195 protein-coding genes, 2 tRNA genes, 2 rRNA genes, 1 other RNA gene and 2 pseudogenes (1 of these 202 cut by a window edge) are annotated in these 230686 nt (G+C 69.6%); 97 read left to right on the forward strand and 105 right to left on the reverse strand.

The features are described from left to right. The 6 genes from LY40_RS15005 to LY40_RS15030 form a co-directional block, all read left to right on the forward strand. Nucleotides 1–124: ribosomal RNA gene (locus LY40_RS15005) — 23S ribosomal RNA — on the forward strand; the annotation flags it as partial. Between the two features lie 103 nt (nucleotides 125–227). Further along, nucleotides 228–344, forward strand: a 5S ribosomal RNA gene (gene rrf / locus LY40_RS15010). 354 nt (nucleotides 345–698) lie between these two features. Continuing rightward, nucleotides 699–1235, forward strand: a complete 537-nt coding sequence (locus tag LY40_RS15015) for a hypothetical protein (protein ID WP_258937223.1) — start codon at nucleotides 699–701, stop codon at nucleotides 1233–1235. Between the two features lie 125 nt (nucleotides 1236–1360). Beyond that, nucleotides 1361–2113, forward strand: coding sequence for a type 1 glutamine amidotransferase (locus LY40_RS15020; RefSeq protein WP_258937224.1), 753 nt, complete (start codon nucleotides 1361–1363; stop codon nucleotides 2111–2113). A gap of 44 nt (nucleotides 2114–2157) precedes the next feature. Next, nucleotides 2158–5124: a bifunctional [glutamine synthetase] adenylyltransferase/[glutamine synthetase]-adenylyl-L-tyrosine phosphorylase gene (locus LY40_RS15025; protein WP_258937225.1), complete on the forward strand. Its 2967-nt coding sequence runs from the start codon at nucleotides 2158–2160 to the stop codon at nucleotides 5122–5124. 71 nt (nucleotides 5125–5195) lie between these two features. Beyond that, on the forward strand, nucleotides 5196–5627 hold the full coding sequence (locus LY40_RS15030; protein ID WP_258937226.1) for an acyl-CoA thioesterase: 432 nt from the start codon (nucleotides 5196–5198) through the stop codon (nucleotides 5625–5627). A 41-nt stretch (nucleotides 5628–5668) separates the two neighbouring features. On the opposite strand, the gene LY40_RS15035 is transcribed toward LY40_RS15030, so the two are convergent. The 3 genes from LY40_RS15035 to LY40_RS15045 all read right to left on the reverse strand — a co-directional run bounded on the left by LY40_RS15035 (nucleotide 5669) and on the right by LY40_RS15045 (nucleotide 8094). After that, nucleotides 5669–7147 carry a sodium:solute symporter family protein gene (locus tag LY40_RS15035; protein WP_183779046.1) on the reverse strand — a complete coding sequence of 493 codons (1479 nt, stop codon included), beginning with the start codon at nucleotides 7145–7147 and terminating at the stop codon, nucleotides 5669–5671. Between the two features lie 3 nt (nucleotides 7148–7150). Then, the gene (locus tag LY40_RS15040; RefSeq protein ID WP_183779044.1) at nucleotides 7151–7354 is read right to left on the reverse strand and encodes a hypothetical protein; all 204 of its coding nucleotides are present in this window, start codon (nucleotides 7352–7354) and stop codon (nucleotides 7151–7153) included. A gap of 95 nt (nucleotides 7355–7449) precedes the next feature. Beyond that, a complete protein-coding gene (locus tag LY40_RS15045) occupies nucleotides 7450–8094 on the reverse strand; it encodes a TetR/AcrR family transcriptional regulator (protein ID WP_258937227.1) in 645 nt (214 codons plus the stop codon). Nucleotides 8095–8216: 122 nt separating this feature from the next. Between LY40_RS15045 and LY40_RS15050 the strand changes: the two genes are divergently transcribed. Further along, on the forward strand, nucleotides 8217–11447 hold the full coding sequence (locus tag LY40_RS15050) for an acetyl-CoA carboxylase family protein (RefSeq protein ID WP_258937228.1): 3231 nt from the start codon (nucleotides 8217–8219) through the stop codon (nucleotides 11445–11447). A 39-nt stretch (nucleotides 11448–11486) separates the two neighbouring features. Beyond that, nucleotides 11487–13268 carry an AMP-binding protein gene (locus LY40_RS15055; RefSeq protein ID WP_258937229.1) on the forward strand — a complete coding sequence of 594 codons (1782 nt, stop codon included), beginning with the start codon at nucleotides 11487–11489 and terminating at the stop codon, nucleotides 13266–13268. A gap of 140 nt (nucleotides 13269–13408) precedes the next feature. Here LY40_RS15055 and glnA read toward each other — a convergent pair whose 3' ends face one another. Further along, nucleotides 13409–14833 (reverse strand): type I glutamate--ammonia ligase, encoded by a 1425-nt coding sequence (glnA, locus tag LY40_RS15060; RefSeq protein WP_258937230.1) that lies wholly within the window; start codon nucleotides 14831–14833, stop codon nucleotides 13409–13411. 182 nt (nucleotides 14834–15015) lie between these two features. On the opposite strand from glnA, the gene LY40_RS15065 reads away from it, so the two are divergent. Then, complete coding sequence (locus LY40_RS15065) at nucleotides 15016–15492, forward strand: RDD family protein (protein WP_183779033.1); 477 nt, start codon at nucleotides 15016–15018, stop codon at nucleotides 15490–15492. 176 nt (nucleotides 15493–15668) lie between these two features. Here LY40_RS15065 and LY40_RS15070 read toward each other — a convergent pair whose 3' ends face one another. After that, nucleotides 15669–16397, reverse strand: a complete 729-nt coding sequence (locus LY40_RS15070; RefSeq protein WP_183779031.1) for a DUF4191 domain-containing protein — start codon at nucleotides 16395–16397, stop codon at nucleotides 15669–15671. A 57-nt stretch (nucleotides 16398–16454) separates the two neighbouring features. Between LY40_RS15070 and LY40_RS15075 the strand changes: the two genes are divergently transcribed. The 5 genes from LY40_RS15075 to LY40_RS15095 all read left to right on the forward strand — a co-directional run bounded on the left by LY40_RS15075 (nucleotide 16455) and on the right by LY40_RS15095 (nucleotide 20944). Next, nucleotides 16455–18545, forward strand: a complete 2091-nt coding sequence (locus tag LY40_RS15075; RefSeq protein ID WP_258937231.1) for an ATP-dependent DNA helicase UvrD2 — start codon at nucleotides 16455–16457, stop codon at nucleotides 18543–18545. Between the two features lie 195 nt (nucleotides 18546–18740). After that, the gene (locus LY40_RS15080; protein WP_183779027.1) at nucleotides 18741–19079 is read left to right on the forward strand and encodes a hypothetical protein; all 339 of its coding nucleotides are present in this window, start codon (nucleotides 18741–18743) and stop codon (nucleotides 19077–19079) included. A 114-nt stretch (nucleotides 19080–19193) separates the two neighbouring features. Next, nucleotides 19194–19553: a WhiB family transcriptional regulator gene (locus LY40_RS15085; protein ID WP_183779025.1), complete on the forward strand. Its 360-nt coding sequence runs from the start codon at nucleotides 19194–19196 to the stop codon at nucleotides 19551–19553. A 324-nt stretch (nucleotides 19554–19877) separates the two neighbouring features. Then, nucleotides 19878–20750, forward strand: coding sequence for a class I SAM-dependent methyltransferase (locus LY40_RS15090; RefSeq protein ID WP_258937232.1), 873 nt, complete (start codon nucleotides 19878–19880; stop codon nucleotides 20748–20750). Next, nucleotides 20747–20944 (forward strand): hypothetical protein, encoded by a 198-nt coding sequence (locus LY40_RS15095; RefSeq protein WP_258937233.1) that lies wholly within the window; start codon nucleotides 20747–20749, stop codon nucleotides 20942–20944. The genes LY40_RS15090 and LY40_RS15095 overlap by 4 nt, the downstream gene beginning before the upstream one ends. Nucleotides 20945–20948: 4 nt before the next feature. On the opposite strand, the gene LY40_RS15100 is transcribed toward LY40_RS15095, so the two are convergent. The 3 genes from LY40_RS15100 to LY40_RS15110 form a co-directional block, all read right to left on the reverse strand. Next, nucleotides 20949–21875, reverse strand: a complete 927-nt coding sequence (locus tag LY40_RS15100; protein ID WP_258937234.1) for a hypothetical protein — start codon at nucleotides 21873–21875, stop codon at nucleotides 20949–20951. A gap of 129 nt (nucleotides 21876–22004) precedes the next feature. Next, nucleotides 22005–23291, reverse strand: coding sequence for an ABC1 kinase family protein (locus LY40_RS15105; protein ID WP_183784888.1), 1287 nt, complete (start codon nucleotides 23289–23291; stop codon nucleotides 22005–22007). A gap of 235 nt (nucleotides 23292–23526) precedes the next feature. After that, complete coding sequence (locus LY40_RS15110; protein ID WP_258937235.1) at nucleotides 23527–24651, reverse strand: ThiF family adenylyltransferase; 1125 nt, start codon at nucleotides 24649–24651, stop codon at nucleotides 23527–23529. A gap of 408 nt (nucleotides 24652–25059) precedes the next feature. On the opposite strand from LY40_RS15110, the gene LY40_RS26390 reads away from it, so the two are divergent. Then, nucleotides 25060–25617 (forward strand): M48 metallopeptidase family protein, encoded by a 558-nt coding sequence (locus LY40_RS26390; protein ID WP_258937236.1) that lies wholly within the window; start codon nucleotides 25060–25062, stop codon nucleotides 25615–25617. A gap of 76 nt (nucleotides 25618–25693) precedes the next feature. On the opposite strand, the gene LY40_RS15120 is transcribed toward LY40_RS26390, so the two are convergent. Beyond that, the gene (locus LY40_RS15120) at nucleotides 25694–27232 is read right to left on the reverse strand and encodes a zinc-dependent metalloprotease (RefSeq protein ID WP_258937237.1); all 1539 of its coding nucleotides are present in this window, start codon (nucleotides 27230–27232) and stop codon (nucleotides 25694–25696) included. Between the two features lie 101 nt (nucleotides 27233–27333). Between LY40_RS15120 and LY40_RS15125 the strand changes: the two genes are divergently transcribed. After that, nucleotides 27334–28494 carry a YlbL family protein gene (locus LY40_RS15125; RefSeq protein WP_258937238.1) on the forward strand — a complete coding sequence of 387 codons (1161 nt, stop codon included), beginning with the start codon at nucleotides 27334–27336 and terminating at the stop codon, nucleotides 28492–28494. A gap of 280 nt (nucleotides 28495–28774) precedes the next feature. On the opposite strand, the gene LY40_RS15130 is transcribed toward LY40_RS15125, so the two are convergent. After that, nucleotides 28775–29353 (reverse strand): PPA1309 family protein, encoded by a 579-nt coding sequence (locus LY40_RS15130; RefSeq protein ID WP_183784885.1) that lies wholly within the window; start codon nucleotides 29351–29353, stop codon nucleotides 28775–28777. 277 nt (nucleotides 29354–29630) lie between these two features. Here LY40_RS15130 and LY40_RS15135 point away from each other — a divergent pair, with 277 nt between their 5' ends. The 8 genes from LY40_RS15135 (at nucleotide 29631) to LY40_RS15170 (ending at nucleotide 38414) form a co-directional block, all read left to right on the forward strand. Continuing rightward, a complete protein-coding gene (locus LY40_RS15135; protein WP_258937240.1) occupies nucleotides 29631–32597 on the forward strand; it encodes a UPF0182 family protein in 2967 nt (988 codons plus the stop codon). A gap of 73 nt (nucleotides 32598–32670) precedes the next feature. Further along, nucleotides 32671–32744 (forward strand) — tRNA-Met (locus tag LY40_RS15140). Between the two features lie 645 nt (nucleotides 32745–33389). Then, complete coding sequence (locus LY40_RS15145) at nucleotides 33390–33890, forward strand: PadR family transcriptional regulator (protein WP_183779011.1); 501 nt, start codon at nucleotides 33390–33392, stop codon at nucleotides 33888–33890. A 60-nt stretch (nucleotides 33891–33950) separates the two neighbouring features. Continuing rightward, nucleotides 33951–35060, forward strand: coding sequence for a peptide chain release factor 2 (prfB, locus tag LY40_RS15150; RefSeq protein ID WP_183779009.1), 1110 nt, complete (start codon nucleotides 33951–33953; stop codon nucleotides 35058–35060). A 100-nt stretch (nucleotides 35061–35160) separates the two neighbouring features. Beyond that, a complete protein-coding gene (ftsE, locus tag LY40_RS15155; RefSeq protein ID WP_183779007.1) occupies nucleotides 35161–35850 on the forward strand; it encodes a cell division ATP-binding protein FtsE in 690 nt (229 codons plus the stop codon). A gap of 128 nt (nucleotides 35851–35978) precedes the next feature. After that, nucleotides 35979–36878, forward strand: coding sequence for a permease-like cell division protein FtsX (ftsX, locus tag LY40_RS15160; RefSeq protein ID WP_183779005.1), 900 nt, complete (start codon nucleotides 35979–35981; stop codon nucleotides 36876–36878). Between the two features lie 142 nt (nucleotides 36879–37020). After that, nucleotides 37021–37521 carry an SsrA-binding protein SmpB gene (smpB, locus tag LY40_RS15165; RefSeq protein WP_183779003.1) on the forward strand — a complete coding sequence of 167 codons (501 nt, stop codon included), beginning with the start codon at nucleotides 37021–37023 and terminating at the stop codon, nucleotides 37519–37521. Further along, nucleotides 37518–38414 (forward strand): amidohydrolase family protein, encoded by an 897-nt coding sequence (locus LY40_RS15170; RefSeq protein ID WP_258937241.1) that lies wholly within the window; start codon nucleotides 37518–37520, stop codon nucleotides 38412–38414. Before smpB ends, LY40_RS15170 begins: the two co-directional genes overlap by 4 nt. 353 nt (nucleotides 38415–38767) lie before the next feature. On the opposite strand, the gene LY40_RS15175 is transcribed toward LY40_RS15170, so the two are convergent. From LY40_RS15175 to LY40_RS15185, 3 genes are read right to left on the reverse strand one after another with little or no spacing between them, the layout of a single operon-like run. Next, on the reverse strand, nucleotides 38768–39409 hold the full coding sequence (locus LY40_RS15175) for a response regulator (protein ID WP_183784883.1): 642 nt from the start codon (nucleotides 39407–39409) through the stop codon (nucleotides 38768–38770). 23 nt (nucleotides 39410–39432) lie between these two features. Beyond that, nucleotides 39433–40554: a sensor histidine kinase gene (locus tag LY40_RS15180; RefSeq protein WP_372497708.1), complete on the reverse strand. Its 1122-nt coding sequence runs from the start codon at nucleotides 40552–40554 to the stop codon at nucleotides 39433–39435. 26 nt (nucleotides 40555–40580) lie between these two features. Continuing rightward, nucleotides 40581–41282, reverse strand: coding sequence for a sensor domain-containing protein (locus LY40_RS15185; RefSeq protein WP_258937242.1), 702 nt, complete (start codon nucleotides 41280–41282; stop codon nucleotides 40581–40583). A gap of 209 nt (nucleotides 41283–41491) precedes the next feature. On the opposite strand from LY40_RS15185, the gene ssrA reads away from it, so the two are divergent. Further along, nucleotides 41492–41865: a transfer-messenger RNA gene (gene ssrA, locus LY40_RS15190) on the forward strand. Nucleotides 41866–42523: 658 nt separating this feature from the next. Here ssrA and LY40_RS15195 read toward each other — a convergent pair. The 4 genes from LY40_RS15195 to LY40_RS15210 form a co-directional block, all read right to left on the reverse strand. Beyond that, the gene (locus LY40_RS15195; RefSeq protein ID WP_183778995.1) at nucleotides 42524–43819 is read right to left on the reverse strand and encodes a TRAP transporter large permease; all 1296 of its coding nucleotides are present in this window, start codon (nucleotides 43817–43819) and stop codon (nucleotides 42524–42526) included. Next, nucleotides 43819–44394, reverse strand: a complete 576-nt coding sequence (locus LY40_RS15200) for a TRAP transporter small permease (RefSeq protein WP_183778993.1) — start codon at nucleotides 44392–44394, stop codon at nucleotides 43819–43821. The genes LY40_RS15195 and LY40_RS15200 overlap by 1 nt, the downstream gene beginning before the upstream one ends. Beyond that, on the reverse strand, nucleotides 44384–45463 hold the full coding sequence (locus LY40_RS15205) for a TRAP transporter substrate-binding protein (RefSeq protein ID WP_258937243.1): 1080 nt from the start codon (nucleotides 45461–45463) through the stop codon (nucleotides 44384–44386). The genes LY40_RS15200 and LY40_RS15205 overlap by 11 nt, the downstream gene beginning before the upstream one ends. A gap of 100 nt (nucleotides 45464–45563) precedes the next feature. Beyond that, nucleotides 45564–46289 (reverse strand): IclR family transcriptional regulator, encoded by a 726-nt coding sequence (locus LY40_RS15210; RefSeq protein WP_183778990.1) that lies wholly within the window; start codon nucleotides 46287–46289, stop codon nucleotides 45564–45566. A 119-nt stretch (nucleotides 46290–46408) separates the two neighbouring features. Here LY40_RS15210 and LY40_RS15215 point away from each other — a divergent pair, with 119 nt between their 5' ends. Both LY40_RS15215 and LY40_RS15220 read left to right on the forward strand, forming a co-directional pair. Beyond that, nucleotides 46409–47575 (forward strand): acyl-CoA dehydrogenase family protein, encoded by a 1167-nt coding sequence (locus tag LY40_RS15215; protein WP_183778987.1) that lies wholly within the window; start codon nucleotides 46409–46411, stop codon nucleotides 47573–47575. A 10-nt stretch (nucleotides 47576–47585) separates the two neighbouring features. Continuing rightward, nucleotides 47586–48728, forward strand: a complete 1143-nt coding sequence (locus tag LY40_RS15220; protein ID WP_221212631.1) for a CaiB/BaiF CoA transferase family protein — start codon at nucleotides 47586–47588, stop codon at nucleotides 48726–48728. Between the two features lie 384 nt (nucleotides 48729–49112). Here the strand turns inward: LY40_RS15220 and LY40_RS15225 are convergent, their stop codons facing one another. Then, nucleotides 49113–50084, reverse strand: a complete 972-nt coding sequence (locus LY40_RS15225) for a helix-turn-helix domain-containing protein (RefSeq protein WP_183778982.1) — start codon at nucleotides 50082–50084, stop codon at nucleotides 49113–49115. Between the two features lie 71 nt (nucleotides 50085–50155). On the opposite strand from LY40_RS15225, the gene LY40_RS15230 reads away from it, so the two are divergent. Beyond that, nucleotides 50156–51433: an MFS transporter gene (locus tag LY40_RS15230; protein ID WP_258937244.1), complete on the forward strand. Its 1278-nt coding sequence runs from the start codon at nucleotides 50156–50158 to the stop codon at nucleotides 51431–51433. Between the two features lie 153 nt (nucleotides 51434–51586). Here LY40_RS15230 and LY40_RS15235 read toward each other — a convergent pair whose 3' ends face one another. Next, on the reverse strand, nucleotides 51587–52606 hold the full coding sequence (locus LY40_RS15235; protein WP_258937245.1) for a nitronate monooxygenase: 1020 nt from the start codon (nucleotides 52604–52606) through the stop codon (nucleotides 51587–51589). A 386-nt stretch (nucleotides 52607–52992) separates the two neighbouring features. Here LY40_RS15235 and LY40_RS15240 point away from each other — a divergent pair, with 386 nt between their 5' ends. Beyond that, the gene (locus tag LY40_RS15240) at nucleotides 52993–53493 is read left to right on the forward strand and encodes a hypothetical protein (protein WP_258937246.1); all 501 of its coding nucleotides are present in this window, start codon (nucleotides 52993–52995) and stop codon (nucleotides 53491–53493) included. Nucleotides 53494–53628: 135 nt separating this feature from the next. Here LY40_RS15240 and LY40_RS15245 read toward each other — a convergent pair whose 3' ends face one another. After that, nucleotides 53629–54513, reverse strand: coding sequence for a phosphatase PAP2 family protein (locus LY40_RS15245; RefSeq protein WP_183778980.1), 885 nt, complete (start codon nucleotides 54511–54513; stop codon nucleotides 53629–53631). Nucleotides 54514–54640: 127 nt separating this feature from the next. Here LY40_RS15245 and LY40_RS15250 point away from each other — a divergent pair, with 127 nt between their 5' ends. Continuing rightward, nucleotides 54641–55237 carry an LURP-one-related family protein gene (locus LY40_RS15250; RefSeq protein WP_258937247.1) on the forward strand — a complete coding sequence of 199 codons (597 nt, stop codon included), beginning with the start codon at nucleotides 54641–54643 and terminating at the stop codon, nucleotides 55235–55237. A gap of 2 nt (nucleotides 55238–55239) precedes the next feature. Here the strand turns inward: LY40_RS15250 and LY40_RS15255 are convergent, their stop codons facing one another. Next, complete coding sequence (locus LY40_RS15255; RefSeq protein ID WP_258937248.1) at nucleotides 55240–55908, reverse strand: TetR/AcrR family transcriptional regulator; 669 nt, start codon at nucleotides 55906–55908, stop codon at nucleotides 55240–55242. Between the two features lie 136 nt (nucleotides 55909–56044). Here LY40_RS15255 and LY40_RS15260 point away from each other — a divergent pair, with 136 nt between their 5' ends. Further along, the gene (locus tag LY40_RS15260) at nucleotides 56045–56998 is read left to right on the forward strand and encodes an SDR family oxidoreductase (protein ID WP_258937249.1); all 954 of its coding nucleotides are present in this window, start codon (nucleotides 56045–56047) and stop codon (nucleotides 56996–56998) included. A gap of 78 nt (nucleotides 56999–57076) precedes the next feature. Here LY40_RS15260 and LY40_RS15265 read toward each other — a convergent pair whose 3' ends face one another. The 3 genes from LY40_RS15265 to LY40_RS15275 form a co-directional block, all read right to left on the reverse strand. Next, nucleotides 57077–58405 (reverse strand): mannitol dehydrogenase family protein, encoded by a 1329-nt coding sequence (locus LY40_RS15265; RefSeq protein WP_258937250.1) that lies wholly within the window; start codon nucleotides 58403–58405, stop codon nucleotides 57077–57079. Beyond that, nucleotides 58405–59934 (reverse strand): glucuronate isomerase, encoded by a 1530-nt coding sequence (gene uxaC, locus LY40_RS15270; protein ID WP_183778974.1) that lies wholly within the window; start codon nucleotides 59932–59934, stop codon nucleotides 58405–58407. The genes LY40_RS15265 and uxaC overlap by 1 nt, the downstream gene beginning before the upstream one ends. Nucleotides 59935–60092: 158 nt before the next feature. Beyond that, complete coding sequence (locus LY40_RS15275) at nucleotides 60093–61097, reverse strand: LacI family DNA-binding transcriptional regulator (RefSeq protein WP_183778972.1); 1005 nt, start codon at nucleotides 61095–61097, stop codon at nucleotides 60093–60095. A gap of 169 nt (nucleotides 61098–61266) precedes the next feature. Here LY40_RS15275 and manD point away from each other — a divergent pair, with 169 nt between their 5' ends. From manD to LY40_RS15300, 5 genes are all read left to right on the forward strand, one after another. After that, nucleotides 61267–62514, forward strand: coding sequence for a D-mannonate dehydratase ManD (manD, locus tag LY40_RS15280; protein WP_258937251.1), 1248 nt, complete (start codon nucleotides 61267–61269; stop codon nucleotides 62512–62514). A gap of 92 nt (nucleotides 62515–62606) precedes the next feature. Then, nucleotides 62607–65126, forward strand: a complete 2520-nt coding sequence (locus LY40_RS15285; RefSeq protein ID WP_258937252.1) for a glycoside hydrolase family 31 protein — start codon at nucleotides 62607–62609, stop codon at nucleotides 65124–65126. An 11-nt stretch (nucleotides 65127–65137) separates the two neighbouring features. Then, complete coding sequence (locus LY40_RS15290; protein WP_183778968.1) at nucleotides 65138–66163, forward strand: TRAP transporter substrate-binding protein; 1026 nt, start codon at nucleotides 65138–65140, stop codon at nucleotides 66161–66163. 8 nt (nucleotides 66164–66171) lie between these two features. Next, nucleotides 66172–66684, forward strand: a complete 513-nt coding sequence (locus LY40_RS15295) for a TRAP transporter small permease (protein ID WP_258937253.1) — start codon at nucleotides 66172–66174, stop codon at nucleotides 66682–66684. Further along, complete coding sequence (locus LY40_RS15300) at nucleotides 66684–67988, forward strand: TRAP transporter large permease (protein WP_258937254.1); 1305 nt, start codon at nucleotides 66684–66686, stop codon at nucleotides 67986–67988. The genes LY40_RS15295 and LY40_RS15300 overlap by 1 nt, the downstream gene beginning before the upstream one ends. A gap of 112 nt (nucleotides 67989–68100) precedes the next feature. Here LY40_RS15300 and LY40_RS15305 read toward each other — a convergent pair whose 3' ends face one another. After that, on the reverse strand, nucleotides 68101–70050 hold the full coding sequence (locus LY40_RS15305) for an arabinofuranosyltransferase (protein WP_258937255.1): 1950 nt from the start codon (nucleotides 70048–70050) through the stop codon (nucleotides 68101–68103). A 154-nt stretch (nucleotides 70051–70204) separates the two neighbouring features. After that, nucleotides 70205–71254, reverse strand: a complete 1050-nt coding sequence (locus LY40_RS15310; RefSeq protein WP_258937256.1) for an NAD(P)-dependent alcohol dehydrogenase — start codon at nucleotides 71252–71254, stop codon at nucleotides 70205–70207. Between the two features lie 105 nt (nucleotides 71255–71359). Here LY40_RS15310 and LY40_RS15315 point away from each other — a divergent pair, with 105 nt between their 5' ends. The 5 genes from LY40_RS15315 to LY40_RS15335 all read left to right on the forward strand — a co-directional run bounded on the left by LY40_RS15315 (nucleotide 71360) and on the right by LY40_RS15335 (nucleotide 76658). Further along, complete coding sequence (locus LY40_RS15315; protein ID WP_221212629.1) at nucleotides 71360–71962, forward strand: TetR/AcrR family transcriptional regulator; 603 nt, start codon at nucleotides 71360–71362, stop codon at nucleotides 71960–71962. Nucleotides 71963–72063: 101 nt separating this feature from the next. Continuing rightward, on the forward strand, nucleotides 72064–73239 hold the full coding sequence (locus LY40_RS15320) for a 2,3-diaminopropionate biosynthesis protein SbnB (protein ID WP_258937257.1): 1176 nt from the start codon (nucleotides 72064–72066) through the stop codon (nucleotides 73237–73239). 272 nt (nucleotides 73240–73511) lie between these two features. After that, entirely contained in the window at nucleotides 73512–75452 is a 1941-nt protein-coding gene (locus LY40_RS15325; RefSeq protein ID WP_258937258.1) for an alkaline phosphatase, read from the forward strand. A 183-nt stretch (nucleotides 75453–75635) separates the two neighbouring features. Continuing rightward, nucleotides 75636–76010, forward strand: coding sequence for a plasmid stabilization protein (locus LY40_RS15330; RefSeq protein ID WP_183778955.1), 375 nt, complete (start codon nucleotides 75636–75638; stop codon nucleotides 76008–76010). Nucleotides 76011–76019: 9 nt separating this feature from the next. Further along, on the forward strand, nucleotides 76020–76658 hold the full coding sequence (locus tag LY40_RS15335; RefSeq protein WP_258937259.1) for a protein-L-isoaspartate(D-aspartate) O-methyltransferase: 639 nt from the start codon (nucleotides 76020–76022) through the stop codon (nucleotides 76656–76658). Between the two features lie 125 nt (nucleotides 76659–76783). Here the strand turns inward: LY40_RS15335 and LY40_RS15340 are convergent, their stop codons facing one another. The 7 genes from LY40_RS15340 to LY40_RS15370 form a co-directional block, all read right to left on the reverse strand. Next, complete coding sequence (locus LY40_RS15340) at nucleotides 76784–77683, reverse strand: hypothetical protein (protein WP_183778953.1); 900 nt, start codon at nucleotides 77681–77683, stop codon at nucleotides 76784–76786. 6 nt (nucleotides 77684–77689) lie between these two features. Continuing rightward, nucleotides 77690–79051, reverse strand: coding sequence for a hypothetical protein (locus tag LY40_RS15345; protein ID WP_258937260.1), 1362 nt, complete (start codon nucleotides 79049–79051; stop codon nucleotides 77690–77692). Then, nucleotides 79044–79331: a DUF6403 family protein gene (locus tag LY40_RS15350; RefSeq protein ID WP_183784864.1), complete on the reverse strand. Its 288-nt coding sequence runs from the start codon at nucleotides 79329–79331 to the stop codon at nucleotides 79044–79046. Before LY40_RS15350 ends, LY40_RS15345 begins: the two co-directional genes overlap by 8 nt. A 5-nt stretch (nucleotides 79332–79336) precedes the next feature. After that, nucleotides 79337–79663: a PIN domain-containing protein gene (locus tag LY40_RS15355; protein WP_228725948.1), complete on the reverse strand. Its 327-nt coding sequence runs from the start codon at nucleotides 79661–79663 to the stop codon at nucleotides 79337–79339. A 180-nt stretch (nucleotides 79664–79843) separates the two neighbouring features. Beyond that, entirely contained in the window at nucleotides 79844–81385 is a 1542-nt protein-coding gene (locus tag LY40_RS15360) for a GMC family oxidoreductase (RefSeq protein WP_258937261.1), read from the reverse strand. A gap of 17 nt (nucleotides 81386–81402) precedes the next feature. Continuing rightward, a complete protein-coding gene (locus tag LY40_RS15365) occupies nucleotides 81403–82992 on the reverse strand; it encodes an APC family permease (protein ID WP_183778947.1) in 1590 nt (529 codons plus the stop codon). A gap of 117 nt (nucleotides 82993–83109) precedes the next feature. After that, complete coding sequence (locus LY40_RS15370; protein ID WP_258937262.1) at nucleotides 83110–84603, reverse strand: aldehyde dehydrogenase family protein; 1494 nt, start codon at nucleotides 84601–84603, stop codon at nucleotides 83110–83112. Between the two features lie 442 nt (nucleotides 84604–85045). Between LY40_RS15370 and LY40_RS15375 the strand changes: the two genes are divergently transcribed. Together LY40_RS15375 and LY40_RS15380 are read left to right on the forward strand one after the other, a co-directional pair. After that, nucleotides 85046–85660, forward strand: a complete 615-nt coding sequence (locus tag LY40_RS15375; protein WP_407676059.1) for a TetR/AcrR family transcriptional regulator — start codon at nucleotides 85046–85048, stop codon at nucleotides 85658–85660. Nucleotides 85661–85822: 162 nt separating this feature from the next. After that, entirely contained in the window at nucleotides 85823–86245 is a 423-nt protein-coding gene (locus LY40_RS15380; protein WP_183778943.1) for a pyridoxamine 5'-phosphate oxidase family protein, read from the forward strand. A gap of 223 nt (nucleotides 86246–86468) precedes the next feature. On the opposite strand, the gene LY40_RS15385 is transcribed toward LY40_RS15380, so the two are convergent. Together LY40_RS15385 and LY40_RS15390 are read right to left on the reverse strand one after the other, a co-directional pair. Then, nucleotides 86469–87026, reverse strand: coding sequence for a peroxiredoxin-like family protein (locus LY40_RS15385; RefSeq protein ID WP_258937263.1), 558 nt, complete (start codon nucleotides 87024–87026; stop codon nucleotides 86469–86471). 70 nt (nucleotides 87027–87096) lie between these two features. Continuing rightward, nucleotides 87097–88335: an MFS transporter gene (locus tag LY40_RS15390; protein ID WP_258937264.1), complete on the reverse strand. Its 1239-nt coding sequence runs from the start codon at nucleotides 88333–88335 to the stop codon at nucleotides 87097–87099. A gap of 62 nt (nucleotides 88336–88397) precedes the next feature. On the opposite strand from LY40_RS15390, the gene LY40_RS15395 reads away from it, so the two are divergent. After that, entirely contained in the window at nucleotides 88398–88748 is a 351-nt protein-coding gene (locus LY40_RS15395; RefSeq protein ID WP_183778939.1) for an ArsR/SmtB family transcription factor, read from the forward strand. Nucleotides 88749–88768: 20 nt separating this feature from the next. On the opposite strand, the gene LY40_RS15400 is transcribed toward LY40_RS15395, so the two are convergent. From LY40_RS15400 to LY40_RS15450, 11 genes are all read right to left on the reverse strand, one after another. Then, nucleotides 88769–90241, reverse strand: coding sequence for a class II 3-deoxy-7-phosphoheptulonate synthase (locus LY40_RS15400; RefSeq protein WP_258937265.1), 1473 nt, complete (start codon nucleotides 90239–90241; stop codon nucleotides 88769–88771). Between the two features lie 55 nt (nucleotides 90242–90296). Then, nucleotides 90297–91331: an iron-sulfur cluster-binding domain-containing protein gene (locus tag LY40_RS15405; RefSeq protein ID WP_258937266.1), complete on the reverse strand. Its 1035-nt coding sequence runs from the start codon at nucleotides 91329–91331 to the stop codon at nucleotides 90297–90299. Between the two features lie 49 nt (nucleotides 91332–91380). Next, the gene (locus LY40_RS15410) at nucleotides 91381–92703 is read right to left on the reverse strand and encodes a cation:proton antiporter (protein WP_258937267.1); all 1323 of its coding nucleotides are present in this window, start codon (nucleotides 92701–92703) and stop codon (nucleotides 91381–91383) included. Beyond that, on the reverse strand, nucleotides 92696–93931 hold the full coding sequence (locus LY40_RS15415) for an FAD-dependent oxidoreductase (RefSeq protein WP_258937268.1): 1236 nt from the start codon (nucleotides 93929–93931) through the stop codon (nucleotides 92696–92698). The genes LY40_RS15410 and LY40_RS15415 overlap by 8 nt, the downstream gene beginning before the upstream one ends. After that, nucleotides 93928–95259: an NAD(P)/FAD-dependent oxidoreductase gene (locus LY40_RS15420; RefSeq protein ID WP_183778929.1), complete on the reverse strand. Its 1332-nt coding sequence runs from the start codon at nucleotides 95257–95259 to the stop codon at nucleotides 93928–93930. Before LY40_RS15420 ends, LY40_RS15415 begins: the two co-directional genes overlap by 4 nt. Nucleotides 95260–95288: 29 nt before the next feature. Beyond that, nucleotides 95289–96695 carry an FAD-binding oxidoreductase gene (locus LY40_RS15425; protein ID WP_258937269.1) on the reverse strand — a complete coding sequence of 469 codons (1407 nt, stop codon included), beginning with the start codon at nucleotides 96693–96695 and terminating at the stop codon, nucleotides 95289–95291. Next, nucleotides 96610–97545, reverse strand: coding sequence for a GNAT family N-acetyltransferase (locus tag LY40_RS15430; protein WP_183778926.1), 936 nt, complete (start codon nucleotides 97543–97545; stop codon nucleotides 96610–96612). Before LY40_RS15430 ends, LY40_RS15425 begins: the two co-directional genes overlap by 86 nt. 649 nt (nucleotides 97546–98194) lie before the next feature. Further along, nucleotides 98195–99211, reverse strand: a complete 1017-nt coding sequence (locus LY40_RS15435) for a CNNM domain-containing protein (RefSeq protein WP_183778925.1) — start codon at nucleotides 99209–99211, stop codon at nucleotides 98195–98197. Next, nucleotides 99208–100620, reverse strand: coding sequence for a hemolysin family protein (locus LY40_RS15440; protein WP_258937270.1), 1413 nt, complete (start codon nucleotides 100618–100620; stop codon nucleotides 99208–99210). The genes LY40_RS15435 and LY40_RS15440 overlap by 4 nt, the downstream gene beginning before the upstream one ends. A 393-nt stretch (nucleotides 100621–101013) precedes the next feature. After that, nucleotides 101014–102351, reverse strand: coding sequence for an alkaline phosphatase PhoX (locus LY40_RS15445; RefSeq protein ID WP_258937271.1), 1338 nt, complete (start codon nucleotides 102349–102351; stop codon nucleotides 101014–101016). A 260-nt stretch (nucleotides 102352–102611) separates the two neighbouring features. Then, nucleotides 102612–103466 carry an IclR family transcriptional regulator gene (locus LY40_RS15450; protein WP_228725947.1) on the reverse strand — a complete coding sequence of 285 codons (855 nt, stop codon included), beginning with the start codon at nucleotides 103464–103466 and terminating at the stop codon, nucleotides 102612–102614. 78 nt (nucleotides 103467–103544) lie between these two features. Between LY40_RS15450 and hutH the strand changes: the two genes are divergently transcribed. The 5 genes from hutH (at nucleotide 103545) to hutI (ending at nucleotide 110452) form a co-directional block, all read left to right on the forward strand. Then, nucleotides 103545–105080 carry a histidine ammonia-lyase gene (gene hutH, locus LY40_RS15455; RefSeq protein WP_258937272.1) on the forward strand — a complete coding sequence of 512 codons (1536 nt, stop codon included), beginning with the start codon at nucleotides 103545–103547 and terminating at the stop codon, nucleotides 105078–105080. Continuing rightward, on the forward strand, nucleotides 105077–106693 hold the full coding sequence (gene hutU, locus LY40_RS15460) for a urocanate hydratase (protein WP_258937273.1): 1617 nt from the start codon (nucleotides 105077–105079) through the stop codon (nucleotides 106691–106693). The genes hutH and hutU overlap by 4 nt, the downstream gene beginning before the upstream one ends. Nucleotides 106694–106704: 11 nt before the next feature. Continuing rightward, nucleotides 106705–107895 (forward strand): allantoate amidohydrolase, encoded by a 1191-nt coding sequence (locus tag LY40_RS15465; RefSeq protein WP_183784856.1) that lies wholly within the window; start codon nucleotides 106705–106707, stop codon nucleotides 107893–107895. Nucleotides 107896–107963: 68 nt separating this feature from the next. Continuing rightward, a complete protein-coding gene (locus LY40_RS15470; RefSeq protein ID WP_258937475.1) occupies nucleotides 107964–109262 on the forward strand; it encodes a formimidoylglutamate deiminase in 1299 nt (432 codons plus the stop codon). Beyond that, on the forward strand, nucleotides 109259–110452 hold the full coding sequence (gene hutI, locus LY40_RS15475) for an imidazolonepropionase (protein ID WP_258937274.1): 1194 nt from the start codon (nucleotides 109259–109261) through the stop codon (nucleotides 110450–110452). The genes LY40_RS15470 and hutI overlap by 4 nt, the downstream gene beginning before the upstream one ends. 284 nt (nucleotides 110453–110736) lie before the next feature. Here the strand turns inward: hutI and LY40_RS15480 are convergent, their stop codons facing one another. Both LY40_RS15480 and LY40_RS15485 read right to left on the reverse strand, forming a co-directional pair. Then, nucleotides 110737–111516, reverse strand: coding sequence for a hypothetical protein (locus LY40_RS15480; protein WP_258937275.1), 780 nt, complete (start codon nucleotides 111514–111516; stop codon nucleotides 110737–110739). Continuing rightward, complete coding sequence (locus LY40_RS15485; protein WP_258937276.1) at nucleotides 111513–111737, reverse strand: hypothetical protein; 225 nt, start codon at nucleotides 111735–111737, stop codon at nucleotides 111513–111515. The genes LY40_RS15480 and LY40_RS15485 overlap by 4 nt, the downstream gene beginning before the upstream one ends. Nucleotides 111738–111785: 48 nt before the next feature. Here LY40_RS15485 and LY40_RS15490 point away from each other — a divergent pair, with 48 nt between their 5' ends. Continuing rightward, a complete protein-coding gene (locus LY40_RS15490; RefSeq protein ID WP_258937277.1) occupies nucleotides 111786–112499 on the forward strand; it encodes a dienelactone hydrolase family protein in 714 nt (237 codons plus the stop codon). 135 nt (nucleotides 112500–112634) lie between these two features. Continuing rightward, nucleotides 112635–113429, forward strand: a complete 795-nt coding sequence (locus tag LY40_RS15495) for an ion transporter (RefSeq protein ID WP_183778913.1) — start codon at nucleotides 112635–112637, stop codon at nucleotides 113427–113429. A gap of 103 nt (nucleotides 113430–113532) precedes the next feature. Here the strand turns inward: LY40_RS15495 and hrpB are convergent, their stop codons facing one another. Continuing rightward, nucleotides 113533–116004, reverse strand: a complete 2472-nt coding sequence (gene hrpB, locus LY40_RS15500) for an ATP-dependent helicase HrpB (protein ID WP_258937278.1) — start codon at nucleotides 116002–116004, stop codon at nucleotides 113533–113535. Nucleotides 116005–116078: 74 nt separating this feature from the next. On the opposite strand from hrpB, the gene LY40_RS15505 reads away from it, so the two are divergent. Further along, nucleotides 116079–116888 (forward strand): DsbA family protein, encoded by an 810-nt coding sequence (locus tag LY40_RS15505; protein WP_258937279.1) that lies wholly within the window; start codon nucleotides 116079–116081, stop codon nucleotides 116886–116888. Between the two features lie 86 nt (nucleotides 116889–116974). Here the strand turns inward: LY40_RS15505 and LY40_RS15510 are convergent, their stop codons facing one another. Continuing rightward, nucleotides 116975–117973, reverse strand: a complete 999-nt coding sequence (locus LY40_RS15510) for an ABC transporter substrate-binding protein (RefSeq protein WP_183778910.1) — start codon at nucleotides 117971–117973, stop codon at nucleotides 116975–116977. 106 nt (nucleotides 117974–118079) lie between these two features. Between LY40_RS15510 and LY40_RS15515 the strand changes: the two genes are divergently transcribed. The 4 genes from LY40_RS15515 to LY40_RS15530 all read left to right on the forward strand — a co-directional run bounded on the left by LY40_RS15515 (nucleotide 118080) and on the right by LY40_RS15530 (nucleotide 121185). After that, entirely contained in the window at nucleotides 118080–119126 is a 1047-nt protein-coding gene (locus LY40_RS15515) for a FecCD family ABC transporter permease (protein WP_258937280.1), read from the forward strand. Beyond that, nucleotides 119123–120202 carry a FecCD family ABC transporter permease gene (locus LY40_RS15520; protein WP_183778908.1) on the forward strand — a complete coding sequence of 360 codons (1080 nt, stop codon included), beginning with the start codon at nucleotides 119123–119125 and terminating at the stop codon, nucleotides 120200–120202. Before LY40_RS15515 ends, LY40_RS15520 begins: the two co-directional genes overlap by 4 nt. After that, on the forward strand, nucleotides 120199–121002 hold the full coding sequence (locus tag LY40_RS15525; protein ID WP_183778907.1) for an ABC transporter ATP-binding protein: 804 nt from the start codon (nucleotides 120199–120201) through the stop codon (nucleotides 121000–121002). The genes LY40_RS15520 and LY40_RS15525 overlap by 4 nt, the downstream gene beginning before the upstream one ends. 110 nt (nucleotides 121003–121112) lie before the next feature. Then, a tRNA-Ala gene (locus LY40_RS15530) sits at nucleotides 121113–121185 on the forward strand. Nucleotides 121186–121477: 292 nt separating this feature from the next. On the opposite strand, the gene LY40_RS15535 is transcribed toward LY40_RS15530, so the two are convergent. The 9 genes from LY40_RS15535 to LY40_RS15575 form a co-directional block, all read right to left on the reverse strand. Further along, a complete protein-coding gene (locus LY40_RS15535; RefSeq protein WP_183778897.1) occupies nucleotides 121478–122029 on the reverse strand; it encodes a Chromate resistance protein ChrB in 552 nt (183 codons plus the stop codon). An 87-nt stretch (nucleotides 122030–122116) separates the two neighbouring features. After that, the gene (locus LY40_RS15540; RefSeq protein WP_258937281.1) at nucleotides 122117–123370 is read right to left on the reverse strand and encodes an MFS transporter; all 1254 of its coding nucleotides are present in this window, start codon (nucleotides 123368–123370) and stop codon (nucleotides 122117–122119) included. 111 nt (nucleotides 123371–123481) lie between these two features. After that, on the reverse strand, nucleotides 123482–124699 hold the full coding sequence (locus tag LY40_RS15545; protein WP_258937282.1) for an acyl-CoA dehydrogenase family protein: 1218 nt from the start codon (nucleotides 124697–124699) through the stop codon (nucleotides 123482–123484). Nucleotides 124700–124731: 32 nt separating this feature from the next. Next, nucleotides 124732–126261 (reverse strand): bifunctional type I 3-dehydroquinate dehydratase/shikimate dehydrogenase, encoded by a 1530-nt coding sequence (locus LY40_RS15550; protein ID WP_258937283.1) that lies wholly within the window; start codon nucleotides 126259–126261, stop codon nucleotides 124732–124734. 149 nt (nucleotides 126262–126410) lie between these two features. Beyond that, nucleotides 126411–127817, reverse strand: coding sequence for a PepSY-associated TM helix domain-containing protein (locus tag LY40_RS15555; RefSeq protein ID WP_258937284.1), 1407 nt, complete (start codon nucleotides 127815–127817; stop codon nucleotides 126411–126413). 527 nt (nucleotides 127818–128344) lie between these two features. After that, on the reverse strand, nucleotides 128345–128896 hold the full coding sequence (locus LY40_RS15560; protein WP_221212624.1) for a PadR family transcriptional regulator: 552 nt from the start codon (nucleotides 128894–128896) through the stop codon (nucleotides 128345–128347). Between the two features lie 26 nt (nucleotides 128897–128922). After that, nucleotides 128923–129165: a hypothetical protein gene (locus tag LY40_RS15565; RefSeq protein ID WP_258937285.1), complete on the reverse strand. Its 243-nt coding sequence runs from the start codon at nucleotides 129163–129165 to the stop codon at nucleotides 128923–128925. A gap of 4 nt (nucleotides 129166–129169) precedes the next feature. Continuing rightward, complete coding sequence (locus tag LY40_RS15570; protein WP_258937286.1) at nucleotides 129170–129643, reverse strand: hypothetical protein; 474 nt, start codon at nucleotides 129641–129643, stop codon at nucleotides 129170–129172. A 151-nt stretch (nucleotides 129644–129794) separates the two neighbouring features. Then, complete coding sequence (locus tag LY40_RS15575; protein WP_372497707.1) at nucleotides 129795–130175, reverse strand: VOC family protein; 381 nt, start codon at nucleotides 130173–130175, stop codon at nucleotides 129795–129797. Nucleotides 130176–130277: 102 nt separating this feature from the next. Here LY40_RS15575 and LY40_RS15580 point away from each other — a divergent pair, with 102 nt between their 5' ends. After that, a complete protein-coding gene (locus LY40_RS15580; protein WP_258937288.1) occupies nucleotides 130278–131171 on the forward strand; it encodes a sigma-70 family RNA polymerase sigma factor in 894 nt (297 codons plus the stop codon). Nucleotides 131172–131252: 81 nt separating this feature from the next. Here the strand turns inward: LY40_RS15580 and LY40_RS15585 are convergent, their stop codons facing one another. The 3 genes from LY40_RS15585 to LY40_RS15595 are packed head-to-tail and all read right to left on the reverse strand — an operon-like array spanning nucleotide 131253 to nucleotide 134146. Next, a complete protein-coding gene (locus LY40_RS15585) occupies nucleotides 131253–133619 on the reverse strand; it encodes a heavy metal translocating P-type ATPase (RefSeq protein WP_258937289.1) in 2367 nt (788 codons plus the stop codon). Continuing rightward, entirely contained in the window at nucleotides 133603–133911 is a 309-nt protein-coding gene (locus LY40_RS15590; RefSeq protein ID WP_183778876.1) for a hypothetical protein, read from the reverse strand. The genes LY40_RS15585 and LY40_RS15590 overlap by 17 nt, the downstream gene beginning before the upstream one ends. Before the next feature lie 28 nt (nucleotides 133912–133939). Then, nucleotides 133940–134146 carry a heavy-metal-associated domain-containing protein gene (locus LY40_RS15595; protein ID WP_258937290.1) on the reverse strand — a complete coding sequence of 69 codons (207 nt, stop codon included), beginning with the start codon at nucleotides 134144–134146 and terminating at the stop codon, nucleotides 133940–133942. 280 nt (nucleotides 134147–134426) lie between these two features. Here LY40_RS15595 and LY40_RS15600 point away from each other — a divergent pair, with 280 nt between their 5' ends. Together LY40_RS15600 and LY40_RS15605 are read left to right on the forward strand one after the other, a co-directional pair. Next, entirely contained in the window at nucleotides 134427–135386 is a 960-nt protein-coding gene (locus tag LY40_RS15600) for an AraC-like ligand-binding domain-containing protein (protein WP_258937291.1), read from the forward strand. Between the two features lie 87 nt (nucleotides 135387–135473). After that, nucleotides 135474–136481 (forward strand): carbon-nitrogen hydrolase family protein, encoded by a 1008-nt coding sequence (locus tag LY40_RS15605; RefSeq protein ID WP_258937292.1) that lies wholly within the window; start codon nucleotides 135474–135476, stop codon nucleotides 136479–136481. A gap of 330 nt (nucleotides 136482–136811) precedes the next feature. Here LY40_RS15605 and LY40_RS15610 read toward each other — a convergent pair whose 3' ends face one another. Continuing rightward, the gene (locus LY40_RS15610; RefSeq protein ID WP_183778870.1) at nucleotides 136812–137534 is read right to left on the reverse strand and encodes a class I SAM-dependent methyltransferase; all 723 of its coding nucleotides are present in this window, start codon (nucleotides 137532–137534) and stop codon (nucleotides 136812–136814) included. Nucleotides 137535–137853: 319 nt separating this feature from the next. Between LY40_RS15610 and LY40_RS15615 the strand changes: the two genes are divergently transcribed. The 8 genes from LY40_RS15615 to LY40_RS15650 all read left to right on the forward strand — a co-directional run bounded on the left by LY40_RS15615 (nucleotide 137854) and on the right by LY40_RS15650 (nucleotide 144690). Beyond that, nucleotides 137854–138423, forward strand: coding sequence for a PadR family transcriptional regulator (locus LY40_RS15615; RefSeq protein WP_258937293.1), 570 nt, complete (start codon nucleotides 137854–137856; stop codon nucleotides 138421–138423). Beyond that, nucleotides 138410–139246 carry an SGNH/GDSL hydrolase family protein gene (locus LY40_RS15620; RefSeq protein WP_258937294.1) on the forward strand — a complete coding sequence of 279 codons (837 nt, stop codon included), beginning with the start codon at nucleotides 138410–138412 and terminating at the stop codon, nucleotides 139244–139246. Before LY40_RS15615 ends, LY40_RS15620 begins: the two co-directional genes overlap by 14 nt. Nucleotides 139247–139369: 123 nt before the next feature. Next, nucleotides 139370–141397: an NADPH-dependent 2,4-dienoyl-CoA reductase gene (locus LY40_RS15625; protein WP_258937295.1), complete on the forward strand. Its 2028-nt coding sequence runs from the start codon at nucleotides 139370–139372 to the stop codon at nucleotides 141395–141397. A 688-nt stretch (nucleotides 141398–142085) separates the two neighbouring features. Further along, entirely contained in the window at nucleotides 142086–142523 is a 438-nt protein-coding gene (locus LY40_RS15630) for a PPOX class F420-dependent oxidoreductase (protein ID WP_258937296.1), read from the forward strand. 151 nt (nucleotides 142524–142674) lie between these two features. Then, entirely contained in the window at nucleotides 142675–143010 is a 336-nt protein-coding gene (locus tag LY40_RS15635) for a hypothetical protein (protein ID WP_258937297.1), read from the forward strand. Between the two features lie 386 nt (nucleotides 143011–143396). Then, nucleotides 143397–143828, forward strand: a complete 432-nt coding sequence (locus LY40_RS15640; RefSeq protein WP_258937476.1) for an Hsp20/alpha crystallin family protein — start codon at nucleotides 143397–143399, stop codon at nucleotides 143826–143828. 142 nt (nucleotides 143829–143970) lie between these two features. After that, nucleotides 143971–144243 (forward strand): hypothetical protein, encoded by a 273-nt coding sequence (locus LY40_RS15645; RefSeq protein WP_258937298.1) that lies wholly within the window; start codon nucleotides 143971–143973, stop codon nucleotides 144241–144243. A gap of 51 nt (nucleotides 144244–144294) precedes the next feature. Continuing rightward, nucleotides 144295–144690, forward strand: a complete 396-nt coding sequence (locus LY40_RS15650) for a J domain-containing protein (RefSeq protein WP_258937299.1) — start codon at nucleotides 144295–144297, stop codon at nucleotides 144688–144690. Nucleotides 144691–145381: 691 nt separating this feature from the next. On the opposite strand, the gene LY40_RS15655 is transcribed toward LY40_RS15650, so the two are convergent. Next, the gene (locus LY40_RS15655) at nucleotides 145382–147595 is read right to left on the reverse strand and encodes a heavy metal translocating P-type ATPase (protein ID WP_307876885.1); all 2214 of its coding nucleotides are present in this window, start codon (nucleotides 147593–147595) and stop codon (nucleotides 145382–145384) included. A gap of 276 nt (nucleotides 147596–147871) precedes the next feature. Between LY40_RS15655 and LY40_RS15660 the strand changes: the two genes are divergently transcribed. Next, on the forward strand, nucleotides 147872–148489 hold the full coding sequence (locus tag LY40_RS15660; protein WP_183778833.1) for a CueP family metal-binding protein: 618 nt from the start codon (nucleotides 147872–147874) through the stop codon (nucleotides 148487–148489). A 51-nt stretch (nucleotides 148490–148540) separates the two neighbouring features. Here the strand turns inward: LY40_RS15660 and LY40_RS15665 are convergent, their stop codons facing one another. Both LY40_RS15665 and LY40_RS15670 read right to left on the reverse strand, forming a co-directional pair. Then, nucleotides 148541–148987: a hypothetical protein gene (locus tag LY40_RS15665; protein WP_258937300.1), complete on the reverse strand. Its 447-nt coding sequence runs from the start codon at nucleotides 148985–148987 to the stop codon at nucleotides 148541–148543. A 63-nt stretch (nucleotides 148988–149050) separates the two neighbouring features. Beyond that, complete coding sequence (locus tag LY40_RS15670; RefSeq protein WP_258937301.1) at nucleotides 149051–150310, reverse strand: YbfB/YjiJ family MFS transporter; 1260 nt, start codon at nucleotides 150308–150310, stop codon at nucleotides 149051–149053. Nucleotides 150311–150453: 143 nt separating this feature from the next. Here LY40_RS15670 and LY40_RS15675 point away from each other — a divergent pair, with 143 nt between their 5' ends. Further along, a complete protein-coding gene (locus LY40_RS15675) occupies nucleotides 150454–151296 on the forward strand; it encodes a LysR family transcriptional regulator (RefSeq protein ID WP_183778829.1) in 843 nt (280 codons plus the stop codon). 22 nt (nucleotides 151297–151318) lie between these two features. Here the strand turns inward: LY40_RS15675 and LY40_RS15680 are convergent, their stop codons facing one another. The 4 genes from LY40_RS15680 to LY40_RS15695 form a co-directional block, all read right to left on the reverse strand. Then, nucleotides 151319–152032: a polyamine aminopropyltransferase gene (locus tag LY40_RS15680; RefSeq protein WP_258937478.1), complete on the reverse strand. Its 714-nt coding sequence runs from the start codon at nucleotides 152030–152032 to the stop codon at nucleotides 151319–151321. Between the two features lie 67 nt (nucleotides 152033–152099). Next, nucleotides 152100–154229, reverse strand: coding sequence for a HelD family protein (locus LY40_RS15685; RefSeq protein WP_258937302.1), 2130 nt, complete (start codon nucleotides 154227–154229; stop codon nucleotides 152100–152102). Nucleotides 154230–154406: 177 nt separating this feature from the next. Further along, the gene (locus LY40_RS15690) at nucleotides 154407–155897 is read right to left on the reverse strand and encodes a SulP family inorganic anion transporter (RefSeq protein ID WP_258937303.1); all 1491 of its coding nucleotides are present in this window, start codon (nucleotides 155895–155897) and stop codon (nucleotides 154407–154409) included. A gap of 252 nt (nucleotides 155898–156149) precedes the next feature. Then, complete coding sequence (locus tag LY40_RS15695) at nucleotides 156150–157403, reverse strand: MFS transporter (RefSeq protein WP_258937304.1); 1254 nt, start codon at nucleotides 157401–157403, stop codon at nucleotides 156150–156152. A gap of 406 nt (nucleotides 157404–157809) precedes the next feature. On the opposite strand from LY40_RS15695, the gene LY40_RS15700 reads away from it, so the two are divergent. Next, nucleotides 157810–158193: a MerR family transcriptional regulator gene (locus LY40_RS15700; protein ID WP_372497695.1), complete on the forward strand. Its 384-nt coding sequence runs from the start codon at nucleotides 157810–157812 to the stop codon at nucleotides 158191–158193. A 59-nt stretch (nucleotides 158194–158252) separates the two neighbouring features. Here LY40_RS15700 and LY40_RS26395 read toward each other — a convergent pair whose 3' ends face one another. After that, a complete protein-coding gene (locus LY40_RS26395; protein ID WP_258937305.1) occupies nucleotides 158253–158486 on the reverse strand; it encodes a DUF2795 domain-containing protein in 234 nt (77 codons plus the stop codon). 77 nt (nucleotides 158487–158563) lie between these two features. Next, nucleotides 158564–159277 (reverse strand): hypothetical protein, encoded by a 714-nt coding sequence (locus LY40_RS15710; protein ID WP_258937306.1) that lies wholly within the window; start codon nucleotides 159275–159277, stop codon nucleotides 158564–158566. Between the two features lie 361 nt (nucleotides 159278–159638). Here LY40_RS15710 and LY40_RS15715 point away from each other — a divergent pair, with 361 nt between their 5' ends. Further along, nucleotides 159639–161240 carry a peptide chain release factor 3 gene (locus LY40_RS15715; protein ID WP_258937307.1) on the forward strand — a complete coding sequence of 534 codons (1602 nt, stop codon included), beginning with the start codon at nucleotides 159639–159641 and terminating at the stop codon, nucleotides 161238–161240. Nucleotides 161241–161286: 46 nt separating this feature from the next. Here the strand turns inward: LY40_RS15715 and LY40_RS15720 are convergent, their stop codons facing one another. Then, nucleotides 161287–162126, reverse strand: coding sequence for a helix-turn-helix domain-containing GNAT family N-acetyltransferase (locus tag LY40_RS15720; protein WP_258937308.1), 840 nt, complete (start codon nucleotides 162124–162126; stop codon nucleotides 161287–161289). A gap of 128 nt (nucleotides 162127–162254) precedes the next feature. On the opposite strand from LY40_RS15720, the gene LY40_RS15725 reads away from it, so the two are divergent. Further along, nucleotides 162255–163601, forward strand: a complete 1347-nt coding sequence (locus LY40_RS15725) for an FAD-dependent oxidoreductase (protein ID WP_258937309.1) — start codon at nucleotides 162255–162257, stop codon at nucleotides 163599–163601. An 84-nt stretch (nucleotides 163602–163685) separates the two neighbouring features. Here the strand turns inward: LY40_RS15725 and LY40_RS15730 are convergent, their stop codons facing one another. From LY40_RS15730 to LY40_RS15750, 5 genes are all read right to left on the reverse strand, one after another. Then, nucleotides 163686–164744 carry an ArsO family NAD(P)H-dependent flavin-containing monooxygenase gene (locus LY40_RS15730; RefSeq protein WP_258937310.1) on the reverse strand — a complete coding sequence of 353 codons (1059 nt, stop codon included), beginning with the start codon at nucleotides 164742–164744 and terminating at the stop codon, nucleotides 163686–163688. 112 nt (nucleotides 164745–164856) lie between these two features. Beyond that, complete coding sequence (locus LY40_RS15735; RefSeq protein WP_307876916.1) at nucleotides 164857–165207, reverse strand: arsenate reductase/protein-tyrosine-phosphatase family protein; 351 nt, start codon at nucleotides 165205–165207, stop codon at nucleotides 164857–164859. Nucleotides 165208–165290: 83 nt separating this feature from the next. Then, nucleotides 165291–166406 (reverse strand): ACR3 family arsenite efflux transporter, encoded by a 1116-nt coding sequence (gene arsB / locus LY40_RS15740; protein WP_183778815.1) that lies wholly within the window; start codon nucleotides 166404–166406, stop codon nucleotides 165291–165293. Further along, nucleotides 166403–166780, reverse strand: coding sequence for an ArsR/SmtB family transcription factor (locus LY40_RS15745; protein ID WP_183784844.1), 378 nt, complete (start codon nucleotides 166778–166780; stop codon nucleotides 166403–166405). The genes arsB and LY40_RS15745 overlap by 4 nt, the downstream gene beginning before the upstream one ends. 255 nt (nucleotides 166781–167035) lie before the next feature. Then, nucleotides 167036–167716 carry a TetR family transcriptional regulator gene (locus LY40_RS15750; protein ID WP_183778813.1) on the reverse strand — a complete coding sequence of 227 codons (681 nt, stop codon included), beginning with the start codon at nucleotides 167714–167716 and terminating at the stop codon, nucleotides 167036–167038. A 112-nt stretch (nucleotides 167717–167828) separates the two neighbouring features. On the opposite strand from LY40_RS15750, the gene LY40_RS15755 reads away from it, so the two are divergent. Continuing rightward, nucleotides 167829–169100, forward strand: coding sequence for an MFS transporter (locus LY40_RS15755; protein ID WP_258937312.1), 1272 nt, complete (start codon nucleotides 167829–167831; stop codon nucleotides 169098–169100). A gap of 91 nt (nucleotides 169101–169191) precedes the next feature. Here the strand turns inward: LY40_RS15755 and LY40_RS15760 are convergent, their stop codons facing one another. Further along, the gene (locus LY40_RS15760) at nucleotides 169192–170619 is read right to left on the reverse strand and encodes an MFS transporter (protein ID WP_183778808.1); all 1428 of its coding nucleotides are present in this window, start codon (nucleotides 170617–170619) and stop codon (nucleotides 169192–169194) included. 201 nt (nucleotides 170620–170820) lie between these two features. Here LY40_RS15760 and LY40_RS15765 point away from each other — a divergent pair, with 201 nt between their 5' ends. Continuing rightward, the gene (locus LY40_RS15765; protein ID WP_183778806.1) at nucleotides 170821–171474 is read left to right on the forward strand and encodes a TetR/AcrR family transcriptional regulator; all 654 of its coding nucleotides are present in this window, start codon (nucleotides 170821–170823) and stop codon (nucleotides 171472–171474) included. A 93-nt stretch (nucleotides 171475–171567) separates the two neighbouring features. Here LY40_RS15765 and LY40_RS15770 read toward each other — a convergent pair whose 3' ends face one another. Both LY40_RS15770 and LY40_RS15775 read right to left on the reverse strand, forming a co-directional pair. Continuing rightward, nucleotides 171568–172170, reverse strand: a complete 603-nt coding sequence (locus LY40_RS15770; protein WP_183778804.1) for a response regulator transcription factor — start codon at nucleotides 172168–172170, stop codon at nucleotides 171568–171570. After that, the gene (locus tag LY40_RS15775) at nucleotides 172167–173312 is read right to left on the reverse strand and encodes a sensor histidine kinase (protein ID WP_308216677.1); all 1146 of its coding nucleotides are present in this window, start codon (nucleotides 173310–173312) and stop codon (nucleotides 172167–172169) included. Before LY40_RS15775 ends, LY40_RS15770 begins: the two co-directional genes overlap by 4 nt. 164 nt (nucleotides 173313–173476) lie before the next feature. Between LY40_RS15775 and LY40_RS15780 the strand changes: the two genes are divergently transcribed. Together LY40_RS15780 and LY40_RS15785 are read left to right on the forward strand one after the other, a co-directional pair. Further along, nucleotides 173477–174376: an ABC transporter ATP-binding protein gene (locus LY40_RS15780; protein WP_183778800.1), complete on the forward strand. Its 900-nt coding sequence runs from the start codon at nucleotides 173477–173479 to the stop codon at nucleotides 174374–174376. Between the two features lie 71 nt (nucleotides 174377–174447). Next, nucleotides 174448–175167: an ABC transporter permease gene (locus tag LY40_RS15785; RefSeq protein WP_183778798.1), complete on the forward strand. Its 720-nt coding sequence runs from the start codon at nucleotides 174448–174450 to the stop codon at nucleotides 175165–175167. 195 nt (nucleotides 175168–175362) lie between these two features. On the opposite strand, the gene LY40_RS15790 is transcribed toward LY40_RS15785, so the two are convergent. The 7 genes and pseudogenes from LY40_RS15790 to LY40_RS15820 all read right to left on the reverse strand — a co-directional run bounded on the left by LY40_RS15790 (nucleotide 175363) and on the right by LY40_RS15820 (nucleotide 184246). Then, nucleotides 175363–176154, reverse strand: a complete 792-nt coding sequence (locus LY40_RS15790; protein WP_258937481.1) for an MSMEG_1061 family FMN-dependent PPOX-type flavoprotein — start codon at nucleotides 176152–176154, stop codon at nucleotides 175363–175365. Beyond that, a pseudogene (locus LY40_RS15795) lies at nucleotides 176134–177009 on the reverse strand (ABC transporter ATP-binding protein); the annotation flags it as partial. The pseudogene LY40_RS15795 and the gene LY40_RS15790, both read right to left, overlap by 21 nt. Nucleotides 177010–177021: 12 nt before the next feature. Next, entirely contained in the window at nucleotides 177022–178128 is a 1107-nt protein-coding gene (locus LY40_RS15800) for a FecCD family ABC transporter permease (protein WP_258937313.1), read from the reverse strand. After that, complete coding sequence (locus LY40_RS15805; RefSeq protein WP_372497694.1) at nucleotides 178125–179027, reverse strand: FecCD family ABC transporter permease; 903 nt, start codon at nucleotides 179025–179027, stop codon at nucleotides 178125–178127. The genes LY40_RS15800 and LY40_RS15805 overlap by 4 nt, the downstream gene beginning before the upstream one ends. Before the next feature lie 96 nt (nucleotides 179028–179123). Continuing rightward, entirely contained in the window at nucleotides 179124–180146 is a 1023-nt protein-coding gene (locus LY40_RS15810) for an iron-siderophore ABC transporter substrate-binding protein (RefSeq protein WP_183778793.1), read from the reverse strand. A 406-nt stretch (nucleotides 180147–180552) separates the two neighbouring features. Then, nucleotides 180553–183225, reverse strand: a complete 2673-nt coding sequence (locus tag LY40_RS15815; protein WP_258937315.1) for an aldehyde dehydrogenase family protein — start codon at nucleotides 183223–183225, stop codon at nucleotides 180553–180555. An 85-nt stretch (nucleotides 183226–183310) separates the two neighbouring features. Then, complete coding sequence (locus LY40_RS15820) at nucleotides 183311–184246, reverse strand: ribonucleotide-diphosphate reductase subunit beta (protein WP_183778789.1); 936 nt, start codon at nucleotides 184244–184246, stop codon at nucleotides 183311–183313. Nucleotides 184247–185035: 789 nt separating this feature from the next. Here LY40_RS15820 and LY40_RS15825 point away from each other — a divergent pair. The 13 genes from LY40_RS15825 (at nucleotide 185036) to katG (ending at nucleotide 199149) form a co-directional block, all read left to right on the forward strand. After that, nucleotides 185036–185689 carry a GNAT family N-acetyltransferase gene (locus tag LY40_RS15825; RefSeq protein WP_183778787.1) on the forward strand — a complete coding sequence of 218 codons (654 nt, stop codon included), beginning with the start codon at nucleotides 185036–185038 and terminating at the stop codon, nucleotides 185687–185689. A gap of 20 nt (nucleotides 185690–185709) precedes the next feature. Further along, a complete protein-coding gene (gene lanKC, locus LY40_RS15830) occupies nucleotides 185710–188298 on the forward strand; it encodes a class III lanthionine synthetase LanKC (protein WP_258937316.1) in 2589 nt (862 codons plus the stop codon). A gap of 63 nt (nucleotides 188299–188361) precedes the next feature. Further along, entirely contained in the window at nucleotides 188362–188445 is an 84-nt protein-coding gene (locus LY40_RS26540) for a class III lanthipeptide (protein WP_253854779.1), read from the forward strand. Nucleotides 188446–188514: 69 nt separating this feature from the next. Next, entirely contained in the window at nucleotides 188515–188598 is an 84-nt protein-coding gene (locus tag LY40_RS26545) for a class III lanthipeptide (protein WP_253854779.1), read from the forward strand. A 293-nt stretch (nucleotides 188599–188891) separates the two neighbouring features. Next, the gene (locus LY40_RS15835; protein WP_183778783.1) at nucleotides 188892–190337 is read left to right on the forward strand and encodes an MFS transporter; all 1446 of its coding nucleotides are present in this window, start codon (nucleotides 188892–188894) and stop codon (nucleotides 190335–190337) included. Between the two features lie 43 nt (nucleotides 190338–190380). Further along, entirely contained in the window at nucleotides 190381–190605 is a 225-nt protein-coding gene (locus LY40_RS15840; RefSeq protein ID WP_183778781.1) for a DUF5708 family protein, read from the forward strand. A gap of 57 nt (nucleotides 190606–190662) precedes the next feature. Continuing rightward, entirely contained in the window at nucleotides 190663–191568 is a 906-nt protein-coding gene (locus LY40_RS15845; RefSeq protein WP_258937317.1) for a DUF4429 domain-containing protein, read from the forward strand. Between the two features lie 44 nt (nucleotides 191569–191612). Further along, nucleotides 191613–192560, forward strand: a complete 948-nt coding sequence (locus LY40_RS15850) for a hypothetical protein (RefSeq protein WP_258937318.1) — start codon at nucleotides 191613–191615, stop codon at nucleotides 192558–192560. After that, nucleotides 192557–194293, forward strand: coding sequence for a thiamine pyrophosphate-binding protein (locus LY40_RS15855; protein ID WP_258937319.1), 1737 nt, complete (start codon nucleotides 192557–192559; stop codon nucleotides 194291–194293). Before LY40_RS15850 ends, LY40_RS15855 begins: the two co-directional genes overlap by 4 nt. A 29-nt stretch (nucleotides 194294–194322) precedes the next feature. Then, a complete protein-coding gene (fabF, locus tag LY40_RS15860) occupies nucleotides 194323–195591 on the forward strand; it encodes a beta-ketoacyl-ACP synthase II (RefSeq protein WP_258937320.1) in 1269 nt (422 codons plus the stop codon). Beyond that, nucleotides 195588–196361: an enoyl-ACP reductase FabI gene (fabI, locus tag LY40_RS15865; RefSeq protein ID WP_258937321.1), complete on the forward strand. Its 774-nt coding sequence runs from the start codon at nucleotides 195588–195590 to the stop codon at nucleotides 196359–196361. Before fabF ends, fabI begins: the two co-directional genes overlap by 4 nt. A 124-nt stretch (nucleotides 196362–196485) precedes the next feature. Then, a complete protein-coding gene (locus LY40_RS15870) occupies nucleotides 196486–196914 on the forward strand; it encodes a Fur family transcriptional regulator (protein WP_253852659.1) in 429 nt (142 codons plus the stop codon). A 30-nt stretch (nucleotides 196915–196944) separates the two neighbouring features. Continuing rightward, complete coding sequence (katG, locus tag LY40_RS15875; RefSeq protein ID WP_258937322.1) at nucleotides 196945–199149, forward strand: catalase/peroxidase HPI; 2205 nt, start codon at nucleotides 196945–196947, stop codon at nucleotides 199147–199149. A gap of 125 nt (nucleotides 199150–199274) precedes the next feature. Here katG and LY40_RS15880 read toward each other — a convergent pair whose 3' ends face one another. Then, complete coding sequence (locus LY40_RS15880) at nucleotides 199275–200438, reverse strand: Na+/H+ antiporter NhaC family protein (RefSeq protein WP_258937323.1); 1164 nt, start codon at nucleotides 200436–200438, stop codon at nucleotides 199275–199277. A gap of 195 nt (nucleotides 200439–200633) precedes the next feature. On the opposite strand from LY40_RS15880, the gene LY40_RS15885 reads away from it, so the two are divergent. Continuing rightward, a complete protein-coding gene (locus LY40_RS15885; RefSeq protein ID WP_258937324.1) occupies nucleotides 200634–201047 on the forward strand; it encodes a hypothetical protein in 414 nt (137 codons plus the stop codon). Between the two features lie 51 nt (nucleotides 201048–201098). Here LY40_RS15885 and LY40_RS15890 read toward each other — a convergent pair whose 3' ends face one another. From LY40_RS15890 to LY40_RS15900, 3 genes are all read right to left on the reverse strand, one after another. Further along, on the reverse strand, nucleotides 201099–202424 hold the full coding sequence (locus tag LY40_RS15890) for an MBL fold metallo-hydrolase (protein WP_258937325.1): 1326 nt from the start codon (nucleotides 202422–202424) through the stop codon (nucleotides 201099–201101). Between the two features lie 514 nt (nucleotides 202425–202938). After that, nucleotides 202939–203691, reverse strand: a complete 753-nt coding sequence (locus tag LY40_RS15895; RefSeq protein WP_258937326.1) for a class I SAM-dependent methyltransferase — start codon at nucleotides 203689–203691, stop codon at nucleotides 202939–202941. 1049 nt (nucleotides 203692–204740) lie between these two features. Continuing rightward, nucleotides 204741–205022, reverse strand: a complete 282-nt coding sequence (locus LY40_RS15900; protein WP_183778766.1) for a WhiB family transcriptional regulator — start codon at nucleotides 205020–205022, stop codon at nucleotides 204741–204743. 378 nt (nucleotides 205023–205400) lie between these two features. Here LY40_RS15900 and LY40_RS15905 point away from each other — a divergent pair. From LY40_RS15905 to LY40_RS15915, 3 genes and pseudogenes are all read left to right on the forward strand, one after another. Continuing rightward, nucleotides 205401–206336: pseudogene (locus LY40_RS15905) on the forward strand (DNA polymerase IV); the annotation flags it as partial. Nucleotides 206337–206833: 497 nt separating this feature from the next. Beyond that, the gene (locus LY40_RS15910; protein ID WP_183778762.1) at nucleotides 206834–208900 is read left to right on the forward strand and encodes a DNA gyrase/topoisomerase IV subunit B; all 2067 of its coding nucleotides are present in this window, start codon (nucleotides 206834–206836) and stop codon (nucleotides 208898–208900) included. A 100-nt stretch (nucleotides 208901–209000) separates the two neighbouring features. Continuing rightward, nucleotides 209001–211484, forward strand: a complete 2484-nt coding sequence (locus LY40_RS15915; protein WP_258937327.1) for a DNA gyrase/topoisomerase IV subunit A — start codon at nucleotides 209001–209003, stop codon at nucleotides 211482–211484. Between the two features lie 242 nt (nucleotides 211485–211726). On the opposite strand, the gene LY40_RS15920 is transcribed toward LY40_RS15915, so the two are convergent. After that, nucleotides 211727–212635: an RluA family pseudouridine synthase gene (locus tag LY40_RS15920; RefSeq protein ID WP_183778758.1), complete on the reverse strand. Its 909-nt coding sequence runs from the start codon at nucleotides 212633–212635 to the stop codon at nucleotides 211727–211729. Between the two features lie 34 nt (nucleotides 212636–212669). Between LY40_RS15920 and LY40_RS15925 the strand changes: the two genes are divergently transcribed. Beyond that, complete coding sequence (locus tag LY40_RS15925; RefSeq protein WP_258937328.1) at nucleotides 212670–213143, forward strand: nitroreductase family deazaflavin-dependent oxidoreductase; 474 nt, start codon at nucleotides 212670–212672, stop codon at nucleotides 213141–213143. Between the two features lie 426 nt (nucleotides 213144–213569). Further along, nucleotides 213570–213869 carry a DUF3040 domain-containing protein gene (locus LY40_RS15930; RefSeq protein WP_183778752.1) on the forward strand — a complete coding sequence of 100 codons (300 nt, stop codon included), beginning with the start codon at nucleotides 213570–213572 and terminating at the stop codon, nucleotides 213867–213869. A 46-nt stretch (nucleotides 213870–213915) separates the two neighbouring features. Here LY40_RS15930 and LY40_RS15935 read toward each other — a convergent pair whose 3' ends face one another. Then, on the reverse strand, nucleotides 213916–214758 hold the full coding sequence (locus tag LY40_RS15935) for a phosphoribosylaminoimidazolesuccinocarboxamide synthase (RefSeq protein WP_183778750.1): 843 nt from the start codon (nucleotides 214756–214758) through the stop codon (nucleotides 213916–213918). A 74-nt stretch (nucleotides 214759–214832) separates the two neighbouring features. On the opposite strand from LY40_RS15935, the gene LY40_RS15940 reads away from it, so the two are divergent. Beyond that, a complete protein-coding gene (locus LY40_RS15940; protein ID WP_258937329.1) occupies nucleotides 214833–216620 on the forward strand; it encodes a thiamine pyrophosphate-requiring protein in 1788 nt (595 codons plus the stop codon). Nucleotides 216621–216815: 195 nt separating this feature from the next. Here the strand turns inward: LY40_RS15940 and LY40_RS15945 are convergent, their stop codons facing one another. From LY40_RS15945 to LY40_RS15970, 6 genes are all read right to left on the reverse strand, one after another. Then, entirely contained in the window at nucleotides 216816–217643 is an 828-nt protein-coding gene (locus LY40_RS15945; RefSeq protein ID WP_258937330.1) for a mycofactocin-coupled SDR family oxidoreductase, read from the reverse strand. Between the two features lie 253 nt (nucleotides 217644–217896). Further along, nucleotides 217897–219936, reverse strand: coding sequence for a neutral/alkaline ceramidase (locus LY40_RS15950; protein WP_258937331.1), 2040 nt, complete (start codon nucleotides 219934–219936; stop codon nucleotides 217897–217899). Between the two features lie 429 nt (nucleotides 219937–220365). Beyond that, nucleotides 220366–221196, reverse strand: a complete 831-nt coding sequence (locus LY40_RS15955) for an alpha/beta fold hydrolase (RefSeq protein WP_183778742.1) — start codon at nucleotides 221194–221196, stop codon at nucleotides 220366–220368. Nucleotides 221197–221285: 89 nt separating this feature from the next. Then, nucleotides 221286–222623, reverse strand: coding sequence for an SAM-dependent methyltransferase (locus LY40_RS15960; RefSeq protein WP_258937332.1), 1338 nt, complete (start codon nucleotides 222621–222623; stop codon nucleotides 221286–221288). 7 nt (nucleotides 222624–222630) lie between these two features. Further along, the gene (locus tag LY40_RS15965; RefSeq protein WP_258937333.1) at nucleotides 222631–224025 is read right to left on the reverse strand and encodes an FAD-binding oxidoreductase; all 1395 of its coding nucleotides are present in this window, start codon (nucleotides 224023–224025) and stop codon (nucleotides 222631–222633) included. 312 nt (nucleotides 224026–224337) lie between these two features. Further along, complete coding sequence (locus tag LY40_RS15970; RefSeq protein WP_258937334.1) at nucleotides 224338–225189, reverse strand: SAM-dependent methyltransferase; 852 nt, start codon at nucleotides 225187–225189, stop codon at nucleotides 224338–224340. Between the two features lie 364 nt (nucleotides 225190–225553). On the opposite strand from LY40_RS15970, the gene LY40_RS15975 reads away from it, so the two are divergent. Continuing rightward, a complete protein-coding gene (locus tag LY40_RS15975) occupies nucleotides 225554–225778 on the forward strand; it encodes a hypothetical protein (RefSeq protein ID WP_183778737.1) in 225 nt (74 codons plus the stop codon). Here LY40_RS15975 and mftE read toward each other — a convergent pair. The 5 genes from mftE to mftC form a co-directional block, all read right to left on the reverse strand. Next, the gene (gene mftE / locus LY40_RS15980) at nucleotides 225766–226431 is read right to left on the reverse strand and encodes a mycofactocin biosynthesis peptidyl-dipeptidase MftE (RefSeq protein WP_258937482.1); all 666 of its coding nucleotides are present in this window, start codon (nucleotides 226429–226431) and stop codon (nucleotides 225766–225768) included. The two genes, LY40_RS15975 and mftE, sit on opposite strands and share 13 nt — an antisense overlap. A gap of 101 nt (nucleotides 226432–226532) precedes the next feature. Continuing rightward, nucleotides 226533–227867, reverse strand: coding sequence for a mycofactocin biosynthesis glycosyltransferase MftF (mftF, locus tag LY40_RS15985; protein WP_258937335.1), 1335 nt, complete (start codon nucleotides 227865–227867; stop codon nucleotides 226533–226535). After that, nucleotides 227864–228655: a mycofactocin-coupled SDR family oxidoreductase gene (locus LY40_RS15990; RefSeq protein WP_183778731.1), complete on the reverse strand. Its 792-nt coding sequence runs from the start codon at nucleotides 228653–228655 to the stop codon at nucleotides 227864–227866. Before LY40_RS15990 ends, mftF begins: the two co-directional genes overlap by 4 nt. 6 nt (nucleotides 228656–228661) lie before the next feature. After that, a complete protein-coding gene (mftD, locus tag LY40_RS15995; RefSeq protein WP_183778729.1) occupies nucleotides 228662–229834 on the reverse strand; it encodes a pre-mycofactocin synthase MftD in 1173 nt (390 codons plus the stop codon). Further along, nucleotides 229834–230686, reverse strand: partial view of a mycofactocin radical SAM maturase gene (gene mftC / locus LY40_RS16000; protein ID WP_183778727.1) — the 3' portion only. The gene runs 365 nt beyond the window's last position; 853 of the gene's 1218 nt are visible here — the last part of the coding sequence; the start codon falls outside the window, past its right edge; the stop codon is at nucleotides 229834–229836. Before mftC ends, mftD begins: the two co-directional genes overlap by 1 nt.

Below are 230686 nucleotides of genomic sequence, written 5' to 3' on the forward strand. Positions count from 1 at the left end.
ATGAGGTCTCCCACCCGTGATGGGTTAAGGCCCCCAAGAGATGATTGGGTTGATAGGCCAGACATGGAAGCGCAGTAATGTGTGTTTGAGTGGACTGGTACTAATCGGCCGAGGACTTGCCTACAAAGGTTGCTACGCACCCACTCTACGATCCTGAAACACCACACCACCCCACACACGTGGGTTGTGTGTGGGGAGACAACAGTCAGTGTGTTGTTTCGTAGTGTTTCGGTGGTGATAGCGGTAGGGGTACGCCCGGTCCCATTCCGAACCCGGAAGCTAAGCCTGCCAGCGCCGATGGTACTGCATCCGAAGGGGTGTGGGAGAGTAGGACACCGCCGAACTTAACATCAAAAAGAGAAGTGGGCGGGCCTCTCGGCTCGAGTCCCCAGTCGGGGATTCGCCGAGGGGCCCGCCCACTTTTTCACGTCCACACCCTTTTTTGTGTTGTGTCGACACCGTTGTCACACCACCCCTTCTTTTTTGGCGGTAACCCCCTTTCAGAATGGATTTCTGCTTTCGCAGAAAATCGGGATCGGTAACGTGCAGACGGGCGATGTGCAGACCATTGCGCCGACAACGATAATGTGCAGCGAGCGACTGCCGTGCGAACGAGAAGGGGCGGACGGCTCGGTCGGTCACTCCGACATCGGGGCGGATTGCCCCGTTGGTGAGCACGCGCGTCGTGGGAGGAACCGGTGAACAAGATCCGCACAGCCAGCCTGACGGTCGCGGCACTGGCCTTCACCGCGATGTTGGCGGGATGCGGAGCCACCGATGACGGCGCGACGTCCGCCGGTGGGACCGCCGAAACCAACCAAGCCGAGACGACGAACGCCCCGCCCAACGGAGCGGCACCCGAGACCGGCACCCCCAGCAGGAACGGGAACCCGGGGTCGTTGACGGTCGAGTCGACAGGCGACGGACCCTTCGGGTTGACCACCCAGGGCCGGCCCGACGGCCGAGCCGAGGCCCGGGCGGGAAAACTTGTCGTCGGCCCAGGCAGTTGCCTCGCCCTCGAATCCGGAGGACGACCTGAACTGCTGATCTTCGGAGACGACGCCGAGTTCGTCCTTCGCGGCGGCCGGCCGTCGGCGACGACAGCCGAGGCGGGCACGACAGCTGTCGGCGAACGCCTCGACGTTTCGGCGACGTCCGTGGCAGCGGACGACGTCACGGGAATTCCGCAGCAGTGCACGCGGGGCTCGACGCGGAACGTGCTCGTCGTCGACTGACCTGCCCCTACGCCCCCCGTGGCCGTTCGCGCGGTTTGCAGCGAACAAGTCGCAGTGGCTGACCACTCGCCGGCCGACCTTCCCGCCTCCGCTTCACCGACGACGCTCGGGCATAGACTGACCGCGTGAGTACGCGGATCCTGGTGGTGCAGCCGGACACGTCGGTACCTGTCGGCGCACTCGGCGACTGGCTGACCGAAGCGGGCGCGACGCTGGACGTGAAGCTGGCGGGCGTCGACGACATGCCGGCGGACGCCGACGGATACGACGGTCTCGTATGCCTCGGCGGCGGCATGAGCGCCTTCGACGACGAGACACATCCATACCTCGCCGACATTCGGCAACTGCTGAGCAGGACGACGGCAGCAGGCGTCGCCACGCTCGGCGTGTGCCTCGGTGGCCAGCTGCTCGCGGCCGCGACGGGCGGCATCGTACGGCCCGGACCGGAGGGGCCCGAGGCCGGGCCGCAGCTCGTGTCGAAGAAGGACGCGGCGTGGAAGGACCCGCTGTTCGCCGACCTCCCACTGATGCAGGACGTGCTGGAGTTCCACCGGGACGTCATCGACAGACTGCCCGCGCAGGCGACGCTGTTGGCGTCGACGCCGCTGTATCCGCACCAGGCGTTCCGCGTCGGCAGGCGCGCCTACGGGCTGCAGTTCCACATCGAAACGACCCGCGAGATCGTCGACGCGTGGGTGGCGCGATCCCCCGATGTGGCGGCCGTGGCGAAACCCGGCGCGTTCGACGCCGACACGCTGGACCGGATGCACGCCGACATCGACGAAACGTGGCGGCCGTTCGCGCGCCGGTTCGTCGACCTCGCGGCCGGCACGTTGCTACCCGCGGAGGACCCGCGACGCGGACTGCCTTTGGCCTGACTGCACCATCCGTGTTACCGGTCGCCGGACTACGGTAGGAGCCGATGGTAGACAGCGTTCGTCCCGCGGCCTCGACGGCCAGGTTCGGGTTCACCTCGGACCATGCCGCCGCCGAACTGCACGCCGCGGGGTGGTGGACCGACGCCGGACCTGTTCCCGACGCCGACTCGGTGCTCGCGGCGTTCGCCCACGCCCCGGACCCCGATCTGGCGCTGCGCACCATCGACCGCATCCGCGAAGCGGATCGTGACGGCTGGGCCGATCTCGACGCCGCGCTGCGCAGCGACCCGATCGTGCGCGGGAAGTTGCTCGCCGTCGTCGGCTCCTCGACGGCCCTGGGCGACTACCTCGTCGGCTCACCCGGTCAGTGGCGACGGCTCGCCGCCCCCACACCGACCGCCGAGTACGCCGCGCAGTTGCAGGCGTCGGTCCGTTCCGGCGGCGAGGTCATGGCCGGAGCCGAGGCCGAACAGGCGCTGCGGAGGGCCTACCGGGGGCTCGTACTGGAGATCGCGGGGGCCGACCTCGGCCACCTCGTCGAATCGCAGGTGGAGTCGGCGACGTTCGCCCGGACGACGCACGCGCTGACGGCTGCCGCCGACGCCGCGCTGCAGGCGGGACTGACCGTGGCCGAACACGAGACGCGCGGCGCCGGCGACGCCACGCTCGCCGTGATCGCCATGGGCAAATGCGGCGGACGCGAACTGAACTACGTCAGCGACGTCGACGTCGTGTTCGTCGGCGACGGCGATCTGCAGGTCGGCACTCGGTTGGCGACCGCGATGATGCGAGTCGTCGGCAAGGCGTGCTTCGAGGTCGACGCGGCGCTGCGCCCCGAAGGCAAGGCCGGTGCGCTGGTGCGCACGCTCGACGGCCACGAGGCGTACTACAAGAAGTGGGCGCGCACGTGGGAGTTCCAGGCGCTGCTCAAGGCCCGTCCCGCCGCGGGCGACCGCGAGTTGGGCCGTCGGTACGCCGAGCTCGTCGCACCGATGGTGTGGGCCGCGGCCGAGCGGGACAACTTCGTCGCCGACGTGCAGCACATGCGCCGTCGCGTGGAGAAACACATCCCCGCCGAGATCGCCGACCGGGAGTTGAAGCTCGGCCGGGGCGGCCTGCGCGACGTCGAGTTCGCCGTGCAACTGCTGCAACTGGTGCACGGGCGGGTCGACCACGACCTGCGGTCGGCCTCCACCCTCGACGCCCTCGCGGCACTCGGCACCGGAGGCTACGTCGCTAGGGCCGATGCCGAGGAGATGGCCGAGTCGTACGAATTCCTCCGTGTCCTCGAACACCGGCTGCAGCTGCGCGCGTTGCGCCGCACCCACCTCTACCCGGAATCCGACGACACGGTCGCACTGCGGTGGCTGGCAAGGGCCTCGGGGATTCGCTCGTCGCGGGCGCGGTCCCGCCCCGAACAGCTCGACCACGAGTTCCGCAAACACGTCGGGCGGGTCCGCCGCCTGCACGAGAAGCTCTTCTACCGGCCGTTGCTGGAGGCCGTCGCGCGGGTGCCCAGCGCCGCACTCCGGTTGACGGCGAAACAGGCGCAACAGCGGCTCACCGCACTCGGGTTCGCCTCGCCGGAAGGGGCGTTGCAGCACATCCGCGCGCTCACCACGGGCGTGAGCAGACGCGCGTCGATTCAACAGACGCTGCTTCCGGTGCTGCTGGACCTGCTCGCCGACACCCCGGAACCGGACGGCGGGCTGCTGGCGTACCGGCGCGTGTCCGAGGAACTGGCCGACACCCCGTGGTACCTGCGCGTGCTGCGGGACGAGGCGGCCGTCGTGGAGAACCTCGCGACGCTGCTGGGCACGTCACGGCTCGTGCCCGACCTGCTGGTGCGGGCGCCGGAGGTGCTGCACATGCTCGGCGACGCAGAACGTCTCCGCGGACGGCCACCCGCGGAGACGGCGACATCGCTGCGGGCGGCGGCCCGCAGGCAGCCGGGGCTGGACGCCGCGGTCGCGACGGCACGGTCGCTGCGCAGGCACGAGATGTTGCGCGTCGCGTGCGCGGACGTGCTCGGACTGCTGGACGTGCCGTCGGTGTGCGATGCCCTGTCGTCGGTGTGGGCGGCGGTGCTGCAGTCGGCACTGGAAGCTGCGACCCGGTACCAGCAGGCGCAGGCCGGTGGCGTGCCCGCGCGGATCGCTGTGATCGGCATGGGCAGGCTCGGCGGCAGCGAACTCGGCTACGGTTCCGACGCCGATGTCATGTTCGTGTGCGAGCGCACCTCCGACGCCACCGACGAACAGGCGCTCAAGTTCGCCACGACCGTCGCCGAGACGGTGCGCGGCATGCTCGGCGCCCCCTCCCAGGACCCGGCGCTGGAGGTCGACGCGAACCTCCGCCCCGAGGGGCGCAGCGGCCCGCTGGTGCGGACGTTCGAGTCCTACCGCGCGTACTACGAACGCTGGGGCGAGGTGTGGGAGTCGCAGGCGCTGCTGCGGGCACGGTTCCTCGCCGGTGACACCGACCTCGGTGATCGGTTCATCGCCGTGATCGACCCGTTCCGATATCCGGAGGGCGGGCTCGACGCGGCGAAACTCCGCGAGGTGCGCCGCATCAAGGCCCGCGTCGACACCGAGCGCATGCCGCGTGGCGCCGACCCGTCGATGCACACGAAACTCGGCCGCGGCGGGCTCGCCGACGTCGAGTGGACCGTTCAGCTGGCCCAACTGCGCTATGCGCACGAGGTTCCGCAACTGCGGACCACGTCGACACCTGCGGCGCTCGAGGCGATGGCCGAGAGCGGTCTGGCCGCCCGGGAGGACGTCGATGCGCTGCGCGAGGCGTGGTTGCTGGCTACGCGGGCACGCAACGCGGCGATGCTGGTCCGGGGCAAGGCCGTCGACCAGCTGCCGACCTCGGGGCGGGAGCTGACCGCGGTGGCGAGCGTGTTCGGTTACGGCGTGGACGACGACGCGGGGGAGTTCCTCGACGCGTATCGGAAGACGACCCGGCGGGCACACGCCGTCGTCGAGCGACTGTTCTACGAGGAGTGACCACTTCCGAAGGTGAGCGGCTGCTCACCTTCGGAAGACCGTTGTCAGGGGTGCCGCCTAGGGTGGCACGCGTGACTGAGCGTGAACCCTTCTCGATCCATGCCAAGGTCCGTACGTACGAACTGGACCCGAACGGCCACCTGAACCACGCGGTGTACCACCAGTACGGCGAGATCGCGCGCACCGAGCTCGCGGTCGCCGCCGGGGTCACCGAGGGGCTCATCAAGCAGGGCATCGGCATCGTGATGCTGGAGTCGCACATCCGGTTCCGCCGGGAACTGCGCTTCGGCGATGAGGCGACCGTGTCGTGCGTGGCCCGATTCGCGGAGGACAAGAAGGTCTTCTGGATGGACAACGTGATCACCAAGCTCGACGGCACCGTTTCCGCGGAGATCGAGTCCACCCTCGGCCTGATGGACCTGGACAAGCGCAAGCTCGTGCCCGGTCCGATGGAACGCATCCGCGACGCGGGCGTCGACCTGGACCTGCTGCGCGGCAGCTGACACACGCCCACCGGCCGGCGCCGGTGGCTCAGCGCGTCGGCTCAGCGCGTCGGCTCGGCGTCCGTCGCGGCCTCCTCGTCGGTCTCGTCGGCCTCCTGCGTGGCCAGCCAGGCGTCGCGGACGTCGTCGTCACGGCCGGACGAGGTCACCAGGCTGACCGCGACGGTGAGCAGGAACGATGCCGGCAGCCCGATCAGCACCTCCGACGACGTGGGCAGGTCCATCGCGAAGGCGATGCCGAACAGTACGGCGCCGCCGATCATCCCGGACCCGGCACCGGCCGCGGTGGTGCGACGCCACCAGATACCCAGCACCATCGGGGCGAAGAACGCGGACGCCAGCAGCGCCACCGCGGCGGTGTAGAGCACGATCAGGAACTCCGGCGGGTTGATCGCCAGCAGGATGCACAGGATCCCGACCACCCAGGTCGCGGCCTGTGTCACCCGGATGACTTCTTTCTGGCCGGCCTGCGGTCGCAGGATGCCGCGGTAGAGGTCGTGGCCGATCGCCGAGTTGCAGGCCATCAGCAGTCCCGCGGTGGTCGACATGATCGCGGCGAGTACGGCGGCGGCCAGCACACCTTGGCCGAGCGGGCCGAAGACGCGGTCGGCGAGCGTGAGGAAGATGGCGTCGGGGTCGGTGATGTCCGCGTTCGGCAGAAGCGTCGCTGCCGCCGGTACGAGGACGATCGCGACGATGAGCATCATGACGCCGTAGAGCAGCATTGCGGTGTTGAGGGAGACCCTCGCTGACCGGACGTTGCGCGCGGAGTAGACGCGCATGATCACGTGCGGGAGCACCGAGATCGCGGTCGCCCAGGTCAGGAAGGCTCCGACGTAGGACCAGACCGAGTGCGCGTCGGCCGCGCCGGTGAGTGCCGGGTAGGCCTCCAGGGTGGCATTCCATGCAGTCGGGAAGTCGCCCATCGCGCTGAATGCGGCGACGCCGAGACCGACCATGCACGAGAACAGCAGGATTCCCTGGAAGATGTCGTTCCAGGTCACCGACAGGAAGCCGCCGATGGAAACGTAGAGGACGAAGACGACTCCGGCGACCCACAGCGCGGTCTGGTAGTCCCAGCCGAGCAGATGGCCCGCGACGATGGCCGAGCCCTTCAACTGCGACACGATGTAGGCGCTGCTGGCGATCACAACGAGCACCGGCACCACCACCCGCATCATCGGGCTGTTGAACCGGGAGTTGAAGAAGTCCGGCACCGTGTACTTGCCCAACTTCCGCAGCGGACGGGCGACCAGCACCGAGGCCACCACGAACCCGACCGGGGCGCCGGCGACCAGGGCAGCGGCGAACGGGAACCCGAGCGCCAGGGCGCTGCCGACGCTCGCCATGACCGAGCCGCCACTGGCCAGGGACGCGATGAACGCCCAGGAGTTCACGAAGGTGCCGAGGCTACGGCCGGCGACAAAGAACTCGTCGGTGGAGTTGCGCACCCGACGGTAGGCGACCATGCCGATCGCGATGAGGACGAGGAAGTAGCCGAGGACGATCATCAGGGTCATCGCTCAGTCCCCTTTCGACCGCAGCGCAAGGATGAGACCGCCGACCGGTGCGGCGATCATGGTGAACCAGAGCAGCCAGGCGATGAGGGCGACGCCGGCGATCTCGATGCTGTCGAACAACGGTGTGAAGGCGATCGCGGCCAGCACGGTGATGCCGGACAACAGGCCGATCTCGCCGCGGGTGGCGGTGGGCGTGGGACGGGACACGAGGGCCTCACTCTCGAGGGGCGCGGGGATTCGGGGCGCGGAGGGTTCGGGGCGAAGGGTTCGGGGGACACGGGTGGGTGGGGCGACGCGCCGACTCAGGTCGTTTCGTTCAGGCCGACCAGGCGCAGGAACATCGCGGTCAGATCGGCGATCACCTCGTCGCGGAGGCCGGGTTCGCTGCGGACGAGCGGTGCGAAGTTGGCGACCATGCCGCCACCGGCCCTGGCTATCGCGTTGGGCGAGGCCGCCGGAGCGAGGACGCCACGCTCCGTCTGCCGTCGGATGTAGCGCGCGGTGCGCTCCCGGGCTCGGGTGTGGAACTGCTCCCACAACGCCTCCATCTCCGGGTCCACCAGCGACTGGTGTTCCAGCACGGTGAGGAAGGCGAGGTTCTCGGTATAGGCGTCGAGATACGCGGCGTTGGTTGCCTCGGCGACGGCTCGGATGTCGTCGGCGTCGATGTCACCGAGGTCCTGTGCCGCGACCATCCGATCGCGGACCTGTTGGGCGACCACGCCGAACACCTCCTGTTTGGAGGCGAAGTAGACGTAGAAGGTGGTGCGTGAAACGCCTGCCTCCTCGGTGATCCGGTCGATCGTGGTGCGGGCGTATCCGAGGTTTTCGAAGGTCCGTTGGGCAGCGGCGACGAGGGTTGCCCGGGTGGCGCTGTCGGCACGGTCGTACTTCTCGCGGGTTGCCCATGGCTGATGTGTGACCACAGACACAATGAGAGTTGACATTGGCGTCAATGTCAAACGTATGGTGTGAAACAGCTCATGCCCTGAGCGGATCCGGGTCGAGCCACCACGACTCGATGCGGCGTTCACGACCAGCCCCGGAGGTCCTTCCGTTGTCGCCATCGGTGTCCCAGTCGCCGCTCCGGTCGGAGCGAGAGCCGGTCTCCCGGCCGGGTGTCCTCATCGCCAACCGTGGCGAGATCGCCGTCCGCATCCACCGGGCCGCTCGCGGGCTGGGCTACCGCACCGTCGCGGTCCACACCCCTGACGACCGGGAGGGGCGGGTGGTCTCACTCGCCGACGCCGCCGTGGCGCTGCCCGACGAGTCCGGCTATCTGGACGCCGAGCTGCTGGTCCGGGCCGCCGTCGAACAGGGCTGCACCCTGCTTCACCCCGGCTACGGCTTCCTCAGCGAGAGCGCCGAGCTCGCCCGGCTCTGCGACAAGGCCGGCGTGACCTTCGTCGGCCCGAGCCCGGAGACGCTGGCACTGCTCGGTGACAAGGCCCGCGCCCGGGAACTGGCGGTGTCGTTGCAGGTGCCGGTGCTGCCTGCTACCCCGGCAGGCGGCGACCCGGCCGAGGCCGCCGAGCTCCTGCAACGACTCGGCGACGACGGCGCGGTGATGGTCAAGGCGGTCGGCGGCGGGGGCGGCCGCGGGATGCGCATCGTTCGCCGCGCCGACGAACTCGACGACGCGTGGCAGCGGTGCCGCTCGGAGGCCGAGCGCGGCTTCGGCACCGGCGAGTTGTATGCCGAGCAGTACCTGTCCCGTGCCCGTCACGTCGAGGTGCAGATCATCGGCGACAGCGAAGGCGGCATCGCCCACCTGCACGACCGGGACTGTTCGCTGCAGCGGCGCCACCAGAAGGTCATCGAAATGGCGCCGAGCGTCACCCTCGCCGCCGCGCACCGGGAACCGCTGCTGGCCGCGGCCACGCGGATCGGCGCCGAGGTCGGCTACGCCGGGCTGGCCACCGTGGAGTTCCTGGTCGACGCCGATCACCCGGAGCGGTTCTACTTCCTGGAGGTCAATCCCCGGGTGCAGGTGGAGCACACCGTCACCGAGCAGGTGCTCGGCCTCGACCTGGTGTCAGCCCAGCTGCGGGTGGCGGCGGGTGCTTCGCTGGCCGAGCTGGGGTTGACCCAGGACCGGATCCCTGCGCCGCGCGGGCTGGCCGTGCAGCTGCGGGTCAGCACGGAACGGCTGCGGCCGGACGGCACCTCGGTCTCCGGGACGGGCCGGATCGAGACACTGCAGTTCCCCGGCGGCCCGGGCGTGCGCGTCGACAGTCACGGCACCGCGGGTATGGCGGTCACCGGCCGCTACGACTCGTTGCTCGCGAAGATCGTCAGCCACACCCCGTCGACCGACCTGGCCGCCGGTGCCGCCGCTGCACGGGAGGCGCTGGCAGAGACCGTCGTCGACGGTGTCCCCACCAACCTCGACGTGTTGGATCGGCTGCTGGCCCATCCCGCGTTCGCTGCCGGAGAGATCACCACGGGCTTCTTCGATGAACACGCGTCCGAGTTCGCACCGGCCGAGGAGGAGTTCGCGATGCCGGCCGGGTGCGGCAGCGTCCTCGCCGAGTTCCCCGGCACCGTGGTGGACGTCCCGGTCGCTCCCGGCGACCACGTGCTCGCCGGTGCGCCGGTGGTGGTGCTGGAAGCGATGAAGATGGAGTACGTCGTCGCGGCACCGCTGGCCGGCGTGGTCGAGGCAGTGCTGGTCGGGACCGGTGACGTCGCCGCCGACGGCACGGAACTGGTGCGGCTGCAGCCCGACGAGGAGCAGAGCGGGGCGCGGGCCGACGAGGTGGCGATCGACCCCGACCACATCCGCCCCGACCTGGCCGAAGTGATCGACCGGCACCGGCTCGGGCTGGACGAGGCGCGTCCCGAGGCGGTCGCCAAGCGGCGGCGCAGCGGACACCGGACCGCCAGGGAGAACATCGCCGACCTGGTCGATGCGGACAGCTTCGTCGAGTACGGCGCACTCGCGGTCGCTGCACAGAGCCGTCGGCGCAGCCAGGAGGATCTGATCACCAACACCCCGGCGGACGGCATGGTCACCGGGGTGGCCCGCGTCAACGGTGGCCGTGCGGCGGTGCTGTCCTACGACTACACCGTGCTCGCCGGTACCCAGGGGATGCGCAACCACCGCAAGACGGATCGGCTGCTGGAACTCGCCGAACAGCAACGGCTCCCGGTGGTGCTGTTCGCCGAGGGCGGCGGCGGCCGGCCGGGCGACACCGACCACGGCGGCGCCGCCGGACTGGACGTCCCCACGTTCGCCACCATGGGGCGGCTCAACGGGGTCGTGCCCACGATCGGCATCGCCACCGGTCGCTGTTTCGCCGGCAACGCCGCCCTGCTCGGCTGCTGCGACGTCATCATCGCCACTCGCGACGCCACCATCGGCATGGGCGGGCCGGCGATGATCGAGGGCGGCGGGCTCGGCGTGTACCGCCCGGAAGAGGTCGGCCCGGCCGAAGTGCAGGCGCCCAACGGCGTGATCGACGTGCTGGTCGAGAACGAGGCCGAGGCGGTCGAGGTGGCGCGACGGTACCTGTCCTACTTCCAGGGCCCGGCCACCGACTGGGAGGCGGCCGATCAGCGGATGTTGCGCCACGTGATCGGTGAGAACCGGGTGCGGGTCTACGACGTACGCCGGGTGATCGATCTGGTGGCCGACACCGACTCGGTGCTGGAGCTGCGTCGCGACTTCGGCACCGGCATCATCACCGCACTGGTCCGCGTCGAGGGCCGCCCGATGGGGCTGATCGCCAACAACCCAGCGTACCTGGGCGGTGCGATCGACACCCCGGCCGCCGACAAGGCCGCCCGGTTCCTGCAGTTGTGCGAGGCGCACGGCCTGCCGGTGCTCTCGTTGTGCGACACCCCCGGTTTCATGGTCGGCCCTGACGTGGAGAAGACCGCCACGGTGCGCCACTTCAGCCGCCTGTTCGTCATCGGCGCCAAGTTGACGGTGCCACTGGTCACGGTGCTGCTGCGCAAGGCCTACGGGCTGGGTGCGCAGTCGATGGCAGGCGGCAGTTTCAAGGTGCCCGTGGCGACGCTGTCCTGGCCGACCGGAGAGCTGGGCGGTATGGGGCTCGAGGGTGCGGTGCGGCTGGGCTACCGCCGGGAACTGGAGGCGATCGAGGACCCGGCCGAACGGCAGCAGCGCTACGAGGAACTGGTGGCCGAGCAGTACCGGCACGGCAAGGCGATCAACGCGGCGATGGTGTTCGAGATCGACGACGTCATCGACCCGGCCGAAACGCGCGCCCGGGTGCTGGCCGCGATGCCCGCCGAGACGATCCCGTCCCGGCGCGACTTCGTGGACACCTGGTGACCCGGCTCTTCCCGACCCCGCCACCGAGAGGACGAACCGATGACCGCCGACACTCCTGCGACCGGCACCTCTGCGACCGGGACAGCAACCCCCGCCGAAGCGAATCCCGGGACCGAGACCGGCCGGGCACTCGAGGCCTACCTCGCCGGACTGCGCCCCCTCCAGGAGCGGCTCCGCCCCGCGGGAACCCCGCACCGGGTGCACTATCCGCTGGGTGAGCTCACGCTGCCCGAGTACGTCGACGAGTGGGCACGGCGGCGCCCGGAGACCACCGCCATCGCATTCGAGGGCACCCGGATCAGCTATGCCGACCTTGCCGAGCGGGTCGCCCGGATCGCCGGCTGGATGGAGTCGGTCGGCGTGACCGCAGGGGACCGGGTTGCGGTGTTCATGCCCAACGCGCCGCAGTTCGTGATCACCATGCTGGCCGCGTTGCGACTCGGTGCGGTGCACGTCCCGGTGAACCCGATGTTCCAGGCCACCGAGCTGAGCTACGAACTGGCCGACTCCGGCGCCACCGTGGTGGTCACCTTCGACGAGCTGTACCCACGGTTGGCCACCGCGCTCGAAACCGACGGCGTGAACGTGGCGCGGGTCCTGGTCACGGGGCCGCGGGAACTGGCGAGCGAGGCGAGCCCGCCCACCGCGGTCGAGGGGGAAGTCACCCGGTGGGCGGAGGCGGTCGCCGCCGAGCCGGTTCCGGTGCGCTCCCACGACATCGATGCGCTCGCAGCTCTCAACTACACCGGCGGCACCACCGGGCTGCCGAAGGGATGCCAGCACACCCAGCGGCACATGATCTACACCGCCGCGTCCTCGGCCGGTGCCACCCGGGAGAGCTCCGAGACCGGATTCGTGGCGGTCTGCTACATCCCGATCTTCTGGATCGCGGGGGAGAACCTCGGCATCCTCAACCCGCTGGTGCTCGGCGGCACCGTGGTGCTGCTGTCACGGTGGAACGCCCGCACCGTGCTGGAGGCCATCGAGACCCACGGCGCCACCACCATGGTCGGCACCGTGGAGAACTACCTGGAGCTGCTGGATCAGCCCGACCTCGGCGAGCGGGACCTGTCCACGCTGCGGGATCCGATGGCGGTCTCGTTCGTACGCAAAATGACGCCCGAGGTCCGCGCCGCCTGGCAGGCCGCGGTCGGTGACCACTCGGTGCTGCGAGAGGGGGCGTACGGAATGACCGAGACCCACACCATGGACGTCACCCCGTTCGGTCTGGCCGAGGCCGACGCCGATCTGCGCGCCGAACCCGTGTTCTGCGGCATCCCGGTGCCGGGCACCGACGTCGCCGTGGTCGACTTCACCACCGGGATGCCGCTGCCACTGGGCGAGGCCGGCGAGATCCTGGTGCGCAGCCCGTCGGTGATGACCGGCTACTGGAACAAACCCGAAGCCACCGCGCGGCAGCTGGTCGGCGGTTGGCTGCACACCGGCGACAACGGCCGCATCGACGACCAGGGCTGCCTGCACTACCTGGGCCGGGACAAGGACATGATCAAGGTCAACGGGATGAGTGTGTTCCCGGCCGAGGTCGAGCTGCTGCTGTGCGGCCACCCGGGGGTTCGCACCGTCGCGGTCGTCGCGGCGGAGCACCCGGACACCGGGCAGACGCCGGTGGCGTTCGTCAATCCGAACCCCGAGGCCGACCTCGACCCCGACGAGCTGCGGACGTGGGCGCGTGACCAGATGGCCGGTTACAAGGTCCCGGTGGTGGAGGTCGTCGAGGATTTCCCGATGACCGCCACCGGCAAGATCAGGAAGGTGGAGCTCGCCGATCGGGCGCAGCAGATCGTCGACGCCCGTCGCTGAGCGATGGCCGGCGGGACGGGTGAATGGGCTCGGTGCGGCCGACAGCGAACGGCCCGTGACCGACGGAACACATCTCACGATGTTTCCGCTGGTCACGGGCCGTTTCTGTGGTGAAACCGGAGGTCAGAACCTCGCGCAGATCAGCAGTCGTAGTAGAGAGCGAACTCGTACGGGTGCGGACGCAGCCGCAGCGGGTCGATCTCTTCCTCGCGCTTGAAGGCGATCCACTTCTCGATCACGTCGGGGGTGAACACGCCACCCTCGAGCAGGTAGTCGTGGTCGGCCTCGAGGTTGTCGAGCACGGAGCCCAGGTCGGCCGGGACCTGCTTGACGTTCTTGGCGTCTTCCGGCGGCAGCTCGTACAGGTCCTTGTCGATCGGCTCCGGCGGCTCGATCTTGTTCTTGATGCCGTCCAGGCCGGCCATCATCATCGCGGCGAACGCCAGGTACGGGTTACCGGACGAGTCGGGGCAGCGGAACTCGATGCGCTTGGCCTTCGCGTTGTTGCCCGTGATCGGGATACGAACACACGCGGAGCGGTTGCGCTGCGAGTACACCAGGCTGACCGGAGCCTCGTAACCCGGCACGAGCCGGTGGTACGAGTTCACGGTCGGGTTGGTGAACGCCAACAGGCTCGGCGCGTGCGCCAGGATGCCGCCGATGTAGTGACGGGCCGTGTCCGACAGGCCGGCGTAACCGGACTCGTCGTAGAACAGCGGCTGGCCGTCCTTCCACAGCGACTGGTGGCAGTGCATACCCGAACCGTTGTCGCCGAACAGCGGCTTCGGCATGAACGTGGCCGTCTTGCCGTTCTCGAACGCCGTGTTCTTCACGATGTACTTGAACAGCTGCAGGTCGTCGGCAGCGTGCAGCATCGTGTTGAACTTGTAGTTGATCTCGGCCTGACCGGCGGTGCCGACCTCGTGGTGGGCGCGCTCGAGCTCGAAGCCCGAACCCATCAGGTGCTGGGAGATCTCGTCACGCAGGTCGGCGTAGTGGTCGACCGGCGGCACGGGGAAGTAGCCGCCCTTGAACTTGGTCTTGTAACCCTTGTTGCCGCCCTCTTCCTTGCGGCCCGTGTTCCACCAGCCCTCGACGGAGTCGATCTCGTGGAACGTGGCGTTCTCGGACGAGTCGAAACGCACGTCGTCGAAGACGTAGAACTCGGCCTCCGAGCCGAAGAACACGGTGTCGGCCACACCCGACTCGGAGATGTACTGCTCGGCCTTGCGCGCGATGTTGCGCGGGTCACGGCTGTAGGGCTCGCGCGTGAACGGGTCGTGCACGAAGAAGTTCATCGACAGCGTCTTGGCCTGCCGGAACGGGTCGATCTTCGCGGTCGCCGGGTCCGGCAGCAGCAGCATGTCCGACTCGTGGATCGACTGGAAGCCCCGGACCGAGGAGCCGTCGAAGGCGAGACCCTCTTCGAACGCGTCCGCGTCGAAAGACTTGGCGGGGACGGTGAAGTGCTGCATGATCCCCGGAAGGTCGCAGAACCTCACATCGATGAATTGCACGTCCTCGTCAGCAATGAGACGCAGGACATCGTCTGCAGTAGTGGACACCCTCGGTGACTCCTTCTAGGTCGAGCTCGCGTGAGCATTGCTCTCTTCGGCCCAAGCTAAGAGGGCGTTGTTGCCCGACCGTCACCCGTATGTTTCACCGGGGTTAACGGATCGGCGAATATCGGATACTCCCACGTCAGGCCGCTCGAGGCACCGCCGAACCGGCGGCATACCCTGTTCGTGTGGCTCGATGGACCGGAGATTGGCTGGCGAATCTGTCCGCGGCGGCCGACCAGGACCCGCCGCGTTGGCCCGGCGAGCGGCTCGGCCTGCCAGCCGACGGCGTCGGCGCCGTCGCAGGCTCCGGCCGCCGGCTCCTCGGCCTGATCGCCGACCTGCTGCTGGCCTCGCTGCTCACTGCGCTGTTCCTCCGGCCCGACGTCGACGACATGGCCGTCATGGAGTCGTTCAACCTGTGGTCACTGGGCACCTGGGCCCTCATCACAGTCGTGTCCGCGGCATGGTTCAGCTTCACACCGGGCATGGGCCTGTGCGGCATCCGTGTCGGCAGGCTCGACGGCGGCGGCGTCCCCGGACTGTGGCGCGCGCTCGTGCGCTGCGTCCTGACATTCCTCATCATCCCCGCCGCGGTGCGCAACACTGATGCGCGCGGCTGGCACGACCGCCTCACCGGCACCGTCGTCGTCCGCATGCGGTGAGCGCGGCGCACTTCCCGCAGCACCCGTCCCGCAGCGCCTGTCTCGCAGCACCCGTCCACATAGCACCCGTCGACCCCGGGGCCCGTCATCGCGAAGCGGGGCCGGACGCGGCAGGGGCCGCCTCCCGTCGTGGGAGGCGGCCCCTGCCGCACCGGTGAATCGCGTGCGCCTGCGGGTCAGCGGCGGCGGATGGTCCGCTGGACGTTGCGCATCTTGGCACCTTGCGGCGTCGGCCCCTTCGGCATCGCGGCGCCGCGGTTGCCCAGGGCGGAGAGCTTCGTCTCGAGGGCGTCGACCTGCGGTCCCTTGAGGTTGCGCGGCAGCTTCATCAGGTGGTTCTGCAGCTTGCGCAGCGGAACCTGCCCCTCCTCATCCCCGATGATCACCTCGTAGATCGGGGTTTCCCCGACGAGCCGGGCGATGCGCTTCTTCTCCTGCGACAGCAGGTTCTTGACCCGGTGCGGAGCGCCTTCGGCGACCAGGACCACGCCCGGCCCGCCCAGCACCCGGTGTACCGCGTCGAGCTGCGTGGTGGCCGCCACGGTCTGCGTCACGCGCCACTTGCCGCGCAGGTTGTCCAGCGCCCACGCGCCGGCACCCGGCTGCCCCTCGGCCTTCGCGAACACGTTCTTCTGCACGCGGCGACCGAACAGGATGATCGCGCCGAGTACGCCGAGCAGGATGCCGAGCGGCAGCAGCAGCCACTCGATGCCGATCCACATGCCGAGCAGGAAGACCAGCCCCGCGATGACCAGGAAGGTTCCGAGCATCCACGGGATGAGGGCCTTGTCCTCCTTGCGCTGCATATGGAACGCCTGGAAGATCTGGCCACGGCGCGCCTTGCTCGCCGCCCTCTTTTCCTTCTTGGCCTGCTTGGCAGCCTCTTTGTCCCGCTTCTCCGCCATAATGGCCAGGATACGGGCGTCCGGGCTGCCGATGTTCCGTCGGTCCCCTCTGCGAGGATGCGGGGCGTGGGAAGTGCGTCGTCGAACCGTCATCCGGAACTGCTCGAGGGCCTCGACCCCGAACAACGCGCGGCTGCATGCGCCCCGCGCGGGCCCGTGTGCGTGCTTGCGGGCGCGGGCACCGGCAAGACCCGCACCATCACTCACCGCATCGCGTACCTGGTGCGCTCCGGGCATGTTTCCGCAGGTCAGGTGCTCGCCGTCACGTTCACTTCGCGTGCGGCGGGAGAGCTGCGCACGCGCCTGCGCGGACTCGGCGTCGAGGCCGCCCAGGCCCGCACGTTCCACGCGGCGGCGCTGCGCCAGCTCCGCTATTTCTGGCCGCGCGTCGTCGGCGAACGCCAGTGGGACCTCATCGACGGCAACAAACTGCGTCTCGTCGGCCAGGCAGCCAACCGGCTGGGCCTGTCGACCGAGGTCGAGGTGCTGCGCGATCTCACGAGCGAGATCGAATGGGCGAAGGCGTCCCTCGTCGGCCCCGACGACTACCCGGCCGTGGTCGCCAGGCTGAAGCGGGACACTCCGGAACCGGCCGAGCGGATCGCCGAGCTGTACCGGGGATACGAGCAGACCAAGAACGAGGCCCAGCTGCTGGACTTCGACGACCTGTTGCTGCACACCACGGCCGCGCTCGAGGAGCACCGGGCCGTGGCCGACGAGTTCCGTGAGCGGTACCGGTGTTTCGTCGTCGACGAGTACCAGGACGTCACGCCGGCGCAGCAGCGACTGCTCGACGCGTGGCTCGGCGGCCGGGACGATCTGACCGTCGTCGGCGACGCCAACCAGACGATCTACTCGTTCGGCGGTGCCTCGCCACGCCCGCTGTTGGAGTTCACCCGGCGGTTCCCCGAGGCGACCGTGGTGCGTCTCGAGCGGGACTACCGGTCGACGCCGCAGGTGGTGTCGCTGGCCAACCGCGTCATCGGCGCCGCACGGGGCAGGCCCGCCGGGTCGCGGCTCGAGCTCGTCGGACAACGGTCCGAAGGGCCCGAGCCCCGCTTCGCCGAGTACGACGACGAACCCGCGGAGGCCTCGGCGGTCGCGGCGCGCATCCGCGGGCTGCTCGACGACGGGATCGCAGCCAGCGAGGTCGCCGTGCTGTACCGCGTGAACGCCCAGTCGGAGGCGTACGAACAGGCGCTTTCCGAGGCTGGCGTGCCGTACCTGGTGCGGGGTGGCGAACGGTTCTTCCAGCGGCAGGAGATCCGGCAGGCGATCGCCGCGCTGCGCACCGCGGCGGCCGACGAGCCGCGCGGCGAGCTCGTCGCGCTGTGCCGACGGGTGCTTGCACGCGTCGGCCTGACCGAACAACCGCCTGCCGGGGGAGCGGCGCGGGAACGATGGGACGCGTTGCTGGCGCTCGTCGAAGTGGCCGAGGAGCTGGCGAGCACCGTCGAGGGTGCGAGCCTCGGCAGGCTCGTCACCGAACTCGAACAGCGCGCGGCCGCGCAGCACCCGCCGACCGTGGAAGGTGTCACCCTCGCCTCGTTGCATGCGGCGAAGGGGCTCGAATGGGACGCGGTGTTCCTCGTCGGCCTCGCCGACGGCACCGTGCCGATCCAGCGCGCCGACGGGGACGACGAGGCCGTCGAGGAAGAACGCAGGCTGTTCTACGTCGGCGTCACCCGCGCCCGCGAACACCTGTCGCTGAGCTGGGCGTTGTCCCGCCACCCCGACGGCAGGCGTAACCGCCGCCGCAGCAGGTTCCTGTACGGCCTCGTGCCGGAGGACCACCCGGCCGCGCGCGTGGCGAAATCGGGCCAGCAGACGAAGTTCGCCAACTCGTGCCGTATCTGTGCGCGGCCGCTGATCTCGACGATGGAGGTCAAACTCGGCCGGTGCACCAAATGCCCGGCCGACGTCGACGAGCACCTGCTGGGGCGGCTGAAGGAGTGGCGGACCGAACGTGCCAGGGAGCTGAACGTGCCCGCGTTCGTCGTGTTCACCGATTCGACCCTCGTGGCGATCGCCGAGCAGCGGCCAACCGACAGCAAGGCGCTCGTCGGGATCTCCGGCATCGGTGCGTCCAAGCTGCAGCAGTTCGGTGACGACGTGCTGGCCGTCGTGCGTGACGAGGCGAGCGGATAGCCCGATGCGGGCTCCCGGTGTGTCCGCGACTGCTGCCGTGCTGTCGCTGGTCACGGTGGTTTTCCGGGAAGAATGACGAACTTTTCGAAAAATCAGTTGCCCCGTCACGTGCGGGCGCAATAACCTGCAGTGACCAGGTCGAAGAGCGCGGCCGCCCCGGTGGCGGCCAGCCGGATACGAGAGGAGGTGCCCGCAATGGAGTTCATGACAGCGATCGACACTGCCGGCATCTCCGGAAACCGGTCGACCCTGCCCTGTGACGGGCAGTCCGTGCGTTCTCAGCTGTTCTGCGCGTCGGTCGATCGTGACCGCCGGCGTGCCGGCAAGTCCCTGGATCCGCGTGACATCGGTGCGTTCGACGTGCGTGGGGGTGCCTCGTCGCACGCTCCGGCCGACGGCGCGGCGCTCGCCGCTGCCGACCTCGGCAACCCGGTGCCGCGTCCGGAGCGTCGTCAGCAGCTTCCGATCCAGATCCAGGACAAGTCCCGGGTTCCGCCCGGCTCCTGCGAGAGGCGTCGTCTAGTGATCGGCTAGACAGGTTGGCTCTCGAAGGCCGCGGAACCCATCGGATCCGCGGCCTTCGTGCTGTTCGAGGGCTGTGTGGATCCGCCGACTCATCCGCACACACTCGTTACTGAAGGAGCCGCCATGCCAACGGCCACCGTCTCCGCGTCAGAGGAGACGTTCTCCGCCTTGTTGGCCGGGACCACCGGAGTCGCCGAACTGATCGACTCCGGTGAGTCCACCGATTTCGACCTTCCCTGTCGGACCGGCGACGCGGACCTGTGGTTCGCCGAGAAGCCGTCCGACCTGGAACGCGCCAAGACACTGTGTGGGGAGTGCCCGGTGCGCTCGGCCTGCCTGGAAGGCGCTCTCGCCCGCGGTGAGCCGTGGGGCGTTTGGGGAGGCGAGATCTTCGAACGCGGTGCCGTCGTGGCCCGCAAGCGGCCTCGTGGCCGCCCGCGGAAGCACCCGGTGCCCGAATCGCAGGAATGGAGCGCCGCATGACGAACCGACTGCACCGCGAGGCCGACGAGACGTACTTGCCGACGGCGACATCGCGACACCGCACATCCGACTACCCGAACACGGAGACACCTCCCATGTTGCTGCACGAAGAACTGACGAGAGACCGAATACGTGAACTGCGAAAACAGGCCGAGGGCGGGCGTGCCGAACGCCGGCACCGCGCGGCGCGACGGTGGCAGCGAGTAGCTCGCTGGGCGTCACGGCGTGCCGCGCACCTCGACCGGTAGGCCGAGCACGGTGGGGCGGCGACCGGGCGACGCGTCCGGTCGCCGCCCCACGGCCCGCCCGTGTTGAATGGGCGGAATGGCAGCACATACACACGACGACGTCGACTGGGCGGCCCGTCTGTCCGAGATGCGCAGACTCGACGAGCTCGAGAGCGCCGCCGTGGCTGACGTCGCCGACCGGCTCACGCGGAACCTCGATGCCGGAGCGACCGTGGTCGATGTCGGTTCCGGCGCGGGCGGGATGACGACGGCGCTCGCAGGCTCCCTGCGCGCACGGGGTGGTGGCACCGTCGTCGCCGTCGACGCGGTCGACGAACTGCTCACCGCGGCGTGCCGCGCCGCGCGCGAGTCGGGCGGTGACACCGTGACCGTCGACGAGGTCGTCGCCGACGCCGGAACGGAACCCCTCGCGGACCTCGTCGCGCCGGCCGACCTGGTGTGGGCCTCGGCCGTGGTGCACCACCTTCCGGACCAGCAGGCCGCCGTCGACCGACTGGCCGCCGCGCTCCGGCCGGGCGGCGTCCTGGCGATCGCCGAGGGCGGCCTGGGCATGCGCTGCCTGCCGTGGGATCTCGGCGTGGGCCGGCCAGGGCTCGAGCTGCGCCTGCTCGGTCACCGTGACGCCTGGTTCGAGGACATGCGCTCGTCGATGCCGGACGCCGTGCGGATGGGCTACGGCTGGACCACGGCTATCGCCCGTGCCGGGCTCACCGGCGTCACGTCCTTCACGTACCTCGTCGATCACCCCGCACCGGCAGGGGAGCAGGTACGTGAGTTCGTGCTCGACCACATCGGCGGTCTCGCCGAGAGGGCCGACGACCGGATGGACGCCGAGGACCGGGACACCGTGACCCGACTGCTGGATCCGGCGGTGGGTGACTACCTCGGCCGCCGCGACGACATCTACCTGCTGAGCGCCCGCACGGTGTACCTCGGGACGAAGCCGTGACCGGTGAGGCCACGTACGACGAGCCGCCCGTGACGTGCGCGCTGTGCGGCGAGCGCGGTGGTAGCGAGGCGGCCGCCGCCGGAATGGGGTGGCTGCGGGAGTCCGACGCGGGCCGGACACGCTGGCTCTGCCCTCGCTGCGTTCGCGACCACGTCCGTGACATCGAGGGAAAGCTGCCCGCCGAGTACTGGTGACGTCTCATGCCGCCACCCTTGCCAGGCACTGGACGGACGGTCTCCTGCGGTCGGCTGCCGTGCGGAAGGCTTTCGCCAGCTCGGTGAGCACTCCGCGCCGATCCGTGGTGAGCCGCTCGGGGTCGGTTCGCACGACGGTTACGCCCGCTGCGGCCAGCGCCAGGTGTCCGAGGTGGGGTTTGCCCGGCGGATGGAACTGCCAGCCCATGCCAACCTCGTCCCACCACGCGTCGACGGTGCCGATGTACCTACCGCGCCGGTCGTAGACCGTGACGTCCCAGCGCGGTGGCGGCAGCGGTCCGTCGCGGAGCACGGCGCGTGCCCATCCGTGCACGTAGGTGTCGCGGTCACGGTCGATCGCGCGCAGTTCCGATCGCACCGCAGCGGAACCGCGTTGGCTGCCTGCATCGAGTTCGGCCCGCAGTTCGGCAGCGGTCGTGAGGCCGTAGTAGATGGGCAGGGACAAGAGGTCGCGTAACCGGCCGGGGTCGGGCTCGCGGCGTGCCGCGTCGAGCGCGGCCCTGGCTGCTGGCGCGAAGGGGATGCCGTCGACGACGACGGGTTCGGGTGGCCGGGCCGTGCGTTCCACCATCGCGAACGTCGGCGAGAGCATGCGGCGTCCCTTCGGTACCAGGATGTGCACGGCAGGCGATCTCGGCAGTGCCACGCCGTGAGCGTCGAGCGCGTCGCCGCCGGTCACCATGCACTCGCCGCCCACGTAGCGCGCGAGGGCGCGAACCAGCTGTCTTCGGGTCGGCTCACCTGCGCCGAGCAGGACGATCCCCGGCAGTAGGCGGCGCCACGGCCCGCCCGGGCGGCATCGGCGCGCGATGGTGCCCTCGGACATGCCGTGGGCGCGTAGTTCTGCGGTGGTCAGGACATTGTCGTGTGCGGCGGGTGTCAGCTGCGCCGCGTCGGCCAGAGCAGTCATGGCTCGAGCCTGCCGATCGCGGAATCCGACGGGGAGGGTTCGGCGAAAATGTGGACAAGTCGGTCCGGCGAATGGCGAATTTCTGCCGTTCCGGCGAAAACTGTGGATAACTCGCCGGCCGGGAACCGGTCAGTCGGAGAATCCCGGCTGCCACTGCTGCACGATCGACCGCAACGGCAGCTCCGCATCGAGCTGACACAGAATGCCGATGGCGCCCGCCGTCACCCGGTGGATCATCAGCCAGTGCGGCGGCAGGTTGAGCGATCGCCCGGTACGGAAGTCCTGGCCGCGCAGATCGCCCATGCGCAGCGCCTGGTCCTGGGCCCATCGGCGGGAGAAATGGAACCGGTCCTCGGCGAGCGGGGCCACGATCGGATGGAGGTATGCGTAGACGTCGTCGGGATCGATCTCGGTGTCGGGTCGCACGAATCCCTCGGCGCGCAGCGCGGCGTAGAGCTCTTCGGACCGTCCTTCGAGAGCGAGCCGCATGATCCTGCCCATGGCGGGCGGGGCGCCGTAGGGCAGGCGGGCGACCGCCCCGAAGTCGATGACGCACACCCGGCCGTCCTCGCGCAGCATGAAGTTGCCGGGGTGAGGGTCGGAATGCAGCAGCTGCGCACGAGCAGGCGACGAGTAGTGGAACTCCGCCAGCAACCGGCCGGCCTCGTCCCGCTGCTCCCGGGTGCCGGTGCGGATGATCTCCGAGTAGGACGTACCCGTGACCCATTCGCTGACGACCACCTTGGGGGAACTCGCCACGATCCGCGGGACGTGGACCTGCTGGTCCCCGGCGAACGCCTTCGAGAAGGCCCGCTGGTTGTCGGCCTCCCTCCGGTAGTCGAGTTCTTCGTCCATCCGGTCCGCCAGCTCGGCGAGCAGCGGCTTGACGTCGGTGCCCGGTACGAGGCTCTGGAACAGGCGGCTGAAGCGCTGCAGCTGGCGCAGATCGCCGCGCAGGGCGTCGTCTGCGCCCGGGTACTGCACCTTGACGGCGACCTCCCGGCCGTCGTGCCAGACGCCGTGGTGCACCTGGCCGATGCTGGCCGCCGCCGTCGGTTCGTCATCGAACTCGGCGAACCGCTGTCGCCAGGTGCGCCCCAGCTGTTCGGTCAGCACACGGTGGGTCTGCTTCGCGGGCATCGGCGGGGCGGCGGCCTGCAGCCGGGTGAGCGCATCGCGGTACGGCTCGGCCAGCTCGTCGGGCACGGCCGCCTCGAACACGCTCAACGCCTGGCCGAACTTCATGGCGCCGCCCTTGAGCGTCCCCAGCACCTCGAACAGCTGCTCGGCGGCTTTCGCCGACAGGCCCGCGTTGACCTCGTCGGCGCTCTGACCGGTGAGCCTGCGGCCCCAGCCCCCGACCGCGCGGCCGGCCATGCCCAGCGGAAGGCTGGCCAGTCTTGCGGTGCGGGCCATGGTCCTGCGGGGAAGCGCGACGTCCGTGTCGCCGTGATCCGCGCTCGACGCGTCCGCCGCGGAGTCGACGGCCTCCGCTGCATCCGCCGTAGCGGTCTCGTCGGACCTGTCCTGGGCCTCGCGGTGTTCGGTCACGTCCGCGATTCTGCCTTGTCGATCAACGCTGTGGGGAGCGGTTGGGTACCGGTGCACGGACGTCGTGGCTCGGGCCCGCCGGACGTGGGCCCGACGACTTCTACGGTGCGGCGGCGTCGCCGTCCGGACCTGCGCTCTGCTGCCGTGCGACAGCCTGCCCCACGGCGGCGGCTCCGCACGGGCACGACGGGTGCGGAGCCGCCTCGGACGTGGTGGTCGTTCCGGCGAACGCGTCGACCTCGATGGTGCCGTTCCAGGTCGGCGGTACCGACTCCTCGGGATCGAGGATGCGCAGAATCTGCCCGCCCGCCATCCCCGCCGTGGCCGTCACGCTGCACAGGTCGGTCCGGGGCAGCCGTCCAGCCAGCTGACTCGCGACCCGCGGCCACGACGGGTCCCGCGCGGTGTGGGCGAGATCCGCGCAGCGCAGACAGCTGCTCCGGCCCGGATGGACCAGCGGGCCGACGAGACCGTTGCCGTCCCGGACCCGCACCAGCAGATGCGGTTGCCGCTCCACCATCAGCTCGTTGACGATTTCGGGGGCGGGGACGACCGTGTCGGTCAGCACGACCAGGTCCGGACGTTGTTTGCCCCGCACCTTGCCGGTCTTGGTGGCCGAGTTGGTCCGTTTGACCAGGTTCGTGATGGCCTGCCTGCGAGGGGTGCCGATGTCGGCGTCGACGAACCCGGTGCCGAGGTCCTCCGGGCCGACGCGCCCGTCGGCATGGGCGTCGATGTGTCCGATGCCTGCCGTCGCCAGGGTGCGAGCCAGTCCCGCCGCGAGCCTGCCGCCGCCCTGCAGCAGCACCGTGCTCTGTGCCCACCGTGCGGCGGCGCTGCGGCGTGGCCGGGAGCGAGTCAGGGTCCAGAGCGCGGGCTCGTCGGTGCGCAGGGATCGTGCGTGTGCGGGCGCGTCGGACTCTTCGATGAGGCCGCGTTCGGCGAGCCCTTCGAGTACGAGCCGCAGGTCGTCGGCGGCTTTCTCGGCCTCCTCGTCGGACGTGCACTGCGAACGGGCGAGCTGCATGAGCGTGCCTGTGCTGCGGCTCCCGTCGAGGCCCCGCACCAGGTCCATCAGCATCGGCGACAGCGTGTCGAGTACGACGGCGTGCCGCCGTTCCAGGCCGATCTGCAGTTCCCCTTCGCCGCGTTCCAGTACGTCCAGCCCCGGCACGATCCGCGGCCGCTCCGGTAATGCCCCGGTTTCGGTGAGTGTTCGCGTCATGTTCACAGGGTGACGGGATTCGCGGTCGTCGTGGGACACCCGATCAGGGTTATCCACAGGTGAACGTGAATGTGGACAACTGTGCGCTGTGATGTTTGAGCCATCCCGAATGTCGGCGGTGCGCCTTACCGTGTACGAGTGGCCGATGCACGGGTTCCCTCATTACGGAGTCAACGCGGGCGGGCGCAGAACACGGCGCAGAACTCACCGTCGCGCGACACACAACCGAAAGGTGGACAACCCCGACGTAACCGACGAAAAGACGGAAAGGGTGCGCAGGAGAGCGGCCCCCAGGCGGGCGCGGACGACCGGCGCGGGCAGGACCGGCAGCGCAGCCGCCGTGGTCAGGGCGGCGAGCGTGGTCAAGGCGGGCGGGGCGACCAGGACGAACAGAACGGCCGGCCGCCGGTGACGGAGGAGAAGGTCGAGGTCAGGCGCAGTGCGCGGCGCCGCCGTACGGTCACCGCCTATCGGGACGGCGACACGACGGTCGTTCTCATCCCGGCGACGATGACCAAGGCCGAGGAACGGCACTGGGTCGCCGAGATGCAGAAGAAGCTGCGGCGCACCGAGAACAAGAGGGCCTCGCCGGCGAGTGCGTCCGACGAGGCGTTGTTGTTGCGGTGCACCGAACTGTCGGCGCGCTACCTCGACGGCGCGGCCCAGCCCGCCAGCGTGCGCTGGGTCCCGCCGATGCGTACGCGCTGGGCGTCGTGCACTCCGATGAACCGCACGATCCGGGTCAGTGAGCGGCTCCGTGAGGTGCCGTCCTGGGTGCTCGATTACGTCCTGGTGCACGAATTGGCCCACCTGCGGGTCGCCGACCACAACGACGAATTCTGGGCGCTGGTGCATCGCTATCCGAAGGCCGAGCGCGCCATCGGATACCTCGAGGGCCTGTCGGCGGCGGCGAATCTCGGCATCAGCGGGGACGCCGACGACACCGACCCGGACCCCGAGGAGTGACGAGCGCACATCGCCCGCGCCGGGTCACGTGTCTGAGCAGGCACGGCCCTGCGCGGGCGATGTGTCGAACGAGAGGTCAGCCGTTCCCGTCGGAGGGGCGGTCCGGATCGTTCCCGTCGTCGGAACCGCGCTCGCCGGAACCACGCTCGCCGGTTCCACTGTCGTGCGGCGCCGAATCCCCACCGGCGGTGTCGTCCGTGGCGGTGTCGTCGGCACCGGCGTTCCCGGCATCGGAGTCGGCCGGCGCGCTGCCGGATGCGGCCTCAGCGGCTTCGGCTTCGGCGCGCTCGGTCTTCTCGAGCTCGGCGATCGGGTCGACGTCCGCACCGATGACGGTGCCGCCGAGCCGGTCGGCGAAGTCCGTCGGCTCGTCGAGGTCGTCGGTCGTGGGCATGAGGTCCGGGTGCGACCAGAGGTGGTCCCGCTGTTCGGTGCCGTGACGGTCGCCGACCATCTGCCACAGCGTTGCGGCCGCGCGCATCCGCCGGGGCCGCAGTTCGAGCCCGACGAGCGTGGCGAACGTCTGCTCGGCGGGCCCGCCGCTGGCACGTCGCCTGCGCAGTGTTTCGCGCAGCGCATCCGCACCGGGCAGGCGGTTGCCGACGGCATCGGCGACCACGACGTCGACCCAGCCCTCGACGAGGGCGAGCAGGGTCTCCAGGCGGGTCAGTGCCGCCTTCTGTTCCGGAGTCGTCTGCGGTTCGAACAGCCCCGAGGACATGGCCTGCTCGATGCTCTGCGGGTCGGTCGGGTCGATCTGGCCAGCCAGCTGCTCGAGGCCCGACACGTCCACGGAGATGCCGCGAGCGAACTCTTCGACGGTCGCCAGCAGCCGCTGCCGCAGCCACGGCACGTGTGCGAACAGCCTCTGGTGGGCGGCTTCGCGCGCCGCGAGGAACACGAGCACTTCGCTGGCCGGACGCTCGAGCCCCTCGGTGAACTTTTCGACGTTGGCCGGCAGCAGCGCCGATGTGGCCTCCGGGCCCAGGGGCAGGCCCACGTCGGACGACGTCAGTACCTCGGCGCCGAGGTCGCCGAGTGCGTTCCCGAGCTGCGAGCCGAACGCCATGCCGCCCATCTGGCCCAACATCGACATCAGCGGTCCCGCCGCCTGCTTCGCCTCCGCGGGGAGCGCCTCGGTCCAGGCCGACGACACCTGTTCGGCGACCGGGTCGCACAGTCGCTGCCACGTCGGCAGTGTCTTCTCGATCCAGTCCTTCGCGGTCCACGCGACGGTCTGCGTCGCGCCCGCGGGCAGGATCGTCGCCTCGTCGAGCCACAGTTCGGCCAGGTGAGAGGCATCGCGTACCGCGGTGTCGCCCTGCTGCGCGTCACCGGTCGCGGATGCGAATCCCATCCCGGGCTTCGCGTCCCCGTCGTCGGAGGTCGACGCGAGGCGCTGCAGCGCGATCTGCTTGGCCAGGTCGTAGTTCACCGGACCGGAGGAGCTGCCTGCCTGGCTGAACATCTGACCGAGCTGGCTGAGCATCTGCCCCAGCTGCTGGAACGGGTCGCCACCCTGACCGCCGGAGCCGGACGAGTTGTTGCCAGGGCCGGACGAGCTGTTGTCGGGGTCGGGCAGACCGAAGCCGAACCCGAAGGGTGGGTTGCTCATACCCTCCACCGTACGCGGCCCGAGGGCGCCGCGACCCGCCGATCGGCATGGTGAATCGGACCTTCGCTCTGAGCTGACAACGGCCGCCGTACGCTGTGCCCGTGAGCGAGTCCGGCGACATGAAATCCGCGTCAGGAGCCACGGGGCGCGACACGGCCGAGGAGCGCGTGGCGGCATCGCGCACCGGGGCGGACGACTCCGAGACCGAGCAGCGGCGACCGCGCCGGCGCCCCACGCGCCGCACCTGGACCATCGTGTTCAGCGCCGTCCTCGTGGTCGCCTTCGTGCTGGTCGGGTCTTTCGTCAAGGTGCCGTACGTGGCGCTGGGGCCCGGGCCGACCTACGACACCCTCGGTGACGTCGACGGCGATCACGTCGTGTCGATCGACGGCGAGCGCAGTTACGACACCGAAGGTCAGCTGCGGATGACCACCGTGTCGCTCAACGACGACGTCACCCTCTTTGGCGCGCTGGGCCTGTGGATCAGCGGGCGGTACGCCGTCGCGCCGCGGGAGGAGTACTTCCGGCCGGGGCAGACCGACGAGGAGGTGCGGGAGGAGAACGTCGCACAGTTCCGCAGCTCGCAGAGCAACGCCGAGGTCGCCGCACTGCGGACGCTGGGTTACCCGGTGAAGGTCGTCGCTGACCAGGTCGTGTCCGACAGTCCTGCCGCGCGCGTGCTCGAGCCCGGCGACCAGTTGGTGTCGGTGAACGACAAGCGCATCTCGGGGCAGCGGGACGTGACGGCCGCGCTCAAGAACACCCGCGCCGGACAGCAGATCGACCTGACCTACCGGCGGGGGGAACAGCAGCCCCGCACGGTGCAGATCGAGCTGGCGCGGCACCCGGAAGGCGGACAGCAGGGCTTCGTCGGCGTCCAGCCCGCGGACCGGGCGGACGTACCGTTCACGGTGGACATCTCACTCGAGGACGTGGGCGGCCCCTCGGCGGGGGCGATGTTCGCGCTGGCGATCGTCGAACGCATGGAGCAGGAGAACCTCGTCGACGGCAGGCACGTGGCCGGTACCGGCGAGATCGACTCGCAGGGCAACGTCGGCGCGATCGGCGGGATCTCGTTCAAGGTCGTGGCGGCCAAGGAGGACGGTGCGACGACGTTCCTGGTGCCGGAGCGCAACTGTGCCGAGGCGGCGTCGGCCGCCCCGGAGGGGCTCCAACTCGTCCGGGTCGGCACGCTCGACGACGCGATCAGCGCGCTGCGCAACCTCAAGGCCGGCAAACCCGTCCCGACCTGCCAAGGCTGACCCCATGACCGGCTGACCCTGTGACCGGCTGCCCCCGTGTCGGCACGCCCCATGACCGGCCACTCCGTGATCGGCCCACTCCGTGTCGGCACCCTCGGCGGGTGTCTTCCATTCGAAGGCGGTCCACCGGCAGCCACGGTTCAGGGTCGAGCCGCGGCTCGAGGGCGCAGTACCTCAGGGCGCAGTACCTCAGGGCGCAGTACCTCAGGGCGCAGTACCTCAGGGCGCAGTACCTCAGGGCGCAGTACCTCAGGGCGCAGTACCTCAGGGGAGGAGCGCCTCAGGGGAGGAGCGTCGCGCGGAGGGCTTCGACCAGGTTCGGAGCGAGCTCGGGATGCTCGACGATCTCCTCGCCCGGTGCGGAGTCGTCCTCGGCTTGCGGGTGGCCACCGCGCAGGCGCATGACGCACGCGGCGGGCCCGTCGCGCAGGACGGCGGCCACGAGCCTGGCCTCGGTGCGCCGCGGATGACCAGCAGCTGCGTGCTTGAGGCGTTCGACGTCGGTGGCCGAGACACCGGCCGATTCGTCGACGTCGGGCAGCTCGTCCTCGGCGTCGGGCGGCAGCACGATGATCTCCTGGGCGAGTGCGCAGCCCCGGACGAGTTCCGGCCACGCGATCGTCGCGAGCGCCTCGGCGAGGTCGTCGTTAGGCAGTGAGTCCTGGGCGACCGGGGTGAGCTCGGCGTCCGGATCGAGCGAATCGGCGAGCTCGGGCTGTTGGGAGAGCAGCTCGGCGGTGGGGACGAGTGCGAACAGCTGCGGCGGCTGCTGCCATCCGCCCTCGGCGACGAACTCCTCGACCTCGCGCGCGATGGCGCCCACCGTGGCCGCCGCCGAGGCCGCCTCCTGGTCCACCAGGTCTTCGAGGAACCAGGCGTCGTCCTCGACGTCCTCGCTGGTCTCAGCCGGTGCCGCGGTCTCCGCGGACCCGGTGGAACCCGTGCCGCCGTCCTCGGTCGCGGGGTGGGGCGCGCCTTCGCTGTCGGTCATGGTGACCATCGTGGCAGCAACTCGCAGGCGCCCGGTTTAGGGGCATTCCGGGAACTCGGGCCCTGGTCCGTAGAGTTAGACATACAGGGAGCCCGTCACCGGCGCCCCCTGGACCACGCCAGTTACGACCCCAGGAGTGTGCGCTGTGGCCACTCGGCCCCCCGTCGGCCTCCCCAAGTTGTCCAAGCGGGCCCGGATCCTGCTGACAATCGCGGCCGTCCTCGTCCTGCTCTTGCTGCTCGGTGCGCGGTTCTTGAACGCGTATGTCGACTGGCTGTGGTTCGGCGAGGTGGATGCGCGCGGCGTGTTCACCACAGTCTTGCTGACGCGGTTGATCTTGTTCGTGGCCACCGGGCTGCTGGTGGGCGGTGCACTCGCGGTCAGCCTGTGGATCGCTTATCGCACGCGGCCGGTGTTCGTGCCGGTCAGCGGCGAGGACGACCCGCTGGCGCGGTACCGCTCGATCGTCGCCAGCAGGGTGAAACTTTTCGGCATCGGTATTCCGGTCCTCGCCGGGCTCGTCGCGGGCGTGTCCGGGCAGGCCAACTGGGAGACCGTTCAGATGTACCTGAACGGTGGTGAGTTCGGGCGCCAGGATCCGCAGTTCGGCAACGACATCGGGTTCTACGTCTTCGACCTGCCGTTCCTGGGCTGGGTGCTGGGCTGGCTGTTCGTCGCCACCGTCGTGGCGTTCGTCGGCGGGCTGCTCGCGCACTACCTGTTCGGCGGCATCCGGCTCGCGGGCCGCGGCGGTTCGGTCGCAGCGCCCGCCCGGGTGCACCTGCTGATCCTGGTCGGGCTGTTCGTGCTGCTCAAGGCGGTCGAGTACTTCCTCGACCGCTACAACCTGCTGCTGTCGGACCGCAACGAACTGTTCACCGGTGCCACCTACACCGACCTGAACGCGGTGTTGCCCGCGAAGCTGATCCTGCTGTGCATCTGCGTGTTCTGCGCGATCGCGTTCTTCGTCGGCGCGTTCCTGCGCAACATCCAGCTGCCCGCCATCGCACTGGTGCTGTTGCTGCTGTCCGGGCTGATCGTCGGCGTGGCGTGGCCCGCGATCCTCGAGCAGTTCTCCGTGCGCCCGAACGCCAACGAGCGTGAGGCCCAGTCGATCCAGCGCAACATGGAGGCGACGCGGCACGCCTACGGCATCGACAACGTCACCTACGACGACTACAGCGGCCAGTCGGAGGTCGACGCCAGCCAGATCCGCAATGACAAGGGCACTATCCCGAACATTCGGCTGCTCGACCCGAACGTGCTCTCGCCGACGTTCACCCAGCGGGTCGGCCGGGAGAACTTCTACGGCTTCCCCGAGAAGCTCGACATCGACCGCTACACCGTGAACGGCGAGGAGCAGGCCTACCTCGTCGCGGCGAAGGAGATGAACACCGAGGGCCTGGCCGCGAACCAGCAGACCTGGATCAACCGCCACCTCGTCTACACGCACGGCAACGGCTTCGTCGCCGCGCCCGCCAACCAGATCGACCGTGCACTCGAGGGTGCCGACAGCGACGGTGGTTACCCGATCGCCGGGACCAGCGACACGCAGAACCCGACGGGCGCAGGCATGGAGGTCAAGGAGCCGCGCATCTACTTCGGCGAGCTGGCCACGGACTACGCCATCGTCGGCGGTCAGCAGGAGTCCGCGCCCGGTGAGTACGACACGGCACAGGACCGCACCTACCTGTACGACGGTGAGGGCGGCGTGCCGATCGACAACTGGTTCAACCGGGCCGTGTTCGCGATGCAGTACGGCGAGCGCAACATCCTGTTCTCCGGAGCCATCGGCGAAAGCTCCAAGATCATGTACAACCGTGACCCGCGGGACCGCGTCGAGAAGATCGCCCCGTGGCTCACCGCCGACGGCGACCCGTACCCCGCCGTGATCGACGGCCGGGTCAAGTGGATCGTCGACGGCTACACCACGCTCGACAACTTCCCGTACTCGCAGCGCACCTCGCTGGGCGAGGCGACGTCGGACTCCCTGTCCGGTGTGGCGCAACAGCGCGACAGCGAGATCAACTACGTCCGGAACTCGGTGAAGGCCACGGTCGATGCCTTCGACGGCAGCGTGGACCTCTACCAGATGGACAAGCAGGACCCGGTCCTGAAGGCCTGGATGAAGACCTTCCCCGGGGTCGTCCAGCCGGAGTCGCAGATCTCCGACGAACTGCGGCAGCATTTCCGGTACCCGGAGGACATCTTCAAACTCCAGCGTGAGCTGATCACGCAGTACCACGTGGAGAACGCACAGGAGTTCTACGCGACCCAGACGTTCTGGAACGTGCCGCAGGATCCCACGACCGAGGGTGGGCTCGACCCGAACTCGGACGCGGCCAAACAGCCCGCGTACTACACGTACTCGCAGTCGCCGTGGCAGGACGAACCGAACTTCCAGCTGACGAGCGCGCTCACTCAGTTGCGACGGCAGTATCTGGCCGCGTGGATGTCGGTCTCGTCCGACCCCGGCAGCTACGGGGACATTCGTGTGCTCCGATTGCCGACCTCCGGTGAACGGCAGATCGAAGGCCCGGTCCAGGTGCAGAACGCCTTCCAGTCGCACCCCGAGTTCACGCAGGACCGCACCCTGCTGGGCAACCAGAGTGTCGACTTGATCTACGGCAACCTGCTCACTCTGCCGGTCGCGGACGGGTTCCTGTACATCGAACCCATCTACGTCCAGCAGCGGAACTCGCAGAGCTACCCGCAGCTGGCCCGAGTCATCGTGTCGTTCGGCGGCAAGATCGGCTTCGACTCCACCCTCAAGGGTGCGCTCGACCAGGTCTTCGGCGAAGGCAGCGGCGACGCCGCCACCGGGCCCGAGTCCGGTGATGCGGCCGGCCAGGACGGCTCCGGCAACAACGGAGACAACCAGCAGGGTGACAACCAGCAGGGCGACAACTCCGGTGGCGACAACTCCGGCGGCCAGAACGACGGTGGCGGCGGCAACGGCGAGCTGAACCAGGTCGTCCAGGACATCCAGGACGCGCTCGAGAAGCTCCGCGCGGCCCAGGAGGAAGGCGACTTCCAGGCACAGGGCCAGGCGCTGTCCGAACTGGATGAAGCCACCCGTCGCTACGAGGAGCTCCAGGGCTCCGGCGGCTGACCGGAGGCGACAGCCGAGTGGCACCCGCCTTACGGACCGGCAAAGCCAGGGCGTAAGGTGGGTGCCACAACGACGCGGGGTGGAGCAGTTCGGTAGCTCGCTGGGCTCATAACCCAGAGGTCGCAGGTTCAAATCCTGTCCCCGCTACAGAGATCGAAAGACCCCTGTCTACGGAGTGCGTAGGCAGGGGTCTTTCGTTGTTGGTCTTTTGTTGTTGTCTCCTGTTTCGCTATTGCGGTGGGGCGCAGTCCCCACATGCGGCCCGGCGGGCTCCGCCACCGGATCCCTCGGCAGGTGCCGCATCGCTTCGCATCGGCGGCGGCCCAGTGTGTGCGTGGAGTTCTCTGGGTGCCGCGGCGTTGCTCGCTGGTGCTCACTCGGCTCCGGAGGGCCTGGCCCGGACACACATGGTGACGTCCACCACGCCTCGTGGCGGTTGCCGGCCCCGCCGAAAGGGGAGACGTACACCTCAGACGCGGGGTTCACCAGGGTTCGGTACGCAAAGCGATGGTCTTAATACGCAACGTGTTGGCACGGACAGTGAAGTGCGTCGGCTGGGTGGGTGGTGTCCTGCCCTGGACCGGGTAGAGATACGAGGGACACGGTCGACCGCGGCGCGACGCCCTGTCATCGGGCGAACACTATCCGCCATCTCGGGGACGACGGATTGCGCCGTACGGGCCCCATTCCCGGTGTTCTCCATCTGGTGCTTGTGGACTGTCAGTAGCTCCATTGTGGACCTGGACCCGGGCCACAGTGGACAGAAAGCGCCGAACGTGGCACTGTGGGGACGTGTCCGATTTGAACGCAACAGCCGCAGCACTGCTTGGCCTGCTTCACGACGGCCCCGCGACCGGTGGTGAACTCGTCGCCGGAGCCGAGGAACGCTTCGGGGCGTTCTTCAGCGTCACACGGAGCCAGGTCTACCGCGAACTCCCCGCGCTGAACGAAGCCGGTTACGTCCGTCTGGGCAAGCAGGGCCCGCGCTCCAGCCAGCAGTACGTGATCACCGCGGCGGGCAAGAAGGCCTTCAAGGCCTGGGTCGCCGCCGACTCCGCACCCGACCACCTGCGGTCGCCGCTCATTCTGCGCCTGGTGCACGCCAGGGTGCTGACGGCCAAGCAGCGCCAGAACCTGTTCGACACTGCCAAGGCCGTCTACACCGAGCAGGCCGACGTCGCCAAGGCCGCATCGAAGGCCGCCGAGGACCCGGTGACCAAGGCCGTCGCCGACTTCGACCTGGCGCACGCCAAGGCCGCTCTGAAGCTCCTCGACACGATCGCGGCGAACTGATCACGCGGCGTCGCGCGGCCGCCTCAAGCGGCCGCGCGATTTGCCGTAACCTTGTCATTCGTGAGTGCTGAGTTCGAAGACGTCGTCAAGGACCTCGATGGCAAGCTGACGCAGGTCGAGTCCGTCATGGATATCGAAGCGCTGCGCCAGGAGGTTGCCTCCCTCGAGGAGGAGGCGGCCCGTCCGGACCTGTGGGACGACCCCGCGGCCGCGCAGAAGGTGACCAGCCAGCTGTCGCACAAGCAGGCCGACCTGCGACGCGTCGGCGAACTGCGGCAGCGGCTCGACGACCTGAGCGTGCTGCACGAGCTCGCCCAGGCCGAGGGCGACCCTGCGAGCAAGAACGAGGCCGAGGCCGAGCTCACATCGCTCACCGAAGCGATCGACACGCTCGAGGTGCGCACACTCCTGTCCGGCGAGTACGACCCGCGCAGTGCCGTGGTCAACATCCGCGCCGAGGCCGGTGGCGTCGACGCAGCCGACTTCGCCGAGATGCTCATGCGCATGTATCTGCGGTGGGCCGAGCGGCACAACTACGCGACCGAGGTCTACGACATCTCCTACGCCGAGGAGGCGGGCATCAAGTCCGCCACGTTCAAGGTCGGCGCCTCGTACGCCTACGGCACGCTGTCGGTCGAGCAGGGCACTCACCGCCTCGTCCGCATCTCGCCGTTCGACAACCAGAGCCGCCGGCAGACGTCGTTCGCCCACGTCGAGGTGCTGCCCGAGGTCGAGGAGGTCGACCACGTCGAGATCTCGGAGAAGGACCTGCGCATCGACGTCTACCGCTCGTCCGGTCCCGGCGGGCAGAGCGTGAACACCACCGACTCGGCTGTGCGCATCACGCACCAGCCCACCGGCATCGTCGTGTCCTGCCAGAACGAGAAGTCGCAGTTGCAGAACAAGCTCGCCGCGATGAAGGTCCTCCAGGCCAAGCTGCTCCAGCGCAAGAAGGAGGAGGAGCAGGCCGAGATGGATGCGCTCAAGGACGGCGGCTCCAGCTGGGGCAACCAGATGCGCTCGTACGTGCTGCACCCGTACCAGATGGTCAAGGACCTGCGCACCGAACACGAGTCCGGCAACCCGTCGGCCGTGCTCGAGGGCGACATCGACGCGTTCCTCGACGCCGGCATCCGGTGGCGTAAGCAACAGGAGACCGACGCAGCCTAGTCCCGACCAGGGCGCGGCGGGTCCTCGGACCCCGCCCGTCCCGCCCGTCGACGCCCGGGCAACCAGGCCTTAACGGAGCACACGGGTAGGATGCCCAATCGTGATCCAGCTCGAATCCGTATCCAAGGCCTACAAGACCTCGACGCGTCCGGCACTGGACGACGTCACGGTCGACGTGGACAAGGGTGAGTTCGTCTTCCTCATCGGCCCGTCCGGGTCGGGGAAGTCGACGTTCCTGCGCCTGCTGTTGCGTGAGGAAGTGCCCAGCAAGGGCCGGGTGTCGGTGTCGAACTTCGACGTCGCCAAGATGCCCCGGCGCAAGGTCCCCCGCTTGCGCCAGACCATCGGCTGCGTCTTCCAGGACTTCCGTCTGCTGAACAACAAGACGGTGTCCGAGAACGTCGCGTTCGCTCTCGAGGTCATCGGCAAGCCGAAGCACACCATCACCAAGGTCGTACCCGAGGTGCTGGAGCTGGTCGGCCTCGACGGCAAGGCCGATCGCATGCCGCACGAGCTCTCCGGTGGTGAGCAGCAGCGGGTCGCGATGGCGAGGGCGTTCGTCAACCGGCCGCTCGTGCTGCTCGCCGACGAGCCGACGGGCAACCTCGACCCCGACACCAGTCAGGACATCATGTTGCTGCTGGAGCGGATCAACCGCACCGGCACGACCGTCCTGATGGCCACGCACGACCACTCGATCGTCGACTCCATGCGCCGCCGCGTCGTGGAACTGGACCACGGCAAGGTCATCCGCGATGACCGGCGAGGCGTGTACGGCGTCGGTCGCTGATTCCCCCGCAGCGACCCGCCTGCCGAGGCGCCTCGGCCCGCTCGCCACGCCGAGTGGATGCCGCCGGTCCGGCCACCGGATACTCCCCGCCCCGTACCCGACCCCCGACCCAAGGAACCGTGCCTTAGATGCGCGCCAGCTTCGTCTTCAGCGAGGTCGTCACCGGCTTGCGCCGGAACGTCACGATGACCATCGCCATGATCCTGACCACCGCGATCTCACTCGGGATGTTCGGTGGTGGTCTGCTGCTCGTCCGCACGATCGACAAGATGCAGGCCAGCTACCTCGACGACGTCGAGGTCACGGTCTATCTCACGCAGGACATCAGCGCGAACGACCAGAACTGCACGGCCGAGCCCTGCTCGTCGATCCGCTCGTCGCTCGAGAACAACCAGGCCGTCGAATCCGTCGTGTTCGAGGACCGCGACGAGGCCTACGAACGCTTCCAGCGGATCTTCGAGGGCCAGCCCGAGCTGGTCGAGCTCGCCCGTCCCGAATCACTGCCCGCCTCCCTGCACGTCAAGTTGTTCGACCCCGAACGCAGCGAAGTGATAGTGCAGGAGTTCAGCAACCAGCCGGGTGTGGCGAACGTCGACGACCAGAACAAGTTCCTCGACCGCTTCTTCGACCTGCTGAATTCGGGCCGGGACGGCACGTTCATCGTCGCGGCGATCGCCGCGCTGGCCGCGGTGCTGCTGATCGCGAACACCATTCAGGTGTCGGCGTACACGCGGCGCACCGAGGTCGGCATCATGCGGCTCGTCGGCGCGACCCGCTGGTACACCCAGCTACCGTTCCTGCTGGAAGCGGTCGTCGCCGGTGTCATCGGTGCGGTCCTCGGTGTCGTCGGACTGGTCGGGGTCAAATACATCGCGCTGGACCAGATCTTCGAAGCCACGGGCGGTGCGATCCCCAAGATCGAGATCGTGGACATCCTGTTCCCCGTCGCGCCCGTGCTGCTCGGCGTGTCGATCCTGATCTCCGCCATCACCGGTTACGTCACCCTGCGCGCATACGTCCGTACCTAGGGACGTGACGGTCGGGACCTGCGTCGGGGCTGCCCCGCGGCGGCGGTCGTTCGCTCGGGCGGTCGCAGCGGCGGCTCACCACCGGTGGTGGTTGCGTAATAGTCGTTGGGACACCCAGGTCGAGGGCGGATAGAGTCGAGTCATGGTCAAGGAAGTCGGACGCAAGGTGATCGCGTCGAACCGTCGTGCCCGTCACGACTATTCGATCCTCGACACCTACGAGGCCGGTATCGCCCTTGCCGGCACCGAGGTGAAGAGCCTCCGTGCCGGCAAGGCGTCGCTGAGCGAGGCGTTCGCAACCGTCGACGACGGCGAGGTCTTCCTGCGCAACGTGCACATTCCGGAGTACGCCCAGGGCACGTGGACCAACCACATGCCGCGGCGAACCCGGAAACTGCTGCTGCACCGTAGGGAGATCCAGAAGCTGATCGGGAAGACGAAGGAGAGCGGCGTGAGCCTCGTGCCGCTGTCGCTCTACTTCAAGGACGGCAAGGTCAAGGTCGAGCTCGCACTGGCGCGCGGTAAGAAGGCGCACGACAAGCGTCAGGACATCGCCAAACGCGACGCGCAGCGCGAGATCTCCAAGGCAATGGGCCGGGCGCTCAAGGGCAAACACAAGCAACAGCGCGCGGGACGCCGTTGACCGGCCCCGGCGCCGACGAGGACGTCGCAGCCTGGGCTCGGGGGCTCGGGCTCGACGGTCTCGTCGACATCCATGTCCACTTCCTGCCCGAACGCGTGCTCGCGAAGGTGTGGGCGTACTTCGACGGCGCGGAGCAGCACTACGGCATGCCGTGGCCGGTGCACTACCGGTTGCCGGAGGCCGAGCGGCTGGCGGCGCTGCGGGCGGTGGGGGTGCGGACGTTCGCACCGCTGGTGTATCCGCACAAGCCGGGCATGGCCGAGTGGCTGAACGGCTGGGCCCGGGAGTTCGCCGACCGGGAACCGGACGCCGTGCCGACGGCGACGTTCTTCCCGGAGCCCGAGGCGGCCCGCTACGTCGAGGACGCGTTGCGCGCGGGGGTGCGCTGCGTCAAGGTCCACGTGCAGGTCGGAGCGTTCGACCCGCGCGACGACCGGCTCGACGCGGTGTGGGGCATGCTCGCCGATGCCGGAGTCCCCGCGGTGGTGCACTGCGGGCACGGGCCGTTACGAGGGGAGCACACCGGCCTCGACGTGTTCGCCCGCATCCTCGAACGGCATCCCGGCCTGGTCACCGTGCTGGCGCACGCCGGTATGCCCGAGTACGACGCGGCACTGCGCCTGGTGCAGCGGTTCCCGCGCGTGTATCTCGACACGACGATGGTCGGCGTGCCGTTCACGGAGAGTTTCATGCCCCTGCCCGGCGACTGGCCCGCCCGCCTGGCAGGCATCGCCGACCGCGTGGTCCTCGGCACCGATTTCCCGAACATTCCCTACGACTACGCCACGCAGTTGCGTGCGATCGCCGAATGGGCCGAGGCCGACGACAGGTTGGGCGAGCCGTTCCTGCGCGCGGTCCTTCACGACACGCCGGCCAAACTCCTCGACGTGTGATCCGCTGCCGGCGTCTCCCGAGACACCGGCCGGGTGGGAGAGCGCCGGACGGACGTGGACGAGCGGGCGAGTGCGAACGCACCGACCACGAGTGCCGCCCACAGTTCGGGGCCGTTGCCGAAGCCGCGGGCCGCCAGACGAACCCGGCGTTGGCACAGCCGACCAGCGGGACGTCGGCGAACCGGGCGATGTCGACGACTGCCGCGGCGAGTGCCGGCGCGGGCACCACCGCGAACCCGAACCGGCGGTGCGCGGCCGCCATCAGGGGAGTGGCCACGACCGCGAGTAGCGCGCTGATACGTGGTCGTGTTCGATGCCCGAAGGTGCCCTTCGGGCAGGCTGGGCCTACCGCATCAGCGTTCGAGGTAGGTCAGCACCGCGCGGACCCGTCGGTGCTCCTCGACGCTGTTGTCCAGGCCGAGCTTCGCGAAGATGTTGCCGATGTGTTTCTCGACCGCGCCGTGCGAGACCACCATGCGAGCGGCGATCGCGGAGTTGGACAGGCCCTGGGCCATCAGTTCGAGCACGTCGCCTTCGCGGCCGGTCAGCGAGTCGAGGGGATTGTTGCGTCCGCGCGCCATGACCTGCGAGATCACCTCGGGGTCGATCGCCGTGCCGCCCGCGGCGACGCGGCGTACGGCTTCGAGGAAGTCGGTGACGTCGGAGACGCGTTCCTTCAGCAGGTAGCCGACGCCGCCCGCGCCGCCGGAGAGCAGCTCGATCGCGTAGGTCTCCTCGACGTACTGCGACAGCACGAGCACGGGCAGGCCGGTCCGGATCTCCCGTGCCTGCAGTGCGGCCCGCAGGCCCTCGTCGGTGAACGTCGGCGGCATCCGCACGTCGACGATCGCCAGGTCGGGTTCGTGCTCGGTGACCGAAGTCAGCAGCTCCTCGCCGGAGCCGACCGCTGCCACCGTCTCGATGCCGTCGTCGGCCAGTAGCCGCTGCACACCGGCACGCAGCAGTACGGCGTCCTCCGCGATGACCACGCGCACGTCCAGACCCCCAGAGAGTTCGTTCACCAGCTGCACGGTAGTTCGGCGCGAACGACCGTCGGGCCACCGGCGGGGCTCACGACCGACACCACACCGTCGATCGTGGCTGCGCGGTCGGCGAGCCCGGCGAGTCCGCCGCCGGGGCGGATCTCCGCACCTCCGTGGCCGTCGTCGGTGACCTCGGCGATCACCGTATCGCCGTCGCGCCGGACGTCGACGCGGATGTCGGAGGCGTCGGCGTACTTGGCGGCGTTGGTGAGTGTCTCGCCGACGACGAAGTAGGTCGTGCTCTCCACCGCCGCGGGTGGACGCTGGTCGATGTCGACCGACACCGAGACCGGCACCGGTGACTTCGCCGCGAGTGCCGACAGCGCCGCGTCGAGTCCGCGGTCGCCCAGCACCGCCGGGTAGATGCCGCGCGCCAGGTCCCGGAGTTCCGACACGGCGAGTTTCGCGTCGGTATGTGCCTCGTCGAGGAGTTTCTGCAGTTCCGCGGTGTCGGGTTCGGTGCCGCCGATCTTGGCTTTGGCGCGGCCGACCGTCATGGCCACCGACACGAGGCGCTGCTGCGCGCCGTCGTGCAGGTCGCGTTCGATGCGCCTGCGTTCGTTTTCCGCGGCGTCGACCCCGCGTGCGCGCGATGCCTGCAGGCGGGTCGCCTTCGCTTCGAGCCGTTCCGCCCGCGGTGGGCCGAGCAGCGTCAGGGCGAGTTTGCCGTGCAGCCAGCCCACGCCGGGGGCGACCGTCAGCGCCAGCGGCACGATGATGGCCGACACGACGCCGAGCACGAATTCGACGATCGCGAGCGGTGTCGTGATCAGCAGGTAAGCGAGGTCACGCCAGGTCGTGGCGTCCGTCAGCTGCGCGAACCAGTTGCGGACGGGTCCGTCGCCGCGGTTGCGGATCGCATCCGGCAGCGGGGTGCGCAGCCACCGGCGCAGCGAACGCCGTTCGAAGTCGGCGAAGCGGTGGGTCAACGTCGTCGCCAGCATCAGCAGCGGGATGCCCACCCAGACGATGGTCGTCGCGATCCCGGCTACCAGCAGGACCAGCAGCACGACGAACTCGACGATGCGTACCGGCAGCGTCAGCAACTGGTACGCGATCGTCCGCCACGTGCCCGGCCACGGCTGGTCCTCGTGCATCATCGGTTCCCCTCCACCCGGCGTGCTCATCCTGCCACCGGGCGTGCCGCAGCGGGGTCCGCCGTGGTTGCGGCGCCGTCAGCGGCGGAACCGGCCGATTCCTCGGCCTCGCGCATCCGCCGTGCCGTCGGGCCCAGCAGTGCTCGCGCCAGCAGTGCGTGGCCGGCGCCCAGCCGCCGCGTAACGGCTACCGACACCCACGCCAGGAGCGCGCCCAGGGCCATCCACGGCAACGCCGTCGGCACGGAGTCGACCGTGATCCAGCGCAGGTCGTGCGACGGGAACGCGTACAGCCCCTCGGGAAGGAAGCGGTAGTACACCGGCAGCGCGATCAATCCCAGCGACACCGACCAGAACACGACGACCAGCGCGAACTCCGCTATGCCCACCGGAAGCAGCAGGATCAGGTAGACGACGTCGCGCCAGGTCTGCGCGTCGCGGGCGCGGGCCAGCCATCGGCTCCGCACCGGGCCCTGCGGCAGCGGGCGGTACGGCCGCGGCACCGCGCTGGTCAGCATGCCGCGCACGCGCGCCCGTTCGAGGTCGGCCAGTCCACGGGTGCCCGCGAGCAGCAGCATCAGGACCGGAATGCCCACCCACACGAGTGCCGTCGGTGCGCCCACGCTCGCCGTCGTCACCACGAACACGAACCCGACGATCCCCAGCGGGAGGCTGAGCAGCAAGAATGGCAGCGCACCGCCCAGTCGGGGAAGCTGTGTCCGCTCCATGACCGGTCTCTCTTCCTCTTCGCGTCGAGGGGGCGCCCTCGTTGACGACCTCAGTCTCTCCGGGAAGGGGATGCGGCCACCATGGAGCACACGGGTCGATGCACGGTGGGGACAGCCCCACCGTCGGCGCGGGCACCGGCCGGGGAATTATCTGCTTGCCACGGGCGTTATGCTGGTCGGAAGCGAGTGATCCACACCGATCCCGTCAAGGGGGTGAACGGTTTCGACTCTGGACGTTGATCCAGCGGGAAGCGTGCCGGTGCAGGCAACGACCACCGAAAGCGTCGTCGCAACTAAATATAAGCGCCAAGACTAATAGTCAGCGCGACTTCGCCCTCGCCGCCTGAGCGAGTGCGAGTCTGTCGGCCCGGGTAAGCCTTCGACCCGGTTTGCCGGCATCAGCTAGAAGGCTCACCTCCGGCCCCGGCCACGGGGACCGGTAGGGACACCAACAGTGGCTGGGCCCGTCACACCGGCTAGTTCGCGTGACCGGTGGGGTCGAGCAGAGGCACAGCGAACTGCGCACGGAGAAGCCCTGGAGAGGCGGCAGAGGACCCGGGTTCGATTCCCGGCACCTCCACAGATGGAAGGCTCGTGCTCGTGGAGAGCACGAGCCTTTTCTGTGTCGTCGATTGAATCTGGGGGCCGAGCCCCCAGACCCACGGTGCGTGCTCCCGCAGACCCGGCATGGTCACGACGGGAGCGGACCGGCGTCGGCTCGGGGTGTCATGACGTCGCCCCGAGTGTCACTCGATGGCCGGTGAGTGCTCGCGGAGAGCGCTCGCCGGTTTCTCGTTCCGGGGGTTGATTGCGGGGGCCGACCCCCGGAACCCCATCGTGGTGGGTTTCGTGTTGCGGGCCCGTTCCTGCACCAGCTACGCGTGGGAGCCCGTGTCGGCCTACGGCGCGGCCTTGTCGTTGCGCCGCCCGCGCCGGGCCGAGTCCCGGTACCCCCACGGTGCGGGCTCCTGCCGCGATCCGGGGTGGTGGTCGGGTTGTACTGGGACCAATCCGCTTGATCTGTCGCGGTACTGGCGTGGTGTGCCTCCCACATTGAACGTTACGTCTGCTGGATGACGTGGAGCTGCCTGAACGGCTCCTGAAGGCCGTGGCCGGTGGCCTCCTCACCCGCGATGTGGATGTTGTAGAAGATCGCCTGGTTGAGCAGGCGTCGTTGTTCGTTGCACCGCCGGTACAGCTCCTTCGCAGCGTTCGAGTAGCTTCAGGTTTCACCAGCGCGGCTACTCCGTCGAGGCCATGGTCTCCGGTAGCCACAACACGATCTCCGGCAACGCGATCAGCAGCGCGGCCACGGCGACGACCGCGAGCACGAACGGCAACGCGCCCCAGAAGACCTCCGCCGTGGGGCGGCGTGCCGTGCGAGCCACCACGAAGACGTTCAGTCCCAGCGGTGGACTCACGAGCCCGATCTCGGCGAGCAGCACGATCAGCACGCCGAACCAGATGGGGTCGTAGCCGAGCTCGGTGACCAACGGGAGCACCACGGGAACGGTGAGTGCCAGAATCGCGATCTGGTCGAGGAAGAACCCGAGGATCACGTAGCACAGGAACAGGATGATCACGACGACGATCGGCGCGACGTCGAGCGAGGCCACCCAACTCACCACCGTCGGCGTCACCCGCGTCGAGGTGATGAAGTAGCCGAGGATGTGGGCACCGAGAATGATCATAAGGATCATCACGCTGGAACTGATGGTCTCGGTGACGGCGTGTTTGATCGTGGCCCAGTTCGCCCGTTTCCTGGCGGCCAGTAGCGCGAAACCGCCAACCGCACCCAGTGCGGCAGCTTCGGTCGGTGTCGCGACTCCGAAGTAGACGGTTCCGGTGACGAGCGCGAACAGCAGCAGGACCGGGCCCGCCGATCGGAGGTTGCGCAGCTTGTCGGCCCAGGCGTGCCGCTGGCCCGCGGGTGCGGACGACGGATTGATCTTGATGAGCACGACCAACGTCGCGACGAGCGCCAGCGTGACCAGCGCGCCGGGCAGGAAGCCGGCGACGAGGACCTGTCCGACGCTCTCCTCCGCGATGACCGCGTAGAACACCAGGATGATGCTGGGCGGTACGAGCGCGGCCAGCGTGCCGACGACCGCGACGAGGCCGGTGGAGATCCTGGGGCTGTAGCCCGAGTCGATCATCTTCGTGGTCGAGGTGTGTGCGAGCGTAGCCGCGGCGGCGGTGCTCGAGCCGGAGACCGCAGCGAACATCGCCCCCGCCCCGGCCGCCGCGATACCCGCTCCACCACGGATCCGGCCGACCCATACCTGCGTGGCGCGGAAGAGGTCGTCCATGACACCGCTGGCCACGACGAACTGTGCCATGAGGATGAACAAGGGGATGGGCGACAGCGAGTACGACGACACCGCGGCCGCGGGCGCCGACTGCAGCACGCCCAGCACGTCGGAGAGTCCACCGTGGACGAACAGCCCGAACGCGCCCGCTATGGCGATGGCGAAGCCGACCGGAACCCTGATGAGCAGCAGGGTCAGCATCACCACGATCACGATGAGCACGGACATCAGGCGTTCCCCTCCGTCTCGTCCCCGGCGCCGCGCCGGTGCCCGGTGAACACGTCCCAGAGCAGTCGCACGGTCAGCAGCGCGGCCCCTATCGGCACGAGCACGTGCCACGTCCACGTCGGGATGCTGAGCTCGGCCCCGCCGGGCGGCGGGATGTCGTGGGCACGCCAGGCGTGGCCGGTCGACAGCATTCCTGCCCAGAGCAACAGCACGGAGAACCCGAGCATCAGCACGCGCGCCACCAGTGTCATCGCGGTCTGCACCTTCGCGGGGCACCGTTGGTAGACGGCGTCGATAGTGACGTGCGCACCCGCTCGCACCGTGTAGGCCAGCGCGAGGAAGAAGAAGCCGGGAAGCAGGTAGTCCTGGATGAAGCTGAAGCTCCAGCCCAGTGGTGCTCCGACGAAGTAGCGCATGCCGGTCTCGAACACCATCAGCAGCGTCATCGCCATCAGCACGGAGCCCGCCAGGACGAGCCCCGCGCGTTCGATCGCCGAAACGGCGCGCAGAACGACGGGTGCGCGCCGTGCCGCGCCGGAAGGCGATTCGGGCCGGGTATTCGTGTCAGTCGTCATGGCTGTCTCGTTCCGCTCGGCGGAGCTCGTCCTTGAGTTCACGCAGCGCGGCCTTGCCGGACCGGTCGATCTCGGCCATGTCCGCCGCCCAGCGCCGGTGGATCGGCGCGGTCGCCTTGTCCCAGGCATCCCGCTCGGAGCCGGAGATGCGATGCAGTTTCACTCCGGCGTCGCGCATCGTCTGCCTGCCCTCGGCATTGCCCTCCTGCAACGCGGTGCACAGGCTTCGCGTGGCCTGCTCGCCCGCGCGCCGGAGTACGTCGCGCAGGTCCGGTGGTAGCTCGTCCCACACGCTGTCGCTGATGCTGTAGGTCATGGTGAAGCTGCCCAGCCGGGCGCCCACCGTGGCGTTGCCGGTGACCTCCTCGAGGTGATATGGCTCGGCGCTGACCGGGCCGAGCACGGTCCCGTCGACCGTGCCGCGTGAGATCGCCTCGTACATGTCGGTGGCAGGCATGCCGACCGGTGCGGCGCCGAACCCCTCGACCGCGCGGTCGATCGTGCCGCCCGACGAACGCAGTTGCAGGCCGCGCAGATCGGAGGGCACCCGCACGGCGCGCGAACCCGTGAGTACCTCGTAGTCGGGGATCATGCCGACCACGAGCGGGCGCAGGCCCTTGGGTTCGAAGTCCTCGCGGTAAAGCAGCCCGTCCTCGGACATCAGGTGTGCCACCGCCAGCGAACCGGTGCACGAGTCCTCGACGAGCCCGGGCAGGTCGGCGACGCCGGAGAGTGGAAGCTCGGCGGGCACGTACGCGGGCGCGACCGAGGCCAGGTCCACGACACCCGACCGGATCAGCGACGGGAGGTCGGCCGCGTCGCCCATCTGCTCGGCGGGGAAGTAGTCGAACCGGATCCTGCCACCGGATAGCTCGGACGCCTTGTCCATGAGCACGCTGGCGCCTGCGTCGGCGAACGGGTGGCCGTCCGGGTAGGAGTCGGCGACCGTCAGCGTGTAGACGCCGCCTGACTCGACGCTCGGGACAGGCGGGGCACAAGCGCTTGCCAGGACGAGTATCCCGAGCGATGCCGCCAGCTTTCGGACGCACCGGTGAGGTGACTGCCGCATTGCATCACCGTTTCTAAATACGAATGGCTATGCTGATATGCCACCGTATGGAGTGATGTGGCGCACTGTCAACGGCAATCGACCGCCGAATGCGGCCCGGTCAGGAGAGGCGCGCGGCCACCGCGCGAGTGGCCTCGACCAGTGCTTCGGCGATCTCCGGCAGGCGCTCCGCAATGCGGGTCGTCGGCCCGGCGACCGCGATCGCGGCGAGTGTGCGGCCGTGTACGACGACCGGCCTTGCCGTGGCACTGACGTCGGGTAGCGTCTCGCCGCGGTTGATCGCGACACCCTCGGTGCGAACGCGTTCGAGCTCCGTGCGCGCCTCGTCGAGCCTTGCCGGATCGACGATGATCGAGTTCAGGTAGGCGTCGCGTTTGCGTGGCGACCGTGCGGCAAGCAGTACTTTGCCCGCGCTCGGCGGAAACAGGGGCCGGCGGTGCCGCAACGGTGCCGAGTAACGGATCAGCTGCCGCGACTCGGCGGCGGCGATGTAGACGACCGAGTCGCCGACGCCGGTGCCGAGCATGGCCGTCTCGTCGAAGGCGTCACGCAGTTCCTCGAGGGTCGGGCGTGCGGCGTCGGCGAGGTTGGGACGCTCGGCGGTGAGCAGGTTGCCCAGTGCGGGTCCGAGGTGGAACCCGCCGTCGTCCTCGACGAGGTAGCCGGTCGATACCAGGCCCTTCACGAGGCCGAAAACCGATGACTTCGGCGCGTCCAAAGCGGACGCCAGTGTGCCAAGCCGGATCCCGGGTTGCTCCGCGGCCAGTTCGAGGATGGCAGTCACCCTGCTGACCGTGCGGTGGGATTTCGCGGCCGATTCGGTCATGTCCACTCCCGTGCGTTCGTATGTACGAACGGTACCCATCGAGTTCGCGGTTGACAGGTTGGGGTTGCGCTACATATGTTCAGATATAAGAATCAGAAGTCCTATATAGGGATGAATTCGTGCATTTCGAGCTGACTGACGACCAGCGCCGCCTGCGCGAGGCCGCACGCGACCTCGCCGCCGCGTTCACCGACGAGTACTGGGCCGATTGCGATGTGAACGGCGAGTTCCCGTGGGAGTTCTACCGAGCCTTCGCCGACGGGGGCTGGCTCGGCATCGCCATCCCCGAGGCCTACGGCGGCGGAGGGCTCGGCCTGCTCGAGGCGTCGCTGCTGATGGAGGAGATCGCCGCGTCCGGGGCGGGGATGAACGGGTGCAGCACGATGCACCTTTCCATCTTCGGACTCAACACGATCGTCAAACACGGCAGCGCACGACTGCGCGAGGAGATACTGCCGCGCGCCGCCGACGGCAGCCTGCACGTGTGCTTCGGCGTCACCGAACCCGATGCGGGGACCGACACCACCCGCATCGGCACGTTCGCCCGTAGAGACGGTGACGACTACGTGATCAGCGGCCGCAAGGTCTGGATCACCAAGGCCGGTCAATCGCAGAAGATGGTGCTGATAGCCAGGACCACACCGCGCGCCGACGTCGTCAAACCGACCGACGGCATGTCACTGTTCCTGATCGACATCGATTCCGACGCCGTCGAGCTGAAGCCGATCCCGAAGCTCGGGCGCAACGCCGTCGCGTCGTACGAGGTCTTCATCGACAATCTGCGTGTACCGGCGTCGGCACGGGTCGGCGAGGAGGGCAAGGGCTTCGCCTACTTGCTCGACGGGTTGAACCCCGAGCGGATCCTGCTGGCCCACGAGGCACTCGGCATCGGCAGGGCCTCGCTGGCCCGCGCGGTGCGCTACGCGAACGAACGCGTCGTCTTCGACCGTCCCATCGGCCGCAACCAGGGTGTCGCGTTTCCATTGGCCGAGGCCGTGACCAGACTCGACGCGGCCGAGCTGATGGCACGCAACGCCGCGTGGCGCTACGACAACGGGCTTTCGTGCGGGCGGGAGGCGAACATGGCGAAGTACCTGTGCGCCGACGCCGGGTTCGCCGCCGCTGACCAGGCGATCCAGACGCACGGCGGCATGGGGTACGCGCGCGAGTACCACGTGGAGCGGTACTTCCGGGAGTCCCGCATCCTCCGGCTTGCCCCGGTCAGCCAGGAGATGGTGCTCAATTATGTTTCCACGAAGGTTCTCGGCCTACCGAAGTCCTATTGAGGGGAGATCGATGCCGACCTCCGACGGAGCCCTCGCTGGGGTCAGGGTTGTCGACCTGTCGCGGGTGCTTGCCGGGCCGTTGTGCACGCAGATGCTGGCCGATCACGGCGCTGAGGTGATCAAGGTGGAGCCACCTGCCGGCGACGAGACCCGCGGGTGGGGGCCGCCGTTCCTGGGCGACGGCACCAGCGCCTACTTCAACGGGCTCAACCGCAACAAGCGCAACATCGTGCTGGACCTTGGTGCGCCCGAGGGTCAGGCGACCCTGGGTCGGCTGCTCGAGGATGCGGACGTACTGGTCGAGAACTTCAAAGCCGGGACGCTCGCCAAGTGGGGCTTCGACGACGGCCACCTGCGCCGTGTTTACCCACGTCTCGTCCACAGCAGGATCACCGGGTTCGGCGTGGACGGGCCGCGCGGCTCGGCTCCCGGATACGACGCCATCCTCCAGGCCTATGCGGGGCTCATGAGCATCAACGGTGAGGCCGACGGCCCCGCGCTCCGTATCGGAGTGCCCATTGTGGACATGGTGACCGGCATGCTGTCGTTCTCGGGGATCATGCTCGCGCTCCACGAGCGGCACCGTTCGGGTCGGGGTCAGCTGGTCGACAACACGTTGCTCGACACCGCGGTGACCCTGCTGCACCCGCACTCCGCAACGTGGCTGGCGAACGGGCAGGTGCCGGAACGCACCGGCTCCGCGCATCCCACGATCGCTCCCTACGACACGTTCGCCACGTGCGACGGGCCACTGTTCCTCGGGGTCGGCAACGACCGCCAGTTCCGAGACCTCATGGACGTACTCGGCAAGCCGGAGCTCGCGGACGACCCGCGGTTCGTCACCAACCCCGACCGCGTGATCAACAGGGCGGAGCTGGGCGCCATCGTCGGGGCCCTGCTGGCCGAGCACGAGCGCGAGGCCCTCGGCGCGCGACTGCTGGAACGCGGCGTGCCGTCGTCACCGGTGCACGACGTCGGCGAGACACTCACTGACCCGCAGGTGCTCCATCGCGACATGGTCGTGTCCGACGGCGATTACCGCGGCATTGGTATCCCGATCAAGCTCACGCGCACGCCGGGCAGTGTCCGCACACCGCCGAGGCCGATGGGTGCCGACACAGCCGACGTGCTGCGCGAACTGGACGGCTCGTGAACGCCTACCCGCGTCGTCAGCGAACCGGATGTGTACCCCGTGCTCGCCGGTGTCCCACACACGGTTGAGCCGGTGCAGGTGCACATCGCAGCGCGATGGGCTGATCACTCCTCCTTGCGGGGTCCGTCACCCGCGCCAGCCTCCATGACCTCGGCACGCAGCATCGAGCAGGGCCAGGTGAGGCGGGCCAGGTGCGGCCGGTGGTGGTGCGGTGCCCCGGTTGTTGAGTACGCGGGCGACGGCCTTGGACCCGGCCGGTCTCGGGTGCAGAGGCGGCAGATCAACCGCACGATCGCTGCTTCGGTCTCGTGCGGTGCGAGATGGTGGGTCTCGGACCAGCGACTGGGCCGGGTGCATCGCCGGGCTGAGGTTCGTAGGCCGGCTTCAGTCTGCTGGGCGTGCCTCGGGCCTGCCGCGTCCGGATTGGAACGTGCGGCGGTAGGCGTCCGGAGAGGTGCCGACCCGCCGGTTGAAATGTCGGCGGAGCGTGGCTGCCGTGCCGAGCCCCACCTGCGCTGCGATGTCGTCCACGCTGTCGTGGACCGTTTCCAGCAATTCTTGGGCACGCCGGATGCGTTGCGTCAGCAGCCATTGCAACGGACTCGTACCGGTGACGGCGAGGAACTGGCGGCTGAGCTGGCGTGGGCTCAGGCCCGCCTCACGGGCGAGGTCGGTGACGGTCAGCGGTTGGTCCACGCGCTCGATCGCCCAATCCAGCAGGCCGTTGAGGCTGTGACCGTTGCCGGAGGACAACGGTGTGGTGACGAACTGTGCCTGCCCACCGTCACGATGGGGCGGTACGACCAGTCGTCTGGCCGCGCTGTTGGCCGCTGCGGCGCCGTAGTCCGTGCGGACCATGTGCAGGCACACGTCGATTCCGGCCGCTTGTCCAGCCGAGGTGAGCACATCGCCGTCGTCGACGTAGAGCACGTCGGCATCGACGTCGATCCCCGGGTACTGCTGCGCAAGTGCCTCGGCGTACGACCAGTGCGTGGTGGCACGTCGCCCGTCGAGCAGTCCCGCGGCGGCGAGCACGAAGGCGCCCGTGCATATCGACGCCACTCGGGCGCCGCGTTCGTGTGCGGTCCGCACGGCGTGCACCAACTCGGGCGGCGGAGTCACGACGGCGTCATCGCAGGCAGGGACGATCACGGTGTTCGCAGCTGCCAGTTCGGTGAGCCCGCGTGGGCTGTCCACACGGAACCAGGCGCCGACCCGGGCACCCGGTGTGGAACACACGGTCAGGTCGTACCAGCTGTATGCGGCCTCCGGTCTGGGAGAGCCGAAGATCGCGCAGGGGATCGAGAGCTCGAACAAGGACATGTTGTCGGTGATTCCGAGCGCGACAGTCCTCATGTCTTGAATTGTACGTATGTTGTCATTTCAGACACTCGTCGTCCTCGCGGCTGTGGCCGAGCATGATCGTCATGACGAGACGAGCACCGAGCGCGGACACGTCGCACCACACGAGCGACCAGCACGCCGGCTCCCGAAGCAACGATTGGCTGCCCATCGGCCTCGGCGTGGCCGCCGTCGGCTGGGGTGCGAATCAGTTCGCACCGTTACTGCTGATGTACCGGTCGGAATTGGCGGTGTCGGCAGCGACCGTCCAGGCTGCGTACGGCATCTACGCGCTCGGCCTGGTTCCGGGACTGTTGCTGGGCGGCCCGTTGTCCGACCGCCACGGCCGTCGACGGGTGATGGTCACTGCGTTGATCACATCGATGGCCGGGAGTCTGCTGCTGATCGTCGGTGGACAGGCGCTGGTGGGGTTGTTCGCGGGGAGATTGGTTGCCGGAGTGGCCAGTGGTGCGGCGTTCAGCGCGGGTACCGCCTGGATCAAGGAACTGTCCGCGGGCACGGCTTCGGATCCCGGCCCCGGCGCTCGGCGCGCGACGGTGGCGATGACGGCGGGTTTCGCCGGAGGCCCACTCGTCGCGGGGCTCGTGGCACAGGTTGCCCCGGTTCCGACCGCTTCTGCCTACGTGCCCCATATCGCGCTGATCATCGTTGCCATTCCGTTCACGGTGCGCGCGACGGAGACCCGTACACCGAACCCGGACGTCGCGCTGTGGAGTCCGCTGCGACTCCCCGCGAGGTCGGCACGGCGCTTTCGCAGGGTCGCATTGCCGCTCGCGCCGTGGGTGTTCGGCGCCTCCTCGATCGGGCTTGCCTACTTGCCCGGATCGGCCGCCGACCGCATGGGGAATGCGGTGCTGCTGTTCAGCGCCATGGTGACCGCGGCGACGATGATCTCCGGCATTCTCGTACAGCCGCTGGCCCGCAGGGTCCAGCACCCGACCAAGCCGAGCTCGATCACGACAGCGTTGGCAATCGTGGTGGCCGGCCTGCTGCGGGGGGCGCTGTCGGGTGCCCACCCGTTGCTCGTCGGCGCATCAGCTCTGGTGCTCGGTGCTGGGTACGGCTGCTGTCTCGTAGCCGGTTTGACGGAGGTTCACCGGTTGGCTGGATCGCACAACCTGGCCAGCCTGACCGCGGTGTTCCAAGCGGTTGCCTATACCGGCTTCTGCGTCCCCTATCTGCTGGCCGTCTTCGAGTCCGCGCTGTCCCCGGCGGTGCTGCTCTGTGTCACCGCGGTCCTCGCCGGGTTCACGCTGGCCTGGACCGTGCGTGAAGCGGTGCGGAACCCGCCGGACGACCCCGCGTCCGGCGTGCCGGCCGACGGTGCGCGGAAACGTGTTTGACGCGGCTCGCAGGGCTGCCGACCGGCACCTCGCGGTTCCTGCGCCGTCACACTGTCTCTTCCGGCGGGGACGTCGTCTCCGTCTGTCGCTTCCGCGTCCGGTCCCGGCCGCGTCGCGCTCGTAGACGCCGCAGGCCCCGAACCCGACTCGCGGTCAGCTCTCACCAGCCAGGCGGGCCAGGGTGTCGGCGACCGGCTCCTCCCGAGCGTCGTGGTGTCCGGTTCCTGCCCAGAGATGGATCAGCCCGGTGTCGCCGGCGCTGGAGGCGGCCTTACGCAGCGGGCTGGTGAGGTGGTGCACGGCGGGATAGGCGCAGGGGGCGATCGGCTCGTACCGATCCGTGAAGCGGTTCCGCAGCGCCCGTGCGGGGCGCCCGGTGAAGGCGCGGGTGACGACGGTCGCGTCGAAGTCGGGATCGACCAGTGCGGCCTTGTGCGGCGCGGACGTTCCGCTCTCATGGGTACGCAGCAGCGAGGTGCCGACGGTGACCGCCTCGGCGCCGGCGCCGACCGCGGCGGCGACGTCGGCGGGCCGGCTGATTCCTCCTGCGCCGATCAGCGGAAGGCGGGTGTCGGCACGAACGTCCCGGAGCAGGCGCGGCAACGGAACCTCGGGTGGCGTCCGCGTCGGGGTGAACGTGCCGGAATGGCCGCCTGCGGCCGAGGACTGGACGATGAGGGCGTCCACCCCGGCCTCCTCGGCGAGTCGTGCCTCGGGCGCCGAAGTCACGGTCTGCACCACCATGCTCCCGGCCGCGCGCAAGGCGGCGACGACGTCGCCGTGTGGCAGGCCGAAGGTCAGCGACACGACCGGTACCGGATCGGCGAGCAACAGGTCGATCTTGGCCGCCCAGTGGTCGTCGTCCTCGACGGGAGTGTCCGGAAGGTGCACGCCGTAGCGGTCGGCCTCGGACAGGAGCGTGTCACGATACGCGCGATAGTCCTCTTCGGACGCCGGAACGGGATTGGGTGCGAAGAGGTTGACGCCGAACGGCACTCCGTCACCGCGGACGGCGGCGATCTGCTCGGCCAGCGCCGCCGGTGTCTTGTAGCCGCCTGCGAGGAATCCCATCGATCCCGCATGCCCGGCTGCGGCGACGAGGTTCGGCGCGGTCGGGCCGCCCGCCATGGGGGCGGCGAGGACGGGAAGGCTGATGCCGAGGTCGGTGAGCACGAAACTGTCCTTTCGGGAGCGGCGGCCGGCGGGTAGATCAGGCCGTGGTGAGCGGTCGGGGAGGCGGACTCGGATCGCGGCCGCGGCGCCGACGCTAGGTGGCCCTGCCTGTGTTGTGAAATGCGTGTCGAGCCGGTTATATGCCGCTCGGGCATAGATGCTGGTGAGGCTCCGGTCGTGGCGCCGTAGCAATACCGAGCAGGTCCGGGCCCGAACGGGAACCGCGGCCGGGTGCAGGGACGGCACCGTCCGGCTCGACGCCAGCGGGACGCTTCCGGAGCCGCGGGTGCGTCGGGCCGGTCGGATCGGCCGGGGTGCACTCCTGGTCCTCGGTGGTCACCACGGGCCGGTTGACGGCGACGGTTCCTGGTCGTCTACGGAAAGACATGCCCCTCGAACGAATCGTGGCGACCGGCGAGATCGAGAGCGCCGAGACCGAGGACGCCGAGACGGACGACGCGGAGACCGAGGACGCGGAGACCGAGGACGCGGAGACCGAGGACGCGGAGACCGAGGACGCGGAGACCGAGGACGCGGAGACGGATTCCGCCGAGTCGGCGGAATCCGAGAACGACGCCGGCTCGTCCTCCGAGACCGGCGGCTACAGCGAGGGCTTCGGCAGTGAGATCGACGGCGATGAGATCGACGGCGGTGGAGTCAGCGACAGCTCGTCCGGCTCCGATTCCGGTGCCGACCCCGCCGGTGGCGGCTACGGAGGTGACTTCGGTGGCGAGGTCGACGGAGGCGGGGTCAGCAGCGCGGGCTCCGACAGCGGCGGCTACGGACGCGGAGCTGCCGACGGCGGCGCATCCTCAGGCGGCTCCCCGTCCGGCAGCGGCGGTGGATACGGAGGTGGCGGCTTCGGTGGCAGTGTCGGTGCCTTCTGAGTGCGAGGCCGCTGACACCACGGGCACGCGGTGGCCGCGCCGGGATGCGACCGCGGGCGAGCTCGGTGCCGCCTTCCCCGTCGCCTGCGGCAACGGTCATGCCGCAGGCCGAGGTCGGCGCAGTGAGAGCGCCGGCTAGGGGATCTCCTGCCTCCGCCAGGTCGCGAGGAACGCCAGCGCCGCGGCGACGGAGCCGAACGAGGCGAGCGAGTGCGCCGACAGGTAGACGACCCACGCGTTCTCCTGCACGGTCGCGTCGAGGCCCTCCCGGGCCAGCGGCACGGCGATCAGGAACACGCCCATGCCCAGCAGCAGCACCCCGAACAGGGCGGTGCACGCCACGAGCACCACGCGCGGGATCCGCCGGGGGCCGTCGTGACGGCGCACCGCGCCGCGCCGGACGAGCCACCACGACACGAGGCAGGCCACGGCCAGTGCGATCGCATCGGCGGCGAGAGTGTCGGAGAGCCGGTGCCATTTGGCGGTGACGGTGTAGGCGCCGATTCCCACGGCCCACGACAGCACCAGGAACAGCGCCACCCCGCGCCACCGGTAGGGCACGACGATCAGCACGGCGAACAGCACCGTCATCGCGATCGTGGTGTGACCGCTCGGCAGGCTGTTGTCGACGTACGGACCCGTCACCTCGACCAGCTCCGGACGCGGCAGGATGTAGCGCTTCAGGGCCTGCGTGACGACCTGTCCCGCCACGATCACGCCCACCCCCGCGATCGCCAGGTCGAGGCGGCGGCGCAGCAGGCCGATCAATGCCACGACGGCAACGGCGGCGGCCAGCGAGTACATCGTGATCTCGTCGAGGGCGTTGTCTGCGGCCGCCTGTTCCTGCGCACCGACTTCGTCGGCACCGCGCAGGGCCGCGTTCTCCAACGTCTGCCCGAGCGCGGTCTGTACCGCGGCCACGTAGACGCCGACGGCCACGATCGCGCTCACCGCGGCGACGATCGGCCAGCGTCGCCACGGCGTCCCGGCCGGATCCGCACGCGTCTCGCTGTCGTTCATCGCAGGATTAGAGCACACGGCGTAGTGTTGCTCGGCCGATCGGCGTTGTTCCGTCGTCGCGGGTCGGCGCGGCCGTGCGGTCACCGAATGCGCGGCCACGCTGGCACAGCCGTGCCATACTCGCCGCGTGACTGCACCCATGCACCTGCCGAAGTTCTTCGTCCGCCAGCGGATCACCATGATGGTCAATCGCTACGAGATCCGCGGCGTCGGCCAGGACGGCGGCGAAGGTGAGCTGATCGCGTTCGCGCAGCAGAAGCGGATGAAGCTGCGCGAGGAGATCATTTTCTACTCGGACGAGACGCGCAGCCGCCAGGTGTTCTCGTTCAAGGCCAGGCAGAAACTCGACGTGCACGCCGAACACGACGTGTACGACGAGCACGGACGGGCGCTCGGCGGGTTCAACAAGGAGTTCGGCAAGAGCCTGCTGCGTTCGACGTGGCAGCTGTACGGTCCGGGCTACTCCGCGAAGGGTCAGGAGCGCAGCAAGTTCATCGCCGTTCTCCGCCGGATCTGGACGGTGATCCCGTACCTCGGCGATGTCTGGGTGCCGTTCCTGTTCCACTTCGACTTCGCCGACAACGAGACCGGACAGCCGGTGATGACCAGTCAGAAGGGTGTCGCGATCCGCGACAAGTACACCGTCACCGTGCCCGACCCCCGCATCGACTTCCGGGTGGCCGCCAGCATGGCCGTCGCACTGGACGCGCTGCAGTCACGGTGATGTCAGTGCGGGTGCTCGCCGAGCAGGCCGCCGGCGACCAGGTTCGCCAGGTCGCGGGCGGTGCGCGCCTGGCTGTCGGTGGTCACCGGCTGAGGTCTGCCGAGCCGGTGCGCGAGCGGTAGTTGCACCAGGCCGGCGACCGGGCTGATGACGGCGAAGAAGAGCACGTCCAGGGGGACCGTCGGCATGCGCCCCGCCGCCATGAGCCGTTCGACGGCGGGCACCAGTGGTTCGAGTGTCGGTGCCACGTACCTGTCGTACAGGTAGTCAAGGCGTTCGGACTCGCGGCCGAACTCGTCGGCCAATAATCGGGCGAGCAGCGGAGCTTCGACGGCGGACTGGTAGAAGTGGACGATCACTGCGCGGATCATCTCGGCGTCGTCGATGTCGGCGTCGAGCAGTTCCCGGCGTTCCAGCTGGTCGTCCGCCAGCAGCGCGTCCACGACGGCCCGCCAGAAGTTCGCTTTGGACCCGAAGCGGTCGTGGATGAAGTTGTGGCTGACGCCGAGGCGTTTGGCGAGCTCTCGCGCGGTGGTGCGCTCGTAGCCGAGTTCGGCGAACGTCTCCATTCCCCGCCGGAGGATTTCCGTCTCGCGTGGGACGGGCCGTGCCGACGCTCCGGGCCGTCCGGGGCCCCGCGGCTCGCCCGTGTTCGACTCCGCTGCCGCCATGTGGTCGTTCTCCTCGTGCATGCGTCTCCGGCCGGGTGTCACACGTCAGGGAGGTCCGCACACCGCTAACTTGACACTTGTCAGATTATCACTAATCTGACAAGTGTCAGTCAAGTTCGGGTTGCGGAGGGCGACGATGGCACGGACCGCGCCGGATATCCTGGTTCCGGATCTCACCGGGAAACGTGCGGTGATCACCGGGGCGAGCGACGGTGTCGGACTCTGTCTGGCGACCCGGTTCGCCGCGGCGGGGGCGGAGGTCGTCATGCCGGTCCGCAACCCGAGCAAAGGGGAGGCCGCGGTGGCCCAGATCCGTCGCAGCCACCCCGAGGCCGACGTGTCGCTTCATCAGCTCGATCTGTCGTCATTGGACTCGGTGGCCGCGTTGGCGGACCGGCTGACGGCGGAGGGGCGGCCGATTCATTTCCTCGTCAACAACGCCGGAGTGATGACGCCTCCGGATCGGAAGGTCACAGTGGACGGTTTCGAGCTGCAGTTCGGCACCAACCACCTCGGACACTTCGCGCTCGTGGCTCGCTTGCTTCCGCTGCTGCGATCGGGTGGTGCGCGCGTGACTTCCCAGATCAGCGTCGCCGCCGATCAGTACGCCGTCAACTGGGACGATCTGCAGTGGCAGCGGCGGTACCACGGCAATCGCGCCTACAGTCAGTCGAAGATCGCCGTCGGGTTGTTCGGACTCGAGCTCGACCGGCGCAGCCGTGCCGGCGGCTGGGGCATCACGAGCAACCTCTCCCATCCCGGGGTGGCGGCCACGAATCTGCTCACCGCCCGTGCCGAGGTCGGCCGCGACAGGCCCACCCCACGGGCTCGGTTCATTCATGCCCTCGCTGCGCGGGGCGTCATGTTCGGGACGCCGGACACAGCCATGCAGCCCGCGCTATACGCCGCGACGTCGCCCGACGCCGAGGGTGGTCGGCTCTACGGGCCCAGCGGCTTCAACCACTTCGCCGGTCCGCCTGCGGAGCAGAGGCTGTACTCGCGCCTGCGCAACGCCGATCATGCCCGGCGAATCTGGGGTGTTTCCGAGGAATTGGCGGACGTCCGGTTCCCGGCTGTGCACCAGGTGTGAGGCGCGGCGTTCCGCGCGACCTCACGGGTTCCGGCCGGCGTCACGGGTTGCAGTGGGAATCACGGGTTTCAGCGGACATCACGGGTTTGAGCGGACAGAGTGGCGCAGGTGATCGACGTAGTCGTCGACGGCGGTGACCAACTCGCGGTCGTCGGCCAGGTCGGTGTCGATGGCCGACAGGACCCGCCGGGCACCGTCATCGGCCCGGGCCAGGGCGACGAGTTCGTCGGCGCGCGGGTCGGCGACCTCCCGGTCCCGCAGGTGGATCAGCCACCCGGCCAGTGCCGCGATCGCCGGTTCCGGCAGCCGCTGCCGCGACCGTTCGGCGCGCAGCACCGGCAGGATCCGAGCGGGGATTTTCTGCGAGCCACCCACGGCGATGTGCAGCAGATGATGGCGGATGCCGCGGGAGGAGAATCGCCGCAGCAGCCGCTCCCGGTAGTCGACCAGGTCCTCGGCGGGCAGCGACGCGTGCCGTGCCGCGGTGTCCCACCACGATTCGGTCAGTGCGGCCAGTACGGGATGCCGCACGGCCTCGTCGACGGTGGCGCAGCCCAGCGCGGGGCCGGTGTAGGCCAGCAGCGTGTGCGCACCGTTGAGGAACCACAGTTTCCGCTGTTCGTACGCGGCCAGGTCGCCGACGAACCGGGCTCCCGCGTTCTCCCACGCGGGCCTGCCGGCGGGGAACTCCCCGGCCAGCAACCACTCGCTGAACGGCTCGGTCACCACGGGGGCGTGGTCGTCGAACCCGGTCAGCCGCGCCGCTGTGACGGCGTCGTCCGCTGTGGTGGCGGGGGTGATGCGGTCGACGACGGTGTCGACGAACGACACGTGGTCCTCGAGCCAGCAGCGGAAACCGGAGTCCTCGCCCTCGGCGGCGTTGCGCACCGCGTCCCGCAGTACGCTCCCGTTGCCGGGCAGGTTGTCGCAGGGGACGAGCGCGATCGGGAGGCCGCCCGCACGGTGACGGCCACGCAGCCCGGCAAGCACCCGGCCGATCGCACTCCCGTCCTCGTTGCCGGCGGCCCGGTAGCCGGCCTCGGTGATCGTCAGCGTCAGCAGTGCGACGTCGGGCGAGGCCAGGTCGGCGAGCCACCGGTCGGTGTCGCCGCCGGGGTGGGCACGGCTGATCGAATCGACGATCCGGGTCTGGGGCTCCCCGTCGCCGCGCACCTGCAGCGTGTACAGCCCGTCCTGCTCGGTGAGCCTGCGCGGCAGCTCGGCGTTGCGGAACGTGTACGCCGCGACACCCCAGTCCGGGTCGGCCATCGTGTACACGGCCTGATGGGCCCGGTGGAAGGCGCCCAGTCCCAGGTGGACGGCGCGGACCGGGGCCGGCGGGCGCGCACCGGCGGAGGCGCGCGTGAGCCGGGGCGTCGGCGTCGAAATCGGGTTCGGCGTCGGCATCAGAGTCGGAACGCGGCGCGGGGCTGGCGGTCGTGGAGGTCGTGTATCACCTGCGCGGCGTCGTCCTCACCGATCAGATGCTCGGCGACCAGACCGGACAGGTGGGCGGCGTCGACCCGGCGGGCGGTGTCGTGGCGGGCCGGGATGGAGCAGAACCCGCGGGTGTCGTCGATGAACCCGGCGTTGCGGTAGAACCCGGCCGTCTCGGTGACCGCGTCGCGGAACCGGTGCATCGCGCGGGGAGCGTCGAGGAACCACCACGGCGCGCCGAGATACACCGAAGGGTAGAACCCGGCCAGCGGTGCGAGTTCGCGGGAGAAGACGGTCTCGTCGAGGGTGAACACGACCGTCTGGAACCGAGGGTTCGTGCCGAACCGCTCCAGCATCGGCTGCAGCGCCCGCGTGAACTCGGCCTGGAGCGGGATGTCGTGGCCGGTGTCGGGCCCGAAGCGGCGCAACGTCTCCGGGTGGTGGTTACGCCTGCTGCCGGTGTGCAGCGCCATGACCATGCCGTCCTCACTGGACATCCGCGCCATCTCGCCGAGCAGCTGCTGGGACAGCAACCGGGCGTCGTCGTCGCTGCCGGTGCCGGAGCGGACGCGGTGGAACAGCCGCTGCGCCTCGTCGGCGTCGAGGAACGCCGTACGGGCGTCGGGTGCGCTGTGATCGGTGGCCGTGGCGCCGTGGGCGCGGAAGTACTCCCTGCGATTCTCGAGTGCCCGGACGAGGCCGTCGTAGTCGCCGGTGTCGACGCCGCTCGCGGCGGCGAGAGCATCGAGCGCTGCCGGCCAGTCCGGTTTGGTCGCATCGAGGTAGCGGTCGGGGCGGAAGGTGGGCACCACGCGGCCGGACCACGTCGGATCCTCGGCCAGGGCGCGGTGGTGGGCCAGGTCGTCGGCCGGATCGTCGGTGGTGGCCAGCGCTTCGATGGCGAACGCGTCGTACAGCGCACGCGGCCGGAACTCGGGCAGGCTCAGCCGCTCGGTGAGCTCGTCGAAGAGCTCATCGGCAGTCTCGGCCGAGGGCTGCACCGTCACCCCGAGCACGTCGTGCAGCTGCGCCTCCAGCCACTGCCGTGACGCGGTGCCCAGGAACAGCTGCCAGTGTTCGCAGAAGGCCCGCCACACCTCGCGCGGTGCGGCCTGCTCGGCTCCGTCGCGGTCGCGCAGGCCGACCTGGTTCATGGTCACGCCGTGGGCGTGCAGCAGCCGCGTCACGTAGTGGTCCGGGGTGACCAGCAGCGACGCCGGGTCGGTGAACGCCTCGTTCTCGGCGAGCAGGCGGGCCTCGATGTGGCCGTGCGGGCTGATCACCGGCAGGTCGCGGACGCGCTCGTAGAGCCGTCGTGCGATGGCGCGCTGCGCGGGCTCCGGCGGCAGCAGCCGGTCCGGATGTGGAGCCAGCGGCGTCCGCCCACCGCGTGAGACGTCGCGTGGCGCGGTCGCCGAGCCCAGATTCCGGGGCGCGTGGCCGGACCGGGGTGCCGGACCTGATTCGGATGCGGAAGTGTCTGCCGTGCCGCCGTGCATGCGGGCAGCCTCGCCGCCGCGCGCAGCACATGCAACTTGTTGCCGTCAGTTGTCATCGTGAGCTCACGCCGTCACGGGCGCCGTGTCACCGGGCCGCATGTCAGCGAGTGGCGTCGGTGCCGTGTCCTCGATGGCGCGTGTCGTCGAGTGGCGCCGTGTCACCGGGCCGTGTCGTCGGCCGGCGGGGGAGCGGTGGACCCACGGGTCACGAGGTGTGCGTCGAACTGCGTCGACTCCGGCTTGGTGTGGTGGGCGAGCTGTGCGTGCAGGACGTCCACGGCAGCTCTGCCGAGCCGTTCGGTCGGCCCGGAGATCGTGGTCAGTGCGGGCACGGTGAGGTCGGCGCCGAAGATGTCGTCGCATCCGACGAGGCTGAAATCCGTGGGCACGTTGACCCCGGCGGCCTGCAGCCGTTGCAGGGTGCCGATCGCGATCATGTCGTTGTAGGCGATCGCTGCAGTGGCGCGGTGCAGCATCAGCGCGTCGGCGGCTTCGTGACCGCCCTGCCGGTTCGGCGGGTGGGGCCCGAGGAACGCCGCGTCGAGGCCGAGCGTGGCCGACTCCTCGCGCAGTGCCTGCCAGCGCGCACCGTTGATCCACGAGTTGCGCGGACCGGACAGGTACGCGATGCGGCGATGACCGATGGCGGCCAGGTGGCGGACGGCTTTGCGCATGCCGCCCGCGGTGTCGACGACGAGGCTGGGGATGCCGTCGATCTCGCGGTTGACGATCGCGAGCGGGCGGTGCTGGGCGAGCTGTCGGATGACGTCGTCGGACAGTCGCGAGGTGGCCAGGATCGCGCCGCTGGTGGTCGCCAGCAGTTGCCGCAGGTTGCTGACCTCGACCCGGGGTGACTCGTCGCTGTCGGTCAGGGCGAGCGTGTAGTCGCCCGCCAGTGCCTGGGCCTGGGCGGCCTTGATCAGCGGTGCGTAGTACGGGTTGGCGATGTCGGTGACGACCAGCGTCATCGTCCGCGCCCGTCCTGGCGCCTCCGCGCGGGCGAGGGGGCGCGGCACGTAGCCGATCTCGTCGGCGGCGGCCTGCACCTTCTCGCGGGTGGCGGGGTTGACCCGACTGGGGTGGGAGAAGGTGCGGGACACGGTCGACGCCGCGACCCCGCAGTGCCGGGCCACGTCGTAGATCGTCGGCCTGGGCGCGGTCACTGCTGGTACCTCCGCGACGGTCGAGCCTGGCGGCAACAAATGGCAACTGATTGTCAGTCTACGGGGTCGCTCTTACGTTGAACCGATCGCGAGCCCCCGGTCACGCTCGCCGGCCGTGTGCGCACGGCGGGCCCGGCGGCCACTCGTCGTATGGAGTCAAGGAGGACCAGTGCTCATCGAGCGCGCGGATGTCATCGTCACCAGCCCTGGGCGCAACTTCGTCACGCTCAAGATCACCACGGATGACGGGGTGGTCGGCTACGGCGACGGCACGCTGAACGGCCGGGAACTGGCCGTGGCCGCCTATCTCACCGACCACGTCGTGCCGCTGCTGACCGGACGCGACGCGCACGCCATCGAGGACACCTGGCAGTACCTGTACCGGGGCGCGTACTGGCGGCGCGGCCCGGTGACGATGGCAGCCATCGCCGCCGTGGACACCGCACTGTGGGACATCAAGGCCAAGGTCGCCGGGCTGCCGCTGTACCAGCTGCTCGGCGGGGCCAGCCGGGAGCGGTGCCTGGTCTACGGGCACGCCAGCGGCAAGGACATCCCCGAGCTGTTCGACTCGATCCGCAAGCACCTCGACGAGGGATTCCGCGCGATCCGCATCCAGACCGGAGTGCCGGGCCTGGACTCGGTGTACGGCGTCGCCTCCAGTGCGGCCGCCTCGGTCGGCGGTGCCGGCAGCGACAGCCGGTACGACTACGAGCCGGCCCGCCGCTCGGCGCTGCCCACCGAGGAGACCTGGGACACCCGCGCCTATCTGCGGCACGTGCCGTCGGTGTTCGAGGCGGTCCGCGGCGAGTTCGGCGAGGACATCGCGCTGCTGCACGACGCGCACCATCGGCTGACCCCGATCCAGGCCGCCAAGCTCGGCAAGTCGCTGGAGCCCTACGACCTGTTCTGGCTCGAGGACGTCACACCCGCCGAGAATCAGGAGGCGCTGCGCTGGGTGCGCCACCACACCACGACGCCGCTGGCGATCGGCGAGGTGTTCAACTCCGTCTGGGACTACCAGCACCTGATCCGCGAGCAGCTCATCGACTACGTGCGCTCACCGGTCACGCACGCGGGCGGTATCACGAGCGTGCGCCGGATCATGGACTACGCGGCGATGTACCAGGTCAAGTCCGGTATGCACGGCCCGACGGATGTCTCGCCGGTCGGACTGGCCGCCGCGGTGCACCTCGGCCTGGCACTGCACAACTTCGGCATCCAGGAGTACATGGTCCACAGTGAACAGACCAGGGAGGTCTTCGGTCCGACGTACGAGTTCGCCGGCGGCGGTCTGCGGCCCGGTGAGGAGCCCGGCCTCGGTATCCACGTCGACGAGGAGCTGGCCGCGCAGTACCCGTACGAGCGGGCGTACCTGCCGGTGAACCGGCTCAGGGACGGAACCGTTCATGATTGGTGAGTCGCGCCCGCACCCCGTCGTTTCCGCGTCGGAACAGGTGCAGGCGTCGTCTCCCGGACAGTAAGCAATTCGTCGGATCGAGAGAAGTTCCCGTGCGTGTCACATCACGAGTCGAGCGAGTGCAGCGGGCCGATGACCAGGTCAGGATCCACACCGACGGTGTCGAGATCCGGCTCGTCATCGTGGCCGACGGCATTCTGCGTATTCGCGCCGGTTTCGACGGCGACTTCGCCGAGGAGTCGTACACGCTCACGACGACGGCGTGGCCGGACCGGCTCGACGAGTTCTTCGGTGCCGAGCGCACCCGGGTGAGTCCGTCGTCGTTCGAGCTCGACGACCTCGGCGACCTCGTCCGGATGACCGGCGGGAACCTGCGGGTGGACATCGAGAAGGAACCGTTCCGGATCCGCGTCCACGACCACGAGGGCACGTTGCTGCATTCCGATGTCGTCGGCCTGGGGTATCTGGCCGACGGGAACGGCCGCCGCAGCCACACGAGCGAGATCTCCGCGGGCGACGCGTTCTACGGTTTCGGTGAGACCACGGGCCCGTTGAACAAGGCGCAGAAGCTCATCACGATGAGCCCGAAGGACGCGCTCGGTTACGACCCGCGCGAAACCGACCCGCTGTACAAGCACATCCCGTTCTATCTCAAGCTGAACCGGGAGAACCGGAAAGCGGTCGGGTACTTCTACCACAACACCCACGACTGCGAGTTCGATCTCGGCAGGCAGCGGAGCAATTACTGGCCCCCGCACAGCCGTTACCGTGCCGACGGCGGCGACATCGACCTCTTCCTGATCGCCGGCCCCGGCATGCGGGACGTGGTGCGGCGCTACACGATGCTGACCGGCAGGCCGCCGTTGCTGCCCAAGTACGCGCTGGGCTACCTGGCCTCGTCGATGTACTACTCCGAAGTGGACTCCGACAGCGACACGGCGATCACCGATTTCATCGACGTCGCCAGGGAAGAGGGCATTCCCGTCGACGGCTTCCAGCTCTCGTCCGGCTACACCACCCAGGACACCGAGGCTGGGCCGAAGCGGTGTGTCTTCACGTGGAACGAGCGCCGGTTCCCCGACCCGGAGGGCTTCTTCGCCGCGATGGCCGAGCGCGGCATCACGGTGTCCCCGAACGTCAAGCCCGCTGTCCTCGACGTCCACCCCGACCTCGAGCAGTTCCGAGGCGAGGACGTCTTCGTCGCCCGCAGCGCCGATGCGGCCGCGGCCCACGGCGAGGGGCCGGCGGTCGGCGCCTGGTGGGGCGGGCCCGGTCGGTTCGTCGACTTCACCAAGCCCGCCGCACGGGAGGCGTGGCGGCGATGGCTCACCGAGGCGGTGCTCGCCAAGGGCACCACGTCGGTGTGGAACGACAACTGCGAGTACGACGGCATCGTCGACACCGATTCCCGGGTGGACTTCGAGGGCGCAGGCGCGACGATCGGCCGGCTGCGCAGCGTCATGTCGAACCTCATGTGCCACGTGACCCGCGACGCCGTGGCCGAGACGGCTCCGGACGCCCGCCCCTACATCGTGTGCCGTTCCGGTCACGCCGGCATCCAGCGCTACGCCCAGAGCTGGGCGGGCGACAACTCCACCTCGTGGGAGTCGTTGCGGCACAACGTCGCCACGATCCTCGGGATGGGCCTGTCCGGCTTCCCCCACCACGGCTGTGACATCGGCGGGTTCCACGGGCCCGCGCCGGACCCGGAGCTGTTGGTTCGCTGGGTGCAGCACGGCGCGTTCCAGCCGCGGTTCTCGATCCACTCGGTCAACTCCGACAACACGGTGACCGAGCCGTGGATGTACCCCGACCACACGCACTACGTCCGGGACGCCATCCGGCTGCGTTACCGGTTGCTGCCGTACCTGTACTCGCTCACGGCACGGGCGGCGGACACAGCTGAGCCGATCATGGAGCCACTGGTCAGCGCCTTTCAGCACGATCCGGACGTCGACGAGGTCTTCGAGGACTTCATGCTCGGCGACTCGCTGCTCGTCGCGAACGTGCTCGACCAAGGAGCCCGCACGCGCACCGTGCGCCTGCCCGCGGGAGAGACGTTCTACGACTTCTGGACCCGCGAGCGCCACGAGGGCGGCGGGGTCGTGGCGAAGCCGGTGGACCTCGGCTCGATCCCGTTGCTGCTGCGCGGCGGCGGTATCGTGCCGCTCGCGGAGAACCGGGTGGACAGTCTCACCCGCGACGAGGTGACGGACCTGCGGCTGATCTGCGTCCCTGACCGGGACGGCCGCTTCACGCTCTACGAGGACGACGGTCTCACCCGGGCTCACGAACACGGCGAGTTCCGCGAGACGCAGGTCCGCATGAGCGCAGGGGAGCGGGTGCAGCTTCAGCTGTCCCGGCGCGGCGAGTACCGCAGCTCCGTCCAGCGGCTGCTGTTCGACGTCGTTCGGCCCGGGCAGTGTCCGCACCGGGTCGACCTCGACGGCCAGCGCCTCCCGCAGTACCTGCATCGTGGCCGGTTCGATGCCGCCGACGCGGGCTGGCACTACGACATCGGACTCGGATCGGTGTTGATCAAGACCCCCGACCCCGGCGGTGATCTCACCGTCGACATCTCGTTCGAGCCCGTCGACATGATCGGCATGTGAGGAAGGCACGCATGAGGAACCGACTGATCAGCGGCATTGTCGCCCTGATCCTCGTCGCGGCCGTGGGCGCGTGCGCGCCCGCGTCGGGTGCGCGGACGAGTGCCGAGGCGACACCGGAGAACCCGCTGGTGCTGACCCTGGCTAACAACCTCGGCGACGACCACGTCACCTCCCAGGCGCTCGACTCGTTCGCGGAGGACGTCGAGCGGCGCAGTGGCGGCCGGATCGTGGTCAAGATCTACGGCAACGGCCAGCTGGGCGACGAACCGGACGTGCTCGGTCAGCTCCACGAGGGCATCGTCGACATGACGCGTGTCAGCGCGCCGGGGCTGGCGACCTACGACCCCGGATATCACACCTTCGGCCTGCCCTACATCTTCAACTCCGAGCGGGAGTTCTACGAGGTGATGGACTCCCCGGAGATGGCGGATCACTTCCGCTCGACCGCCGACAAGGGATTCCTCGGCCTCACGTACTACAGCTCGGGCGCGCGGTCCTTCTACACGCGGGGCACGCCGGTGCGGAAGCCGGAGGATCTGCGGGGGCTGAAGACCCGAGTGCAGGACATGCGGTCCCAGACAGACTTCGTCGGCGCGCTGGGAGCGGCACCGGTCGTGATGGCCTTCGGCGACACCTACACCTCGCTGCAGACCGGCCTGATCGACGGCGCCGAGAGCAACGAGACGGTGCTGACGGAGAGCGCGCACGGCGAGGTGTCCAAGGTCTTCTCGATGACCGAGCACACCTGGATCCCGGACATCCTCGTGATCGGCACGGAGACGTGGGACCGGCTCGACGCGGCCGACGAGAAACTGCTCACCGAGGCCGCCCGCGCCTCGACCGAGCGGCAGAAGGTCGCCTGGGCGGAGAGCATCGAGCAGTCGATCGTCGACGCGAAGGAGATGGGCGTCCGGTTCGTCGACGACGTCGACACCGAGGCCTTCCGCAAGGCCACCCGGCCGGTCGTCGGCCGGTACGCCGAGGAGTATCCCGAGGTCGCGCAGCTCCTCTCCGTCATCGAGTCGGGAAGGAACTGAGGTTCGGTATGACTACACGCGATCGCCTGAACCGAGTGCGGCGGGTGCTCGGCGGCGTTCTCGCCGCCTTCGCAGGCGCCCTGCTCGTCGTCATGACCCTGCTGGTGCTGTACCAGGTGTTCACCCGCTACGTGCTGGGAACGCCCGCGGCCTTCACCGAGGAGCTCGTGCGCTACGCGCTCATCTGGACCTCGCTGATCAGCGCCGCGTACGCCTTCCTGCATCGCAAGCACATGTCGCTGCTGTTCCTACGGGACAAGTTCACACCGTCGGTGCGGCGCGCGCTGATCATCGGCACGGACGTCCTCGTGTTGGTGTTCGCCGTCGTCGTGCTGGTGGTCGGCGGCACCATGCTGGCGCTGAGCGCGGCCACGAACTATTCGGCGCTGCTGGGGATCTCCCGCGGACTGGTCTACACGATCGGGCCCGTCGCCGGTGCCGCGATCGTGTTCGCGCAGGTGCTCAACATCTGGGAGGACCTCACCGGTGAGGTCTCGATCGAGACGGAGAGGACAGACTGATGGGCGCTCTGACCGCCGCCGCCATCCTGTTCGGCGCCTTCTTCATCCTGCTGTTCTCCGGCGTGCCGATCTCGATCTCGCTCGGCGTCGCCTCGTTCGTGACCGCACTGATGTTCCTGCCGTGGGACGACGCCACCTACATCGTCGGCCAGCAGATGAACGTTGGCATCGAGAGCTTCTCGTTGCTGGCCGTCCCGCTGTTCATCTTCGCGGGCAACATCATGAACACCGGCGGCATCGCCCGCAGGCTCGTCGACCTCGCACTCGTGGCGGTGGGCCGGGTGCCCGGTGCGCTCGCGCACACCAACGTGCTGGCCAACACGCTGTTCGGTTCGCTGTCCGGTTCGGCCGTCGCGTCGGCCGCCGCGGTGGGCAGCACGCTGCACGACCGGCAGAAGGAAGCGGGCTACGACCCGGCGTTCGGGGCCGCGGTGAACGTCGCATCGGCCCCGACCGGGCTGCTCATCCCGCCGACGACGGCCGCGATCGTCTACTCGACCGTCGCGGGCGGGGTGTCCGTGTCGGCGCTGTTCATGGCCGGGTACGTACCGGGCATCCTCATGGGTCTCGTGATCATGGCGATCGCGTACGTGTTCACGCGGCGGAAGGGATACCCGAAACTCGGCCGCGTCGGGATGGCGGAGGCCGCGCGGGTGCTGCTCCGGGCGGTGCCGGGACTACTGCTGATCGTGGTCGTGGTGGGCGGCATCGTGTTCGGTGTCTTCACCGCGACGGAGGGTGCGGGCATCGCGGTGCTGTACACCATGGTGCTGGCGCTGGCGTACCGCAGCATGTCGTGGCGGGACGTCAAGGACGTCGTGACGCGCACGGTCACCGCGACCGGCATCGTCATGTTCCTCATCGCCGCGTCCGCGGGCATGTCCTGGGTGATGGCCTACACCGGTATCCCGGGTGCGATCACGGACACGCTGCTGGCGGTCGCGGACTCGAAGACGGTCATCCTGCTGCTGATGCTCCTCGTGCTGCTGGTGGTTGGCACGTTCATGGACATCACGCCGGCGATCCTCATCTTCACGCCCATCCTGCTGCCGATCTCCGAGGAACTCGGCATGGACCCGGTCCACTTCGGCATGGTGCTCATCCTCGCGATGTGCATCGGCACCATGACGCCACCGGTGGGGTCGGTCCTGTTCGTCGGGACCGGCGTGAGCGGGGTGTCGATCGAGCAGGTCGTGCCGAAGCTGCTGCCGTACTTCGCCGGGCTCATCCTGGTGCTGTTGGCCGTCACGTTCGTTCCCGCGCTGTCGCTCGGGCTGCCGGGCGTGATGGGGCTGCTCGAGTGACGGCGCTGCTCCGGTGACGGCGCTGCTCCGGTGACGGCGCTGCTCCGGTGACGGCGCTGCTCCGGTGACGGCGCTGCTCCGGTGACGGCGCTGCTCGAGTGACGGCGCAGCCTCACGGGGTCCGAACGGCGAGCACGAAGCCTCCGGGGAGGTCGTCCACGACGTCGAACGCGTCGCCGCGGAAGGACGCGGGATCGAAGGTGATGCGGTTGTCGAAGTGCCAGCCGCCCTCGTCCTTCCGCAGCACGAACACGTCGATGCCGCCGAACCGGGTGTTCGCCGACGCGGCCGCGAACCGCTGCGGATCGTCGATGGCGGCGAGCTCGTCGAGTTCGGCGGACCGTTCGGTGTACCGCATGAGGCTGTTCGCCGAGTAGTGCCCGCGCTGCAGATAGCCCCACCAGAGCTCGTAGGCGTAGAGCCGCATGTCGGTCGACAGCGACATCGGCCTCGCGTCGGCACCCAGTCGCGCTTCGACCTCGGCGGCGATGCGGTCCGCGGGCAGCTGCGGTGCCACCAGGTCGGACGGGATGAAGTCGGAACGCCGGCCGTCGGGCCCCGGCTCCATGTGGGCGCGCAGCGCGGGGTTCGGCTCGACGTCGGAATGCGGCACGTACGGTTCGGCGTCGGCGAAGCCCTTGGGGGTGCCAGGGGTCCACTTGTCCCAAGCCAGAAGTCCAGACGACACCAGCAGCACCGCCAGCGCCGCGATGCCCACACTGCGCGGCGGGGTGAGCCGGAGCTTGGCTGCCACGGGTTTCGCGGCGCGCACGAGCGTGAGTACGCCCGCCGTCACCAGCACCATGGTCACCATGCGCGGTGTCTTCACGAGGAACCCGGTGTGTCCGTTGTTCACCAGCTGGGTCATGTACACGGCCCAGTACAGGTAGATGCCGCCGACCAGCAGCAGCATGGGTTGTGCCCACCATTCCCGGGTGAGGTACCAGCACACGCCGAACAGCCCCGCGAGGGCGAGCAGTCCGATCGGGGTGACCTCCAGGAACGGCAGGGGCACCGGGTCCTCGCCGATCACGGCGTTCGGGTAGGTGTCGGCGACGACGTTGCGTGTCCGGGTGAGGTACGCCCATGCCAGCGGGACGACGTACCAGGAGGAGACGACGACCGCGGTGACCAGCACACCGAGAAGGTGACGCAGGTACGGTCCCCGGTTCGGCCGCAGCAACCGCGCGGCGATGATCGCCAGCCCCCCGATCACCCCGAACATCAGATAGCCGGTGTAGGCGCAGACGAACAGCCCGCCGATGACGCCGGCGGGCAGCCAGTGCAGGCCGCCCCGGTTGCGCGGCAGGCCCGTGAAGGTGGCCAGCGCCCACGGCACGAACACGGCGAGGGTGAGGATCTCGTAGCTCTTGTGACCGTGCATGAACACGACCGGGGCGACCGCGGCCATGGCCAGGGCCGCGGGTGAGCTCGTGAGGCGGCGCCACAGCAGGAAGGCCACCAGCGCCGAGGCGGAGATGAACAGCACCTCCATGTCCCCGACCAGGGTCCAGGTGGGCCTGCCGAGCAGTTCGGAGGCCCGCGCGACCAGCCACGGGTACAGCACCGGGTATTCCGAGGGCAGCCCCGGCAGGAACGCGTCGGTGCTGCCCCACGTGGTGGTCAGCCGGTTCGCCAGCGCGGACATCCGGATGGTGTCCCAGTTGTGCAGCTCGTTGTGGCCGAACGGCGTCCCGTGCAGCGCGTTCATGAGCACCAGGCCGATCCAGCCCGCGTACAGTCCCGCGACCGCACCCGCGAGCCGGTCGGAGGCGAAGCGCGCTGCGAGGGCGATCGCGACGACGGCGATCACCGCTCCGACGGCGACCGGGGCGACCGCGCCGCGAAGGGTGAGCGGGTTGAGGTCGGCGAGGTCGATCAGCAGCCACGACAGCGCCATGGCGGCGACGTAGCACGTCACGGCGGTCGTGGCGGGGCCGATGCCGCGCGTCAGCCGCCGCAGCGGGCCGGCGCCGGTCGTCGTCTCCGCAGGGGCCTGCGCTTCGAGCTCGCTGTCGTCCACGTCCTCGTTCACGTCGGCTCCCGGCCCGGTGGTACTCACGCCGGGCACCCTATAGCCGCCCGGTGCCCGGCCGGGCGGGTGATGTGCGGCACGGGCCGTCGTCGTCCGTTGTGGACGCGGCCGGGGCGGTTCGCCCCGATTTCGCCGGCACCCGGAGGTCCGGTGGTGGACCTTCGGGTGCCGGTGGGTGCGATCAGGCGCCGATCGTGGCGGTGTCGATCACGAAGCGGTAGCGCACGTCGCTGGCCGCCACGCGTTCGTAGGCGGTGTTGACGTCCGCCGCCGAGATCGTCTCGATGTCGGAGCCGATGCCGTGCTCGGCGCAGAAGTTCAACATCTCCTGGGTTTCCGCGATGCCGCCGATCATCGAACCCGCCAGTGCCTTGTTGCCCGCGATCAGCGAGAACGCGTTGTAGGACAACGGCTCACCGGGCGCGCCGACGTTGACCATCGCGCCGCCGACCCGCAGCAGGCCGAGGTAGGCGTCGACGGGGATCTGCGCCGACACGGTGTTGAGGATCAGGTCGAACCGGCCGCGCAGGACGTCGAAGGTCGTCTCGTCGGCGGTGGCGTAGTACTCGGTCGCGCCGAGTCGCTTGCCGTCCTCCTGCTTCTTCAGGCTCTGGCTCAGCACCGTCACCTCGGCACCCATCGCGGCCGCCAGCTTCACGGCCATGTGGCCGAGGCCGCCGAGGCCCACGACCGCGACCTTCTTGCCGGGACCTGCGCCCCACTGACGCAGCGGCGAGTAGGTGGTGATGCCCGCGCAGAGCAGCGGAGCGGCGACATCGAGACCGATGCCGTCCGGGATGCCGCACACGAAGGCGTCCCTGACCACGACCTGCTTGCTGTAGCCGCCGTAGGTGTTCTCGCCGTCGAAGCCGACGCCGTTGTAGGTCTGGACGTTGCCCTTGACGCAGAACTGCTCGGTGTCGGCGCGGCAGTACTCGCACTCGCCGCACGAGTCCACCATGCAGCCGACGCCGACCCGGTCGCCGACCCGGTAGTCGGTCACGGCGGATCCCACCGCGGCGACCGTGCCCGCGATCTCGTGCCCCGGCACCATCGGGAAGATCGCTTCGCCCCATTCGCCACGTGCCTGGTGGATGTCGCTGTGGCAGATGCCTGCGTAGGCGATGTCGATCAGGACGTCGTCGGGGCGCAGGTCACGCCGCTGGATCGTCGTCTGCTCGAGCGGTGCGCCCGGGCCCGGTGCAGCGATGGCGTGCGTCGTTGTGCTCATCAGAACTCCTGCGATAATCGATCACGTGCCCTGTTGTAAGAGGCCTCTTACACAACGACGTGAGAGGGCTCTTACATATTCCGACCGAGAGATGTGATCCAGGCCATGGGCGACCGGTATCGCCGCGGCGAGCTGCGCGACGAACTCGTGCGGGTCGCGCTCGACCTGATCGCCGAGCAGGGGTTCGGCGGGTTCTCGGTGGCCGAGGTGGCTCGGCGGGCACAGGTCAGTCCCGGCGCCCCGTACCGGCACTTTCCCGAGCGGGAGAGTCTGCTCGCCGCCGTCGCCACGGCCGTCGCGAGCCAGCTCGCGGACCGGGTCGCCGCGGCCGCCGAGGGCGTGTCGGATCCGGCGGACGCGCTCTCCGCGGCGGCGGGCGCCTATACCGAGTACGTCATCGAACGACGTGCGGGGATGAACGTCATCTACGCCGATCGGCTGCAGGCTCGCGAATACCCGGAACTGAGTGACCAGACCCGGCGCCTGACGGACCAGTTCCTCATGCTGTGCCTGGCGGTGTCGGATCGGCCCGAGAGTGCGCTCGAGCTCATGGAGCAGCTGTTCACCCAGGCGCACGGCTACGGCATGTTCTGGCTCGACGGGGTGTTCTCGAAACACGGCTATGCACCCGAGCTGGTGGTGCGCAAATCCGTCGCCGCCGCCCGGCTCGCCATCGAGGGACACCGGCAGCAGTCCGGCGGTCACTGAGTCCCGGCGCCGGTTCGGTCTCGCCTCCTCGCAGTGGCCCGCCGGAGTCAGGGCAGGATGACTGCCGGCCGCATCCCGACCGACGAGGAGGAGGACCGCACGTGTCCGAACAGCCGCTCACGCAGACCGCACCCGCGCCGCCCGAAGGGTTGCGCGTCATCGGTGCCGGGGACGTGACCGCGACGATCGAGGGGAACCGTGAAGGCGCGCTTGAGGCCGTCCGCGACGCCTACCTGGCGCACGCCGACGGCGCGAGCGCCAATCCGCACTCCAGCTTCCTGCGGTTCCCCTACCGGCCGCGGGACCGGATCATCGCGCTGCCCGCGTTCCTCGACGCCGGCTCCGGCCGAGGCGACTCCGACGAGCCTGGCTCCAGCGGGGCCGACTCCGGAGGGCCTGACTCCTCCGGGCCTGACTCCTCCGGGCCTGACTCCGGCGGGTCTGACTCCGGCGGGTCTGCCTCCTCCGGCGGCGGGGCCGGCCCGCGATCCGGCATCAAGTGGATCGCCAGTTACCCGGGCAACGTCGCCCACGGCTTTCCCCGGGCGTCGGCGGTGATGGTGCTCAACGACTACGACACCGGCTACCCGTACGCCCTGCTGGAGGCGTCGCTCATCTCCGCGACGCGCACGGCGGCGTCCGCGGTGCTGGGTGCGCAGGAACTGCTCGGCCAGCGGCGGGTGGGCAGGGTCGGATTCGTCGGCACGGGGTTGATCAGCGACCACGTGCGGATGTTCCTGCGTGATCTGTCCTGGGACGTCGGCGAGTTCGCGCTGTACGACATCGACCGCCGCAACGCCGAGGCGTTCGCGGCGACACTGGCCGCCGACGGGCCGGCCGCACCGGTGACCGTCGTCGACGACGTCGCCGATGCGTTCGCCGGTGCGGACCTCGTCGTCGTCGCCACTGTGGCCGGGACGCCACACCTGGCCGATCCCGCACTGCTGGCCGACGCTCCGGTCGTGCTGCACCTCTCGCTGCGCGATTTCGCGCCCGAGCTCGTGCTCGCCGCCACGAACGTCACCGACGACGTCGACCACGCCGTGCGCGAACAGACGTCGCTGCACCTCGCCGAGCAGCAGGTCGGACACCGGGAGTTCGTCCACGGCACGATCGCCGACGTCGTGCGCGGCGGTCTGTCACGGGAGGCGGGGAAGGCGACGATCTTCTCGCCGTTCGGTCTGGGGGTGCTGGACGTCGCGGTCGGCGGCTGGGTTCACGACGAGGTCGCCGCTCGCGGCGGCGGACACGTGGTGGGGGACTTCTTCGCCCTGTGACCCCGGTGTTCCTGTGACCCCGGTGTTCGGGGGTGTTCCGGGTCAAGGCGCGGGCCGCGTTCCCAACCACCGCGGCCTGCGTCAACATCCTTTCTGAATGAAACAAAGGTTCGTATATGGCATTTGTGTCATATCGATAGTTTTTGCGCTTTCGTACCCCGTCGCGTCACTTTTCATTCAGTGGATCGAGGAAGTCGGCGTCTGGAGTGGGAGACGAACCCATTCCAGGCCGTGGCCGACCGATGCCACGACAGGCGCGAAGGACGAGACATATGACCAAGAAGGACGGACAGGGCGGCATGAGCCGGCGAACACTGCTGCAGGCGGCCGGTGGCGGGGGCGCCGCCGCGGCGGCGATCGTCGGTCTGGGTGCGCAGCCCGCCGCGGCGCAGCCCGCCGCTGTCCAGGCCGGCGCGGTCGCGAGTCGCACCCCGGTGGGCCCGCTGAAGGCCGCCGACCCACACGCGCTGACCCAGCGCACGCGCCCGCGCCGGAGGGGCAAGCCCGACACCGCCGAGATCACCGTCCTGCCGATCCACCGGGCCAAGTTCCTCGCGGGTGCCAAGTTCGACCTCCGGGTCGAGGCTGTGGGTGTCGACCCGGAGACGGCACGCATCGACATCCGCGTAAAGGGGCCGAACGGCCCGGCGGAGGTCCTCGTCGGTGAACCGGAGCGGACCAGTTCCGCCGACGACAGCCTCGAGATCACCTACCGTGGTCTGCACTATCCCGAACCCGGTGACTACACCGTCGAGGCGAAGGTGCGGTCGGGGAACCGGACGTCGAAGGACGAGGTCGGCCACGAGGTCGTCCTGGCCGAGGCTCCGGCCGCGAGGGCCAGAAACGTGATCTTCTTCCTCGGCGACGGTATGGGCCAGCCCGCGGTGACGGCGGCCCGGATCCTGTCGAAGGGCCTGACCGACGGCAAGTACCACGGTCTGCTCGAAATGGACCGTATGGATTACCGCGGTCTGGTGACGACGTCCGGAATGGACGCACTGGCGACCGACTCCGCGAACTCGATGTCGGCGTACATGTGCGGGCACAAGTCGTCGGTGAACGCGATGGGCGTCTACGAGAGCAGTGAGCCCGACCCCAACAAGCACCCGCGGGTCGAGACGATGGCGGAACTGCTGAAACGCGTCCGTGACATGAAGATCGGCGTCGTGACCACCGCGGAGATCCAGGACGCCACGCCCGCCGCGGTGTTCGCGCACACGCGCCGCCGGTCCGAGTACCAGGAGATCATGGACCAGTCGCTGCGCGAGGCGCAGCAGCCGACGGTGCTGCTGGGCGGCGGTCTGGCTTCCCTGCTGCCGCAGTCGCACGAGAACTCGGAACGCGACGACGACCGCGACCTCGTGAAGGAGTTCGCCGACCAGGGCTTCACGCACGTCAGCACGAGCGCCGAACTGACGCGCGCGGTCCGGGGCAAGGCGCCGGAGAAGCTGCTCGGCACGTTCCACCACGAGAACATGAACGTCTTCCTCGACCGCAAGCACGACAAGAAGCCCGAGGTGCTCGGCGAGTGGGACGACCAGCCCACACTGATGGAGATGACCGAGTCCGCGCTCGCGGTGCTCGAGGATTCCGAGGACGGTTTCTTCCTGATGGTGGAGGGCGCCTCGATCGACAAGATGGAGCACCCGCTCGACGGCCCGCGTGCCGTGTACGACGCGATCGAGCTCGATCAGGCCGTCGGAGTCGCCAAGAAGTGGGCCGAGGGGCGCGACGACACGCTCATCGTGGTGACCGCCGACCACAACCACTCGATGAGCATCGTCGGCACCCACGACCGCCGCGACGCGGAGGGCCGAGACGGGAACGGTGTCTACGGCGACGCCGACTACCCGACCTACTCGGACGAGGACGGCGACGGGTTCCCCGACGACCCGAATCCCGACGTGCAGCTGTTCTTCGGCTGGTCCAACCATCCCGACCACACCGACGACTTCCAGCACAATCACACTTTCGCCGAGCCGGCGCTGACCGACGAGGACAGCGGGAAGGCCGTCGACAACCCGGATCGTGACCCCGGCGGGGAGCTGCAGGTCGGCAACCTGCCGGGTGAGGAGACGAACTGCGTGCACACCGTCGAGGACGTCAGCGTGTGCGCCTCAGGCCCGGGAGCGGCCCGCTTCAACGGCGTGCTGGACAACACCGAGATCTTCTTCGCCGTGATCGACGCGCTCGGAGTCGACGCGCGCAGCTGAGGCTCCCTCGCTCGGGGCCGTGGCCGGGTGCGGCCACGGCCCCGACGGGCGGTTCCGCCGACCGGGCCGCCGGGAACCGCCGAGCGGTGACACCGCGCGCTGGCGAGGGGGTGATTCGACCCTGGAGTCGCAGGGTAGGCCACGGGTGACGCGACACGCATCGGCGAAGGGAATGGTGAGTCCATGCCACGCCAGACGCCTCGGCGGCAGCAACGGAATCCGCGAGAGCAGGAGTGGAGCGCGAAGGCCGAGCGCCAGTACGAACACATCGAAGCCTCCCAGGAGAGTCGCGGGGTCGGACGGGAACGTGCGGAGGAGATCGCGGCTCGCACGGTCAACAAGCAACGCGCGCGCAGCGGGGAGGCCGACGAGCGGAGCGCAACCTCGACCGAGGACATCTCCGCGCCGCGACGTGGTGGTCTGCGGTCCGGAAACCGCTCCGGACCTGGCGGCCGTACCAAGGCACAGTTGTACGCCGACGCCAAACGACACGGCATCCGTGGCCGCTCGAAGATGACCAAGGCACAGCTCGAACAGCGGCTCGCGCGGACACGCTGAGGAGTCGACGTGGCCACGTCGAGTTGCCCCGGAACGAGCACGAAACAGCAACGTGAGGCCATGGTCGCGCGGGTGCGGCGTTCCGGGATCACGGATTCGCGGGTGCTCGATGCCATGGCCGTGGTTCCCCGCGAGCGGTTCGTGCACCCGGACCACGCGGGCGAAGCCTACGACGAGCACCCGCTGCCGATCGGCGCGGGCCAGACGATCTCGGCGCCGCACATGGTGGCCCGGATGGCGGCAGCGCTGGACCTCGATCCCGACGACCAGGTGCTGGAAGTGGGCGCGGGAACGGGATACGCCGCGGCCGTGTTGTCGCTGTGTGCCGGGCGGGTCGTGGCCATCGAGCGGGAATCGACGCTGGCCGCTCGCGCGCGCGAGCTGCTCGCCGAACTCGGGCGCGAAAACGTCGAGGTCCGCAACGCCGACGGCACTCGCGGTGCCCCTGACCGGGCCCCGTTCGATGCCGTCTCCGTGGCGGCCATGGCAGCCGACATCCCTCGTGCGTTGCTCGACCAGCTCGCCCCCGGTGGCAGGCTGGTCTGCCCGGTGGGAACCGGGGGCGCCGGGCAGCTCGTCCGGGTGCGCGACGGGCGGCGGGAGCGCCTCATGCCCGTCGCATTCGTGCCGCTGACCAGCGACCAGTGATCAGCGACCAGTGACGCACCCGGCGTGCCCCGACGGCCGAGGCCTGCGCCCCGACGGCCGAGAGGCGTAGTCCTGCGCGAACTTGCCCGGCCGCCGGCTCCTCGGATCCCGCGTGCCGGACACGATCACGTCGCGCGCACGCTGCGAGCCTCGTCCTCCAGCCGGGTGGCCTTCCGGTGCAGTCCGCGTGCCCGTTCGACGAGGGGATCGAGATCGTCGGCGCCCGCTGCCGCGACCTCGCGGGTGAGCGCGACGTACTCGTCGATCAGGCGGCGATAGCGGGTGACGAAGTTCCGCTGCGGCGTCGCCGATCCACGGGCCGCACGTGCGTAGGCCTTGTCCAGGTCGATGATCGTCCGGGAAACGGCCCCGGTCTCGGCGTTGAGCACGCTGCGGGCGTCGTCGCCGGATTCGGCCTCGATCCGGCGGCCCGCCGCCCGCTTGCCGATCGCGCGCGCTACCGCGTAAGCCACCGCCGAGCCCACCGCGACGGCAGCAAGCAACGCGCCGGCCAGCAGGTAGCGAGGCAGGGGCGGATCGATCGTCCGTGGGCCGTCGGGCACGTTCCCGGCTCGGACGAGCTGGTCGAAGTTGACGACCATGACCTTCAACGTCTCGACGGGCCGGTCGACGAACATGCCGGTGCCGCGGGTGATGACCGTCTCGGCGACCATGGCCTGGCCGATGTCGTCGGTGTCGTGGTGGCTGCACCCGTAGGTCGACCAATCGCCGCCGTCCCTGGTCATGGCGACGAACAGGGTGCCGTCGGCGGCGCCGGCCACGTCGTCGCACACCTCGCTCGCGTCGTCGCCGGGGGAGAGGAACCCGACGGTGAGCTTGCGGTTGCCGATCACCTGCGCCGCCGCGTCCCGGTCGAAGTCGTAGTCCTCCGCGGCGTAGACCGACGAGCCGCGGAGTTTGCTCGCGACGGGGCCGTCGAAGAGCCCGCCGGTGATCGCCGCCCAGGCCGCGAACGCGACGGCGACGAGCACGGCCAGTGCGAACGGCTTCTTGAACACGGTCATCGCCGATCACACTCCCCAGCCTGCGGTGTAGTGCCGCGGCTCGTAGTCACTGCGCCCGATCAGCTGCGCCGTCTCGGCCAGCTCGTGCTCGGCCTTGTCGAGGAGCTCGTGGGCGGCCCGCCTGCCCGCGGCGGATCCTTCCTGTTCCCTCGCCGCGTCGAGATGGGAGATCGCGCGAGTCAGCGACGGATTGCTCGCCTCGGTGGTCAGGCCGGACACCTCGACCGACAACGCCGACAGTGCGGCCAACCGCACCGTCGGCGGCCTGCCGTGCGACGGCCGGCGGCGCAGCGCGGTCACCGACAGGATGATGACACCGAGTACGCACCCGGCGAACACGAACGGCAGCGCGGGCAGCGTGACCTTCAGCGGGTCGAACGGCTGGTACGGCAACGGGCGGTCGAACAGACCCGCGTACCGGATGTCGGTCACCTTGTTCAACCACGCGTACAGGACGTTGTCCTGCGGATAGTCGAAGCGGCTGAGCCGGGCGCCCAGCATGCCGTAGACGCCGGCGGTGGCCACCTCGTAGAACTGGTCGCGGTGGGCGCCGGCGTAGTCGACATAGTTTCCGTACAGCACCACGACCGGGGTGTCGGGGAACCGTTCGGCCAGGGCGGGCGCGTAGTCGGGGATGGGCCGGTCCCGGGCCTGCTGCGGTAGCGCGACGATCATCGGCTCGGTGTCGGGGAAGGCGTTTCCCACGTTGTCGGGCACCCTCGACAGGGTCGCCCCGTCAGCCACGTGCAGCCGGTAGCGTTCGAGGTCGGCCGTCACGGCGTCGAGCTCGGCCGGGCTCGGCTCGCGCCAGGTCGGGCCCGGGGGTGATGGAGGATCGTCGCCGTCCCGCATACCGGTGATTACTGCGGCGAGCAGCCCGGTGACGTCGTTGGCGGCGAACTGCCGTTGGAAACCGTCGAGGTCGTCGGGCTCAGCCGTGTAAGGCCCACCTCTGACGTTCGTGCCGACGGCCGTGACCAGCTCGAACGGGGCGTCGGCCATGGCGGGGTCCTCGGCGACCGCGCTGACCCGCTCACGTTCCTGCTTGTCCAGACCGGGAGGGGCAAGCAGCAGCCGGACGCCCGTGGTGCCGACGTGCTCGCGCAGCCACTGCCGGTCCCACGTCGCGGTCGCTCCCGGCAGGCGCACCACCGGCTCGGCCTGCACCTGCCGAGCCATCTCCTCGGTGGTGGGCACGGTGTGGTCGCTCAGTTCGCCGGCGTCGCCCTCCTTGTAGTCCACCGACGGCGACCCGCCGTAGCTGACGTCGATGTCGCCCTGCCGCTGCTGGAAGAGGAAGACGACCGCGACCAGGATCGCGACGCCCGCGAGTGCCCAGCGGGCGATGCCGAGGATGCGGTCAGCCATCGCGCGCCTCCCGCCACAGCGTGTCGGCGCGTTCGGCCAGTTCGGTCGCGGTCCGTGCGGCGTCCGGTCCACCGCCGAGCGCCTCGGCCTCGGCCAGCAGCCGCCGCGCCTCGGGAACGTCGGTGGCGCAGGCGTCGCGGCTCACCGTGGCGGTGGCGATCGCCGCCTTCGCCGTCGCCCAGGCCGCGCGTTTCCGTTCCGCGTGTGCGCGCAGCCGCGGCAGGTAGGCGCTCACCACGCCGGCGCCGATCAGCACGATGCCGCCGACGAGCCAGATCATCCAGGTCACCGCAGGAGTATTGCGGATACGCCTCGGCTGCCGGGCCGATAGCTGACATCTCGGGCGCAGGTCACACCCCGCGCCTGGTCACGGGGTCCCGTCGGTTGCACCGCGATGGGCTCGACGAGGGAAGCGAGGCCGGTGAAGTCGGCCGGGTTGCGCGTCACGAGTGGCCGGCCGTGTGCACCGGCGATGGACGCGATCTGCAGGTCGGCGAGCCGCCTGCGGGGCCTGCGCCCCTCGGCGCGGACACGGGCGTAGAGCTGGGCGTAGAAGCGCGCGGGCTCGGCCTCGGCGTCGAACGGCACCGGCGCGAAGCTGCTGCCAGGCACGCTCGCCGGGCACCGCCTGCTGCATCCGAGGCCCCTCCCGGATCGCCGGCCGGGAGGGGCCTCGGATGCGGGCCGTGCCCGCGTCGCGCTCGGGGTTCGCGACGCGGGCAGGCTCGGCCGCGGCCGGGTACCGGGGGAACGCACCCGGACGCGGCGAGACGGTGCCGACGATGCCCGTGGTCAGGCGTTGTCGGCCTTGAGCATGTCGGAGCACTTCTCGCCGATGGCCATCGTGGTGATGTTCGGGTTCACCGCCACGAGGAACGGCATGGCCGAGGCGTCCGCCACGCGCAGCCCGTGCACGCCCTTCACCCGCAGCCGCTCGTCCAGCGGCTTGTCGGCCTCGGCGCCCATCGGGACGGACGCCGCGGGGTGGTAGACCGTGTTGTGGGTGCGCTGGATGTAGTCGGCGATCTCGTCGTCGGTCCGCACGTCCGGCCCCGGGAAGAGCTCGGTGCCCGCCCAGTCGCGCATCGCCGGCTGCTCGGCGATCCGGCGCGCCAGCTTGATGCCCTCGGTCATCACGCGCATGTCGTGCGGATGCGTGAAGTACTTCGGGTCGACGGCCGGCTTGTCGCGGAAGTCGCGGCTGCGCAGCCGCACCGTGCCGCTCGACCGTGCCCGCGTGACGTTCGGCGTCAGGCAGAACGCGTTCTCCGACGTCGGGTAGCCCTGCCGCACGGTGTGCATGTCGAACGGCACCGAGCCGTAGTGGAACATCAGATCCGGCCGGTCGAGGCCATCCTCGGTCCGGGTGAAGATGCCGATCTCCCACCACTGCGTCGAGTCCGAGACCATCGGCTGCTTGGCGTCCCAGCTGATGACGCCCTCGGGGTGGTCCTGCAGCGTGGAGCCGACGCCGGGGGAGTCCACGAGCACGTCGACGCCGAACTCCCGCAGGTGCTCCGCCGGTCCGATGCCCGAGAGCATGAGCAGCTTCGGGGTGTCGATCGCACCCGTCGAGAGCACGACCTCGCGACGGGCGGTGACGGTGCGCGTGTGGATCTGGTCCTCGTCGAGGTACTGCACGCCCGTGGCGCGGGTGCCGTCGAAGGTGACCTTCTTGGCCCACGCACCGGTGCGGATCTGCAGGTTCGGCCGGTCCATGACCGGGTGCAGGTACGACACCGACGACGAGGAACGCGTCCCGTCCTCGCGGGCGTTGATCTGGAACCAGTTCGCGCCGTGGGTCACCGTCGTGCCGGAGTTGAACTCCGTCGTGGGGATGCCCTGCTGCTCGCACGCTTCCAGCAGTGCCACGCCGCACGGGTCGTTCGGCGGGACGCTGCGGATGGTCACCGGACCGCTGCGGCCGTGGTGCTCACCGGGTCCGTCGTTGGTCTCCAGCCGCCGGTACAGCGGGAAGACGTTTTTCGCGCCCCAGCCGGGAAGGCCCATCGACTCCCACTCGTCGAGGTCCTCGGCGGGCGCCCAGAACGCGATGCACGAGTTGTGCGACGAGCAGCCGCCCAGTACGCGGGCGCGGGCGTGCCGCATGAACGAGTTACCCGATTCCTGTGGCTCGATGAGGTAGTCCCAGTCGTAGCCGGATTCGAGCAGCGCCATCCAGCGCTTGAGTTCGAGGATGTTGCGGTCATCCACATCGGACGGACCGGCTTCGAGCAGGCACACCGTGACGTCGGGGTCCTCGGACAGCCGGGACGCGACCGCCGCGCCTGCGCTGCCGCCGCCCACCACGACGTAGTCGAACTGATCTGCCATGGGAATTCCCTCCTGGTTCAGGCGAGGCTCGAGGCTTCGCGGTCGGCCGTCGTGGCGGTCGTGTCGTCGTCGGATCCCGGCGCCGCGGAGTCCGATTCGGACTCCGCGGGAGCGGCGTGGTCGGCCAGTACACCGACCTTGTGCCGCTGGACGAACCAGTAGTACGCGAATCCGCCCACGGCCGCGATTCCGACGAACAACACGGCGCTGTACTGCAGGTACCAGTGGTACGGCGGTTCGGCGTTGTACACCTCGGCGCGCGGCCACGCGAGGTTCACCGTCATGCCCAGGCCCCAGACGACGGCCAGGACGTTGATCGGAAGGCCGAGCTTGCCGAGGCTGAACCGGCCCTCCTCCTTCGTCGGCTTCCACTTCCCGCGCAGCCGCGCGACCAGCATCGGGATCGTGACCAGCAGGTACGAGATGTAGATGAGGATGATCGCCAGCGACGTCACCGCGGTGAAGATCTGCGGCTGGCCGATGTTCACCAGCAGCAGCACCACGGCGAGCACGCCGATGAACACGGCGGGCAGCACCGGCGTCTGGAACCGCGGGCTGACGCGGGCGAGCCGCTTGCCGCCGGGCAGCGCGTTGTCGCGCGCCATCGCGAACATGATGCGGATCGCGGCGGTGTGCACCGCCAGCACGCACACGGTGATCGCGACGAAGATGCCCAGCAGGAACAGCCTGCCGACCAACGGGCCGAGCGCGTCACTGAGCACGAACTGCAGTCCGGAGACACCCAGCTCGGGAGCGTTGACGTCGCGGATCGCCATCATGCCGAACAGCAGGATCAGACCGCCGAGCAGGAACGAGGCGACCAGTGCTCGCAGGATCGCCTTCGGCGCATTGCGGTGCGGGTCGATCGACTCCTCGCCGAGCGAGGCCGCGGTGTCGAAGCCGTACATGACGTACGACGAGGCGATACCGGCGACGAGGAACGCCGTCAGGTAGCTGCCACCGTGTGCGGCCTCGGTGCCGGCCGTCTCGAACACGACGGTCGGCGGATTCACCACGACCAGCGCCAGCGCGACGATCAGGGCGACCGCGGCGACCAGTTCGATGAACACGCCCGTGCTGTTGATCCGAGCCATGAGCCGCACGCCGTAGGCGTTGACGAGCGTGGTGAACAGGATCAGCAGCATGGCCAGCACGATGCCGTTGACGGCCGCGTCCGTGGCGTTGCTGCCGTCGCCGATGAATTGGAAGCCCTTCCAGATCTGCGGGAGCGTGTTCTGGTAGGCCAGCGCGGTGGCCGAGATCGACACGATCGACGCCAGCAGCATCATCCAGCCTGCGAGCCAGCCGACGTGGCGCCCGCCGAGCTTTTTCGCCCAGTTGTAGACCGAACCTGCGATGGGATAGCGCGAGGCCAGCTCGGCGAAACTCAACGCCACCAGCAACTGTCCGACGAACACGATCGGCCAGGACCACCAGTAGGCGGGACCGCCGAGGCCGAGTCCGAAATAGGACAGTTGGAAGGTGCCGGTGAGCACCGAGATGTAGCTGATCCCGGCGGCGAACGTATGGAATCCGCCGAGGCTGCGTTTCAGTTTGTTGGTGTAGCCGAACTCGCCGAGTCCGGCGTCGTGGTTGGGCGCACTCATGCCCCGAACTCCTTTCCCGGATTCTGTGCCCGCCGGTGTGCGGGCACAGCTGTCCCGGGTGGTTGTTTCCTGCGTAGTGCGAAATGCGCGGAGATCGTTCCGCGCCGTGATGCCGGCTTATTCGCCGGAGAACCATTGCTGCGGGCCGGGCCGCAGATTCTGGTAGACGTGCTTGGCTTCCTGGTATTCGCCGAGGCCGCCGCGGCCGAGTTCCCGGCCGATGCCGGACTGCTTGAACCCGCCCCACTCGGCCTGCGGCAGGTACGGGTGGAAGTCGTTGATCCAGACGGTGCCGTGGCGCAGCCGGTTCGCCACGCGCTGGGCCTTGGCCGGGTCGCCGGTGAACACGGCGCCGGCGAGGCCGTAGTGCGTGTCGTTGGCGATCCGCACGGCGTCGTCCTCGTCGGTGAATCGTTCGACGGTCAGCACCGGGCCGAACGACTCCTCGGTGACGGCGTACGAGCCCTGCTCGACCTCGTCGAGGACGGTCGGCAGGTAGAAGTGGCCTGCCGCGTAGCGCTCACCGTCGGGCCGGGCGCCGCCGGTGCGCAGCACGGCGCCCTCGGCGATCGACTTCGCGACGTAGTCCTCGACCTTGTGCAGGTGGCCTTCCGAGATGAGCGGGCCGGTCTCGGCGTCGTTGTCGAACGGACCCCCGAGGCGGATCCGCTCTGCCCTGCGCACGATCTCGTCGACCAGCGCATCGTGCAGTTCGTCCTGCACGATCAGGCGCGCACCGGCGGAACACACCTGGCCGGAGTGCAGGAAGATCGCGGTGAGTGCGAAGTCGACGGCCGTGTCGAAGTCGGCGTCGGCGAACACGACGTTCGGGTTCTTGCCGCCGAGTTCGAGCGCGACCTTCTTCACCGTCGGCGCCGCCAGCGCGGAGATCGTGCGGCCGGTGTGGAGCCCGCCCGTGAACGAGACGAGGTCGACGTCCGGGTGCTCGGCCAGCACACTGCCGACCTCCGCGCCCGCGCCCAGCACCAGGTTGCCCACGCCCGCCGGCAGTCCGGCCTCGTCGAGCGCGCGCATCAGCAGGATCGCCGTGCTCGGCGTGAGCTCGCTGGGCTTGAGCACGAACGTGTCACCAGCCGCGATCGCGGGCGCCACCTTCCATGCGACCTGCAGCAGCGGGAAGTTCCACGGCGTGATCATGCCGCACACGCCGACGGGCTCGTACTGCACGCGGCTGATCGCATCGGGGCTGCCGGTGTCGACGACACGTCCGGCATCGTTGCCGGCGAGCTTGCCGAAGTAGCGGAAGCAGGCGGCGATGTCGTCCATGTCGAATTCGCTCTCGACGAGCCGTTTTCCGGTGTCGAGCGATTCCGCGCGGGCGAACTCGGCCTTGTCGCGGACCAGGATGTCGGCGACGCGCAGCAGCAGGTCACCGCGGTCCCACGCCGAGCTCGACGCCCAGGTGCCCTCGTCGAACGCCCTGCGCGCGGCGGCGACGGCCTGCTGGGCGTCGGCTCGCTCCGCTTCGGCGACGGTGGTGACCAGCGTGCCGTCGGCGGGGGAGTGGATCTGTCTCGTCTGTCCGCCCGCGGCGGTTCGCCATTCGCCGTCGATGAACAGCGTGGCAGCCGAATTGTCGGCGTGCGGCATGATCGTCTCGCCCTTTTCTCGTTCGTCGGCGTGTTCGTGTCGGTTTCGGCTCGCTGCTGCGTGCGGCCGTTTCGCGTTCGTCGTCGCGTTTCGCCGGTGGCCTTATCGGCCGCCGGATTCCGGCTGCGGCACCGTTTCCGCGGACATGTTTCCGCGTCGATTCCGGGCGTCGAAATGGGTTCGACGGTGCGGGCGGTGCCGGCGCGGAGTCGTTTCCCGTAACGGGTTCTTCCGTGTCGGTGTGGCGCCGGTGAAGGACACTAACACCGACCTGTACATCTGTACACCAATGGCGTCGAGACTTCTGTGAACTCGACGAGAAATGCGCCGCCGAGCAGTGCATTCGCGATACCGGTGATCTGCGCCGCACCGCGCTGCCCGCCCGGCATGGCAAGGTGAAAGCCTCGACCACGAGACGTCAGCTGTGAAGGACCCCGAGGCTGTGACTACCCCCGACGCGACCACCTCCGATGTGGCCGCATCCGCCGCGAAACAGGCCCGGTCGAACGGTGCGCGTGCGGCCGGGCAGCGCGACCCGGACCGCAGGCAGCGCATCGCCCGGGCCGCCATCGAGGTGGTCGCCGAGGTCGGCGTCGAGAAGCTGACGCACCGGCGGGTCGCCGCGGCCGCGGGCGTGCCACTCGGGTCGACCACCTACTACTTCAAGACGCTCGACGACCTGCTGGCCAGTGCGCTTCGGCAGGCAGCGGACGACGACGTCGAGCATCTGCGCACGTGGGCGGCGGGGCTGGACGCGGGAGGCGAGCTCGCCGAGGCGCTCGCCGAGCTCGTCCTGCACTACCTCGGCCCGGCGCGGGCGCAGACGGTCGTCGAACACCAGCTCTACATCGCGGCCCTGCATCGGCCCGCGTTGCAGCACGTCAGCCAGGAATGGGACACCGCGCTCGCCGACCTGTTCGCCGGCTACACCGACGCCGAGACCGGCCGCGCACTGTCGGTGCTGTTCTGCGGCTGGCAGCTCCAGGGCATCGTGCGTGAACAACTGCCCGAACGTCGCGAGGTCGAGGCCTCGTTCCGCAGGTTGCTCGCCGGCTGACGCGCTCGGCCGAGGAGTCCGAGCCGTGGCCGAGTGCGGTCGACTGGGCCGCCGCGGTCGGCCCGGGCTTCGCGGTCGATCCGGGCTTCGCGGTCGGCTCGGGTCGTCCGTCCGCGGCAGCGCACCCGGCGGATGTCGGTGCCCGGCGTTAGCGTCGCGGACATGGCGCTCACAGTGGAAGAACGTGAACAGTTCCTGGCCGAGCCGCACATCGGTGCGCTGTCCGTGGTCGAGTCGACCGAACGGGCGCCGCTGAACGTGCCGATCTGGTATCAGTACACGCCCGGCGGCACCCTGTGGGTCCGCACCGGTGCCGACTCGCGCAAGACGCGCGCGATCCGCGCAGCCGGCCGGTTCAGTCTCATGGTCCAGCGGGTCGAGCCGACGATCCGGTACGTCAGCGTCGAAGGCCCCGCGGAGTTCTCGGAGGACAGCCACGACCTGTCGGTCGAGATGGCCGTCCGTTACCTGGCCGCGGAACAGGCCGAGGAGTTCCTCGAGTACGAGCGCAAGTACCTCGGTGAACACATCGTGATCACCATGCGGCCGCAGCACTGGCTGTCCGCAGACATGGGCTCGCTCTGACCCTCCCTGTTCCGGCGGCAGCTACATGGTCAGGCGGAGTTCGTCCGTCTCGGGAATCTCCAGCGCCTCGTAGCGCCGGCTGTGCGTGCCGCCGGACGTCGCCCACCGCTCCGTGCCGGTCCAGGCCGGGATCGACAGCCGTGCCAGGACCGAGGGCCGCGGTAGGACCGGCGGTGACGCGGGGCCGGCGCCGAGAAGCGGCGCCGGCCCCACCGGGTGTTGCTCAGCTGTCGCCGCGCGCGGGGTAGTCGTTGCTGGTGACGAAGTCGATGCCGCCGAGCAGTTCGGCCAGCTGCGGCCTGCCGAACGGCATGGAGGTGAGCGAGGCGTAGTAGATCCGGTGTTCGCCGTCGACGAGGAAGGTCGCGGGTTCGGGGAACACCTCGGGTTCGTTGTCGCCTGCCGCCGTGGACACGAACAGTCCCCATTCCCGCATCGTCTCGAGCGGGAGGTTGTAGCCGAGCGGCAACTCGGACAGGTTCCAGTCGTCGCGGATGCGCTCGGCGCGCTCCTGGTTCTCGGCGCTGATCCCGATGGGTTCGACGCCCAGTCGGGCCAGCTCGTCGGCGCTGTCGCGGATGGCGGCGAGCTGGTTGCGGCACACCGGGCAGTGCAGGCCACGGTAGAACACGATCATCGTGAACGCGGCGGGCTGCTGCTCGGACAGGCTCCACCGGCCGCCGCCGACGAGGTCGACGGTGAGCTCGGGTGCCGTGCTGCGTGGCCGGGGCGGAGCGGGGAGGGTGATGCTCGGTGCGCTGTCGGCCGGAGTGGCGGTCATGGATTCGCTCCTTGTCTGGTGAGGCTCGTACCGATGCGGCGCGGCCTTCGGTGGTTCGGCCCGTCGTGGTTCACGAGGCCGCGTTCGTCGAGACCGGTGTCTCGGTGTCCTCGGTCGTGTCGGCGGCCGGGGCCGGGCGGACCAGGGCGCAGGCGACGCCGATGGCCAGCCAGACGGTGCCGACGAGCGGGATGGCGGCGGGGCCGTAGTTGTCGACCAGGTAGCCGCCGAGTGCGGCACCGAGTGCGCTGCCGCCGTAGAGGCCACTGATGCCCAGCGACATGGCGAGCATCGGCTGGTCGTCGGCGACGCTCATGATGCCGGCCTGGATGACCGGGCTCAGCGCCCACGCGAAAACCGACCACACGGCGACGAACAGGAACAACGTCAGGCCGAAACCGGCGCCGGAGGCGAGATAGGCCGCCAGCGCCCCCAGGGCCAGGCAGTGGCCGCCGAGCACGATCAGCCGTGCCGGCCGCGGGGACAGCCGGTCGCTGAGTGCGCCGCCGAAGAACACGGCCACGACGCCGACCAGGCCGACGACCAGTAGTGCCACCGTGACGTCGCTTGCGGTGGCGTCGAGCTGCTCGGTGAAGATCGTGCCGAGGTAGCTGTAGAACATCAGGCCGCCCGCACCGGACAGGAACATCGCCGCGACCAGGGCGAGCACCCGTGGGTTGCGGACCGGAGCGAGCCGCGCGGCGATGCCGGTGACGGGGCCGCCGGGCACCGACGGCGCGAGTGCGGCGCTGAGCGCGGCCACCAGTGCGCCGATGACGGCGATCAGTGCGAAGGTCGCGCGCCACGACAGGACGTCACCGAGGAACGCGCCGAACGGCACGCCGGTGAACAGCGCCACGGTCAGACCGGCTGTGACGACCGCGAGGTACCGGCCGCTCTTGCCTTCCGGTGCTCCCATACCGGCGATCACCATGCAGGTCGGGGAGACGGCGGCGGCCGCGAGTCCGGCCACGACCCGGAGGATCAGGGTGAGCACGAAATCGTCGCTGATCGCGACGGCGGCGTTGGCAACGGCGAAGATCACCAGCGACCAGGTCAGTACCACCTTCTTGTCGAGCCGGTCGGTGAGGAACGCCAGGATCGGCGCTCCCGCGGCGAAGGCGATCGCGAAGGCCGTCACCAGCAGACCGGCGGTTCCCGGCGTGACCCCGAGATCACGGGCCACGTCCGGCAGGATCCCCGAGATCACGAACTCGTCGGTGCCCAGGGCAAGCATTCCGACGAACAAGCACAGGAGCCAGACCGGGTAACCGGCAACGCTGAGCGTCGAGGTGCGGTGGCTCGACATGGTTCCTCATTTCTATCTTCGACGAACATCGAACGATCGGGGTTCATAGTATGATCGACCGCATGGCCGCCGCAACACACCCCGCGATGGAGGACCTCGACCTGCCGACGGTGATGCACGCCCTCGCCGATCCCATCCGCCTGGGCCTGGTGAGGCTGCTGAGCGACGGCGAGGAACGGGCATGGGGCGACCTGGACGCGCCGGTCGCCAACTCCACGCTGAGTCACCACCTCAAGGTCCTGCGGTCCGCGGGCATCACCCGCACCCGCGAAGAGGGAAAGCGGTGCTTCGTACGGCTACGCAGCGACGATTTCGAAGGCCGGTTCCCCGGCCTGCTCGACACGACACTCGCGTTGGCGGCCGAAGCAGGCACGGGCGTCGCCGACGTCCGGCTGCACAGCGCGGCGGCGTAGCACCCGCGGGCACCGCGTGCTCATCCGCGCAGCATCTCCGCCACCAGGAACGCCAGTTCCAGCGACTGCTGAGTGTTGAGCCGGGGGTCGCAGGCCGTCTGGTACCGGCCGGCAAGGTCGACGTCGGAGATGTCCTGGGCTCCGCCGAGGCATTCGGTGACGTCCTCACCTGTCAGCTCGACGTGGATGCCACCGGGGTGGCTGCCCAGTGCGCGGTGCACCTCGAAGAACCCCTGCACCTCGTCGACGACGTGATCGAAGTGGCGGGTCTTGTATCCGGTTCCGGACGAGTACGTGTTGCCGTGCATCGGGTCGCACTGCCAGACGACCTGATGTCCCGACGCTTCGACCTTCTCGACGATCGGAGGCAGCACGTCTCGGATCCGGTCGCTTCCCATCCGGGTGATCAGGGTCAGCCTGCCCGGCTCGCGTCGCGGATCGAGCCGCGTGGCGTACTCGACCGCTTCTTCAGGTCTGGCATCCGGACCGAGCTTGACGCCGATCGGGTTGTGGAGCAGTTCGGCGACCGCGATGTGGGCCCCGTCGAGCTGGCGGGTGCGTTCACCGATCCACAGGAAATGTGACGAGAGGCCGTACAGCCGCGGCTCGTCCCGCTCGGTCTCGTGCAGGCGCAGCAGTGCTCGCTCGTAGTCCAGCAGCAGCGCTTCGTGGCTCGCGAAGATCTCGGTCGAGTGCAGGGAACCGTCGTCGACCCCGCAGGCCGACATGAACCGCAGCGCACGCTCGATCTCCGTGGCCAGTGCCTCGTATCTCGCGCCCGCCGGCGAGGTGCGGACGAAGTCCTTGTTCCAGTCGTGCACCCGTCCTAGACCGGCCATGCCTTCGCCGGTCATCGTGCGGACGAGGTTCATCGCGGCGGCCGCGTTGGCGTACGCCCTGATCATTCGTCCGGGGTCGGGCACGCGGAGAACCGGATCGGCCACCGCCGAGTTCACGATGTCGCCGCGATACACCGGCAAGCCCTCGGTGTCGGTCGACTTCGACCGGGGCTTGGCGTACTGGCCCGCGATCCGGCCGACCTTCACGACCGGCAGGCTCGCACCGTAGGTCAACACGACGGCCATCTGCAGCAGCGTCCGTACATTCGCTTCGATGTGCGCTTCGGTGTTCGACTCGAACGTTTCGGCACAGTCGCCCTGCAACAGGAACGCCTTGCCTGCGGCGACATCGGCGAGCTGCCGCCGCAACCGGTCCACTTCGGCAGGCACCGTGAGCGGCGGGACGTTCTCCAGGACCGAACGCGCGTGGCGGGTCAGCTCGGGATCGGGCCACTCGGGCTGCTGCGCCGCAGGGAGCTCGAGTGCTTCGTCGAGCCGGGCGCGCAGCCACGCGGGCAGCCGGGGCAGCCCCGGCAGGGTGTCCAGCGGCACGTCGACGGTCCACCACCGGCCCGGCGAGGCGTCCGTCGAGGAGACCGTGGGTGTGGCAGGGGCAGTGGTGCCGGTTCGGTCGCTTTCGGAGGGCGGTGTCATGACGGCCTTTCCTCGCCGGAACAGGGGGCGATGACGACGGGCATACGGTCGGTGGTCACGAGAACGCGACGGTGACGTCGGAGTCGTGCGGAATCAGCTGACAGGCCAGGGCGTAACCGCATGCGATGTCCTCGTCGTCGAGCACGTTGTTGCGGCGCATGCTTGCGTTGCCGGCCACGATCCGGCACTCGCACGTCAGGCATTCGCCTTGCCGGCACGAACTCGGAGCGGCGATGCCCGCGGCATCGAGCGCGTCGATGAGGGGCGTGTCGGCAGGCCACGGGATCACGGTTTCCGCGCCGTCCAGCCGTACGCGTGCGGTCGATGCCCGGCGGTCGGTGCCGCTCGCCCCTGCAACACCGGAGCCCTCGCCTCCGGCCACGGGGGAGGGGCCGAACGACTCGGTGCGAATGGCGTCCGCCGGCCGGCCCAGTGTGGTGAGCGTGTCCACGACCAGTCGCGTGTAGCCGTCCGGGCCGCACACGTACGACACGGGGTTCGGCTCGTGTTCGGTCACGGAACGGATCGTCGAGGCGTTCAGGCGCCCCCGTTCGTCGCTGGCGTGGACCTCGACCGCGAGTCGACCGGGGTAGGCACGTTCGAGCAGGCGGATGTCCTCGAGGAACGGCGCATCGTCGTGGTCGCGGACCGTGTAGTGCAGCAGTGCGGGACGGTCCGTGCTCGCCAGGGCGAACTTGCACAGCGAGATGATCGGGGTGATCCCCACGCCTGCGGCGAACAGGTGCACGACCCGGTCCGACGGGTCGAGGGTGAACGCACCCGCGGGTGGATAGGTGTGCAGCACCGTTCCGACGGCGGCATCCTCGTAGAGCCAGTTGGAGCCGACGCCGCCTGCGGCGCGTTTCACCGTGACGGCGAGTCGCCGGTCGGTGACCGGACAGCTCGAGATGGAGTAGGTGCGCGTGATCGGCGCCTGGCCGTCGACCGGAAGTTTCAGGGTCAGAAACTGGCCGGCTGCGTGCGAGAGACGGACATCGGCCGTTGTCGGTTCGAGAGTGAAGGTCTTCACGTCGGCGCTTTCGTCGACGACTCCGGTGATACGTACCGGGATCAGTGGCTCGGTTCTCATCGTCGCTCCCTTGTTCGGTGTGTCCACACGCACCGGTCGCCGGGCGGAGTCATCCGGTCGCGGCGGCCTGGAGGAATCGGCGGTCCGGGTCGGCGGGCGAGTGCCGGGCCGCCCATCGGTCGCGTGCGTCCTGTTCGCGGGTCGGTGTGAAGTGGAGTCGGTAGAACGGCATCGCCACAGCCGTCGTCAGCACGGCGATGAGCACGAGGATGGAGAACAACCTCTCTTCGAGTACGCCGATGGCGAGGCCGATGTTGATGAAGATGAGGATCATCAGGCCGCGTGCGTTCATGAGTCCGCCCATCGCGACCGACTCGCCCCATCCCCAGCGGAACGCTCGCAACACCCCTAGCGAGGCGATCACCTTGGAGACGAAGGCCGCCGCGAAGACCACGCCGAGGGCGGCGAGGTAGTCGGCGTTCAACGCACCGGTCAGATCCGTGTTCAGTCCGGAGAAGGCGAAGAACACCGGCAGGAACAGGCAGCGCACCGCCTGCAACAGCCGCGCGTTGAGCAGAGCCGAGAACCCGCGCACCCGTGGCAGGGCGACGCCGCAGATGAACCCGCCGAACACGGAGTAGATCCCGATGTAATCGGTGAACCACGCCGCAGCGAGCACAAGTCCGAGCAGTGCGACCAGCAGGCGGTCGTCGACGTGCCCCTCCCGGACGGCGCGTGTCATCGGCTTTCTGAAGATTCTCGGCAGAATCAGGAAGGCGGCGACGGCGAACCCGGCGGCCGGGACGATGGTCTTCCACGAATCCAGGACGTTCCCGTGCACGGCGAGCGCACCGACGACGGCGAGCACGCACCAGGCCAGTGCGTCGTCGATGGCGGCGGCACGGGTGGCCACTCCACCGAAATCGGTGTGGACCATGCCGCGTTCCTGCAGCACCCTGGCGAGCATGGGGAACGCGGTGACCGCCAGCGCTCCGCCGACGAACAGCACGAACAGCGGGAGACTCACGCCCTCCGGTCGGAAGTCGGCCTCCAGATAGAGCGCGGCTGCGCCGCCCGCGAGCAACGGGCACAGCAGCCCGGCCGCGGCGAGGACGACCGGGAGCACGGCCTCCCTGCGCGAGGCCGGATGGTGTTCGTGCTCCAACCCCACGAGGAACATGTAGAGGCTCAGCCCCACCATGGCGATCACGTACAGGGTGGGTTTCGTGGCCTCGGAGAACACGTATCCGCTGAAACCGGGGGCGAATGCGCCGAGGGCGGTCGGCCCGAGCAGGATCCCGGACACCATTTCGCCTACGACGGCGGGCTGTCCCACCTTCACGGCGATTCGTCCGCACACCTGAGCGGCGACGACGATGACGAGCAGCGCCGCCGTCACGGCCAGCAGCGTTTGCATGTTCCCGTCATGCATGGCGGATCAGCTCCTTCAGCGGCTCGATGTAGCGGTCGAGACCGGGTTGGCCCGTCGTCAGTGACTCGTGCAACGGGTCCAGCCACCCGTCGGCGGGTGGCTCGCCCGCGGCGAGTGCGTCGAAGAAGTCGTCCTGGCGCTCCTGCAGGGCGGTGATGTAGGGCAACCGGAACCGCTGGAGGTTCTCGACCTCGGCAGCGGACCCGGTGCGCAGCAGCGTGTGCACCGGGTCCACGAGGGCGGCGGCGTTCTGCACCGCGAGATTGAAGCCCTGCCCGCCGAGATTGTGCATCGCGTGGGCCGCATCCCCGAGCAACAACAGATCGTCGCGGTACCAGGTTCCGCAGCGCACCGTGCTGGAGCGCAGGCTCGTGGTCAGCAGAGGCTCCACGTCGTCCGGCAGGCCGAGACCCACGGCCTCGGCCCGGCGTCGTGCCTGCGGGCGCAGTCGTACGGCCGCGGGGTCCGGGGCCGTGCCGTCGGGTTGCATGTCGAACAGGAGCGGGTGCGGGCCGACACCGTTGTCCACGATCGTCGTGGCGTCGTGATCGCCGACGACCATGCTGATCGCCGGCGGTCCCTGCCGCCGCACCGGCACCGCCACGACGTCGACACGCCCGGGGAACAGCCGGCGTGTCACGCCGAAATCGACGCCCTGGCGCAGTGGTGAGTCGCGGCCGTCCGCCGCGACGAGCAGGCGGGTACGTACCCGCTGCGGCCCGTCAGCTCCGGCGGTCAGCAGGGTCCACTCGTCGTCCTGGCGAACGGCCTCGGACAGGTCGACCCCGTAGTGGCAGGCGGCATTGGGGGTTGCGGCCAGCACCGGGAACACGGCGTCCGCCAGCGTGTCGAGGCCGATGTTGTACGGGGTGTGGACCTGCCCGTCGGTGGTGCGCCGCCGCGTGTCGAACCGCCCGACCCGCCGCCGGTGCCGGAACTCCTCGAGGTACTCGATCCGGCCGGCAGCGTCGTCCGGGACGGCCGTCATGCCGGCTCGCCGGAGCACGACCTGCGTCGCGGGATGCACCAGCACGCCCTGCCGATTCCGCGCCGTGCGCGGGGCACGTTCGAGCACCATGACGTCCAGGTCCGGTGCGGCCCGGGCGACGCCCGCCGCGAGCACGAGCGACGGAACGCCGCCGCCCACGATCACCATGTCGGCACGGACCGTGTCGGCGTGATCGGCTTCGTCCCACCGAGGGTCTGCGGTCGTGTTCGCCGCCGTCATGCCGTGCCCACCTCGACGGGCGTCCCGGTGCGCTCGGCGCGTTCGAGCTCGGGATACGCGGGGCAGCCGTAGTGCACCTCGAACGGCTCGAACAGGTCCCAGCGCGGCACCGACCGGAGCTCGGACGCGAACGTGTTCGCCTGTCCCCAGAAATCGCCGCCCAGCAGCAGCGACACCGATTTGTCGTCCACGGTGTCCGGCAGTTCCGACTTCAGTCGGCCGAAGTCGAACTCGTACTCGTAGAAGCCCTGAACCAGGCGGAAATAGGTGTCGTATCCGGTCTTGTACAGGCTCGTGAAGCGGCCTGCCGACTCGTCGGCGGTACTCGAACCGTCCAGAATGGCCGCGGCCTCGACGCTGGCCTGCATGCCGGTGGTCATGGCGAGGTAGACACCGCCGGAGAAGATCGGGTCGACGAATGCGGCGGCGTCGCCGACCTGGAACCAGCGGTTCCCGACGACCTGGTCCGCGTAGTAGCAGAAGTCGGACTCCTGCCGGGCCGGTCCCTGCGGCCGCGCCGTTCCCAGCCGTTCCACGATGCGGGGGATACGCGAGATGTGTGTGGACAGCAGCTGCTCGCGGTCGCCGGCAGCGCGGAGGGTCGGTTTGCGCATGACCGACCCGACGCTGAGTGTGCCCTCGGAGTTCGGGATCGCCCACACCCATCCTTCGGCGTGGTTCCCGATCTGGACGTCCCCGCGCCACCCGGGGTTGAACTCCTCCCTGACACCCGTGTAGTGCCGGTAGAGCGCCACCATCTTCAACCGTTCCACCGGTTTGCGCAGGCCCAGCTTGGTCGAGATCAGGCCGGTGCGGCCGCTGGCGTCGATCAGCACCGACGCGCGTACCTGCCTCGCAGCGCCGTCGGGGCCGGTGTAGTGCACGACGTGGGGCGCGTCGTGGTCCGACGCTGCGGCGAGGTCGATGTCATCGACCTCGGCCTGCAGCCGGACGGTGGCCCCTGCCTCGACAGCCGAGTCGAGGAGGAACTGGTCGAAGCGGGACCGCTCGACCTGGAACGTCGTGTGGAATCGGCCCGGTCCCTGGTCGGTGAAGCACACGCGATGGAACCGTCCCCCGGTGTCGCTGAACTCGGCGCCGCTCTTGACCGGGTGGCCCTGCATGCGCATCGGCTCGAGAAGACCGAGCTGGTTGAGCAGCCCGCTCATGTACGGCAACAGCGACTCCCCGATGTGGAATCGCGGGAACGGGTCCCTGTCCATGATCAGCACGCGAAGGCCGGCCAGGGCGGCCTGCCGGGCCGCGGTCGACCCCGCTGGGCCGGCGCCGATCACGACGACGTCGTAGTCCGCAGAGTTCTGGATCATCTTCGTCTCCTGCTCGAAGGTCGGGGTGGTCAGGACAAGTACCGGGACGGCCCGAACAGGCCGGTGGGGTCGAGCGCGTCCTTGAGCCGGGCGGCGACGACGGCGTTGAGGTCGGTACCCGGGGCGACGTCGCTCCGGTGGTGCGCGGTGTCGAGTCGGTACGGCGGGTAGCCGGCGTCGACGAGTGCGCGCTGGATCTCGTCCGATGCCCGGTGGGCGGCCTCCGTCGCGTTCGCCGAAGCACGGTCGAACCGGATGGCGATGACGAGGTCGACCACGTCGTGGCCGAGGACGTTGACGGTGGTGCCGACCTCGACACCGTGTCGGGTGCCGGCCTCGCGCACGATGCCGCGGGCGTTGCCCAGGTCGGCGGCGGTGAAGGGAACGAACGGCAGCACGAAGATCCAGCCCCGGCCGGCCGCATCCGCTTCGTGAGTGGACCGTCCCAGTGAGGCCCGCACGATGCTTTCGCTCTTGGACACGTCACCCCGGTACAGCCGGGCGACGGCACCTGCGAGCGGATCGTCGGCGAACTCGTCCTCCGGCAGCACCCGGGCACCGATCGGTGCGAGCCTGCCCGCGAGGTCGGCACGTTTGGCCGAGACGACGTCCGCGCTGCCGTCGAGGCAGATGTGCCCGGTCACGGTGGCGTTTCCGCCGTAGATGTCGGAGGAATCGGCGTCGTAGACCTTGATCACGGCGTCGCTCAGCCGATCGCGCACGGCACCACGCAGTACCTCGATCAGCGCGTCGTAGCTGTCGTCGGCCGCGGTGAAGGTCAGCACGCTGGTCTCCTCCGGGGTCGGCAGCAGCCGGACGACGGCAGCGGTCGCGATACCGAGCGTCGACTGCGGGAACACCTGAACCGACGACGGGCCGAGGCCGTACTTGTTGGGTGCCAGCCCGGAACCCGGTGGCCACCAGCCGACGGTGCCGACGTCGGCGGCTGCGGTCACGATCTCGAGTCCGAGGAGGTCCTCGGTCCGCTGGTGCCGGAGGCCGACACCGCGGTCCATCGTGTTCCCCAGCACGGACGTTTCCGGTGAGGACGCGGTGCAGTTGAGGAACCGCCCCGATCCTGTCAGCGCGTCGCAGAGTTGCGCCTGCGTCACTCCTGCTTCGACGATCGCGTAGCCGCGTTCGACGTCGATCGTCCTGACAGTGTCCAAAGCAGACAGATCAACGAGGTGCTGGCCGGGAATCGGGCCCGATGCGGAACCCAGGCCCCAGTTGAAACCGCTGCTCACCGCCCGGAACCCACCGGCGCCGCTGCAGCCCTCGCGCACCAGGGACACCAGCTCGTCCACCGAGTCCGGGCGATGGATTCGGTCGGGCTCGGCCGCGGGAAGCTCACTGACGTTGCGGCTGTTGGGCGCCGCGGCCCTTGTCGCGGTGATGCGTCCACTCGTGTCGGAGTGCGACGTAGCTGAGTTCATCGGAGTAGCTCCCGTCGAGATTGCTCAGTCGTCCTTTCCGGACGGATTCGCAGTGGTAGGAGGAGCGCTCGGCGACCGCAGCGGATCGGCGGTTGGCCGGCTTCACGCCGAGTTCGATCCGCTGGACCGGGGCAGCGGTGAAGGCCCATCGCGTGAAGCCCCGTACGGCGCGGGTGGAGACTCCCTTGCCGCGGTGGGCAGGCATGGTCACGTACCCCACGTCGAGAACTCCCGGTGGGACGACGCGGCGCACCGACAACTTCGCGAGCGGGGGACCTGCGGGCGATGCGCGGGCGATCAGGAACGAGGCCGGACCGACTCGCCATCGGTAGTAGGCCGAGCCCAGCAGCTCGATCAGTGCCTGCCGGTCCAGTGGTTCGGTGAGGGCATGCAGCCGCGCCCCGGGATCCTGCTCACAGGCGAGCAGGTCCGCCAGGTCGTCGGGGTGCGGATGGGTCAGTACGATCCCGTCGGCGTCGATGCCGTCCGGTGGAATGCGGGGAAGCCACTCGCATGCGGTGGCGGGGACGGCGAAATCGCGGGTCAGCACCACGGGCGCATCCGGCTCGGTGCGCTGCGCGAATGTGACCGGGTCGAGCACGAAACCGTGCTGTGCCAGCACATCGATCACCGCATGATCAGCGGCCCCGGCCTCGGCGTGGACCCGGCTTCGCTCGGTTCGCCAGTCGTTGATCGCGGCGGGCAGGTCGTCGAGTGTGAGGCCCGGCCACGATCCTGTCGTGGATTCGATCCGGATCGTCGTCGTGGAATCGTTCGTGGGGCTGAGAGAATTGTTTTCGGCATGACTGTGAGTGCGCGCGTCGAAACGCGCGCCGATGTACTGCTTCATTGCCTCCACCGACTGTGGGAAATTGAAGAATGAACTGTCGAGTGTGCGAGGTTGTCAGCGACCCCCAGTTGTCGCGATCAATCGACATCGCCTGATCGAGCGACCTCAGGTTGCCCCATTCTCGGGTGGCCGTCAAGAGGTTGTTCGAGATTCGTAGATCATCGAACACGCTGTGGTTGCGGCACTCTCGGGCTTACGTGCAGGTAGTGGTGACCACATGTTTCCGGTTCGACCACCGCGGCGGCCGGTGACGATAACTGTATCGATCACTGCGATTCGCCTCACATTAACGCCCGGTTGGAAATGTTTCGAGTCGCACGTGAGGTGCCATTATCAGACTGCGCATTATTCGTGAATAATTCGACTCGGAATCCCCGGATCGGCGCAAGGAAGGTTGTGTACACACAAAATCTCGCGGGCGAGATTTCCTCGGGCTGGGCGGGCTGTCGGACGCCTGCAGATGCTGCGGGGCGCCGAGAGAGCCGCTCGCCGTCAGCGGCGCTCTCGGCGGCGTCCCGGGCGAAGGCGGCGGCATCCGGCCAGGCCGTCGCCTGGGATGACGCAGTCGGACAGCGGCCCCACTCGGATCGCCAACGTCCGCCTGCCGGCCGTGCCGTGGCGGTCCGACCGCCGGGCGCTGCGACTCGGGTCAGGAGCTGTGGGCGTCCGCAGTGGTGGACTCGCCGGGAAGTACCCGGCCCAGGATGTCGGCGATCGTGACCACGACCGGACCGTCGGTGGTGTGGACCACAGCGAGGTGTTGCGAGGTCTCCCGCATCCGGGCCAGTGCCGTGTAGAGCGGCGTGTCCGGTGGAAGATCGAGAACGCGGTATGCCACCTGTGTGACCGGTGTGTCGTCGGCGAGCAGCAGCGTGTCACGAACGTGGACGACCGAGCGCGGATCACGCTCGCCCACGAGGATGCGCCGGTGGCCGGACTCGCGGGCTGCGTTGCGGACGTCGAGGGCCGTGGCATGCGCGGGCACCGTGACCGGGGATCCGGATGCGATGTCGCGCACCGTGACGCGCTGCAGGTCCAGGGCACCGGATAGTTGGGTCGACGACAGGCCGTCGAGGGTTCCCGTCTCGGCGGAGTGCTTCACGAGTTGCCGCAGCCCCTCGGGGTTCTGCCCTGTCGCGACCTCGTCGGCGGGAGTGACGCCGGTCAGCCGCACCAGCCGGTTGGCCGCGGTGTTGATGGTCAGCAGCAGCGGGCGCGTCGTTGCCACCAGCACGCGGGCGGGCAGCGCGAGCATCGTCGCGGAACGCTCCGGGTGTGCGATCGCCCAGGACTTCGGTGCCATCTCGCCGACCACCAGGTGCAGGAACGTCATGACGAGGAGCGCGAACGTGAACGCCGCCGCGTCGGCGGCCCAATAGGGCGCACCGAGCGTTTCGATCAGCGGGGTGAGCCAGTGGTGCACGGCGGGTTTGGCGACCGCGCCGAGTGCCAGGGTGGCGCCGGTGATGCCGAGCTGACAGCCGGCCAGCAGCAGGGTCAGTTCGCGGGAGCTGCGCAGTGCGGCTCGCGCCGAACGGCTCGTCGTGGCGGCTTCCTCGAGGCGATGGCGTTTCGCCCCGAGCGTGGCGAACTCGACCGCCACGAAGAAGGCGCTGGCGACGATGATCAGCACCGTCACGGCGACCACGATCCAGGGGTTGCTCATCGCGCCTCCTCCCGGTCGGATCCGCCGGGCCCGCCGCCGTCCTCACCGGTTGCCGCCTCGGCCTGCTGGAGCGTGAGGCGGAGCCGCGACGGCACGTGGCGGTCGACGTCGAGTACGTCCACGCGCAGCACCGGAGGTGCTGGCGGTTCCGGTTCTGCCAGTTCGGCCCCCGACTGCGGCAGATCGATCAGCACGGTCGTGCCGGTGGCGGGGAGCGCGCCGTGGGCGGCGATCGTCAGGCCGGCGACCGTTTCCACGTCTCCCGAAGGCAGGTCGTGCTCAACAGCACGCTCCACCTCGTCGACGTGCACGTCACCGTTGACCAACCAGGTGCCGTCGTCCTGGACCGTCACGGGCGGTGGTTCCGGCGCGTCGTGTTCGTCCTGCAGTTCGCCGACGAGTTCCTCGGCCAGATCCTCGATCGTGAGGATGCCGGCGAACCCGCCGTACTCGTCGAGGACACACGCCAGTTCGTTGCGGGTCACCGTCAGCCGGGCGTAGGCATCCGGCAGCGACATGGTGGTCGGCACCAGCAACGGAGGGCGGCACAGCTCCGACACCGGCGCCTCGTCGTCGGCCGGCCGGGTCAGCACGGCCGCCAACTCGGCCACACCCAGGACTTCGTCGGCTGCCACGTCGAGCACTGGGTAGCGCGTGTGGCCGTGCGCCATGAGTTCCCGCACTCGGGAGATCGGCGTGTCGGCCGTGACGACGTCGACGCGCGCCCGGGGGTTCATCGCGTGTTCGACGTCCTGGTCGGGGAAGTCCAGTACACGGTCGAGCAGCACCGACAGCTCGGTGGGCAGGTCACCGGTGGCGCGCGAGTCGGCCACGATGTGTTCGAGATCGCGCGCGGTGGCCGAATGCTCGACGTCGTGGACCGGTTCGATACGCAGCAGTCGCAGCAGCGTGTTCGACGCGGCGTCGAAGATCCAGATGAGCCAGCCGAACAGCGTCAGGTACAGCGTCGTCGAACCGGCGAGCCACAGCGCGATGCGTTCCGGTGCGGCGATCGCCAGGTTCTTCGGGAACAGCTCACCGATGAGCATCTGCACCAGCGTCGAGAGCACCAGTGTGGCCACGGTGCCGACGGCGATGCCGACCGAGGTGGGAACGCCGACACCACCCAGCGCAGTACCCAGTGCGTTGCCGACCAGGGGTTCGGCGACGTAACCGACCAGCAGGCCCGTCACGGTGATGCCGAGCTGCGCGCCGGACAGCATGAACGACGTGCGGCGCGTGATCGCCAGCGCCCGCTGGGCCGAGCGGTTCCCGGATTCGGCCAGGGCGGCCAGCCGGGAGCGGTCGACGGCCATGTAGGCGAACTCCTGCGCCACGAAATAGCCGTTCGCCGCGATCACGGCCAGGATGATGACGACTCCGAGCAGGAGGCTGAGGGCCCAGATCATGTGCGGCACCTCGCGGTGCTCTCGCTCACGGTCCGGGTGCCGGTACTACAACTGTCGTCCATCGCCCTTCCTGGCAGGCTGCCTACGTGACCATCCCGTTCGGTGCGTTCCCCGGAACGCGCTGCTCGATTCGGCTCGCGGAGTCGCTGCGCCGACGGCCGGTCACCTCGCGGAGCCGATCGACCCGAACGGGATGGCCCGATGCTACCGGAAAGTACGGTTCCCTGCCCCCGTCGGCGATCCGGTTGGCCGCTCGCCGACGGGGGCAACGTCGTCAGGACCGGCCACGGCGCCCCGTGCCGCCTGCTCCGGCAAGAGCACGGGGCGCCGCCGGGTTCGTCAGAGCGCGCCGCGCTGCCGGCTTGCTCAGAGCGCGCCGCGCTGCCGGCTTGTTCAGAGCGCTCCGCGCTCCCATGGCCCGGTGACGGCGTAGGTGATGCCGGGGGACTGGACGTTGAAGAACAGGATCTTCCCGTCCGGGGAGAACGTCGCACCGGCGAGCTCGCTGGTGTTCGACGAGTTGAGCTCCGCGAGGTCGAAGATCTCGCCCCGGTTCGTCACACCGCGCAGCAGATCCTTCCCGCTGCCGTCCTCGCACAGCACCAGCCCGCCCGTGTTCGGCGAGACGCAGATGTTGTCCGGGCTCTCGAGCAGGTCCGGGTTCGTCGACTCGTACACCAGCACGAGCTGACCGCCCGAGTCGCCACGCGCCCGGTACTCCCACACCTGACCGATGCCCGCGTCGCCGCCGTTGGTCGAGACCAGGTAGATCGACCCGCCGCCGAACCAGGCACCCTCGAGGCGCGCGAACACGGCGGCGCCCTTGTCCCAGCCCTGCCGCGCCACGGCGAGGCTGTCGTCGCTGTCCGGGTCCGGGTCGTCGATGTCGACCCACTCCACCGGCAGCGTCCGGTTCGGCTTCTGGCCGAGCCGCGTGTCGAACCCGGGCTTGTCCTTGATCGCCAGCATCTGCAGCTTGCCGCCGGCGGCAAGCTCGCCCGGCTTGTTCGGCACGAACCGGTAGAACCCGGCACTGCCGCGGTCCTCGGTCTGGTACACGATGCCCGTCGCCTCGTCGATCGCGACGGCCTCGTGCGTGAACCGGCCCATCTCCTTGTACGGCACCGGATCCACGGGGCCGTCCGCACCGGCGGGAACCTCGAAGACGTACCCGTGCGGGGTGTCGACGTCGAGGCCGGTGAACGTCTCCTCGCACGAGAGCCACGAACCCCACGGCGTCGGGCCGCCCGCACAGTTGCGGATCGTGCCCGTGAGGCTCGGGAACGTGTCGACGAGCTCCATCTTCTCCGGATCGAACACCATCGTGGTGGTACCGCCCGCGGCGGCCGGGTCGTACGACGGCGAGGCGAACGCCGCGCCCTCGCTCTGTTCGTGGTTGCGCACCAGGCGGATGCGCCCGTCCTCGCCGGCGAACGCGGCCATGCCGTCGTGCATGCCCGGCGTGGGCCTGCCGTCGCTCATCGGCGTTCCCGTGTGTCCGAACGCGACATACGAGAAACCGGCAGGCAGCAGCAGCTCGCCCCCGGGTGCCGGCTCGAGCGGGCCGTACCCGCCGTTGTCTTCGGCCTGTCGCGGACCGCGGCCGGGCTTGGCCGACGCGGTCGTGGCGCCCATCATACCGAGCAGCGCGGAGGTGGCGCCGACGGCGGCTCCGCTGCGGAGGAAACCGCGGCGGGACAGGTTGGAGGGAGTGGTGGGTCGTTCGACCATTACTGGCGCTCCTTCGAAGTCCGGGAAGGTCGAATTCACCCCACACGTCCGACATGTCCCGCTGCGCAGGTTGCGATGAACGACCTTTGAACGCCTGCCGATCGGCGAGTGCGCCGAGCAACGGGCGTTGCTCCGAACAGTGCAGCGGCAACCGCCGTTCGGGCCGATCCGTCCGTTCCGGCGTGGGAACCGGAACCTGTGCCGGTCGCGGAACCGACGCGCCCGGAGCCGCCCGCGGGCGACTCGCACGGCGCGTCCGCTCACGTGGCGGGAGGCAGCCCGCCGACGCGGGTGGTGAGTTCGCCCGCGGCGCGGCGGACCCGGCCGGCGAGGTCCGGCCAGGTCTCGCCGCATTCGATGTCGGCCGCTTTTTCGGACCGATCGTTCTCGTCGGTGCACCGGTGCCGGAAGGTCAGGCTGATCGCCGCCAGCGGGCGGCCGCCGTGGTCGAAGGCCGGGTACGCGACGGAGGCGAACTCGGCGGTCACGTGGCCGTCCTCGACCGCCCAGCCGAGCCGCTCATGGGCGGCGAGCGTCGCCCGCAGCTCGGCCAGGCTCCGCGGACCCCGGCCGGTGCGGCGCACGAACGCCGACGCCGCCGGAAACAGCGCTCTGACCTGGGGCTTCGGTAGGTGCATGAGCATCGCCCTACCCGAGGCCGTCAGGTGGGCGGGCAGTCGGACGCCCACGTCGGTGACGACCGTCTGCGGCTGCGGAGGGCGTTCCTTGATGAGGTAGACCAGCTCGCGCCCGTGCAGTACGCCCAGGTGTGCCGTGTGCCCGGTCTCGTCGACCAGTCGCCGCAGGATCGGCCCCGCGAGCCGTTCGAGTGGATCGTGCCGCAGGTAGGAAGAGCCCAGCTCGAACGCGGCGATCCCGAGCGCGTACCGCCGTTCGGCGGGCAGATGGACCACGAATCCGGCGGCCTGCAGTTCGGTGAGCAGGTGGTACGTCGACGACCGGGGTACGCCTGCCTCGCGCGCCAGCGTCGCCGCCGACACCGGACCCGGGTGCCGCGCCAGCACACCGAGCAATGCGAGCCCGCGCCGCAGCGCAGGCACGTTTCCCTGGGCGGCGTACTCGCTCTGCCCAAACGGCTTGTCCTGCGCCATCATGGCTCCTGTCTGAGATTCGAGACAGAAATCGTACCGCCGACACTGATGGGCAGGCCCTTCCCGCGGTGCAATGAGGGCATGCCGAACGAGCCGAACGAGGTAGTGATCGGATCCGCCCCGCTGAGCCGCGCGGACGTCGTCGCCGTCGCCCGCGCCGGTGCCGGGGTGACGGTCGGCACCGTGGCGAGGAAGAACGTCGCCACCGCCCGCGCGCACGTCGACGCCCTGGCCGACGCGACGACGCCGTCGTACGGCGTGTCGACCGGCTTCGGCGCGCTGGCCGTGCGCAGTATCCCGCCGGAGCGCAGGGCCGACCTGCAGCGCTCGCTGATCCGCTCGCACGCCGCCGGTGCCGGACCGGCCGTCGAGACCGAGGTGGTGCGCGCGCTCATGCTGCTGCGGCTGCGCACCCTGACCACCGGCCACACCGGGGTGCGGACCTCGACCGTCGACACCCTTGCCGCGCTGATCAACGCGCGCATCACCCCGGTCGTGCCCGAGTACGGTTCGCTCGGCTGTTCCGGCGACCTCGCTCCGCTGTCCGCGGTCGCGCTCGCGTTGATGGGGGAGGGCGAGGTCGTCACGGCCGACGGCGCTGTCCGGCCCGCCGCGGACGCGCTCCGCGACGCCGGGATCACCCCGGTCACGCTGGCGGAGAAGGAGGGGCTCGCGCTCACCAACGGCACCGACGGCATGCTCGGCATGCTCGCGCTGGCCACCCGCGACCTCGCCGGGCTGCTCGACGTCGCGGACGTGACCGCGGCGATGAGCGTCGAGGCGCAGCTCGGCACCGACCGCGTGTTCGCCGACGACCTGCAGGCGCTGCGCCCGCACCCGGGGCAGGCCGTCTCGGCTCGGCGGATGAGGGAGGCGCTCGCCGATTCCGAGATCGTCGCCAGCCATCGCGGCCCCGACTGCACCCGAGTGCAGGACGCCTACTCACTCCGGTGCGCACCGCAGGTACACGGCGCCGCGCGGGACACGCTCGCCCACGCCGAGGCGGTCGCCGACCGCGAACTGGTCTCCGCCGTGGACAACCCGGTCGTGCTCGCCGACGGGCGTGTGGAGTCCAACGGCAACTTCCACGGCGCGCCGCTCGGGTACGTGCTCGACTTCCTCGCGATCCCGGTCGCGGACGTCGCGTCGATCGCCGAACGCCGCACCGACCGGATGCTGGACGTCGCCCGTTCGCACGGCCTGCCCGCGTTCCTCGCCGACGACCCGGGCGTCGACTCCGGCCACATGATCGCCCAGTACACCCAGGCCGGCATCGTCAGCGAGCTCAAGCGGCTGGCCACGCCGTCGTCGGTCGACTCCATCCCGAGCAGCGCGATGCAGGAGGACCACGTGTCGATGGGCTGGTCGGCGGCGCGCAAGCTCCGCCGCGGCATCGACGGCCTGCGCACCGTACTGGCCGTCGAGCTGCTCACCGCCGCGCGAGCGCTCGACCTGCGCGCGCCGCTGCGGCCCGCTCCGGTGACGGGCGCGGTCCGCGACCTGTTGCGCACCCGCGTCGGCGGCCCCGGCCCCGACCGTCACCTCGCCCCCGAGATCGCCGCGGCAGAGGAGCTGATCGCTTCCGGTGCCGTGCAGAACTGTGTGGAGGAAGCATGAGCCTGACCACCAAGAACTGGCAGACCGAGGCCGCGCTGCGGATGCTGCGCAACAACCTCGACCCCGAGGTCGCCGAGCGGCCCGAGGACCTCGTCGTCTACGGCGGCACCGGCAAGGCCGCCCGCAACCAGGCCAGCTACGACGCCATCGTCCGCACGTTGTCCACCGTGGCCGACGACGAGACGCTGCTCGTGCAGTCCGGCAAACCCGTCGGCGTGCTCCGCACGCACGAGTGGGCGCCGCGCGTGCTCATCGCCAACTCCAACCTCGTCGGCGATTGGGCGAACTGGCCGGAGTTCCGCAGGCTGGAGAACCTGGGCCTGACGATGTACGGCCAGATGACCGCCGGGTCGTGGATCTACATCGGCACCCAGGGAATCCTGCAGGGCACGTACGAGACGTTCGCGGCCGTGGCGGAGAAGCGCTTCGGCGGCACGCTCGCCGGCACGCTGACCGTCACCGCGGGTCTCGGCGGCATGGGCGGCGCGCAACCGCTTGCGGTGACGATGAACGACGGTGTGGCTCTGGTGATCGAATGCGATCCGCACCGCGCGCAGCGCCGGCTCGAAACCGACTACCTCGACGAGCTGGCCACCGACCTGGACGACGCGATCGCCCGCGTGACGGCGGCCAGGTCCGACCGGCGTGCGCTGTCGGTCGGCGTGATCGGCAACGCCGCCGAGATCCTGCCCGAGCTGCTGCGCCGGGACGTCGACGTCGACATCGTTACCGACCAGACGTCCGCGCACGACCCGCTCTCCTATCTGCCGTCCGGTGTGGACGTCGGGGACTGGCACGACTACGCCGCCGCCAAGCCCGACGAGTTCACCGACCGGGCGCGGGAGTCGATGGCCGAACACGTGAAGGCGATGGTCGGGTTCATGGACCGCGGCGCCGAGGTGTTCGACTACGGCAACTCGCTGCGCAGTGAGGCCCAGACCGCCGGCTACGAGCGGGCGTTCGACTTCCCCGGCTTCGTGCCCGCCTACATCCGCCCGCTGTTCTGCGAGGGCAAGGGCCCGTTCCGGTGGGCGGCGCTGTCCGGCGACCCTGCCGACATCGCGGCCACCGACCGGGCGGTGCTGGAGCTGTTCCCCGAGAACGAGTCCCTCGCACGCTGGATCCGCATGGCGGGCGAGCGGGTGTCGTTCCAGGGCCTGCCCGCGCGGATCTGCTGGCTCGGCCACGGCGAGCGGCACCTCGCGGGCCTGCGGTTCAACGAGATGGTCGCCAACGGGGAGCTCTCGGCGCCGGTCGTCATCGGCCGCGACCACCTCGACTCGGGCAGCGTCGCCTCGCCGTATCGGGAGACCGAGTCCATGATGGACGGTTCCGACGCGATCGCGGACTGGCCGCTGCTGAACGCCCTCATCAACACCGCGTCGGGCGCGACCTGGGTGTCCATCCACCACGGCGGCGGCGTCGGCATGGGCCGGTCGATCCACGCGGGCCAGGTCACGGTCGCCGACGGGACGGAGCTGGCCGCGCAGAAGCTCGAACGGGTGCTCAGCAACGACCCGGCCATGGGCGTGCTGCGGCACGTCGACGCCGGGTACGACCGCGCGGCCGAGGCTGCCGTCAGCGGTGACCTGACCGTCCCGATGCGGGAGTGACGATGGCGGACGTGACCGCGAGCGGACTGCTCGCCGACATCGCCGACGTCGGACGCGATCGCACGCGCGGCGGATACTCCCGGCACGTGTTCGACACCGCCGAGCTCGACCTGCGCGAGTGGTTCGCCGGTGAGGCGCGGCGTCGCGGACTCGACCTCGAACAGGACCGCAACGGCAACCTGTGGGCGTGGTGGGGAGGCCCCGGCCCGGACGCCGTCGTCACCGGCAGTCACCTCGACTCGGTGCCCGGTGGCGGTGCGTTCGACGGGCCACTCGGTGTGGTGAGCGCACTGTCGGCAGTGGACATCATGCGCGAACGAGGCGTGACTCCGGCGAAACCACTGGCCGTCGTCGTGTTCGGCGAGGAGGAAGGAGGCCGGTTCGGCGTGCCATGCCTGGGATCGCGGCTGTCGACCGGATCGCTGCCCGCGGAGAAGGCGCTGCGGTTGCGTGATCCCGACGGTGTCACGTTCGCCGACGCCGCGCGGCGCAGCGGCCTCGACCCGGAGCGCATCGGCGCCGACCCCGAGCTCGTCGGCCGCATCGGCCGCTTCGTCGAACTGCACGTCGAACAGGGTCGCGGGCTGGTCGACCTCGGCGGGCCTGTCGCCGTCGGCAGCACCGTGATCGCCCACGGCCGGTGGCGGCTGACGTTCGCGGGCCAGGGCAACCACGCCGGCGCGACGCCGATGGACGACCGCAGGGATCCGATGCTGCCCGCCGCGGAGACCGTCGCCGCCGTGCGCCGTATCGCCGCGTCCGCCCCCGCCACGCGCGCCACGGTCGGCAGGCTCGCGCCGAACCCCGGTGGCACCAACGTCATCGCCTCCACCGTGGACGTCTGGCTCGACGCGCGAGGTCCGGATGTGCCGTCCGTCGTGCGCGACGTCGAGGCCGCGGCGCGGGCCGCCGCGGAGGCGGAGGGCTGCACCGTCGAGCTGCGCGAGGAATCGTGGAGCGACGAGGTGGTGTTCGATCCGGCGCTGCGTGACGAGCTATCGGCCGAGCTCGGCGACGTACCCGCACTGCCCACCGGCGCGGGGCACGACGCGGCGGTGCTGTCGGCGCACGTACCCGCGGCGATGCTGTACGTGCGGAACCCGACCGGCGTCAGCCACGCGCCCGAGGAGTTCGCCGAGGCCTCCGATGTGGACGCCGGCGCCGAGGCGCTGGCCACCGTGCTGGCGAGACTGTCCCGGTGAGCGGCCAGGCGAGCCCGGCGGGCGAGGTGCCGATGAGCGCTGAGCAGGCGGGCGGGACCGCAGGTGCGGTGACCGAGTACTGGTGCGAGTACGCCTGGCTGCCGGGCGGGGTGGCCGAGAGCGTGGGCGTCGACGTGTCGGGCGGGGTGATCGTCGCGGTCGAACCCGGGCGGCCACCGCGTGGCCGGACGCTGCCGGGGCTGACCGTGCCCGGCATGGCCAACGCGCATTCGCATGCCTTCCACCGCGCGCTACGCGGGCGCACGCACGGTGACCGCGGCACGTTCTGGACGTGGCGCGAGCTGATGTACCGGCTGGCGGAGCGGCTCGACCCGGACTCGTACTACCGCCTCGCCAGGGCCGTCTACGCGGAGATGACGCTCGCCGGCTACACCAGTGTCGGCGAGTTCCACTACCTGCACCACGGTCCCGATGGGCAACGCTACGACGATCCGAACGCGATGAGCGCCGCACTCGTCGCGGCGGCGGCCGACGCCGGCATCCGGATCTGCCTGCTCGACACCTGCTACCTGGCAGGCGGACCCGACACGCCGCTCGAGGGCGTCCAGCTGCGGTTCGGTGACGGCGACGCCGACGGCTGGGCGTCCAGGGCGGGCGCGTTCCGGCCGGAGGGCGACCACGTCGTCGTCGGTGCGGCGGCGCACTCGGTACGTGCCGTGCCCGCGCCGGAGCTGTCGACCGTGGCCGAGTGGGCCGGCGACAGGCCGCTGCACGTCCACCTGTCCGAGCAGCGCGCCGAGAACGACGACTGCCTGCGGGTGCACGGCGTGACACCGACGGCGCTGTTGGCACGCCACGGCGTGTTGGGGGAGCGCACCACCGCCGTCCACGCGACGCACCTCACCGACGACGACATGTCGACATTGGGTGCGTCGCGGACGCGCGCGTGCTTCTGCCCGACGACCGAACGCGACCTCGGCGACGGCATCGGGCCCGCCTCGGCCCTGGCGGCCGCCGGGGTGCGGCTGTGCCTCGGCAGCGACAGTCACGCCGTCGTCGACGCCTTCGAAGAGACACGCGCCCTCGAACTGAACGAACGCCTGGCCGCGGAGGCACGCGGCAGGTTCGCCGTCACCGAGCTGCTCGCCGCGGCGACAGACCACGGTGCGATCGGCTTCGACGACGTCGGCCGGATCGAACGGGGCGGGCAGGCCGACCTCGTGACCGTGCGCCTCGACTCGGTCCGCACCGCGGGCGCGGCACCCGACGGCGTGCCGCTCGCCGCGACCGGTGCCGACGTCACCGACGTGCTCGTCGCAGGCCGGACCGTGGTACGTGACGGGGTGCACACTCGTATCGAACGTCCCGCCACCGACCTGGCGGCCGAGATCGGAAAGCTCCTATGACCCCGAACGCACACGCCGCAGCCGCATCCCCGACGTCCACTGTGGTCACGGGGATCGGCGAGTTGACGACGAACGACCCCGGACTGGGCATCCTGCACGACGCCGCGGTCGTCCTCGAGGCCGACCGCGTCGCCTGGGTGGGCGAGTCCGCCGCCGCGCCCAGTGCCGACGCGGCCGTCGACGTCGGCGGCCGCGCCGTGCTGCCCGGCTGGGTGGACAGCCACACGCACCTCGTGTTCGCGGGCGACCGCACCGCCGAGTTCGAGGCCCGGATGGCGGGCGAGCCGTACCACGCAGGCGGGATCGCCACCACCGTTGCGCGCACCCGCGCTGCAGGTGACGACGCCCTTGAGGCGAACCTGGTGGCCCACCTCGACGAGGCCGCACGCCAGGGAACCACGTGCTTGGAGACGAAGACCGGTTACGGCTTGACGATCGCCGACGAGACCCGGTCAGCCCGCATCGCCGCCCGGCACGCCGACGAGGTGACCTACCTCGGCGCCCACCTCGTGCCGCCGGGAGCGGACACGGAGTCCTATGTGGATCTCGTCTGCGGCGACATGCTCGACGCCGTCGCCCCGTACGCCGGCTGGGCGGACGTCTTCTGCGAGGACGGCGCGTTCGACGAGACGCAGTCCGAGCGCATCGTGGCAGCGGCAGCTGCGCGTGGCCTCGGCGTCCGGGTGCACGGCAACCAGCTCGGCGAGGGCCCCGGTGTGCAGCTGGCGGTGCGGGGCGGCGCGGCGAGTGTCGACCACTGCACGTATCTGACCGACGAGGACGTCGAGGCGCTCGCCTCGTCCGCCACCGTCGCGACCCTGCTGCCGGCGTGCGACCTGTCCACCCGCCAGCCGCTCGCACCGGCGCGGAGACTGTGGGACGCCGGTGCGACCGTCGCGCTCGCCAGCAACGCGAACCCGGGCAGCTCGTACACGACGTCGATGGCGTTCTGCGTCGCGACCGCCGTGCTGCAGATGGGCCTTTCCGTGCGCGAGGCCGTGTGGGCGGCGACCGCGGGCGGCGCGCGGGCCCTGCACCGCGACACGGGTGACGGGGCCGTCGGGGTGGTGCGCGCCGGTGCGCGCGCCGACCTGCACGTGCTCGACGCCCCGTCGGCCACCCACCTCGCCTACCGTCCCGGCGTCCCGCTCACCTGGGCAGTCTGGCGGTGCGGCGAACGCGTGCGCTGACGCCCGCGTGTCCTGCGCCCGCCCGTCTCGCGGCCACCGCCCTCAAGGACGCGCTGGCGCGCGACTGTCTCCTCGCGCGTGTTCTGCACTCGGCCGCGCGTGTTCTGCACTCAGCACCGCGTGTTCTGCGCCCGGCACCGCGTGTTCTGCGTCCGCCCGTCTCCCGGCCACCACCCCGAGGGCGGGCGGCTGCTTCCCGCACGTGTTCTGCACCCGGGCAACCCCGACGGCGCGCCGGTCCGCGACTGCCTCTCCGTGAGCCGGGCCGCCAGGTCAGCAGGCCGTCACGTCAGCAGGGACTCGACGCCGAGTTCCGCGGCGCGTTCGCGGGCGCGGGCGCTCAGGTCCGGGTCCTCGCCGACGCCCGCGGCCACGAGCCGTTCCCGCAGGTCGTCGTCGAGGTGGGCGAGCAGGTCGAACAGGGCGTGCCACAGGTCGTACTCGTCGGCCGCGTGGGCGTAGGCGGCGCACCGTTCGGCCGGCTGTCGTTCGACCAGCGCGCTCAGCGACGACTTGTCGTCGACGACGAACGCGACCTCGAGGACCTGGCGTTCGTTCAGCTCGGCCAGGCCCGCCTCGGCGATCTCGGCAGGCACGCCGCCGACGAACCGGCCGAGGGTGATCCAGTCCTCCCGTCTGCGGAGTTCCCTGCTGACGGCGGCGACCGTGTCCGGCGGCAGTGCGGAGATGATGTGGCCGGCCCTGCGCGGGTCGAGCTCCGCCGCGACGTCGGCCAGGAACGGTGCGGGCAACTTCAGCGCGATCGCCACGCCGCGGTCGCCGTCGAGCAGCCCGGCCAGGCGCGCGCTGAGCAGTGGTCCGAATGCCTTCTGCGCCAGCGTCACCAGCACCGGAACCGGGATGATCCCGCTGGCCGACACGAGCTTGCGCAGCACCGGCTGGTGCGCGCTGTGCAGGGTTTCGGTCGCCTGGTCTCGCAGCGTGCGGATGTCGGCCGCCGGGACGTCCTGCAGGAACTCCAGGTGCTGCTCGGAAACGCCGAGCACCCGTGCGAGCTTGACGATCTCGGCGCGCGCGGCGAGCCGGTCGAGCGCCTCGGTCACAGTCCCACCGCCTTGCGCACGGCCGGTCGGATGAAGAACGGGATGTGCGACAGCGCGCTGTCGGCGGATTCCCGCAACGCCGCGGCCTGTCGTCGCCGTGCCTGCCGCAGCGCGTCGGCGAGCACCTGTTTGTGCTCGCCGGGCAGGGCGTCGATGCCGGCGGGCAAGCCGTCGAAATGGGGCCCGTCGAGCTGTTCGGCGAGCGTGCGGTCCGTGGCCATCGGTCCCCTCCGTGGGAGGCAGTGCAGGTGAGAGATAGTTTCGCACCTATGGCACACGAGATCGACACGTCGACGATCGGTGTCGGCGGCCTGGGCGGGTATCTGGCACGGCCCGCGGAGCCGACGGGCGCGGGCATGCTGCTGCTGCCGATGATCACGGGCATCGGACAGCGTGTCCGCGAGTTCGCGGGTGAGCTCGCCGAGGCCGGTGTGACGACACTGAGCTGGGATCCGTTCGACGGCGTGAGCATGGACGAGCACGACCGCGACACCATGGTCGAGCTGATGAACGGCCTCGACGACGAGACGTGCCTGGCCGAGATGCGGCGGCTGCTGGATCACATGTTCGGTGAGCTCGGACTGGAGAAGGTGGGCGTGATCGGCTACTGCCTCGGCGGGCGGTTCGCGCTGCTGCTGGGTGCGCGGGACGAGCGGCTGGCGAACGTCGTGGCCTACCACCCGACGGTGCCCGTCACGCCCGCGGACAACCACACGGTGGACCCGTTCGAGCAGACTCCGCGGATCACCGCGCCGGTCATGATGCTCTACCCCGGGCAGGACACGATCGTGCCCCACGAGGCGTTCTTCCGGCTGCAGGACGGTCTGCAGTCGCGCAGCGGTGCCGCCAGCATCGTGCACCTGTATCCCGAGGCCCACCACGGCTTCAGCGACACCCGTAGTCACAGTGCCGAGGTCAACGAGGCCGCCTACGCCGTGTCACAACCCCAGGTGCTGTCGTTCATCCGGGCCACGGCCACCTGATCCCTGGCGCGCCCCCAGGGGCACCTTGGTTGCACTCAACGCCACCAAAGTGCCCTTGGGGGCACAACCGCGGCTGCGGAGGTGATGGCCGCGTTGCACGCCTGTGAGTGATCACGGGTGGCACAATGTGCGGCCATGACCACCGGAACGCCGCAGGCCGGGCGCCGGCCGAGCCTCGTCGACCTGGCGATGCTCGTCCTCGCCGTCGGCTCCGTGGCGCTGCTGTGCTATCTGCTGTTCGCCGACGTCTCCGCCGAGACGACGCACACGATCTTCATCATCGACACCGCCATCTGCGGCGTGTTCCTCGTCGAGTTCCTGTGGCGCTGGCACAAGGCAAGCTGGGACAAGATGTTCCCGGTCCGCGGGTGGTACGAGATCCTCGGCATGATCCCGATCGCCCACCCGGCGCTGCGTGGTTTCCGGCTGCTGCGCATCGTCGTGGTGGTCGTGCGGCTGGCGCGCACCGCCGATCGCGCCTTCGGGGAACGGTTCACGCAGAAGCTCGTCGAGCGGTATTCGACGACGATCGTGCAGTCCATCAAGAAGCCCATAACCGTCGTCGTGCTCGACGAGGTGGTGAAGGTCCTCGAGACCGGCAACTATCCGGAGAACCTCGCGCGGTCCCTGGCTCAGAACCAGGACATGCTGCGCGAGATCGTCACCGAGAAGCTCAGGAACGACCCGCAGGCGGGCCGGTTCTCGCGACTGCCGTTCCACGACGAGGTCGTCCACTCGGTGACCGACACGGTGATCCGCATCGTGCTGGAGGTGCTCGCCGACGAGCGGATCGACCACTTCTTCGCCGAGGTCGTGCGGGAGAACCGGCAGCAGATCCGCGAAGCCGTCACGCTCGGACTGCACGAGAAGGACGATCCCGAGCTCGCCGAGCAGTTGCCGGCCCGGCCGGAGCGGTCGCTCTACAGCTGAGAACGTCCGCCGCGGGTGTCGACGGTCCTGCCACGGCGGAGCCGGTCCTGCCGCTGCGGGAGCCGGCCGCGTGGCCGGTGAGCGTCCGAACGGGCCGGCGCGGTCACGTCCTGCGTTTCGTCCCGCGGGTCGGGGTGGCGGTGCGCGGGTCGTCGGGCCACGGGTGTTTCGGGTACCGGCCGTGCAGTTCGGCGCGCACCGAGGCGTAGCCGGAGTCCCAGAACGAGTCCACATCGGACGTCACGGCGGCGGGTCTGCCCGCGGGGGAGAGCAGGTGCAGCACGACGGGCACCGTCCCGCCGGCAATCCGCGGCGTGGCGCGCCAGCCGAAGGTCTCCTGGAGTTTCACCGCGAGCACGGGGTCGTCACCGGAGTAGTCCACGCGGACGCTGGAGCCGGACGGCACGTCGATGCGTTCCGGGGCGAGTTCGTCGAGCTTGCGTGCTTCCTGCCACGGCACCAGTCTGCGCAGTGCCGACGCCGTGTCGATGCGGGCCAGATCGGCTCTGCTGCGCGCGGCCGACAGCTCCGGTTCGAGCCATTCGCCGGCGCGGGCGAGCAGGGCGTCGTCGCCGACGTCCGGCCACGGTTCGCCCAGTCGAGCGTGCAGGAAGGCCAGCCGCTGCCGGAGGCGTACGGCACCGTCGGACCACGTCAGCACGCCGAGCTCCTCGTCGCGCAGTCCGTCGAGCAGGGCCTCCCGGACGCGCCGCGGGTCGGGGTCGGACAACCGGTGTTCGGCGAGGGTGATGGCGCCGAGCGCCCGCACCGACCGGGCCACCACGTCCCCGCCCGTCCACGTGACCTCGTCGGACTCGGTCAGCAGCGTGGCCGCGATGCGGGTGGCCAGCTGCTCGTCGGCCCGCGCCGCCAGCCGCACGACGCCGTGGGGCCGGCCGGGTTCCCGGGTGGCGTCGGCGACGGCCAGCCATTCCGCATCGGCCAGGCGGCTGCCGGACGGCAGTTCCACCGCGGTGCCGCCCGCCATGAGATACACCTGCGACGACGCGTCCCGTCTGCGGGCGAGCCGTTCCGGGTAGGCGAGCGCCACGACCGCGGCGGCATCCTCCGCCGCGCCCTGTCCCTGTCCGTTTCGCCCCGAACGCCCGGCCGACCCCGCCAATCCGGCCAGGCGGCGTGCTTCGCGGTGCAGCCTGGAGGCTTCGGTCGAGCGGGACCGTCGCAGCTCCCGGAGTGTCTCCTCGACGTCGACGGCACTCCCAGTCCCGGAGTCGAGCAGCGCCACGACCTCGGCGGCCACGTCGGCGCCCGTCTCGTCGGCACCGTCAAGCAGCGCCCGCGCGAGCCGCGGATGCAGGCCGACGTCGGCGAGCCGGGCGCCACGTGCCGTCACGGTGCCGTCGGCGGCGATCGCCCCGAGGGTGCGCAGCAGCTCGGCGCCGGCGGTCAGCGCGCCTTCCGGCGGCGGGTCCCACCACGACAGCCCGCGTCCGTCGGGTGTGGACCAGCACGCCAGCTCCAGCGCAAGGCGCGCCAGCTCGGCGGTGCGGATCTCGGGCTCGGGGTAGGCGGGCAGACTCGACGTCTCGTACTCGGGCCAGCAGCGATACGCCACGCCCGGCGCCTGCCTGCCGGCGCGGCCCGCCCGCTGCTGCGCGATCGCCCTGGGGGAACGCACGGTGACGAGCCCGGAAAGCCCGCGGCGGTGGTCGACCCGCGGTACCCGCGACAATCCGGAGTCGACGACGGCGCGCACCCCGGGCACGGTGAGGCTCGATTCGGCGACCGCGGTGGCCAGCACGACGCGCCGCCGTGGTCCCTCGGTCAGCGCGGCATCCTGGCGGGCGGCCGAGAGCCTGCCGTGCAGCGGCAGGACGTCGACGCCGGGCAGGTCGAGCGTCCGCGTGACCCGGCCGATCTCCGCCGCGCCGGGCAGGAACGCCAGCACGTCCCCGTCGGTCTCGGCCAGTGCCGTGGTGATCGTCCGGGCGACGCAGGCGTCGAGACGTTCGCCGCGTACGGGAGGCGAGTACCGCACGTCCACGGGGTGGGTCCGCGCGTCGGCTGTGATCACGGAGCAGTCGCCGAGCAGCGCGGCGAGCCGGTCGGAGGCGACGGTCGCCGACGTCGCCAGCAGGCGCAGCTCGTCGCGCAGGCCCGCGCGCACGTCGAGCAGCAGCGCGAGCAACAGGTCCGCGTCGAGGCGGCGTTCGTGACACTCGTCGAGCATCACCGCGGCGACGCCGGGCAGCTCCGGATCGCGCTGCACCCGCCGTACCAGCAGCCCCGTCGTGACCACCTCGATGCGCGTGCGCGCCGACGTCCTGCGGTCGCCGCGCACCGCGTACCCGACGGTCTCGCCGACCGGTTCGTCCAGCAGCGCGGCCATCCGGTTCGCGGCCGCCCGCGCGGCCAGCCGGCGGGGCTCGGCGACGACGATGCGCCCCGCCGTTCCCTGCTCGTCGAACGCCTGCGCCAGCGCGAGCGGTATCAGCGTCGTCTTGCCCGTGCCGGGCGGTGCGACGAGCACCGCCGCGCCGTCGGCCGCCAGCGCGGTGCAGACGTCGCCCGCGACCGCTCCGGCAGGCAGTTCCGGCAGCTCCGGCACCTGCATGCACGCCTCCCTGGACAGGGGTTTTACCCGGTTTACGTAGCCTAGAAGGGGACGAAACGCGAGGAAGGACCCCAGTGGGCGGAGCGGAACGCAACGCGCGTAAGCGGCGGCAGCAACAACAGCAGCAGGGCAAGAACGTCGTGGCCCAGGCGCGAGGCACGGCAGGCATGGGCGGCAAGCGGGTCGGCCTGATCGTCGGCGTCGTCGTGGTGGTCATCGCCGTGGTCGTCGGCGGTGTGCTGTGGACGAACGCGTCGAAGAACGAGACCCAGGGACAGACGATTCCGGTGGCGCAGCCCGCCGAGTCGCAGTACCCGGAGAAGCGGGACGGCGTCGTTGTCGAGACCGGCAACCCGGACGCGCCCGCGACGATCGACGTCTACGCCGACTTCCTCTGCCCGGCCTGCGGATCGTTCTACGAACGGTTCGGTGAGCAGATCCAGCAGAAGGTCAACGACGGTTCGCTGCTGGTGCGGACGCACCCGGTACCGATGCTCGTCGAGGCGTCGGACCCGCCCGGGTACTCGCTTGACGCGGCGAACGCCTCGTTGTTGGCCGCGGACGAGGGTGAGTTCACGGCCTTCCACGACAGCCTGTTCCAGAACCAGCCCGCCGAGGGCGGCCGCGGTTACGGTGACGACCAGCTCATCCGGCTGGGCAGGGACCTCGGCATCGCCAGTGACGCGTTCGTCAAGGGCGTCCGGAACGGTAAGTACGACGACGAGTTGACGTCGGAGTTCAACAAGACCGCCAGCAACCCGGACCTCATGCAGGAAGGCCCGCAGGGCAAGGGCTTCAGCACGCCGACCGTCACGCACAAGGGGAAGATCGTGGAGCTGGACGACAACTGGCTGGACCGGATCACCTCGGCGGGCGACAGCTGACGTGCCCGCCGGCGCGCCGCACGCGCGGCGCGCCGGCGAGGGGAGCCGGGGCGGGCGAGTGAACCTGCCCACCCCGGCTCGCCGGATCAGCCGCGGGCCGGGTCGACGCCGTACTGCTCGGCGATGTCGTCGAGCATGGCGTGCGCGCCCTGCAGGCTCACCGAGACGTACCAGGTTTCGTCGTCGACGTCGGTGAGCTCGCCGGAGAGGCGGTCCCACAGCGGGTTCGACTCGAACTTCTCGCGCGGATCCGCGGCCTGCTGCGTGGGATCGGCGTAGGAGGAGACGAACACGCGGTCGGCGTCGAGCTTGCCGATGTCCTCCTGGCTGACGTCGACGTTGATCTCGTCCTTGGTGTCCGGTTGTCCTTCGGGGCGCTCGAGACCGACGTCACGCATGACGATCGCGGGGAAGGAGTCGCTCGCGTACAGGCGCACGGTCTGCTCGCCCTCGATGAACCGCACGAGCGAGTAGGTGGGCGTCTTGCCCTCCTTCTTCTTGATCGCCTCGCCGATCGCCTTGGCCCGCTGCTCGTAGGCGCTGATCTTCTGCTCGGCCAGCTCCTCCTTGCCGAGGGCTTCGGCCAGCAGGCGGATGTTCTCCTTCCACGTGGCGCCGGTCGACTCGCTGAACACGGTCGGGGCCACATTGGACAGCTTCGAGTGGATCTGTTCGTGGCGGATCTTCGCCGACACGATCAGGTCCGGCGCGATGTCGTACAGCGCCTCGACGTCGGGGGAGTCGAGCTCACCGATCTGCTTGCCGCCTTCCAGGTAGCGGCTGTCGTCGCCGAGGTACTCGGGCACGCCGTCCGACGACGGGTACTGCGTGTAGGCCACGACCTCGGTTTCGAGTGCGGCGGCCGCATCGGCGAAGCTCGAGTCCAGTGCCGCGACGGTCTGCGGCTCACTCTCGATGGTGGTCTCGCCCATGGCGTCGGAAACGGTGCGGGGGAACCCTGACTGCCCCTGGCCGTTCGACGGTGTGCTTTCCTCCGACGCGCACGCGGTCAGGCCCAGGCATGCCGCGAGTCCGAGGGTCGCGGCCGTGACGGCCGTGCGCCGTCGATGAGACAAGAGCATCATTGCCCACCTTTCTGTTTCGGTTAGGCTTCCCTAACGAGCTTCGAGACCATAAACGAGCGTCGCCCCGTGCGGAAGGGGCAGCGCGACGATTTCAGGAGCGGACGAGATGAACGCCACGCTCGCGGCGGAGCCGGCCCCGGCAGGCCGGCGTGCGCTGCATCGGCGGCGCACCCGGCGACTGCTGAGCCTGGCCGCCCTGGCAGGGGCGCTGGTCGTCGCCGCAGCGGCGAGCCTGGCCTACGGCGCTCACCCGGTGCCGCTGGAAGCGGTGTGGCAGGCGCTGGTCGCGCCCGCCGGTGGTGAGGACGACATCATCGTGCGGTCGCTGCGCGTGCCACGCACGGTCCTCGGCATCCTCGCCGGACTCGCGCTCGGTGCGGGCGGCGCGCTGATGCAGGGCCACACCCGCAATCCGCTCGCCGACCCCGGGCTGCTCGGGGTCAACCAGGGCGCGGCGCTCGGCGTCGTCACCGCCGTGGTCGTGTTCGACGTCACGGCGCTCGGCGGCTACATCTGGTTCGGCTTCGCCGGCGCGCTGATCGCCGCGGTGCTGGTGTTCGTGCTCGGCACCGTGCGCGGCGGTGCGACGCCGGTCACACTCGCGCTCGCGGGTGCCGCCGTCAGCGCCCTGCTGTACGGGCTGATCTCGGCCATCGTCCTCAGCGACCGCCAAGGCATGGACACCTACCGGTTCTGGCACGTGGGGTCGATCGCGGGCCGGGAGCTGGCCGTGGCGGGGCAGCTGGCCCCGTTCCTGATCGCGGGCTTCGTGCTGGCGCTGGCGAACACACCCGGGTTGAACAGTCTGGCGCTGGGCGAGGACGTGTCGACCGCGCTCGGCCGCCACGTGGGCCGCACCCGGCTGCTCGGTATCGCCGCGATCACGCTGCTCGTCGGTGCCGCGGTGTCGGCGTGCGGGCCGATCGCGTTCGTGGGGCTGCTCGTGCCGCACATGGCGCGGGTGGTCACCGGTCCCGACTACCGGTGGCTCGTGCCGTGCGCGGCGCTGCTCGGTGCCGTGCTGGTGCTCCTCGCTGACGTGCTCGGCCGGCTCGTCGCGGGTGACACGCTGGAGGTCGGCATCCTGCTGGCCGCGGTCGGCGCGCCCGGTTTCATCTATCTGGTCCGGCGGCGGGGGCTGAGCAAAATATGAGTGCGGTTCGGGACATCGAGTCCGTTCCAGGGCGCAAGCAGGTGCGCCTCGGCCGGCTGGCGTGGTCGCTGCGGCCGCGGTCGGCACTCGTTCCTGCGGTGTGCCTGGTGCTGCTCGTGCTGGTGGCGGCGTTGAACATCGGGCGCGGCAGTTCGGACATCGCGGTGTTCGACGTGCTGCGCACCCTCGCGGGCGGCGGCGACCACGCCGAGACGGGCATCATCTTCGACCTGCGGCTGCCCCGCACCCTGGCGGGTGTGCTCGTCGGCGCGGCGTTCGGATTGGCAGGGGCGCTGTTCCAGACCGTGGCGCGGAACCCACTGGCCAGCCCGGACATTCTCGGCATCACATGGGGCGCCGGTGTCGGGGCGGTGTCGGTGATCGTGATCGGCGGTTCGGCCGGGCAGGTCAGCGGTGTCGTCGCCGAACTCGGCGTGCCGTTGGCGGGACTGGCAGGTGGCCTGGTCGCGGGACTGTTGCTGTACGCGCTCGCGTGGCGGCGGGGGCTGGACAGCTACCGGATGGTGCTGGTCGGGATCGGGCTGGCCGCGATCGGCCACAACGTCGTGTACTGGCTGCTGACCGTGGGTGACGTCGACGACGCCACGCGCGCGACGACGTGGATCGTCGGCAACCTGGCCGGCGTCGGCTGGGAGTCGATCGGGCCGCTGGCGCTGGCGCTGGTGCTGCTGGTCCCGGTGACGATCGCCGGTGTGCACACCCTCGGTGGCCTGCAGTTCGGCGACGACACGGCACGTGGCCTCGGCATCCGGGTCGACCGGACGCGCGCCGTGGTGCTGCTGCTGGCCGTGGCACTTGCCGCCGTGGCGACCGCCGTGGCCGGCCCGATCACGTTCGTCGCACTGGCGACGCCGCAGATCGCGCTGCGGCTCGTCCGCAGCCCCCAGCCGCCGATCGTCGGCTCGATGGTCCTGGGGGCACTGTTGACCGTGGGTGCCGACCTCGCCGTGCGGACCGTGACCCCCGGCCTGCCGGTCGGTGTGCTCACGGCGATTCTCGGTGCGCCGTATCTGATCTTCCTGTTCCTGCGAACGCGCAAGGAGGCCCGCGCGTGACCCGACCCCGACTGCAGGCCGAGCACGTCCGGCTCGGCTACGACGAGCGGATCGTCGTCGACGGACTCGACTTCGACGTCGCCGACGAATCCGTCACCGTGATCATCGGGCCCAACGGCTGCGGCAAGTCGACACTGCTGCGCGGCATGGGACGGTTGCTGCGCCCACGCGGCGGATCGGTCCTGCTCGACGGCAAGCGCATCGACAAGCTCCCGACCAGGGACGTGGCCAGGACCGTCGGGGTGCTGCCGCAGACCCCGAGCGCCCCGGCGGGACTCACCGTCGGAGATCTCGTGGCCAGGGGCAGGCAGCCGCACCAGCACTGGTACCGGCAGTGGTCGGCCGGCGACGAGGAGGCCGTCGCGTACGCACTGTCGGTCACCGGGATGAGTTCGTTCGCCGAGCGGCCCGTCGACGAACTCTCCGGCGGCCAGCGGCAGCGGGCGTGGATCTCGATGACGCTCGCGCAGCAGACGTCGCTGCTGCTGCTCGACGAGCCCATCACCTACCTCGACCTGGCCCACCAGGTGGACGTGCTCGACCTCGTGTACCGCCTGCACACCGAACGCGGCACGACGGTGGTGATGGTGCTCCACGACCTCAACCTCGCGGCCCGCTACGCCGACACACTCGTCGCCATGCACGACGGCCGGATCGTGTCGCAGGGCAAACCGGGCGAGGTGCTCACCGAGGAGCTGCTCTCCGACGTTTTCGGCCTCGACGCGAAGGTGGTGTCCGACCCGGTCGCCGGCACCCCGCTCGTGCTCCCGATCAGCGCCCACCTGCGCGACGAGGTCTGACGGACGGCCGCGACTCGGCGCGGACCCGTACGGGACCCCCTGTGTGGAGGCCTTGGGGCGATGGGGTACATTATTTCGCACAGGCAGCGGTGAGAGCCGCGAACACATACGGGGCTATGGCGCAGTTGGTAGCGCGTCTCACTGGCAGTGAGAAGGTCAGGGGTTCGAATCCCCTTAGCTCCACGCATGCAAGGTCCGCGTCCGCAGAGGGCGCGGACCTTGTGCTTTTCGCCGATCGTGTCTGGGGGCCGATCCCCCAGGCCCCCACGGTGCGTGCTGCTGACCCGGCGTGGGGGTGTTGTGCTGAGACCAGCACGCTTTGATCCGTCGCGGTATTGGCATGTTCTCTGGGGCGTAGTCCCAGGCCGTTACCCGAAGCGTTCCCCGGCCCTATCGCGGTGGGACCGGTCTTCGTGGAAAGCCTGGCAGCCCGACGGCGGATGGCAGCCGAGGCGGTTCGGCGAGCGCCACGTGCTTATGGACCGTCTTCGGCGAGATAGACCTTGTTGGCGAAGACGTCGAGCGCCGCGACGCAGTCCTGCAAGGCCGTCTCGGCCTCGGCCCTGCGGCCGGCGCCCAGCGAGTCCCGGAGCCGGACCTTGTCGAACCAGCCCCGGAGCTTGGCGAGGTCCTCATCGTTTTCTTCCAGCTCCGCATAGGTGAACTTCTCGGCCGTCGTCTCCTTCTCGATCTCGGCCAGGAAGCCACGACAACGGTCGACGATCTCCTCGTACTCCTCGTCCCGCGCGGCGTTGTAGGTCGCGACGACGTCAGGATTGCCGGCCAGCACGTCACAGCGCATCAGCTGCGCAGAGCCGCCCAGCTCCTCGATGTGCTTGCGCAACGAACGCAGCGACCGTTCGTGAGTGGGCGACTCGGGCAGCACGGCCACCGAGTTCTGCAGGTAGACCGCGCCGGTGCTCTTCAGCTTCCGCCACACGCTCGCGCGCAACCGCGTGGGTTCACGGGGAACTCGGTAGACGAGCAGCAGCCACCCCTGGCCCGTCTCGTGATCGGCGAAGTCCATGGTCACACCCTCCAGGGTCCACCACGTGGCTGAGCACGTCCCGAAAGACGGGATCCGCCGGCGCAGGCGTCGGTCCTCACCTGTGTCCTACAAGGATCGGTCGTGTGGCCGGGCCACGCGAGCGTGACGGGGCGGCTTGACCGCGCACGCCGCCGCGGCCACCAGCACGGGCAGTACGAACAGGACGGCGAGCGCTTCTTGGTAGGAATTCGACCACCCTCTGCCCAGCGCGAGTACGAGAGGGCCGAGCGCGGAGGCGCCGATGACGACCGAATGCATCACGCCGCGCAGAGTTCCGAGATGTCCGAGTCCGAAGCAGTCGCCGAAGGCCACTCCCTTCAGTGTGCGCACCCCACCGGTGCAGGCGCCGAGTGCCACGCCGTAGGCGACGGCCGTCCAACCCGGACGCACCCATCCGGCGGTGAGCGTGGTGAGCGCGAGTACCACCATGATGACGATGACGAGTGCGCGGTCGCCGATGTGATCGGCCGACCAGCCCACGAGAAGACTGGCGAGCAGTCCGGCGACCAGTTGCGGGACGAAGTTCGCGGCCGCTTCGGTCATGCTCAGGCCACGTTCACCCAACAGGGAAACCTGGTGAAACATCAGTGCCGTGGTGATCAGGCTGCATACGCCTCCACCGCTGACGACGACCCAGAACACGGGCGTCCGGCTCGCGTCCCGCAACGTCCAGTCGGCAAGGGTCCCGTGCTCGCGTGCCGGCGTTCCGGAGCCGGCGTCGTCCCCCGACCAGGGGTTGGCCGGCCTCACGTTCGTTGCGGCCTCCCCGTCGGAGCGCACGCGCCGCGGAAGCACGAACAGCGCCACCGGCACGGTGATCGCGAGAACGGCCCACCCTTGCAGCTGCAGGACGGCGCGCCAGCCGAGGTCACCGATCAGTTGCTCGAGGGCCAACGGCGCCAGCGAGATCGCAGAGGTGCCGATCGCCGAGACGATGCCGGTCGCCAGCCCTTTGTGCCGCTGCATGTACATGGCAACCACGGTGGTCGCCACGAGGCTCAGCGCTGCCTGCCCACCGATGCGAATGCCGACGAAGGCCGAGGTCAGGCCGATGAACTCGGTGACGGTACCGGCCGCGAGCAGAGTCGCACCGAAGCAGAGACCGATGGCCGCCATGACGCGGCGTGGTCCGAAGCGATCCAGCAGCTTGCCCAGCAGCGGAACCACCAGTGCACCGGCCAGCGAGCCGATCGAGTAGGCCAGGGCCACCGACGAGCGGGACACGTTGAGCGATGTGCTCAGCGGCTCGACGAACAGTGCGATGGCTGCGGTCTGCCCCGGAGCGGTCATGGCCAGCGCCATCGAGGCAGAGCCGACCACCCGTGTCCGGTAGCCGGCCGAACCCCGGAACCCGTTCCTCGCGTGCACTGATGGGGACGGATTGACGCCGATCGACACGAGACCTCCCGCGCGTGGTGGTGGGCGGTCAGGTCAGGGCTTGAAGAACGAGGAGTCGTGGGTCTCGCCGAGCGCTGCGCGTCCGATCGTGGCGAGCACGTGATCGTCGTTGTCGTGGCGTGCGTAGAAGGTGAGATCGCGCAGGATCCGTTCCACAGGGCTGGGACGAACCAGGCTGCGCGCCCCACAGGCGCGCACGCAGTGGTCGACCGTTTCCAGCGCGAGGTGTTCGACCAGGTGGCGGGCGCTGTTCCCGGCGCGCTGTGCTCCGGCGCGTTGACCGCTGTCCCAGAGCTGTGCGACGTGGGCAAGCCACAGGTGCGAGGTTTCGATGTTGACCTTCATGGAACCGGCGCGTTGCTGGACGTAGGGGTCTGCGGTCTTGTTCTGGCGGGCGAGATATTCGAGCGCGTAATCGAAGGCGCCTTCGGCCGCACCGAGGAAGCTGGCCGCGTAGTGCGGGGTGAAGGCGCTCTGCCAGCCCTGGTGCAGGTAGGCGCCGGGGGTTCCGATGAGGTTCTCCTCGGGCAGGAACGTCTGGCCGAACTCGACCACGTGACTTGCCGTGGCACGCATGCCGATCGGGTCCCACCACGACTCGTCGACGGTGACGGTGGGATCGGAGAGGTCACATGCCAGTAGGAGCAGCCCCTCGGGCGGAGCATCCGCGTGCCTGGCACCCCCGGGACCCGCGGTGTTGACCAGCAGGAGGGCCCAGTCCGCGCCGGTCGCGCTCGTCGCGAACGCCTTGGTCCCGTCCAGCACCCATCCGCCCTCGACGGCGGTGATGCTCGTGCCGAACCGTGTACCTTCACCGGGCTTTCGCGCTTGCGGTTCGCCGCTCCACGCCACCCACTTCTGACCGCGGCGGGCGACGCCGTCGAACCAGCGTTCCTGCTGCTGTTCGGACGCCAGAGCCTGGAGAAGCACGAGCGAGTTGGTATGTCCCTCCCAGCATCGGCCCAGCGAGAGGTCGGCCTTGGCCAGCTCCTTGGTCATCAGCCACAACGTCAGCGTGTCACCGTTCAACGGGCCGAGCCCCAGGCCTCCGTGCTCACGTGGGACGGTCGCGGCGTTCAGGCCGGCGGCTGCCAGGTCGTCGAAGTCCTTGGCGGGAAAGGTGCCCGTCCGGTCGTGTTCGTCCGCGCGCTTGGCACACTCTGTGGCGACGTCGCCGACCTGTTCGAGCAGTTCGTGGCTGTGCGGACCGAGGCTCTGCAGCCACGTCGCTTCCGAGATTGCGAGGTCCACGTGTGGTCCTTCCTTCTCCGGCTTCCAGGGAGTCACGTTCGGGGAGCCAGTGGTGTCGGGGAGGGCAGGTCGCGCCGCGCGATACGCGCTGCGCGCAGCAGCGCGCGGGTCTGTTCGGTGGGGAGGTGTTGACCGGTCATGAAGTGGAACTGGCAACCGGCGTCGGCGAGCAGCACGTCCCACCCGTCGACGACGGCCAGTCCGCGATCCCGGGCAGCGGCGACGACCGCCGTCTCCTCCGAGGTGTAGACCATGTCGACGACGACCGCGTCGTCGGGAAGTTCGAGCCGAAACGGCACGTCGTCGGTCACCGGTGTCGCGTGCACGAGCACCGAATACCCGTCCGCCCGGAACACGTCGAGCGGTGTGAAGTCGAAGCCGAGCGCTTCGGCGACGGCCCGGCCGCGGTGGGGATCACGGTTGACGAGAACCGGGTCGGCGCCGCACGCGGCGAGCGCGAGTGCGGCGGCGCGTCCGGCACCGCCGCAACCGACCACGGCGGCCTTGCGGCCGGATACGGGTATGTCGAAACCGTCCAACGCCCGGCTGATCGCGGGGCTGTTGGACGTGTCGGCACACCAGGCGTTTCCTCGCCGGACGAGCGAGTTCGCCGCCCCCGATCTCAGTGCCGTGTGACTGGTCGTTCGCGCCGTGGTGAGTGCTGCCTCCTTGTGCGGCGAAACAACGGTGGCGGCCCGCAGGGGAAAGCCGATCTCCGCGAGTCCTGATTCGGCGACGTCGCTCCAGAAAGAGGCGAAATCCTCGACCTGGAACGGTACGTACAGCGCCGGGATGTCGAGTGCGCGATAGCCGGCGTTGTGCACGCGTGGCGACACCGATCTCAGGACCGAACGACCGATAATGCCGTAGACGGCCTGCAGGGGAGGAAGGCACGGAAACCCGTAGTCCGCCACGAGTCGGTCAACGGTGGGTACGTCGGGACTGCTGTCGCTCAGGTTGCCGAAGACGACGGGCGCGCCGAGTCGGGGAGCCAGCAGGCGACTCCAGACACCGGCGGATCCGGTCGCGAACGCTGTGACATCCGATCGCCCGATGTCGTGGAGAAAACGCAGTGGTGCCAACGCCTGTTCGGCCCGCGACACGTCGGTCGTGAGTAGATAGAGGCAGGCGCCGACGGTCGCCATACGGTCGAAGCGCTCGTGCAGCACGGAGCGTTCTGCGGTGGTTCCGTGCCAGGAGATGCGACGCTGTGGCGCCGGAATGCGGTTCAGGATGTCCGGGGCCAGGTCGTGCTCGGCTTCCAGGTCGACCACGTCGTAGTACTCGGCCGCGGCGAGCAGGCGGGCGTGCCGCTCCTCGGTCGAGCCGTCGAACTCGCCGCCGTGGTCCCGGCTGCGAAGGCAGTACGCCAACCGACCGCCGGCACGGTCCCGCAGGCGGGCTGTGGCCACGTCACCGACGAGGTCGGCTCGAATCTCGACCAGATCGGCCCGGTGTCGTAGCGCGTCCGACTCGACGTCCTCCTGAGACAGCGGCTCGGTGACAACCGCGTTGACCGCAGCACTGGTCCATGGCGGTTCTGAACTTTCGGTGCGTAGCAACGTCGCCTCCCGGTTTGCGAACAGCGGAATCGGTCAGGCGTGCCGGCCGGCACGATGCGGCGTCCCACGCGTTTCTGCGGAAAAGCGACCACCGAAATACGTGGAATCGTCGACGCCGGCCGTGTCGAATCGTGCGAGGGCTGTCGGTGTCAGGTTCTCGTTCGCCGTCGCTTCACAATGTTGATGAGGGCGTCGAGGACGATGAACCCGATCAGGGTGACGCCGAGGACGGGCATGGCCCAGGCCAGGATTGCGCTGGTGATCACCAATGCGAGCAGTTCCGCCTTCGAGAGACTGCGCCAGACCGGCGGTGGGTTGGGCGGCCACAACGCATGGCGGGGGCGTCGGTTCCACCACATCCGATAGGCGAGGACGATCAGCACCAGGGTGCCGAGGGCCAGCAGCGAGACGACGACCTGATTGACGATGCCGAACAGCGTGCCGTCGTGTGCTTGGACGCCGAAGACGTTGAGCTTGGCCAGAAGCGGGTAGTCGTCGAACGTGACGCGTTCGATCACCTGGCCGGTGTAGGGATCGACCGCGATGCTGTCCTTCTGGATCGGCCAGCCCGCACTGGTCTCCGCGACTTGCCACACTGCGCCCGGTTCGGCGGGCGCAGTGAACGTCAGCTCTCCGCGCATGCCTTCGGCATCGGCGGTCTCGACTACGTGATCGATGCCGATCTGCTCTTCGCCCGGCGATACGGGAACTTTCTCGGTTGTGAGTTCCGGTGCGGTGGAGTCGAAGGTCTCGAGCAGTTGGTCCACACGGTCGCCCACGTAGTTCGACTGCGAGAAACCTGTGACAGCGAGCGCGACGAGCCCGAGGCTGAGGAGCAGTCCCAGCGAGCCGTGCACGCTCCGCAGTCGGGCGTATTTCGACGCCGGCCGGCGCGACCGGGTGAACAGGCCGCGCGATCCGTGGGAACGTCGCTGTGCGACCCACAGCGCGAGCCCGCAGGCCACGATCACCGGGAGCCAGGTGGTCGCGAATTCGGAGTACAGCCGGCCCGGAGGGCCGAGGTGCAGATTGCCGTGGGAATGTCGTAACCACGCCTGTGCCGGCGGGCGATCCTTGACCGTGATGAGCTCGCCTTGCACGCGGTTGGTGTGTGGGTTCACGTAGACGGTGAGGTCTTCGTCAGCGAACTCGTCGACGTCCGGTAGTCCGGGCTTCGACAGGACGATCCCGGTGGTGCGGTCCTCGTCGGTAGGTGGGATGACCGCCTTGACCGTCCCCTCCGGATTGGCTGCCACGGCCGCGGCGACCTGGTCCGACACGGGCCGGGGCGATCCGGTGTCGGTGTCGACGAACAGTTCTTGCTCGTGCAGTGTGTCGACGATTTGCGGGGTGAACGCGTTGGCCAGTCCGGTGAGGCACATGATGGCCAGGAACGGCGCAACCGCGAAACCGGCCAGGAAATGTACCCGCCGCGCGAGGAGTCCCAGTCCTGAACGCGGCTTCGCGGTGTTCGGGACATCGTGGGAAACGGCGTCCGAGGCGAGCGACGGTTCCTCGCGCGACTCCGATGACCCGTCCGTGGTGGGCTTTTCCATGGGACTCCCAAGGCAAGTGACACAGGGGCGGAACGACTCACAATGTGTCGGCTGTTCCTGGAACTGCGACATCAATTATGAGCCCGTATCTTCGTTGCTCATCTTCTACCGAGAATATGTTGATCCACTACTGCGGTGGTATCAATGTTCGGGTGACCAAAGGTTTTTCCGTTGTGACGGCCGGGAGGATTTGTTCAACGGGCGGGCTTTGCGCGGTGACCTGAAGGCCCGTGCGCTCGCTGGAACGGCAGATACAGGTAAATTGTAACCACGGTTAGTCATCATTTGCGCCGAGTCTTCTTTTTGCTGCTCGGACGTGATAATCGGGCGTGACACGGAGTGAAGCGGGGTGGCCGTCATCGTCGGGTGTGATGCGGCGGTCTTCGTGCTCGAGTGGGTCTCGCCCGGACGACGTGGAAATGGTCATCGATGACGGTTGCGGACTTATCCGGCGCCCGGTGTGCCGTCCGCGATGCGGGCGAGGTAGTCCCGCAGGAAACCGTGACAGTGGTCCGCCGAGCCTGTAGTCAGACCTCGTTCGGCGGGGCCGGCAGGTCGATACCCAGGTGGGCGGGGAGCTCGTCCAGCCAGGCGAGGGCGGCGCGTTCGTAGCCGATGCCGAGTTCGAGGGTGGCGCGCCGCCCGCCGCCGTGCGGTGAATCGTCCGCGGCGAGCTCGCCGCGGAGGCGTTCGTACTGTTCGAGTCGTTCGGTGTGCCGGCGCCGCTGGTCCTCGATCAGCTCGGCGAAGCGGCCGGGTGGGATGTCCGCAGCGAAGGCGACCGTCAACAGGAACGGCACCCGCACGTTCTCGTCCTTGGGGGTGCTCGCGACCCATTCCAGGTATGCGTCCCGTCCCGCATCGGTGATGCGGTAGCGCCGCCGCCCGCGCACCTCCTCCTTCGTCGACTCGGAGAGCCCCTCGCGTTCCAGCGCTGCGAGTTCCCGATAGGCCTGACTGTGCTGGATCGTCCAGAAATTGCCGACCCGATTCCGGGCCTCCTCCACGAGCTCCCAGCCCGTCATCGGTTTCTCCGAGAGGAGGCCGAGCAGGGCCCCCGCCGTCGCGCTCACTGCCACGTGCACTCCCTGATTGCGAACCGTGATCATCGTGGCATGTCCCGCAACCGGGAGGTCGGGAGCGCGGCGTGGCTGAACGGCACCGAGACCATCTCCACCGCGCCCGGCCCGGTTCCGTTCGCGTGCACGCGCACTCGCTCGATGCCGGTCGCCACGAGGATCGAGAAGACGACGTCCGGCAGCTGCGCGGCAACGAACTGTCCGCCGAGCGAGAGCTCGGGGCGGCCTGCCTTCGCGGCGAAGGCGGGGCCGAAGTGTCCGGTGAACATGCGCTCAGTCAGCGGGCGCGGGGTCCGCCGGGATGCGGCGCCGGATCAGGTGCAGCGCGACGCTGCCGGCGACCGGCACAACGATCGCGGTGGCGGTGATGGCGAGCGTGCCGAGCCCGGAGTGCATCACCGGGACGATCAAGAACCCGGTGACCAGTGCGATCAGGTTGAAGCCGATATGGGACAGCACGGCTCCGTGGTACCCGAGGCGCGCGGCTCTCTCGGCCAGGACGGCGCGGACGATCATGACGACCCCGAGCGCGGTGAGCGCGGAGAAGATCGCCGTGGTCGCGGGCGCGCGTTCGGTCCAGCGGAGGGCGATGGCGACGGGGAGCAGGGCCGTCATGATCACGATGCTCACGGTGTGCGCGCGCAGCAGCGGGGTGAGACGGAGGGCGGCGATGCCGAGGCCGAGGGCGGCGATCGCAGCGGCCGCGTGGATGAGGACGAGGACGGTGTGCCACATGGCGACCCCCATCGATGGAGTGTCTTCACCGTGGCACCAATCACTGTTACATGTCAATATGTCATGTTGCAGCTTGGTCGCCAACGGCCCTCGGTGGCGACCGGGCGGCTGATCGCGGCGTCGCCGGGCGCTGTGTCCGTTCCCGTTGCGGCTCTTCGGCTGGTCACGCCGCGGGTTGGAACAGTTCGACGAGATTGCCGGACGGGTCCTCGAGCAGGATCTGCCGGCCGCCAGGGCCGGTGACGATGTCGTTACGGAAGCTGAGGCCGACGGCGCGCAGCCGGTCGACCTCGGCTGTGATGTCGTCGACGATGAGGTGGATCCGGTTCCAGCCGCCGGGGCCCGGTACGGCACCGTCCGGCATCGCCCGGCCCGCCGAGCTGGTCGGGCCGCTGAGCAGGAGCCGCAGGTTGCCGCGGGTGACGTCGGCGAACGCCGGTGCGAATGTGCTCCGGACGGTGAAGCCGAGATGGCCGGTATAGAAGGCAACGGCGTTTTCGACGTCGTCGACCAGGTAGCGAACGCTGACCAGGTTGTGCGGGATCTCGGACATTGCTGTCGCTCCTCCGTCCTTTCCATGCGCGGTCACGTTTCGCCCGTTGGCGGGTTCTTCCTTATGAGCCCGGGCAAGGGGAAGGTGTGACAGATGGAGCGCAGCGATTGGCTCGCCGAGCGGTTCGAGGAGCATCGACCGCGGCTGCGCGCGGTGGCCTACCGGATGCTCGGATCCCTGGCCGAGGCCGAGGACGCCGTACAGGACGCCTGGCTGCGGCTCAGCCGCGCCGAGACCGATGACATCGACAACCTCGGCGGCTGGCTCACCACTGTCGTCGGCCGGGAATGCCTCCATGTACTGCGGTCACGTCGCCGCCGGCGCGAAGACCTCGTGGCCCCCGTGGGTACACCGCTGCCCGATCCCGTCGTCTTCGCCGCCGATGAGGACGCCGATCCGGAGCGGGAGGCGCTGATCGCCGACTCGGTGAGCCTCGCGTTACTGGTGGTGCTCGACTCGCTCGGTCCGGCGGAGCGGCTGGCGTTCGTGCTGCACGACATGTTCGACCTGCCTTTCGACGAGATCGCTCCGCTGGTGGGCCGCACTCCCGTGGCAGCCCGGCAGCTCGCGAGCCGCGCCCGTCGGCGGGTGCACGGCAGCGAGCCTCCCATCGCCGGCTCGGACCACATCCGACAGCGGGAGATCGTCGACGCCTTCTACGCCGCTGCGAACTCGGGGGACTTCTCGGCACTCGTGGCGGTTCTCGACCCCGACGTCGTGTTCCGCGCCGACTACGGATCCGGCAGGGCGCCTGCGGTGTATCGGGGAGCGGCGACCGTCGCCAAGCAGGCACGACGGGCCCGCGGTGCCGACCTGCACCGGGTGCTGGTCAACGGCCTTCCCGGCGTCGTCACCTCCCGCCGCGGCCGACCCGTGTCGATCATGGCGTTCACGGTCGTCGAGGGCAGGATCGTCGAGATAGACGGCATTCGTGACCCCGACCGGGTGCAGCGCTTGGCCGGCCACCTCGTCCGGCCGGGCCGATGACTCGGCCCGGCCGGTCCTCGTCACTGCACCTCAGGTCCAATGTGGTGGTTCCGGCTGCCCGGCCCCGACGGTGGTCACCGGTCAGACCGATGTCGGTTCCGGTGCCGTCGTCTCGGGTTTCGGCGAGGCCTGTTCGTTCGCACGGGCCTTGAAGGCCCGCAGGCGCAGGCTGTTGGTCACGACGAACACCGAGGACAACGCCATCGCGGCCCCCGCCAGCATCGGGTTGAGCAGGCCGGTTGCGGCCACCGGGATCAGGGCGGTGTTGTAGGCGAAGGCCCAGAACAGGTTGCCCCTGATGGTGCCCAGCGTGCGCCGGGACAGGCGGATCGCGTCGGCGGCCGCTCGCAGATCGCCGCGGACGAGCGTCAGGTCGGAAGCCTCGATGGCGACGTCGGTGCCGGTGCCCATCGACAGGCCCAGGTCGGCCTGGGCCAGGGCGGCCGCGTCGTTGACGCCGTCGCCGACCATCGCGACCTTCTTGCCCTGCTGCTGCAGCCGCTTGACCTGGTCGACCTTGTCGGCCGGCATGACCTCGGCGATCACGTTCCCGGGGGCGATGCCCACCTCGGCTGCCACCGCCGCGGCGACCGTCGTGTTGTCGCCGGTGAGCAGGATCGGGGTGAGCCCCAGGTCCTGCAGTTGCCGGATCGCCCTGGCCGAGGACGGTTTGATCGCGTCGGCCACGACGAGTACGCCGCGGGCCTTGCCGTCCCAGCCCACGGCCACGGCGGTGCGGCCCTGGGCGGCGGCGTCGGCCATGGCCGTTTCGAGCGCAGGGGGCAGGTGCTGCGACCAGTCGGCCAACAGCTTCGGCCGTCCGACGAGGACGGTGCGGCTGCTGCCATTGTCGTCCACAATGCCCTGAACGCCGAGACCTTCCACGTTGGCGAAGTCCGCCACAGTGGGAAGATCGCCCACCCGCGCGGTGGCGCCCTTCGCGATGGCCTGGGCGATCGGGTGCTCAGAGGCCTCCTCCAACGCTCCTGCCAGCCGCAGCACCTCGTCGGGGTCCTCGCCCTCGGTCGTGATCACGTCGAGCAGCGTCATCTGCCCGGTGGTGACGGTGCCGGTCTTGTCCAGCACGACGGTGTCGACCGTGCGGGTGGTCTCCAGCACCTCCGGGCCCTTGATCAGGATGCCCAGCTGCGCACCGCGGCCGGTGCCGACCATCAGTGCGGTCGGGGTGGCCAGGCCGAGTGCGCAGGGGCACGCGACGATCAGCACGGCGACCGCTGCGGTGAACGCGGCGGCCAGGGTGCCGCCGGAACCCACCCAGAAGCCGAAGGTTGCGAACGCCACGGCGATGACGATGGGCACGAAGATGCCGGAGATGCGGTCGGCGAGGCGCTGCGCCTTGGCCTTGCCGGTCTGGGCGTCCTCGACCATCTTGGCCATCTGCGCCAGCTGCGTATCGCTGCCCACTCGGGTGGCCTCGACGACGAGCTTTCCACCGGCGTTGACGGTGGCGCCCACGACGGCGTCACCGGGGCCGACCTCGACGGGTACCGACTCGCCGGTGACCATCGAGGCATCCACCGCCGAGCTGCCCTCGACGACACGGCCGTCGGTGGCGATCTTCTCGCCGGGTCGCACCACGAAGTGCTCACCCACGGCAAGCCGGTCGATGCCGATCCGCTCCTCACGCCCGCCTCGCAGCACCGAGACCTCTTTGGCGCCCAGCTCCAGCAGTGCGCGCAGCGCGGCCCCGGACCGCCGCTTGGCGCGTGCCTCGAAGTACCGGCCGAGGAGGATGAAGGTGACCACTCCGGCGCCGACTTCGAGGTAGATGTTGCTCGCCCCGTCGGCGTGCCCCTGGGCGAGGGTCAACTCGAACGCGTGGGTCACGCCGCGATCGCCGGCGGTGCCGAAGAACAGGGCGTACAGCGACCACAACAGGGCGGCGCTCGTGCCCATCGAGATGAGCGTGTCCATGGTCGCGGTGGCGTGTTTGAGGTTCTGCCAGGCCGCCCTGTGGAACGGGAATCCCGCCCACACGATCACCGGTGCGGCCAGGGTCAGCGAAGCGAAGCCCCAGAAGTCGAACTGCAGTGCCGGGAACATCGCCATCGCGACCACCGGGACGGTCAACACCGCTGCGATGATCACCCGGTTACGCAGCGCGCGGACCGGAGCGTCCTCGTCGTCCTCGCTCGCGGCCACATCGCCGGTGCCGTCGCCGGTGTCGGTGCCGCCGGTGACCGGCTCGGGCAGTCGGGCGCTGTATCCGGCCTGCTCCACAGCGTCGACCAGCGCGGACTGCTCCACGCTGTCGTCGTAGGTGACCTTGGCCTTCTCGGTGGCGTAGTTGACGGTCGCGGTGACGCCGTCGAGCTTGTTGAGTTTGCGTTCGATCCGGTTCGCGCACGAGGCGCAGGTCATGCCGCTGATCGCCAGTTCGACACTGCTCGTGTCGGCCGGGGCCGCTGTTTCACTCGCCGTGGTCATGGCTGTTGCCCTCCTCGTTCCCGTTCGTGCCCGATCCGCCGCGGGCTTCGACGCCGAAACCGGCGGTGTGCACCCGCCCGTCGACCTCGAAGTCCGTCGGCCCGGATGTCGCCGCGTGATCGCCACCGCGGCCCGAGTGCTTGTCGTTGCTCGTGTCGCGGCCGTCCTCGTGCCTGTTCGTTTCAACGGTCGTCGGCCCGACAGGTCCGACGAGTTGGCCGATGCCGAATGCGCCGAACAGTGCCGCGGCCAGGATCGCGACATATCCGAGCAGTCTTCCCGCGGTGTTCATCGTCTGCTCCGTCCTCGAGTCGGCACCGTCAGTCGCCGATCCGGTAGCCGGCTTCTTCGACCGCGGCACGGATGTCGGCCGGGTCCACCGGTCCGTCGCCGGTCACCGTCACCAGGCCGGATTCGAGTGCGACCTGGACGTCGGCCACCCCCGCGACCTCGCTGACTTCCTCGGTCACGCTCATGGCGCAGTGGTCGCAGGTCATGCCGATCACGGTGTAGGTGCTGGTGGTCATGTTCGGGCTCCTTTGTTGATTATACCCTATACCCCTATAGGGTATATGAAGGGCAGATGTCCGGGTTCGGCGTGTTCCGGGGGTGGAACGCACGTGGGTTGCTCTGCCGTCGATTCCACCGGCAGCGGGTGACCCTGGCGATTACCCTACGGGGGTATACCGCAGAGATGCAAGTACCTCATGGGGGTATCGTTTCCGGATGTCGGGCGCACGGATCGCTCGGCGGGCTGCACGGGTGTGGTTCTGGACACGTGTGCGCACCGGGCGTGATACTCCATGCGTGTCCGCTGTCGTCGATCGTCGCCGGTATGCCCGTCTCAGTACGGCTGAGGTGGGGCAGCGGGACGCGTTCGCCTACTGGCGGGAAATGATCTGCGCGACCTTCGTGCGGTTGGCCGCCGAGCCCGTCCAGAGCGGGCGGTTCAGCGGCTCGATCGAACACGTTCCGGTCGGGGACGTCGAGTTGTCGACCGTGGTGGCGGGTGGCCAGCACGTCTGCCGTACGCCCGGTCTCATCTCGGCCGACACCGAGGCGTACCTGCTGGCCAGCATCCAGGTCGAAGGGCGCGGAAGGGTCGAACAGGACGGGCGGATCGCGGAGCTGGCCGAGGGCGAGATGGCGTTCTACGACAGCACTCGGCCCTACACGCTGCACTTCGACGATCCGTTTCACCAGCTGGTCGTGCAGGTCCCGAAGCACGAGCTGTGGCTGCGCGACACGCGCGGGTTGACCGGACGGACTCTCGGCACCGGCACTCCCGGTGCGGTCGTGTCCGCCTTCTTCCGCTCGTTGTCCGAAACGGTGGCCACCTCGCCGGACGGGGGCACGGGGCTGGTGCCTCACGCGATCGGTCTGTTGTCGGCGGCGGCGACGTACGCGAGTGGATCGGCGCCGCCACGGGAAGCGGCCGAGGCGGTGACGCGCCAACGTGTGCTCGACGTCCTGCGGCGCAACCTGTTCGATCCGCAGCTCGACGCAGATGCCGTCGCGAAGGCCTGCAACGTGTCGCGCCGTACGCTGTACCGCATCCTCGACGACGAGGGCGTGGCCACACGACTCCGGCGGATGCGCATAGAGCGGGCACAGGAGCTGCTCGCGGCTGACCGGGACCGGCCGATCGGGTCGGTGGCGGCGGCTTGTGGTTTCGAAACGGAATCCGGGTTCTATCGGGCCTTCCGCGCCGCCACGGGACAGACACCTGCCGAGTACCGACACCGATGCGGCACAGCCGGTCAGTGACAGCGGCACGTTCGGTCAGCCACGCGACGCCCCCTCCGCGCACCGTGACAGCCAGCGCGCTGTCCGACGATGTTCAGGGAGGCAGACATGCAGGGCGAAGTTCGTGTTGCTGCGGTTCAGGCCGAGCCGGCCTGGCTCGATCTCGACACAGGGGTCGATCAGGCGATCGATCTGATCGGCCGGGCCGCCGGTGGCGGGGCTCAACTCGTCGCGTTCGGCGAGACCTTCATTCCCGGCTACCCGTGGTGGATCTGGCTGGACTCCCCGGCCGCCGGCATGGCCTACGTTCCGCGGTACGCGCAGAACTCGATGACCCGCGACGGCGTGGAAATGCAGCGGATCGCCGACGCCGCCGCCCGCCACGGTGTACACGTCGTGCTCGGTTTCAGTGAACGTGCGGCCGGCAGCTTGTACATGGCACAGGCCTTCATCTCCGACACCGGCGAGCTGATCTCCGTGCGGCGCAAGCTCAAGCCCACCCACGTCGAGCGAACCGTATTCGGCGAGGGTGACGGCAGCGACCTGCAAGTGCACGACACACCGCTGGGGCGGCTCGGCGGACTCAACTGCTGGGAACACCTGCAGCCGCTCACGAAGTACGCGATGTACAGCATGGACGAGCAGATCCACGTGGGCGCCTGGCCGAGCTTCTCGATCTACCGCGGTGCGGCACGCGCCCTGTCACCCGAGGTGAACACCGCAGCGAGCCTGATGTACGCGGTCGAGGGGCAGACTTTCGTCGTCGCGCCGACCGCGGTCATCGGCGCGGCCGCCCACGAGCTGTTCTGCGACACCGAAGCCAAGAGACAGTTGTTGCAGCTCGGCGGCGGGTTCGCACGCATTTACGGCCCGGAGGGATCTTCACTGGCCGAACCGCTCCGGGAGGACGAGGAAGGCATCCTGTACGCCGACCTCGACCCGGCGCTGATCGCGATCGCCAAGTCGGCGGCGGACCCGGTCGGGCACTACTCGCGGCCGGACGTGCTGCGGCTGCTGGTGAATCGCAACCCGGCTCCGCGAGTGGTGGAGACTCCGGCGCCGATCGCACGTGAACCCGAGGTCGAGGAGTTCCCGCCGGTGACGGCGCCGGAATGACGTTGAATCATCCGTCCGGGTTGCACCACGGCAATCCATATTGGACACAACTGTGTCAACGGTGCAGCGACCACACAGGGCAGTGGAACAGATCGAGCGGTCCGTTTCGGACGGTGCAGCCAAGTGATGCATCGATCTCGTATAGGTGCGTTGTTTCCTTTGCCTGCCCGGTGTCATCAGTGTTCCGCGAGCGGACGTTCGTAACGTTGTCGACGTCCGGGGGAGTGGCACCGGGAACTTCTCCGCGTGACAGCGCGGGACTCGGTTCGCGGCCACTCGTGCCTGAGCGGGTCCGGTTCCCGGGCAGCGCGCCGCCCGGGAACCGGCGTGTCAGCCGTGGGTGATCGTGTAGACGCCGAGTTGCGGGTCGCCCGTGGGTGTGAGGGTCAGTCCGTGGGCGGCGACCTCGGCGCGGAGACCGGTTTCGTCGACTAGATGCCACGCGTAGCTGACGGTCCGTTCGTCGATCGCGGTGTCGCCGTCGAGCGTGCGGTAGGTCATGAACCACGTGAGCGTGCCGTCCCCGGTGGGTTCGGCCTTCGCGCGTCCCTCGTAGGTCAGCCGCCCGACCTGTGCCGTCGCCGCGACGGACTCGGGCACCGGCATCGGCTCGGCGGGCGGCTGCAGGTTGACGATCGCGATCCCGCCGCGGTCGAGGCGCCCTGCCAGCAGTGACCACAGCCGGTCGCGCCCGGCCTCGTCGAAGTGGCCGAGCACGTTCATCGCGATGAGCACCGAGAACCCGGCCGGCAGTTCGACGTCGGGAAACGCGGCCGGCAACACGGTGACGCGCCGGCGCAGCCGCTCGTCACCGTGGACGCGTGCCAGCAGTGCGGAACGCAACCCCGCAGAGGGTTCGACGGCGACGACGTCAGCGCCGGGCAGGGTCTCGGCGAGCAGTAGCGTGCCGTGCCCGCTGCCCGCGCCCAGGTCGACCGCTGTCGGGGCGGTTCGGGATGAGAGTACGTCGGTGAGTACAGGTCGCAACGCCGTCCAGAACGGAGCGATGAGCAGGTCGATGAACTCGGCGGATTCGGAGTACTCGTCGGTCATGCGACTCCTTCGGGAGTGGCGGACTCCACCAGCGGATCGTGGTGGAGGGCTGGTCGGTCGGAGTCATGGCCGAAACCCCCATCTCCTCGGCGGCTCGCTTCGGATCTACCTAATAGTAATGATAATCATTTCCATAAGATCCGGACAGATGTGCATTCGACGTTCGAGTCATTGCCCTCGGGCGGCGTGAGCCGGAGTTCCGGACTGTCTTCGGGTCGTGGACATGGTCGAGGGCGGACGTGTCCTGTTAGTCAAGGATGCGATTAGTCAGAAAATTGACTATGGTGCCTCGGACGGACCCGACCGGGGAGGACATGCGATGGCCTTGCGGCATGCGGTGCTGACGGCACTGCTGGACGGCGAACACAGTGGGTATCAGCTGGCCAAATCGTTCGACGTCGGTATGGCCAACTTCTGGCACGCGCTGCCGCAGCAGCTCTACGCGGAGCTGGCGAAGCTGGAAGCCGACGGCCTGGTGGCGGGCCGTGAGGTCGTCCAGGAAGCGCGGCCGAACAAGCGACTGTTCACGGTCACCGACGCGGGCCTGGCCGAACTGCGCCGGTTCGCCCGCACCCCGTCGAAACCGTCGTTCATCCGCGACGACCTGCTCGTCAAGGTCGCGGCCGCGGACGCGGTCGACGCCGCGGAGCTGATCGCCCAGCTCGACGAACGCGCCGCGATCGCCGGGGCGAAGGTCGAACTCTTCGACAAGCTTATGCGCAAGATGCGGGGCGAGCTCGGCGAAGCCGAATACCTGGCACACGGCACGCAGGTCGGCCCCTACCTGACCTTACTGCGGGGGCGGCGATTCGAGAGCGAGAACCGCGAGTGGTGCACCGAGGCCGCCTCGGTGCTGCGAGCGAGGGCAGGCGCCGATGTCACGCGGTGAGGGCAACCGGCAGGCAGTCGGCTACCGACGGTTCGTCGCCCTCGGTGACAGTCAGACCGAGGGCCTCAACGACGGCGACGAGCTGCACGGTTTCCGGGGCTGGGCCGATCTGCTCGCCGACCGGCTCGCCGCTTCCGACCCGGAGCTGCGCTACGCCAATCTGGCCGTGCGTGGCCGCCGCGCCCGCGAGGTGCGCGCCGGCCAGCTGTCCGCCGCGCTGGCGTTGTCCCCCGACCTCGCCACCGTCATGGCCGGCGTCAACGATCTGATCCGCCCGCGGTTCGACGCCGAAGCGGTCTGCGGTCACATCGAGCACCTCATCGGAGCGCTCGCCGGCGCCGGGGCCACCGTCGTGACCTTCGCCTACCCCGACCCGGGGCGGCGGATGACCGCCGGGCGGCTGCTCACCGCCCGCACCCGGGAGTTCAACGCGCGCATCCGTGACACCGCCCTGCGACACGGCGCGGTGGTCGTCGACCTCTCCGCACATCCCGTCACATCGGATCCCCGGCTGTGGAGCAGCGATCGCCTGCACCTCAACACGCTCGGTCACACGCGGCTGGCCGCCGCGGTCGCCCACGCCCTCGCGCTCCCGGGCAGCGGCACCACATGGACCCGTCCCCTCGAACCCCGGCCCACACCGGCCGTATGGCGCCGCGCCGGAACCGAACTCCGGTGGGCGGCGGATTTCGTGGGGCCCTGGCTCGTGCGCCGCGTCCGCGGTCGCTCGTCCGGTGACGGCAGGCAGGCGAAACGTCCCGCGCTCACCCCGGTCGACCGCAGCTCGGACGTCGCGGGGAACGCCGGCACCGACACCGGCTGACGCCGCAGGCGAACCGGGAGCGCTCCCGGAACGGTGCCGTTCGCGTTTCCAGGGCCGAACCGGACCACGCGCCGGACCCGGCATTGGTCGAGGTGGCCACAACGAACCCGAAAGTGATCCCGCATGAACGCCTTTCCGAACCTGCTCGCACCGCTCGATCTCGGTTTCACCCGGCTGCCCAACCGGGTGATCATGGGGTCGATGCACGTCGGTCTCGAGGACCGGGCGAAGCACATCGACGAGCTCGCCGAGTTCTACGCCGAACGTGCCCGCGGCGGCGTCGGGCTGATCGTGACCGGCGGGTTCGCGCCGAACCGCACCGGATGGCTCTACCCGGCTGCGGCGAAGATGAGCACGCGGGCGGAGGCGCGGCGACACCAGGCTGTCACCGCCGGCGTGCACGAGGCGGGCGGCAAGATCGCGCTGCAGCTGCTGCACGCCGGGCGGTACGCGTACCACCCGCTGTCGGTCTCGGCGTCGGCGGTGAAGGCGCCGATCAACCCGTTCCGGCCGCGGGCCCTCACCGACCGCGGCGTGCGCGCGCAGATCGCCGCGTTCGCCCGCTCGGCCGCGCTGGCCCGCGAAGCCGGATACGACGGTGTCGAGATCATGGGCTCGGAGGGCTACCTCATCAACCAGTTCCTCGCCCCGCACACCAACAGGCGCCGTGACCGCTGGGGCGGGTCGGCCGAGAACCGGCGCCGGCTCGCCGTCGAGATCGTGCGCCAGGCCCGCCGCGCCGCGGGCGACGACTTCGTGATCGTCTACCGACTGTCCATGATGGACCTGGTCGAGGACGGGCAGAGCTGGCAGGAGGTCGTCGACCTCGCGAAGGCCGTCGAGCAGGCCGGGGCCACGATCATTAACACCGGTATCGGATGGCACGAGGCGCGCGTGCCCACGATCGTGACGTCCGTGCCGCGTGCCGCCTTCACCGATGTCACCGGCAAGCTCCGGAAGCACGTGTCGATTCCGGTCGCCGCGTCCAACCGGATCAACATGCCGCAGGTCGCCGAGGAGGTGCTCACCCGAGGCGAGGCCGACATGGTCGCCATGGCGCGCCCCTTCCTGGCCGACCCGTCGTGGGTGGCCAAGGCGGAAGGCGACAGGAGCGACGAGATCAACACGTGCATCGGGTGCAACCAGGCCTGCCTCGATCACACGTTCTCCCTCAAGCGGGCGTCGTGCCTGGTGAACCCGCGCGCGGGGAACGAGACCACGCTCCGCCTGTTGCCGAGCAGGACGGCGAAGCGGATCGCAGTGGTCGGTGCGGGACCCGCCGGACTGTCCGCGGCCGTCGGGCTGGCCACCCGCGGCCACGAGGTCGACCTGTTCGAAGCCGAGGACGAGATCGGGGGCCAGTTCGCGATCGCCCGGCGCATTCCGGGCAAGGAGGAGTTCTCCGAGACCATCCGTTACTACCGGCGGCAGCTCGCACTCACCGGCGTCACGCTGCACCTCGGCACGAAGGCCGACGCCGCGGAGCTGCGCGACCGGGGTTTCGACGACGTCGTCATCGCCACCGGCGTGACACCGCGAATCCCGGACATTCCCGGGATCGACCACCCGTCGGTGCTGTCGTACGCCGACCTGGTTCGCCGAGGAGCCCCTGTGGGCGACCGCGTGGCCGTGATCGGAGCGGGCGGTATCGGCGTCGACGTCAGCGAGTTCCTGACCCACCGCGAATCCCCGACGCTCGACCTGGACGCGTGGCGGGCCGAATGGGGTGTGACCGACCCCGAGACCGGGCGAGGCGGCCTCGCCGCGCCCGCTCCGCACCCGGCGCCGCGGCACGTGGTTCTCATGCAGCGCAAGACCTCCCGCATCGGACGCGGACTCGGCAAGACCACCGGCTGGGTCCACCGGGCCTCGCTCAGGGCCAAGGACGTCGAGCAACTCACCGGAGTCAACTACGAGCGGATCGACGACGCCGGCGTGCACATCTCGTACGGGCCGAAGCGCGAACGGCCCACGGTCGTCGCCGTCGACAACGTGGTGATCTGCGCGGGCCAGGAACCCGTGCGGGACCTCGCCGACGAGCTGCGCGGGTGCGGGGTGAGCACGCACGTGATCGGCGGTGCCGACGTCGCGGCGGAACTCGACGCCAAACGCGCGATCGACCAGGGAACCCGCCTCGCCGCGACACTCTGACCCCTGAGCCCCGATACTCTGCCCCCGATACCCCGAGCTCGATACCCCGACCCCGACACTCCGGCTGTGTCGCGCCGAGCGCGGCGCGAGAACGGGCACGGGCCGCCGAGCGCGGTCGTGACCGTGGTGCCGGTGCCCGCCGGAGGCCGGCCTGATGTCACCGCCTGAGTGCCGGCCAGCGTGCTCGCCGACGTGCCGACAGCCGACCCGGCCCGTCGTGGAAGTCGACCGGGGCCGGCGTCGTCGTTCCCGCGGCCCCGGTCGACGGCCTCATTCCTGGTGCGGAGTCTTGTACGCCTTCACTTCCTCTGATTCGAACAGCTGCTTGATGTAGGTCATGTCGCCGTCGACGGAGGCGTCCGGTTTCGCCACGTAGACTCCCTGGTCGCGATCTCCGAAAATATTTAACCGATTACGTGTGGTCGGAAGTATTATTCACCGAAATTGGTCGCTTGTGCTAAACAAAGAAATCGTCGGCGGTGTCGGGTATGCCGCTTCCGCTCGTCCGTCCACACGGGTTCCGCGCGACGGGCGGCGTACTCACTCCGCGGCGAGTGCGGTCTCCGCGAGGGCGAGTGGGCGCAGGAGTTGTGGGCGCGGGACCCGAGTGTCCGTCGGCGGTCCGGTACACGGGCAGGGCACCGTCGCCGACGGGCGTCCCGGTTCCGGTCACGGTAACTTGCCGGGCATGCACGAGATGACACGCGACGAATGGTGGCACTTCGCGAGCGAAGGTACGCGCACGGGCAAGGTCGGTGTGGTGCGCGCCGACGGCTCGCCGCACGTCACCCCGGTCTGGTTCGTCCTCCACGAAGACGATGCCGGTGACGAGATCGTGTTCAACACCGGTGCCGACACGGTGAAGGGACGCGCGCTGCGCCGCGACCCGCGGTTGTCGATGACGGTCGACGACCAGGCTCCGCCGTACTCGTACGTGCACGTCACCGCCGAGGCGAGGCTGTCCGACGACCTCGACGAGATGCTGCTGTGGGCGACGACGATCGGCGGTCGCTACATGGGGGAGGAGAAGGCGGAGGCCTTCGGAAAGCGCAACGCTGTCCCCGGCGAACTGCTCGTCCGAGCCCGCATCACGAAGGTCGTCGCCCACGCCGACCTGGCGGGCTGAGGTCGAACCTGGCGGTTCTGGAACGCCGGACTTCCTGCGGGGTGCCATGCGGATCGTTGCCGGGTTGATGGTCGAAACGTCGTAGGGCGCTGCCATCGCGGGCCGCGACGGCAGCGCCCTACGACGTGCGACACGAGCGGTGGAGATCCCCATGGGTGACGAGCGGGACGTGATCGACTTTGACACCGAGTACGTGCTCGCCGAGGCGTTTCCGGGGCGTGTCGACGCCCCGGCCGTGTATCGCCGCTGCACGTGGTGCACGGATCAGCAGCCGTGGCCGGCCGCAGAGCTCACCGTGTTCAAGACTCGGGTGAGCGGTGACCCGCAGGGACGTCTCCTGCTCTATTGCCCGGACCACGTGGACGGCAGGGACGCCGCGGGGCCTGCAGGTACGTCCGGCCGGACAGGGCCGCGGTGCCCGCAGTGCTGGGTCGAGGTGCCGACCGGCACCGGGTTCTGCGACATGTGTGAGATCGCGGTCGGATAGCCCGACGCGTGGCGTGACGACCTTCCGGGTGCGAGATCCTGCATTCAAGTCAGCTCAGGTTGTCTGTATCTAACGTTTGACACAACTTGCAGTCGCGGCTATAAATTCAGGTGAAGGCAGTGGACGAGCCGGAGTCGACCGAGAGACGGCATCGGAGGGGTTCACGATGCTGATGGCGACGCTCAGGCCGGTGCGGCCGCCGCCGTGAACGAGGGTCTTGGCGTGACGGCTCCACGTCGGTCACCGGCCGACGGGATGCCGTGGAAGCCTCCTCGGGAACAACTTTCTTTAGTCCATCGATGTCAAGGTTGAGGCCACTCGACGAGAGTGGCGGTGGTGAGTCACGACGAGCGTGTGACAACCGGAGAAGGAGGTAGTTGGTGGCCATGTTGATGCGGACGGACCCGTTCCGTGAGCTGGACCGGATCTCGCAGCAGTTCTTCGGTCAGAACGGAACCTCGACGAGGCCCGCGGCGATGCCGATGGACGCGTTCCGTTCCGGGGACGACTACGTCGTCAAGTTTGATCTGCCCGGCGTTTCGGCCGACTCGATCGATCTGGACGTTGAGCGCAACGTCCTCACCGTGAAGGCCGAGCGCAGCGCGGACTACGGCGAGGGCGACGAGGTGCAGGTCTCGGAACGTCCACGTGGGACGTTCTCCCGTCAGCTGTTCCTCGGGGACACGCTCGACGCCGACAAGGTGCAGGCCAGTTACGATGCCGGCGTGCTGACGCTGCGGATCCCGGTGGCCGAGCAGGCCAAGCCGCGCAAGATCGCCATCACCGGCGGTGAGGAGCGCAAGGAGATCAACGCCTGAGCGCAGTCGATGCGCTCCGAGCCGGCCCCGCGGCGACGGGCAGGTCCATTGCCGCGGGGCCGGACGTCGCTTCCAAGGCACGCGCCCGACTCCCGACAGGTACGGCTCTCGACAAGTACGACTTCTCGGCACGGAGGACGCCATGCGCCGCCACGACACGACCGAAGGTGCCTGGGCCAACCAGCAGATTCCCGTTTCAGCAGCCGACATTCCGGCTCCGGACGACGCGGGAGTGCCGGGCAACGCGGCCGTTCCGGGTGATGTGGCGCCGGACGATGCCGCCTGGTCGGTCGGCCCGGTAACGGACTCGGTGACCGGTGCGGCGGCCGCGCCGGAGTTCGCGCTCGAGGCGAACCCGGCGGACGTGGCCGAGCAGCAGCTGACCGTGCCGACCGAGCCCCCGGACCGCGGCTGAGCCGGGTGGCGCGTCGTCGTGAACACTCGTCGTGCACAAGGGGTGAGGACGGTGGACGCCGAACGCCGCGACGATCCGTACGTCCTGCTGGGCGTCCCGCGCGGGGCGGATCTGCGTGAGATCACCGCGGCGTACCGGCGCCGCGTCCGGCAGCTGCATCCCGACACCGCGGCGGCCCACGGTGCCGTAACTGCCGACGGTGGGGTGGACTCCGTGGGCGGGGGCGCCGAGCAGTTGGCCGCGGTCGTGGCGGCCTACGAACTGCTGCGATCCCGGCTGCGCCGATGCTCCGGCCCGGAATCGCGCCGACCCACGGCCGCCGTCGACGACCGGGTCCACCCGGTCGACCGTCAAGGCGGTGTCTCGATCCCGGTACGTGTCCACAATGGCCCGATGTCACGCACCCCGAACCTGCGAGCGGGCCCGGTCCGCCGCCACCGGGATTGACCGCGCGGAAGTCGCGGCACGCGCCGAGCTTCGCCGGGATCGAATCAGAACGCCGGCCGGCCACGCGAAGTCGGTGCAGTTGGCCTCGGCAGGGCCGTGGAAGAGATCGGAGAAGGCGCCGGAGGTTCGATCGAGAACTCGGCGAAGACGCCGGTGAGACCGTCGAACAGGTGGGCCGCAGCGCGCACCAGCTCGTCGACGGCGACGAGGACTACGACGGGGACGACGACTGGGGGACCGGGGAGCGGCGAGGCGACCGCGCTCCCGCGAACGACGTGACGAGCTAGAACCCGAGCGGCGCACGGAAGGCACCCGCCGGGGCTCGTCGTCCGGGTCGCGCCGGTAGCGCGACCGGTTGGAAGGAAGGACGTCGCGCCGGTGACGACCGACGACCGCGCCGACGTGTCGTTCAGGAGCACCGTGCGGGCCGGGGAGATCATCTTCCTCGATGCGCCCGAAACCCGGGTCGAGTTCAGCGGCGACACCGATGATCGGACGTCGACCTCCGGTAGCAGACGAGTCCGTCTTCCTGACCCGGTTCGTGCGGGTGCGACCTACCGCGACATCCGGATCGACCACTGGATCACGGCGAGCTCGCATGTCGACACGTCGACCTGGCCGCTCGCGTCATGCGACTCCGTGACGGCACAGCACTCGCCGACCCCGGGCCCGGACCTGCGGAGCCGACCCGTCACGCCGAACGCTCGAGAGTCCTCGCGGCGCTGGTCCCCGGGGCGAGCTCGAGTCGGCGCAGCAGCTGGGCGTTGAGGGCCACGACGACGGTCGAGACGGACATCAGGATCGCACCGACACTCATCGGCAGCAGGAATCCGACGGGCGCGAGCACGCCCGCGGCCAGCGGGACCGACACCAGGTTGTACCCGGCGGCCCACCACAGGTTCTGCTTCATCTTCCGGAAGGTCGCCCGGGACAGTTCGATGACCGACAGCACCGAACGCGGATCGGAACTCGCGAGGATCACGCCCGCCGAGCCGATCGCGACATCGGTACCCGCGCCGATGGCGATGCCCACGTCCGCTTGGGCGAGGGCGGGAGCGTCGTTGACGCCGTCCCCGACCATGGCGACCCGGTAGTTCTCGTCCTGGAGCTGTGCGACCTTGGCGGCCTTGTCCTCGGGCCGGACGCCGGCGAACACCCGGTCGATGCCGAGTTCCGCCGCGACCGTGTCCGCCACGGCCTGTGCGTCACCGGTGATCATCACGACCTCGGCGCCCGCGGCGTGCAGGGCGTCGACGGCCTCGCGCGATTCGGGCCTGATCTCGTCGGCGAGCCGCAGCGCACCGATGACCTCGCCGTCGGAGAGGACGTGGAGGATGATCGCGCCTTCACCGCGCCACCGGTCGGCGACGCCCATTTCCTCGGCTCCGCGCTGGTCGAGCAGGTGCGGGCCGCCGACCTCGATCACGGAGCCGCCCACGGTCGCCTTCACGCCGACCGCCGGCGACGACGAGAAGTCCGACGCCGCGGGAATGCTCAGTTCCCGTGCGCGGGCGGCGCCCACCACGGCCCGGGCCAGCGGGTGCTCACTGTCGGCCTCGGCAGCGGCTGCCAGGGCCAGCACGTCGCCGGCGTCACGGTCGCCGGCCGGTTCGACGGCGGTGACGGCGGGCTCGCCCTTGGTCAGGGTTCCGGTCTTGTCGAACAGCACCGCGTCGACGGTGCGCATCGACTCGAGTGCCAGCCGGTCCTTGACCAGCACCCCGCCGCGGGCGGCACGTTCGGTCGCGATGGAGACGACCAGCGGGATCGCCAGCCCCAGGGCGTGCGGGCAGGCGATGACCAGCACGGTGATCGTGCGGACCACGGCGTCGTCGGGCAGTCCGGTCAGCGACCAGACGGTCGCCGTGATCGCGGCCGCGCCGAGGGCGAACCAGAACAGCCAGGCGGCGGCCGTGTCGGCGATGCGCTGCGCACGGGACGAGGAGGCCTGCGCGTCGGCGACGAGCTTCCGGATGCCCGCCAACGCCGTGTCGTCGCCGGTCGCCGTGACCTCGACGCGTACCCCGGAATCGGTGGCGACGGTGCCGGCCACGACCTGGTCGCCGGTTCCGCGCCGTACGGGCTTGGACTCGCCGGTGACCATCGATTCGTCCATCGAGGCGGAGCCGTCGACGATCGTGCCGTCCGCCGGGACCGACGATCCGGGGCGAACGACGACGACGTCCCCGACGGCCAGTTCGGCGGGAGCGACCGTCACCACCTGGTCGCCCTCGACCTTCTCGGCCTCATCGGGCAGCAGTGCCGCCAGCGAGTCGAGCGCCGAGGTGGTCTGGGCCAGCGAGCGCATCTCGAGCCAGTGCCCCAGCAGCATGATGACCACCAGGAGCGCGAGCTCCCACCAGAAGTTCAGTTCGTGGTCGAGGATTCGCAGGCTGGCGCCCCAGGAGGCGATGAAGGCGACCGTGATGGCCAGGGCGATGAGCAGCATCATCCCGGGGCTGCGGGTGCGGATCTCGGACAGGCCGCCCGTGAGGAACGGCCGCCCACCCCACAGGTAGACGACGGTGCCCAGCACCGGCGATACCCACCAGACCCATGCGGCGCCGGGCAGCTGGTAGCCGATGAGCTCGGCGAACATGTCGTTGAACCCGACCACGGGGACGGCCAGCGCGAGCATGATCCAGAACAGCCGCCGGAACTGCCCCACATGGTCTCCGTGACCGGCGTGGCCGCCGTGCCCTTCGTGGCCGCCGTGATCGCCGTGGCCGCCGTGATCGGCGTTGTCGCCATGGCCGGAGTGGCCGCCGTGATCGCCGTGGTTCTGGACGGCCGGGCTCTCGTCGTGCGCTTCGTCGTGGGACCGATGGCCTGTGTGCGGGCCGGCTTCGTGGTGGTGCCCGTGACCGGGTGCCTCGGGCGACCGGGTCGAAGGATCGTGGCTCATGGTCATCGCTTTCGTTCGGCGTCCTCGTCGAGAGTGCGGCGAGGGCGGAGGTTTCGCAGTGCTCGCGTCCGGACTGTCGTCGCGGGACGTGGCTGCCGGTGCTCAACGGATACGGTATACCCCTAGGGGGTAGTTGTCCAGCAGCCGTGCAGGCTCGTCGATCACCGCAGCGTGACCGTGGGAGAATCGCGGCCGTCACGCCCGAATCCGCCGGCGAGGCTCGGTACCTCGCAACCGCGTCGCGACGCCGGCAGACCGTTCGTCGAGGATCACGCCATGGCTCACCCTGCGTCGCGGCGGCGGAACCCGGTCATCGCCGCCGTCTCGGTCCTGATCGCCGGACTCGCACTCGCCGGTTGTTCCGGCTCGGAGCCGGATTCCGCACCGCCGGCCGACACCCGCAGCGCGGCCGGCGGTGGTCTGCTTGCCGAACACGAGCTGGCCGGCCTCGACACCCCCGAGGTCATCGAACGGCTGGACCGGATGCACGTCGACGACCGCCCGTCCGACCTGCTCGCATCCGTGCAGCCCGACGCACTCGTCCTCAGCGACGAGCGGCAACGCGAGGTCGAGCTGCCCATGCCCGACGACGAGGTCTACGTCTCGGTCGCGCCCTACCGGACGCAGACCCACGACTGCCACTTCCACAGCCTGACCACGTGCGAGGGCGAGCTCGGTAACGCGCCGGTCCGGGTCGTGCTCACCGGTCCCGGTGGCGACGTCCTCGTCGACGAGAACCGGGAGACCTTCGACAACGGCTTCGTCGGCCTGTGGGTGCCACGGGACATCGAGGCGAAGCTGACGATCGAGCACGAGGGCCGGACCGGGACCGCACGCATCGCGACGCGCAGCGGCGACGACCCGACCTGCATCACGGACCTGCGGCTGACCTGAGCATGTCCGGGCCGTCCGAGGTCCGGGGCCGGCCGTCGGGGCTGCGGGGCGTCAGCTCGTCGCGAGCTCGGCCCCCACGGGGACGGTGAGCCTGTCGCCGAGATAGCCGTCGACGTCGCCCGCCCCGAGTGCGTGCACCGCCCAGCTGCGCCGCTCGTGGTCGATGACGTGCAGCTCCCACACGCACGCGAACAGTTGCGGGTCGGCAGGCACGAAACCGTCCTCGCCGTCGCGGAGGAGGCGCTGACAGAGGATGTCGCCGTCCCACCAGTGCACCAGCAGCCAGACGGCGTCCTCGCCGCGGTGGACGATCACGAACCCGCAGTCGCCCGCGGCCGCGGTGGCGGGCAGGACGGTGCTCGCGGTGTCGACGGCCGACTTCAGGAGCTCGTCGTCGGTCGGGTTCCCGTCGGCGCTGATGGTGTAGACCTTGAGCTGCCGGCCGTCGACCTCCCGCAGGCCGTGGAAGTCGGTGCGGCGGAGTGGCAGCGACGGCACGTGGAGTTCCTTTCGTGTGACAGCCGGACGGGGCGAGCCTATCGGCCGATGGGGCGGGGTCGTTCACGTCGCGGTGGGACCGCGCGGAGCTGCTCCCTCCGGCGGGCTCGCGGATCCTGGGTGAGTACCGGGACCGCTGCCGTCCACCGGGCCGGCAGCGGGGGAGCGGAGCCGTAGCAGTGCGGTGGCTGCAGCGGCCGCGGCGGCGAGGACGGCCGCGACGAGCAGCGCAGGTCCGTAGCCCCGGGTCAGCAACGGTGCCACCCCCAGCGGTCCGAGTACCTGTCCGAGGCTGTAGCCCGCGGTCAGCAGCGCCGTGGCCCGCGGAACGCCCAGGTGGGCACCGGTCGCGAGCGTCAGAGTGGTGACGCCCATGAACGTGCCGCCGAACAACACCGCCGACACCAGTGCCGCCGCGATGCCGCCGAACAGTGCCGGCAGTGCCATCCCCACCGCCTGGAGCAGCAGGGCAGCGATCAGCAGGCTCGGGCGCGAGAAGCGGTGCGCCGCCGCGGCCCAGAGCACACACGACGGTGCGGCCGCCAGTCCGACCAGTACCCAGGCTCCGTTGCCCAGCCACGCAGGGCCGGTGCGGGACAACGCCGCGACCAGGAACGTGCCCGCGATGATGTAACCGGCGCCTTCGAGGGAGTAGCCGACCAGCAGCGCCGCGAACCGCCTGCGGCCGCTCGCGCCCCCGGCGCGGGTATCCGGTGACACCGCGGGCGCCTGAGGCGCGGGCAGCCGCCACGCCACCGCGGCGAGCGCCGTGGTCAACGTCGCCGCGACCCACCACGCCAGTTGCCAGCCGCCGACCGCGTCGACGGCGAGCACGCACAGGCCGGACACCGCGATTCCCGCGCCGACGCCGCAGTACACCCATCCCGTCAGGTGCTGCGCGTGACTGCGCAGCCGCTGCAGTGTGGCGTTCGACGCGATCACGAAGATCAGTGCGCTGGCGACGCCGGCCACCGCGCGCATCGCCAGCCAGGCCACCGTGTCGGTCGTGACCGCCATTCCGGCCAGCGTTGCCGCCAGTAGCACCAGGCACGTCCGCAAAGCCGGTATCGACCGCGCGAGCCGCGGCAATACGATGGCCGCGACCGCACCGGCCAGGTACCCCACGTAGTTCGCGGTGGCCAGCGCGTTGCCGGTCTGCGCGCTCATGCCGGCCTGCGCCTGCATCAGCGGCAGGATCGGAGTGAACACGAACCGGCCGATGCCCATCGCCGCCGCCAGCGCGAACGCACCCTGCACCACCATCTGCCAGGCCGGGCGGCACTGCTCGCCGCTGCGTTCCGGGCGGGTGTTCACCGCTCCCACCGATCCGTACCTCCGGTGTCGACGTGTCGCCGCGAGCCTGCGACGCGGCCTGCCGGGCAGCCCAGCCAGGCGCGGTCTCCACGCTAGGTACTCCGGGGTACCGGAGTGAAATGCTCGTTGCGGTGGGTCTATGTTCCCCAGGCATGGATGTAGAGCTGCGGCATCTGCGGGCGTTCGTCGCCGTCGTCCACCACCGCTCGTACACCCGCGCTGCCGCCGAACTGAGCGTCACCCAACCTGTCCTGTCCCGCACCGTTCAGCAGCTGGAGGCGATCCTGCAGGTGCGGCTACTGGAGCGCAGTACCCGCCATGTCCGTGTGACGAGCGTGGGGCAGCAGTTCCTTGGTCACGCCGAACGGATTCTCGGCGAGCTCGGGCAGGCCCTCTCGGCGGTCGGGGCCCAACGGACCCTGCGGCTCGGATTCAGCTGGTTGCTTCCCGATCCGTGGGCCCAGAACACCGCCGCCGCGTTCGAGAACGCGACCGGTGCCACCGTCACCGTGATGCGGCGCGACGATCCGGTGGCTGCGCTGCACCGGGCCGACGTCGACGTGGCGTTCGTGCGCGGCGATCCCGACCTCGGCGGGGCGGCGGAGGTGCACCTGTTCGACGAGGACCGCGTCGCCGTCGTGTCCACCCGGTCCAGCCTGGCGGATCGGCAGCGGCTCGACTGGGAGGAGATTCCGACGTGGCCGCTGGTCGTCAACACCGTGTCCGGCACCACCGGGGACTGGTCGTGGCCGGACGGCGAGCGCTCCGTCGAGATCGTGACCTGCACCAACTACGACGAATGGCTCGAAACCGTCGCCGCGGACCGCGGCATCGGCGTCGTTCCGGTCGTGGCGGCACGCCGCAGCAACCACTCCGGTGTCCGCTTCATCCCGCTGACCGGAGCGCCGCCGGTGCCGGTCCGCCTGGCGTACGTGCCCGCCACGGCCGGTGCGCTGATCCGCCACTTCGTCGACGCCGCCACCGGCGCCGCGTAGTGGCCACCCTCTCGGGCTCCGGTCAGCGCGGGGCGCGGGCCAAGTAGACGGTGCTGCTCGCCTCGCGGCGCAGCAGAGGATTGTCGAAGGTCACGACCTCCGCGGTGACGCCGGTGAACTGCTCACCGAGCGTCGCGGTGAACTCGTCGTCGGGCCGGTCGTCGGACCAGAGTGCGAACACGCCGCCTGGCCGCAGCCGATCGCGCAGCGCAGCGAGTCCCTCGGGAAAGTAGAAACCGGTATGGCTCTCGTGCAGCACGTGCCGCGGTGAGTGGTCGATGTCGACGACGACGGCGTCGAACCGGCGGCCCGGCTCCTGCGGATCGAGCCCCTGTTCGGAGGCGACCATCGCGAAGAAGTCGCCGTGGACGAACCGGCACCGTGGATCGGCGGCCAACGTCCCGCCTGCCGGGAGCAGTGCGCGTTCGTGCCAGTCGATCACCGGCGCCAGTGCTTCGACGACCACCAGCGAGCGCACCCGATCGTCGTCCAGCACCGCAGCGGCCGTGCAGCCGAGGCCGAGCCCGCCCACGGCCACGTCGAGATCCGTTCCGTCCAACCGGGTCACGGCGCGTCGGCCCAGTTCCGTCTCCGACACGGTGAACAGACTGGACATGAGGAACTCGTCGTTGAGCTTGATCTCGTGCACCTCGCGGTCGAGCGCGGGGTCCCGGCGCACCCGTAGCGACAGTTCGCCCATCGGCGTCTGCTGCCAGTCGAGTTCCTGAAAACGCATGGTCACGTGCTCACCTTCGGTTGCGGGGCGTGGGATGCGTACAGGGTCCTGCACGCACCGGCGGCGCCTACGCCCGGCTCAGCGCCGGCGATGTCGACTGCCGGGTGACCGTGGCGACGTCCGGATCCGCCGCGAAGGACAGGAAGTCCGACAGCCGGCGCTCGTGGGTCAGGTGGAGTTCGTGCATGGCCCTCGTGCAGGCGATGTAGAGCATGCACTTGTCCATCTCGTTGCCGTAGTTGTCCTCGTCGGCGTCCGGCACGATCACGCGGTCGAACTCCAGGCCCTTGGAGATGTGCGCCGAGGTGATGACGATGCCGCTGCCGAACGTCGTGCTGTCGTAGTCGAGCAGAGTCGCCTCGACGCCCACCTCGGTCACCGCGCGGTGCACGGCCTCGGCCTGGGCGATGGTCTTGCAGATGATGCCGAGTGAACGGAAGTCGCTGCGGCCGTGCCGCTCGATGATGTCGAGGATCTCCGCATGCTGGTCGTCGCAGGCGACGATCTGGGGCAGGGAGCCGCGGCGCTCGATGGGGACCAGCTTGTCGTTACGGGAGATGTTCTGGGCGAACTCGGTGATCTCCGCAGTGGAACGGTAGCTCTTGCACAGTTCGAGGCAGTCCGCGTCCGGGAAGATGCCGTGGATCGTGGCCAGTGACGACGAGCTGAACGGGTTCACCGACTGGTTGGAGTCGCCCAGGATCGTCATCTGGCACGAGAACAGCTCCCGCAGCACGGCGTACTGGACGGCCGTGTAGTCCTGCATCTCGTCGACCAGCAGATGCCGGATGTGGCCGAAGGTCTCCTGCCGGGCCGTCCTGATCATGGTGTAGATCAGCGGGAACACGTCCGAGTACTCGATCTTCTTCTTGCCCAGCGGTTTGAACATGGTGCGCCGGTTGTCGTCGGCCTCGTAGAAGGCCTTGTAGACCGCGAATGCGTCCTTGTAGGGCAGCATCGCCCGCACCTGCTTGCGGACACCGCTGGTGTCGGCCGCGCTCCACTTGCCGCCGCGGTCGCGCACCTCGTTCTTGAGCAGGTGCACGGCGGTGTCGGCCACGTGGTCGAGCCGAGTGAAGATCGGCATCGCCCGCGCGTCCTCGAAGGCGTCGGCCACCCAGTCCTCGGACAGCCGCTTGCTCTTCTGCGCGATCTCGGCCGGGGTGAACTCGCCGGAGATGGAGGCGATCCACTCGTCGAGTCGTGCGACGAACTCGGGCGTGGCCTTGAACCGCATGCGCTCGGCCGCCGCGTCGTCGACCCGGTCGAGGAGGTTGACCACCTGCTCGCTGAACGTCTCGTACCCGGTGACCTTGTCGAGGAACCGGCTCGCGATCCGGTCGAAGTCGATCTCGGCGACCCGCTCCTCACCCAGCTCGGGCAGCACGTCGGCGATGTAGTCGCCGAAGACCTTGTTGGGGGAGAGGATCATGACGTTGTCGGAGGAGAGCGTGTCCTTGAAGCGATACAGCAGGAACGCCACCCGGTGCAGGGCGATCGAGGTCTTCCCGGAGCCCGCGACGCCCTGCAGGATCAGCACGTCGGCGGTGTCGTTGCGGATCACCGCGTTCTGCTCGCGCTGGATGGTGGCGACGATGTTCTTCATCCGGTCGTCGGCCGACTGGCCGAGCTCACGCTGCAGGATCTCGTCGCCGATGTTGAGCGCGCTGTCGAACATGTACTCCAGGCGCCCGCCGGAGATCTTGTACTGCCGTTTGCGCGTGATGTCGCCGTGGGCGGTGCCCTTCGGCGTCTCGTAGCAGGCCCGCCCGGTCTCGTAGTCGTAGAACAGGCTGGACACGGGTGCCCGCCAGTCGTGGATCACGATCTCCTGGGTCTCCGGGTGCGAGAAGTTGTGCACCCCGATGTAGTGGGTCGCGGCATCCGACTCACCGTCGGTGTGGAAGTCGACGCGACCGAAGTACGGCGACTGCAGCAGCTTCTCGACACGCTTGTGCAGCAGCTGCGCGTGCTCGGTCATCTTGATCGACAGGTCGACCTCGCCGCGGTAGTTGGCCTTCTCGGCGAAGTCCATGTCCCGGAGGTTGTCCCACAGGTGCTTCTTGCGGGCGTCGATGTCGTCCGCGGCCTTGTCGATGTCGGCGGAGAGCCGTTCCCGCTCCTTGCCCAGCAGGTTGAGCGTCTCGGCCAGGTAGTGGTGCTCCTGCTCCTCGTCGCTCGTGCGCGCGTCGGTCAACGCCACCTCCTGGCCGAACCGTGATTCCGAAACTCTCCCGTTACGTAAGGGTAGGATACAGCTCGGGCCGGGTCGACGGCCCCGGTGCGGTCGACGCGGCGACGTGATCTCCGGTGTCGCCGCGCCGACCCGTTTCGCCCGGCCGTGACCGGGGCGTGCTGGGACGCCCCGGTCTAGTCAGTGCGCCCCGGTCATGTTGCCCGCCAGCGTGGTGTGGCGCTTCTCGCTGTCGTCGTTCATGCCGGTGATCGTGACGGTGGTGCCCCGTGCCTCGTACTTCGTCGTGATGGCGTCGAGCGAGGCGACGGTGGAGGCGTCCCAGACGTGTGCGTCGGAGAGGTCGATGACCACGTTCGACGGGTCGTTCGCGTAGTCGAACTGGAACACCAGGTCGTTGCTCGAGGCGAAGAACAGCTGCCCCGTCACGTGGTAGATCTTGGTCGTGCCGTCGGGGTCGAGGACGCTTTCCACCGACACCAGGTGCGCGACCCGGCGGGCGAACAGCACCATCGCCACGAGCACCCCGACGACGACGCCGATGGCGAGGTTGTGGGTCGCGACGGTCACGGCGACGGTGGCCACCATGACCGTGGTCTCGCTCTTCGGCATCCGTATCAGCGTCTTCGGGTGGATGCTGTGCCAGTCGAACGTGCCGACCGCCACCATGATCATCACGCCGACCAGTGCCGCCATCGGGATGAGTCCGACGATCTGGCCGAGTGCGACCACGAGGATCAGCAGGAACACGCCCGACAGGAAGGTCGAGGCGCGGGTGCGGGCGCCCGACTTCACGTTGATCATCGTCTGGCCGATCATGGCGCAGCCGCCCATGCCGCCGAAGAAGCCGGTGACGATGTTGGCGATGCCCTGGCCCCACGACTCGCGGGTCTTGTCGGAGTGGGTGTCGGTGATGTCGTCGACGAGCTTGGCCGTCATCAGCGACTCCATCAGCCCGACGAGGGCCATGGCGAAGGCGTACGGCGCGATGATGGTGAGCGTCTCGAACGTGAACGGCACCGCGGGGATGCCGAGGATCGGCAGGCTGTCGGGCAGCTCACCCTGGTCGCCGACCGTCGGCACGGCGATGCCGGCACTCACGGTGAACACGGTGAGCACGATGATCGCCACCAGTGGCGCGGGGACGGCCTTCGTGAGCTTGGGCAGGCCGACCATGATCGCCAGGCCGACGGCGAGTAGCGGGTAGACCAGCCACGGCACGTCGATCAGGTAGGGCAGCTGCGCGGTGAAGATGAGGATCGCGAGCGCGTTGACGAAGCCGACCATGACGCTGCGCGGCAGGAACCGCATCAACCGCGCCACGCCGGCCCCGGCCATCAGCACTTGCAGCAGCCCGCCCAGCACGACGGCAGCGAACAGGTACTCGACGCCGTACTCACGCGCCAGCGGGGCGAGCACGAGCGCGATCGCTCCCGTGGCGGCGGAGATCATCGCGGGCCGGCCGCCCGTGAACGCGATCGCCACCGCCATGACGAACGACGCGAACAGGCCGACGCGGGGGTCGACCCCGGCGATGATCGAGAAGGACACGGCTTCGGGGATCAGGGCCAGGGCGACGACCAGGCCGGAGAGTGCCTCAGTGCGCAGAATGCGGGGCGACAGCCAGGCCGGGCGGCCGAGTTTCGGGCGCAGGGCAGCAGGAAGTGACATCAGCTTCTTTCGTCAGAAGGCGTGCGGAGAAAAGGAAAGAGGGGAGCCGCGTCGACGGGGCTCGTACCGAACGGAGACGACTCTACCGTTACGTAAGGGAAGTATCGGCCGGAATGTGATCCAGGTCCGGTGTGATCTGCGTCCGGTTTCGTGGCTGCGGCGCCCGGCGATGGTGCAGACGTGTGCGCCGACGACGTCGGAGCGGCTGCGGGCCGGACACTCCTGCGGGCGGGAAGCTCCTCCGGGGTCGGTTCAGTGCCGCTCCGGTGGCGCGGGTGGTGGGGTGCGGACCAGCACCGCCGCGATCGCGACAGTCACGGGCAGGGCGGTGAGCATGAGGAGGATGGCGCGGTAGGTGTCGGCGACGTCGTGGCCCATGGCCACCAGGAGCGGCCCGAACGCGGATGCGCCCACGGTGATCGAATGCACGACGCCGCGGATGGCGCCGAGGTGGCGGAGCCCGAAGCAGCGGGGGAACGCCACCGCTTCGAGGGTCCGAACACCGTTCGCGCAGGCGCCGAGCGCGACGCCGTAGAGCACGGCTGTGAAGCCCGGGGTCACCCAACCGGCCCCTGCGGTCGCCAGTGCGAGCAGGAGCATGGTCAGCACGATCAGCACTCGGTCGGAGAAGCGGTCGGCCAGCCAGCCGAGACCGAACGCCGTGATCAGTCCCGCAATGGTTTGGGGCAGAAACGTGGCGGCCGCCTCCGTGGCGGACAGGCCGCGTTCGCCGAGCAGGGACACCTGGTGGAAGTTGAGACCGGTCGTGACGAGCGAGCAGACGGCAACCCCGGCGGCGACGGCCCAGAACATGCCGGTGCGCATGGCCTGACCCCGAGTCCAGTCCACAGTGGGCAGTGGTCCGCGGGGCCGGTCGTCCGCCTCGCCGCCGCGAGGGGGTGCGGGTGGAGTGCGGGGCAGCAGGATCAGTGCGGCGGGGATGACCAGCAGCCACACCGCGATGCCTTCGCCGATCCACACGGTGCGCCAGTCGGCGACGGCGATCAGCCGCTCGAGCAGGACCGGCGCCAGCGAGATCCCGGCCGTGCCGATCGCCGAACTGAGTCCGATCGCGAAGCCCCGGCGCCGGTGTACGTAGATCGCGACGGTCGTCGTCGCGACGAGGTTGAGCGCGCCCTGCCCGCCGACCCGGACACCGATGAACGCCGCGGTCAACCCGGTGATTTCGCTCGCGGCGCTGCTCACGATGAGGATCAGCCCGAAACACGCGGCGATCGTCGCCATGATGCGCCGCGGTCCGTAGCGGTCGATGAGGCGGCCGAGCAGCGGCAGGACCAACGTGCCCGACAGTGATCCGATCAGATACGCGCCGGAGACCAGCGACCTCGAGATGTCCAGGTCCTCGATGATCGGGTCGATGAACACCGACATCGCCGCCGTCTGCCCGGGGGCGGTCAGCGCCAGCGCCACGGCGGCGGCCGAGACCACCCGGGTCGTGTGGGCACGGCCGGGGAGCGGTGTGGTCGTGTTGGTGGCGGTCGGCACGCGGTCGGGTCCTTTCGTCGATCAGTCGCTGTCGTCCGGTATTGCCGGGGGCCCGGTCGGTGCCGTGCTGCGTTGCCCTGCGCCCCGAACTGTGGCTCCCCGAACGGTGCCGCGCCCAGCGCGGCGGCACCGGGTCTCGCGGTGCCGAGCGTCGCGGCGCCGAACGGCCGAGCGGTGTGCGGTCGGCGGCGCGCCGGGAGGTTCGAGCGGGCGGCGGGAGGCTTACTGAGCGGAGGCCGCCTTCCGGGCACGCCTCGACGACGAGGCATGGAGCGCCGGAGGTGACTCGCGGGCGACCGTGCCGGCCGGACACTTACGTAACGGTAATCTCGGGGTGACGCGGTCGCGTACCTGGGTGCAGCCCGGGCCCGTTACGGTCGGGACCTTGTCGAGGAAGGGGTGCGGTGTGGCCGAACACATGCAGATCGGCGAGGTGGCCGAGCGCACGGGGCTGTCGCTGCGCACGATCCGCTACTACGAAGAGGTCGGCCTCGCCGTGCCCAGCGCTCGCAGTCAGGGCGGCTTCCGGCTGTACAGCGAGTCCGATGTCGACCGGCTGCTGCTCATCAAGCGGATGAAGCCGCTCGGATTCCAGCTCGAGGAGATGCGCGAGTTGCTCTCGCTCCTCGATGCAGCGCCCGACGATCAGGATCCGGAGGCCAGGCTGCGCGAGTTCGCCGGGGTCGCCGAACAGCGATGCGCCGAACTGCGCTCGCGGCTGAGCAATGCCGAGGAGTTCGCCGGCATGCTCCGCGAGCGGCTGGACGAACTCGCGCGCCCGCGCTCGTAACGCTGTTACGAGCGCGGCTGCCCCGTGTCGAGGCCGGTGTGGTGGTTCGTCTGCCGGGGTCAGTCGCCCAGCGGCACGTCGGGTAGGTGGTCCCAGAGGTCACGAACGTGCCTGAACTGTCGTTCCGGAAGCGCGTCCAGCACCTTGAGCACGGCGTCGCGGCTGTGGTGCTGGCTTGCCGCCGTGATCAGTTGCTGCTTACTCGGCGGTGTTCCGTCGAACGCCTCTTCGACGGCGTCGATGATCTCGATGCGGGTGACGGGGTCGTGGTCCTGGTGAGCTGTCTCGGTCACACGGCAACTCTACTCTTACGTAAGGGTAGAGTTGCCGTGTGATGTGGCGTCGGTCGCAGTGGTCTGCGGCCGGATGCTCAGGAGGGCCGACGGGTCGCGCCCGGGCTTGCCTGTTCGCGGGCCGCGTCGGTGTGGACCTGATACAGCGGCCGGTCCGCCGGAGCGATGCGGTAGCGACCCGGCGGCAGGCTGATCCGCCGGTCGTCGACGGCGGCGGTCGTCGCGGTCTCCAGGTGCACGGACTGCGCCGCCGTGATGGCGGCGACCGTGTCGTCGTGACCGTCGTCGGTGCCGGTGAGAACACCTCCGGGGCAGGGCCGTACGAACAGCTGCGCGCAGTCGTGTTCGGCGCCGGAGGGTGCGTGGCACCGCAGTGGTCCGGGCAGATGCGCCACATCGAACACCGGGGCACGGACGGTGCGAGTCGTGGCGTCCGCGCCCTGGATCATCACGACGGGGCTGGGGCGCAGGCAGCTGTTGACCCCGTCCGCCGGCGCGGCGAGGAAGCCGGGCAGCAGGATCGGCGCGTCCCGGGAGTGGGCGTACCGCTGTGCGGCCGGGGTCGCCGAGTGGTGGGTTGCGACGACGAGCCGCGTGTTTCGGCGGTGCGGCGACGTCGTGCCATGTCGTGATGTCTCGGTATGCCGTGCCGCCTCGGTGTGCTGTGCCGTGACCTCTTCGACGTGCACGCCGTGTCCGCTCAGCAACGATTCGAGTGCCGCCCGTGCTGCGTCGGCTCCGGGAGTGTTGCCGTGGTGTACGGCGACGAGCTCGCCCGCGGCGAGCGTCACGGGCGGCGGGAAATCCCGTTGCGGGCCTCCGTGGGGGAGTAGGGCCGCGACGCCGGTCAGCAGTCCGTGCAGGAGTCGGTCCGATCCGGGATCGACGTGTCCTCGGTGGCTGCCAGTGCCGGCAGAGCGGTGATCAGCGGGCGTTGCCGCCGGGTTCACGATGGCGCACTCCGCTCTCGCCCACGGTCGGTTGTCGCTTCGCAGCTCCTCCGCTACGGGCGCATGGCTGTTCCTGGAGATGGAGGTGGCGGTGGCCCGGCAAGCCGTCCGTTTCTCGGCGGGCCACTGCCACCCGTGAAAACATACCCTAACGTAAGGGTAGAGTTGAAGGCGACCATGTCGGACGTTGATGGAGGCGCTCGTGACAGCCACCGACGGCGCGCAGGATGTAACCCACGAGGCGCGCCGTAGAAGGTCCTTCGCGGTCATCAGTCACCCGGACGCCGGTAAATCGACGTTGACGGAGGCGCTCGCGCTGCACGCGCGCGTGATCTCCGAGGCGGGCGCCGTGCACGGGAAAGCCGGCCGTCGCGGTGTCGTGTCGGACTGGATGTCGATGGAGCAGGCGCGTGGTATCTCGATCACGTCGGCGGCGTTGCAGTTCGAGTATCGCGACTGTGTCATCAACCTGCTGGACACGCCTGGTCACGCGGATTTCTCCGAGGACACCTATCGGGTGCTGTCGGCGGTCGATTCGGCGGTGATGTTGCTGGATGCGGCCAAGGGGCTCGAACCGCAGACGCTGAAGTTGTTCGACGTGTGCCGGCATCGGGGGATTCCGGTGCTGACGTTCATCAACAAGTGGGACCGGCCCGGCCGGGAGGCGCTCGAACTGTGCGACGAGCTCCTCGAGCGCATCGAACTGCAGCCCATGCCGCTGACCTGGCCCGTCGGTGTGGCAGGACAGTTCCGCGGTGTCGTCGACCTCGACGACGGTGCGTTCGTTCGCTACGAACGCACCGCGGGCGGCGCGACGGTGGCTCCTGAGTACCGTATGAGCCCCGACGACGCCGAGGCCGAAGTGGGGGAGGACTGGACGCGGGCCGTCGAGGAGGCCGAGCTGCTGACCTCGTCCGACGGCGAGTTCGACCCCACGCGGTACGAGGACGCGTCCGCGACGCCAGTGCTGTTCGGGGCGGCGGTGCTCAACTTCGGCGTCCGCCGGCTGCTGGACCTGCTCATTGACCTTGCCCCCGCACCGGAACCGCGGAAGGACGCCGACGGCGCGCCCCGCCCGTTGGACGGCGAGTTCTCGGCGTTCGTGTTCAAGGTGCAGACCGGCATGGATCCGGCCCATCGCGACCAGGTGGCGTTCGCCCGCGTGTGCTCCGGCGTGTTCGAACGCGGCATGGTCGTCACCAACGCCACGACGAAACGTCCGTTCGCCACGAAGTACGTGCAGCAGGTGTTCGGACAGCAACGCTCCACAATGGATACGGCATATCCGGGGGACGTGATCGGCCTCGTCAACGCCACGGCGTTGCGGGTCGGCGACACCCTGTACTCCGGCAAACCCGCGGTGCGCTTCCCCGGACTGCCGCAGTTCGCGCCCGCGCATTTCGCGGTCGCCCGGCCCGCGGATCTGAGCCGATCGAAGCAGTTCCGCAAGGGTGTCGACCAGCTCGCGGCCGAGGGTGTGGTGCAGTTGCTCCGCTCCGATCTGCGCGGTGACGCCTCGCCGGTGTTCGCGGCGGTGGGGCCGATGCAGTTCGAGGTCGCGTCGCATCGACTCGAGCACGAGTTCTCCTGTCCGGTGGTGCTCGACCGGCTGCCCTACAGTGCCGTGCGCCGACTCGGTGACTCCTCGCAGCGCGGCATCGTCGACGCGGGCAGGCGCAGCGAGGTCCTCGACCGCGGTGACGGCACCGAGCTCGCGCTGTTCGAGGACGAGATGTCGATGCGGGTCATGCTGCGCCAGCATCCCGAACTCGCGCTGGAGTCGTTGCTCGCCGAAGGGGACTGACGCGCGAGAATCATGCCGGAAGCGGGCCGGACGCTGCCGCGTCGGCTCAGTTCACCGGTGAGCGGCGTTCGAGCAGCACCGTGTCGTGCCACCGGCCGTCCCGCTGGGCGATGCGTTCGCGCACGCCCACGGTGCGGTAGCCGGCCGCGTGGTGCAGGGCGACACTCGCGCGGTTCTGGGTGAAGATCGACGTCTGCAGTGTCCACAGCCCGTCGGCGTCGGCCTCGGTCACCTGCTTGTACAGCAACGCTTTTCCGATCCCGCGTCCCCGGTGATTCCCTCCGGTGTAGACGGAGGTTTCCGCCATGCCCTGGTAGCACTCCCGCGTGGACACGGGCGTCGCAGCGGTCCAGCCGACGACCTCGCCGTCGATCTCGGCGACCCAGCGATGGCCCGGTAGCCAGGTGGCGTCGAGGTACTCCTTGCCGGGCACGGTCGTCTCGAACGTCGCGATACCGGTCGCGATGCCTTCGCCGTAGATGCGCAGAACGGCGGTCCAGTCCTCGTCGCGCAGGGCCCGGACGGTCACGTCGGAGGGCAGGTCCTCGGGGCAGCAGGGCCGTGGGCCGAGTGCGCCCATGACGGCGTCCGCGGCGTGGGGGAGTCCGGTGCAGCACGCCTCGTTGACGGTGACGACCGTGGCCGTGCCCTCCTTGTGCGTCTCGACGAATCCGACGTCGGCGAGTTTGCGCACGTGGAACGAACAGGTCGACTGACTCGTCCCGAGTAGTTCGGTGAGCGCCCCGACCGTGATGCCTTTCGGGCTGGTGGCGACCGCGTGCAGGAGGCGCACCCGTACCGGTTCGGCGAGGCATGCGAACCACTCCGCGTACGTGCTCGCATCCGAGGTGGGCAGGACCTGGGCTTGGCGCAGCGCGATCGGCATGCGGCCAGTATATCGATACCTGTCGATGGTTGCTTTCATCGACTGCCATCGATACTGTCGTCCTCAGGTCAATCGATACACGTCGATGAAAGGCATTGGTCGTGAGTGTCGAAATGAGGGATGCGGCGATGAACGAGGCACCGGTCGTCGTGGTGGGTGCGGGTCCCGTGGGCCTGGCCGCTGCTGCGGAGCTGCTGGAACGGGGTATCGAACCGCTCGTGCTCGAACGCGGCGAACACGCGGGCGCTGCCGTGGCCGAATGGGGGCACGTACGGCTGTTCTCGCGGTGGTCCGAGCTCGTGGCCCCGCCGGCACGGCGACTGCTCGCTGCCCACGGCCATCGCCTGCCGGACGACCGCACGTACCCGACCGGCGCCCAGTGGGCCGCCGAGTACCTCCGGCCGCTGGCGACGACGCTGGGGCGGCGCGTGCGCTGCGGCACCGAGGTCGTCGGTCTCGCGCGCCGCGGCCGGGACCGCGTGGTGGACGCGGGCAGGGACACCGAACCGCTGACCGTCCACGTGCGCACCGCCGACGGTGAGGAGCGGATCACGGCGCGAGCGGTGGTCGATGCGTCCGGAACCTGGTCCACGCCGAACCCGCTCGGCGGCGACGGACTGCCCGCGGTCGGCGAGGGCGCCGCGGCCGAGCGGATCGCCCGCCATGTTCCCGATCTGAGCGACGCGCAGCTGCGCGCGCGGTACGTGGGGCGGCACGTCGTCGTCGCGGGCAGCGGTCACTCGGCGCTGACTGCGTTGATCATGTTCGACGAACTGGCCGCCGAACGGCCGGACACCCGGGTCACCTGGGTCCTGCGCCGCGGGCGGTTCGACGACGCGTTCGGCGGAGGTGCCGCTGACCAGTTGCCGGCGCGGGGTGCGCTGGGCGACCGCGCCCGGTCCGCTGTGGCGGCGGGGCGTATCGTCGTCGAGGCCGGATTCCGGACCGACGCCGTCGAACGCGACGTCCACGGCAAGCTACGGCTGACCACTGTGGACGGCCGCGGCATCGGTGACGTGGACGAGATCGTGGCACTGACCGGGTTCCGGCCCGACCTGTCGTGGCTGTCCGAGGTGCGGCTCGAACTGGACACGACGCTGCAGGCGCCGGTGCGGCTGGCCCCGCTGATCGACCCGAACGTGCACTCGTGCGGCACCGTCTATCCGCACGGCGCGGCCGAACTAGCCCACCCGGAACCAGACGTGTACCTGGCCGGGATGAAGAGCTATGGCCGGGCGCCGACGTTCCCCGCCATGACGGGCTACGAACAGGTCCGCAGCATCGCCGCGGAGTTGGCGGGCGACACCGAATCCGCCCGCCGCGTCGAGCTCACCCTCCCCGAGACCGGCGTCTGCGGCGGTTCGGGCTTGTTCGACGAGCAGGCCGACGAGCCGATGGCCGAGGACGCCGGCGGGTGTTGCGGCGGAACCGTTGAGATCGCGACGCCGGCCGCGTCGACCTCGGCGCCGAGCTGATTCGGACCGCGGTGGTCTTCCGTGCGAGATCGTCCGGAAGACCACCAGCCGGCTGTCGCGCGGGTGACCGTCACCGGGCGCCGGTCACGCCACGCGCAGGCGTTCGGTGATGTCGGCGACGGCCGGCTTCGCGGTGCGGCTCGCGCCGATCAGGGTCGCCGACGCCGGGCCTGTCCAGTCGCCGTAGCCGAGCAGGTACAGCCGCGGTTCGTCGACCGACCGGGTGCCGATCGTCTTCGGCACCCCGCCCGGCAGCGGCAGCTCCAGTGGTTCGAGGTGATCGAGCGCGGGGCGGAACCCGGTGCACCAGACGATCACGTCGCACGGCTGCTCGGTGCCGTCATCCCAGGCCACGCCGTCGCGGGTGAGCCGGTCGAACATCGGCCGGGCACGGCACACACCGCGGTCGCGAGCCTCGAGGACAGGCGGAACCATCACGATGTCACCGAGCGCCGAGACACTCTCGGCGTCCGTGCCGGCTCGGCGGGCGGCATCCCGACGGGTCGCGACGTCGAACAGCACGCGGCCGTCCACGTCGTCGGGCATGAACCGCGGCTCCCTGCGCGTGACCCAGGTCGTTGTCGCGACCGTCGAGACCTCAGCCAGGATCTGCGCCGCCGAATTGCCGCCTCCCACGACCACGACGCGGCGGCCGCGGAACCGCTCCGGTGAGCGGTAGTCGACGGTGTGCAGCTGCTCACCCACGAACTCGGCGGCACCCGGGTAGTGGGGCAGTATCGGCGAGTCCCAGGTTCCGGTCGCACTGATGACGAATGAGGCGTGCCAGATGCCGTGGTCGGTGTCGACGGCCAGCCGCGCGCCCGCGTCATGGACGCCGCGCACCCGCACGGGGCGCCGAACGGGCAGGTCGTAGCGCCGCTCGTAGTCCTGCAGGTATCCGGCGACGTGAGTTGCGGTGGGGAAGGGCTCGCCTTCCTGGCGGGGCATCCACCAGCCGGGCAACGGGTTGTGCTCGGCAGGGGAGAACAGCCGCAGCGAGTCCCAGCCGCGGCGCCACGCGCCGCCGGGCTCGTCCCGCGCGTCGAGGACGACGAACCGCAGCCCGGCCCTGCGCAAGAAATACCCTGCCGCGAGCCCGGCCTGACCGCCGCCGACCACGACCACGTCCACGGTCCCGGTCACGCCTCACCCTCCCCGGTCGCCGTCCCTGTTCGCCGCGCAGCCCGGTTGCCCCGTCGCTTGGACGATGGGCCGCTCCGCCGTCGTGCTGTCGGCCTCCCGACGGTGCGGGGCGTCAAGCCGTCGGCACGAGCTCGGCCAGTAGCGCCCGCACCCGCCGGTCGATGTCGTCGCGAATCGGCCGCACGTCGTCGACTCCTCTGCCCGCGGGGTCGTCCAGCTGCCAGTCCAGGTAGCGCTTACCGGGGAACACCGGGCAGGCATCGCCGCAGCCCATCGTGATCACCACGTCGGCCGCCTGCACCGCCTCGGTGGTCAACGGTTTGGGGAACTCCTTGCTCAGATCCAGCCCGAGCTCGCCCATCACCTCGCGCACGGCCGGGTTGATCGACTCGGCGGGTGCCGATCCCGCGGAACGGACGGTCACCCGGCCCGCGGCGTGGTGGTCGAGCAGCGCGGCGGCCATCTGCGAACGGCCCGCGTTGTGCACGCAGACGAACAGCACCTCGGGGATGTCGGACACGGGGTTCTCCTTCCGGTTGCGGCGGATCACCGCGGAGTGGATCGGTGCGGGTCGGACTGCTGCCGGTCGGGGGACGGGAAGAAGCGGCGCCGGAGTGCCAGCGAGACGTACACGAGCGCCACCAGCACCGGCACCTCGATGAGCGGGCCGACGACCCCGGCGAGCGCCTGGCCGCTGGCGGCGCCGAAGGTCGCGATGGCCACCGCGATCGCCAACTCGAAGTTGTTGCCCGCCGCGGTGAAGGCGAGTGTCGTCGTGCGTTCGTAATTCAGGCCGACGGCCTTGCCGAGCGCGTAGGAACCCGCCCACATCACGGCGAAGTAGATCAGCAGGGGCAGCGCGATGCGGACCACGTCGAGCGGGTTGCCGGTGATCCGCTCGCCCTGCAGTGCGAACAGCAGCACGATGGTGAACAACAGGCCGTAGAGCGCCAGCGGTCCGATACGCGGCAGGAACCGCGACTCGTACCAGGCGCGGCCCTTCGCGCGTTCGCCGAACCGCCGCGTGAGATAGCCGGCGAGCAGCGGAATGCCGAGGAATATCAGCACGTTCACCACGATCTGCCACGCCGACACGTCGAGGTCCGACGTGGGCAGGCCCAGCCAGCCCGGCAGCAGTTCGAGATAGAACCAGCCGAGCGCGCCGAACGCGAAGACCTGGAACACCGAGTTCAGCGCCACCAGGACCGCCGCGGCCTCGCGATCGCCGCAGGCCAGGTCGTTCCAGATGATCACCATGGCGATGCAGCGCGCCAGCCCTACGATGATCAGGCCGGTGCGGTACTCGGGCAGGTCCGGCAGCAGCAGCCACGCCAGCGCGAACATGACGGCAGGTCCGAGGACCCAGTTGAGCACCAGCGACGGCCACAGCAGCCGGTGGTCGCGCGTGACGGTGTCGAGCCGGTCGTAGCGGACCTTCGCGAGCACCGGGTACATCATCACCAGCAGGCCGAGCGCGATCGGCACCGAGATGCCGCCGACGGAGATCGCCTCGAGTGTCGTGTCCAGCCCGGGGATCCATCTGCCTGCGAGCAGCCCCACCACCATCGCCGCCGCGATCCACAGTGGCAGGAACCTGTCCAGTGTGGACAGCTTGCCGACGACGCCGCGGTCGTCGGCCGTTGCTTCGGTGTCGACGGTCATGCGGTGACCTCCGTCTCGGCCGACGTGTCGGCGGGGTTTCCAGCGGGCCGGAGCACGGCCGACAGCCGGGCGAGGACGTCCGGGGCCGCGCGGTAGTACACCCAGGTCGCGCGCCGTTCGCTCGTCACGAGCCCGGCCTCGCGCAGAACCTTGAGATGGTGCGAGATCGTCGGCCCGGTGAGGTCGAACGTCCCGGTCAGATCGCACACGCACGCCTCGCCGCCCGCGTGCGAGGCGATGAGCGAGAGCAGTCGGAGGCGCACCGGGTCGGCGAGGGCCTTGAAAGCCTGTGCCAGTTCGGTGGCCTGGTCCTGTGACAACGGGTCGCCGGCCAGCGACGTCTCGCAGGGCTCGGACGTCGCCGTCGCGGACATCGTGGGCGTCACGGACATTGCCGGAGTCGGGGACTGCGGCGGCGTCTCGGGATGCGGTCGCGCCCCGGCGTTCCGGTCGGACACCGGCGGCTGTTTCGACATTCGTCTATCTTGATGTCCGTCGATACAGTCGTCAACCGGCCGTGAGCGGCGCCTCATCCGGGGTTCGTGTCGTTCCCACCCGTCGCCCGGCCACCGCCCCCAAGGACGCGCTACCGCGCGACTGTGCTCTCGGGGGTCGGCATGTGCAGGTTCTCAGGCCTGAAGGGTCAGGCTGTCGCCGAGGGCGGCGTAGGTCGCGTCGATGCTGTCGATCAGGTCGGCGCGCGTTGTGGCGGCCTGCCCGTGCTCCGGCTCGGCCGCGGGGCGGAACGCCGTTTCCCGGTTCGCGCGGACCCAGCGGCGTGCGGCGGTGCGCCACGCCGCCATGGCGATCTCCGACAGTAGCCGGATCCGAACGTCCGAGGTCGCGGTGCCGTCGAGGCGGTCGCCGAGCTGCTCGGCGATACGTTCCTGGGTTAGCAGCGAGGCCAGGTCGCTGTGGTCGCGCAGCTGTGGTGTGCGCGCGATCAGTCCCCGGGTGGCGAGGAATCGGCGCTCCCACTCGGTGTCCATGCTCCGGACGGCCGCCGTCAGGCACGCGTGCAGCACGTCCAGTACCGGCCCCGTCAGCGACGCGTTCGCGAGCTCGTCGAGGTAGGTGTCCCACAGCTCGTGCTCCGCGGCCGTCGCCACCGCTTCCTTCGACTCGAAGTAGCGGAAGAAGGTGCGCTTCGACACCTCGACCGTGTCGACGAGCTCGTCGAGTGTCACAGCGTCGAAGCCGCGTTCGAGGAACAGGTGCAGTGCCGCTTCGCTCAGGGCGTGCCGGGTGCGGCGCTTCTTGCGCTCCCGCAGCGGCAGCGGCCGGTCGTCGTGGGTGTTCGTCTCGCTCACGGTCCGCACGATATCGCCACTGGGGCACCTCTGACATCTCGTGTAGTCTGTCACCCATAAGCAAACGCCACTGAGTGGCGAATCTGAGTGGTAAATCTGGGGAGGGATGGTTGTGCCCGTTCGTCAGCGCAGTGCTTTGATCGTGCTGCTGCTCGCCTCGACCCTGACCGTGATGGCCGGTGCCGCGGTCATGCCGGTGCTGGAGCTGATCCGGTCGGACCTGGACATCGACGGCGTGCTGGCGGGATTCGTCATCACGGCGCACGGCGTCGTGATCGCCGCGGCGGGCCCGCTGGTCGGCCGGCTCATCGACCGCTACGGGGTGCGGCGCCCGCTCGTCGCCGGACTGATCGTCTACGGCATCGGCGGGAGCGCCGGCCTGATCACGACGGACTACCCGACGCTGCTCGCCAGCCGGGTCGTACTCGGACTGGGTGCCGCCGTGGTGTTCACCGGTACGACCGTCGCACTGTTGTCGCTCTACCGCGGGAGTGAACGTGACCGTGTGATGGGCTGGCGCTCCACTGCGACCACGATCGGCGGTCTGGTGTGGCCGTTGTTGGCCGGCGCATTGGGTGGGGTGTCGTGGCACGGAGCGTTCGCCGTGTACTTCGTCGGCGTGCCGCTCGGGATCGCCGCCATTCGATTCCTGCCCGACGACGCCGACCGGGACGCCGACCGGGACGGTGGCGCCGAGCGCGCCGGCGGCGCGGTGCGGCTGCTGCGCCGGTATCCGTCCCTGCTCGGGTGGTACGGGTTGATGCTGCTGATGGGGCTGGCGATGTATTCGACGGCGGTGTTCCTGCCGACGCGGCTTGCCGGAATCGGTGTGCACAGCCCGCTTCTGGTGTCGCTGTTCATGGTCGCCTCGTCGCTCGTGGCCGCGGTCTCCGGGTTGCTGTACGCCCGCATCCGGGGCCGTGCCGGGCTCGGCGCATTGCTGCGGTTCTCGCTCGCGTGCTGGACGGTGGGGTTCGTGCTGCTCGCCGTGACCGGCGTGTACCCGCTCGTGCTGGTTGCCGGTGCGGTGTTCGGTCTCGGCAACGGGCTCCTGTTGCCGGTCCTGACGGTGCTCATCGGTGACACGCCGAGTGTGCACGACCGTGGCACGGCCACATCGCTGTCGGGCACCGCGATGTTCGTGGGCCAGTTCGCCTCGCCGCTGGTGTTCGGCCCGCTCATCGAGGCCACGAGCGTGGCCACCGGGTTCGCCGTGGCGGCGGTGTTGTGCGGAGCCGCCTTCGTCGTCCTCGCGGCGACGCCCATCCGAACCCCGCGCAACGAGTCCGATCCGGAATCCGAGGTCGATGGCGAACCCGGGTCCGATGCGGAGTCCGAGTCCGAGCCGGGATCTCGTCCGGAGCGAGCGGGCCGACCCGGGTGACACATCCGTGGTCTCGCCGTTGCCGCGGCCCGGCTCGGAAGGTCCAGAGCGGATCATCCGTGGCCGGGTCGTGCGACGACGGGGGCGTGCGTCAGTCGCCGCGGTGTTTCGGGAGGAACGCCGCGACGGCAAGTGCGGTGAGCGCCGCCAGTGCGCCGACGGCCAGCACGATCCGGAATCCGGCTTCGGAGGGCACTGACACGCCACCGACACTGATCGTCAGCCCGGCCAGCACCGCCCCGGTGATCGCGCTCGAGGAGGACGTGCCGACCGAACGCATCAGCGTGTTGAGGCTGTTCGCGGACGCCGTCTGCGACACCGGAACGGCCGCCATGATCAGAGCCGGCATGGCCCCGTAGGCCAGGCCGATGCCGGCACCGATGATGCTCGTGAAGAGCATGAGCTGCCAGATCTGGCCCATCAGTACGGTCCCGAGGCCGTAGCCGCATGCGACGACGACCGCGCCGGTCATCAGGGTGACCTTCGGTCCCGCGGCCGCGGAGATCCGGGCGGACACCGGCGACATCGCCATCATGATCAGGCCGTTCGGTGCCATGACCAGCCCGGTGACGAGAATCGTCTGCCCGAGGCCGTGCCCGGTGGCCGCCGGTGCCTGCAGCAGCTGCGGGACGACGAGAGACATCGCGAACATGGCGAATCCGAACACCGCCGAGGCGAGGTTGGTGAGCAGCACCTGGCGGCGCGCGTTCGTCCGCAGATCGACCAGTGGAGCCGGGGAACGCAGTTCCCATCTGCCCCAGATCACCAGGACGACGACTGCCGCGCAGGCCAGTCCGAGCGTCGGTCCGCTGGTCCAGCCCCAGTCGGCCCCCTTCGAGATCGCCAGCAGCAGGCACAGGAGCGCGACGGACAGTCCGATCGCGCCGGGCAGGTCGAAACGGCCGCCGGTCCGTACCGGCGACCCCGGTACCACGGTCGCGATCAGTACTCCGGACGCCAGGCCGAGTCCGGCGGTGACCCAGAACATCACGTGCCAGTCGGCCTGTTCGATGAGCAGGGCGGAGGCCGGCAGTCCCAGCGCACCGCCGACGCCGAGTGAGCCGCTCATCAGCGCCGTTCCGGAGCCGAGACGATCGCGGGGGAGGACGTCGCGCATGATGCTGATCCCCAGCGGGATCACACCGGCCGCGAAGCCCTGGAGTGCCCTGCCGATCACCATCATCGGCAGGTTTCCGGCGAGGGCGCAGCACACGGACCCCGTCACCTGGAGGCCGATGCTCAGCAGCAGCATGCGGCGTTTGCCGTACATGTCGCCGAGTCGGCCGACGGTCGGGGTCGCGACCGCGCCCGCGAGCAGTGTTGCGGTGACGGCCCACGCCGTGTCGGCCGCCGAGGCGCCCAGTAGTGCCGGAAGCGTCGGTACCAGCGGCACGACCACCGTCTGCATGAGCGAGACGATGATGCCGCTGAATGCCAGCACCATCACGACCGTGTGCGGCCGCGCGGGTGCGCGGCGCGTCTCGCCGGCTGGTGGTGGTGCCGTCACGGTCGTGGACATGGGGAACTCCTCGGTCGGTGCTGTGCCGTGCGTGGCGGCTGCGGCCACCGGATCGCCGCGGTCGGCGTGTGCCGTTCCGGTGCTTACGGTACACAAAATCAGTCGCGTGACTTAATTTAACATTCGGATGTTGTCGCGCCGGAAGGCCCGGACGTGTGACGCGTAAGCTGCGGCGAACCCGGCGGGAGGTGTTGAGTCGTGATGACCGGTAACGGAGTGGAACGCACGTCGCGGGCCGCCGCGACGCGGCAGCTGATCATCGAGGCGGCCGAGCGGTTGTTCGCCGAACGCGGCGTGACCGCCGTGTCGAACCGGCAGGTCAGCGAAGCGGCCGGGCAGGGCAACAACACGGCCGTCGGCTACCACTTCGGCGGCAAGGCCGACCTGGTTCGCGCAATCGTGCGCCACCGGTACGAACGGGTCGAGCACCTGCGTGAGGAGATGCTGGAGCAGGTCCGCGGGTCCCGGGAAGTCCGCGACTGGGTGTCCTGCCTGGTCCTGCCCATGACCCGGCACCTCGCGGCATCGGGGTCGCCGACCTGGTTCGCCCGGTTCGCGGCACAGGCAGCCACCGAGCCCGCGTTCGCCGCGATGATCACCGAGGAGGCGCTGAACTCACCGGTGCTGAACGAGGTCCGGGCCGGCTTGGACGCCTGTCTGCCCGAACTGCCGCGGAGCGTGCGGCAGCAGCGCGCGGAGATGGCGCGCACCCTCATGGTGCACACCGTCGCGGACCGTGAGCGTGCGCTCGCCGACGGCACGGAACCGTCGGCCGAGTCGTGGGACGAGGCCGCCCACGGGCTGATCGACGCGCTGACCGGGATGTGGACCGCTCCGGTGACACCGCTGCACTGAAGCCGCTGCGCTGACACCGCGCACCGACACCGCTGTGCTGGCGGCCGACCGGTGGTCGCCGGGGTCTCCGCGTATCGACGCCGCGCGCGGCGGTCACAGCCAATCGCGATGGCGGGCGTACCTCGCCGCGTCGTGCCGGGTGCGCGTCTGGGTCTTCTGCATCGTCGTGGACAGATAGTTGCGGACGGTGCCTTCGGCGAGGTGCAGCTGCGCCGCGATGTCGGCCACCGAGTAGCCCTCGCTCGTCGCGCGCAGCACGTCGGCCTCCCTGTCGGTGAGTGGGCAGTCGTCGACGACGGCGAGCGCGGAGACGTCCGGGTCGATCCAGCGCTTTCCGCCGTGGAGCGTCGCGATCACCGACGCGATGTGCGCCGGTTCGGCCGATTTGCTGACGAACCCCTGTACACCGAGCTTGAGTGCCTTCCGCAGCACGCCGGGCCTCGCGTGCCGGGTGAGCATGAGGATCACCTGTTCCGGCAGCGCGTCGCGGATCCGGGTGACCGCGCCCAGGCCGTCGAGTCCGGGCATCTCCAGGTCGATGACGAGTACGTCCGGCCGGTGCCGCAGTGTCTCCCGCACGGCGGACTCGCCGTCCTCGGCCTCGGTGAGCACGGTGACGTCGCCCTCCATCGGCAGCAGCGCGGCCATGGCCTTCCGTAGCAGCGCCTCGTCGTCGGCCAGTACCACGGTGGTCACGCCGGTTCCTCCTCGCCGATCTCGGTTCCCGTCACGGGTGCGGCGGCACCGAACTCCGCCGCGGTGACGAACCGGCCGCCCTGCTGCTGCACAGTCAGTGCCCCGCCCGCGTCGGAGATGCGGTCGGTGAGCGTCGCGAGTCCACTCAGGACGGGTCGGGTGTCCTGCGCGCCGTCGTTGACGATGGTGATGCCCGATGCCGACAACGTGATGCGGACCCGTTCGGCCTGTGCGTGTCGGAGGATGTTCGTCGTGGTCTCGCGCAGTACCTGGCCGAGCAGTTCGCTCTGGCCCGGAGCGGGATCATCGCGGCGGTCGATGTCGATGCCGATTCCCGCCGCCTCGAACAGGTTCTTCGCGTTCTCCAGTTCCGCCGTCAGGTTCAGGCGGCGTTGGGCGTAGGCGAGTTCCTTGGTGCGGGTGATCGTCTCACCCACCAGATCGTGGATCTCCTGCAGTTCGTCCTCCGCGCGCTTCGGGTCGGTGGCCACGAGCCTGCGTGCGAGCGCCGCCTTGAGCTTGACGACGTGCAGGGTGTGGCCCTGGATGTCGTGCAGGTCGCTGGCGAAGCGCATGCGTTCTCCGGCGACGGCGAGTTCCGCCTCCCGGTACCGCGCCCGTTCGAGGTCCGTCACGACGTCGTAGAAGCGCTTGTTGGGAAACTCGGCCAGGGAAGCCAGCAGCAGCAGGCCACCGGGGATGGCGACGTCGGCCAGGAGGGTTCCCGCCGCGCCGCCGGTGGTCACGAGCAGGCGCAGGGCCCCGATCGCCGCACCGCCGACGGTGAGAGCCACCGTCGCGGCGATACGCCGGCGCGGCAGCCGCGACACGACGAACGGCCCCACGACGAGGAGTGGGAAGAACGCTGTGCGCATGTCCGAGGCCAGCGCACCGTAGAGCCACACGCCCGCCGTCAGCGCGAGGCACGGCACGGCGACCCGGAGGATGCCCCCGTGGGCCCAGTGCACGAACGCGTACCCCGCCGTCGCGACACCCACGGCGAGTACGGTCCGGTCGAGCCATGTGTCGGTGTCGACGATGATGAGCAGGATGCCGATACCCAGGACCGGTGGCATCAACACGGTGAGGTTGATCTTGCGCAGCCGGGTCTGTGCGTCGGACTGGTCGTCGGTGGTCGTCACGGGTCCTCGTCGGCCGGGAGCGGGCAGATCCGTTCCCAGCATTCCGTGCCGGGCGTGCGGCCGCCAGTGACACCACGTCATGGGTGCGTACTGGGAAATGTCATGCCGAGGTCGTGACGCCGCGACACTGCCCTAGCGGCGCCCCACGGCGTGGAATCGACGTCATGAACAGCACAGACGACACACCGGTCATCGACGTCGAGAGGCTCAACCTCGTCTACGGCGAGTTCCACGCGGTCAAGGACCTCACCTTCCAGGTGCGGCGCGGCGAGTTCTACGCGCTGCTCGGCACCAACGGTGCGGGCAAGACCTCGACGTTGGAGGTCATCGAGGGGCACCGGCCACCGGCCTCGGGCACCGTGCGCGTGTTCGGCGACAGCCCGCGCGACAGGGGTTCCGTGCGTCCGCGCATGGGCATCATGCTGCAGGAGAGCGGGTTCTCCCCGGATCTCACGGTCGCGGAGTCGGTCCGGATCATCGGCGCGCTGACCCGGCGCGCCGACGACGTCGACCGCGTCGTGGACCTGGTCGGGCTCACCTCGAAGGCACGCACCAAGGTCTCTCAGCTCTCCGGTGGTGAGAAGCGCAGGCTCGACTTCGCCACCGCCGTGTACGGCACGCCCGAGCTGATCGTGCTCGACGAGCCGACCACCGGTCTGGACATCCAGTCCCGCGACGAGCTCTGGGACGCCGTCGACCGGCTGCGCGAGGGCGGCACCACGGTCGTGCTCACCACGCATTACCTCGAGGAAGCGCAGCAGCGGGCCGACCGGATCGGCCTGATGCACCAGGGGGTGTTCCACAGGGAAGGCACGGTCGCCGAGCTGACGGGCGCGTTGCCGGGTGTGATCAGCTTCGGTCTGCCGTCCCGCCCACTCGCCGGGGTCCCGGCGTTGCCGCTGCACGTGGAGCGACAGGGCGACGGGACGTTCCGTGTCGAGACCCACCGCGTCCAGAAGGATCTGTACACGCTGCTCGGCTGGGCCGAGGACCACGGCGTCGATCTCATCGGACTCGAAGCGGGCCCCACCCGTCTCGACGACGTCTTCCGCGCCATCAACTGAGCCGACTTTCTCACCCGGCTCCGCCACCTGCTCGTCCGGCTTCGCGACCTTCTCATCGAGGGAGTACATCCATGCTCGCCATCGCCTACGGCGAACTCGTCCAGCTCTTCCGCAACCGGCTCGTACTGCTGACCAGCTTCATCATGCCGATCGCCATCAGCGCGTTCTTCGTCTACCGCCACGAGATCTTCGCCGACATGGGCAGTCTCGGCTACATCGCCGCGATCGTGGTGTTCACCGTAGGAGCGTTCGGCCTCTACACCAGTGCGGTGACGACGCTCGCCTCCCGCAGGCAGAACCTGTTCCTCAAGCGGCTCCGGTCGACGGCGATCGGGGACAGCGGAATCCTCGGCGGCCTGTTGCTGCCGGTGACCGCGCTCGCGGCCGTCCAGGTGACCGGGATCCTCATCGTCTTCGGCGTCGTCGCGGGCGGACCGGCGGACGTCGTCCTGCTCGCCGTGGGGGTCGTCGCGACACTCGCCATGCTGGTGGGATTCGCCCTGGCGACGGCGGGGCTGACGAACTCGCCCGAACACGCGCAGGTCACGACGTTGCCCGTGGCGATCGGCGTCATCGTCGTGGCGAGTTGGATCGGTCTCACCGGCACCGAGGACCTGGAGTTGGTGAAACGGTTGGTGCCCGGCGGCGCGGCCACCGAACTGGTACTGAACGCCTGGAACGGCGGGGTGGAGCTGTCGCAGTCGCTGATCCTGCTCGCCCCGACCTTCGCCTGGGTGTTCGTTGCGGCCAACCTGGCGGCGAAGCTGTTCCGCTGGGAACCGCGCCGCTGACGGCGATCCGTGTGGTCCCGCTGCGTACGCACCGCCGCCGACGTCGCATCCCCAACACCCGGACGTGCAACACGGGCTCGTGGGTGCGGTCGCGCGGCAGCGCGTCGATCAGGGGCGGTGGTCGGGCCCCAGGGGACCAACCCGGACGCCAGGGGAGCAACCCGGGCCCCAGGGGAGCAACCCGGGCTCGTGGGTTCAGGAGCCGTAGCGCTCCGCATCGCGCAGCGCGTCCCGGAGGGCGGTGTGGGCCTTGAGCAGGGTTCCCGCTGTCGGCAGGGAACCCTGGTCCGGCCAGGCCTCGGGGTCCCAGACCTTCGACCGGCCGAAAGCTCGTCCACAGTGGACGAAAAGTTCGGAGACCGTGACGACCACCGCCAGTTCCGGCGGCGATCCCTTCAGCGCGAGCCGGTCGAGCAGCTCGCCGTCACGGACGATCGTGGCCGTGCCGTTGATGCGCAGGGCGTGGTCGATGCCCGGGACGAGGAACAGCATCGCCACGCGCGGATTCCGGAGGATGTTGAGCATGCTGTCGACACGGCGGTTCCCCTGCCGATCGGCGAACGCGACGGTGCGCTCGTCCAGCACGATCACACTGCCGTCCTCGTCGCCGCGCGGGGACACGTCAACGCTGCCGTCGTCGGCCGCCGATGCCAGCATCAGCAGCGGGGCGGCTTCGAGGAACCTCCGGGACTCGTCGTCGATGGCCGGCGCCGCCTTGTCGGCGATCAGCGGCACCGGCTCGTCGACCACTTCGCGCAGCTCGGTCTCCGACCTCACGACCGCACCGGAAGCCACACCCGACACCGCCGCGGACCCGGCTCCGGTGGGAGGAATCGCCGCCGCGACATCGAGGGCGGCTTCGGCGGGGGTATCGGCAGCGGCATCTGCGGGGGTATCGGCAGGGGCCGCGGCTACCGAGTCGGCCGCGGCGGTGCCGGCTGCAGTGCCTGCGCGGTTCGCGGATCCGTGGTGTCTGCCGATCGGCACGATGAGCGGGGTGGCCGACACCGGATCGTCGATCACCCGGCTCGGCAGTGCGAAGACGTCCCGCACGAGCTCCTCGGTGACCACCTCCCGCGGCGCGCCTTCGGCGACCAGCCTGCCCTCGGACAGCACGACGAGGTGGTCGGCGTATCGGCACGCGAGGTTCAGATCGTGCAGCACGGCCACGATCGTCGTGGCCTCGGTGCGGTTCAGGTCCGCGAGCAGGTCGAGCACCTCGACCTGGTGAGTGAGGTCGAGGAAGGTCGTCGGCTCGTCGAGCAGCAGCACACCGGTGCGCTGCGCGAGAGCCATGGCGATCCACACGCGCTGGCGCTGCCCGCCGGAGAGTTCGTCGACCGAACGGTCGGCGAGGTCGAGTGTGCCCGTCGCGCGCATCGCGTCGGCGACGGCCTGTTCGTCGGCATCGGTCCACCGGCCGAACCAGCCCTGGTGCGGCGAGCGGCCGCGGCCGACGAGGTCGGTGACGGTGATGCCCTCCGGCGCGGACGGCGACTGCGGCAGGATCCCCAGCTGCTGGGCGACCTCACGGCTCGACAGCGAGTGGATGCTCTTGCCGTCGAGACAGGCGGCGCCGGCGGTCGGCCGCAGCAGTCGTGCCATGCCGCGTAACAGGGTCGACTTGCCGCAGGCGTTGGGGCCCACGATGACCGTGATCCTTCCCGGCGGGATGTCCAGCGATAGCTCGTCGACGACTCTGCGGTCGCCGTAGCCGAGGCTGATCCGCTCGGTGTGCACGGCCGGCCGCCGGGATTCTCCGGGCGCGGGCGCGGGCGCGGGCGCGGGCGCCGGTGCCGGTGCCGCGGCGACGGTGTGTGCTGCTGCGGATTCGCCTGCCATGCTTCTCCTCCGTCACTCGCCGCGTCCGGCGCGATTGCTTTTCGCGAGCAGCCACAACAGGTACGGCGCGCCGACCGCGCCGGTCACGACGCCGACGGGGAACTGCTGATCGCCGAACAGGTGTTGGGCCACGAAGTCCGAGCTCAAGGTCACGAGTGCACCCACAAGGGCAGCGGGCACGGTGCCGGGGCGAGCTCCGCCGAGCAGGCGTGACGCGATCGGCCCCGACAGGAACGCCACGAACGCGACCGGTCCCGCCGCTGCGGTGCCGACCCCGATCAGTCCCGTCGCTACCAGCAGCAGCGCCAGTCGGGTGCGTTCGACGGGCAGGCCGAGTCCGCGCGCCGAGTCGTCGCCGAGTTGCAGTCGCGGCAGCGCCCGCGCGAGCAGCAGGGCCGTGGGCACGAGCACCACCAGGCAGCCCAGCAGCGCTGCGACCTCGTCCCACGAACTGTCGTACAGGCTGCCGGTGCGCCACAGCAGCGCCTGCTGCGCGTCGGTCATGTCGGCGCGTGTCATGAGGAACGACACCGCCGACAGCAGCGCCGCGTTGACGCCGATGCCGATCAGCACGAGCCGGTAACCGCTGATGCCGCGTTGCCAGGCGAGCGCGTAGATCAGCGCCGACGCGGCGACGGCGCCGGTGAACGCACCTGCGGACACGGCGAACCCGCTCGCGCCGAACGCGACGATGGCCAGTACGGCCGCGGCGCTGGCGCCGGCCGAGATGCCGAGTACGTCGGGACTGGCCAGCGGATTGCGGAGCAGTCGCTGGAACAGCGAGCCCGCCAGTCCGAACGCGACACCCACGAGAAGGCCGGTCACCGCACGCGGCAGGCGCAGGTCGAACAGCACGTAGTCGATCCGCGGCTGGAGCTCACCGACCTGCTGGCCGACGAGCCTGGCCAGCAGGTCCGGGATGCCGATGCGGAAGTCGCCGACGGCGAGTGCGGCCAGCAGCACCGCGGTGACGGCGGCCGCGAGGCCTGCCGTCACGACGATCGCCCGCGAGCGTTCCCTGCGGCGGGCACGCGAGACGCGGGCCACGTCGCCGGACGTCGCCCTGTTGGCCGGCGGGGCCGGTGCGGTCGCGGCGGTCGCGGGGGTCGAGGGGGTCACAGCCGGGCCAACTTCCGCCGTCGCACCAGCACCACGAGCACGGGTGCGCCGAGCAGTGCCGTCACGACCCCCGCCTGCACCTCGCCGGGCCGTGCGACGACCCGGCCGAGCACGTCGGCCAGCACCAGCAGGACCGGTCCGATCAGCATCGACAGCGGCAGGATCCGCCGGTAGTCGGGACCGGCCACCATGCGCGCGAGATGCGGCACCGCGAGCCCGAGGAACGTGATCGGGCCGGCGAGGGCGGTCGCGGCACCGGCGAGCACGACGACCGCGAGACCGCAGCACACGCGGTCGGTCGTCGTGTTCTGCCCGAACGACCGCGCGACGTCGTCCCCGAGCGACAGTCCGTTGAGGACCTTGCCGAGCAGCAGCGCACCGACGATCCCGGCCGCGAGGAAGGGCAGCGCCTGCTCGACGATCTCCGGATCGCGGCCCGCGAGCGTGCCCACCTGCCAGAACCGGAACCGGTCGTGTGTCGCGGGATCGGTCAGCAGGACGGCACTCTGCAGCGAGCTCAGCGCCGCGGTCAGGGCCGCACCCGTGAGGGCCAGTTTCAACGGGGACGCGCCGCCCCGGCCGAGCGAGCCGATGACGTAGACCACCGCCGAGGCGGTTGCGGCACCCGCGAATCCGAACCACACGTATCCGGTCAGGCTGGTCACGCCGAACACCGCGATGCCCACGACCACGAACAGTGCGGCGCCCGCGTTGACGCCGAAGATGCCGGGGTCGGCCAGCGGATTGCGGGTGACGCCCTGGATGAGCGTGCCGGCCAGTCCGAGTGCCGCGCCGACGAGCAGACCCGCCAGTGTCCGGGGCACGCGGCGTTCGGTGACGATCAGGTGGTCGACCTGGCCGGGATCGAACGCCGTGAGCGCGTCGAACACGGTGGTCACCGGGATGTCCTTCGTCCCGACCGCCAGGCTGAGGACAGCCGCCACCGCCAGGCAGGCGCCGATACCGAGTGGTTTCCGCACAGTCGCCGGCAGCGGTCAGCCGAGCGTGTCCGCGAGCAGCGGCACGACCTCGTCGAGGGCCCAGGACAGGCCGACCACCGAGTTGCTGGAGAAGGCCAGCGAGATGTCCTGGTCGCTCAGTACGAGGTCGTTGCCCTTCTCGACCGACGGAATCGCCCGGTACAGCGGGTCGCCGGTGACGTCCTCGGGGTCGGCGCCGATGAGGAACACCGCGGTCAGGTCGGCGTCGAGCAGATCGAGGCGTTCGTCGGAGATGGGGACGCTGAACCCGCGGCCGCCGGGCTGGCGTTCGATACGCGGCGAGTTGACGAAGCCGAGCCGTTGCATGAACTCGACCCGGCCGTCGCCGTCGAGGTAGGCGCCCCACTCGTCGGGCAGCCGCGAGGCCAGCACCATCTCCGTGCCCTTGAACTCGGGGTGCTCGCCGGCGACGCGGTCGAACTTGGCGTTCAGGTCCTTCCGCAGCTGCTCGGCCTCGTCCTGCCTGCCGAGCGCCTTGCCGATCATGTCGAGCTGCTGCTGCCACGTCGTGAGGTAGTCGTCGGCTCCTTCGGGCAGGCTGACGACGGGCACGCCGATCTCGGTGAGCCGGTCGTGCCGTGCGCGTTCACCGCTGGAACGCGTGTCGAGGATGAGGTCGGGGTTCAGTCCTGCGACCTGCTCCATGTTCACTTCGAGCGTGCCCAGCTTCGCCGGTGGCCGGTCGTACTCCTGCTGCGACCACGGGCCGAGACCGTCGTCGCCGACCTCGAGCCAGTCCGCCGTGCCGACCGGTTGCACGCCGAGCGCCATCGCGACCTCGGCATCGGTCCACCCGAGCGCCACGACGCGCTGCGGCGGCTCGTCGATGGTCACGTCACCGAACTTCGTGGGGATCGTGACGGGGAACTGCGAGTCGTCGGCCTCCGGGTTGAGCTGCCCCTCGCCGCCGTCGGCACGGCCGTCGGCACCGGTCGTGGTGCAGCCGGTCAGGGCCACGAGCACACCCGCGAGGAACACGGCGAACAGGGTTCGCAGGGGCCGAGCGGCACGACTCATGGGTACGCCCTTTCGAGGGAGGCAGGTAAACTGTGCCTACCCTAACTACGAGCGTGTGCTCTCGGAACTCCTGGTGACGTGGGCCGGGTCACGCGGACTGCGTCCCGTGGCGCCGCTGCGCCCCAAGGGCACCTTCGGGGCGTTCAGCGGCGCCCCCAATTGTTCCCTTCACGTCTCTTCCCACTGCTGGTCGCGAACTCGACCTCAGGAGTGGTCGTGCGGGGCGTCTCCCGGTGCAGTACCTCGATAAGAGGGGAGGATTCGTGGCTCCCGCCCGTCTCCCACCGCCACCCAGACGGACGCGCTCCGCGCGGCAGTGCTCGATCAATGCCCCGCAGGTGCCCCTGGGGCAGCCCGACCGGGGCGGTGCCGGCTCGCTTCGGGGGTGAGCCGGCACCGCCCGCGATCACTCGGCCGGAGCCAGGTAGTCGGCGACCGCCTTCGACGCGAGCAACGGCTCCGCGCTCCGCTTGCCCCGGTGGGCGACGTAGTTGGCGACCATCCCCCTCCCGCCGAACGGCGCGTTGCCGTTGTCGGTGTGCAGCAGGGTGGTGTTGACGCAGACCTCGTGCCGCTTCTGCAGGAGCTCAACGGTCTCCGGCAGATCGCCGTAGACCATCGCCCCCATGGCCCGTTCCTCGAAGAACGGCGACGCCAGGAACCCGTGCAGTTCGTCCTGTGTGGAGTAGCGCAACACGTTGAAGATCGGCGCGAACAGTTCCTCGCAGTTCGGTTTGCCGCCGATGTCGCGCAGCAGCACGGTCGGCTGCAGCTCACGGGTGGCGAGCTCGGCGTGCCCGCCGTGGACGATGTCGCCCGCGTGGCGGTGCAGGTGGTCGAGCGCGAATCCGAAAGCCTGCTCGTAGTGCATCGGGCCGTAGTCGGCGTGCGGATCGGCGTTGGTGCCGAAGACGAGGTCGTCGAGCCGCTTGGTGAGCAGCTCGAGGAACCGCTCGGAGACGGACTCGTGCACGAACAGCACGTCCGGCCCGAAGCAGTCCTGCCCCGAGTTCAGCAGGCGGATCTCGACGGCGTCGGTGACCGCCCTGTCGACGTCGGCGTTCTCACCGACGATGAACGGGTTGATGCCCTGGCCGAAGTAGACGAACAGCTGCTCGTCGCCGAGCTTCGAACGGATCTTCTCGGCGTTGGCGTAGGTACCCGTGAAGATCACCAGATCGGCCTCGGTGACGGGGCCCTCCACGAAGTCCCGCTGCGTGCTGGCCGACAGCTGGAGCGGGAGCCCGTGGTGGGGTTCGAGCAGCTCGTGCAGCCGGATCAGCTGCTTGTTGATGTGACTGGACGGGCGGAACACCACTCGCTCGCTGTAGAGCGCGGGCACCAGCAGGTACAGCACGTACGAGTAGAGCGGGATGTTCGACGGCATGAACACCGCGGTGGAGCCGATCCGCGGCGGCCGATATGTCGACACCTCCTCGAAGGCGCCGCTCAGCGTCTCGATCGCGGTGTCCAGTTCGCCTTCGGCGGTCTTGTGGTTGGACACCTCGGTCAGGATCGCGAGAATCTCCTCGCGGTGAGTCCTGAGGTAGTTCTCGACCGCGCGCAGCGCCGGTGCACGGTCGGCCAGCGGCACCCCGGTGTCGGTGCCGTCCTCACGGGCGAGCGCGACCGGGGAGTTCGACGCGGCGGTGTTGTCCGAGGCTTTCTCCACGGTCGTACGGAGCTGGTTCATGTCTACCTTTCCGTTTCTGTTGCGAGGGAAGGCGGGAACGACGACGACTTTGTTGGGGCGTTCGTGGACGGCGAGCCGGTCGTTGAAGAGTCGCCGCCACATCCGCGGGTCGCGGCGCGAGTCGTCGGCGACGGCGAACACGAGCTGGCAACCGCGCCGGGTGTCCTCGAAGGGGACGACCTCGACCGGCGCTCCGCAGGCTTCGGCCTTGCGTGCCAGCGCCTCGGGATACAGCGTGTGCCCGTGCCGGTGCACCGCACCTTTTCGGCCCAGCACGGCGACGTTGCCGCGCTCGTCGAGATAGCCGACGTCACCGGTGCGGTAGGCCGACCTGTCCACGTGGCGCAACGTGCCGTCGTCGGCCAGCAGCGCGGTCATGAAATCGGGGGTCCGCACCAGCAGCTCGCCGACCTCGCCGGGCGGCAACGACGTGCCGTCCTCGCCGAGGATGTCGATCTCGATGCCGTCCAACGGTTTGCCGAGCAGCGTCGGATCGTCCACACCGGCCAGCGCGATGTTGCCCGCCTCGCTGGATCCGTAGCCGTCCAGCAGCGGGGCGCCGATGACGTCGCGGAACTCGGTGGCGAGCGTGATCCCCAACGGCGCACCGCCGACACACCACATGCGCACCGAGGCCAGCGCCCCCGGTGCCACGGGTTTGCGTTCGAGCATGCGCAGGATGCTGTGGTAGGTCGACGGTGCTCCGTCCACGACCGTCACGTTCAGCCCTTCGACGGCTTCGAGCGCCCGGTCGAGCCGGGTGGGTGGAACGACGATCAGGCAGGCGTCGGCGAACCACCAGAGGAGAACCAGCGAGAGCCCGTACTGGTGCGAGAACGGCAGGAGCGGCAGCAGCACGTCGTCAGCGGTGTAGCCCATCCGCCGCTGCGAACGGTGGATGTTCGCCAGCACGCTGCCGCCCGACCTGACCACGCCGGTCGGACTGCCCGTCGTGCCCGACGACCAGACGATCAGCGCGTCCTGCCGGGCACTCCACGAGGCGAGGTCGATGTGCAGCGCGGATTCGGGGGCCGCGTCGTCCTCGGCTGTCAGTTCGCGCAGGCCGAACGTTCGGACCGGCTCGACCGGCCGGGCCGACGCCGCGTCGTCGCAGAGAAGCCACGTCGCCGAAGCTTTCGTGAGCGCACTGTTGCGGGCCTGGTCGGTCAACTGGTCGTCGAGCAGCATGATGCTGGCGTCGAGGTGCATCAGGGTGAGCAGCGCGATGACGAGGTCGGGGGAGTTGGCGCCGGAGAGCCCGACCCGGTCGCCTGCGCGGAATCCCTGTTCGCGCAGGCGCCGCGTCATCGCTGCGCCTCGCCGTTCGATGTCGGCCACGGTCAGCACGCCGGTGGGGGTGATGATTCTCGGTTTGGTGGAGTCCATGGTTGCTCCTGGGTGGAGGCGGCCGCTGCACTCGGGCATGCGGCTTGCGTCGGTGCGCCCGCCCGATGCCGGACGGGCGGCCGGGTCAGCGAGCCGGGGCGGCATCGGCGGAGTACTCCCGCAGCAGGTGGTCGATGAACTTCGGGTCGGTCCCGATCAGCGACAGGTGCTTGCGCAGGATGTTGACGCTCATCTCGCGGAAGTCGACGGCGATGCCCTCGAACTCGTTGTCCAGCCGGAGCGCCAGCGGCACGGCCTTCTCCAGCACCTCGTTGATCTGGTCGCCATAGCCCTCGTTGACGCCCGTGCGCAGGGCGTGCAGGCCGAATCCGACGTGCCGGGACTCGTCGCGGCACATCGCCGTGAAGGCGGTCTTGATCCCGTTGAACAGGTCGATGTCGCGCAGCGCGTGGACGAGCACGCGCTGTCCCACGAGTGCCAGTACTCCCTCGGTGATGAGGTGGAACAGCGTCACGGCCTGCAGCCACTGGCCGTAGTTCATCGGACGTTCGTGCAGTCCCCGTACGATGTCCGATTCGAGCATGCTGAGCTCGGCGTGTGCGGGCGTGCTGAGGTTCCAGGCTTCGGTGAGCATGGCCCGCGGGTTCTCGCTCATGCCCATGACTTCCTCACCGAGGCGGAAAACCGCCCGGGTGTGGCGCGTCTCGTCGGCGATCTGTGTCCCGAGGAAGAGGGAGTACTCCTCGTCGGGCGAACCGGTGAGGATCGGGCCGAGCATGTCGAGGCCCGTGTACTCGCCGATGATGAACGTGGCGATGGCGTTCTCGATCATCGTGCGCACCCCTTGGGGTACGCGCGGGTCGGCGAGCATCTCGTGGTCCATACCGAGGGAGATGTCCTCGGCCGACCACTGCTGGCGTTCCCACCTTTGGTACAGCTCAACGGGTTTTGGCTTGCGGCCGGCCACCAGATCGGCGTGCCGCAGGACGTCCGAGGACGGCAGCGCGGCCAGGTCGCCGAGCCGTGCTTCGTCCACGAGCAGAGTGCTCCAGCGGTTCAAGTCAGTCCTCCAGTGTGGAAGGCGAGCGGTGTCGGACGTCGACGACGCGTGAGAACGGGCCGCCGGACGGACGAACGGGTCGTGGCCGGACGCGCTCGAAGAAGAACTGGAGACGATGCCGTGTCGCCTTCCATCGCGGGGAGCGCGACGAAAGGCCGATGTGAACCGAACGTGATTGAAGGTAGTACCGCCTTAACTCGGCCGTGTGAACGTTCGTCGAGAAGTTTGCAGTAGGGAATCCTCGGTGCTACCGACTGTGTCGGCGAGTGGATGTCGAGGCGCCGGGGCACCCGTCAGCTCGCGGCGCCCGTTAAGGCGCTGTGAGCTGAGCGTGCGACCGATCCGAGCGCAGCCATCCGAAAGTCGGTGGTGTCCTGCGATTCGGTTGACACCCGCGTGCGGTCGCGGCAACCTCGCCGGCATCGCACTGATTTGCGGGCAGCACAGGCTGCCTCGCGAGGGGGCTGCGTGCGGCCATCGCTCGAATTCGAACCGGGACCATTGCCCGATGTGGACCGAACGCGCACAGCTGGGGAGCTTCGAGGTGCGCGGCAGGGCGAACACCTCAGACAACGAGACAATTTGTCGTAGCAATCTTCGGCGAAGCCGGAGAAGAACCTCATAAGGCACGACCGTGAAGTGTGACCGGTGTTTTTCCGGCGCATTCCTCGTCGTGTCATCAGGTCGTGCAATCAGGTGGTCAGTCCTTGTAGAGACGACACAGCACCGGAAATGGTGTACGAAACGACGCGAGGTGACCGGCATGGGGGTTTTCCGATGGTAAGAAAAATGTGCGTTCTCCGGTTTCCCGGTGAGAACGACTATCAGCTGGTCGAGTCGTGGTTGCGGCCGCTCTCGCCGACCAGCGCGCTGACGGGCGACACCCACGAGGTGGTGACCGCGGAGGCGGTGCGCGAGCTCAACGAGAGCGGCAAGGTGCGGTATCTGATGGTCGTGACCGACGACGGGGCTCCGGTCGGCGTCGTGAACTACCGGACGTCGGGTACGGCGGGGTCCTATGTGATCGGGGGTGCCATCGGTGACCCCGAGAAATGGAACGGCGGGGCGGGTGCGGATGCACTGGGGCAACTCGTCGATTTCCTTTTTCACGAACTCAACGCGCACCGGGTGGAGTTCAGCACGGCCTCCTACAACAAGCACACCCTGGCGATCCTCACCAAAGGTGGCTTCGTCCTCGAAGGTGTGCTGCGCGACTACTACTTCATGGACGGCATGTACCACGACCGCACCGTGTGGTCGATCCTGCGCGACGAGTTCTACGAGGGCGCCGCAGCACACGCCGATCAGTTCCCGGTCGAGGACCTCGTGCCGGAGAAGGACAAGCGACAGGCGCAGGAGGCGCTCGCGAAGTACCTCGCCTCGGACCCGCCGACCTCGCTGACCAGCTTCGGCGACCGCATCGCCCGCGTGCGGCCGTACTGATTCCGGCAGGAGGACGTCCGATGAATCCGCTCGCGCAGCTCTACACGCTCGCAGATCCCGTGTTCTTCGAGGATCCGGCCCGATGGCGGCCGGACGGCGCGGCTTTTCCGCTGGCCATGCAGGCCCCTCCGGAGGGGTGGAAGCGGGGTGGTTCCGACGGCTGGGTGTCGCTGCGACCGGAGTCCGTCCGGCTGCCGCCGCAGGGATGGAAGATCCACATCAGCGCGACGCCGGCCAACGCCGAGGAGGCGGTCCGGGTGGCCGCCGACTACTGCTTCCGCAACGGCATCACGTTCAAATTCCTCGGCGGCAGCAACCTGGTCAGGGCCTTCGGCCTCAAGTACGCGCCCAGAGCGGCGAGCGGCAAGGTCGTCACTCTCTACCCGGTCGACGATCACCAACTGACGACGTGTCTCGAAGACCTGGACGCCGAACTCGCAGGGAACACCGGCCCGTACATCCTCAGCGACCTGCGGTTCTGCAGTGGGCCGCTCTACGTCCGCTACGGCGGTTTCGCGAAACGCTTCTGCGTGACCGACGAGGGCGAGCGGGTACTGGCGATCGAGCGGCCGGACGGAACACTCGTACCCGACGAGCGGAAGCCGGTGTTCACGGTTCCGGACTGGGTGTCGGTGCCCGACGTGCTCCGGCCGAGTCTGGAACGGCGCAACGCGACCGGCGCCACCCTGGATTACCGCGTCGTCGAGGCGCTGCACTTCTCCAACGGCGGCGGGGTGTATGTGGCCAGGCGTAACACCGACGACACGGAGATCGTGCTCAAGGAGGCGCGCCCGCACGCGGGCCTGAGCGACGCCGACACCGATGCCGTCGGCCGGATGGACCACGAGATCTGGGCGTTGCGGCGGCTCGCCGGTATCGACGGCATTCCCGCGGTCCACGAGGTGACCACCGTGTGGGAGCACCAGTTCGTGGCGATGGACCGGGTGCCCGGCATGACGCTGCAGCAATGGCTCGCGCGGCACTATCCGTTGATCGGCGCGGCAGGCGGGGAGGCCGAACGTGCCGCCTACGTGCAGCGGGCCGAGCGCATTCACGCCAACGTGAAACGCCTGATCGAACGGATCCACGAACGCGGCGTTGTGTTCGCCGATCTCCATCCCGCCAACATCATCGTCGACGAGAACGACGAGGTGGGGCTCGTCGACTTCGAGGCGGCGTTCGAGGCGGGCGCGGGCCGGACGCAGCACATGGGGCACGCAGGCTTCACGTCGGCCACGGCCCTCGACGAGGACATCGACCGCAACGCGCTCGCGATCCTCCGGCTGTGGTTCTACCTGCCGCTGACGAGCGTGCTCGCGATCGCGCCCGACAAGCTGGACGCGCTGGTCGAGGTCGCCGCGGAGCTGTTCGACCTGCCGGCCGATTTCGCGACATCGATCACCGCCGCGGCGAAACGCGCCCCGGCGTCGCCGGCCTCGCCGGTGTCCGCGTTGCCGCGGGGCACGCCGGAGCCCGCCGACCGTCGTTGGCGCGACTCCGTCGCCGCCGCGATCACGGTCAGCGCGGAACCGGACCGGACCGACCGGCTCTTTCCCGGCGACACCGAGCAGTTCGTCACGGGCGGTGCCGGCTTCGCCCACGGTGCGGCCGGCGTCCTGTGGTCGCTGCAGGTGACGGGCTACGACGTCGACGAGGAACATCGGCGCTGGCTGCTCGAACGTGCCGACGAACCCGTGGCGGCGCCGGGGTTCCTGGACGGGGCGCACGGGATCGCGTACGTGCTCGACGAGTTCGGTCACCGGGACGCGGCGGCCGCGCTGATCGACCGTTCGGCCGAGGCAGTCGACCAGATGCGTGATGTGAGCTACATGAGCGGCCTGGCCGGGGTGGGGCTGCACTTGCTTCACCTGCACGGGAAGTATGGCTCGACCGGAAGCGGCCGCAGCGGCGACCGGCTGTCCGACGCCCTCCGCATCGCGCTGCGGCTGGAGGAGGCGGTGGCCGACGGGCGGGCACACGGCGTCGACAGGCCACCGGGCCGGCTCGGCCGTGCGGCGGATTCGGGAACCCACGGCGGTCTGATCCGAGGCTGGTCCGGACCCGCGCTGTTCTTTCTGCGGCTGTTCGAGGCGACCGGTGACAAGGGCTGGCTGGACACGGCGATCGCGGCGGTGCATCGGGATCTGCGGCTGTGCGTCGCCGACGAGGCCGGCAGCTGGCAGGTCGACGGCGGATTCCGGCGCCTGCCGTATCTGGACGTCGGTTCGGCGGGAATCGCCGTCGTAGTGGACGAGATTCTCCGGCACGTCGACGACGACGAACTCGAAGCTGCGGTGGCACCGCTCGTCTCGAGCTGTCACAGCGACTTCGTCATGGACGCAAATCTCTTTCACGGACGCGCCGGACTTATGGGCGTAAATGCTCGACTCGACCGCGGTCGTCCGGGTACAATTGATTCCAGGCAGACGGAAAGCCACCTCGAACGTTTGAGTTGGCACGCGCTTGCCTATCGTGGACATGTTTCTTTTCCCGGTGACGGATGTTCCCGCTTGTCCATGGATTTCGCAACTGGTAATGCGGGCGTCTTGGTTGCCGCGGCTTCCGTGGTGGATGAGAGTGTTCCGCTTCTTCCCTTCCTGTCCGTATGAGCATCGGGCCACCAGTGGGTTCGATGATTCGCGCGGCTGGGAAATATCAGAAAGGTGATTAGCATGGCTGTTCTGGACCTTCAGGCTCTGGAGACCTCGGCCGCGGAGGCGCAGCTTCCGGGTAGCACCGTCAGCAACAACTGCTGACGAATTTCTCCAGTAGATCCGCCCGCACTGGGCGGGAAACTTGTCGGAAATACTAGAAAGGTGATTAGCATGGCTGTTCTGGACCTTCAGGCTCTGGAGACCTCGGCTGCCGAGGCGCAGCTTCCGGGTAGCACCGTCAGCAACAACTGCTGACGAGCTTCTCCAGTGGTGCACTTCGACGCGAAGTGCTCTGTGGGAAGTAGGCATCGACACGGTGACCGGTGTTGCCGATCTGCGCTCGCACGGCCCGGAGAATCCGCTGCCGCTTGCGCAGCCTCCGGCCGGACGCACAGCTCGGCCCGTATCGACCGTGACTGATGTCGCCGTTGCCGGGGAGGCCTCGACCTCCCCGGCAACGGGTCCTTTCCGGTGTGGACATCCGACCGATGCGGGCGTCCACACCGGACCCTTGTGCCCGCGCGGGTGGTGGAAGTCGGAGGAGTGGCTTGACTCAGGCGACCTCGTCGTCGGGCGGCTCGGCTCGTACGGGCCGACACCGACCGGCGGACGGGCGACGGCCGGTCTCCCACATCCTTGCGGACTTCTCCGTCACCGGCCACCGTATCGACGCCAGGGGAGCGCGCAGGGGTGTCGAGTACGGCGGCCGGCACCGCACACCACATCGGCGCGGCGGGTACATCGCGATGCAGATCGCCTTCGCGATCAACCTGGCGGGCAACGCCATCGGCGCCGCCGGGTTCCCGATCTTCGTGCTCGACAGCACCGGCGACCTCGCGCTCACCGGATGGATCGTCACGGTGTCGATGGTCGGCTCGATCATCACGGGCGTCGTCGCCGGTCCGCTCATCGACCGCGCGGGGCTACGCGTCTCCTGGATCTTCTCCATCGTCGTCGGGACCACCCTGACCGCACTCACGTACGTGCTGTTCGTCTCAGGCGTGCTCGCTCCCTGGCTGCTGCTCGGTATCTCGTTCCTGCGCAACTCGGCCGACGAACCCGGGCGGGTCGCCACGTTCGGGCTGCTCCCGACCCTGGCCAAACAGGCCGGTCACTCGCTCGAGAGCGCCAACGCCACGCTACGGTCGATGAACGCCCTCGCGACGATCTTCGGTCCCATGGTCGCCGGTGGCATCGTCGCGGCGTTCGGCAGCCCGTGGGTGCTCGTCGTCGACGCGGCAGCGGGCGGCCTCGCGGCGGTGATCGTCATCGTCTTCCTGGCGGTTCCGGGAAGCGCGGCGGCGGAGAAGGGACGAACCGCCGCCGATCTGCGCACTTATCGGCAGCAGTTCGTCGTGGCCGTGCGGTTCTTCCGCTACGACAAACTGCTGTTGTCGCTGATCATCACGACCACGATCCTGGCGACCCTCGACAGCGCCGTGGGAACCATCGGGCTGACCGGCTACGCCTCGGACATCCTCGACGATGCGGCGTGGTACGGCGGTCTGGTCAGCGCCTTCGGCATCGGTTCGCTCATCGGGACGATCACCTACGGTGTCATCGGCGCACGGCTGCCGCGACGAGCCACGTATTTGGCGGCATATCTCGGTTTCGCGGCCATGCTGTTGCTGCTGACCGTCCAGGTTCACGTCGCGGCGGCGCTGGCCATCATGGTCGTCGGCGGTATTATGATCAGCCCGATCGACCTGTTGTACCTGCAAGTCCTGCAGGAACGCGTACCCGAGCGCATCTTCGGCTCGGTGACGAGCATCGTCACGACGATCGTGTCCGGTCCGGGCCCGGTCGGTGTCGCGATGCTCACCTGGCTTCTCGGAGCGGCGGGTACGCGAACCACGTTCGTGGTAATTGGATGTTGCTATCTGCTGATAGCCGTCGTGCTGTTCTTCGTCCGACCGTTGCACCGGCTGAAACGGCCACGGTTCGACGACGCACAGCCGACACAGCCGATCATGATCGGAACACTGACACGATAGATTGCCGCGTACAGGGCGGTCATCGAACGTTAATGGAGGATGTATGAGTGCCAACGTGAAGTCGTTGTTCATCGGTGCGGGAATGCTGATCGTGGGCCTGGTGCTCAGGTTCACCACCGAAGGCGTCGAGACGCCGGTGGTCACATTGACGAAGGTCGGCCTCGTGCTGGCCATTCTCGGCGCCGCCGAGCTGGTCATCACCGGTGCGTGGATGCTGTTCGGCTCCAAGGACAAAGACAAGGAGAAGGATCAGGTCGAGGGCCACTGACGCGGCCGGCCGCGGCCGTGCGAATCGGACACATCGAGCATCGGTAGGGCCGTAAGTATGGGACTCGACCCCGAACTGCCGGGCAGGAACGCCACCTGGGCGTTCCTGCCGGACCGCATCGAGATCGTCTATTCCAGCAGCAGCGGGATTCCGCGGTTGTTGCGGCGTATCGGACAGCGGTCGGTGCCGCTCGCGGCGATCGCGCGGGCCGCAGTCATGCACGGCGACGGTGCTCCGGTGTTGTCCCTGCGCATGCATCCGGGAGCGGACCCGCACACCGAGGTCGCCGCGGGACAGCTCGCCGAGGACTCGGAGCTGTACCGCCTCGAACTCGACCGTGGCCAGTCCGACCTGGCGGAGTACTACGCCGAGCACATCCGGCTGCTGACCGAGCAGCACGCCACCACGTGGTCCGAATCGGACGGATTCCTGCTCGGTGCGGAGCCGCCGCCGCTGCATCTGCGGTGCTTCGACGCCGATGCCCATCTCGACGCCGACAACCTGCACCTGCGGTGGAACGCCGATGCGACCCCGGAGAAGCGCGCCGGTGGCGACCGCACGTATCCGCTGGCGGATCTGCGGGATGTCGAGTGGGTGCGGCCGGGTGCGTTCAGCGGACAGCTGTCGGTACGGGTGAAGGGTGAATCCGGGGACCGGCCGCCCGCTGAGGAGGATCCCACGACCGTTCTTTTCGGTTTGGGTTGTGGCACCGTCGCCGACTCTCTACCATTCGGTGCATCACTTCTTGCCGGCATGCGGCGCCATGCGGCGCCCGCGTCGTCCGGAGCGTTGAGCGGCGGTCGGAGGACCGCCCTCGATGCCGGACCGCAGGAATCCCGCCTGGCGACATCGGTCGACGAGATCGCGAACGCCATTCGTGAGCTGGGATCGCTCAAGGAAGCCGGTCTGCTCGACGACGCCGAGTTCCAGCGCAAGAAGCAGGAGTTACTGGACCGGTTGTGACCGGAGCGCGCCTCCGGAAACGACTATTACTGGAGGCTGTGTCGGTGTCCGACGCGATGTACTTTCCGGGACTCGTCCCGACGAAATTCTCGGCCGTCGAGACGTTTTTGCGTGAGAACGAGTTCGCGCAGAAACGCATCCGGGTAGCCGACGAGGTGGTCGGCTACCCGGTTCTCGAGGCCTACGAGAAGGCCGACGTCTACGACTGGGAAGTGTTCGAGGTCGGCTTCATGGCGCTGACCCTCGCGCTGGCGGACTGGACGACCGCCAATCTCGGACTCCGGCCGGTGGTGTCGGGCGGGCAGAGTTTCGGTGCGCTCGCCGCGGCCGTCCACACCGGCTCGTTGTCCTATGAGGACGTCCTCACGCTGGTCCAGCGGAGCACCAAGGTCGAGGTCGACTACTTCGAGTCGCAACCGGAACCGCTCGGGTGCTTCTTCTTCTACCGCATGGATTCGGCTGCGGTGGACGATCTCGTCGCCGAGTTCCGGGCAGCGGGCCGCGACGTGGAGGTGTCGATCTATCTGGACAACACGGTGCACGCCGTGTCCGGTCCGATCGCCGACCTGGAAGTGCTGCGCGAGCGCGTGCGCGAGGAAGGCGGGTTCCCGTTCTACCTCATGAACCGCTCGGAACACTGCTCGTCCGTCGGACCGCTGCGAGCCCGGCTGGAGGAGGAGGTCTACCGCCACTACGCCTGGCAGGCGCCGACCGTGCCGATGCTCTCCGACGTCACCGGTGAGCTGCTCACCGACGGACACGCCGTCATGACCGATCTCCTCGACGGCTGGGTGACACCGGTCCGCTGGTCGACGGTGGTCGACGGGATGCGCTCCAGCGGTGCCCGCCGCGTCGTCATCGTCGGCCCCCGGAACATGTTCGCGCGGATCACCAACAACGTGATGCCGACCGCGGTGGTGACCCCCAAGGTCGCCGACGACTTCGCGACCGACGGTTTCACGATGCCGGCACCGCTGGAGGTGACGGCATGACCGGCCGGACGGGTTCGCGATCCGCGACGTACGACGGTGCCTGGCACGCGGTCGTCGACTTCCTCCGCACCGCGGGAGTCGACGTGATGACCGGCCTGCCGTCCGACGATCTCGCACTCCTCGACGCGTTGGACTCGGATTCGCCGCGGCTGGTCGTGTGCCGGGACCAGCGCAACGCGGCGTTCATGGCGACCGGGTACGCGCTGCAGGCAGGGTCGCCGGGAGTGTGTGTGGTCGGCAAGGGGCCGGCCGCGACCAACGTGATGACCGGGGTGCTCGAGGCCAAGTTCAGTGGAGCGCCGCTGCTCGTGATCGGCACCGGCACCGCGACCGACCGGCGGAGCGGCACGGCGTTCCAGGAGCTGGACCAGATGTCGGTGCTCGATCCCGTGGTCGCCTGGTCGGAACGGGTCGACAGCGCGGCCCGCTTGGTGCCGGCCCTCGAGCAGGCGTGGCGCCGCGCGCAAGGCCCGCCGAGTGGCCCGGTGTACCTGGAACTGCCCGAACAGCTGCTGACCGAGCAGATCACCCGCGGCCGGCCGTGGCAGACCGACATCGAACCGGCCGGCGGGGTGCGATTCGACGACCGCAGCCCGGTGGTGGAGGCCGTGCGTCGCGCGCGGCGGCCGATCCTGCTGGTCGGTGGCGGAACGCGGCACCGCAATGCCGACGGTGTCGTGGAGCGGTTCGCCGCCGGTCTGGGCGCAGCGGTGTTCAGCACCGCGTCCGGGCGCGGATGCTTCGACGAGGACGACGAGCGTTTCCTCGGTCTGTCCGGCCTGTACCTGCGGCCGGCGGCGGCACAGTTGTGGCGGGACTCCGACCTCGTGGTGACGCTGGGCAGCAGGTTGGAGGAGACGGCGACCTTCGGCTGGCCGGACGTCGCGGACATGCCCCCGGTCGTCCAGGTCAATGTCGACGTCGCCGGCTTCTCGGCCGAATGGGACGGACATCGGGTGCTGGGCGACGTCGGCGACGTCCTGCGGGAGTGGATCCCCGTACTCGAGGGTGCCGAACGGGACGAGGCGTGGCAGGAGCGGATCGCCGAGGCCCGTCGCCGACTGCGCTCGGACGCGGTGGTTCCTGCCGACGGGGAGCCCGCGCCGGGAACGGTGCGGGTCGCTCGGCTGCTGTCGGCTGTGGACAGTGTCGTCCCGCGTGATCGCATTCTCGTGCAGGAGAACGGACTGCAGGACATGTGGTCCTACATCTATCCGTACTACGCGTGCGCGGCCGAGGGCGGCTCGATCGTGCCGTCCGAGCAGACGAGCCTCGGCTTCGGCGCCGCGGGCTCGGGCGGCGTGTTCCTGGCAGCGCAGGGAAAGCCTGTCGTCGCGTTCGTCGGTGACGGCGCTTTCGCGATGGTGCGAGGCGACCTGGCGACCTTCGCGAAGGAACGTCTGGGCGTGCTGTTCGTGGTAATCTGCAACGGCGGATACGGCTGGTTGCAGTCGCAATTGGGCGGGCACAGGCGCGCCGGTGAGCGGTTCTCGTTCATCGCACCCGGCGCTGCCGACGCACCCGGTGACGTCGCGCGGAACTTCGCAGAGGAACGCGACGTCCACCAGGTCGCCGTCACCGACGAGGCCGCGCTCGACGCGGCGTTGACGAAGGCATACGAACGAACCGCAGCCGGTACGGTTTCCGTTGTCCATGTCGCGGTGGATCTGAGCGACGCTCCTCCGGGCATCTCCGACATCGAAGGTGACTTCACAGCACCGGATCCCGCCTGAACCGGCACCGAGGAACGAAGGGCACCGCGATGCTTGAGGAAATTCGGAAACTTCGCCGGCGAGTGGTCGTCACCGGACACGGCGCGGTCACGCCGCTCGCACCGGACGTCGAAGGGACATGGTCGGCGATGCTCGCCGGCCGGTCGGGGGTGCGCCGGGTGCAGTCGCTGGAGGTCGACGACCTGCAGTCGCAGATCGCTGGCGAGGTGCGGGACTTCGATCCGGACGCCTACATCGCCCGCAACGTCAGCAGGCGGATGGACCTGTATGCGCAGTATGCGCTGTGCGCGGCGATCCAGGCCGTGGAGTCGTCGAAGCTGACGATCGACGCGCGGTTGGCGCCGCGTGCCGGGGTGCTGATGGGCAGTGGCTACGGTGCCAACCTGTACAACCAGAGTCTGCCGGACATTCTGCGGGAGAAGGGTCCTCGCCGTATCAGTCCGTTCGCGCAGGTGGCCGGTGCGATCGACAACCCGGTGGGCGAGATCAGCATGCAGTTCGGCGTGAAAGGGCCGACCCGGGCGCTGAGCACCGCGTGTGCGACCGGCAGCGACTCGGTGGGCGAGGCGGCGCGGTGGATCCAGCTCGGCGTCGTCGACGCGGCGATCGCGGGCGGTGCGGACAACTGCATCACGCGCATCGATCTCGCGGCCAGCGGCAACGCGAAGGCGCTGTCGACCCGTAACGACGCTCCGCAGCGGGCCTCCCGCCCGTTCGACGAGGAGCGCGACGGTTTCGTGATGAGTGCGGGTGCGGGCGCGGTCGTGCTGGAAGAGGCCGAACACGCGATGCGACGGGGCGCGCACATTCTGGGCGAGGTGGTCGGATACGCGTCGACGTCGGACGCCCACCACTGGACGGCTCCGCATCCCGAGGCGGAAGGCGCGAAGGCCGCGATGCGGGGCGCGCTCGAGGATGCCGGTATCGCACCGGCCGATGTGGACTACATCAACGCGCACGGCACGAGCACGCCGGTGGGGGACGAACGAGAGGTCGCCGCGATCCGCGAGGTCTACGGCGAGCACGCGCCGCGTATCCCGGTGAGCTCGACGAAATCCATGACCGGACACATGATCGGCGCGAGCGGTGCGGTCGAGCTGATCGCCTGCATGCTGGCGATGCGGGACGGCGTGGTGCCGCCGACGATCAACTGCGAGCATCCGCTGGACGAGGAGATGAACTTCGTGCCGACCACGCCGCAGCATCGCGACACACGGATCGCGATGAGCAACTCGTTCGGCTTCGGCGGCCGGAACGCGGTGCTCGTCGTGCGGCGCTGGGAGGCCGAGGGCGCATGAACGCGGACACGGGATTGCTGGCGGGCAAGCGGATTCTGATCACCGGTGTGATCACCGAGACCTCGATCGCGTATCAGGTCGCGCGGGTCGCGCAGGAGCAGGGCGCGCAGGTCGTGCTGACCGGCTACGGCCGGGTCTCGCTCGTGGAACGGATCGCCACGCGGCTGCCGCAGCCCGCGCCGGTCGTCGAGCTGGACGTCACGGACCCGGCCGATCTCGCCGCGTTGCCCGGCAGGGTGCGTGAGCACGTCGACGGCCTCGACGGAGTGGTCCACTCGGTCGCTTTCGCCCCGGAAGCCTGTTTCGGCGACTTCCTGGCGGCGGAATGGAGCGACGTCGCACCGAGCCTGCACGTCTCGGCCTATTCGATGAAGGCCCTCGCCGTGGCGGTGCGGCCGCTGCTGTCGCGGGGGAGTTCCGTCGTGGGAATGGACTTCGACGCCAGGGTGGCGTGGCCGGACTACGACTGGATGGGCGTGGCGAAGGCCGCGCTGGAGTCGGTGACCAGGTACCTGGCACGGGAACTCGGACCCTCGGGAGTGCGGGTCAACCTGGTGGCCTCGGGGCCGTTGCGGACCATGGCGGCGAAGTCGATCCCCGGGTTCGCCGAGCTGGACACCGACTGGGACCGTAAGGCCCCGCTCGGCTGGGACGCCGTCGACGGCACCGGCGTGGCGAAGTCGGTGTGTGCGGTCCTGTCCGATTGGCTGCCGACCACGACCGGCTCGATGGTGTGGGCCGACGGGGGCGTGCACGCGGTCGGCAGTTGAGACACGGTGCGGCGCGCCCGGCGCGCCGACTGTCACGCGCCGCTGACCAGGGCGGATGCCCGTCCGGGTGAGAGCGCGTAAGTTATTCTTGATTCATTCAAGATTTTGCGGCAGACTGGCCGCCGTGCCTACGACCACGGATCTCGAACAGCTGCTGCGCGGGGCTTCCCTGCGTGTCACCCGTCCGCGGGTGGCGGTGCTGTCCGTGGTGCACGAACATCCCCACGCCGACACCGATTCCGTCATCGGACACGTGCGTGAGGAACTCGGTGAGGTCTCCCATCAGGCTGTCTACGACGTGCTGCGCGCGTTGACGGCCTCCGGACTCGTCCGGCGTATTCAGCCCATGGGTTCCGTCGCGCGGTACGAAACGCGCGTCGGGGACAACCATCACCACGTCGTGTGCCGCTCCTGCGGCCGGATCGCCGACATCGACTGCGCCGTCGGCGAGGCTCCGTGCCTGGAGGCCTCTGACGACCACGGCTTCACCATCGACGAGGCCGAGATCATCTATTGGGGCGTGTGCCCCGACTGTTCCGCAGTTAGTTCCTGATCAACGCTGATCCACCTGAAGGGATTTCCATTGTCCGAGAGCAACGAAGCGGCCGCGGGCGGCTGCCCCGTCCTGCACGACCAGGGTCTGCCGCACCCGACTCAGGGTGACAGCAACACGGTGTGGTGGCCGAACAAGCTCAACCTGAAGATCCTGGCCAAGAACCAGCCCGCGTCCGACCCGATGGACGACGACTTCGACTACGCCGAGGCGTTCGCGTCCCTCGACCTGTCGGCGGTCAAGAAGGACATCGCCGACGTCCTCACCGACTCGCAGGACTGGTGGCCCGCCGACTTCGGCAACTACGGCCCGCTGATGATCCGCATGGCCTGGCACAGCGCCGGCACCTACCGGGTCAGCGACGGCCGCGGTGGCGCCGACGGTGGCCAGCAGCGGTTCGCCCCGCTCAACAGCTGGCCGGACAACGTGAGCCTCGACAAGGCCCGCCGGCTGCTGTGGCCGGTCAAGAAGAAGTACGGCAAGAAGATCTCGTGGGCCGACCTGATGGTCCTCACGGGTAACGTGGCGCTCGAGACGATGGGCCTGAAGACCTTCGGCTTCGCAGGCGGCCGGGTCGACGCGTGGGAGCCGGACACCGACGTCTACTGGGGTTCGGAGACCACGTGGCTCGGCAGCGACCAGCGGATCTCCGGCGGTGAGGAGAACCGCGAGCTCGAGCAGCCGCTCGGCGCGACGCACATGGGCCTCATCTACGTCAACCCGGAGGGCCCGGAGGGCAAGCCGGACCCGGTCGCCGCCGCACGCGACATCCGCGAGACGTTCGGTCGGATGGCGATGAACGACGAGGAGACCGTCGCCCTCATCGCCGGTGGGCACACGTTCGGCAAGACCCACGGTGCCGCTCCCGACTCCAACAACGGCCCCGACCCCGAGGCTGCCCCGCTGGAGGCACAGGGCCTCGGCTGGAAGAACAGCCACGGCACCGGTGTCGGCCGCGACGCCATCACCAGTGGTCTCGAGGTCACCTGGAGCCCGACGCCGACCCAGTGGAGCGGCTGGTTTTTCCACAACCTCTTCGCCTACGAGTGGGAGGTCTACGAGGGCCCGGGCGGCGGCTGGCAGTGGCGCCCCACGAACGGCATGGCCAACAACACGGTCCCCGACCCGGAGACCGGTGAGCTCAACCGCCAGCCGAGCATGCTCACCACGGACCTGTCGCTGAAGGTCGACCCGATCTACGAGCCGATCTCCCGCCGGTTCATGGAGAACCCGGACGAGTTCGCCGACGCCTTCGCCCGCGCGTGGTTCAAGCTGACCCACCGCGACATGGGGCCGAAGGACCGCTACGTCGGCCCTGAGGTCCCGTCGGAGGACCTGCTCTGGCAGGACCCGATCCCGAAGCCGGAGTACGTGCCGAACGAGGCCGACGTGGCCGAGCTCAAGGGCAAGATCGCCGACACCGGCCTTTCGGTGTCGGAGCTGGTCTCCACCGCGTGGGCCGCCGCGTCGACGTTCCGCGGCAGCGACAAGCGCGGCGGTGCGAACGGTGGCCGGATCCGTCTCGAGCCGCAGGTCAACTTCGAGGTCAACGAGCCGGAGAAGCTCAAGCCGGTGTTGAAGAAGCTGGAGGAGGTCCAGACCTCGTTCGGCAAGCCCGTCTCGTTCGCCGACGTCGTGGTCCTGGCCGGTGTCGTGGGCGTCGAGAAGGCGGCCAAGGCCGCGGGCGTCGACGTCACGGTGCCGTTCACCCCGGGCCGCGGTGACGCCACGGCCGAGCAGACCGACGTCGAGTCGTTCTCGCACTTGGAGCCCCGCAACGACGGGTTCCGCAACTACTACGGCAAGGGCAACGCGTTGCCCGCCGAGTACGCGCTGATCGACAGGGCGAACCTGCTCACGCTGACCGCGCCGGAGATGACCGTGCTGCTCGGCGGTCTGCGGGTGCTGGGCGCCAACTACCAGGACTCGAAGCATGGTGTGCTGACGTCGAAGCCGGAGGTGCTGACCAACGACTTCTTCGTGAACCTGCTCGACATGGGCACCGAGTGGGAGCCCACCACCGACGCCTCCGAGGAGTTCGCAGGCAAGGACCGCGCGACCGGCGAGACCAAGTGGACCGCCAGCCGCGTGGATCTGCTGTTCGGCTCGAACTCCGAGCTGCGTGCGGTGGCCGAGGTGTACGCCGCCGACGACGCGAAGCAGAAGTTCGTCGCGGACTTCGTCGCGGCGTGGGACAAGGTCATGAACCTCGACCGGTTCGACGTCACGGCCTGATTCCGGCCTGACAGCGAAGGCGACGGCCCGTCGCCGGGGACTGACCCCGGCGACGGGCCGTTTCGCGTCCCGCGGGCCGCCGACGGCTCGGTTGTCGCCTCGGTCGCCTCGGTCGTCGCGCCGCCTCAGCCGTCGCCGGAGCCCTGTTCGTGTTCCTGGTACTCGGCGCGCCGGCGGCTCTCCCGGTAACCGTAGGCCGCCTGCCGCACGGCCTGGTCGGTCTCCAAACTCGACCCCAGCGCGCCCGCGATCCCGCCGAGCGTCGTGAACGCCCACGCCACGGCCAGATACGTGCCGACATCGGTTTCGCTGCCGAGCATGCTCGTCAGCAACGATGCCGGCAGGATCAGCCACGCCAGCACGAAGTTCACGACGAACAGGATCGCCAGCAGCACGACCACGCCGATGACCAACGTCAGCAGCGTCGAGGCGTTGTACAGCCGCGCCAGCTCCGGATCCGAGCGGGTGTCCCCGCGCTTCTCCCACAGGTTGTGCGCCGCGATCAGCCACGCCACGAGCGCCGCGATCGCCGTTGCCGTCGTCAGCACCTTGAACCCGGTGTTCAGCTGATCGCCGACCATCCAGATCGTGCTCGACGACAGTCCGAACGCACTCGTCGCCACCGCGGCCGCCAGCGCCCGCGACAGGCCGAACACGAGGCGCCACGGCCGGTTGGTTCGCACCATGCCCGTCAGCAGCCGCAGCCTGCCGCGTCGGCCCGGCGTCACGTACCGCACGTCGAGGTGACTGCCCTCCGTTTCGACCGCTTTGCGGCGAATGGGTGCGAGCACCCCGAGCGCCCGGCTGCTGAGGCCGTGCCGCCGCTGCTCCCGCACCTGTCCCGGTTCGTCCCGCCCGTGATCGTCGCGGAGCTCGTCGAGCACCTGTCGGATCACCTGGTGGACCCTTCTGCGGGTCTGCAGGCCGCCCATGCCCGGGACCGACACGACCGCGACACCGCGATCGTGATCGATGTCCGCGACGACGGGGCCCTCCTCCGACCGCACCGGAAGGTCGGTGATGCAGATGGCGTAGGTCCATCCGCGCGAGTCGCATTTGTGTGCGGTTTGGTCGAGGATCTCCGCGGTGCCCTTGAGCGTGGCCGTCACCGGATCGGCGTCCACCTCGAAGCGCCATTCGCCGTCCAGTTCCTCCGGCAGCGACTCGGCCAGGTAAGCGGCGATCGTCTCCGGCATGTCCGGATCCGCGATCAGGCCGAGCACGGTGACCCGCTCCGGGGAGTGGTCGTCGGCCTCGGAGTGGGTGTCATCGCTGGATCGAGACGGCACTGGTTTTCCTGCTTTCACGGTCGGTGTCGAAGCGGCGCTGGGGCATACCACTCGCGCGGCCGATCGTAAACCGATGGGACCAGCCGGTCCGGCGATCGAGCGGCCTGCCGCGGCGGCCGATATCCACCATGACAGTTGATCATCGAGCCCGCGCGCCGGACCGGCGCAGGCGGGCGCCGACGAGGAGGAGTGAACGTGACGAGACGATCGGTGCGGGCGGCCGCGACCCTGGCGTGTGCGGTCGCGATGGGCGGCCTGACCGCGGGAACGGCAGCTGCCGCAGTACCCGGAGCCGCCTCACCCGGAGCAGGCACGGGCGAGGAACCCGCGCTCGTGCACGCGAACGCCGTCAACGAGTGTCGGCTCAACGTGCGCACCGGTCCGGACCCGAGCGCATCGGCGCTGACCACGCTGACCTGCGACAACTACACGACGTGCAGCAACGCGGGCGGGGCCGAACCCTGCGGGCCGTACGTGACCGGCGGCACCTACAGCTGCGTCGGAGCCGACGGCGCCCAGGTCACGGACAACCGGTGGGCACAGGTGGCCTACCGCGCTCCCGAGGCGGCCTACGTGGCCGTGGCGTGCGCGGAGTTCCGAGAGGTGTAACCGCCGCAGGTGAGGACGGGCGAGCCTGAACCCGCGGTCGTGGCCGTGGGTTCAGGCGGCTGCGGCGAAATCGTCGTTGATCGACACGACCAGCCTGCCTGCCGCGGCGAGCAGCGACGCGGCGATGCCCGCCCGGTAGCCGGACTTGCAGTGCACCCACACCTCGCCCGCGGGGACCTCGTCCATCCGCTCCAGCAGCTCGTGCAGCGGAATGTGCACGGCATCGTCGATATGCCCTTCGTCCCATTCGGACCGGCGCCGCACGTCCAGCACGTTCACGCGCCGGTGGTGGCGGACCTGGGCCAGGTCGGCGAAGCACGCGGTCTCGAACGAACGCAGCTCATTGCCGAACGCCCATTCCCGCACGTTGCCGGTCGCGGCGGCCTCGAGCCGGTCGATCCCGATGCGGACGAGTTCCCGCTGGGCCTCGGCGATCTGCTCGGGCGTCTCGCCGAGCAGCGTCAGCGGCGTGCCCCACGGCAACAGCCAGCCCAGATAGGTCGCGAACGCGCCGTCGATGCCGAAGTTGAGGGTGCCCGCGACGTGCCCTGCGGCGAACGCCGTCCGCGTGCGGAGGTCGACGACCCACTCGCCGGCGTCGATGCGGCGCCGCAGCTCGGATGCGTCGGCGCGGTGCGGGGGAGTCAGGTCGGGTTCGGACGGGCCCGCCAGGTTGGCGGGCTCCATGTGCGCGTAGTAGGCCGGATACACGTCCAGTCCGGCGAGCAGGGTCTCCACGTAGGAGCGCTCGTCGACGGTGAGAGCCGGGTTGACGCGCTTCTCGTGCCCGATCGTCGATGCGTCGCCGGACGTCGGGGTGGCGGAGCAGAAACTGCCGAAACCATGGGTCGGCAGGACCTGCGTGTCGTCGGGCAACTCGGCCGCCAGCCGGTGGGCCGAGGCGTGCTGGGCGTGTGCGAGGTCCTCGGTGTGCTCCGGTCCGAGCAGGTCCGGCCGCCCGGTCGAACCGAACAGCAGCGAGCCGCCCGTGAACACCACCGGACGGTCCTCGTCACGGGTCGCGGCGTAGGACAGGTGCGTGAACGTGTGCCCCGGCGTGGCCAGTGCCCGCACCCGCATCGAGCCGACCTCGACGACGTCGCCGTCCGAGATCGGCGTGCGCTCGAAGGACACCGGGTCGTCGGCGTTGACGTGGTAGGAGGCGCCGGTCAGTCGTGCCAGGGCCAGTCCACCCGTCACGTAGTCGTTGTGGATGTGGGTCTCGAACACGGCCGCCAGGCGGACACCGCGGTCCTCCAGCAACGCGAGCACCCGGTCGATGTCCCGCTGCGGATCGACCGCGAACGCCACCTGCCCGTCGTGCACGAGGTAACTGCGATCGCCCAGCGACGGCGTGTCGATGGTCAGAATCTCCATCTGCGGTGTGCCCTCCCGGTCACTTACTGACAGCGCGCCGGCGGTGCCGGGCCCCTGCCACGAACGGTAGCAGCGGACGACCGCGTTTTCCGTTGTGCCGCTGTGAAATAAGGGCGCTGTGAAATAAGGGCGCTGTGAAATAAGGGCGCTGTGAAATAAGGGCGCTGTGAAATAAGGGCGCTGTGAAGTATGAGATGCCGTGAAATAAGGGCGCTGTGAAATAAGGGCGCTGTGAAATAAGGGCGCCGTGAAGTAGGGATGCTGTGGAGTAGGGCCCTGCGAGGTAGGGGCGCCGTCGAACGGGGCACTCGAAGTAACGCTGCCGTCGAACAGGGGCGCCATGGAACAGGGGCGTCGTCGAGCAGGGGCGCCGTGGAACGGTGCGCGATAACAGGCGCGCGGATGCGTTACGGCGCCAGCACGCAGGGCAGCCGCGGCACAGAGGTTCGCCGCGGCCGTTGCGGCGCCCCGATGCCGGGGCGCCGCCGGCTGCGGCGAACGGGTTCCGGGTCGCTCAGGCGACCGGGGTGCGTGCGACGAGCAGGATCGACTGCCCGAACGGCACGCGCACGTTCTTCTCGATCGTCTTCGTGACGGGCACGACGTAGCGGTCGTACATCGACACCAGCTTCGGGTTCGGCGATCCCGTGCCGCCCTTGCGGACCGCGGCCCACCAGGCGAACGCACCCAGGAAGTTGACCGGCTTGGCCACCTCGGGCGACAGCCCGGCGCGCCGCGCGGCGGCGGTCAGCGTGCGCGGGGTGTAGCGGCGGTAGTGGCCGACCAGGCGGTCGAACTCGCCGTACAACTGCTGGTATCCGGGCACGAACATGATGACCTTGCCGCCCGGCGTCACCGACTTGGACAGGCTGCGCAGCGCCCCGGCGTCGTCCTCGATGTGTTCGAGCACGTTGATCGCCAGCAGCGTCTCGACCGGGTCGGTGAGACGGCCGTTGCCGTCGCCGTCGAACTGCTGCACCTCGACGTCGTTGCGGTCGGCGAAGCGTGACTTCATCTGCTGCACGGCTTCCGGGTCGACGTCGGTGACGACGTAGCGCTCGGCGTCGTGATAGCCCGAGACGAACTCGCCGTCGCCTGCGCCGATCTCGAGCACGGAGCGTCCGGCGTACGGCCGGATCAGTTCGCGCTGGTACTCGAGGTAATTGGGCTTGGCGTTGTCGCCTTCGAGGCTGCGGCCCGTCGCCGCGGCGAAGGCGCCGTGGCCCTCCTGGGCCGACCCATCCTGTTCAGCGGCCTGCAGTGTCACACGTTCCCCTTCCGGTTTGCCGGACCCCGGGGGTGGGTTTGTGCTGGTGTTGGAGGTGGAGCGCCGCCAGGAGCGGCGTGCTCGTGCACCCTCAGCGCAGCCGACCCCAGTGCCTGGGCTTGCTTGTCCGTTGCCACTTCGGGTTCCCCACGGTAGGGCATTTTAGTTATCGAACATCACCCAGGTTGATATGTATATGTTATGAATACCTTAACACTTCCCATTGTGGTCGATGACACAGCGCACAGCTTGTGGAGGAGGTGAAGGCGTGTGACTTATGCATGCAGTTATGCATAACGAGGCGGGCGGTCCTGGACATTCCGCACCGGTCGACGGAACGGCACGAAACCGTCACTCTTCGGGCTGCACATCGGGTGGTGTGGACAGGCGCGGCGAACGGGCGCGGTGATGCGACCGGGCACTGCGAACGGGCACTGCGAACGGGCACTGCGAACGGGCACTGCGAACGGGCACTGCGAACGGACTGTGAAGGGGGCGTGACCGGGCGCAGTGGACGGTGGTGCCGGGTCGAGGGGTTGGAACCGGCTTCGGCGCACGGTGAACGGGCCCGTCCTACCGGGGTGCTGTGTCGGGTGGCGCTGTGTGGTCGGGTGGCGCTGTGTGCCGGGGTGTCGTGCTTGAGCGTTGTGGCGGAGTCCTGTGTCCGAGGCTTGTGACCGGGCGCCGTCTTGTGCCAGGGCTCAGTTTTGTGCCAGGGCGCAGTCTTGCGACCGCCACTGTGTTCCCGACCGCCACTGTGTTCCCGGACGCCGTTGTGTTCCCGGAGGCCGTTGTGTTCCCGGGGCGTGACTGCGTTCCCGGGACGTGGGTGTCGAGGCTGTCATGGGGCGGAGCGGGGCTTCCGTGAAGCCGGGCTCGTCTCACGGGTCGGGGGTGCCGGGACGCCGGTCACGGGGCGCAGGTCCGCGGTCGTGTGGCCGGGCCTGCGGGAGGTTCGGGTTCGGGGGTGCGGGGAGCGTGGGTCGATCGGGGCGAGTCGGGCGGGTGTCGGGCGATGCCGGGGGACCACCGCCCGACACCCGCCGGTGTCACGCCGCCTGCGGCGTGGAATCCGCACGCCGGCGACGTGCGAGCTCACGGCGTTCCTCCTGGGTGAGGCCGCCGAAGACGCCGTAGTCGAGACCGTTCTCCAGTGCGTAGGAGAGGCAGCGGTCACGGACGGGGCAGCGCGCGCAGACCGCCTTGGCCTGCGCGGCCTGCTGGGAGCCAGGGCCCATGTCGGATACGGGGAAGAACAGTTCCGGGTCCTCGTCGCGGCAGGCGGCGTTGTGCACCCACTCGAGGCCCTGCGGTCGGTCGAACGTTTCCATGGTGCGGGCGCCCTCCTTTCGCGGCGCGGTTCGGGGTAGGGGTCGAACTCGAATCGTGTGTTCGCCGATTCGTGTCGGCCACCGGTGCGTGTCCGTGACGGCCGCCGCCGGGGCCACCGGAGATTGCCGCGGTTCGCGATCGGGGCACGCGACTGCCCGCGGGCCGTTTTCCGGCGTGGTCGGGGATGAATGCACGAGAACGGGCGAACATCTCGTCCAACGGCTGCGGGGACGAACTTGTTCCACGTTCAACGTCTTCTCCGGAGCGATGTCCGTCACGTGCCGCGTGCGCCACATTCGCTTCCTGCGTTCGTGCGCCGGGTGCATTTCCGGAACGGGCGCACTCGCGGCCCCGGCGGTGGCCGGTGGTGGCGCATACTGAGCGATGTGGACTGGGTACTGCACGTCGATCTCGATCAGTTCATTGCTGCTGTGGAGATCGCGCGTCATCCGGAGTTGCAGGGCGAACCCGTCGTCGTCGGCGGCAAGGGCGACCCTGCACAGCGCGGTGTCGTAGCGACGGCGTCGTACGAGGCGCGCGCGTTCGGCGTGCACTCCGGAATGCCGTTGCGGACGGCCCAGCGGAAATGTCCCGATGCGATATTCCTGCCCTCCGACTCGCCGGCCTACGAAGAGGTCTCGGAACGCGTCATGGCGGCATTGCGGGAACTGCCGGTCGTCGTGGAGGTGGCCGGCTGGGACGAGGCGTTTCTCGGGGCCGACACCGATGATCCCGAAGGTCTCGCGCAGCGCGTCCGCGACATTGTGAGAGAGCGCTGCGGTTTGGAGTCGTCGGTCGGGATCGGCGACAACAAACTGCGCGCGAAGACCGCGACCGGATTCGCCAAGCCGGGCGGAATCCACCGCCTCACGCAGGAGGACTGGTTGCCCGTGATGGCCCACCGGCCCCCGGACGCGCTGTGGGGTATCGGCAGCCGCACGATGGGTAAGCTCGCCGAACTCGGCATCACGACGGTCGGCGAGCTGGCCGCCGCCGATCGCGACCGGCTGGCGGCCAGGTTCGGGCCGACCATGGGCCCGTTCTTCCGCGTGCTGGCCCACGGCTGGGGTGACCGTGAGGTCACCGCCACGCCCTACGTGGCGAAGTCGCGCAGCCGGGAGACGACGTTCCAGGAGAACCTCACCGACCGCGACGCCGCCGATGCGGCCGTGCGCGAGCTCGCGCGGCGTGTCGCCGACGACGTGACCGCCGAGGGACGGCCCGTCGCGCGCGTGGCCGTGAAGGTGCGGTTCGCGCCGTTCCTGACCCGGACCCGCAGCACGACGCTTCCCGAGCCGCTCGACCCGGCTACCGAGGGCGAACGGCCGGGCGAGGAGGAGCCGCGGCGATCGGAGGCGGAGTCACCCGAGCCGCGGGAGTCACCCAGGTCTCCGCAGCCGGAACAGCCTCCGGGACCGGAGTCGCTGGGGGAACCGGAGCCGCCGGGGGTGCCCGAGCTGCGTGCGAAGCCGGAGCGCACCACGGTCGGTGACGAGCTCGAACGCGCCGCGCTGGCCGTGCTGGACCGGTTCGAGTTCGACCGTCCGGTGCGGCTGCTGGGGGTCCGTGCCGAGTTCGTCGAGCCCCCTGCGGCCGGCCGCGAGGAATGAGCTGAGTCACATCTCGGCCGCCGTGACGGCTCTGGGCCCGGTGGGTTCCCCGGAATGTCCGACCGTGCGGATATCCTGCAGTACGGTGCCTTCCCGCCGGGTTCGGTGAACCGGCCCGGTGCCGACGACCCGCACGAGGCGGCCTGCCCGTGGGTGCGCGGAAGCCGCCATCGCATCACGAGACCGGGAGAGACGACCCTGTGACTGCTTCGGCCGAGACCCTGTACGGGGCCGACGATCTGACCCACCTCGAGGGACTGGAAGCGGTACGGAAGCGGCCCGGCATGTACATCGGGTCCACCGACAGCCGCGGCGTGAACCACCTGTTCGCCGAGATCGTCGACAACTGCACCGACGAAGGCGTGGCGGGCCATGCCGACCGCGTCGTCGTCACGCTGCACGCCGACGGCAGTGTCGAGGTGGACGACAACGGCCGCGGCATCCCCACCGACAACCACGCCAAGTCGGGGATCTCGGGCGTCGAGCTGGTGCTGACCCGGCTGCACGCCGGCGGCAAGTTCGGCGGCTCCGGTTACAAGGCTTCGGGTGGTCTCCACGGGGTGGGCGCCTCGGCGGTCAACGCCCTGTCGCTGCGGTTCGACGTCCAGGTGCGACGGGCGGGCAAGGTCCACGAGATGTCCTTCGCGCGCGGCGTCGCGGGCGTGTTCGACGGCGCGGGCCCGAAGGCGAAGTTCACGCCGCAGTCGGGGTTGCGCGTCGCGCGGAAGATGAAGCGCGGTGAGGCCACCGGCACGACGATCCGCTACTGGTACGACGCGCGGTACTTCGAACAGGGAGCCGCGCTCGACGTCGAGCACGTGCGCACCAAGCTGCAGCACACCGCGTTCCTCGTGCCCGGTGTCACCTACGTGCTGCGGACGGCCACCGACGGTGAGGTCGGCACGATCGAGGAAGAGACGTTCCACTACCCGAACGGTCTCGTCGACATGGTCGAGTACCTCGCGCCGACCGGCGACCGCGCGGTGTCCGGAACGATCACGATCGCCGGCGAGGGCACCTACAAGGAGAACGCCGCCGACGAGAACGGCGTCATGCAATCCAATGTGGAGCGCCACGCCGAGGTGGACGTGGCGCTGCGCTGGGGGACCGGCTACGAGCGCACCATCGAGTGCTTCACCAACACCATCCGCAACGTGCACGGCGGTACGCACCGGAAGGGCTTCGACCGGGCGCTGACGAAGTCGCTGCAGGAGGCGATCTCGCGTACCCGGGGGCTGCTCAAGCCGAAGGAGGACCCGCCCACCCTCGACGACATCACCGAGGGCATGACCGCCGTGGTCCACGTGCGCATCCCCGAGCCGCAGTTCACGTCGCAGACCAAGGACGAACTGTCGACCGCGGGCATCACCAAGGTGGTCCAGGGCATCGTGGACAAGGAGATCCGCGCCTGGACCGACAACCGCAGGACCAAGTCCGAGGCCAAAACGGTGCTGCAGAAGATCGTCGACGCCTCCCGGGTACGGATAGCCCAGAAGCAGCAGAAGGACGCCGCGCGGCGCAAGACGGCGCTCGAGGGTGCCGCCATGCCGCCCAAGCTGGTCGACTGCCGTGCGACGGGCATCGCGCGCAGCGAGCTGTTCCTCGTGGAGGGCGACAGCGCCCTCGGCAGTGCTCGCAGCGCCCGCGTGTCCGAATACCAGGCGTTGCTGCCGTTGCGAGGGAAGATCCTCAACGTGCAGAAGGCCGGTCTCGGCGATGCGCTGAAGAACGCCGAGATCTCGAACATCGTGCAGGTCCTCGGTGCGGGAACCGGGCGGACGTTCGACATGTCGGCGATGCGCTACGGCCGCGTGATCATCATGGCGGACGCGGATGTGGACGGTTCGCACATCCGCACCCTGCTGATCACGCTGTTCGCCCGCTACATGCGGCCCGTCGTCGACGAGGGCAGGCTCTACGCCGCGATGCCGCCGCTGCACAAGGTCGTCACCAAGGGCAAGAGCGAGGAGACGCACTACACCTTCACCGAGCGGGAGATGCAGGAGAAGGTGGCGGAACTCGAGGCGAAGGGCAAGACGATCAAGAAGCCCGTGCCCCGCTTCAAGGGCCTCGGTGAGATGGACGCCGACGAGCTGTGGGATACGACGATGAACCCCGCGACCCGCGCCGTCCGCCGCATCACCCTCGACGACGCCGAGGCCGCCGAGGCGGCGCTCGAACTGCTCATGGGCGAAAAGGTCGAACCGCGCCGCAACTGGCTCGTCTCGTCGTCCGAACGCGTCGACCAGGCCGCGATCGACATCTGACGGCGCCGCCGCGCCCGTACCCGCAGCCAGTATCCCAGCGCCCGATATCCCAGCACCGATATCCCAGCGCCAGCGCACGAACTAGGAGCCGGACACCACGATGGCACGCCGTAAGAATCCGACCACCCGCGTCGATCCGGCCGCGTTCGACCAGGCCGGCGCCCAGGTCTACGACAACTCGCTGACCGCCGAGATCGAGGATTCGTACCTGGAGTACGCCTACTCGGTCATCCATTCCAGGGCCCTGCCCGACGCACGCGACGGTCTGAAGCCGGTACACCGCCGGATCCTGTTCTCGATGAACGAGAACGGTTACCGGCCCAGCCACGCGTACGTGAAGTCCTCGCGTGTGGTCGGCGACGTGATGGGCCGGTACCACCCGCACGGCGACGTCGCGATCTACGACGCGATGGTGCGCCTGGCGCAGGACTTCTCGATGAACGTTCCGCTGGTCGACGGGCACGGTAACTTCGGAAGCCCGGACGATGGACCGGCCGCGTCGCGATACACCGAGGCCCGCATGTCGCCCGAGGCGATGCTGCTCGTCGGCGAGCTGGGCGAAGAGACGGTCGACATGCGGCCGAACTACGACGGCGAACTGCTCGAACCGTCCGTGCTGCCGGCGTCGTTCCCGAATCTGCTCGTCAACGGCACGTCCGGCATCGCGGTCGGCATGGCGACGAACATGATCCCGCACAATCTCAGCGAGGTCATCGCCGCCGCCCGCTGGCTGATCAACCACCCGAACGCCTCGCTCGACAAGCTGATGGAGTTCGTGCCGGGGCCCGACCTGCCCACCGGCGGGCAGGTGCTCGGCCTGGACCAGGTGCGCAAGGCCTACGAGACGGGCCGCGGCGTCGTGCGGATGCGCGCGACCGTGGAGACCGGCCCGGTCGAGGGCAGCAGGCGGCAGGGCATCACCGTCACGGAGCTGCCGTACGGCGTCGGCCCGGAGAAGGTCATCGAGCGCATCACCGACGAGGTCAACAAGACCAAGCGGCTCACCGGAATCGCCGACGTCAAGGACCTCACCGATCGCGAGAACGGCACGCGGCTGGTCATCGAGTGCAAGGTCGGCGTCAACCCGCAGGCCCTGCTCGCCGACCTGTACCGGCTGACCCCGCTGGAGCAGTCGTTCGGCATCAACAACCTCGTGCTCGTCGACGGCAAGCCGCAGACGCTCGGCCTCAAACCGCTGCTCGAGGTGTTCCTGCAGCACCGCTACGACGTCGTCACACGCCGCACGCGCTACCGCAGGCGCAAGCGGGAAGAACGGCTGCACCTGGTCGAAGGTCTGCTGAAGGCGCTCGTCGATATCGACAAGGTGATCAGGCTCATCCGGCAGAGCGAGAACGCGCAGGCCGCCAAGGAGGGCCTGATGAAGCGGTTCGAGCTCACCGAGATCCAGGCCACGTACATTTTGGACACCCCGCTGCGGCGGCTCACCAAGTACGACAAGCTCGACCTGGAACAGGAGGACGCGAAGCTGCGCGAGGAGATCGCGGAGCTGTCGAAGATCCTGGACGACGACAAGGAACTCAAGAAGGTCGTCTCGGCCGAGCTGGCGAAGATCGCCAAGGACTTCCCGACCGAACGGCGCAGCGCGCTGATCGACGGTGACCTCAAGGAGGTGCTGGCCGCGTCCAAGCCGGCCGGGCCGCTGGAGGTCGCCGACGACCCGTGTCACGTGGTGCTGTCGGCCACCGGGCTCGTCGCCCGTACCGCGGCCGAATCGGAGGAGGCGCAGGAAAGCCGTCGCCGCAACGGCCGCGTCAAACACGACGCGGTGCAGGCGGTCGCCGCCACCACCGCTCGTGGCCAGGTGATTCTGGTGACGAGCGCGGGGCGGGCGTTCAAGGTGGACGTGCTGCCGCTGCCCGTGCTGCCGGAGCAGAGCGGCACGGTGTCGCTGCGCGGCGGCATGTCGGCGAAGGAGCTCGTGCCGTTGGCGAAGGGGGAGCGGATCGTCGGGCTCGCGCCGGTCGGTGATCACGTCGGTGACTCGCCCGGGTTGGCGCTCGGCACGAAGGCGGGCGTGGTCAAGGTGTGCGCACCCGACTGGCCCGTGCGGTCGGAGGAGTTCGAGGTCATCAACCTCAAGGAAGACGACGAGGTCGTCGGCGCCGCGTGGCTGGCCGACGGCGAGGAGGAGCTGGCGTTCGTGACGTCGGCGGCGTCGCTGCTGCGGTACTCGGCCTCGCTGGTGCGGCCGCAGGGGTTGAAGAGCGGCGGCATGGCGGGCGTGAAGCTGTCCGGGGATGCCGAGGTGGTGTTCTTCGGCGCGGTGCGCACGGACGACGACGACCACGGCGAACCACTGGTCGTCACGACCACGGGCGAGACCGTCAAGGTGACACCCTTCGCCGAGTACCCGGCCAAGGGCCGGGCGACGGCGGGGGTGCGTGCGCACCGGCTGCTCAAGGGCGAGGACGCGGTCCGCGTGGCGTGGATCGGACCGAGGCCCGCGGGCAGCTCACGGAAGGGCGACGCGGTGGAACTGCCCGAGGTCGACGACCGCCGCGACGGTTCCGGCGCCGCGCACCCCGGACCGGAGGTCATCGGTCACCGCATCGAACGCGACTGACCCGGGGCCGCAGGAGGCGTCGTCGCGGGGAGGGATACGAGGTCGAGACACCGGCGTTGCGCCGGCTGCTGGACGAGCGTTCCGACGAGCGCATGGTCTCCAGCACGCTGCTGGCGGTCGAGACCAGGCGAGCGGCGATCCGTCAGGGTGTGGTGCCGTGCCTCGCGCAGATCTCGCCTTGGAGAGGGTGGGGCTTCCGGTCACATCGCCCGGCTGAGCGCCGAACACGCGCGGTCTCGAACTCAGCCGGGCCAGGCCGAGAGGGTGCGGTCGCTCTCGAATCGGCGGCGCTCGCCGGTGAGCGGGTCGGTGAACTCGAGGACCTTCGCGAGCAGCTGCAGCGGGTTGCGGAAGTCGTCGAGCGCGGTCTCGTAGGTCACGGGGTAGAACGAGTCGCCCACGATGGGCACGCCGAGTGAGGCCAGGTGCACCCGCAGCTGGTGCGTGCGGCCCGTTGCAGGCACCAGCCGGTAGCGGCCCAGGCCGTCGCGGGCCTCGACGAGTTCGACGTAGGTCTCCGCGTTCGGCTCGCCCGGCACCTCCTCGGCGGTGACGACCTCACGGCGCTTGACGATCCGGCTGCGCACCGTGCGCGGCAGCGCGAGCTGCGGGTCGTGCGGGGCGATCGCCTCGTACTCCTTGTGGACGGTGCGGTCGCGGAAAAGGTTCTGGTACGGGCCGCGCAGTTCGCGCCGCACGGTGAACATCAGCAGCCCGGCGGTCACCCGGTCGAGCCGGTGTACGGGGCTCAGTTCGGGCAGGCCGAGCTCGTCGCGCAAGCGCACCAGCGCGGTCTGCATGACGTGTTTGCCGCGGGGGATCGTCGCGAGGAAGTGCGGCTTGTCGGCCACGACGAGGTCGTCGTCGCGGTGGACGATGCCGATGTCGAACGGCACCGGAACCTCGTCGGGCAGGTCGCGGTGGAACCACACGAAATCGCCGGGGACGTACGGGGTGTCCTCGGTGACCGGGCCGGCGGTCGTGACGAACCTGCCCGCGGCGAGCATGTCGTCGATGTAGGCGGGCTCCAGTCGGTGCAGGCGCTGCACCAGGTGGTCGCGCACGGTCGCCCACGTCCCGTCGACGGGCAGCCGCAGCCGCGCGGCGTCGAGTCCGTTGCGTTGCGGCAGCGGTGAGACGGGACGTTTCATGTCTCCAGGGTACCGGCGGCGTAGGGTGCCGATCGTGGAACGGATCAGCGATGCCGGGCCGCCCAGTGGTTGGCGGCGGGCACTGGCGCGGGCACCGATCGTGCTGTACCGGCGGGGATTCGGCGGGCTGTTGGGCCGACGGCTCATGTACCTGGTCCACACCGGCAGGCGGAGCGGGCGTCGGCGTGAGGTGGTGCTCGAGGTCGTGACCCGCGACGCCGGTTCGATCACGGCGTGCTCGGGATTCGGGACGAAAGCCGCCTGGTATCGCAACGTCATCGAGAACCCGTCAGTAAAAATCCAAAATGGACGGTTGTGCACCTCGGCTACGGCGGTTCCGCTGGACGTCCACACGGGCGTCGAGCTGATGTCCGAGTACGCGGGCAAGTATCCGAAGCTCGCTACCCGGCTGGCGCGCGTCATGGGCTATCGCGTCGACGGCGGCGACGACGACTTCCGCGCGCTCGGCCGCGAGGTCAGGTTCGTCCGCTTCGACCACACCGCCTGACGGGGCCGTCGCAGGCGGCTCGTCGAGCACCACCCGCGGTGGTCTCGGGTGAGCCTGCTCGTAGCGGCGGCCGCCACGCGTCGCCGGTCTGAAGGGCCACGTGGAACGCCCGGCACGTCCGCCGAGAGGCGGCGTGCCGGGCGTTCTCCTCGTCCGGGGTCCGCAGGCGAGGGGGAGGTGCGCGGTCCCCGGGGGCTGTCGGCCCTCGTTCCCTCGTCTGAGAGCACGATACGACCGCGAACCCCGCCGGGCCATCGGCTGTGCGGACGATGTCGTACCCGCGAGTGCCCGAGCCCGCCGTCCGCCCTCGTCGCCGCGGTTCCCGCCGTGGTTCCTGCCGCGACCCGGTGCGGGCGGAGGGATTAGCGCCGCCCGGCGACGGGTAGTCGGCGCAGGACGCGGACGAGACGACCGAGGGGGTTCGCCATGCTGAGTCGTCGTGAACGTGAGGAACTCGAGCGCATCGGCGGCAAGCTGCAAGACGACGATCCCGAGCTGGCGCGCGCGTTCGGCCGTGGCGGGCCGCCGCGCCGTTGGGCGGGTGGCCGGGTGCTGCGCCGCGGCCTCGACATGTTCGCGGGCGTGCTGATCGTGCTCGGCCTGGTGACGCTGAACTTCGGCCTGGTGCTGCTGGCGGCGATCGTGCTGGTCGTTGCGGCTTTCGCGCACGTGCAGGGCTGGGGCGGCGCGACGAACCCGGCGGACCAGGATGACGACGAGGCCTAGCCTCGCCCTGGTACCCGGCCGCGCCGGGCGTAGCCGGTGAATCCGGCTACGCCTGCCAGGTCTCGCCGGTGATGCGCTCGTAGGCCTCGACGTAACGGGCGCGGGTCGCGGCGACGACGTCGGCGGGAACCTCCGGCCCCGGCGGGGTCTTGTCCCAACCCGTCGAGGTCGCCCAGTCGCGCACGAACTGCTTGTCGAACGCGTGCTGCGGCTGCCCGGGCCGCCACTCGTCGGCGGGCCAGAATCGGGACGAATCCGACGTCAGGACCTCGTCGCCGAGCGTCAGCACACCGTCGGCGTCCCAGCCGAACTCGACCTTGGTGTCGGCGACGATGATGCCCTGTTCGGCCGCGTGCTCGGCACCCGCGCGGTACAGCCCCAGGGTCAGTTCGCGCAGCCGCTCCGCCGTGTCGCCGCCTTCCTGCGCGACGACGTCGTCGAACGTGATCGCCTCGTCGTGGCCCGCGTCGGCCTTCGTCGTCGGCGTGAAGATCGGCTCCGGCAGCTTGCTGCCCTCGACTAGCCCGTCCGGCAGCGACACCCCCGACACGGTGCCCCGCTCGCGGTACTCCTTCAGGCCCGACCCGGACAGGTATCCGCGGGCGATGCACTCGACCTTGACCATCGTCAGCGGCTTGCAGCGCAGCGCGCGGCCCGCGAACTCGTCCGGGACGGCCGTGGCCGACAGCACATGGTTCGGTACCAGATCCGCGAACCGCTCGAACCACCAGCGCGACAGCTGGGTCAGCAGCGCACCCTTGTCGGGGATCGGGGTCGGCAGCGTCACGTCGTAGACCGAGATCCGGTCGGAGGCGACCAGCAGGATGTCGCCGTCGTCGTCGTACAGATCCCTGACTTTGCCCGCGTGGATGTGCTTCACGCGCCTCATCGTACGGCCGGGTTGTTGCGGCGCCCCGTGGGTAGCCCCGTGACGGCCGACAGGAGTCGAAGACGGGAGACGTGATGGCGGAAACGGTCGGTGACCAGGTGTTGCGGCGGCTGCGGGAGTGGGACGTCGAGCAGGTGTTCGGCTACCCCGGTGACGGGATCAACGGCATCGTGGCCGCGTTCGGCGAGGCAGGCAACCGGCCGCGGTTCGTGCAGTCGCGCCACGAGGAGATGTCCGCCTTCGCGGCCGTCGGCTACGCCAAGTTCAGTGGCAACGTGGGCGTGTGCCTGGCCACGTCCGGGCCCGGTGCCATCCACCTGCTCAACGGGCTCTACGACGCCAAGCTCGACCACGTGCCGGTCGTCGCGATCGTCGGGCAGACGGCGCGGACCGCGATGGGTGGCAGCTACCAGCAGGAGGTGGATCTGCAGGCGCTGCTGGCGGACGTCGCGTCGGCCTACCTGGTGGAGGTCAACACCGCGGAACAGCTGCCGAACGCGCTCGACCGCGCCTTGCGCACCGCATGGGGCCAGCGCACCGTCACGGCTGTCATCATGCCGAACGACCTGCAGGAACAGACCTACAGCCCGCCGCAGCACGAGTTCAAACACGTGCCGTCGGCACCGCCGAGCACCCCGCGATCCGTCGTCCTGCCCCCGGAGGACGAGATCGCCCGCGCCGCCGAGGTCCTCAACTCCGGTGAGCGGGTGGCGATCCTCGTCGGCCAGGGCGCGCGCAACGCCGCGCACGAGGTGAGCCAGGTGGCCGAACTGACGGGCGCAGGCGTGGCGAAAGCGCTGCTCGGTAAGGACGTGCTCTCCGACGAACTGCCGTACGTCACCGGATCGATCGGACTGCTCGGGACGCGGCCGACCTACGAGCTGATGCGTGACTGCGACACGCTGCTGATCGTCGGTTCGAACATGCCCTACAGCCAGTTCCTGCCCGAGTTCGGCCAGGCAAGGGCCGTGCAGATCGACGTGGACGCCGGTGTGCTCGGGATGCGCTACCCGACCGAGGTGAACCTCGCAGGCGAGGCGAAGGCCACCCTGCGGGCGCTGCTGCCGCAGCTGCAGCGCAAGAACGCGGCGTCGTGGCGTTCCGGTATCGAATCGAGCGTGTCCGAGTGGTGGGATACCATGCGGCAGCAGGCCATGCTGAGCGCCGAACCGGTGAACCCGCAGCGCGTGGTGCACGAGCTGTCGGTGCGCCTGCCCGAGGACGCGATCATCACGGCCGACTCGGGATCGTCGACCAACTGGTTCGCGCGCAACCTGCGCATCCGCGGGCGGATGCGGGCGTCGCTGTCCGGCACGCTCGCCACGATGGGTGCGGGCGTGCCGTACGCGATCGGGGCGAAGTTCGCCCACCCGGACCGGCCCGTCGTCGCACTCGTCGGCGACGGCGCCATGCAGATGAACGGCCTCGCGGAACTGCTGACCATCGCGCGGTACCGCGAGCTGTGGGACGACCAGCGGCTCGTCGTCTGCGTGTTCCACAACGACGATCTGAACCAGGTCACGTGGGAACTGCGGGCGATGGGCGGAGCCCCGAAGTTCGAGGAGTCGCAGACCCTGCCGGACATGTCGTACGCGGCGTTCGCGGCCGCGCTCGGGTTCGACACCGTCTCCGTGGACGATCCGGAGCAGCTCGGCCCGGCGTGGGAGCGGGTGCTCGGCGGCCGAGGCCCTGCGCTGCTCGACGTGCGGTGCGATCCCGAAGTGCCGCCGATCCCACCGCACGCCACGCTCGAACAGATGACCTCGACCGCCGAGGCACTCGCCAAGGGCGATCCCAACACGTGGCACGTCCTGATGCAGGGTGCGAAGACGAAACTGCAGGAGTTCCTCCCCGGCCGCTGACCGCATGTCCTGCACTCAGGCACGCGTGTCCTGCACTCGGCACCGCGTGTTCTGCGCCCAGGCACGCGTGTTCTGCGCCCAGGCGTCGCCCGGCCACCACCCCTCAGGGACGCCCTACCGCGCGACTGCATTTTCGCGCGTGTTCTGCACCCCGGGCGACCGACGCGATCGTGCGGCGTCGGTCGCCGGCGGTGCTCACAGGTCGGTGCCGGCCTCGACCATCTGCATGGACCCGGTGATGTACCTGCCCGTGTCGGACACCAGGTGCAGCACCTGGTCGGTGACGTCCTCCGGTTGCAGTGCGACGACGGGCAGCGCGTTGAGGTCCTGGGCCGCCGCCTCGAAGTCGGCACGCGTCGGATTCTCGACGTCGGGTGCGAACAACCGATATAGCGACTCGTGCAGGATCATGTCCGTCGCGACGGCCGTGGGATGCACGGTGTTGACGCGGATGTTGTGCGGCGCCAGTTCCTTCGCCATGACCTTCATCAACATGATCAGCCCGGCTTTGGACGAGGCGTAGTGTGCCGTGTTCGCGTTGGCCTGGACGCCGGCGACCGAACTCGTGATGACGACGGCCCCGCCGCGGCCGGCGTCGATGATGTGCGGCACCGACGCCTTGAGCGTCTTCCACACACCCGTCAGGTTGATGTCGATCGTGTCCTGCCATGCCTCGTCGGTCATCTCGAGGGACGGCCCGTGACCGAAGATCCCGGCATTGGCCAGGACGATGTCGAGCCGGCCGAACCGGTCGACTCCGGCGTCGACCGCGGCGGCGAGTGCCTGCGAATCACGGACGTCGGCTTCCCGCGCGACGATCCGCCGCCCGGTTTGTTCGACGAGCCGCACCGTCTCGTCGAGATCGTCCGCCGTGGCGAGGGAGTAGGGGATGCTGTCGACCTTTTTCGTCGTGTCGATCGCGATGATGTCGGCGCCTTCCTCGGCGAGGGCCACCGCGTGGCTTCGGCCCTGACCGCGTGCTGCACCGGTGATGAACGCGACCTTGTCGTCGAACCTGCCCATGGTCATCTCCGTGTCGTCGTTGACTCCGGTGGCGCCCTGGACGGGACGTTATGGCACGGGGTGCCGAAGGTCCAGGGCTGGGCGTCGACAACAGCCATACGGTGCAGTCGGTCGGTGCGCTGCGGAGATGCGGCCGTACGGAGTAACGGGACGGTCCGGCGTCAGTCTCGTCACCGGATTCCGTGCCCCGGCGCCGGGCACGCACACGGCACCCGGAGTCCGCAACACAGCCCCGGCAGTCCGCAACCTCGGGTCAGCGGATCGTGAACTCCCTCGTCACGCCGGTGATCGGCGAGATACGGCCGAGGGCGTTCTTGGCATCCCCGCGGTAGCGGATCCGGTAGGTGCCTGCCGCATCCGCCGGCGGCTCCCACGTGATCGTGACCTGGGACGCCGACAGGCCACGGCGTTTCCAGTGCAGCCTGGTCGACCAGTCGCCGTCGTCGGCGACCGTCCGCCACGCGTGGCCGTCCCAGCGCTGCACCTCGAGGTACGTTCCCCCGCGGTGCAGGTCGTTGCTCGGGTGGGCACCGGCGAACGCCGCCGACACCTGCTCGCCCGAGGAGTAGACCTCGGCGGGCTGGCTCAGTACGTCGCCGAATCGTTTCCCGACCGGCGGCGTGTCGAGCACGACGCCGGGCTGAAGCCGGAACTGTTTGCCCGACAGATCCTCGGGTTTGTCGCCGGAGGGCACCTCGCGGCCGTCGCGCATCGCCGTCGCGAGGCCGTGCGCTGTCTGCTGCATCGCGGGCAGCTGCCACCTGCCGAACAGGGTGCTGCCGCCCTCGTAGTGCTGGACGTCGTACTCCTCCGGCGTGGTCAGGTAGTGGAAGTAGGAGTTGGCGTAGCCCGCGACGAGCACGTTCCGCAGATCCGCACCCACGGCCTCGGCGACCGTCCGCCGCAGCCGCAGGCCCGCCGTGATGGTGACCTCACCCGGCACACCGATGAGGTACAGCTCGCCGACGCGTACCAGCTGCACCGGCACGATCTCCTGCACCCACGGGTAGACCTTGTTCATCGCACCGACCGGGGCGAACACGCCCTTCGGTGCCTGGCATTCCTTCAGCTCCGGCGACGCGCGGTAGAGCACGGAGTGGGAAACCCTGTCCCACAGCGGATTCTCCCCCTCGTCGAATCCGGGGAAGGCCGGACCGTCCTCCACGCTGCCCGCCGCCATGGCCGCGCCGACCGCCGGTGAGCAGGTGCGATGTGTCCGGCCGTCACCGGTGAACTCGGGTCGAACCTCCACATCGGACAGGTTGATGTGGACGAGCCGCGAATCGACCCCGCCCGCGAGGTTCGCGCCCTTCGCGGTCAGCTGCCGCTTCGCGGCACGGTACTGCTTCTCGCCGTTGGCGGTCGTGCGGCCGAAGTCCTCGGGCGTGGTCGGCGGGGTCAGGTCGAGATTGGGCGTCAGATCACCCGCGTTGGTCTGGGCGAACGCCGAGACGAACTCCGGTGCCGGCTCGCCGCGGTAGTCGACGTCGGTGTCCTGCCGTTCCCAGCGGTAGGCGGCGTAGCCCTTGTTGTCGGAACTGACGAGACGGTTGTCGCCCGACATGCTCGTCGCGTGGACCGGGAACCAGTTGATCGCCCCGACGGGCCTGCCGTCGCGTTCGATCCGCAGCAACGAGGTCTGCGGATCGACGGCGTCGGGGAAATGGGCCTTGTCGCCGTCGGGGTTGCGGTCGAACGCCGTACGGGACCGGTTGGCGCTCGCGTCGGTGAGCTCGTCGTGGGTGAGCGTCAGTGACGCGGGTGCGAGGTCGGCATGGGCACGCTCGGCCGATTCGACGATCCCGGACGTGACCGCCTCGAACGTCTTCCGGTGGAATCCCAGGGTGGTGAGGTTGTACAGCAGGTGGTGCGAATGGCCGCCGGGGGCGGCGTGCGAGTGCGTGGCGGTCAGCATGACGTTGCGCTCGGTGTAGGTGTCGCCGTAGCGCTCCGCCAGCCTGCGCAGCACTTCCTGGCGCACGCTGTTGAAGATCATCGGCGCGTCGACCACGATCAGCAGTACGCGCTCGTTCGTCTCCCGGTCGGCGATGACGAACGCACGCGAGCGCTGCCGGTTGTGCAGGCCGGCCGCCTGCTGGTCGATGCGGCCGTAGCCCATCAGGCCGACTTCGGCGATCTCGCCCGTCGCGTCGGCGACGCCGCGTCCCACGAGATACGGCTCGGCTGCGTGCACGGCATCCTCTCCCTCGGGCGACCTCGCACCGGCGGGCGCGGTGAGTAGCGACGCGCCGAGGAGCAGCGTCGTGACCAGGACCAACGCGCGTTTCGGCATTCGTTCCACCCACCCACCGACAAAACATGAATGAGTTTCGAATTTTCGGGGTTGGGGTGCCGCGGCGCAAGGGTGCAGTCGACGAGAACCGGCCACGACCGGGTGAGAATCGGCCGGCATCACCCGAGTGGCGGCACCCGAACGGCGTCCGGGACCGCATTCGTGGCAGTCCGGTGCGCTGCAGGTTCGGAACAGTTGAGCCTCGAGGTTCGTGGCACTCGAGGCTCGAGAGACGCTGAGCCTCGAGACGCTGAGCCTCGAGAGACGTCGAGGATCGAGAGACACTGAGGATCGCGGAACAACGAGACTCAAGAAGTGTCGAGCCTCGAGGAACGCCGAGCCTCGAGGAGTGTCGGAGGTTCGAGGCTCGGCGTCCGAGATCCGGTGGCCGGTTCGGTTACGCTACGCCGTGGCCGAACCGGTCACGTCTCAGTGCCGATGGAGATGGTCCAGCAGTAGTGCGGTCAGCTGTTCCGGGGCCTCCTCGGGTACCCAGTGTGTGACGTCCTCGAGCATCTGGAACTCGTACGGCCCGCTGACCCACTGTTCGGTCGCCAGAGCCGCCGTCGAGCCGAACGCGACATCCTCGGTACTCCAGACGTAGAGCGTCGGCACCGCGATCGCCTCGATCGCAGCTTTCGGACTGCCCGCCCGGTACCAGTTCAGCGCCGCCGTCAGGGCACCCGGTTCGGACAACCGCGCGAGGTAGTCGTCCACCCGGCCGCGCGGAACCTTCCACTCGAACATGCGGCGCAGCGGCTCGCCGCCGTCGGCGAGCATGCGTTTCTCGGTGTCCGAGTTCCGCCAGTCACGCATGTACTGCGAGCGCATCGCCTGGTCCTCGTCGGTGCGGAGCGCATCGCCCAGCGCGCGGGGATGCGGCGTGGACACCGCGGTGAGCGAGCGCAACCGGTCGGGGTGGCGGTCGGCGGTCCACCACGCGACGGCGCCGCCCCAGTCGTGGCCCACCAGGTCGAACCGTGACCAGCCGAGCGCGCCGGCCATCGCGACGACGTCATCGACCAGGTGGTCCATCTCGTAGTCGGCGACGTCGGCCGGTCGCACGCCGGGCGAGTAACCGCGCTGGTCGGGCGCCACGGCGCGATATCCCTCGTCGCCGAGACGCGCGACCTGGTGTTCCCATTCCACGGCGGCTTCGGGGAATCCGTGCAGCAGCAACACCGGACGGCCGTCGTGCGGGCCCGCGGCGATCGCGTCGAAGTCGCCTGCGGACGTGGGGATGCTGAGGTGCTCGATCACGCTCGCACGGTAGCGGACACCACCGACATCGCGATCACTCCATCGCGGCGGGCTCGCGCACGGTCCGCCGACCGGACCGGACGCACGGTTCACACGCCCCAGTCGGGGCGGAGCGGCATCGACGCGTCGCCGTGCTCGCCGACCGCCACGCCCAGCACCTGTTGCAGCTCCAGCCGGTGCCGTTCGAACGACAGGCGCGAGGCGGCCATGTACAGCGCCCACACCCGGGCGCGCTGCACACCGGACTCGGCGACCGCCTCGTCCCAGTGGGCGTCGAGGTTGCGGCACCACGCGGCGAGGGTGCGGCCGTAGTGCTCCCGCAGATTCTCGGCGTGGCGCACCTCGAACCCGTTGTCCTGCATCTCCGACACGATCGTGCCGACGCCCTCGAGTTCGCCGTCGGGGAAGACGTAGCGGTCGATGAACGGCCCCGTGCGATGGGAGTCGTAGGTGTGGGGCCGCACGATGCAGTGGTTGAGCAATCTTCCGCCGGGGCGCAGTTTCGACCGCAGGAACCGGAAGTACGACGGCAGTGCCCGCGCGCCGATGTGCTCGGTCAGCCCGATCGACGACACCGCGTCGAAGCCGCTCTCGGCGACGTCGCGATAGTCCAGGTGCCGCACCTCGGCACGGCCGGCCAGGCCCCGTGCGGCGAGGTCCCGCTGTGCCCACTCGGCCTGCTGCCGCGACAGCGTCACTCCGAGTGCGGTCACGCCGTAGTGCTCGACGGCGTGGGCGACCATGCCGCCCCAGCCGCAGCCGACGTCGAGCAACCGCATTCCCGGCCGCAGCCCGAGTTTGCGGCACACGAGGTCGAACTTGTGGAACTGCGCCTCCTCCAGCGTCGAGGCCGGATCGGGGTAACAGGCGCAGGTGTAGGCCATCGACGGGCCGAGCACCAGTTCGTAGAACCGATTGGACACGTCGTAGTGCCGCGCGATCGCCTCGCTGTCGCGCGCCTTCGAATGCCGCAGCCCGTGCAGCACGCGCCGCGGCCGTGACGGTGCCTCCTCGACCGGGATCGGCACCGGCCGCAGCAGCTCGCGTGCGTACCCGGTCAGTGCTCGTGCGAGCCACGCCTTGTCGGCCATACTCGGCGACACGTCGTCGATCGCCTGCAGCACCGCGTACACATCGCCGGTCATGTCGAGCCTGCCCGTGACGTACGCGCGCGCCAGCCCCAGCTCGTTCGGAGCGGTCAGCACGTAGCTCAGCGCCCCGGGAGTGCGGATGTGGATGCGGGGCGCCGCATCCGGATCGCCGACCACGGTGCCGTCGTAGGCGGTCACCGTCACCGGCGGGTCGTCGCCGAGCAGCCGCGTCAACAGCGCGCTCAGCGGCGGTCTGCCACCGGCGCCGGACGCGCCGCCGTGGTGCCGCGGACGCGCGGACGTGGGCGTCGCTGAGAGGGGACGTGTCGCCGCCATGGTGTCATCACCTCGCTTGCACGCACTTCGCGTAGAGGTCGAGCAGTCGTCCACCGGGGTCGTACCGCTGCTTGACGGCCCGATACGCCGGTCCGTTGTAGAGCTGCCAGAACGTGTCGGGGTCGTAGAAACTCTCCGAGTACAGCGACTTGCGCCCGCCGAGTGCCGTGACGACCTCTTCGATACGCCGGTTGTGGGTGCTCTGCGATTCGCCGGGCGCGAGCGGGACCGTGCCCCAGAACCCGAAGTTGACGTACAGCTCGTCCGGGTCCAGTTCGTACAGCGGCCAGCGCCGGGAGTCCCGCTGGCGAAGCGGGCAGATCCAGATCGGACTGATCGGGATCTCCCGGTGCAGGAAGGAGAGGAACTTCCCGGCCCTGCCTATCGGCACCTCGACGTCCTGCATCACCGATTCGCGTTCCGGCCTGCCGAGCAGACGCGAGGCGCGAGCGAGCCAGCCGTGCCTGCGCTCGGCGTCGACCACCTTCCAGTACACATCGGACCGAAGCAGCCGAGGGCCGGCGAGCAGTCGCACGAGCCGGTTCTGTGCGCCGAGCGCGCGGGAGCACCAGAACCAGTCGGTGTCCCAGCGCCACAGGTAGTCACGCACCGGCAGGTGGTCAACGGGGCGTTCGCGGATCGAGCGGTAGTAGATATCGAGCCACGTGTAGTCGCTGACCCGGTCCGGTTCGCCCTCCAGTGACCCGAGCGTCAGATACAGCTCGCCGGGCGCGAAGACGGTGCCGTCGACGAAGTCCGCCTCGTGCTCACGGCAGGCGCGGGCGAGGCGGTCGAAGAACCGGCCGGAATCGGAGAAGCGGACGTGGTCGAGCCGGACGTAGGGGCGCACCGGTGCCAGCTCGATACGCAGCCGGAGCGCGTAGCCGAGCGTGCCGTAGGAGTTCGGGAACGCGAAGAACAGATCGCTGTGCTCGCCGTCGGGAGTGGCGGTGACGATGTCGCCGTCCCCGGTCAGGATGTCCATCTCCAGCACCGACTCGTGGGGCATTCCGGCGCGGAACGACGACGATTCGATTCCCAGGCCCGTGACCGCGCCCCCGAGTGTGATCGTCTTCAGCTGCGGCACCACGAGAGGCATCAGGCCGTGCGGCAGCGCGGCGTCGACGAGCTGCTCGTAGGTGACCATGCCTTCGACGTCGGCAGTCCGTGCCACCGGGTCGACCGACAGCACATGGTCGAACGACGATACGTCGAGCCCCGCGTCCGCCGGAGTGCGCGGGCGGAAGAGGTTCGACGTACGTTTGGCCAGCCGCACCGGTGCGTCCGGGGGCAGCGCCGCCAGGTCTTCGCGCAGAGCTGTCACACGCCGGGAGTACCCGCTGTGAGCGGACTGCTCGGCGTTTCCGGACCCGGTCGGATCGGCGGCACCGCTGGAGCGCATACCCCGATCATGGCCCCGAACGTCGTGGCCTGCCAGTTCGAGTCATGCACTCGGAGGAACGAGGGAGGCCGCCGCGACACACGAAACTCGGGTCACGGGCCGCGCGTCGGTGGGCGTGGCGGTCGATCCGCTGGGAACCGCAACACGGGTCTCGGGCCCGGAACACGCGCGGTGCTGGGTGCAGGACACGGCGGCGCGAGTGCAGGACACGCGGTGCTGGGTGCAGAACACGCGGTGCCGGGTGCAGGACACGCGGTGCTGGGTGCAGGACACGCGCGACGGTGGGGGTGGCGCGTGCTCGGGCGCGGCCGGTCAGGCGGGCTTACGGGCCACGCCGCCGATCACCCGCGACTCCGACGGCACGCGCGCGAACAGGGTGTCCTCGTCGGGGCGCCACGCGGGCGCGTAGACCAGGCCCGGGTCGACGAGTTCGAAGTCGCCGAAGAACCGGGCGAACTCGTCCGACGTGCGCAACTGCCCGGGATTCGTCGTGTTCTCGTAGTAGTCGACGAGGTCGTCGAGGGCCTTGCGCTCGGATTCGCTCGCCGGGTTCTCGTTGGTCATCTGCGACAGCACGAGCAGCGAGCCGGGAGGGAGCTGGTTGCGGTAGAACTCGAGCAGTCGGTCGGGGTTCGCCTCGTCCTTGAGGAAGTGCAGCACGGCGTTGACCAGCATCACGACGGGTTCGTCGCGGTCGATCAGACCGGTGGCCATGACGCGCGACCACAGTTCGTCGGGCTTCATCACGTCGGCGGCGATCGCGACGTGCCGGTCGGTGTCGGCGGTGTCGGCCAGCAGCATCTCCGAGTGGGTCAGCGCGATCGGCTCGTTGTCGGTGTACACGACGCGGGTGTCGCACTGCGGCCGCGCCTCGTCGGCGACCTCGTGGACGTTGCCCACGGTCGGCAGACCCGAACCCAGGTCGACGAACTGGCGCATGCCCGCCTCGGCGGCGCACCAGCGGACCGTGCGGCCGAGGAACTGCCTGCTGGTGCGGCAGTACTCGCCGAGCTGCGGGATGCGCTCCCGTGCCTTCTCGGCGAAGGCGCGGTCGATGGCGTAGTTCGTCTCGCCGCCGATGAAGTAGTCGTAGATCCGGGCCGCGGACGGCTTGTCCAGGCTCTCGTTGATCGCGCGCAACGCGTCGTCGGGTTCTGCGCTCACTGTGCCTCCACGCTCACTGTCTCCACGTTCACTGCGTTGCCTCCACGCTCACCGTGCTCCACCGCCGTGTCACCAGGTCGCGCCGGGTGTCCGGGACGGACGGCACTTCCCTCGCGAGGGTGATCGTCGCATCCGCCGCAACTACTCGTGTCACCCGACAGGGCCACACCGCGCTGCACCGCGTCGGTCCGCTCTGCTAGTGTGCTGCGGAAGCGATGCCCGGCAGCGCGCGTCACGGGGACGCGCGCAGTGGTGCCGGGGTGATGCCCCGGGGTGATGCCTTGGTGGCGCCCCGGGCAGCAGGGCAACTGGGCTGCAGAGCTGCTGGGCTGCAGAGCATGGGCAGAAGGAATTTGGGGGCCGGATGATCCGCCGTGACCGGGAATTGCTCGTCCACCTCTCCGCGGTGAACACGCGGCTCGGCGAGGCGGTCGTCGAGCTGTGTACCCACCAGGACGGTGGCGAACTGCCCGCCGAGGGGCTGCGTGCACTCGGCGACAACCTGCAGCACGTGGCCACACGCCTGCTCACCCGCGCCGCGGAACTCGAAGGGGCCGCTGCGACAGCGGCACTGGATCAGGACCCGTGACCCGACCAGGTGCGCACGGCCGAGGCCAGGTGGTCGGCCCACGCCTCGAGGAGTCGCAGCCCGTCGGCGGCCGAGGCGCCCGCAGGGTCGCCGAGCACACCGTTCGCGCTCACCGCGCCGACGCCGCCCTCCCGCAGCGCGTCCAGCAGTTCCGGCAGCGGTGCGGTGGCACCGGCCGCCGCGACGTGGAGGCGCACGTCGTCCGGCCGCAGGTGCAGCATCGCCGACGTCTCGGTGCGGCCAGCGTGGCTGTCGTCGGCCGGTCCCGACGGTGCCCACGCGAGGACGTGCCGTCCCTCCTCACGCAACAGCCGCACCGCCGCCCGCAGCGCCTCGGTGTTGCCGCCGTGGCCGTTGACGAACACGACGCCGCGGAACCCGTCGGCCGAGCGGCCCAGCTCGACGAGCAGGTGCTCGAGTGCCGGCGTGCCGATCGACAGCGTGCCGGGAAACCCCGCGTGCTCGCCGCTCGCGCCGTAGGGCACCGCCGGCGCGACGACGACGTCCGGTACCCGTGTGGCGAGCCTGCGGGCCAGGTCCGCGGCGATGGTCGTGTCGGTGTCCAGCGGTAGGTGCGGCCCGTGCTGTTCGGTCGCGCCGAGGGGTACGGCCAGTACCGACTCGCCGACCTCGGGCCAGGCCGACCGGCCCAGTTCGGCGCCGGCGTCGTGGTCCGGGTCATGTCGGGAGCCGGAGCCGGAGCCGGAGCCGGAGCCGGAGCCGGAGCCGGAGCCGGAGCCGGAGCCGGAGTCCGTCACCGGCCTCGGCCCTGGGCGAACGGCCGCTCGGTGAACTGCGGCAACAGGGGAGTGGCCGTGCGGTGCCGCACGCATCCGGTCCACACTCCGGCGCCGTAGGCCACGTCGTCGGCGATGCGCAGGGCCAGCCGTCCCGGCGAGCCGGTCTGCGCGGCGAACGGCAGGTACGCCGCCGCGAGCAGTCGACGACCGCGCCGGGTCGGCAGCAGCAGCGGCCACCACACGCGCCGGGACGCGGCGGCCAGCAGCCTGCCTGCACCCAGCTGGCCACGGGCGGCGAGCCGGACCACTTCCGAGTTCGGTACGTCGCGGGTGGACGTCGACAGTCTCCGTGCCAGCAGCGCGGTCGCGCCCGCGGCCACGGCCGTAGCGGACAGCGGACGTCCCACGGCCACCAGCGCCCAGGCCGCCGTCGTGACCGCGGACACCCGAGCCGGGGCGAGCCGTTCGGGATGCCGCTGCGACAGTGGGGCCGCCGACGTGCCGTAGTCGAACCGTTGCCGCAGCCACGAGCGCACCGTCGGACGCGGTTCGTGCCGCACCACCGAGGCGGGCTCGTACCGCACCGCGCCGATGTCGAGGAGCCGCCACACGAGGTCGACGTCCTCGCCGTAGCGCAACTGTTCGTCGAAGCCGCCCGCGGCGGTCAGGGCTCCGCGGCGGACCACGAGCGCCGCCGTCGGCACGTAGCTGACCTTGCTCATCGGGCGGACCGGGGCGGGCCGCGCGCCGAGGTCCAAACTGGACTGTTCGAGTTCGTATCGTGCGAGCAGGCTGTCACCGGGCGAGCTGCGCACGCGGGGCGCGACCGCCACCACCGACGGGTCACCGAAATGGGGAAGCAGCGCGTCGAGCCACCCGGGGTCGGGCACGGTGTCGGCGTCGAGGAAAGCCACGAACTCGGTGGCCGCCCTGCCGCTGCCCGAGTTGCGGGCCGCCGCCGGGCCGCGCGGGGTCTCGTGACGCACGTCGGCGTCCGGTACGGGTTCGGTCGAGCCGTCGTCGACGACGACGTGCCCGCCGCACTCGGCCGTCGCCTCCCGCAGCCGCCGGACGCGCGTCGCGTCGTCCTTCACCGGGACGACCACGGTGACATCGGACGGTGACGGCCCCGCCGGCGGCCTCGGGTGCAGAATGCCGGCGTCGACGAGCTTGCGCGCCAGTCGCAGCTGGCCGGGCGATTCGGTGAGTGGTTCACCGGCGGTCCACCCGTCCAGCATCCGCGTACCCGCCGAACCGAGCCGGACCAGGCGCAGCGGTGAGCCGCCGATCACGACGGCGCCGGTGCGGCGGGCGGCGACGTCCAGGGTGAACCGCGTGCCCGGCTTCACGGCCGGAACCCGCCGTCGGCGTGCACGACGGTTCCCGTGATCGCCGAGGACTCCGGCGAACACAGGAACGCCACGACTGCGGCGACCTCGTCAGGGTCGAGGAGTCGCTGGTGGAGCTGGTGGTTCGCGAACTCGTCCATACTCTCGAGATCGTAGAGGCGAGCCGTCGCGTCGAGGAGGTCGGTGCGGGTCGAACCGGGCGAGACGGCCGTTGCGCACACGCCCGTGCCGCGCAGGTCCGCGGCCAGGCCTTTGATCAGCCCGACGACGGCGTGCTTGGCCGCGTTGTAACCGGCCAGGTGCCACAGGCCGTGGTGCGCCGCCGACGACGCGAGCGCGACGAACCGTCCGTTCGGTGACCGCAGCAGTGCGGGCACGGCCGCCCTCGCCAGGTTCGCCACGCCGGTCACGCCCGTGTCGAACAGCGCCGACCATTCGGTGTCGGTCGTCTCCCACAGCGGCGTGCCGCCCGCCATCACGGCGGCGCACCCCACCGCGGCGTCGAGGCCGCCGAACTCGGCCTCCGCCGTGGCGACTGCCGAGCGCAGTGCGTCGGCGTCGCGCACGTCCGCGACCACGTCGGTGACGGCACCCGGGAATTCGCCGGCCACAGTGGACAGCTGTTCCCGGGTGCCGAGCGGGTAGGTGACCTCGGGCAGTGCATCGGGGTCGTCATCGGGCGCCGTGGCCACGTCGACCGCGACGACCCGCCAGCCCGCCGAGGCGAGCCGGTGGACCACCGCGGCGCCGATCCCGCGCGCCGCCCCTGTCACCAGCGCAACCGCCACGCCGGGTCACATACCCCGGGTGAAGCCGTCCGGCACGACCACGTCGCTGGGCTCCAGATCGTGCACCGACTTCTTGCCGAGTCCGTACAGCGTGCTGTCGATGCCCTGGCGGAGGATCTCCAGCACGTTGTGCACGCCGCGTTCGCCGCCCGCGGCCAGGCCCCACAGGTAGGCACGGCCGATCAGCACGGCGTTCGCACCCAGAGCGAGGGCCTTGACGACGTCGCTGCCGCGCCGAATGCCGCCGTCCAGCAGCACCTCGATCTGTCCGCCGACGGCGCCGGCGACGCCGGGAAGGGTACGGATCGCGGCGGGTGTCGAGTCGAGGTTGTTGCCGCCGTGGTTGGACACCGAGATCGCGCTCGCCCCGATGTCCACGGCGCGTTTCGCATCCTCGGGCCGGTAGACGCCCTTGATGACGAACGGGCCGTCCCACTGGCTGCGCAGCCAGGCCAGATCGTCCCAGGACGGGGGAGGAGTGCCCATCCACTCGCCGTAGGCTCCGAAGAACGGCGGACCCTTCTGGCCCTGCGGCACGATGTTCGGGGTGGTCAGATCCGGCAGCGAGCCCGAGCGCAGGTACGTGGCGAGCCAGCCCGGCCGCGTGAGCACCTGCGGAGCGAACTTCACGGCCGTCTTCAGGTCGACCTTCTCGGGAATGGGCGGCGAGCCCCAGTCGCGGGCGGTCGCGAACACCCAGTCCAACGTGACGATCAGCGCCTTCGCGCCCGCCCGCTTGGCACGCTCCATACGCGCGAGCATGTCGTCGCGGCTGCCCTGCCAGTACACCTGGAAGTGCGTGTTGTCGTTGACCGCGGCGACCTCTTCGATCGGCTTGGAGGCGAACGAGCTCAGCCCGATCGCCGTACCCGACTGGGCCGCGCCCTTGGCGACCGCCACCTCACCGTCCGGGTGCACCGCCTGCACGCCCGTGGGCGAGACGATCACCGGGAGCGAGATGTCGGTCCCGAGTACCCTCGTCGCCTGCTCCCGCTCGGGCGGAAGGTCGGCGATCCGCGGTCGCAGGCCGAGTTCGGCGAACGACGCCGTGTTGTCGGCCAGGGTTCCGCCTGCCTCCGACCCTGCGTGCAGGGCCAGGAACACCGGTTTCGGCAGCCGCTTGCGGGCGCGCTCGCGCGCCTCGGCGACCGTTTCGAACCAGTCCTTCGTGCTCGCCATCAGCGCACCTCCTTCGGGGCCGGCATGCCGGCGAGTGGACTGGTGTCACAGGCACGGTCCGGCAGGCGTTCCGGTTCGGGCGGGCCCCAGCCGATCGCGACCGGCACACCCGCCTGCTTCTTCTTGCCGGGGCGGGAGTGATCCTTGTCCGGCGTCGGTTTCGGCGCGCCCGCTCCCACGAGTTCGAGGGCACGCTCGCCGTTGCCCTTGACGCACTCGGGGTCGGGGCCGTCCAGGGGAAGTCCGGTGAAGAACTTCGCCGCCATGCAGCCGCCCTGGCACGTGTCGAACGCCGAACACGAACTGCACGCCCCGCCGGTCTGCGGTTCGCGCAGGCGTGCGAACAGGTCGGACTCGCGCCACACGGACGTGAATCCACCCTCGTCACGCACGTTGCCCGCGAGGAACTCGTCGTGGATGGCGAACGGGCAGGCGTAGACGTCGCCGATCGGATCGATCAGGCACACCACGCGCCCGGCACCGCACAGGTTGAGCCCGGGCAGCGGCGTCGAGCCCAGCGCGTTGAGGTGGAAGAACGAGTCACCGGTGAGCACGTCCTCGCCGTGGGCGACGAGCCAGTCGTACAGTTCGAGCTGCTGCTCGGGCAGCGGGTGCAGCTCGTCCCACGTGTCCGCGCCGCGCCCGGACGGCCGCAGCCGGGTGATCCGCAGCTGGGCGTCGAACTCGTCGGCGATGCGCTTGAACTCGTCGAGCTGGCCGATGTTGTGGCGGGTCATGACCACGCTGATCTTGAACCCGGTGAAACCGGCGTCGCGCAGGTTGCGCATCGCGGTCATGGTCGTGTCGAACGAGCCGTCACCGCGGACCGGGTCGTTGACCTCGGGAGTGGCG

Source organism: Prauserella salsuginis (assembly GCF_024648885.1).
Taxonomy (GTDB): Bacteria; Actinomycetota; Actinomycetes; order Mycobacteriales; family Pseudonocardiaceae; genus Prauserella; species Prauserella salsuginis.

What these genes read in the sequence shown, in the direction of transcription:
- LY40_RS15330 (WP_183778955.1), top strand. Translation starts at nt 75,636, where the DNA reads ATGCCACGCCAGACGCCTCGGCGGCAGCAACGGAATCCGCGAGAGCAG.
- LY40_RS15735 (WP_307876916.1), bottom strand. Translation starts at nt 165,207, where the DNA reads ATGGCCGCCGCGCTGCTCGACCACCACGCCGCGGGCCGGGTGACCGTC.
- LY40_RS15365 (WP_183778947.1), bottom strand. Translation starts at nt 82,992, where the DNA reads ATGAGTGCGCCCAACCACGACGCCGGACTCGGCGAGTTCGGCTACACC.
- LY40_RS15185 (WP_258937242.1), bottom strand. Translation starts at nt 41,282, where the DNA reads ATGGAGCGGACACAGCTTCCCCGACTGGGCGGTGCGCTGCCATTCTTG.
- fabI (WP_258937321.1), top strand. Translation starts at nt 195,588, where the DNA reads ATGAACGCGGACACGGGATTGCTGGCGGGCAAGCGGATTCTGATCACC.
- LY40_RS15840 (WP_183778781.1), top strand. Translation starts at nt 190,381, where the DNA reads ATGAGTGCCAACGTGAAGTCGTTGTTCATCGGTGCGGGAATGCTGATC.
- LY40_RS15510 (WP_183778910.1), bottom strand. Translation starts at nt 117,973, where the DNA reads ATGATGCTCTTGTCTCATCGACGGCGCACGGCCGTCACGGCCGCGACC.
- LY40_RS15490 (WP_258937277.1), top strand. Translation starts at nt 111,786, where the DNA reads ATGGCACACGAGATCGACACGTCGACGATCGGTGTCGGCGGCCTGGGC.
- LY40_RS15975 (WP_183778737.1), top strand. Translation starts at nt 225,554, where the DNA reads ATGATCCGCCGTGACCGGGAATTGCTCGTCCACCTCTCCGCGGTGAAC.
- LY40_RS15680 (WP_258937478.1), bottom strand. Translation starts at nt 152,032, where the DNA reads ATGCGTTTTCAGGAACTCGACTGGCAGCAGACGCCGATGGGCGAACTG.
- LY40_RS15595 (WP_258937290.1), bottom strand. Translation starts at nt 134,146, where the DNA reads ATGACCACCAGCACCTACACCGTGATCGGCATGACCTGCGACCACTGC.
- LY40_RS15410 (WP_258937267.1), bottom strand. Translation starts at nt 92,703, where the DNA reads ATGCATGACGGGAACATGCAAACGCTGCTGGCCGTGACGGCGGCGCTG.
- LY40_RS15485 (WP_258937276.1), bottom strand. Translation starts at nt 111,737, where the DNA reads ATGGCCACGGACCGCACGCTCGCCGAACAGCTCGACGGGCCCCATTTC.
- arsB (WP_183778815.1), bottom strand. Translation starts at nt 166,406, where the DNA reads ATGACCGTCGACACCGAAGCAACGGCCGACGACCGCGGCGTCGTCGGC.
- LY40_RS15900 (WP_183778766.1), bottom strand. Translation starts at nt 205,022, where the DNA reads ATGGAAACGTTCGACCGACCGCAGGGCCTCGAGTGGGTGCACAACGCC.
- LY40_RS15890 (WP_258937325.1), bottom strand. Translation starts at nt 202,424, where the DNA reads ATGGAGATTCTGACCATCGACACGCCGTCGCTGGGCGATCGCAGTTAC.
- LY40_RS15380 (WP_183778943.1), top strand. Translation starts at nt 85,823, where the DNA reads ATGGCGCTCACAGTGGAAGAACGTGAACAGTTCCTGGCCGAGCCGCAC.
- LY40_RS15105 (WP_183784888.1), bottom strand. Translation starts at nt 23,291, where the DNA reads ATGGCCCGCACCGCAAGACTGGCCAGCCTTCCGCTGGGCATGGCCGGC.
- LY40_RS15290 (WP_183778968.1), top strand. Translation starts at nt 65,138, where the DNA reads ATGAGGAACCGACTGATCAGCGGCATTGTCGCCCTGATCCTCGTCGCG.
- LY40_RS15945 (WP_258937330.1), bottom strand. Translation starts at nt 217,643, where the DNA reads ATGGGCAGGTTCGACGACAAGGTCGCGTTCATCACCGGTGCAGCACGC.
- LY40_RS15445 (WP_258937271.1), bottom strand. Translation starts at nt 102,351, where the DNA reads ATGGTCGAACGACCCACCACTCCCTCCAACCTGTCCCGCCGCGGTTTC.
- LY40_RS15915 (WP_258937327.1), top strand. Translation starts at nt 209,001, where the DNA reads ATGGCACGCCGTAAGAATCCGACCACCCGCGTCGATCCGGCCGCGTTC.
- LY40_RS15255 (WP_258937248.1), bottom strand. Translation starts at nt 55,908, where the DNA reads ATGGCGGCAGCGGAGTCGAACACGGGCGAGCCGCGGGGCCCCGGACGG.
- LY40_RS15655 (WP_307876885.1), bottom strand. Translation starts at nt 147,595, where the DNA reads ATGAGCCACGATCCTTCGACCCGGTCGCCCGAGGCACCCGGTCACGGG.
- LY40_RS15075 (WP_258937231.1), top strand. Translation starts at nt 16,455, where the DNA reads ATGCGGGGCGTGGGAAGTGCGTCGTCGAACCGTCATCCGGAACTGCTC.
- LY40_RS15615 (WP_258937293.1), top strand. Translation starts at nt 137,854, where the DNA reads ATGGCCTTGCGGCATGCGGTGCTGACGGCACTGCTGGACGGCGAACAC.
- hrpB (WP_258937278.1), bottom strand. Translation starts at nt 116,004, where the DNA reads ATGCAGGTGCCGGAGCTGCCGGAACTGCCTGCCGGAGCGGTCGCGGGC.
- LY40_RS15180 (WP_372497708.1), bottom strand. Translation starts at nt 40,554, where the DNA reads ATGCACGAGGACCAGCCGTGGCCGGGCACGTGGCGGACGATCGCGTAC.
- LY40_RS15745 (WP_183784844.1), bottom strand. Translation starts at nt 166,780, where the DNA reads ATGTCCGCGACGGCGACGTCCGAGCCCTGCGAGACGTCGCTGGCCGGC.
- LY40_RS15580 (WP_258937288.1), top strand. Translation starts at nt 130,278, where the DNA reads ATGGAGCGCAGCGATTGGCTCGCCGAGCGGTTCGAGGAGCATCGACCG.
- LY40_RS15265 (WP_258937250.1), bottom strand. Translation starts at nt 58,405, where the DNA reads ATGCCGACGCCGAACCCGATTTCGACGCCGACGCCCCGGCTCACGCGC.
- LY40_RS15765 (WP_183778806.1), top strand. Translation starts at nt 170,821, where the DNA reads ATGACCGGTAACGGAGTGGAACGCACGTCGCGGGCCGCCGCGACGCGG.
- uxaC (WP_183778974.1), bottom strand. Translation starts at nt 59,934, where the DNA reads ATGCACGGCGGCACGGCAGACACTTCCGCATCCGAATCAGGTCCGGCA.
- LY40_RS15395 (WP_183778939.1), top strand. Translation starts at nt 88,398, where the DNA reads ATGGCCGCCGCAACACACCCCGCGATGGAGGACCTCGACCTGCCGACG.
- LY40_RS15535 (WP_183778897.1), bottom strand. Translation starts at nt 122,029, where the DNA reads ATGGACTTCGCCGATCACGAGACGGGCCAGGGGTGGCTGCTGCTCGTC.
- LY40_RS15675 (WP_183778829.1), top strand. Translation starts at nt 150,454, where the DNA reads ATGGATGTAGAGCTGCGGCATCTGCGGGCGTTCGTCGCCGTCGTCCAC.
- LY40_RS15585 (WP_258937289.1), bottom strand. Translation starts at nt 133,619, where the DNA reads ATGACCACGGCGAGTGAAACAGCGGCCCCGGCCGACACGAGCAGTGTC.
- LY40_RS15785 (WP_183778798.1), top strand. Translation starts at nt 174,448, where the DNA reads ATGCTCGCCATCGCCTACGGCGAACTCGTCCAGCTCTTCCGCAACCGG.
- LY40_RS15920 (WP_183778758.1), bottom strand. Translation starts at nt 212,635, where the DNA reads ATGAAACGTCCCGTCTCACCGCTGCCGCAACGCAACGGACTCGACGCC.
- LY40_RS15345 (WP_258937260.1), bottom strand. Translation starts at nt 79,051, where the DNA reads ATGGCTGACCGCATCCTCGGCATCGCCCGCTGGGCACTCGCGGGCGTC.
- smpB (WP_183779003.1), top strand. Translation starts at nt 37,021, where the DNA reads ATGGTCAAGGAAGTCGGACGCAAGGTGATCGCGTCGAACCGTCGTGCC.
- fabF (WP_258937320.1), top strand. Translation starts at nt 194,323, where the DNA reads ATGCTTGAGGAAATTCGGAAACTTCGCCGGCGAGTGGTCGTCACCGGA.
- hutH (WP_258937272.1), top strand. Translation starts at nt 103,545, where the DNA reads ATGCCGAACGAGCCGAACGAGGTAGTGATCGGATCCGCCCCGCTGAGC.
- LY40_RS15630 (WP_258937296.1), top strand. Translation starts at nt 142,086, where the DNA reads ATGCACGAGATGACACGCGACGAATGGTGGCACTTCGCGAGCGAAGGT.
- LY40_RS15815 (WP_258937315.1), bottom strand. Translation starts at nt 183,225, where the DNA reads ATGGACTCCACCAAACCGAGAATCATCACCCCCACCGGCGTGCTGACC.
- LY40_RS15085 (WP_183779025.1), top strand. Translation starts at nt 19,194, where the DNA reads ATGCCAACGGCCACCGTCTCCGCGTCAGAGGAGACGTTCTCCGCCTTG.
- LY40_RS15405 (WP_258937266.1), bottom strand. Translation starts at nt 91,331, where the DNA reads ATGAGAACCGAGCCACTGATCCCGGTACGTATCACCGGAGTCGTCGAC.
- mftD (WP_183778729.1), bottom strand. Translation starts at nt 229,834, where the DNA reads ATGGCGAGCACGAAGGACTGGTTCGAAACGGTCGCCGAGGCGCGCGAG.
- LY40_RS15930 (WP_183778752.1), top strand. Translation starts at nt 213,570, where the DNA reads ATGCTGAGTCGTCGTGAACGTGAGGAACTCGAGCGCATCGGCGGCAAG.
- LY40_RS15315 (WP_221212629.1), top strand. Translation starts at nt 71,360, where the DNA reads ATGGGCGACCGGTATCGCCGCGGCGAGCTGCGCGACGAACTCGTGCGG.
- LY40_RS15855 (WP_258937319.1), top strand. Translation starts at nt 192,557, where the DNA reads ATGACCGGCCGGACGGGTTCGCGATCCGCGACGTACGACGGTGCCTGG.
- LY40_RS15200 (WP_183778993.1), bottom strand. Translation starts at nt 44,394, where the DNA reads ATGACGACTGACACGAATACCCGGCCCGAATCGCCTTCCGGCGCGGCA.
- LY40_RS15100 (WP_258937234.1), bottom strand. Translation starts at nt 21,875, where the DNA reads ATGACTGCTCTGGCCGACGCGGCGCAGCTGACACCCGCCGCACACGAC.
- LY40_RS15080 (WP_183779027.1), top strand. Translation starts at nt 18,741, where the DNA reads ATGGAGTTCATGACAGCGATCGACACTGCCGGCATCTCCGGAAACCGG.
- LY40_RS15430 (WP_183778926.1), bottom strand. Translation starts at nt 97,545, where the DNA reads ATGAAGCAGTACATCGGCGCGCGTTTCGACGCGCGCACTCACAGTCAT.
- LY40_RS15565 (WP_258937285.1), bottom strand. Translation starts at nt 129,165, where the DNA reads ATGTTCACCGGACACTTCGGCCCCGCCTTCGCCGCGAAGGCAGGCCGC.
- LY40_RS15635 (WP_258937297.1), top strand. Translation starts at nt 142,675, where the DNA reads ATGGGTGACGAGCGGGACGTGATCGACTTTGACACCGAGTACGTGCTC.
- LY40_RS15570 (WP_258937286.1), bottom strand. Translation starts at nt 129,643, where the DNA reads ATGGGGGTCGCCATGTGGCACACCGTCCTCGTCCTCATCCACGCGGCC.
- LY40_RS15310 (WP_258937256.1), bottom strand. Translation starts at nt 71,254, where the DNA reads ATGAGCACAACGACGCACGCCATCGCTGCACCGGGCCCGGGCGCACCG.
- LY40_RS15045 (WP_258937227.1), bottom strand. Translation starts at nt 8,094, where the DNA reads ATGTCAACTCTCATTGTGTCTGTGGTCACACATCAGCCATGGGCAACC.
- LY40_RS15965 (WP_258937333.1), bottom strand. Translation starts at nt 224,025, where the DNA reads ATGCGCTCCAGCGGTGCCGCCGATCCGACCGGGTCCGGAAACGCCGAG.
- LY40_RS15435 (WP_183778925.1), bottom strand. Translation starts at nt 99,211, where the DNA reads ATGAGCAACCCCTGGATCGTGGTCGCCGTGACGGTGCTGATCATCGTC.
- LY40_RS15205 (WP_258937243.1), bottom strand. Translation starts at nt 45,463, where the DNA reads ATGCGGCAGTCACCTCACCGGTGCGTCCGAAAGCTGGCGGCATCGCTC.
- LY40_RS15845 (WP_258937317.1), top strand. Translation starts at nt 190,663, where the DNA reads ATGGGACTCGACCCCGAACTGCCGGGCAGGAACGCCACCTGGGCGTTC.
- LY40_RS15035 (WP_183779046.1), bottom strand. Translation starts at nt 7,147, where the DNA reads ATGACCCTGATGATCGTCCTCGGCTACTTCCTCGTCCTCATCGCGATC.
- LY40_RS15760 (WP_183778808.1), bottom strand. Translation starts at nt 170,619, where the DNA reads ATGTCCACGACCGTGACGGCACCACCACCAGCCGGCGAGACGCGCCGC.
- LY40_RS15245 (WP_183778980.1), bottom strand. Translation starts at nt 54,513, where the DNA reads ATGAACGACAGCGAGACGCGTGCGGATCCGGCCGGGACGCCGTGGCGA.
- LY40_RS15220 (WP_221212631.1), top strand. Translation starts at nt 47,586, where the DNA reads ATGCCGACCTCCGACGGAGCCCTCGCTGGGGTCAGGGTTGTCGACCTG.
- LY40_RS15950 (WP_258937331.1), bottom strand. Translation starts at nt 219,936, where the DNA reads ATGCCGAAACGCGCGTTGGTCCTGGTCACGACGCTGCTCCTCGGCGCG.
- LY40_RS15555 (WP_258937284.1), bottom strand. Translation starts at nt 127,817, where the DNA reads ATGGAAAAGCCCACCACGGACGGGTCATCGGAGTCGCGCGAGGAACCG.
- LY40_RS15725 (WP_258937309.1), top strand. Translation starts at nt 162,255, where the DNA reads ATGAACGAGGCACCGGTCGTCGTGGTGGGTGCGGGTCCCGTGGGCCTG.
- LY40_RS15260 (WP_258937249.1), top strand. Translation starts at nt 56,045, where the DNA reads ATGGCACGGACCGCGCCGGATATCCTGGTTCCGGATCTCACCGGGAAA.
- LY40_RS15325 (WP_258937258.1), top strand. Translation starts at nt 73,512, where the DNA reads ATGACCAAGAAGGACGGACAGGGCGGCATGAGCCGGCGAACACTGCTG.
- hutU (WP_258937273.1), top strand. Translation starts at nt 105,077, where the DNA reads ATGAGCCTGACCACCAAGAACTGGCAGACCGAGGCCGCGCTGCGGATG.
- LY40_RS15240 (WP_258937246.1), top strand. Translation starts at nt 52,993, where the DNA reads ATGCCCCTCGAACGAATCGTGGCGACCGGCGAGATCGAGAGCGCCGAG.
- LY40_RS15515 (WP_258937280.1), top strand. Translation starts at nt 118,080, where the DNA reads ATGAACGCCACGCTCGCGGCGGAGCCGGCCCCGGCAGGCCGGCGTGCG.
- LY40_RS15195 (WP_183778995.1), bottom strand. Translation starts at nt 43,819, where the DNA reads ATGTCCGTGCTCATCGTGATCGTGGTGATGCTGACCCTGCTGCTCATC.
- LY40_RS15440 (WP_258937270.1), bottom strand. Translation starts at nt 100,620, where the DNA reads ATGATCTGGGCCCTCAGCCTCCTGCTCGGAGTCGTCATCATCCTGGCC.
- LY40_RS15940 (WP_258937329.1), top strand. Translation starts at nt 214,833, where the DNA reads ATGGCGGAAACGGTCGGTGACCAGGTGTTGCGGCGGCTGCGGGAGTGG.
- LY40_RS15055 (WP_258937229.1), top strand. Translation starts at nt 11,487, where the DNA reads ATGACCGCCGACACTCCTGCGACCGGCACCTCTGCGACCGGGACAGCA.
- LY40_RS15660 (WP_183778833.1), top strand. Translation starts at nt 147,872, where the DNA reads ATGGCTCACCCTGCGTCGCGGCGGCGGAACCCGGTCATCGCCGCCGTC.
- LY40_RS15495 (WP_183778913.1), top strand. Translation starts at nt 112,635, where the DNA reads ATGACCACCGGAACGCCGCAGGCCGGGCGCCGGCCGAGCCTCGTCGAC.
- LY40_RS15450 (WP_228725947.1), bottom strand. Translation starts at nt 103,466, where the DNA reads ATGATGGCGCAGGACAAGCCGTTTGGGCAGAGCGAGTACGCCGCCCAG.
- LY40_RS15390 (WP_258937264.1), bottom strand. Translation starts at nt 88,335, where the DNA reads ATGTCGAGCCACCGCACCTCGACGCTCAGCGTTGCCGGTTACCCGGTC.
- LY40_RS15520 (WP_183778908.1), top strand. Translation starts at nt 119,123, where the DNA reads ATGAGTGCGGTTCGGGACATCGAGTCCGTTCCAGGGCGCAAGCAGGTG.
- LY40_RS15225 (WP_183778982.1), bottom strand. Translation starts at nt 50,084, where the DNA reads ATGAGGACTGTCGCGCTCGGAATCACCGACAACATGTCCTTGTTCGAG.
- LY40_RS15420 (WP_183778929.1), bottom strand. Translation starts at nt 95,259, where the DNA reads ATGATCCAGAACTCTGCGGACTACGACGTCGTCGTGATCGGCGCCGGC.
- LY40_RS15300 (WP_258937254.1), top strand. Translation starts at nt 66,684, where the DNA reads ATGGGCGCTCTGACCGCCGCCGCCATCCTGTTCGGCGCCTTCTTCATC.
- ftsX (WP_183779005.1), top strand. Translation starts at nt 35,979, where the DNA reads ATGCGCGCCAGCTTCGTCTTCAGCGAGGTCGTCACCGGCTTGCGCCGG.
- LY40_RS15400 (WP_258937265.1), bottom strand. Translation starts at nt 90,241, where the DNA reads ATGACACCGCCCTCCGAAAGCGACCGAACCGGCACCACTGCCCCTGCC.
- LY40_RS15120 (WP_258937237.1), bottom strand. Translation starts at nt 27,232, where the DNA reads ATGAGCAACCCACCCTTCGGGTTCGGCTTCGGTCTGCCCGACCCCGAC.
- LY40_RS15385 (WP_258937263.1), bottom strand. Translation starts at nt 87,026, where the DNA reads ATGACCGCCACTCCGGCCGACAGCGCACCGAGCATCACCCTCCCCGCT.
- LY40_RS26540 (WP_253854779.1), top strand. Translation starts at nt 188,362, where the DNA reads ATGGCTGTTCTGGACCTTCAGGCTCTGGAGACCTCGGCCGCGGAGGCG.
- LY40_RS26545 (WP_253854779.1), top strand. Translation starts at nt 188,515, where the DNA reads ATGGCTGTTCTGGACCTTCAGGCTCTGGAGACCTCGGCTGCCGAGGCG.
- LY40_RS15070 (WP_183779031.1), bottom strand. Translation starts at nt 16,397, where the DNA reads ATGGCGGAGAAGCGGGACAAAGAGGCTGCCAAGCAGGCCAAGAAGGAA.
- LY40_RS15295 (WP_258937253.1), top strand. Translation starts at nt 66,172, where the DNA reads ATGACTACACGCGATCGCCTGAACCGAGTGCGGCGGGTGCTCGGCGGC.
- LY40_RS15780 (WP_183778800.1), top strand. Translation starts at nt 173,477, where the DNA reads ATGAACAGCACAGACGACACACCGGTCATCGACGTCGAGAGGCTCAAC.
- LY40_RS15620 (WP_258937294.1), top strand. Translation starts at nt 138,410, where the DNA reads ATGTCACGCGGTGAGGGCAACCGGCAGGCAGTCGGCTACCGACGGTTC.
- LY40_RS15640 (WP_258937476.1), top strand. Translation starts at nt 143,397, where the DNA reads ATGTTGATGCGGACGGACCCGTTCCGTGAGCTGGACCGGATCTCGCAG.
- LY40_RS15370 (WP_258937262.1), bottom strand. Translation starts at nt 84,603, where the DNA reads ATGCCGCACGCCGACAATTCGGCTGCCACGCTGTTCATCGACGGCGAA.
- LY40_RS15425 (WP_258937269.1), bottom strand. Translation starts at nt 96,695, where the DNA reads ATGAACTCAGCTACGTCGCACTCCGACACGAGTGGACGCATCACCGCG.
- LY40_RS15340 (WP_183778953.1), bottom strand. Translation starts at nt 77,683, where the DNA reads ATGACCGTGTTCAAGAAGCCGTTCGCACTGGCCGTGCTCGTCGCCGTC.
- LY40_RS15415 (WP_258937268.1), bottom strand. Translation starts at nt 93,931, where the DNA reads ATGACGGCGGCGAACACGACCGCAGACCCTCGGTGGGACGAAGCCGAT.
- LY40_RS15360 (WP_258937261.1), bottom strand. Translation starts at nt 81,385, where the DNA reads ATGGCAGATCAGTTCGACTACGTCGTGGTGGGCGGCGGCAGCGCAGGC.
- LY40_RS15960 (WP_258937332.1), bottom strand. Translation starts at nt 222,623, where the DNA reads ATGGCGGCGACACGTCCCCTCTCAGCGACGCCCACGTCCGCGCGTCCG.
- lanKC (WP_258937316.1), top strand. Translation starts at nt 185,710, where the DNA reads ATGAATCCGCTCGCGCAGCTCTACACGCTCGCAGATCCCGTGTTCTTC.
- LY40_RS15610 (WP_183778870.1), bottom strand. Translation starts at nt 137,534, where the DNA reads ATGACCGACGAGTACTCCGAATCCGCCGAGTTCATCGACCTGCTCATC.
- hutI (WP_258937274.1), top strand. Translation starts at nt 109,259, where the DNA reads ATGACCCCGAACGCACACGCCGCAGCCGCATCCCCGACGTCCACTGTG.
- LY40_RS15230 (WP_258937244.1), top strand. Translation starts at nt 50,156, where the DNA reads ATGACGAGACGAGCACCGAGCGCGGACACGTCGCACCACACGAGCGAC.
- LY40_RS15625 (WP_258937295.1), top strand. Translation starts at nt 139,370, where the DNA reads ATGAACGCCTTTCCGAACCTGCTCGCACCGCTCGATCTCGGTTTCACC.
- LY40_RS15110 (WP_258937235.1), bottom strand. Translation starts at nt 24,651, where the DNA reads ATGACGCGAACACTCACCGAAACCGGGGCATTACCGGAGCGGCCGCGG.
- LY40_RS15645 (WP_258937298.1), top strand. Translation starts at nt 143,971, where the DNA reads ATGCGCCGCCACGACACGACCGAAGGTGCCTGGGCCAACCAGCAGATT.
- LY40_RS15605 (WP_258937292.1), top strand. Translation starts at nt 135,474, where the DNA reads ATGCAGGGCGAAGTTCGTGTTGCTGCGGTTCAGGCCGAGCCGGCCTGG.
- LY40_RS15590 (WP_183778876.1), bottom strand. Translation starts at nt 133,911, where the DNA reads ATGAACACCGCGGGAAGACTGCTCGGATATGTCGCGATCCTGGCCGCG.
- LY40_RS15690 (WP_258937303.1), bottom strand. Translation starts at nt 155,897, where the DNA reads ATGTCACTTCCTGCTGCCCTGCGCCCGAAACTCGGCCGCCCGGCCTGG.
- LY40_RS15720 (WP_258937308.1), bottom strand. Translation starts at nt 162,126, where the DNA reads ATGCCGATCGCGCTGCGCCAAGCCCAGGTCCTGCCCACCTCGGATGCG.
- LY40_RS15025 (WP_258937225.1), top strand. Translation starts at nt 2,158, where the DNA reads ATGGTAGACAGCGTTCGTCCCGCGGCCTCGACGGCCAGGTTCGGGTTC.
- LY40_RS15090 (WP_258937232.1), top strand. Translation starts at nt 19,878, where the DNA reads ATGGCAGCACATACACACGACGACGTCGACTGGGCGGCCCGTCTGTCC.
- LY40_RS15935 (WP_183778750.1), bottom strand. Translation starts at nt 214,758, where the DNA reads ATGAGGCGCGTGAAGCACATCCACGCGGGCAAAGTCAGGGATCTGTAC.
- LY40_RS15825 (WP_183778787.1), top strand. Translation starts at nt 185,036, where the DNA reads ATGTGCGTTCTCCGGTTTCCCGGTGAGAACGACTATCAGCTGGTCGAG.
- LY40_RS15350 (WP_183784864.1), bottom strand. Translation starts at nt 79,331, where the DNA reads ATGATCTGGCTCGTCGGCGGCATCGTGCTGATCGGCGCCGGCGTGGTG.
- LY40_RS15210 (WP_183778990.1), bottom strand. Translation starts at nt 46,289, where the DNA reads ATGACCGAATCGGCCGCGAAATCCCACCGCACGGTCAGCAGGGTGACT.
- LY40_RS15810 (WP_183778793.1), bottom strand. Translation starts at nt 180,146, where the DNA reads ATGAGTCGTGCCGCTCGGCCCCTGCGAACCCTGTTCGCCGTGTTCCTC.